Raw genomic sequence first — 171952 nt, forward strand, 5'->3', positions numbered from 1 at the left:
CCGGACCAGCCGCTGCCGTGGCCGAGAGCGGTGAGCTCCACGAGCGGGAGCGCGGAGTGCGGGGTGGCGGGGCGATCGTCGTCGGGATGGGCCAGCCGGACCAGCCGCAGGGTCCCGTCGGCGGCGACCGCGAACCCGGCCCGGAGGCCTTGATGCCCCCAAGTGAACTCGTCCTGTCGCTGGTTGGAGTCCATGTGCGCCGCATCCGCCGTGCCGGTCAAGGTGCTCCCCCTCCTGACCCCGTCCCGTCCTCGGGGAGCGGAGGTCCGCGTGAATCCCTCGTTACGGTCTCTTGACGACCCAAGTGTGACCGGTCACAATCCTCGCATGAATGTGACCGGTCACACAAGGCGCCCGGCGAGCATCAGGGACGTCGCGACCGCCGCGGGGGTCTCGTACCAGACGGTCTCGCGGGTGATCAACGGCCATCCCAGCGTCCGGCCGTCCACCCGGGAGCGAGTGCTCGCCGCCATCGACGAGCTGGGCTTCCGCCGCAACGCGACCGCCCTCGCCCTGGCCAGCGGACGCAGCCGGGCCGTGACCGTGCTCACCGCGAACACCACCCACTACGGCTACGCCTCGATCCTCCAGGGCATCGAGGAGGCCGCCCGCGCGGCGTCGTACGCGGTCGGGATCGGGGTGCTGGAGTCGGCCGAGGACGCGGCCGTCGCCGCCGAGGTGCAGCGCGCGGCGGACGCGGGTGGCGGGATCGTCGTGATCGCATACGATCCGGCCGGTGTCCGGGCGCTGGAAGCCGTGCCCGCCGGGCTGCCGGTGGTGGGCGTGGTCGAGACCCCGGCGACCCCGCCCGGCGGCGACCGCCCGTGGGTGTGGGCCGACGACCGCGAGGCCGCCTACCAGGCGACCCGCCATCTGCTCTCCCTCGGCCACGAGACCGTGCACTACGTGGCCATCCCGTCCAGCACCCGCCGCACCAGCGCCCGCACCAGCGGCTGGCGGCAGGCGCTGAAGGAGGCCGGCGCCCCGGAGCCCCGCCCCGTGCAGAGCAGTTGGGGGCCCGCGGGCGGTCACGCTGCCGGACTGAAGCTGGCGAAGGACCAGTCCGTCACCGCGATCCTGTGCGGCAACGACGACCTCGCGCTCGGCGTGCTGCGCGCCCTGCACGAGACCGGCCGCTCGGTGCCGGGCGAGGTCAGCGTGGCCGGTTTCGACGACGCCCCGCACTCCGCCTTCCTCACCCCGTCCCTGACGACCGTACGCCTGGACTTCACCGGCCTCGGGCGGTCCGCGTTCGCCCTGCTGCACGGCGTGCTGGAGGAGTCCGCGCCGGTCGCGCCGCATCCCGTGTCCGTACCGGCACTGGTGGTGCGGGAGAGCTCGGGGCCGCCGCCCGCCGACGTCTGAACCACCGATGCCTGAACAACCCGAACGAGCCAAGCAGTTGTGAGTCCCGCTCCCTGAACCGAACCGCCTGCTCCGAAAGGCACGAGATGAAGACAAGAGCTCTCCCCGCCCTGGCGCTGATATGCGCCGCCGGCCTGGCCGCCACCGCGTGCAGCGACCCGACCGCCGGGGACTCCGGTTCGGACGGTTCGGACGCGAAGCGGACGGCGGTGAATCCGACCGCCCGGCTGGACGGCGTGAAGCTGACCATGTGGACCGCGCAGAACACGGTGAACGCGCCCAAGCAGGTCATCGACGCCTTCGAGAAAGCCACCGGCGCCAAGGTCGACACCCAGGCGATCCCGGACCTCTACGAGCAGAACGTGCCGACGAAGCTGGCCTCGGGCGACCGCCCCGACCTGATGTTCTGGCAGCCGTCCATCTCCACGCTGCCGTTCATCCAGCCGAAGCAGAACCTGCTGACCCTCGACGGGGAGCCGTGGGAGGCCAAGCTCGGCGACACCGAGAGGTCCCTCGGCGTCATCGACGGCAAGCGGTACGCGGCGATCGTCACCAGCCCCGCCATGCTCGGCGTCTACTACAACAAGGACGTCTTCAAACAGGCCGGGCTGAGCGAGAAGGACTTCCCCAAGTCCTACGACGACCTGCTCGCCCTCGGCCGCAAGGTCGTCGACAAGACCGACGCGGCCGCCTTCTACGAGGCCGGCGGCGACAAGTGGCCGCTCCAGTGGCAGATGCAGGTCCAGCTCACCGACCTCGACCGGCAGTGGTGGGCCGATCTGAACGCCGGCAAGAAGAAGTGGACCGACCCGGTCGTCGTCGGCGCGATCAAGAAGTACAAGGAGAAACTGCTCGACGCGGGGCTCGCCCAGAAGAACTACCGGACGGGCACCTTCACCGGGCAGGCCGACGCGCTGTGGAAGGGCGACGCCGGCATGGTCCTCAACGTCACGTCCTTCCAGAGCCAGTTGCAGGCCAAGTACTCCACCGCCGAACTCGACAAGAAGATCGGCTGGTTCCCGGTCGCCAACTCCTCGGCCACCGGCCTGTACTCCCCCGACCAGACCAACGGTGTCGTCGCCTTCAAGACCGGTGACGAGAAGCGGCAGAACGCGGCCCGGCAGTTCCTCGCCTTCTGGCTCGGCCCGGACTACCCGGACTACATCAAGACGATGAAGATCCCGTCCGTGCAGCCGTCAGTGCCCACCCCCGACGGCCTGCCCGAGGCTTCCAAGGAACAGGTGGCGGCCCTGCCGAAGGCCATCGGCGTCTTCCAGGCCAAGGCGATCGTCGCCCCCGACACGCACCTCTACCTGGCCGACATGATCTTCGGCAAGAAGAGCCCGCAGCAGGTCGCGCAGGCGATCCAGGACCAGTTCGCGCAGGTGGCCAAGGCCCAGGGCGCCCCCGGGTTCTGACCATGGCGGACACGGTCGTACGTACGCGCAAGCAGCCGGCTGCACAAGGCGCACCGAAGGGCGTGGGTCGGCTGCCGCGCGCCGCCGTGCACCACCCCTGGTGGTTCGCGCTCCCCGCCATCGTCGTCTTCGCGGGCTTCTTCCTGGTGCCCAACCTGCTGAACTTCTACTACCCGTTCACCAACTGGTCCTCGTACCACGCGGACATCGCCTTCACGGGCCTGGACAACTTCCGGACCATCGCCGAGGACGGCTCGCTGCTGCGGGCGATCCGCACGACCCTGGTGTACGCGCTGCTGGCGGCGCTGTTCCAGAACGGCTTCGGGCTCGTGCTGGCGCTGCTGCTGGAGGACGACAGCCGCTTCAACCGGTTCTTCCGTGCCGTCTTCTTCCTGCCGGTGCTGATCTCGGCGCTGGCGACGGGTTACGTCTTCCAGGCGCTGCTCGACCAGGACGGGGCCTTCAACTCCGTTCTGGGCACGGACATCCCGTGGCTGGGCTCGACCACCTGGACGCTGGTGATCGTCACGCTCATCCACGGGTGGAAGTGGATGGGCCTGTCGATGCTGATCTATCTGGCCGGGCTCAAGGGCATCCCCGGCGAGATGCTGGAGGCCGCGAAGTGCGACGGCGCGGGGCCCTGGCGGACCTTCTGGTCGGTGCGCTGGCCGATGCTGGCGCCGGCCGTCACCTTCAACGTCACCACCGCGCTGATCGGTTCGATGAACACCTTCGACATCGTGCAGGCCACGACGGGCGGCGGACCCGCGGCCTCCACCGAGGTCTTCAACATCTACATGTTCCGGATCTTCGGGCAGGGCCTGTACGCGCAGGCGTCCGCGATGAGTCTCGTCCTGTTCCTGGTGGTGGTCGCCGTGGCGATCCCGCTGGTCGTGGGGCTCCGGCGAAGGGAGCAGTTGCTGTGACCGCGGTGTGGCGGTACGGCCGCCCCTCCCTCGTCGTCCTGCTCGCCGCGCTGGCCGTGGGCGTGCCGCTGTGGCTGGTCGCCGTCACCTCGGCCAAGCCGCAGGCGGAGGCGATCAAACCGAACCTGGATCTGCCGCGGCACTGGCAGCCCGCGAGCAACTACGCGGACGCCGTCAGCCAGGGCGAGATGCTGCGCGGCTTCCTCAACTCGCTGGTGGTCGTGGTGCCTTCGGTGGTCCTGGTGCTGATCCTGGGCGCGGGCGCCGCCTGGGTCTTCGCCCGCCGGAAGTCGAAGCTGGTCTCGGCGGCGTACGCGCTGTGCATCAGCGGACTGCTGCTGCCGCCCGCCGTCATCACCATCGTGATGGAACTGCGGCAACTGGGGCTGTCCAACACCCGCCCCGGCATGATCGCCGTCTACACCGGGATGTACCTGTCGACGTCGATCTTCTTCATGACCGGCTTCATCCGCGCCATCCCCATGGAGCTGGAGGAGGCGGCCCGGATGGACGGGGCGAGCCCGTCACGCATCTTCTGGCGGATCGTCCTGCCGCTGCTCCGGCCGGTGATCGCCACCGCGACGATCATGGTGATGCTCTACGCCTGGAGCGACATCTTCTACGCGTTCTTCGTCCTCGGCGGCGGAGACCGGGCGACCCTGCCGCTCAACCTCTACCAGGTCGCCAGCGCCCAGCTCTACCTCAACAACTGGCATCTCGTCTTCGCGTACGTCGTGGTGATGAGTCTGCCCATGGTCGCCGTGTTCCTCGTCGGCCAGCGAAAGATCGTGTCCGGAATCACCAGTGGAGCCGTGAAGTGACTGGAGGTCCAGCAGCGTGATCACCCCCACCCGCATGAGAGCCCGTACGAGATCTCGTACGAGAACCGCCTTGATAGCCGCCGTACTTGGAGCAACCGCCATGGCAGCCACCCTTCCCGCGGCCGGTCCCGCCGCCGCGGCCGATCCACAGCGCCTCACCGTCGACCTCAAAGCCTCCGAGGGCCCGGTGATGCTCGGCGCCAACGGCTCGTTGTACGGGCTCAGCGACGACGGGGTGCCCAGCGACGCCGTGATGGAGCCGCTGAAGATCACCAGCATCTCGCAGAAGCCGGAGGGCGGCGCCCAGCACCCCAACGGCGACGCGCTCACCGTCTCCAAGTCGTTCTTCCGCAACGGCGGCGGCGAGATCAACGTGATGATGCAGGACGTCTACGCCAAGTGGCCGTACGAGGACCTCGGCATCGACGACTACCTCCCCAAGGTCGACAAGATCGCCAAGGAGGTGTCGGCCGACCCGAACAGCGACCGCTTCGTCTACATCCCGTTCAACGAGCCCGACCAGATCTGGTACAAGCTCGACGTCGCCGACCAGGCCCAGTACGAGAAGAACCGCGACCGGTTCTTCAAGGACTGGAAGACGGTGTACCAGCGGATCCGCGCGATCGACCCGGACGCGAGGATCGCCGGCCCCAACGAAGCCGCGTACCACACCCGCCTGTTGAAGGACTTCCTCGCCTTCGCCAAGCGCGAGAACGTGCTCCCTCAGATAATGACCTGGCACGAGCTCGGCTCCGGCTCGCTGCGCGACTTCCAGGCGCACTACGACGACTACCGCAAGCTGGAACGCGAGGCGGGCATCGCCCCGCTGAAGATCAACATCGACGAGTACGCCAACCGCCGCGACCTGTCCGTGCCCGGGCAGCTCGTGCAGTGGGTCTCGATGTTCGAGCGCAACAAGGTGTACGCCAACATGGCGTACTGGGACGCGGCCGGCAACCTCAGCGGCCACGTGGTGCGGTCCAATATCCCCAACGGCGGCTGGTGGCTCTTCCGCTGGTACGCGGGCATGACCGGGAACACCGTGAAGGTGACGCCGCCGCAGCCCAACACCATCGACACCCTCCAGGGGCTCGCCTCCCTCGACGCCTCCCGCCGCCAGGCGCAGGTCCTGCTCGGCGGCTCCGCGGCCGACTCGGACGTGGTCGTCCGCAACGTCCCCCGGTCGGTGTTCGGCCGTACGGTCACCGCGACCGTCGCCGAGGCCGCCTGGTCCGGTTACGAGGGGCAGCACGCGGCGCCGCGGGTCCTCGCGCGCACCAAGGTGAAGGTCGCGGACGACGGTTCGGTGACCGTCCCGCTGCGCGGCCTGCACAAGATGTCGGCGTACCGGGTCGTCCTCACCCCCGGCGGCTCCGGCAGCCCGGCCGCCGCCTCCGTCCCGTGGTCGGCGTCGTACGAGGCCGAGGACGCGGCCATCACCGACGGCAAGGTCTACACACAGGGCACGGTCCAGAACGCCAACGGCTACGCGGCCTCCGGCACCAAGGACGTCGGCTCGCTCAACCAGCCCGGCAGCAAGGTCGCCTTCTCGGTGACGGTCCCGAAGGACGGCACGTACGACCTGGCGATCCTCTACGGCAACCAGTCCGGCGGCCCCGCCACGCAGAAGCTGTCGGTCGACGGCGGCGACCCGGCGACGGTCACCTACCCCTCCACGGAGAACTGGACCTACCGCGCCAAGAAGGACGTAGGTGTCCAACTCAAGGCGGGCACACACCAGCTGACCCTGTCCAAGGGCGACGCCGAGGTCACGCTGGACCGGATCGACCTGACCACGCGGACGGGCGCGCCCACCACGTCCTACGAGGCCACGCTGGCGGACATCAGCGGCAAGCCGTCGTACGACTACACCTCGTCGGCCGGTGTGGGCACGGGCTCTCTGGTGCTGCGCTCCGGTGACAAGGCGGTGTTCGACGTCTACGCCCCGCGCGACGGCTACTACACGGTGGTGCCGCGGACCTCGGCGGCCGTGAAGCTCTCGCTGCACGGGGAGACGGTCACGGCCGCGCCCGGCCGCCCGCTGCGGCTCTACCTCGTCGCGGGCAACAACCGGATCGCGATGACGTCGGTCCACTCCGCCGTCCGTTCCCTCGATGTCTCCGGCGACGGCTCGGCCGCCGGCACCCTCTCCTACGAGGGCGCCTCGGCCACGCTCGCCGGCGGGGCCAAGCTCGTCGACTCCCCGCACGCGTCCGCCGGCTCGTACATCGGCTGGCTCGGCAACAGCGCCTCCAGCACCGCCGAGTTCGCGGTGGACGCGCCCCGGTCCGGCCGCTATCTGCTGGTCGTCCACTACGCGCACAACGACCGCCGGGACAACGGCCACGCCTACAACACGGACATCATGTCCCGTACGGCGGACATCAGGGTCGGGGCCGCGGACCCGGTGAAGGTCACCTTCAAGAACACCTGGAGCTGGGACGACTACTGGACCGTGGGTGTCCCGGTCGATCTGGCGAAGGGCGCGAACAAGGTGACGTTCGGCAACGCGAGCGCCTGGGCGCCGAACATCGACCGGATCGAGCTGGGCCGGGTCGTGGGCTGAATCGCGCGCTGACGGGGGCGGTTGCGGAGGAGTGAGCTGTTCTCCTCCGCAACCGACGTGCAAGATCACTTCTCACGCACCCCTATACTTCTACATGCTTGTAGAACGTACGTACACGCATGTGAGGAGTGGACGCCACCATGGTGTTCAAACGACTGCTCGGCGCGCTCGGCGTGGGCGGCCCCACGGTCGACACGGTCCTCGACCCGGCTCCCGTCCGGCCCGGCGGCACGCTCACCGGTGAGGTCCGACTGGTGGGTGGCAAAACCGACTTCGAGATCGAGCACATCACCCTGGAGCTGGTGGCCCGGGTCGAGGCCGAGCACGAGGGCGGCGAGAGCGAGGGCGTCGTCCCCTTCGGCCGCTTCACCGTCGGCGGCGGCTTCCGGCTCGCCGAGGGCGAGCAGCGCGATGTGCCGTTCAGCGTGCCCCTGCCCTGGGAGACGCCGGTCACCGAGCTGCACGGCCGGCACCTGGGCGTCGTCCTGGGCGTGCGCACCGAGTTGTCGGTGGCCGGCGCGAAGGACAAGGGTGACCTGGACCAGCTGAACGTCACGCCGCTGCCCGCGCAGGAGGCCGTGCTCGAAGCCCTCGGCGGACTCGGGTTCGGATTCAAGACGGCCGACCTCGAGTACGGGCGCATCGGCGGCACCGGCCAGCAACTGCCCTTCTACCAGGAGATCGAGCTCCTCCCGTCACCCCGGTACGCTCACCAGGTCAACGAGATCGAGCTGACGTTCCTGGCGGGCCCGGGCGGTACGGAGGTCGTGCTCGAGGCGGACAAGCGCGGCGGCTTCCTGTCGCCCGGCCACGACGCGCTGACCCGTTTCACCGTCTCCCACGAAGGGGTGGAGAACCAGGACTGGCCGACGATCGTCGACGGCTGGATCCGGCAACTGGTCGAGCACCGGGCGTCGTACGGCACCCCCGCGGGCTACGGCTCCCCCATGGACCACGGCTCCCCCGTCGCGTTCGGCCCGGCCGGCCACGGGCACGGCGGGCACCACCATGACGGCCACCGCTCGGGCCCCGGCATGGGGACCGCCGTCGCGGCGGGCGCGGCCGGGCTCGCGGCCGGGGTCGTCGGCGGCATGTTCGCGGACGAAGTGGTCGACGAGGTCGGGGACTTCTTCGAGGGCGAGGAGGAAGAGGAGGGCTGAGGCCCCGCCCCCCTCAAAGAGGTGTCGCGGCATGCAGGATGAGCACCATCGTGACGGCGGAGTTCGCGGAGGACATCGCCGACACGGCCGTTCCGGCAGCCGCGCCCCACGCCGCCAGTCCGACCGAGGTGAACACCGGGGGCCAGGTGCGTACAGCGGGTGGCGGACCGAGCAGGGCCGCCACCCGGCGCGGCACCGGGCCCGGAGCGGCCAGTCCCGCGAGCGTGGACGCCGGGGTGCCCCGGGAGACGAGGGCGGCCGTGCCGATGGCACGCGCCACCGTACGGCGACTGCCGACCGCCCGGGCCGCCGCCTCGTCCGCCCACCGCTCGGCCGTGTAGGCAACGGCCGTGCGCAGCGGCCGCAGGAACGGGTTGGCCCGGGCCGCGAGCTGCACGGCGAGCAGGAAACGGTCGTGCCGGGCGGCGAGGTGCGCCCGCTCATGGGCGAACAGGGCCCGGCGCTCGGCCGGCCGGAGCCGGTCCAGCAGGGCCGTGGTCACCACGACGCGCCCTCCGCGCCGACCACGGGCACGGCGCCCGGCTCCGCCACGCGGCTCACCATCCCCCGGGCCACCGCCCGGCAGAACCCGACCGCGCAGAGCACCACCACCCTGGTGATCGCCCCGCAGAACACGACCACCCCGGCGACCACCGGGCAGCGCATACGCGTAGGGAACGCCGTCCGGCAGTACGGCCACCTCCGTGTCCGGCAGCCCGGACAGCGCGCGGTGGGCCTGGCGGCGCACCCGGGCGTGCCGCCACAGCGTGCGGGCACAGGCGACGACCACCGCGCACAGCGCGGGAATCGCGGCCTTGCCGACGACCTCGTCGAGCGGCACCGCCGCCCGCACCTCGGGGTCCGACCAGCCGTCGGGCAGCGGGTTGCCGGGCAGTTGGGCGGTGCCGACCACCATGACCAGTCCCAGGCACACCGTGCTGCACAGCGCCAGCACCGCGGCCATCGCGGTCAGCAACCAGGTCGCGGTGCGCGGGTGCAGATGCTGTTCGGCCAGACGCGCGACCGGCCACGCCGTGAGCGGGAGAACCAGTGGCAGAAAGACGAAGACCCCCATGAGGCTTCAGCCTTCCCCCTCGCCGTCGGCCTGATCCAGCAGGTCACGCAGCAGCCGTTCGTCGTCCGGGCCGAGGCCGGTGAGGAAGCTGGCCAGCACGGCACCGCGGTCGCTCTCGGCGTCCAGCACCTTGCGCATCTTCCGGGCGGCCAGACCCGCCTGGTCCGAGGCGGGCGTCCAGGCGAAGGACCGGCCGACCCGCTCCCGGGTGACCGCGCCCTTGCCCAGCAGACGGGTCAGGATCGTGATCACCGTCGTGTACGCGAGGTCACCGCCGAGGCGTTCCTGCACCCAGCCGGCCGTCGCCGGGCCGTCCGCCTCCCGCAGTGCCGACAGCACCAGCGCCTCCAGCTCGCCCTGCCCCCGCCGAGGACGCTGCCGGGGATCCGTCACCGCCCTGCCTCCCTTCGCCGCCCTGCCTTGCCCGTGCGGACATCGTATAGATCCGGGGGACCGACCCCCTCTACTTCTACAGTGCTGTAGATTTAAATGTGTTCGGTACCGACGTCCGACACAGCAACCGACAAGGAGACCATGTGACCGATCCGCCCCGCCTCCATCCCGAGGACCGCGCGGACTTCGAAGCGGTACTGGATCTGGCGCTGAGCACCGCGGACATCCATGGCGCCGTGCGCGCCGACCCGACCGGCCGGACGGCCGCCCACCTGCGCGCTCACGCGCTCGCCCACGCCGACGACATCGCGGCGGCGGCCGGTGAGCCGTACCGCGCCTACCTCGCCGTACGGACCGCCGCCCGGCAGGACGAGCGGCGCCCGCTCGCGTCCGGCAGCCTGCTGCCCGCCCTCGCGGTGCTCACGCCGCTCGTGGCGGCGACGTCCGCCGGGGCTCTGCTCCTGCTCGGCGGCCTGCTCCAAGCCACTGGCGCACCGGGCCCGTTGCCCGGGTCGCTCGTCGCTGCCGGGTGGACGATGGCACTGATGGCGGCCGTGACCGGTCTCATCGCCCTGGCCGCGCTGCTGCGCTCGGCCCTGGGCGGGAGGGCCGACGGCGTGGAGCATGCCCGGCTCGCCTGGCGGCAGGCCCTGCTCGACCGCGGCATGCTGCCCCATCTGCTCCGGCATCCGGCGGTCGCACATTCCGAGGAGGGGATCACACCGGGCTCCCCGCCCGATACGCTCGCGCCATGCCCGGCCCGGGCGAGAAAGGACAGGACACCATGTTCGGACTGAGCGAGCTCGCGATCATCCTCATCGTCGTCATAGCCGTGATCGGGGCCAGGAAGCTGCCCGAACTGGCCCGGTCGGCCGGCAAGTCGGCCCGCATCCTCAAGGCAGAGGCACGCGCCGCGAAAGACGAGGAGGCCGGGGCGGGCGCCGCGCCGCGGGTGATCCAGGGCGAGATCGTCCCGCCGGGCACCGGTACGACCCCGCCCGGTGCGCGGGCGGCGGGCGCCCCGGCCCCCCGCTGATCCGTCCTCTGCCTACAGCGTGCGCTCCAGGCGGTCGGCCACGAGCTTGACGAAGCGTGCGGGGTCCTTGGGCTGGCCGCCCTCGGCGAGCACCGCCAGCGTGTGGAGCAGCTCGGCGGACTCGACGAGGCCGGTGCGGTCCTCGCGCTCCTTGTACGCCTGGTTCAGGTTCTTCACCAGCAGGTGGTCGGGGTTGAGTTCGAGGATCCGCTTGGTGCGCGGCACCTCCTGGCCCATCGCCCGGTACATGTTCTCCAGGGCCGGGGTCAGGTCGTGCGCGTCCGAGACGACGCAGGCCGGGGAGACGGTGAGCCGGGCCGACAGGCGCACCTCCTTGATGTCCTCGTCCAGCTGCTCCCGCATCCAGCCGAGCAGTCCGGCGTACTCCTCGGCCTGCTTCTCCCGCTCCCCGTCGGCCTTCTCGTCCTTCTCGCCGTCGAGGTCGATCTCGCCCTTGGCGACGGAACGCAGCTTCTTGCCCTCGTACTCGCCGACGGCGTCGACCCACACCTCGTCGACCGCGTCGGTGAGCAGCAGGACCTCGATGCCCTTGTCCCGGAACGCCTCCATGTGCGGGGAGTTCTCGATGCTCTGCCGGGACTCGCCGGTGATGTAGTAGATGTCCTCCTGGCCGTCCTTCATCCGCTCCACGTACTGCGCGAGGGTGGTCGGCTCGTCCTCGGCGTGCGTGGTCGCGAACGACGCGACGGCGAGGATGGCGTCCCGGTTCTCGGAGTCGGTGACCAGGCCCTCCTTCAGGACGGTGCCGAACTCGCGCCAGAACGTCGCGTAGCGGTCGGCGTCCTTGGTCTTGATCCCCTTGACCGTGGAGAGGACCTTCTTCGTCAGTCGGCGCTGCATCATCCGGATGTGCCGGTCCTGCTGGAGGATCTCGCGGGAGACGTTGAGCGAGAGGTCCTGCGCGTCGACGACGCCCTTGACGAAGCGGAGGTAGGGCGGAAGCAGCGCCTCGCAGTCGTCCATGATGAAGACGCGCTTCACATACAGCTGGACGCCGCGCTTGAAGTCCCGCGTGAACAGGTCGTGCGGGGCGTGCGAGGGGACGAAGAGCAGGGCCTGGTACTCGAAGGTGCCCTCGGCCTGGAGCCGGATCGTCTCCAGCGGCTCGCGCCAGTCGTGGCTGATGTGCTTGTACAGCTCGTGGTACTCGTCGTCGGACACCTCGTCGCGCGACCGCGCCCACAGGGCCTTCATCGAGTTCAGCGTCTCGGGCTCGGGCGCGTCCTCGCCGTCGCCCGCCTCCGGGACCATCCGGATCGGCCAGGTGATGAAGTCCGAGTACCGCTTGACGATCTCTCTGATCGTCCACGGCGAGGTGTAGTCGTGGAGCTGGTTCTCCGGGTCGGCGGGCTTGAGGTGGAGCGTGACGGAGGTGCCCTGCGGCGCGTCGTCGACCTTCTCCAGCGAGTACGTGGACTCGCCGCGGGACGTCCAGCGGGTCCCCTGGCTCTCGCCGGCGCGCCGGGTCACCAGCGTCACCTCGTCCGCCACCATGAAGCCGGAGTAGAAGCCGACGCCGAACTGGCCGATGAGCCCCTCGGCATTGGCCGCGTCCTGGGCCTCCCGCAGCTCCTTCAGGAAGGTGGCCGTACCCGAGTTGGCGATGGTGCCGATGAGCTGTCCGACCTCGTCGTAAGACATCCCGATGCCGTTGTCCCGCACCGTGAGGGTTCGGGCGTCCTTGTCGACGTCGATCTCGATGTGCAGGTCGGACACGTCGGCGTCCAGCGAGTCGTCCCGCAGCTTCTCCAGACGCAGCTTGTCCAGCGCGTCGGAGGCGTTGGAGACGAGCTCCCGCAGGAAGACATCCTTGTTCGAGTAGACCGAGTGGATCATCAGCTGGAGCAGCTGACGTGCCTCTACCTGGAACTCAAACGTTTCGGTCGTCATGGTTCGCGAATACCTCACAGGTCCCACTGTCGCCTGAACTGGTGGCAGTCACTTTAAAACACCAAGTCAGGCCGGGGGACCCGGAAGTCAGACGAGGTGGGCGAACACCACCAGATTCTCGGTGTAGTCCCGGGCCTGACGGTCGTAGGCACCGGAGCACGTGATGAGCCGGACCTGGGCGTCGGCGGTGTCGCCGTACACGCGCTCGCTGGGGAAGTCGTCCTTGTCGAAGGACTCCGCGTCGTCGACCACGAAGGTCGCCCTGCTGCCGTCGGCGCGCGCCACGTGGAACCGGTCGCCCTTCTTCAGCTCGCTGAGCCCCGCGAACACGGCCGGGGACGTCACGGTGTCCACGTGTCCGGCGATGATCGCCGTTCCGGCCTCACCGGGCGAGACGCCTTTGGCGTACCAGCCGACGAGGTTGGTCTTGTCGGCCGGAGGCGGTTCGAGCTGACCCGAACGGCCGATGGCGAGGTCGGTGAAGGGCGCGTTCACCGAGATCTTGGGGATGTACAGGCGGACCGGCCGGGACCGCGGCAAGTGCGAGCCGGTCCCGGACGCGGCGGTGCGGTGGGGCGCCGCGGGCGCGGCTGAGGTGGCGGGCGCGGCCGTCGGGACGGCCGGCGGGGCGTGCGGCGGGCCGTCGACGTCGGACGACGACCCACCACGGCCGGCGACCAGGCTCACGGTCAGTACCAGGGCGGCGAGACCCCAGAAGACCGACACGACTGTGCGGAATCGCCGCCTCGACGGCGCGGGACCGGGCTCGGCGGGAGACGGGGGGCTTTGGCTGGCTGCCATCGGAGACCACCTCATTCGGCACGGCAGCGGAACGGACACGACACGCGAGGGGGACGAGCCAGGCCGCCGCGACGCGAGGAGCACGTGCGGCGGCCACGGCGGCTACGAGGTCAGGCCTCGGTCATGCCGCGCCTTGCGAGGCCTTCTGGCGCCGCAGGGCGTACAGGCCGGTGCCTGCTACCGCCAGCACCGCGAGACCGCCGGCCGTGACGCCCGGCGCGGCGGCGAGTCCGCCGCCACCGGTGTGCATCCCGCCGCGCGGCTTGTGGTGCTTGTCGCCGCCCCAGGAGTCCTTCTCGTGCTCGTCGTGCTTGCCATGCTCGTCGTGCTTCCCGTGCTCTTCGTGCTTGTCGTGCTTGTCGTGCTTGTCGCCGTAGGAGTCCTCGTCCTGCTTGCCGCCCCAGGAGTCGTCGCCCTCGCCGTCAGGGCCGTGCCCGGCGTTGCCCCAGTCGTCGTCCGCGGTCACCGCGGACAGCGCTCCGCCACCGGTGTGCACGCCGCCGTGCGGCTTGTGGTGCTTGTCGCCGCCCCAGGAGTCCTTCTCGTGCTTGCCGTGCTCCTCGTGCTTGCCGTGCTCCTCGTGCTTGCCGTGCTCGCCGTCCTTGCCGGCGCCCTCGTCGTGCTTGGCGGTGTCCCAGTCGTCGTCCGCGGTCACCGCGGCCCGCGCTCCGCCACCCGTGTGCATACCGCCGCGCGGCTTGTGGTGATTGCCGTCCTTGTCGTGCTCCTTGCTGTAGGAAGTGTTGTCGTGGTCCCAGTCACCCATCGCCTCGGCGTAGGCAGCGGGTGCGGCGATCGCGAGGGCGGCCGTGGCCGTGGCCGTCGCGAGCAGCATGCGGGCAGAGCGCATCGGTGAGTCCTTTCGTCGCGGACCGGGCGCTGGCACCTCGCCAGCTCACGAGACCCGGCCTCGACGTGAACCACCGTCAGTCACGCCGGGCCGTCCCACCATCCAGGGCGTTCACACGGGTTACAACCACACCCTGACGGCGGCACCGGCTCCGGCCGGTCCGGCCGGAAAGATCGCAACCTCTCGCCCGTCACACCCGTCTCCTACGACGACACGGGGGCGAGGTCCGCTCTCCCCCGGACCAGCTGCGGGAGGCGTTCATGGCCATGGTCGGCCTGTTCTGGATCGGCGAGGACTCGGTCTACATGGGGGCCGAGCCCGAGGGGGCGGCCTCCGGAGTCCGGCTGTCCGAGGACGGCGTCGAGGTGCTGGGGGCCGGCCGGGGCAGGTTGTGGGCCTGGGACGAGGTGGTCCGGATCGAGACGCGCGATGTGCCCGTGCGGTCCGGGGTGCGGAGGCTGACCTCCATGGCCTTCGACGCCGCGCTCGTGGCGGTCACGGGTTACGGCGATCTGCCGCCCGCCTTCTCCGTGGAGGTGGCGACGGCCGAGGAGACCGTCCAGGTCGATGTGCACGCGGCCGTCGCCGGAGGGATCTACCTGCCCTGCGAGTACGAGCTCTCCGTCACCCTCCTCCAGCGGCTCGCCGACGGCGGCACCGAGATCGGCGACCTCCTCGCCTGGGGCCGTGACCACGCGGCCGAGGGCACTCCGCCGCGCGAGGAACGGGAGGCGCTGCTGCGGAAGTGGGCGGGGGCCTGAGGTCCGGCTGCCGCGCGCGTCACCACCGCCTCTGCCGCTGACGCCCCAGGCGGCTCGGGTCCGGGTCGACCAGTTGGGCCGCCATACCGACGAGGACCAGCCCGGCCGCGATGAGCAGCCCTTGTGCCAGGGCGATGCCGGAACCCAGGACGGCCACGCCGAGGGCCAGTGCCCACCAGGCTCCGGTACGCCGGTACTCCCGGGGCCGGGCCGGGCGGCCCGATCTCATGGCCCGGGTGAACCTGGGATCCTCCCGCTCGAGTCGTGCTTCGAGGTCGACGAGAGGTTCGTCCTGGGACTGGGGCACGGCTTCTCCTTCCCGGAACCCGACAACGTTTCGAGGCAGGGCACGGCCGAGGCCATGGCAAGTCCTGGGGTGTCGGGCCGCGTGGCGGTACGGAGGGAGACAGCCCGCCGACGCGCGGCACGGCCGGTCTCACCAGGGCTTCAGCTTCTCCCTCCTCCAGCGGCTTCCGCCATCAGGCCCTACCCTCATCCTTCCCGGTGGCCGCCCCGCACGAACGCCCTGCCGTAAGGCGGATGTTCGATCCGAGGATGGGTGGTGGCACGGATGGCGGCGCGGCCGGACAGCGCTCGCGCTGGATCACGACGGTGTCGAGGAGGCGGTATCCGCGTCGGGCTGATCGAGCCCTGAGCCGGGAGTGCCCTGACGCTCGGCCTCGGCGGGCAGCGCGGCGGAGGCGGGTGGCGGTGTGCTGTCGTCCTGGGGGCGGGGCTCGGTGTCGTACGACGGAGCCGTGCGGCCGGGCAGGAGGTCCCGGGCCGCCCGGAGCGCGCGGGCGAGCAGGTGGGCCCGGCCGGCGGCGATGGGGCCGAGGATCGCGAGGACGAGGACGTACCCGGCGATGAACGGGGCGAGGCGGGCGTCGAGCCCGGCGCTGGCGGCCATGGCGGCCAGGATCAGCGCGAACTCCCCGCGGGCCACGAGGGTGGTGGCGATCTCGGCGGCGGGCTCGGTGCCGTAGCGGTACACGCGGGCGACGAGGAGTCCCGCGGCGACGTTCATGACGACGGTCAGTACGGCCGCCACTGTGACCGGGCCGACGACGGAGACGATGTCGCCGGGGTCGATGGAGAGCCCGAAGGCGAAGAAGAAGATCGCCGCGAAGGCGTCGCGCAGCGGATGCACGAGTTCCCGGATGCGCGGGCCGGAGGGCGTGCCGGCCAGGATCAGGCCGACCATGAACGCGCCGATGGCGTCGGCGACTCCGAGGACCTCGGCGACTCCCGCCACGAGGACGGCCGCGCCGAGGAAGCTGATGACGAGCAGTTCGTTGTCGCGGGTCGTGATGAGACGCCCGACCAGCCGGGTGCCGTAGCGGGCCGCGGCAGCGAGCAACAGCAGGAAGCCGAAGGCCTTGGCACCCTGGAGGACCGTGTCGCCGACGCCCTGGGCGCCGCTGATGACCGGCTGGAGCGCGGCGAGGTAGAGGGCCAGGAAGATGTCCTCGACCACGATGACGCCCAGGATGAGACGTGTCTCCGGGCGGCCGATGCGGCCCTGGTCGATGAGGATCTTGGTGACGATGGCGGACGAGGAGATCCCCAGGACACCGGCGAGCACCAGCGCCTCCCGGACGCCCCAGCCCAGGGCGAACCCGAAGACCAGTCCCGCGCCGACGTTGAGCAGCAGGTAGATGCCGCCCGCGGTCAGCAGGCGCCGACCGCCGCTCTTGAGGTCGTCGAGGTGGAACTCCAGTCCCAAGTAGAAGAGCAGCAGCACCAGTCCGAGCGCGGAGAGCATCTCGAAGTCGTGTGCGTCCTCGACTATGACCAGGCCCGGGGTGTGCGGGCCGAGCAGGATGCCCGCGAGCATGAAGAGCGGGATCGTCGGGAGTCCGATCCTGCCGCCGAGGCGGGCGAGGAAGGCGGCGGCCAGGAAGGCACCGCCCATGGCGAGAAGGCTGTCAGCGTGTCCCACGGGTCACCGCCTCCGCGGGCGCGCAGGGGGCGGATCGTTTCACCGTGCGGGGATGGATAGGGGCTCCTCCTTCGTGGCGCTGGGCAGGACGGCGTCGTGCGCGTCCCGGCGCCGGTCGAGGCCGTGCGGTCATGACGACCGACGCGAGCCCCGGCGGCGCTGCCAGCCTCACACGGGCCCCGGGCCCGTCACCATCGGTGCCCGCACCCATCTCCGGGTGGGAGCGACACCCATCTCCCCGTCACACGTTCCGGTGATCGATGCCCAGCAGGCTCGCCGCCGCGTGGAAGTCGGCCGCGTGGTGGCCGACCGCCAGGGACCAGTGGTGGCCGACACCCGTGGCGCTCCACGCGTCCACCCATTCGCCGGGATCACGGCCGAAGTCGACGCGGCTGGTGGTGTTGCCGATCTTCAGCAGGGGTCCCGGTACAACGGCGCCCTCGGAGGTGACGAAGGACAGGCTGCCATCGGCGTCCTGGCCGAGGCCGAGCAGGGTGACGGGCCCGTGCTGGACGTCGAACTCGACGCTCACGCCCCAGCCGCGCTTGCCGTGGTAGACGCCGAGCCCGCGCAGCAGCGGGTCACGGGCGCTGACCGCGAGGTGGGCGGGTCCGTCGTGGCCCATCTCCACGACGCCGTCCTCGAAGTCGAGGGCCTGGATCTCGGTGAAGGAGCCTCCGGCGCCGACGCTCTGGGAGGCGAGCTGGGCGACGCTGGTGCGCAGTTCGTACTCCCCGGCCGCCGGCACGCCCCGGGCCGTGAGCAGGGAGGCGCCCAGGATCATGCCGGCGCCGAGCCGCTCGTGCAGCTCCCCGTCGAGGCCCCGGTGGTAGTACGCGAGGCTGTCGAGCTGGAAGTCCGCCACGAGCCGGTCAAGGGCGACCGACACGGTCGCGCCCCAGGCGAAGTCCTCCTCCACCACGCTGTCGTCGAGGGTGAAGACCTGCCGGGCGAGCGCCATCCGCTCCCTGGTCTCCTGCTCGGTCACGCGCTCCACCCGGTGCCGCAGGTCGTCGAACTCCAGCACCTCCACGTGTGACCCGAACGTCGTGGACAGCAGTGTCGGATCGGTCTGCACGTCGAGCATGCCCGGGTACACGTGCCCCATGAGGCCGTGCCGGGCGTGCCGGAGCGCGGCGCGGACGTGCGCGGCCCGGATCCACTGTTCGATGCGCCGCCAGGCGGACTCCTGCCGCAGCCAGCCGGAGACCGACCGGAAGGGGATGCCGGCGCGCCGGAAGACGTTGCCGACCTCGGGGACGGGGCACTGCCCGCAGTAGGCCAGCCAGGCGCCGGTGTCGAAGGAGGCGTGGTCCATCCTCGCGGTCGGCTGGAGGTCGATGACCAGGACCGGCGTGTGCGAGCGCTGCGCGATCGGCAGCACCATCGACGAGGTGAGGTACGTCGTCAGGAAGAGCACGATCAGGTCGCAGTCGGCCTTGCGCAACTGCTCGGCGGCGCGTGCTCCTTCCTGCGCGTCGGAGACGAAGCCGGCGTCGGTCACCTCCGCGTCCATCCCCCGGAAGCGCTCGGCGACGTAGGCGGCCGACTCCTTCAGCTGCGGGAGGAGCCCGGGGAACTGCGGCCAGTACGTGCCGAGTCCGCCGGCGACCAGTCCGATCCGGGTGCGACGCCGGGTGACCGGCGGGAGCAGGTCGTGCAGGGCGGCGGCCCGTCCGGCGGTGCGGTCCGCGGTCGTTGCCATGGTCGGTGCTCCTTGTCGGTCTGCTGCGGCTCAGGTGCTGGGGACTGGCAGGTCCGCTCTGTCGTGCGCCGCGCCGGTGGCACGGGGGACCAGGACGCGGATGATGAACACGCCCGCGAACGCGGCCGCCGTCATGCAGGCGGTGATCGTCCAGAGCAGGACGGCCGGGCTGTAGTCGGCCAGGGCGGGAGTGAAGAACGCGGCGACCGCGAAGACCCCCCGTGACAGGGCGTAGGTGAAGCCCTGGGTGGTGCCGCGGGTGTCCGCGGGCAGCGTGAGCTGCGACCACACCTTGTAGTTCGCCTCTCCGGCGAAGGGGTTGGACAGCTGATAGAGCACGAAGAAGACGAGCATGCCGACGAGGGCGCCCGCGGTCAGGGACGCGATGACGAAGGCGAGGATCTGCACCACCGCCGCCACGTGGAACAGCCGGTCGCGCCGAGGGCTGTCGGCGACGCGGACGAAGGCGAAGGTCAGCAGCACCCCGATCGGGATGAAGGCCAGGTTGATCCCGGTGGCGAGGCTCTGGGAGGCGTCGCTGACGGTGACGAGCAGATAGGTGCCGAACTGCCCGAAGGTGTTGGCCCCGAGGCCCCAGGTGACGTAGAAGACGAACGTCGCGGTCATCGGCAGGAGGGCGGCGCGCGTCCAGATGTTCTTCAGGGAGCTGCCGCGCGGGGCGGCAGCCGTCTGCTCCTGCGTGTCCTGTTCGGCGGACAGCTTCAGGCGGGAGCGGAGGGCCCAGGTGACGAGCGCGGCGACGGCCAGTTGTCCCGTGATGAGCCGGGCGCCGGTCATGCCCGTGGTGGACAGGACGAAGCCGAGGAAGATGGCGACGGCGATGCCCAGCATCCACATGACCTGCGTGAAGGCCACCAGCCGCCCCCGGGCCCAGGAGGGGGCGGCGTCCGAGACCACGGCCAGGGACGTCGGCAGGTCGGCGCCGGCCGCGAGTCCCGCGACGAGGACGCCGATCAGCAGCGTGATGTCGTCGGGTGCCAGCGTGATGACGATCGCCCCGAGCGCGAAGCAGAAGATGTCCCAGTTGTAGACGCGGCGGCGGCCGAAGAGGTCGGCGAGCCGGCCGCCGACGAGGGATCCGACGGCGATGCAGCCGGTGACGATCGCGCTGATGGCACCGGCCATCCACACGCCCATGTCGTAACTGTCGCGGTAGATGGCCAGGTTGACGGAGATGCTGACGATCAGCCCGGCGTCGAGATAGGAGGCCATGCCCGACAGCGCGGCGGCCTTCCAGAGGTTTTTGGGGATGGGGCGGGTACCGGCCATGATGCGACTCCGTCGTCTGGTGACATCGCGGTTCCGGGGGCCTGGTCGCAGCGAATATAGGGCGAGAAAAACGTTGCAACAAGATGTCGCGCAGACATCGTCCGCCGCGCGCCGGCTTCCGCCGTGCCGTCCTCGGATATGGCGTGACCGTCCCAGGTCCCCTACCGTGAAGGTGGCCTAAAAACGTTTTAGGGGAAGGACCGCGTCCGTGATCTCCCCCGCGCTTCAGCAGCTCTTCGAGGACCCGCCCCGCGATTTCGGCCCCGCTCCCCTGTGGTGGTGGTCGGGTGCGAAGATCACCCGCGAGCGACTCGCCTGGCAGATGCGGGCGTTCGCCGAGGGCGGTGTCCACAACCTCGTCGTGATCAATCTGGCCCCGGCCGGCCCGACGTTCGGTGCCCGGGCCGACGATCCGGCGTGGTTCGGCGAGGAGTGGTGGGCACGCTTCACCGACGCCTGTGAGATCGCGGCGGAGTTGGGCACACGCCTGTGGTTCTACGACCAGATCGGGTTCTCAGGCGCCAATGTGCAGGGCAGTGTGACACGGCGTCATCCCGAGGCCAGGGGATGTGCGCTGCGCTGTCGCGACGTCACCGTCTCCCGGGGCACGGTCGCCCTGCGAGATGCCGAGACCCCGCTGGCCGCCTACTCCCCGCAGGGCCGGCGCCTCGACCTCGCCACGGAAGGCCCGGACACCCTGGCCGTCGCCGCCGCCGACGGAACCGGCGTACGGCTCGTCACCACCGTGCCCACGGCGTTCGACTACCTGGACCCGCACGCCGTCGGCCTGTTGATGGACGCCGTGCACCACGAGTACGACCGCCGCGTGCCCGACCACCTGGGCACCGTGATCGCGGGCAGCTTCCAGGACGAACTGCCGGGCACGAACGCCTGGAGTCACCGCTTAGCCGACGAGTTCCGCACCCGGCGCGGCTACGACCTGCTCGACCACCTCCCGGCCCTGTTCGGCACGAACGCCACCGTTCCGGAGACGAAGATCCGCGCCGACTACTACGCGGTCCGCGCGGAACTCACCGAAGAGGCCCTCTTCCGGCCGCTTGCCGCATGGCACCGCGAGCGCGGGATGCTGCTGGGCAGCGACCAGAGCCACCCCGCCCGCGCCGGATACCCGGCCCAGTCGACGCAGATCTACACCGACTACTTCCGCACCCACCGCTGGTACGGCGCCGCCGGCAGCGACCACCACGGCGACGCCAAGGTGCACTCCTCCATGGCCCACCTCTACGGCCACGAGCGGGTGTGGATCGAGGCGTTCCACTCCTCCGGCTGGGGCGGCACTCTGGAGGACACCTACCACTGGCTGCTGCCGTTCCTGCGCAGCGGCGCCAACCTGTACAACCCGCACGCCAGTTACTTCGGCACAGCGGGCGGCTGGTTCGAGTGGGCGCCGCCGTCCACCGACTGGCGCCAGCCGTACTGGAAGCAGTACCCGGCGTTCTCCCGGGCCGTGGCCCGGATCTGCTCGATCATGTCCTGGGGCAGCTACGTGGCCGACGTGGCGGTCCTGCACCCGACCTCCACCATGCAGGCCCTCGTCCCGCTGGACGCACCCGTCCGGCACTTCGGCGACGGCCGGCTGGGCGACGGCCACGCCGACGCCGACGAGACACAGCGCCACTACCTCGACCTGTGCGGCACGAACAACTGGCTCGCCCCGCACCCCGGCGCCCTGGACCGGCGCGGCATCTCCTTCGACGTCGTCGACGACGACTCGGTGCGGCGCGCCAAGGCCGCCGACGGCGCCCTGCGGATCAGGGACCTGGCGTACCGCGCGGTGCTGCTGCCCTCGGCGAGCGTGCTGGAAGAGGAGACGGCGCGCCGGCTGAGGGAACTGCTCGACGCGGGCGGACGCGTCGTCGTCGTAGGCCGGCCGCCGGCCACGGCCGCCGGCCGGTCCGGCGACGACTCGGTGGTGGCGGCCCTGCTGGCGCATACCCGGCTGGAGCGGGTGCGCGACCCGGAGGCCGGCGCGGCGGCCGTGGCCGACGCGGCCGGTCACGCCACGGGCGAGGTGCCACTGCTCGTCAGGCGGACGGGGAACGAGGCGGTGGCGCTGGTCACGGCGGCCTTCCCCGAGATCGGCGCGCATCCGCTGCGGGCCGGGCCCTCCCCGGCGGGTGACGCCGTCGGCACCTCGTCCGTCACCGTCCGGGCCGCGGTCGCCGAGGCCGAGGTCTGGAACCCGGCGACAGGCTCCCGCACCCCCGCGCACGTCACCGTCTCCGGCGACGGCGCCGTCTCGACCATCGACGTGCCGCTGGACGGCGCCCCCGCGGCCCTGGTCGTGTGGCGCGAGGGCCGGCCCACGCCCACGCGTCCTCGACGGGGGACGCCCGCCCAGGTGATCGACGTCTCGACCGGCTGGCACGGCCGCCTGGTCCCCACCATGGACAACACCTGGGGAGATCTGGCACTGCCCCCGGGTTCGTCGGTGGACGAGCCGCAGATCTGGACCATGGAGTGGACCGAGGGCGGGGCTTGGGAGCGGGCCCGGGTCACGTACGGCGAGAGGGTCCGCGCCCTGCCGCCGGTGCCGCTCGGTCAGGTGCCCGAGCCGCTGGACGCCGGGTCCGTGGAGCGGATCCTGGCCGGTGAACGGCCCCTGGTGCCGCCGGACGCGGGCTGGGACGTCGCCGTGTACTCGTCGAGCCGTGGCATCCCGGACCCGGGCGGGCTGCTGGGCCTCAAGGGGCTGGTGAACGAGGAGTTCGTACGCGTCCCGGTGCCGGGCGGCGGAACGGCCGCCCGGGTGCGGGCGATCGTGGAGACCGGCCACCGGGGGCCTGCCGAACTGCACGTCGGCGCGGAGTGCGTCAAGCGGGTGTGGTGGAACGGCGAGCCGCTGGAGCCGGACGGCGGCGGTTACCTGGCCTCCGCCCGGGTCACGGTAACCCGGGACCGCAACGTGCTCGAGTACGAACTGTCCGACGCCCAGAGCCGCCCCTCGACGATCTCGGCCGCCGACGGCACCCCGCTGGGCAGCTTCTTCTGTCTGTCGGAGCCGGGCGGGCTCGGGCCGCGTCCGCGGTTCATGCGTCCACCGGCCGGAGTACGGCCGGACGGCCGCGTCACCTACCGCGCGCGGCTCCGGGTCCCGGGCGACGACGCACGGTCGGTGCTCGTCGTCGGTGCCGCCTCGGCTGTCACCGTGCTGCTCGACGGGGAGGTCGTGGCGCGGCAGGAGAAGGTGGAGTACTACGAGGCGGACTGGGGCGCCGTGCCGATGTTCTTCCGCCACGAACCGGTGCTCGGGGCGGGCGAGCACACCCTGGAGGTCGTGGCCGACAGTGCCGACGCCCGGGACGCGGTGTTCGTCGACCTGGTGGTGCGTTCCGGGGGGAGGGTGACGGCCCTGGTCAGCGGCGCCGGCTGGGAGGCCGAGTCGGGCGGCCGGCGGGGGCGGACCGTCGAGGACGACCGCAGGCGGGGCGAGGTGCAGCACTGCCACGCCGCGGTACGGCCGCACCCGCTGCCGGACACCGGGTGGCTCACCGGCCGGCCGGTGCTCGGCGGCACCGTATGGTCGTCGCGGTCCACCGACGAGGTCCACGCGACGGCGCAGCGCTTCCGGTTCACCGTGCCGGCGGGAACGGTGTCGCTGGACCTGCCGTTGGTGCTTCGCGCGAGCGTGAGCATCGGGGTCGGTCCGGAACTGCCCCTGGACGGCGACCGGCTGACACTCCGCCAACCACTTCCGGAGCCCACACCGGTCGAGGTGGTCACGGAACCCACGGCGGTCCTGCGGGGCGGCTCCGCCTGGCGGGGGCCGGTACGCGTGCGTGCCGTACCGGCACCGCTGCCCCTGGGGGACTGGCGGGATCTGGGGCTGGGCAGTTGGAGCGGAGGCGTGACGTACGCGCGGGCGCTGGAGGTGCCGTCGGGGCCCGATCCCGTGCTGGATCTCGGGCGGGTGCGGGGCAGCGTGGAGGTGTCGGTCGACGGGGAGCCGGCCGGTGAGGCGTTCTGCGCGCCGTACCGTTTCCCGTTGCGCGGTGCGGCCGGGCGTACCGTCCGGCTGGAGGTGATCGTCCGGGGCACGCTGGCGCCGTATCTCGCGGAAGCCACGCCGACGGCCTGGGCGTTCGACTCCCAGCTGTCGTCGGGGCTGCTGGGGCCGGTGACGCTGCGGATCCCGTCCGCCTCAGGCGGCGGGGTCTAGTCGCCGACGGGCGGTCGGGTGGAGTCGCGCAGGACGAGGCCGGGGGCGAAGACGCGGGTCTCGTGGACGTGGTCCGCGCGGGCCTCGATCTCGTCGAGGAGCATCTCCACGGCCGCCCGGCCGAGGTCCTCGACCGGCTGCCGCACCGTCGTGAGGGTGGTGGCGCCGAAGCTCGCGATGTCGAGGTCGCCGTAGCCGACGACCTGTACGTCCTCGGGGATGCGGACGCCCCGGTCGGTCAGCCCGCGGCACAGGCCCGCGGCGAGGAAGTCGTTGGTGCAGAAGACCCCGTCGGGCAGTTCCCCGAGGTCGTGCGCGATCTGCGTGCCGTACGCGACGGTCATCCGCTCGGCGACGACCTGGTCCAGCCGTGCCTCGCGCCGGCTGCGCACGGCCTGCCGGGCGCCCTGGTAGCGGTCGGCGCACTGGCGTATGCCGCGCTCGCCGTTGACGACGAGGATGTCGCGCGACCCGCGGTCGAGGAGGTGCTGTACGGCGATCCGGCCGCCGGCGATGTCGTCGACGGAGGCCGAGCAGCCCTCGCGGTCCGGCATCGCGCGGTCGGCCAGGACGAGCGGGATGCCCCGCTCGCGCAGCCGGGCGAGCCGGCCCGGGTCGGCGCCGAGCGGCACGACGACGACGCCGACGGCCCGCTGCTCGACGAGCATGCTGAAGTAGCCCTGCTCCCGTTCCGGGGCGTCCCCGCTGTGGCAGAGGACGAGGGAGTAGCCGTGGTCGTAGGCCGCGTCCGCGGCGCCCCGTGCGATGCGCGCGTAGAAGGAGTTGGTCACGTCGGGCAGCACCAGTCCGATGGCGGAGGCCCGCCCGGTGCGCAGGCCGGCGGCTCCCGGGTGGGGGACGTAGTCGAGCGCGGCGACCGCGATGCGGACGCGCTCGGCGGTCTGTGCGGTGACGCGCTCGGGCCGGTTGAGCACGTTCGACACGGTGGACACCGAGACGCCGGCGGCGGCCGCGACGTCCTGGATGCGGGCGGGGCGTGCCGGAACGGCGTCCACCCCCTCGCTGTTGCAGCCGTGCGACCAGGCACGACCGTGGTCTTCTTGGGCGCCGCAAGTATAACGTGACCGGGCGTGGAACGTTTTTCCCGCCCGGTCGTCGTTGTCTCCGGGTCAGGCGGAGGGCGCGCCGCTGAGGACTTCCACCCGGCCGGTGTCGAGCGAGTAGTAGGCGCTGACGACGGCCAGGTCGCCCTTCTTCACGAGCGGGGCGAGGTCCCGGTTGGTCCGCAGCTCGGCGGCGGTCTGGTTGATGTGGATCCGCACCATGGCGTCGACCGGGTCGGCGTGCTTCCCCCTGGTGGTCTCCCGGTAGGCCGGCCGCAGGGCGTCGGAGATCGCCTGGAGGTTGCCTGGCAGCTTCTTGCCGTCGCGCATCGCCTCGTAGGCCGCCTTGATCGCACCGCAGCGCTGGTGTCCGAGGACCACGATCAGCGGGGTGCCGGATGTCATCGGCCCGTACTCCACGGAGCCGACGACCACCGGTCCCACGACCTGCCCGCCGGTGCGCATCACGAACAGGTCGCCGAGGCCCGTGTCGAAGACGAGCTCCGGCGGGACGCGGGAGTCGATGCAGGAGAGGATGACGCCGTAGGGGTCCTGTGCCTCGGCGACGAACTCGCGCCGCTGCGGGTCGCGGTCGGGGTGCTGGAGCTTTCCGTCCACCCAGCGCTTGTTGCCGTCCATCAGCCGCGCGAACGCCGCCGAGGGCGAGTCAGGTCGCGGGCCCGCCGCGGGCGAGGGTGAGGGGGTCTTCGCCGCGCCCACGGCCGACGTCTTCCCCGCGTTCGTGCTGTCCGAGTTCGACGAACAGGCGGTGAGCATGGCTGCGGTGGCAGCCAGCCCACCGGTGAGTATGGCCCTGCGCTGCGGTGTCCTGGCGGTACCCATGTGGCCGTCCCTTTCGGTCTCCGTCTCCCTGCCGGGAGCGGTGATCCAACTGTCGTGGGAGGCCGGTTAACGCCCGTACAGCGCTGATGCAGCGCAGGAGAAGTGCTGTTCCAAAACGCGAGGAGTGAGGGGTTCGGACGCTGTGTGACGCTCGGTCAGAGGCGGACTGTGGTGCGGTGTTCGTAGTCCAGTCCGTGTTCGGCGCAGCGTCCCTCGCCGCGGAGGCAGATCATCGAGTACTCGCTGACCCGGGCCCGGTACACCCGCCACGGCGCGGGCGGGCGCACCTCATCCGGGCCGAGGGAGCGGCCGCCGCGTCCGGCGGGGCCGGGAATCACCCGCAGGCCCTCCAACGCCTCCTCTCCCTGGAGTTCCTCCGCCGTGGCCTTCAGGTACAGGGCGAGGGGGCTCGCGGTGCCCACCGGGGCCCGGGAGTCGTGGAGGACGATGCCGATCCGGGGCTCGTGGGCGATGTTGCGGGAGTGCGTGACCTCGGGGGACGAGACCCAGTACAAGTCCCGTCCGTCCTCGGTGGAGTAGAAGACCGGTGAGGCCCAAGGGGCGCCGTCCGCGCCGACGGTGGCCAGCACCATGTACAGGTTCCGGTCGATGATCGCGCGTGCCGCGTCGCGGGTGTCCTCGCTCATGTGTTGCCCCCTGTTTCCGGTGTTTCCGGTGCTTCCGGTCGGATGGGGATCACTCTAGGAGCGCGGGCCGGGTCAGGCCGGGAATTCCCTCTTCAGCCAGTCGCCGTCCAGACGGATGTGCTTGATGGTGCGGCGGTGGTGGGTGCAGGCGACGTGGAGCGTGCCGTCCGGTGTCCGGGCGAGGGAGGGATAGGACAGCTCGCGGTTGAGGCCGTCGCGGGAGTTGTTGGTCAGGCAGTGGCCGTCGCCGGTTTCGAGGTCGTGGCGGAGCGGCCGACCCGAGCGTGCTCGGGGAGCTGCGGGCGCGGGGGGTGACGACGGTGACGACGACGCCGGAGGCGGCGGCAGTGGGGCCGGGTGGCGGCGACGGGTAGGGCTTGCGCGGCAGCGGGGGCTATGCGCCGCTGAGGCCTCGCCCGACACCGGGGCTTACGCGGCGCCAGAGCCCCGCGCCGCGCTGAAGGCTCGCCCGGCGCTCGGGACGTACGCGACGCCAGAGCCCCGCACGGCGTCGGCGGCCGGCACGGCGCCGGGAGCTTGCACGGCGCCGGCGCCTCGCCGGCGTGAGCCGCGCACTGTCGGTCAGGGCTGGGCCGTGCCCGTCGCCGCCGTGCTCGGCGCCTGTGGCCCGCTGCTTCCGAAGCGGATCCCCTTGGCCTCCTTGCCGATCGCGCTCAGCAGGATCACCACGGCCAGGGTGGGCACGACGGTCCACGCCATCGCCGACGGATACCCGTGGCGTTCGGCGAGGGCCTCCTGGATCGGCAGGTTCAGCGCTGCGATCAGGTTGCCGAGCTGGTAGGTGACGCCCGGGTAGAAGCCCCGGACGGCATCCGGGCTCATCTCGGTCAGATGGGCCGGGATCACGCCCCAGGCCCCCTGCACGCACACCTGCATCAGGAAGGACGACAGCATCAGCCATCCGACGGTCGTGGACAGCACGAAGAACGGCACCACGACCAGACCCCCGGCCGCCGCGATCATGATCGTCCGGCGGCGGCCCAGCCGCTCGGAGTACGCACCGAGCAGCACACCGCCGATCATGGCGCCGATGTTGTAGACGACGGCGATCGCGATCGAGGTGTTCGCGGACAGGTCCAGGCCCTTCTTCACGAAGGTCGGGTAGATGTCCTGCGTGCCGTGCGACATCCAGTTGAAGGCGGTCATCAGCGCGACCAGGTAGACGAAGCGCCGCAGCACCGCCGGGTTCTTGAACACCTGGTACGCGGGGGTGCGGTTGAGCCGGACGCTCTTCTCCCACACCTCGCTCTCCTCCACCCGGCTGCGCACCCACAGCGCGACCAGTGCGGGCAGCAGGCTGAAGGCGAACAGTCCCCGCCAGCCGAAGAACGGCTCGATGACGAAGAACGCCACGGCGGCCAGCAGGTACCCCAGCGAATAGCCGCTCTGCAACAGGCCCGACCAGAAGCCACGCCTGGAGGCCGGGATCTTCTCCATGGCCAGGGCCGCTCCCAGGCCCCACTCGCCGCCCATGCCGATGCCGTAGAGCAGGCGCAGCACCAGCAGCACGGTGTAGTTGGGAGCGAAGGCGCACGCGAATCCGACGATCGAGTAGAAGACGACGTCCACCATGAGCGGGACGCGGCGGCCGCGGCGGTCCGCCCACATGCCGAACAGCAGCGCGCCGATGGGCCGCATCACCAGCGTGGCGGTGGTGAGGAAGGCCATGTCGGTCAGGGAGACATGGAAATCGTCGGCTATCTCGCTGTAGACGAGCACGACCAGGAAATAGTCGAACGCGTCCATCGCCCAGCCGAGATAAGCGGCTACGAAGGCGTTGCGCTGGTCTTTCGTCAGACCCGCTGCCTGCCCTTTCACGGTCTTCAGCACTGCGGCCTCCCGAAGTTCGCAGCCGAGGCTAGGCACGGGACACCGGGAATCGGGCAAAGCACGAACCACGATTGGACCAAGAGCGCCGACGGCCCCTTTACCTGCCGGGAACCCGCCTTCCCGGCGCCGCTACACCGCCGGACGCCGCGGCGTCGAGGAGGCGGCGGAAGGTGGGGCACTCCATGTGGCTCGGCGCGGGGCACGCGGCGGCATGCCGCAGGGAGTCGCGCAGTACGCCCAGTTCGCGGATCCTGTGGTCGAGTTCGTCCGCCTTGGCCGCCAGCATCTGCCGGTCGATCCGCGGCCGCCCGTCCGGCGCGAGCATGTGCGCGATCTCGTCGAGCGAGAACCCGGCTGTCCGCCCCAGCGCGATCAGCGCCAGCCGCTCCAGCACGCCGGAGTCGTACTGGCGGCGCAGGCCTCGCCGGCCCGTCGAGGAGATCAGCCCCTTCTCCTCGTAGAAGCGCAGTGTGGAGGCCGGAACCCCGGCGCGGTGCGCCACTTCGGCGATGTCCAGCTCTGTCATTGCCTTGACCTCAAGTCGACTTGAAGTACAACGCTGTCATCCCGGTACGACGAAGGCAACCAGAAGAAGGAGAGACAGCCATGGACGCTGCGCGCAGGGCCGACGACGAGCAGGCAGCCCGCTGGAAGGGGCGCGCCGGGCACGCCTGGGGCGATCTGAAGGGTGTGCTGGACGAGATGTTCAGGCCCTTCGAGGAGCTCCTCGTCGATGCCGTCGCCGCCGAGCGGGCGCGGCACGTGCTCGAGGTCGGCTGCGGTACGGGCGGTATCACACTGGCCGTCGCGCGACGGCTCGGCCCGGCCGGTCGCTGTGTCGGCGTCGACATCTCCGAGGCGATGATCACCACCGCCCGGGAGTACGCCGGACAGGAGGACGTACCGGCGTCCTTCCTCTGCGCCGACGCCCAGGACCACCCCTTCGACCCCGGCACCTTCGACGCCGTCATCTCGCGGTTCGGCGTCATGTTCTTCCGCGATTCCGTCCGGGCCTTCGCCAACCTCCGGCGCGCGGCCCGGGACGAGGCCGCGCTGCGGTTCGTCGTCTGGCGCGATCCGGCCGAGAACCCGTTCATGACGACGGCCCAGCGCGCCGCCGCACCGCTGCTCCCGGACCTGCCCGTCCGCAGGCCGGACGAACCGGGACAGTTCGCCTTCGCGGATCCGGACAAGGTCCGGCGCATCCTCACCGAGAGCGGCTGGGCCGGGATCGACATCCGGCCGGTCGACGTGGTCTGCACCCTGCCCGAGAAGGAACTGGTCCACTACTTCACCCGGCTCGGTCCGGTCGGCATGCACCTGCCCGAGGTGGACGAGCAGACCCGCGGGCGGGTCGTCGAGACGGTCCGTGCCGCCTTCGATCCCTTCGTGCACGGCTCGGAAGTCCGCTTCACCGCGGCCTGTTGGACGGTCGGCGCGCGAGCCTCGACAGCGAAATTTTCGTGAGGCCCGGCCCTCTTTCGTGAGCGCGGACGCCCGGCGCATAGTGAGATCACGATGACGTTGAAGAAAGCCCTGGTGGTCCGAGGCGGCTGGGAAGGGCACCAGCCGGTCGAGACGACGGAACTGTTCCTGCCCTTCCTGCGGAGCAACGGATACGCCGTCCGGGTCGAGGAGTCGACCGACGTCTACGCCGACGCCGCCGAGATGGCCGGCACCGACCTGATCGTGCAGTGCGTCACGATGTCGGAGATCACGCGCGAGCAGCTCGCGGGGCTCAGTTCGGCGGTCGTGGCCGGCACCGGGTTCACCGGCTGGCACGGCGGCATCGCCGACTCGTTCCGCGCCTCCTCCGACTATCTCCACCTGGTGGGAGGGCAGTTCGCCACGCACCCGGGCAAGGAACCGTGCGAGCGCCGGGGCGGGCCGGAGGACAACTTCCTCCCGCACACCATCACCCTCACCGAAGCCGGCCGCGAACACCCCGTCACCGCGGGCATCGAGGACTTCGAGCTGCACACCGAGCAGTACTGGGTGCTCCACGACGACCTCATCGACGTCCTGGCCACCACCACGCACCCCACCCGGCCGTGGGAGCCCTGGCACCGGCCGGTCACCTCGCCGGCGGTGTGGACCCGCCGGTGGGGTGCCGGGCGGATCGTGGTGACGACGCCGGGGCACAGCCTCGACGTGCTCGAGAAACCCGACGTCCGCACCATCATCGAGAGGGGCATGCTGTGGGCGACGCGCACCGCATCGGCGTCGTAGGGCTCGGCGTCATCTCCCGCGCGTACCTGGACACGCTCGCCGGCCGTTCCGCCGTGCGGGTGACCGCGGTCGCCGACCTCGACGCCTCGCGTTCGGCCGCGGTCGCCGCCGAACTGCCCGGCGTCCGGGCCCTGACCGTCGAGGAGCTGCTGAGCAGCCCGGACGTGGACACGGTGCTGAACCTCACCACCCCCGGCGCGCACGCCGGAATCGCCCTCGGCGCCATCGGCCACGACAAGAACGTCTACGGGGAGAAGCCGCTCGCCGCCACGCTCGCCGACGCCCACGCCGTCATGGCGGCGGCCGCGCAGGCGGGCGTCGGGGTGGGGTGCGCGCCGGACACCGTGCTGGGCACCGGGGTCCAGACGGCGCGGGCGGCTTTGGCGGCGGGGAGCATCGGACGCCCCCTGTTCGCCTCGGCCGTGATGATCACCCCGGGCCACGAACGCTGGCATCCGCACCCCGACTTCTACTACACCGAGGGCGGCGGTCCCCTGCTGGACATGGGGCCGTACTACCTCGCCTCCCTTGTTCACCTGCTGGGTCCGGTGCGGGCCGTGACGGGGGCGTCCAGCCGGATGCGCGCCGAGCGGGTCATCGGTTCCGGTCCGCGTACGGGAGAGCGGATACCGGTGGAGGTGGACAGCCATGTCTCCGGTGTGCTGGAGCATGTGGACGGGACGCTGACGACGATCACGACGAGCTTCGACGGGGTGGCCACCACGGCGTCCCCGATCGAGGTCCACGGCGAGCTGGGAACCCTCGCCGTCCCGGACCCGAACCGCTTCGACGGCGACGTACGGCTCTTCGAACTCGGCGACACACAGTGGCGCACGCTCCCGCCCTCCGCGGGCTACGTCGACGCCGCACGGGGGGTCGGGCTGCTCGACTTCATCGCCGCCGACGGGCAGCGGGCACCGCGCGCGAACGCCGAACTCGCCCTGCACGTACTGGAGACGATGACCGCGCTCCTGCGTTCGTCTGCCGAGGGACGGCGGGTCGAACTGACGACGTCGGCGGAGCCGCCCGCTCCCGTCCCGCTGACGGCCGCCGAGGAGTGGGGAGGCCAGGCCGCACCCCGCCCCGTCTGACCCGGCGATGTCGCGGCGGTCAGTCCACGGGCCACGTGTGCGCGGGTGCGTTCATGTGCATGTAGTCCATGTACGTCGTGGTCATCTGCCGAAGCGCCTCACGCCGGTCGGAGACGCCGGCCTTCTCCAGATGATGGACGGTCTCCGCCTGCCACAGGGCGCCGTTGCGGGCGGTGACACAGCGCTGCTCCACGATGCCCAGCAGGGGTTCGCGCCAGGCCGCGTCCATGCCGGCCAGCTCCAGTCCCCGGTGGGCCAGCGGCAGCAGACGCCGCAACACCAGTTCCGTGACCGGTACTTCACCCGTGCCGGGCCAGTACAGGCGGGCGTCGATGCCGTCGCGAGCCGCGGTGTGCAGGTTCTCCTCGGCGACCGAGAAGGACATCCGCGTCCACACCGGCCGGTCCTCGTCGACCAGGGCGCGGGTGAGGCCGTAGTAGAAGGCGCCGTTGGCGATGATGTCGGCCACGGTGGGGCCCGCGGGCAGCACCCGGTTCTCGATGCGCAGATGCGGGCCGCTCTCGGTGACGGCGTAGACGGGGCGGTTCCAGCGGTAGATCGTGCCGTTGTGCAGGGTCAGTTCGCCCAGTTGCGGGACGCCGCCGCGGTCGAGCGCCTGCTGCGGGTCCTCGTCGTCGCACAGCGGCAGCAGGGCCGGGAAGTAGCGCACGTTCTCCTCGAAAAGATCGAAGACGCTGGTGATCCACCGCTCCCCGAACCACACCCGGGGCCGTACGCCCTGCGCCTTGATCTCCTCGGGGCGGGTGTCGGTGGCCTGCTCGAACAGGGGGATGCGGGTCTCGCGCCACAGCTCCTTGCCGAACAGAAAGGGCGAGTTCGCCGCGAGGGCGATCTGCACGCCCGCGATGGCCTGGGCCGCGTTCCAGTAGTCCGCGAACTGCTTGGGGGCGACCTGGAGATGGAACTGGGTGCTGGTGCAGGCAGCCTCGGGAGTGATGGTGTCGGCGTACGTCGACAGGCGCTCCACGCCGTCGATCCCGATCCGCAGGTCCTCGCCGCGGGCCGCGAAGATCTGCTCGTTGAGCAGCCGGTACCGCGGGTCGCCGGAGAGGGCGGACTCGCTGACGTCCGCCTCGTCCAGGGTGGGCAGGATGCCGACCATGATCAGGTGCGCGCCGACGGCCGAGGCGCGGTCCTCGGCGTGGTTCAGGGCGTCCCGGATCGTCTGCTCCCAGGCGCCGGGGCCCCCGGTCGTCAGCTCCCGCGGGGGGATGTCGATCTCCAGGTTGAAGCGGCCCAGCTCGCTCGACCAGGCGGGGTCGGCGATCGCCCGGAGCACGTCGGTGTTGCGCATCGCGGGCAGCCCGTGGTCGTCCACCAGATTGAGCTCGATCTCCAGCCCGACCCGGGGACGCTCGCTCTCGAAGCTGGACTCGCGCAGCATCCGGGCCAGCACTTCGAGGTCGGTCTGCATCTTGGCCCGGTACCGACGACGGTCCTCCCGTGTGAACACCAGGGCCGGCACATCACGTCCCATGTACGCTCCCGAGTTCCCTCGGCGGATGGCTCTCGTCCCAGCGTCGCACCTTCTCGTTCCGGCGTCGCACCTTGTCGTGGCACCCGCACCCACCTAGCCTGAGTTTGTGCCGCAAATAAACAAACCCCGTACGCACAGCGCCGTGCCGGGCAACGGCAACTCCCTCACCCGACTCCGCACAGCGATCACCGTCTTCTTCGCCCTCGACGGCTTCGTCTTCGCCGGCTGGGTCGTGCGCATCCCCGCCATCAAGGACCAGACCGACGCCTCCGCCAGCGCCCTCGGTCTCGCCCTCCTGGGCGTCTCCGCCGGAGCCGTCGTCACCATGATCCTCACGGGCCGCCTGTGCCGCCGCTACGGCAACCACCGGGTCACCGTCGCCTGCGCCGTCCTCCTCTCCCTCAGCGTCGCCCTGCCCCCGCTGACCCACTCGGCCCTCGCACTCGGCCTCGTCCTGCTGGTCTTCGGCGCCGCGTACGGCGGGATCAACGTGGCCTTCAACAGCGCCGCCGTGGACCTCGTGGCCGCGATGCGGCGGCCGATCATGCCGAGCTTCCACGCCGCGTTCAGCCTGGGCGGCATGATCGGCGCAGGGCTGGGCGCCCTGGTCGCGGGGGCCCTCTCCCCCACCCGGCACCTGCTGCTGCTCACCGTCATCGGACTGCTCGTGACGGTCGCGGCGGGCCCCACGCTCCTGCGGCACGAGCCGCCGGTGCCGCCGGATCGGAAACAGCCCGCGAAGGACGCCCCGCGCCGGCTGGACGGCCGCACCCGGGGGCTCGTGCTCGTCTTCGGCCTGATCGCGGGATGCACCGCGTACGGCGAGGGGGCGCTGGCCGACTGGGGCGCCCTGCACCTCGAAGAGGACCTGGACGCCTCGCCGGGTGCCGCGGCCATCGGCTACTCCTGCTTCGCGCTCGCCATGACGGTGGGCCGCCTGACCGGCACGACGCTCCTGGAACGTCTGGGGCGGACCCGGACCGTCGTGGCGGGCGGCGCCACGGCTGCGGCCGGGATGCTGCTCGGCTCGCTCACCCCCGCCCTGTGGGCGGCCCTGCTCGGGTACGCGGTCACGGGAATCGGCCTCGCGAACCTCTTCCCCGTGGCCGTCGAACGCGCGGGCGCACTCGCCGGCCCCAGCGGAGTCGCCACGGCCTCCACGCTGGGCTACGGCGGCATGCTGCTGGGGCCGCCCGCCATCGGGTTCATGGCGGACTGGTTCTCCCTCCCGGCCGCGCTCACCAGCGTGGCGATCCTTGCCGCCGTGGCCGCGATCATCGGCTTCGCGACGCGCCGCGCCACAGCGCGCTGATCCTTCCACGGGCAAGCCGAGCGCTGCGCCCTCGACCACCAGCATCGAAGGAGCGAGGGCGCTGGGGTCGCCCGACGGCCCGCGATCCTCACGTGAGGGCCAGAACAGGCATGAATGGTCACGGCTGCTGTGGAGCCGAAACGTGCCCTTTCTCGACGCACGATGCGGAGACCGGCCGCTGAGAGGATGATGGACGTCGGCCGGATCATCGACACGGCCCTGAAACTCATCGACGAAGTCGGGATCCAGGCACCGACCCTGAGCATGCTCACCGACACCCTGGACTCCGGCACGGCTACGCTCTACCGCCACTTCAACGGCAAGGACGAACTCCTCGCCCTCGTCGCCGACAGAATCCTGGGCGAGGTCGGCATCCGGCCCGGGGAGCTGGAAGGTCTGACCTGGCGGGAAGCCGTGACCGCCGCCGCGGAGACGTTCCACGACACCCCGCGCCGACACCCCCATGCGCTGCCCCTGGCTGGCGGCCGCCCAGGTACAGAACTCGCCGCCCGGATGAACACCGGTCGCATGTTCGGGGTACCCGGGGCCTCGCCCGTTGTGATCACCGGGCCGTACGCCATGAACAAGGAGGCAGACCCGTGACTGATCAGCAGCACCCCGGCACCCAGCACCCCACCCCGGAGTTTCCCTCCCAGGACCAGCCGCACCCGGGCTGGACCGGCCCCATGGACCCGCCCCCGGACCACGGTGAGGAGTCCTACCGGGGCAGCGGCCGGCTGACCGACCGCAAGGCCGTGATCACCGGCGGGGACTCCGGGATCGGCCGCGCGGTCGCCCTGGCGTTCGCCCGGGAGGGAGCCGACGTGATCTTCACCCACCTGGACGACGAGAAGGACGACGCCGCCGAGACCGCCCGGCTGGTCGAGGAAGCCGGGCGGCGTGCCGTACCCGTCTCGTGCGACGTACGGGAGGAGGAGAACTGCCGAGCGCTGATCGACCGTGCCGTCGCGGAGTTCGGCCGGATCGACGTCCTGGTGAACAACGCGGCGTACCAGATGTCGCAGCCCGACGGTATCGAGGCGATCTCCACCGAGCAGTTCGACCGGGTGCTGCGCACCAACCTGTACGGCATGTTCTGGCTGTGCAAGCTGGCCCTGCCGCACATCCCGGAGGGCGGCAGCATCATCAACTCCACGTCGGTACAGGCCTACAAGCCCAGTCCGCATCTACTGGACTACGCGACGACCAAGGGCGCGATCGTCACCTTCACGCAGGGACTGGCGCAGATGGTGATCGACAAGGGCGTCCGCGTCAACGCCGTGGCGCCCGGCCCGGTGTGGACGCCGCTCATCCCGGCGACGATGCCGGACACCCGGAAGTTCGGCAAGCAGGCGCCCATCGGGCGGCCCGCGCAGCCGGCCGAGATGGCTCCGGCGTACGTCTTCCTCGCCTCGCAGGACGCGTCGTACATCACCGCCGAGATCGTCAACGCAACGGGCGGTACACCGCTGCCGTAGCTTCCCGCGGGAAATTCCGGCGCTTGGAGCGCGCTCCATACGGCAGACTCGCGCAAATGGAGACCGCTGAGTTCCTTCAAACGCTGGACACACAGGGCCGGCTGCTGGCCGCGGCAGCCGAGGAGGCCGGGACGGACGCCAAGGTACCGACGTGCCCGGAGTGGCACGTGCGCGATCTGCTGCGGCACACGGGCGCGGTGCACCGCTGGGCCGCGTCGTACGTCGCCGAGCGGTACACCGAGCGCCGCCCGCTGGATGACGCCCCGGACCTCGACGGCGCGGAGCTCGTGGCCTGGTACCGCGACAGCCACCGCCGCCTCGTCGACACGCTGGCCGGTGCCGCGCCCGACGTGGAGTGCTTCGCCTTCCTGCCCGCGCCGTCCCCGCTGGCCTTCTGGACCCGGCGGCAGGCACACGAGACGGCGGTGCACCGGGTCGACGCGGAGTCCGCACGAGGAGCCGGCATCACGGCCGTCACCCCGGACTTCGCGACCGACGGCATCGACGAACTGCTGCGCGGCTTCCACGCCCGCTCCAGGAGCCGGGTGCGCACGGACGAGCCGCGCGTCCTGCGGGTGCGCACGGACGACACCGGCGCGGTGTGGACCGTACATCTGTCATCCGAGCCGCCCGTGACCACGCGGGGCGCCACCGGCGACGCCGAGTGCGAACTGTCCGGCCCGGCCGAGCGGTTGTACCTGGCGCTGTGGAACCGGGCTCCCCTGCCGTCGGTCACGGGCGACCAGGCGCTCGCCGAGCTGTGGCGGGAGACATCAGGGATCTGACCGGGCCAGAGCCTTGTCGTTCGGATCAGATCGCGGACGCGGGGCTGAAGAGGTGCCGTCGATTCCCTGCGACCTCACCCGGTCGACAGGCCCTAGCCGTCCGCCAGCACCCGCGCCAGCACCGCACGCTGCACGGGCAGCACCTCACCGTGCAGCGTGCGCCCCTTCGCCGTGAGAGCCACGCGAACACCCCGCCGGTCCTCCGGACACATGCAGCGCTCGACGAGCCCTTCCTTCTCCAGCCGGGCGATCAGCCGCGACAGCGCGCTCTGGCTCAGATGGACCCGCTCGGAGATCTCCTGGACGCGATAGGAGGGAGTGCCCTTCCCCGCCCGGCACCCGGCGAGGACGTCGAGCACCTCGAAGTCGCTGGCGCACAGGCCGTGTTCGTGCAGAGCCCGGTCGAGTTCACACTGTGTTCGCGCGTGCAGCGCCAGAATGTCTCGCCACTGTTCCACGAGCGCCTGCTCGGCCTGCTTCGCCGCCATGCGCCGCACCGTAACAGAGAACCGGGATCGTTGCACCTGAATTAAATGCACTTGCATCCCATGCATGCGCATGTAATCTCTCCGGCATGACCTCTCCGCTCTCCTCCCCCACGTCCGACGGGCGTTGGACTCCCCGGCTCTGGGGCACCCTGCTGGTGCTCTGCGCCGCGATGTTCCTGGACGCCCTGGACGTGTCCATGGTCGGCGTCGCGCTGCCCTCCATCGGTGCCGACCTCGGCCTGTCGACGTCGGCGCTGCAATGGATCGTCAGCGGCTACATCCTCGGCTACGGCGGTCTGCTGCTCCTCGGCGGACGCGCCGCCGACCTGCTGGGCCGGCGCCAGGTCTTCCTGGTGGCGCTGGGAGTCTTCGCGCTGGCCTCACTGCTCGGCGGTCTCGTCGACTCGGGGCCCTTGCTCATCGCCAGCCGCTTCATCAAGGGCCTGAGCGCGGCCTTCACGGCCCCCGCCGGCCTGTCGATCATCACCACGACGTTCCCCGAAGGCCCGTTGCGCAACCGCGCCCTGGCCATCTACACCACCTGCGGCGCCACCGGCTACTCGATGGGCCTGGTCTTCTCCGGCCTGCTCACGGAGGCCAGTTGGCGGCTCACGATGCTCCTGCCCGCCCCCATCGCGCTGATCGCCCTGCTCGTGGGCCTGAAGCTGCTTCCGCGCACCGAGCGCGAGCGCGGCCAGGGCGGCTACGACATCCCGGGCGCCGTCCTCGGCACCGCCTCGATGCTGTTGCTCGTCTTCACCGTCGTCGAGGCGCCCGAGGTGGGCTGGGGGTCGGCCCGGACCGTCCTGTCCTTCGCCGCCGTCGCCGTCCTGCTGGCGGCCTTCGTCGCCGTCGAGCGGCGCAGCCCCAGCCCGCTCATCCGGCTCGGCGTGCTGCGCTCGGGGCCGCAAGTGCGCGCTCAGCTCGGCGCGTTGACGTTCGTCGGCAGCTACATCGGCTTCCAGTTCCTGGTGACCCTCTATATGCAGCAGTTGCTCGGCTGGTCGGCGCTGCACACGGCCCTGGCCTTCCTGCCGGCGGGCGCGCTGGTGGCGCTGTCCGCGACGAAGGTGGGGGCCGTCATCGACCGGTTCGGCACGGCCCGGCTGATGGTGCTGGGCTTCGTCCTGATGGTGACCGGCTACGTGCTGTTCCTGCGCATCGACCTCGACCCGGTCTACGCGGCGGTGATCCTGCCGACGATGCTGCTGGTCGGCTCGGGCTTCGCGCTGACCTTCCCGTCCCTCAACGTGCAGGCCACCAACGGCGTCGACGAGCACGAGCAGGGCATGGTCTCCGGGCTGCTCAACACCTCCGTCCAGGTGGGCGGCGCGATCTTCCTCGCCGTGGTGACGGCGGTGGTGACCGCGAACGCACCCGAGCAGGGCAACGCCTCCCCGCAGGCCGTCCTCGACAGCTACCGGCCCGGGCTGGTGGTCGTGACGCTCATCGCCCTCGCCGGCCTGCTGATCACCCTCACGGGCCTGCGGACCCGGCGGGAGCAGCCGTCCGTCGTGGTCGCCAAGTCCACCCCGAAGGAGGCGGAGCGCGTCGCCGTACGCGACTAGGGAGCGTCTCCAGTCGCGATCAAGACGCCCTGCGTGACCTGCGGAGGGAACGCAGGGCCGAGGCGAGAAGCGCAGCCAATCGAAAAAGCGTACGTTTTATGGTTTTCCGGACTTCGAATGAGTTCTACCCTCATGTGCAGATGGCGGGCGCAATACCGCCGATCAGCGCCCTGCAGAGCGCGCGCGGCGAACCTGGGGCCGGCACGAGCATCCGCTGATGGCGCACCGTGATTCCGGTACGTCACGAACATCCCTTACGGGCCCAGTGTAAGCGCAGGCCGGGGCGGTGACCCGGGCAGCGGGCCCAGCGTGGGTGCCCACCGAACGGAGGATGCGGGATGGGTGACAGCGGGGACCTCGCGAGTGCGTACAACGACGACAGTGTGCTCTTCCGGGTGCTGCGGCACCTCGGCTGGGACAGCCTGGTCGACATCGGCTACTTCACGCTGCCCACCCTGCCGCTCGTGGTCCTGGCCGGGCCGGTGCCCTTTCAGCGCCGACTGGCTCGCCGGTCGCTGGCGTTGCTGGACGCCCGGCCCGGACAGCTCGTCCTGGATGCCGGATGCGGTCGCGGTGACACCACTGCGCGGTTGGGCGCCGCGGGATGCCGGGCGCTGGGCGTGGACGTCCAGCCCGCGCAGATCGATCAGGCACGTCGCCGCTTCGGCGGCTGTTCCGGCGCGCACTTCGCCGTCGCCGACGCCACGGCTCTGCCGCAGCAGGCAGCGGAGATCCCGCTGACGGATGGTTCCTTCGACCGAGTGCACTGCCTGGAGGCCGCCTTCCACTTCGGCCATGAGGGCCGTAGGTCATTCCTGAGCGAAAGCTTCCGGCTGCTCCGCCCAGGAGGCCGGCTCGTCCTTGTGGATGTCACGTCCCGCACGGATCAGCCGATCGGGACACTCGACCCGAACGGCCTCGTACGCGGGACCTGGCGCTTCGACGACATCGAACCGTACGAGCGGTACCCGCTGATGGCTTCCGCCGTGGGCTTCACCACGCGCCGGATCCTCGACTGGACCACCCCCGTACTCCACAGGGCAGCCCAACTCTGTGCCCTGTTCGTCGGCACCGCGTCCACCCGGGCCGGCCGACAGGCCCTGTGCGTGCGGTGGCCCGGCCTCAGAACACTCGACGCACAGGACTGGGACGAGGTCATCACCGTCGTCCGAGCTCACCGGGCCATCGGGCGCGTCACTCGCTACACCGCGTACGTCCTCGACAAACCCGCAGACGGCGTCGCCGACGTTGCCCCCTAGACGATCTACGGACATTCGGTCGGCGGCAGCTGCCGCACGCTCCGGGCAGGGCGAACGCCCACCGAGGGCGCCCGGCGGGCCGCTTGCCCACCGGCGCCCTCCCTGTTTGACTCGCCGTATGACCAGTCACGGGGGACGGCGTACCCAGGCCGAACGCGACGCGATCACCGTCGAGATCGGATACGCGCTGTGCAGTGCGGCCTTCGCGGCGGCGGTCGTCTTCGGGGCCGTGGCCGGTCCCGCGCTGCTCTTCGACCTCCCGGACACGCCGGAGAGCCTGCTGCTGCGCGCCGGACTGGTGCTGGCGCCCGTCCTCTTCGTCGCACGGGTCGTCAGTGTGCTGGTCCGGTTCCGCTCGGCGGGTCAGCCCAGCCAGCCCGGCCGGACCAGCCCCGACTCGTAGGCGAGCACGACCAGTTGTGCCCGGTCGCGGGCGCCCAGCTTCACCATGGTGCGACTGACGTGGGTCTTCGCGGTGAGCGGGCTGACGACCAGGCGGCGGGCGATCTCCTCGTTGGACAGACCGATGCCGACCAGGGCCATCACCTCCCGCTCCCGCTCGGTGAGGCGGACCAGCGCGTCCGCCGCCGCGGGTTCCTTGGAGCGGGCCGCGAACTCGGCGATCAGGCGGCGCGTCACCCCCGGCGAGAGCAACGCGTCACCCGCGACCACCGCCCGTACGGCGCGCAGGAGTTCGTCCGGCTCGGTGTCCTTGACCAGGAAGCCCGAGGCGCCCGAGCGGACCGCCTCGAAGACGTACTCGTCGAGCTCGAAGGTGGTGAGCATGACCACCTTGACGTCCCCGAGGTGCGGGTCCTCGGTGACCCGGCGGGTCGCGGCCAGGCCGTCGAGCGCGGGCATGCGGATGTCCATCAGCACGACGTCGGGCCGCAGTTCGCGGATCCTGCGCACGGCCTCCTCCCCGTCGGCGGCCTCCGCGGCCACCTCGATGTCGGGCTGTGCGTCGAGCAGCGCCCGGAACCCGGCCCGGACCAGTGACTGGTCGTCGGCGAGCAGTACGCGGATCACCGGTCCTCCTCAGGTGGTTCGGTGTTTCGTCTCCGGCTCACTTGCCGGCGGAAGCCGTCAGGGGCAGTACGGCGAGCACCCGGAAACCGCCGTCCGGGCGGGGCCCGGCCTCGATGGTGCCACCCAGCGCGGCGGCCCGCTCCCGCATACCGGCCAGCCCGTTGCCGCTGCCGCCCGCCTCGGCGCCGGTCGCGGGCCCGTCGTCGTCGACACGCAGCCGCAGCACGTCCGAGTCGTGTGCGAGGTGCACGCGCGCGTGCCGCGAGCCCGAGTGCCGTACGACGTTGGTCAGGGCCTCCTGGACGATCCGGAAGGCGGCCAGGTCCGTGCCGGGCGCGAGGCGCGGCGGCTCGCCCTCGACGTCGACGGTCAGGCCCGCGCTCGCCGCCTGCTCGACCAGCTCGGACAGCCGGTCCAGTCCGGGCGCGGGGGCGCGCGGCGCGTCACCGGGCGCGCGCAGCGTGTCGAGCACTTGGCGCACCTCGCCGAGCGCCTCCTTGCTCTTGGCCTTGATCGTGGTGAGCGCCGTACGGGCCTGTTCGGGATCGGAGTCGAGGAGCGCGAGGCCGACCCCCGCCTGCACGTTGATCACGGAGATGCTGTGGGCGAGCACGTCGTGCAGCTCCTGCGCGATCCGCAGCCGCTCCTCGTCGGCCCGCCGCCGCGCCGCCTCGGCGCGTTCGGCCCGCTCGCGGACCCACTGCTCGCGCCGGATCCGGAACAGCTCCGACACCGCCGCGATCGCCACCACCCAGGTGGCGACGACCAGTTCCTCGCCCCAGGAGACGGCGGAGTCCCCCGACGGCGGCAGCCACTGGTAGAGCCAGTGCGCCACCACGACGTGCCCGGCCCAGAGCGTTCCCATCGCCGCCCACGCCGCCCAGCGATGCCCGGCGACGATCGCGCTGAAGCACGCCACGGCGACGGTGAGGAGCACCGGCCCGTACGGATACCCGGCCGCCAGGTAGAGCATGACGGCGCCCGCCGTGCCGAAGACCACGGTCACCGGATACCGCTTGCGCCACAGCAGCAGCGCCCCGGCCACCAGCAGCAGCACCCGCGCCGAGGGGTCCAGGGCCGCGCGCTCCGCCTCCTGGCCATGAGCGGCGAAGTTCGAGCCGACGAGGACGAAGACCGTGACGACGACGGCGGACCGCCAGGGCCACCGGGGCGCCCGCTTTCCCTCCCCCCACCGGTCCCCCCACGGAGGCCCGTGCCGCCACCACTGCGGCGGACCGCCCCGCACACGCTGCTCGTCCATACCGGCCACGCTAGACGCCGCCCGCCCGCGAGGGCGTCACCCAGGCGTGGTGATCACGCGTACTCTCCGCGGAGTACGTCGTCCGCCGGGGCGGCCTCGCCCTCCCTGATCCGCAGCCGGCGCAGCCGCCGCGGCGCCCACCAGTTCGCCCGCCCGGCCAGCCGCATGGTCACCGGCAGCAGCACGACCCGGATCAGGGTGGCGTCGACGAGGATCGTCAGGGCCGTGCCGATGCCGAGTTCCTTGAGGAAGACGACCCCTCCGGTGGCGTACGACAGGAAGGACAGCGCCAGGATCCCGGCCGCGGCCGTGATCAGCGGGGCGCTGCGCCGGATGCCCTCGCCGACCGCGCGCCGGGTGTCGCCGGTGCGGTCGTGCTCCTCCTTGATCCGGGCCAGCAGGAACACCTCGTAGTCCATCGACAGCCCGTAGGCCACGCAGAACATCAGCACCGGGATGCTCGGCTCGATCGACCCGGTGGGGGTGAAGCCGAGCGGTCCGGACAGGTGCCCGTCCTGGAAGACCCACACCAGGCAGCCGAACATCACCGACAGGCTGAGCAGGTTCAGCACGGTCGCCTTCACCGGCAGCAGCACGCTGTTCGTCATCAGGAAGAGGATCACGTACGTCGCCACCAGCACGATCCCCACGGCGAACGGGAGCCGGTCCAGGAGGGTGGAGCGGAAGTCGGTGGTCTCGCCGGGGTAGCCGCCGACCAGGACGGGCGCCGGACCCGGGGTCTGCCGGACGCGTTCGACGAACGCGGGCACATCGCCGTACAGGGCCTGCTGGGTGGGTACGACGGCCAGACGCACCCGTCCGTCGGACGCCGTCAGCCGGTCCTGGCCGGGCGGGCCGGTGCGCCGGCCGTCCTGGTAGGCGCCTTCGGGCGCGTCGACCTGGAACACGCCGGGCAGGCGGGAGAGTTCGGCGGCGTACGCGCGCGTGCCGGCCGGTTCGGCCGCGGGTGCGCCGAGGACGACCTGGACGGTGTCCGTGGGTTCGGCGGCGAACTCCCGGTGCACGATCTCCGAGGTGGTGCGCGAGGAGGTGCCCTCGGGCAGCGTGCGTTCGTCGGGCAGGCCGAAGCGCAGTCCGAGCAGGGGCGAGGCGGCGACGAGCAGGACGGTCAGCACTCCGGCGCCGGCGAGTAACGGGCGGCGCATGGCGGTGAGCGCGGCGCGGTGCCAGAAGCCGGAGGCGGGCGCGGAGGCACGCTCCACACGGTGCCCCCAGCGGGCGAGGGCGGCGGGCAGGAACAGCACCGCGCCGGCGACCGCCGTCACCACCACGAGCACACCCGCGTAGGCGAACGAACTCAGGAAGAAGAACGGGAACACCAACAGCGCGCACAGCGACACCGCGACGGTGACGCCGCTGAAGAGGACCGTGCGTCCCGCGGCGGCGGTGGCGCGGGGCACGGCTGCCCGCTGGTCGTGTCCGGCGGCCCGCTCCTCGCGGTACCGGTTGATCATGAACAGGCTGTAATCGACGCCCAGTCCCAGTCCGAGCACCAGCGCGAGGTTGGCGGCGAACGTCGACACCTGAGTGAACTGCGCGATCACCCGCAGCCCGGCGAGCGTGCCGACGACGGAGAACAGCCCGACCGCCACGGTCAGCAGGGCGGCGACCGTGCGCCGGTAGACGAGGATCAGCAGGAGCAGCACGACGGGCAGCGCGAACGCCTCCGCGCGCAGGAAGTCGGCGCGGGCCTGCCTGCCGACCTGCCGGGAGATCTCCTCCTGGCCACCCACGCGGACCTCGATGTCGGCGGTGGTGCGGGCCAGCCGGGGTGAGAGGGAGGCGAGTTCCTCACGGGTCTCGGTGGCGGTGCCCTGCAGGTGGACGAGGATCAGGGCCCGTCGGCCGTCCTTGCCGCGCAGGGCGGGACTGTCGGCGTCCCAGTAGGCGGTGACGTCCGTGACGCGGGGCAACCGCTCGACCTCGTCGGTGAGTTGCCTCGCAGCCCGCTCGGTGCGCGCGCTGTCCACGTCGCCGTCGCGTGCCGTGACCAGGAGGGCGAGGTTGGGATTGCCGGTGCGGAAGCCGTCGCGCAGTTCGTCGGCGGCACGCACCGACTCCGTGCCGGGGGAGCTCCAGCGGGAGAGGTCGAGGTCGTCCTGGGCGCCGGCGCCGTAGCCGCCGAGGCCGAGGAAGAGCAGGAGGAAGCCGAGCAGCACGGCGCGGCTGTACCGCGCGGACCGACGGCCGAGCCGGGTGAGCATGAGGTGGCCTTTCTCAGCGAGTTCAGCTGGTTCGGCGAAGTCGCGGCGGACTTCGGTGCGAACACCGTCGGTCCGGCCGCTGGAAGACCCACTGGAAGATCCACTGGAACGCGGGGCTCGGGATACGCTCGACGCATGGCTGAGCAGACGTCCGGGACATCGCACGCCGTGCGCGTGGAACTGCTCGGCGCGCTGCGCGCGTTGCGCGACGGCACCGAGATCCCGCTCGGCCCGCCCAAGCAGCGGGCGGTGTTCGCCGTCCTGCTGCTCCAGGAGGGCCGCCCCCTCTCGTACGACGGTCTGGTCGAGGCCGTGTGGGGCGGCGCGCCTCCGGTGCATGTGCGCAACCTCGTCCAGAAGTACGTCTCCGGGCTGCGCCGGGCCCTCGGGGACGGGCCTGAGCTGTCCTGGACCGGCTCCGGTTACCGGCTGACCGGCGTCCGCGCCGACGATCTGGCGGAGCGCCGGCTGCTGGTGGACGAGGCGCTCGCGGCACGGCAGGCCGGCGAGGTGCGGCGTGCGGTCGAACTGGCCCGCCGCGCCGAGGAGCTGTGGCGCGGAGACTTCGCCGAGGGCCTGCACGCGCCGTACCTCACCGCGGAACGGCTCCGCTGGGCCGAGAAGCGGCTCACGGTCCTCGAAGCGCGGCTGGAGGGAGAGATCGCACTCGGCCGCTCCTTCGAGTACGTCCACGAACTCGTCCGGCTCGTCGCGGCCCATCCGCTGCGCGAACGCCTGGCCGAACTGCTGATGCTCGCTCTGTACCGCACCGGCCGCCCGTCGGACGCGCTCACCGTGTACGAGGCGGCACGGCGGCGGCTCGCCGACGCGATGGGCACGGACCCGGGGCCCGGACTGCGGTCCCTGCACACCCGGGTCCTCCGCCAGGATCCGGAGCTCCTGCCCGGCCCGCCGGTTCCGGCGGCCTGAGAGCCCTGGTCACAGACCAGGAATCACACCGAACACAACACGCCTAGGCCTGCCGAGCGGGTTGCTGGGGGCCGGCAGAGGCTGCGTGACAGGCACCCAGAGAGTCACCGGCCCCGGAGTAGTCGTTCCCCCGGGCGGGTTTGCCGGCGCCTCCGCAGGCTGCCCTGAGGGACAGGTAGTCACGGGTGGAGGCTTCGATACCTTCCCCACAGGCACCCCCTTGATGTCTCGGGCTTGTTGCCCGTCCCGCCGTCAGCCGCGCACCTTGGCTCGGCCTCCCATTTCTGCGCGCCCCTGCCGTCCTCCTTTTTCTGCCCGCCCCTGCCGTCCTCCTTCGGTCGCACCGTTCAATCCGCCTTGCGGCGGAGCGAGTTCAATCCGCGGAGCGATCCGCGGCGGACCCTTTGACTGCGATCTTCATAAGCGAACGGGGCAGCCGAGCCCCGCCGAGCCGAGGACCGCACATGCAGCCGCAGCTCCAGTACGCCGAAGACCCCGCCGCCACCCGTCCCGGACGACTTCGTGCGGCATGGCGGGAGGCCCACGAGCCTGTTGCCGGGGTGTCCCGGCGGATGCGGCTCGTCCCCTACGCCGTGCTGCTGGCCGTCCTGCCCTCCAGCCTCTGGAGGCTCCCGGCCGCGCTCGACAACGGAATCACGGTCGGCGAGCGGATCTACATCGTCGCCCTCTCGGCCCTGTCCGAGGTACTCGCCTTCACCGCGTTCGGTCTGATCGCCCGCTGGGGCGAGGTGTTTCCACGCTGGATCCCGTTCCTGCGTGGCCGCCGGATCCCGACCATGGCAGCGGTCATCCCCGCCGCGACCGGAGCCACTCTCCTCACGTTCATCTGCTGCCTAACCCTCGTCACCCAGATCATGGGCAAGACGATCCGAGGCGACGCGGCTCCCGACGATTCTCCCAACGACCCCTTGTTCCACATCTGCTACACGCCGCTGCTCCTGTGGGGGCCGCTCCTGGCCGTACTGACCGTCGCGTACTGGAAGCGCCGTCGAGCGGTCGAGCACCCGCCCGTGAAGGCCTGACGTCCAGCCCCTCGCTCCGCAGTGGTCCGAGTCCGGAGCCACACCGCCACAGGCTGAAGCGGTACCGCGTGACGCAGAGTGTCCGCCGACGGCCCACTGAGGACCGCCGTCACTCTGTGCGCCGAGGCTTGGTGCCGACCTTGTGGTGAGTGGGGCGTGTGTAGGCATCACCGGTGGCGAGGACCCGGCCCACGTCGTGTCGGGCAGCCGGTTGGCGGTTCTTCGAGCCCGGTGGTCTGCCAGGCCCGGGACGCGAGGGTTTCGGCGCACCAGCCGGAGAGCCGGTCTTTGTGTGCAGGTTTCTGAACCCACTACGAAAACGCCGGTTGAGTTCGAGATGCCGTTCGACGCCGAACCTAAACGACAAGCTAAGACGTGGGGCTCTCGGAAGCAGACCCCTGCTGCGGGTACACCAGCCCCACCCCGTGGGCGAGTTGCCCCGCCGCGTGCCGGAAGAACGTCTCCCGGTCCGTCACCACTCGGTTGAACTGCCCGAACAGCTCGAAGCCGACCAGCCCGAACAACTGGGCCCAGGCCGCGACGAGGGCCGTCACCGTCTCGGGCGGCAGGTCCGGCGCGAGGTCGGTGGCCATCCGTTCGGCCTCCGGGCGCAGCTCGGCCGGCAGCGAGGGCCTGGCCAGGCCGAGGCCGCGGTAGGCGTCGCGCACGATGCCGAAGAACAGCAGACCGACGCGGGCGGCGGCCGGGACGGTGGTGTCGGGGGCGGTGTAGCCCGGCACGGGCGATCCGTAGATGAGGGCGTACTCGTGCGGATGGTCGAGCGCCCAGCGCCGCACCGCCTCGCACACCGCGATCCAGCGTTGCGGGGGGCCGGAGCCGGCGGCTGTTTCGTGGGCGGCCTCGGCGGCCTCGCCGAGGGAGTCGTAGGCGTCGATGATGAGAGCGGTCAGCAGGTCGTCACGGCTGGGGAAGTAGCGGTACAGCGCGGAGGAGACCATGCCGAGCTCGCGGGCGACGGCGCGCAGCGAGAGCCTGTCGGCGCCCTCGGCCGCGAGCTGTCTGCGGGCCTCGTCCTTGATGGCCGCGGTGACTTCGATCCTGGCCCGGGCACGGGCGCCGTGTGTGGTGCTCATGCGGGGCAGTGTGCCATGGAAGCGGAGCAGTGCACACAAACGAGATCGGCGCACACAAGCGAGAGCAGCATCCAAGAAAGAGAGCAGTGCTCTTGCTTTGGAGCGCCGACCTCGGGCAGACTGGCAGCACCGAGCGAGAGCAGTGCTCACAAATAAGAGCACTGCTCCACACCCACCAGGGGGGCCCATGTCCACGCACGTCCGCAAGCCCGGCTGGTTCACCGTCAACGTCTTCAACCGGCTCGTGAGCTGGCTGACCCGCCGCGGCGTCAGTGTCTGGGGCTCCCGCGTCCTCGCGGTCCGCGGCCGCAAGAGCGGCCAGTGGCGCACCACCCCGGTCAACCTGCTGACCCTGGACGGCAGGCAGTACCTGGTCGCACCCCGCGGCCACGTCCAGTGGACGCACAACATGCGCGCGGCGGGCGGCGGGGAACTGCACCTCGGCAAGCGCGTGGACACCTTCACCGCGACCGAGGTAGGCGACGACGACAAGAGCCCGATCCTGCGCGCCTACCTCGAGCGATGGAAGGCGGAGGTCGGGGTCTTCTTCAACGGAGTCGGCCCCGACTCCCCGGACGACCAGCTGCGCCGCATCGCCCCCGACCACCCGGTCTTCGAGATCACTGTGACGGGCTGACCTCGTCGCCCGTCGCGGCGGGACGGCGGTCCAGCGCGGTCAGAGCCCGCTGGGCCACCGGGTACGTGCGGACGATCTCGCCCAGCGACGTCGAACCCTGCGTGATCTCCTTGAACGCCCTCCAGGCCGGGCGGAAGCTCGTCAGCGCCGCGTGGAACAGGCCGGGGCGGCGCTCGAACACGGTCAGCAGCCGTTTGCCGACGCTCATCTCCACACCGAGCCCGGCCTTGACCGCGAACGCGTAGTTGAGGGCCTGCCGGCGCGTGTCCACGGCGTCGTGCGCCTCGGCGATCCGCACCGCCCACTCCCCCGCGAGCCGCCCGGACCGCAGCGCGAAGGAGATGCCCTCGCGGGTCCACGGCTCCAGCAGCCCCGCCGCGTCACCGCACACCAGCACCCGCCCGCGCGAGAGCGGCGAGTCGTCGGCCCGGCAGCGGGTCAAGTGCCCGGAGGAGATGCTCGGTTCGAAGCCGGCGAGGCCCAGCCGCCCGACGAACTCCTCCAAGTACCGCTTCGTCGCGGCGCCTTCGCCCCGCGCCGATATCACCCCGACCGTCAGGGTGTCGCCCTTGGGGAAGACCCAGCCGTAACTGCCGGGCATGGGGCCCCAGTCGATGAGCACCCGCCCCTTCCAGTCCTCGGCTACGGTCTCCGGAACCGGGATCTCCACCTCCAGGCCGAGGTCCACCTGGTCGACCTTGACCCCGACGTGCGCCCCTATGCGGCTGGCGCTGCCGTCCGCGCCGACCACGGCCCGCGCGAGCAGGACCTCGCCGCCCTGGAGGAGCACGGCGACCGTGCGCCGGTCGGGCACCGCCGAACCGTGCTGCTCGACCCGCTGGACCGTCACACCCGTACGCAGCTCGGCGCCCGCCTTCTGCGCGTGCTCGACGAGCTGCTGGTCGAACTCGGGCCGGTTGATCAGCCCGAAGAGCATCTGCTTGGACCGGCGGGTGCGCGTGAAACGACCGTTGTTCGAGAAGGTCACCGCGTGCACGCGGTCCCTGAGCGGCAGCTCGAAGCCGGGCGGGAGGGCGTCGCGCGAGGGGCCGATGATGCCGCCGCCGCACGTCTTGTACCGCGGCAGCTCCGCCTTCTCCAGCAACAGCACGCGTCTCCCGGCGACCGCCGCCGCATACGCGGCCGAAGCGCCCGCGGGTCCCGCGCCCACCACGACGACGTCCCACACCTGCTGTACGTCGTCCGCCGAAGAGTTCTCGCTGCTCACGATGGTCTACTGCTCCCGATCAAGCCGCCTGCCCCTGCTGTCTCCCGCATCCTACGGCGGACCCGGCCGAAGGCCGCTGTGGGAGGATCTACGGCACTCACCGCTACAACGTCGCACCCACAAGGAGCGTGCCCATGTCGTCGAATCCGGTCGCCGAGACCGTCGCCTCGTTGATGCCCAGGGCGAAGGAAGAACTCACCGAACTGGTGGCCTTCCGGTCGGTGGCGGACTTCGACCAGTTCCCGAGGAGCGAGAGCGAGGGCGCCGCCCGCTGGGTCGCGGACGCGCTCGCCGCCGAGGGTTTCCAGGACGTGGCCCTGCTCGACACCCCCGACGGCACGCAGTCGGTCTACGGCTACCTGCCGGGCCCGGAGGGCGCGAAGACGGTCCTGCTGTACGCCCACTACGACGTACAGCCGCCGCTGGACGAGGCCGGCTGGACGACCCCGCCGTTCGAACTGACCGAGCGGGACGGGCGCTGGTACGGGCGCGGGACCGCCGACTGCAAGGGCGGTGTCATCATGCACCTGCTGGCGCTGCGCGCGCTGAAGGCGAACGGCGGCGTCCCGGTCCACGTGAAGGTGATCGCCGAGGGCTCGGAGGAGCAGGGCACGGGCGGACTGGAGCGGTACGCGGAGGAGCATCCGGGCCTGCTGGAGGCCGACACGATCGTCATCGGCGACGCGGGCAATTTCCGGGTCGGGCTGCCGACCGTCACTTCCACCCTGCGCGGCATGACCCTCGTCCGCGTCCGGATCGACACGCTCGCCGGCAACCTGCACTCGGGCCAGTTCGGCGGTGCCGCGCCCGACGCGCTGGCCGCCCTGATCCGGGCCCTGGACTCGCTGCGCGCCGAGGACGGTTCGACGACCGTCGACGGGCTCACCGGGGACGCGGCCTGGGACGGGCTCCAGTACGACGAGGAGCGGTTCCGGCAGGACGCCAAGGTGCTGGACGGCGTCGGGCTGATCGGTTCCGGGACGGTCGCCGACCGCATCTGGGCGCGCCCGGCCGTGACGGTCCTCGGCATCGACTGCCCGCCCGTCGTCGGCGCCACCCCGTCCGTGCAGGCGAGCGCCCGGGCGCTGATCAGCCTGCGGGTGCCGCCGGGCGTGGACGCGGCCGAGGCGACCAAGCTGCTCCAGGCGCACCTGGAGGCGCACACGCCGTGGGGTGCGCGGGTGAGCACCGAGCAGATCGGCCAGGGCCAGGCCTTCCGCGCCGACACGTCGAGCCCGGCGTACCAGGCCATGGCGGACGCGATGGCCGTGGCGTACCCGGGACAGGAGATGCAGTACGCCGGCCAGGGTGGCTCCATCCCGCTGTGCAACACCCTCGCCGCCCTCTACCCGCGTGCGGAGATCCTGCTCATCGGGCTGAGCGAGCCGGAGGCCCAGATCCACGCCGTGAACGAGAGCGTGTCCCCCGAGGAACTGGAGCGGCTGTCGGTGGCGGAGGCGCTGTTCCTGCGCAACTACGCGGCGAGCTGACCGCTCTGCCGACAGCCAAGGCCCTCGTCCGCGGACGGGGGCCTTGCCTACGGTCGTCCCATGGACGTCATCGAGCTCCTCCCCCGCCTCCACTTACTGCGCTTCCCCGTCGGCCAGGCCTATCTGTGGCGCGACGGCGACGACCGTGGCGAACTGACGCTGATCGACGCCGGCCCGGCGGGCTACGGCGCGCCCATCGCCGAGGCGGTGACCGCGCTCGGCCGGGATCCGCGGGACGTACGGCGGATCGTGCTCACCCACTTCCACGACGATCACGTGGGCGGGGCGGGCGAGTTCGCCGCGCTCGGTAGTGCCGAGGTACTGGTCCACCGGCTGGACGCGCCCGTCGTACGGGGCGAGGTCCCCGGCCCCCCGCCGGTGTTCGAGGACTGGGAGCGGCCGCTGTACGAGCAGGCGGCGAAGCTCCTGCCCGAGGGTGACTTCGTCCGGCCGGCGCAGGTCACGGAGCTGGCCGGGGGCGAGGTTCTGGACTGGGGCGGCGGGGCGCACGTCGTCCACGTGCCGGGGCACACGCACGGCAGCATCGCGCTCCATCTCCCGGAGTACGGGGTGCTGTTCACGGGTGACACGGTCGCCGCGTCGCCCGTGGACGGCACGGTGATGCCGGGCGTGCTCAACCTCGACCGCTCCCAGGTACCGGCCGCCTGCCGGCGGCTGGCGGAGCTGGACACGGACGTGGCCTGCTTCGGTCACGGGGATCCGGTGACGCGGGGGGCGGCCGGGGCGCTGCGGGCCATGGCGTACGCGTGACCGGCGGTGGTCAGAGGCTGCCCTTCAGCTCCGCGAGTGCCGGGTCGAGCACGATGTCCTCGGCGCGCGCGGCGACCGTCGGTTCCTCGGGGAAGTGGCAGGCGGTCAGGTGGCCCGCGGGGCTGCCCTCGACGCTGACGAGCCGCGGTTCCTCGGTGGCGCACTTGTCCTGGGCCTTCCAGCAGCGGGTGCGGAAGCGGCAGCCGGAGGGCGGGTCGATCGGCGAGGGCACGTCCCCGGCCAGCCGTATCCGCTCCCGCCGCTCGGTGGCGTCCGGGTCGGCCTCGGGGACGGCGGACAGCAGCGCGTGCGTGTAGGGGTGCCGTGGCCGGGTGTAGAGCGACTCCCGGTCGGCCACCTCGACGATCTTGCCGAGGTACATCACGGCGACCCGTTCGGAGAAGTGCCGTACGACGGCGAGGTCGTGGGCGATGAAGACGAAGGCGATGCCGAACTCCCGCTGGAGGTCCTGGAGCAGGTTGACGACCTGCGCCTGGATGGAGACGTCCAGCGCGGAGACGGGTTCGTCGGCCACGATCAGCTTGGGCTGCAGGGCGAGGGCGCGGGCGATGCCGATGCGCTGGCGCTGGCCGCCGGAGAACTCGTTCGGGTAGCGGTTGTAGTGCTCGGGGTTGAGGCCCACCGTCTCCAGGAGTTCCTGGGCGCGCCGCTTGTGGCCCTGGGGCGGATTGATGCCGTTGAGCCGCATCGGCGTCTCGATGATGGTGCCGACGGTGTGCCGGGGGTTCAAGGAGGAGTACGGGTCCTGGAAGATCATCTGGAGGTTGCGGCGGGCCTCCTGCATCCGCCCGGGAGGCCGGTGGGTGATGTCCTCGCCGTCGAAGACGACGGAACCGCCGGTGGGTTCGAGCAGCCGGGTGATCAGGCGGCCGGTGGTCGACTTGCCGCAGCCGGACTCGCCTACCAGGCCCAGCGACTCCGCGGGCCCGACCGAGAAGTCGATGCCGTCGACGGCTCGTACGGCTCCGATCTGGCGCTGGAAGATGATGCCCTGCCGGAGGGGGAAATGCTTCTGGAGTCCGCGTACTTCGAGGAGGTTCTCTCCGGTAGGGCGGTCGGTGGTCTGCCCGGTGAGGGACTGGGTGGTGCTCACGTCATGCTCCCTTTCGTCCGCCGCCGTCACTGTGCGGCCCGTGCGGTTCCGGCACCGCGGTCGTCCGGGCCGGTCCCGCCGCGGATCTCCTGCTTGGCCTCGTCCGTGAGATGGCACGCGGCGAGGTGCCCTCCGGTGCCGGAGACGAGGCGCAGCTCGGGCCGTTCCACGGTGCAACGCCCCTCCGGGGCCCAGCCCTTGTAGGCACAGCGCGGGTGGAAGGAGCAGCCGTCCGGCAGGTTGATCAGGCTCGGCGGGGTCCCGGGGATCGGGTTCAGCCGTTCGCCGACGTCGCCGGTGAGGTGCGGCATCGACTGCAACAGCCCCCATGTGTAGGGGTGCTGGGGCTGCTTGAGGACCTCGCGGGTGGTGCCGTACTCGATCCGGCGGCCGCCGTACATCACCAGGATGTCGTCGGCGACGTCGGAGACCACGCCGAGGTCGTGCGTGATGATGACGACGGCGGAGCCGAACTCCTCCTGGAGATCCCGGATCAGGTCCAGGATCTGCGCCTGGACGGTGACGTCCAGGGCGGTGGTGGGCTCGTCGGCGATGAGCAGGGCGGGGTCGCAGACCAGCGACATGGCGATCATGGCGCGCTGGCGCATGCCGCCGGAGAACTGGTGCGGATAGTCCCTGACCCGGCGCTCGGGCTGCGGGATGCCGACCCGCTTGAGCATCTCGACCGCGCGGTCCCTGGCCTCCTTCTTGGAGACCTTGTGGTGCACACGGTAGGCCTCGGCGATCTGGGCGCCGACGGTGAAGAAGGGGTGCAGCGCGGAGAGCGGGTCCTGGAAGATCATGGAGACCGTACGGCCGCGCAGTTCTCGCATCTCGGCCTCGGGCAGGGCGACGAGTTCCCTGCCCTCCAGCCAGATCTCGCCGGAGACCCGGGCGCGGGTGCCCTTGTGCAGTCCGAGCAGGGCCAGCGAGGTCACCGACTTGCCGGAGCCGGACTCTCCGACGATGCCGAGGGTCCTGCCCTTCTCCAGGGTGAAGGAGACGCCGTCGACGGACCTGACGAGGCCGTCCTCGGTCGGGAAGTGCACCCTCAGGTCGCGTACGTCGAGGAAGGGTGCGGGCGCGGGCGTGACGTCCGCGGGCTGCGGTGAGGTCTGAACGGACACGGGTGTTCCTAAGGACGAAGAAGGGCTCAGGCGAGGCGCACGCGCGGGTCGACGAGGCCGTACACCAGGTCGACGACCACGTTGGCGAGGACGACGAACGTCGCGGCGAAGAGCGTGGTGCCGAGGATGACGGGAAGGTCGGAGTTCTGGACGGAGTCGACAGCGAGCTTGCCGATGCCGTTGATGCCGAACACCGACTCGGTGATGACCGCGGAGCCGCCGATCAGTGAGCCGACGTCCATGCCGAAGATGGTGATGATCGGGGTGATGGCGGCCCGCAGCCCGTGCTTGAGGACGACGGTGGAGGCCGGCAGGCCCTTCGCCCGTGCGGTGCGCATGTAGTCCTCGGCGAAGACCTCCAGCATCGAGGAGCGGCTGAGCCGGGTGTACATCGCGAGGTAGACGATGACCAGGGTGGCCCACGGCAGGATCAGGCCCTTGAACCAGCCTGCGGGGTCCTCGGTGATCGAGGTGTAGCCGGAGGTCGGCAGGATCTGGAACTTGTCGACGAAGAGGTACAGCAGGAGCAGACCGATGAAGTAGATCTGCACCGACACACCGAACAGGGCCAGTCCGACCGCCGCCTTGTCGGCGGCCTTGCCCCTGCGGACCGCGGCGACGGTGCCGAGGCCCACGCCCAGGACGAGGAACGCCACCGCGGCGCCGAGACCGAGGGAGAGGTCCGCCGGGAAGTCCTGGAGGAGCGTCGTCAGTACGGGGGTGTCGGTCTGGAAGGAGATGCCGAGGCAGGGCGCCGCGCAGTGGATGCGGACGCTCTGGTCGCCGTAGTCGCGGCCCACGACCAGCCCCTTGACGAACTCCCAGTACTGCGTCAGGTAGCTCTGGTCCAGGCCCAGCGAGTGCTTGATCTCCGCGAGACGGGAGGGCGAGCAGGTTTTTCCGCAGGCCAGGAGCGCGGGGTTGGACGGCAGCGCGAAGAAGATGAAGAAGGTGATCGTGGTGATCACCAGCATGATCACGGCCGCTGCCAGCAGGCGTCTGATGAGGTAACGAAACATGGGTTGCCGGGACCTGACGTGAGTGGGGTGCCCGCCGGCGGCCTGGACCGCCGGCGGGGTTCAGAGGGAGTGCGTCACTGCTTGATGTAGGCGTGCACCAGGCTGGGTTCGGCCATGATCGGATCGTCGATGACACCGCCGACCTTCGAGCCGCTCACCTCGCTGAAGTTCATGTACATCAGCGGGACCACGGCGGCGTCCTTCAGGATCTGCTCGTCCAGGTTCCCGTAGGCGGTGTTGCGCTGCTTGATGTCGGTCATCTTGCCGATCTTGTCGATCTGCGCGTTGACCTTCGGGTCGTTCAGGTACGAGAGGTCGTTGTTGGACTGCGGGAGCTTCTTGATCTGCCGCCCGTCGAAGAGGGTGGGCAGCACGGTGGAGGCGTTCGGCCAGTCCGCGATCCAGTCGCCCCACGTCAGGTCGTACTGGTTCTTCACGTTGTCCACGGTGCTGAAGTAGTTGTTCTTGTCGATCGGGGTGATGTTCACCGTGATGCCGATCTTCGCGAGCGCGGTCTTCACGGCGTCGGCGAAGTGCTCGTGCGTGGGGATGTTCTCCACCGCGAGCGACATCGTCGGCTTGGGATTGCCGGCCTGCTTCATCAGGGCCTTGGCCTTGGTGAGGTCACCGGCGGGGTTGCTGCTGTAGAGGTTGAAGTCCTTGTGTCCGTCGATACCGGGGGCGAGCATCGTGGTGGCGTAGTTGCCGTAGGCCGAACCGCCGAAGGCGCCGCGCACGGTGGTCTTGTCGACGGCGTACTCGATCGCCTGGCGGACCTTGATGTCCTTGACCCGGTTCAGGTTGATCGCCATGTAGTTGATGCCCGGGGCCGGGATCTTGTAGTAGCGCGACTTGAGCGACGGGTCGCCCGCCATCGCCGTCAGGTCGGAGCCGGCGATAGGCGTCTGCGTGATCGCGGTCTGTGCGGATCCGCCGTCGGACTTGATCTGCTGGTCGATGGCGGCCTGGTCCTGCCCGAACTTCGCGTCGATCTCGTCGAGGTTCTGCTGGCGGATCGGGTCGGTCGACTGGCTCCAGTTCTTGTTCCGGACGAGGACCATTTCCTTGTTCTTGGCGTACGACTTGATCATGTAAGGCCCGTCGGACCAGACATGTGTGTCGTACGTGGCGCCGGTGTCGTGTGCCTTGGGCACCGCCGACCACCCGGTCATGGCCGTCGTCTCGTTGAAGTCGGCGACGGGCTGGTTGAGATGGAAGACGAGGGTGTACTTGTCCGGCGTCTGGATCGAGTCCAGCTGCTTGCCCTGGTACGGGCCCTTGTAGGAATCGCCGCCGACCAGCCACTGACTGGCGTACGGCGGGCCGCCGTTGATGTCCGGGGAGAACGCCCGCTCGACGCCGTACTTGACGTCCTGGGCGGTGACTTCGCTGCCGTCCTGCCACTTGACCCCGTGGCGCAGGTGGAACGTCCACACCGTGGCGCCCTTGCTGGGCGTTCCGGTGTCGGTGGCCAGGTCGCCGACCAGCTTGGGCGCGGATGCCGTCTCGTCCCATCCGGTGAGGGTGCGGACGAGTTCGTAGTCCATGCTCGAACCCTCGGTGGTGTACGTCCGCTGAGGGTCGATGTGGTTGAAGTCGGCGTCGTCGAGGATCGTCAGCGTGCCGCCCTTCGACGGGGAGCCGCTGGCGGTGTTGCCGGAGGACCCTCCGCATGCGGTGGCTCCGAGGGCGATCACGACGGCGGTTGCCGTGAGAGCGACCGTGCGCGATCTGCGCGTGCTGCGCGTGCTGCGCGTCATTGGGGAAACTCCGTTCTTGCTATGGGCTCGGCGGTCGTTCGTGGGACCGCCGGGCCGACACTCGGGGGGTGGCTGGTCAGCCGCGCCGGGCGCGGGGATCCAGGGCGTCCCGGACGCCGTCCCCGAGGAGGTTGAGCGCCAGGACCAGGAGGAAGAGCAGGACGCCGGGCACGAAGAGGTACATCGGGTCCTGAAGGAAGAACTGGGAGGCGTCCGACAACAGGGCTCCCCAGTCGGGGTTGGGTGGGACGACACCGACGCCCAGGTACGACAGCGCCGCCTCGGTGGTGATGTTCTGCGGGACGGCGAGCGCGAAGGAGATCAGGATCGGCGCCCACAGGTTGGGCAGCAGCTGCCGGAAGAGGATGTGCCGCCGGCCGGCGCTCATCAGCCGCGCGGCGTCGACGAACTCCCGCTCCCGCAGGGACAGCACCTGTCCGCGCACCAGGCGGGCGGTGTACGCCCAGGCGAAGACCGCGATGTTGAGAACCAGGACGAGGAGCCGGAGGTTCTCGTCGGTGCCGCCGTGGGTGTTGGTCTGCAACGCGTTCTGGATCACCGGGGTGAGCGCGATGATGAACAGCAGCTGCGGGAACGCCAGCATCACGTCCATGACCCGGGACAGCAGGGAGTCGACCCAGCCACCGAAGTAGCCGGCCGCGAGCCCTGCCACGACACCGACCACGGTGGACAGCACGGCCGAGGCGAAACCCACGTAGAGGGAGGTGCGCAGGCCGTAGACGATGCGGGCGAACAGGTCGTAGCCGGTGCCCGGTTCGACGCCGAGGAGGTGCTGGGCGCTGATGCCGCCCAGCGATCCGTAGGGGAAGTTGCCCGTGTCGGGGTTGATCGCCTTGTTGTCGGGGGTGATCGGTCCCCAGCTGGTCAGCGCGGTGAGGACCGGCGCGAGCAGTGCGATCGCGATGAACAGGAGAGTGGCCGCCAGGGCGGCCGTGGTGACCTTGTCCCGCCTGATCCGCTTCCAGGCCATGCGGGCCGGTGAGCGGCCGGCGACGACCGTGCCGCCGGTTCTGGGGTCCTGCGTCGACGGCTCGGTCAGCAGCGCGGTGCCGCCGCCGGCGTCGGCCGGCTGGTGTTGCGTGGTCATCGTACGGACATCCCGGATCTGCCCCTGAGGCAAGGAAATTGAGTGGCGGTCGTGAGCGCCGCCGTGAGACTCTGCGGACTTTCGCAATGCCGTGCGAGTCCGGTCAAGCCGAGCAGGGGCCAGAAAAGGGATTGTTTGCGGTCATGGAAAAGTGTTGACGAGTACGGGGAATGTGATTACCCGCCGCGTGGACGAGTGCGGGAGATTCCTTGGGAAGCGGTTGGCAATAGGCCCGTGGACGTTTCCTTTTGCTTTTCCCTCGGAATCCCCCGCGCCGGGTAAAGGGCACGAACAGGAAGCTCGTCCTCAGCCGACCGGCACCCCGGCTTCCAGATAGAACGCCGCTCCGCGTTCGCGTGCCCTCAGGGCCCAGCGCAGCCGCTCGTAGCGCACCGGTGGCAGCAGGTCGGCGGCCTCCTCCTCGGTGACGAACCGCCAGTCGCGCAGTTCCGGCCCGGGCAGCAGCAGCCGTCCGGCCTGTGCGGAGTCGAGGAGGCCGCCGTCGAAGAGGAGCCGCAGTCCGCCGAACCCGGGGGGCGCCGGTCGTTCCCAGTCGACGACGAGCAGGCTCGGTACCTCGTCGAGGTGGATGCCGGTCTCCTCGGCGACCTCGCGCACACCGGCTCGTGCGGGCGCCTCACCGGGTTCGACGACCCCGCCGGGGAACTCCCAGCCGGCCTTGTAGGTGGGGTCGACGAGGAGTACCCGGTCCTGTTCGTCGAAGAGGAGCACACCGGCGGCGAGTGTCTCGGCGGTGGGCTCGGGCGTCTGCACGATGTCGCAGACGGGCACGGAGCCGCTGTTGACGGCTTCGGCGATCCGGGCGGCGGTCTCGTGCGGTGTGAGGTCGCTGGTGTCGACCGGGTGGGCGTCGGCGGTGAGCCAGGAGGCGAGGGCGGCCCGGTACGGCTCGATGTGGTCGAAGGACCACTGGCGTATTCGCATCTCGCCGTCGGGCAGGTCCTGCGGAACCTCGCGGCCCGCTATCCGCTCCCGCAGTATCGTTTCGGCCGGAGCGAGCAGGATGTGACTGACCGGAATCCTGCGGGCGGCCAGGCCGCCGAAGATCTCGTCGCGGTACTCCTGGCGCAGCAGGGTCATGGGGACCACCAGGGTCCCCCCGAGCTCGGCGAGCATCGCGGCCGCCGTGTCGATCAGGAGCCGTCGCCAGATCGGCAGGTCCTGGAAGTCTCCGACCTCGGCGAGGCGTTTGGGCGGCAGCAGATACCGGAGCGCTCCGCCGATGACCTCGGGGTCGAAGAGCGTGCTGTTCGGGATCAGTTCGATCAGTTCCTGTGCGGTGGTGGTCTTCCCCGCACCGAACGCGCCGTTGATCCAGACGACGGTCACAGGTCCCCCTCTTCTGTTGGCCCCCTGAGGCTTGCCCGCTCCACCCTGCCATGGAAACCAGCCGCAGTTGAGGGCGCATGACGATGGCGCCGGCACTCCCTCGCTCGGGAGCGCCGGCGCCGTGGGCCGGGGACGGGCGGACCGTTAGCCCTTCTCCTTCTCCTGCGCGCCGTCCTCCCTGTCCAGGGACAGGCTGTCCTTGGCTACGGTCTCGGGGAGGGTACGGAGGGTCTCGTCCGCGTTGAGGGTGCCGAGGCTCTCCCCGAGGGCGTGCGACGGGGTGACCGCCGCGACGACGAATCCGGTGGCGAGGGAGGCGATGGCGAGCATGCTGCGCTTCTTCATGCCCGACTCAACTGCCGGAACCGCCGCGGGGTCACGCACCCGGACCCGAGCGGGCGAAGCAGGGCTTCACGGCAGGTCGTCGTCCGGCTCTGCGCCCCAGGCGCCGGGCCCGCCACCGCGCCACTCGATCAGCCCGGACGCCGCCACGTACGCCTCGTCCGCGTCCTCGATCCCCGCCCGCCTCAGGAACTCGGCGACGTCCAGCGGCCCGTACGCGATCCCGAGGAACTGGTCGTCCACGCGTACCCGCCGGCCACCGTCCGTGGCGGGCGGGTACACCACGACGGGCTTCACGGACGCCATGGCACCAGGGTGCGCGGGGACGGCGCCGGGCGCTCGCCGGAGTAGGCCGTTCAGCTCGCCTTCTGCGTCTGCCGGAATTCGTGGACGTCGGCGGTGAGGGTGCCGTCGTGCTGCTCGTAGTGGGACAGGGCCAGGCCCAGACCGAAGAAGGTGGGTGCCCATTCGCCGACGAAGATGCCCCAGCGGTCGGCACGGGCGAGGCCGGTGCCCGGTTCCATCTTCATGGAGCCCATCCAGGCGACGACACTGAGGCCGACGGACGCCATGGCGGCCATGTAGGCGTGCTCGCTGCGGACGCCCTTCTCGTGCAGCTTCTTGATGATCATCAGTGGCTCCGTTCTCTGGGGGTTCCGGAGACGGAGTGCCCTCGGAGCGTGCCGTTATTCGCCCGATTTGTGACTTATGTGCAGACTGGGCTGCTCGTGACGGCCGTGAGGCGAGTGGCCCATGGCGCACACTCGCCTCACAGCAGTTCCCGAGGACCCGCTTCAGGCGCCGACGTAGGCCGCGAGGTGCTCCCCGGTCAGGGTGGAGCGGGCCGCGACGAGGTCGGCCGGTGTGCCCTCGAAGACGATCCGGCCGCCGTCGTGGCCGGCGCCGGGGCCGAGGTCGATGATCCAGTCGGCGTGCGCCATGACCGCCTGGTGGTGCTCGATGACGACGACCGACTTACCGGAGTCCACGAGTCGGTCGAGCAGGCCGAGCAGCTGCTCCACGTCCGCGAGGTGGAGGCCGGTGGTCGGCTCGTCCAGGACGTAGACGCCGCCCTTGTCCGCCATGTGCGTGGCCAGCTTGAGCCGCTGCCGCTCGCCGCCGGAGAGCGTGGTGAGCGGCTGGCCGAGGGTGAGGTAGCCGAGCCCCACGTCGGCGAGCCGCTCCAGGACCTTGTGCGCGGCCGGGGTACGGGCCTCGCCGTCGCCGAAGAACTCCTCCGCCTCGGCCACGGACATCGCGAGCACCTCGCTGATGTCACGGCCGCCGAGGTGGTACTCCAGCACCGAGGCCTGGAACCGCTTACCCTCGCAGTCCTCGCAGGGGGTGTCGACGCCGGCCATCATGCCCAGGTCGAGGTAGATGACTCCGGCGCCGTTGCAGGTGGGGCAGGCGCCCTCGGAGTTGGCGCTGAACAGGGCCGGCTTCACGCCGTTGACCTTCGCGAAGGCCTTGCGGATCGGGTCGAGCAGCCCGGTGTAGGTCGCGGGGTTGCTGCGCCGGGAGCCCTTGATCGGGCTCTGGTCCACCGAGACGACGCCCGCGTCGGCGGGGATCGACCCGTGCAGCAGGGAGCTCTTGCCGGAGCCGGCGACACCGGTGACGACGGTGAGCACCCCGAGCGGGATGTCGACGTCGACGTCCCGGAGGTTGTTCGCCGACGCGCCCCGGATCTCCAGCGCGCCGGTGGCCTTGCGGACCGTCTCTTTGAGAGTGGCCCGGTCGTCGAGATGACGGCCGGTGACGGTGTCCGCGGCCCGCAGCCCCTCGACCGTGCCCTCGAAGCAGACGGTGCCACCCGCCGTGCCGGCGCCGGGACCGAGGTCGACGACGTGGTCGGCGATCGCGATCGCCTCCGGCTTGTGCTCCACGACGAGCACCGTGTTGCCCTTGTCCCGCAGCCGCAGCAGCAGGTCGTTCATCCGCTGGATGTCATGCGGGTGCAGGCCGATGGTCGGCTCGTCGAAGACGTAGGTGACGTCCGTGAGCGAGGAGCCGAGGTGGCGGATCATCTTCACGCGCTGCGCCTCGCCGCCCGACAGCGTGCCCGCCGGCCGGTCGAGCGAAAGATAGCCCAGGCCGATCTCCACGAACGAGTCGAGCGTCCCCTGCAACGCGGTGAGCAACGGCGCCACGGACGGCTCCGAGAGCTTCCGGACCCACTCCGCCAGGTCCCTGATCTCCATCGCGCAGGCATCGGCGATGCTGATGTCGTCGATCTTCGAGGATCTGGCGCCCTCGCTCAGCCGGGTGCCGTCGCACTCGGGACAGACGGTGAAGGTGACCGCCCGCTCCACGAACGCCCGGATGTGCGGCTGCATCGCCTCCTTGTCCTTGGACAGGAACGACTTCTGGATCTTCGGGATCAGGCCCTCGTAGGTGAGGTTGATGCCGTTGACCTTGATCTTGACCGGTTCCCCGTAGAGGAACGCGTGCATCTCCTTCTTGGTGTACTCGCGGATCGGCTTGTCCGGGTCGACGAACCCCGACTGGGCGTAGAGCTGCACGGTCCACTGGCTGTCCGACTTCCAGCCGGGGATGGTGAACGCGCCCTCCGACAGCGACTTGGAGTCGTCGTAGAGCTGGGTGAGGTCGATGTCGGAGACCTTGCCGCGGCCCTCGCAGCGGTTGCACATGCCGCCGGTGCGCTCGAAGGTCGCCTTCTGGGCCTTGGTCTTGGCGCCGCGCTCGACGGTGATCGCGCCGCTCGCCCGGACGGAGGCGGTGTTGAAGGAGTACGCGCTGGGCGGGCCGATGTGCGGCTTGCCGAGCCTGCTGAAGAGGATGCGCAGCATCGCGTTGGCGTCGGTGGCGGTACCGACCGTGGAGCGGGGGTCGCCGCCCATCCGCTGCTGGTCCACGGCGATCGCGGTCGTCAGCCCGTCGAGCACGTCGACCTCGGGCCGGGCCCGGTTCGGCATGAAGCCCTGCAGGAAGGCGCTGTAGGTCTCGTTGATCAGGCGCTGCGACTCCGCGGCGATCGTGTCGAACACCAGCGAGCTCTTGCCCGAGCCGGAAACGCCGGTGAACACCGTCAGCCGGCGCTTGGGGATCTCGATGCTGACATCCTTGAGGTTGTTCTCGCGCGCGCCGTGCACGCGGATCACATCGTGGCTGTCGGCAACGTGCGGCCCGGACGACTGTCTGTCCGTCCTCGTGGCCATGCTCATCGGTCTCCATCTGTCGGGCGGGGCTGCCGCGGTCGGACGATCTGGTGCCCCGCGCCGACCCGGAGGTGCGGCGCGGGGGTGTTGCGTGTGGGTCTGCCGGCCGGCTGCCAGCGCGCCGTCACTTCTTCAGCTGCTGGATGCGGACCATGTTGCCCGCGGGGTCGCGGAAGGCGCAGTCGCGCACGCCGTACGGCTGGTCCACGGGCTCCTGGACCACCTCGGCGTCGCCCGCCTGCACCCGCTCGAAGACGGCGTCGACGTCGGGGGTGGCCAGGACGATGCTGGCGTAGGTGCCCTTGGCCATCATCTCGGCGATGGTCCTGCGCTCGTCCTCGGTGATGCCGGGGTCCGCGGCCGGCGGATGCAGCACGATGTTCGTGCCGGGCTGGCCGACGGGGCCGACTGTGATCCAGCGCATGCCCTCGTAGCCGACGTCGTTGCGGACTTCGAAGCCGAGGGTGTCGCGGTAGAACGCCAGGGCGGCGTCCGGGTCGTCGTGCGGAAGGAAACTGGCGTGAATGGTGAGGTCCATGGGCGTCACGCTAGTTTCGGCCCGCGGTCGGCGCTTCTCGATTCCTGATCGGTCTGGTCACCTGTTTCGCCACGCACGAGGGAATTCCCGCGGTGGCGAGGGCCGCCTGGCGCCGGAACGCGCTGGGCGGCATGCCGACCAGTTCCGTGAAGCGGGTGCTGAAGGTGCCCAGCGACGAGCAGCCGACCTCGAAACACACCTCGGTGACACTGAGGTCCCCACGGCGCAGCAGCGCCATGGCGCGCTCGATGCGGCGCGTCATGAGGTAGCTGTACGGCGACTCGCCATAGGCGAGCTTGAACTCGCGGCTGAGGTGCCCGGCCGACATGTGCACGCCCCGGGCCAGCGCCTCGACGTCCAGAGGCCGTGCGTACTCCCGGTCGATCCGGTCCTTGACCCGGCGCAGGAGGGCGAGGTCGCGCAGGCGCTGCGCCGGGGCGGGTCTGCTGCTCACATGCGCGATCGTGTCACATCGCACGGACATTCGGGCGCTTTCCGAGGGAGTGCCCGGCATCCCGGACCAGTGTCCGTCAGGTGTGCCGGTGTCCGTCAGGTGTAGTACGTGTCGAACGTTCCGATCCACCACGCGGCGGGCGGCAGGAGGCACACCTGCACGCCGGCCGTGATCCAGCACCGGCCGAGGACCGCGATCCCGCAGGTCCACCACGCCGTGGTGTGCAGCGCGCTCACCACTGCGGCCTGGTAGCCCCGCCCGGTGAGGTCCATCATGCCGGGGTAGCCCATCCAGTCCTCGGTGAAGACGCCGTCCGCCCCGAACACGATGGCCGTCGACACGAGCCACAGGTCGGCCAGCAGGGCCGTCACCGCGAGGGTCACATCGAAGCGCAGGAACGCGGGCGTCGGCACCAGCAGCCGCGCCAGGAGGTGTCCGTGGCGCCGCACCCAGTCCTCCGACCTGATGCGGACGAGCGTGACGACGGCGTACACCAGCGCGCCGGCCGCCGCCGCCCATCCGCCCATGAAGGCGAGCCCGAAGAACAACATCCCGACACCCACGCCGGACCAGATGGCGCCGACGTCGGAGTGGTTCCTTCCGCATCAGGTGAGCGCCGGGCTCAGGAACGCGCAGGCCGGGAACGCGCCGCGCTCAGGAACGGGCCGCGCGCCGGAGATGTCCCGCCTGAACGTTCCTGCTCCGTCTCACACTCCCACCGCGGCCGTGTCCGTCCGCCTCTCCAGTGCTGCCGCCGCCGCGCCCACCAGCCCGGCGTCGGTGCCCATCTGGGCCGGGGCCACGGTCAGGTGCCGGACGAAGGACAGCGTCGCGTAGGTGCTCAGGGCCTTGCGCAGGGGGGCGAACAGGACGTCGCCCGCCTTGCCCACTCCCCCGCCGATCACGGCGATGTCGATCTCCACGAGGGTCGCGGTCGCCGCGATCCCGGCGGCCAGGGCCTGGGCGGCCCGCTCGAAGGAGGCGACGGCGACCGGGTCGCCGGCCCGGGCCGCGGCGGCCACCGCGGCGGCGGACAGGTCGCCGTCGGGGCCGGGCAGCCAGCCGTTCTCCAGGGCGCGCCGGGCGATGTTGGGGCCGCTCGCGATGCGCTCCACGCAGCCGTGCGAGCCGCACGGGCACAGATCGCCGTCGAGGTCCACACTGATGTGGCCGATGTGGCCGGCGTTGCCCGTGGGCCCGGCGTGCAGCCGGCCGCCGAGCACCAGGCCGCCGCCGACGCCCGTGGAGACGACCATGCACAGCGCGTTGTCGTGGCCGCGGGCGGCACCCTGCCAGTGTTCGGCCGCCGTGATCGCCACACCGTCGCCGATCAGCTCGACGGGCAGGTCCCCGGCCGCGGCCCGGACGCGCCCGACGAGCGGGTAGTCGCGCCAGCCGGGCACGTTCACCGGGCTCACCGTGCCCGCCGATCTGTCCACCGGACCGGCGCTGCCGATCCCCACGGCCGTGGCCCGCTCCCAGAGCGGCGACCCGGTGAGCTCGTCGAGCACCTCTTCCACGGCCCGCATCACGGTGTCGCCGTCCTCCCGGGCGGGCGTCGGCCGCTGGGCGCGGACCAGGATCCGTCCCTGGCCGTCCACCAGAGCGCCGGCGATCTTGGTGCCGCCGATGTCGAGCGCGGCCACGAGGTCGGTGTGCATGAGTGTCGGAACTCCCCGTCAACGGTGAAAGGAACTGGCCGGCCAGCAGCGGAGCACGGTCCGGAGATTGCGGTGCACAGTCTCCCCCGAGCCTGACAACGTTGTCCAGGCCCTATGCTCGACGCCATATCCTCATACAGACCCAGGACCTACGCACCCCGTGGACCACAGGACAGGACACCGCACCGTGCCCCAGACCAACCTCCGATCCGCCACGCGCTACGGCACCCGGCCGACCATGAAGGACGTCGCGGCACGTGCCGGGGTCGGACTCAAGACGGTCTCCCGCGTCGTGAACGGCGAGCCGGGCGTGACGCCGGAGACGGAGCGGCGTGTCCAGGAGGCGATCGACGCGCTCGGTTTCCGCCGCAACGACAGCGCGCGGGTGCTGCGCAAGGGCCGTACGGCGAGCATCGGTCTGGTCCTGGAGGACCTCGCGGACCCCTTCTACGGTCCGCTGAGCCGGTCGGTCGAGGAGGTGGCCCGCGCGCACGGCGCGCTGCTGATCAACGGCTCCAGCGCGGAGGACCCGGACCGCGAGCAGGAGCTGGTGCTGGCCCTGTGCGCACGGCGGGTGGACGGGCTGGTGGTGATCCCGGCCGGTGACGACCACCGGTATCTGGAGCCGGAGCTCAGGGCGGGTGTCGCCACGGTGTTCGTGGACCGGCCGGCCGGGCACATCGACGCCGACGTGGTCCTGTCGGACAACTTCGGCGGAGCCCGGGACGGCGTCGCCCACCTCATCGCGCACGGGCACCGCCGGATCGGCTTCATCGGCGACATGCCCCGCATCCACACCGCCGCCGAGCGGCTGCGCGGTTACCGGGCCGCGATGGAGGACGCCGGCATACCGGTGGCGGACTCCTGGATGTCCCTCGGTGTCACCGACCCCGAGCGGGTGCGCAGGGCCGCCGAGGAGATGCTGTCCGGCCGGGCCCCGGTCACCGCGATCTTCGCGGCCAACAACCGGGTGACGGTCACCGTGATCCGCGTCCTCGCCGAGCAGTCCCGCCGTGTCGCCCTGGTCGGCTTCGACGACATCGAGCTCGCCGACCTGCTCCAGCCGGGAGTCACGGTCGTCGCCCAGGACGCGGCGGCCATCGGCCGTACCGCCGCTGAACGCCTCTTCCGGCAGCTGGACGGCACCCTCGTCACCCCCGAACGCATCGAGCTGCCGACCCGGCTGATCACCCGCGGCTCGGGCGAACTTCCCCCGGCGGACTGAGCGGCCCATGGAACATACGGAGCATATGGAGCACCTCACCGATCGCACCCTGCGAGCACTCGGCCTGGCCGAGGCCCCGCGCGAGCACCCCCTGCTCTACCCGGGCGCGTGGCCCGCCGACTCCGGGCTCCTCGACGGGGACCGCTTCCTGCCGCTGGACCGGCTCGCACACGAGGACCGCACACCGGTTCTCGCCATCGGCTCGAACGCCTGCCCAGGGCAACTGCGGCACAAGATGGAGGAGTTCGGGATCATGTCGCCGATCCCGATGGTGAAGGCCCGAGTGACGGGCGTCGACGCCGGTGTGTCGGCGCATGTGAGCCGTATGGGGTATGTGTCGGCCTCGCCGGTCAGCGCGCCCGACACCGTACGGGAGTTGTTCGTCATCTGGCTCGACGCCGAGCAGCTCGCCGTGATCGACGCGAGCGAGGGCGTGCCGGTGCCGGCCGGCAACTACGACCGTGCCTGGCTGCCCTCGCCCGACGTGCGTATCGATCTCGCGGACGGCACCCGCCTGCCCGGCGCGTACGCGTACGTCAACCGGCACGGCGTCCTGCACGACGGCACCGGCGTGCCGCGTACCCACCCGGGCCAGCGGGTGCTGCTCACCGAGCTGCTCGTCGGCCTGCCGCGCTTCCGGGAGCTGTTCGGCGTCGTGCCCGAGGAGTTCTGCGCACGGGCCCGCTCCGACCGGCGGCTGTGCGAGCGGGGCACACGGCTGTTCGTCGAGGAGAAGCTGGTGACGGCCTCCGGGCTGGAGCGGTACGCGGCGGCGTCGCTGCGCGCTCAGCAGACCGGGAGCCCGGGGACGGGCGCGTCGTTGTCGCCGCCCTTGACGTAGACGTCGCTGACCCAGACATCCGCGTTGCCGCTGTCGTCGTCGGTCTTGGCCCACCAGACGTTGGTCCACTCGCCGTACGTCTCGCGGCGGCCCAGATTCTGCTGGCAGTAGAAGTAGTTGGTGCCCGACTTGAGGATGCCGACCTTGGTGCCGGAGGCGGTGTAGGAGTCGGCGGTCTTCCAGACCTGGCAGTTGTACTTGCCGCCGCCGATGGCGTGGCAGACCGGTGCCGGAGCGGTGGTTCCGCCGCCTGTCGTACCGCCGTCGCCGGAACCGCCAGTGGTGGTGCCGCCGCCGGAGGTGCCGCCGCCCGACGTCCCGCCGCTCGTGTCGCCGGTGGTGCCACCGGAGGACTTCGCCGGGGCCGAGGCGGATGGCCGGCCGGAGGACTCGGGCTCCTTCTTGTCCTCGGCTTTCTCGGAAGGGGACTTGCCCTCCTCGTCGCCCTGTGGGGTCGGCCTCTGCTCGTTCGAGCCGTCGTCGGTGCGGCCGGGCTCGGAGGAGGCCGCCGCGTCCACGCCGGCGGCGTCGGTCCGGTTGCCCGGGTCCGTGCCGTCCGAGCCTCTGAGCAGGGCGACCGTGGTGCCGGCCGCTGCGAGGACGACCGTGACGGCCGCGGCGGCGAGCAGGGCGCGGGTCTTCTTGCGGCGGGAGGCGGGGCTGGAGTTCATCGGACCGGTCGGGGAGGTGCTGCCCGGGTCGGCCGGGCCGAAGCCCTGGGTGCCGGGGCCCGAGGCCTGTGCGGCGGGACCCGGGCCTTGCGGTTCTGACACCTGCGGGCCGGGGCCCGAGGCCTGAAGGCCGGCGTTCGGGCTTTGCGGGCCGGGGACTGGCTGTGCCGGTCGGCCGGCGCCCGGCCCGTCATGGTCGCCCGCTCCCGGTGCCCCAGCGACCCCGAAGGCCGCTGCCGGGCCGAATCCGGGCGTGCCCTGGCTCTCGTGCGGCCCGGCAGCGTCCGGCCGTACCTGCTGCGGTGGCCCGAATCCCGGCGGTACCGACGGGACACTGCGCTCCGTCTCAGGGCGCGGGGTCGGGGTCGGGGCCGCAGGGCCTCGGAGCAGGGACGTCGGCGTGTCCGTGCCGCCCGTGTCCGCCACCGTCCGGAGCATCTCGCGGGCCTGTTCCGCCTCCGGGCGGCCCTCGGGGCGCTTGTCCATCAGCTGCTGGAGGACGGGGGCGAGAGGGCCGGCGCGACGGGGCTCGGGCAGCGGCTCGGTGACGATCGCGGTGAGCGTCGAGAACGTGGACGTACGGCGGAAGGGCGAGGAACCCTCGACGGCCGCGTACAACGTGGCACCGAGGGCCCAGATGTCGGAGGCGGGGCCCGGGACGGCGCCCTGGGCCCGCTCGGGGGCCAGGTAGTCGAGGGAGCCGATGAGTTCGCCGCTGCGGGTGAGGTGCGTGGCCGAACCGTCGCCCGGGTCGTCCATGGTGGCGATGCCGAAGTCGGTGAGGACGACCCGGCCCGAGCGGTCGAGCAGGATGTTGCCGGGCTTCACGTCACGGTGCAGGACGCCGACACGGTGGGCGGCGGCCAGCGCGTCCATGACCTCGGCGCCGATCCCGGCCGCCTCGCGCGCGTCCAGCGGGCCGCGGTCGCGCAGTACGTCGTCCAGGGACGGCCCGTCGACCAGCTCCATGACGATGAGCGGGCGACCGTCGACCTCGGCGATGTCGTGCACGGCGATGACGCCGGTGTGGCGCACCCGGGCCGCCGCACGCGCCTCGCGCTGCATCCGCACTCGCAGATCGGCCAGTTCGGGCCCGGCCGCGTCGGTGAAGGTGCGGAGCTCCTTGACGGCCACCTCACGGCCGAGGACCTCGTCGACGGCCTTCCAGACGACGCCCATGCCGCCGCGCCCCAGCTGGGCCGTGACGCGATAACGGCCTGCCAGCAGCCGACCGGCCCCGTCCGCCTGCCCGTACTCCCCCGTTGACACCGCTGCCCCGTTCCTCTGACCCCACCGGATTCACTGACACGTCCGCACGTGGCGCACAGACTACGGGGCGGCGGTGACGACGACAGCCGGTGGTGACGGCTGTGACAGTGCCGGTACGTGGGGCAGAACCGGGAACGGTCTTGGGCGCACTGGTCCCCGGCGCGCTCAACCCCAGGGCGGCGACACGCATCCTGTGCGTGGTCCGACCCACCTGGCCAGTTCCCTGCGCGACCTCCAGGTGGGCCCCGCAAGCCGAGCATCACACGATCGAGCCAATTCGACCTTGTGCACGCCCTCCCGGCAGCAACTGCCGGCCCTCGGCGAGCCGTCAGGCGGACGCCGTCAGGTCCCCCCGCCGGGGCACCGCGAAGCTCTCCAGGTCGGCGCGGGTCAGGCCGGTCAGCCGGGCGACCTCCCCGATGTCGAGGGCGCCGCAGTCCAGGCCGCGCAGCAGATAGCCGCTGAGGGCCTTGGCGGTGGCGGGTTCGTCCATGACGTCGCCGCCGGTGCGGTTGGCGTAGCGGGCGAGACGGGCGGCGGCCTGCTCGAAGCCCTCGCGGTAGAAGGCGAAGACGGCCGCGTAGCGGGTGGGGATGTGGCCGGGGTGCATGTCCCAGCCCTGGTAGTAGGCGCGGGCCAGGGCGCGGCGGGTGAGACCGTAGTGCAGGCGCCAAGCGGCGTGCACCTTCTCGGTGGGGCCGATGGGCAGGACGTTGGTGGAGCCGTCCGAGACGCGGACGCCGGTGCCGGCCGCGGCGACCTGCATGACGGCCTTGGCGTGGTCGGCGGCCGGGTGGTCGCTGGCCTGGTGGGCGGCGGAGACGCCGAGACAGGCGCTGTAGTCGAAGGTGCCGTAGTGCAGTCCGGTGGCACGGCCCTCGGCGGCCTGGATCATGCGGGCGACGGTGGCGGTGCCGTCGGCGGCGAGGATGGACTGGCTGGTCTCGATCTGGATCTCGAAGCCGATCCGGCCGGGCTCCAGCCCGTGCGTCTTCTCGAAGGCGTCCAACAGCCGCGCCATGGCGGTGACCTGCTCGGCGTAGGTCACCTTCGGCAGGGTGAGGACCAGCCCGCCGGGCAGGCCGCCGGCCTCCATCAGGCCGGTGAGGAAGATGTCGAGGGTGCGGATGCCCCGGTCGCGTACGGGCGCCTCCATGCATTTCATTCGGATGCCCATGTACGGGGCCGCGGTGCCGTCCGCGTACGCCTCGGCGATCAGCCGGGCGGCGCGGGCGGCGGCCTCGTCCTCCTCGGCGTCGGGGCGGTTGCCGTAGCCGTCCTCGAAGTCGACGCGCAGGTCCTCGATCGGCTCGCGCTCCAGTTTGGCGCGCACGCGCGCGTGGACGGGCTCGGCGAGTTCGTCGGAGAGACCGAGGACGGCGGCGAAGGACGCGGCGTCCGGGGCGTGTTCGTCGAGGGCGGCCAGGGCACGGTCGCCCCAGGAGCGGAGGGTGTCGGCGGCGAAGACGTCGCCGGGGACGTAGACGGTGTGGACGGGCTGGCGGGTGCCGGGGTCTCCGGGGTAGCGGCGCTCCAGTTCGGCGTCGACCGGCGCGAGGGAGGCGCTGATCTCCTCGCTGACGGCGCCCGCGAGGCTCGTCGCCACCTTCTCCTGCTGGCCGTGACCCATTCCGAGACCCTCCTGTTTTCCGCTTTACGGAATCAACAATCCGTATAGCGAAGTTATCGGCCGACCTTCGGCCTGGTCAACACCGTCTTGAAGTGGGATTCCCCATCCTCCACCCTTGGTCACTGCCGACCCGCCGTCTTCTTCCGTATTCAGAAGGCAAGCTTCATCCTGACGTGCAAGGGGAGGGAGACCACGTGCCGAACGAGGTCGGAGTGACGCGCCGCCACGGGCTCAAGGCGGCGGCCGCCGCCGCCATCGCAGGACCGCTGCTCACCACGGCGGGCCCCACACAGCCCGCTTCCGCCGGCGAGCACCCGGGTGCCCTGAACGTCATGACGTTCAACGTGCGCTTCGCGACCGTCGTCGACGAGACACCGCGCTGGGCCGTGCGCCGACCGGTGATGCGAGAACTGCTGCGCCGCGAGCGACCGCATGTCATCGGCACCCAGGAAGGGCTCTACCAGCAGCTGCGCATGATCGAGACAGATCTCGGCGGGCACTACGACTGGATCGGCACCGGACGTGGGGGCGGCAGCAAGGACGAGTTCATGGCGATCTTCTACGACACGCGCAGACTCGACCCGATCGAGTTCGATCACTTCTGGCTGTCCGACACCCCGAACACGATCGCCTCGAACACCTGGGGCGCGGACTGGCTGCGCATGGTGACCTGGGTCCGTTTCGCCGATCTCACCGACGGGGGACGGGAGTTCTACGTCCTCAACACCCACCTTGACAGCGTCAGCCAGTACGCCCGGGAACGCTCGGCGGGGCTCATCGGCGAGACGATCGCCGGGTGGGACCGGTCATTACCGGTCATCGTCACCGGCGACTTCAACGCGGACGCCCACGACAACCGGGTGCACGACCTGATGCTGGACATCGGACTGGTGGACGCCTGGGACGCGGCGGCCTCGCGGGGTCCGGCGTACGGGACACACCACGGCTACCGGGGGCTCAGGCCCGGCGGGCGGCGCATCGACTGGATCCTCACCACGCCCGGGGTGACCACGCACTGGGCCGGGATGAACACCTTCAGCGCGGACGGCACCTATCCGAGCGACCATCTGCCGGTGCAGGCCTCGATGACCCTGGGATGAGAAGAGGCCCCCCTGACCGGCGTGGGTCACGGGGGGCCTGCTGCGGCCGGGAGGCGATCAGCCCTTGCGGGTCTTGATCTCCTCGGTCAGGGCCGGGACGACGTCGAACAGGTCGCCGACCACGCCGTAGTCGACCAGGTCGAAGATCGGGGCCTCGGCGTCCTTGTTGATCGCCACGATCGTCTTCGAGGTCTGCATACCGGCGCGGTGCTGGATCGCGCCCGAGATACCCGAGGCGATGTACAGCTGCGGGGAAACGGACTTGCCGGTCTGGCCGACCTGGTTGGTGTGCGGGTACCAGCCGGCGTCCACCGCGGCACGCGAGGCACCCACGGCCGCGCCGAGCGAGTCGGCGAGCGCCTCGATGATCGCGAAGTTCTCCGCGCCGTTGACGCCACGGCCACCGGAGACCACGATCGCGGCCTCGGTCAGCTCCGGACGCCCGGTCGACTCACGCGGCGTACGGCCGGTGACCTTGGTGCCGGTGGCCTTGTCGGAGAAGGTCACGGACAGCGCCTCGACCGCACCCGCGGCCGGAGCGGCCTCCACGGCTGCCGAGTTCGGCTTGACCGTGATGACCGGGGTGCCCTTGGAGATGCGGGACTTGGTGGTGAAGGACGCGGCGAACACCGACTGGGTGGCCACCGGGCCCTCGTCGCCGGCCTCCAGGTCGACGGCGTCGGTGATGATGCCCGAGCCCAGACGCAGCGCCAGACGGGCGGCGATCTCCTTGCCCTCGGCGGAGGACGGCACCAGCACGGCGGCCGGGGACACCTCGGCAACCGCGGCCTGGAGGGCGTCCACCTTCGGTACGACCAGGTAATCGGCGTACTCGGCGGCCTCGTGCGTGAGCACCTTGACCGCGCCGTGCTCGGCGAGCGTGGCGGCGGTGTCGGCGGCGCCGTTGCCCAACGCGACGGCGACCGGCTCGCCGATGCGGCGGGCCAGGGTCAGCAGCTCCAGGGTGGGCTTGCGGACGGCGCCGTCCACGTGGTCGACGTAGACGAGAACTTCAGCCATGGGACTTCTTCTCTCCTGCTTGCGAAAGATGAGGGGCGGTCAGCGAATACCGGGCTCAGATGAACTTCTGGCCCGCGAGGAACTCAGCGAGCTGCTTGCCGCCCTCGCCCTCGTCCTTGACGATCGTGCCCGCGGTACGGGCCGGGCGCTCGGCCGCACTGTCGACCGTGGTGTAGGCGCCCTCCAGACCGACCTCCTCGGCCTCGATGTCGAGGTCGGACAGGTCCCAGGACTGAACCGGCTTCTTCTTGGCCGCCATGATGCCCTTGAAGGACGGGTAACGCGCCTCGCCCGACTGGTCGGTGACCGACACGACCGCCGGCAGGGACGCCTCCAGGTTCTCGGAGGCGGCGTCGCCGTCGCGGCGGCCCTTGACCGTGCCGTCCTCGACCGAGACCTCGGAGAGCAGGGTCACCTGCGGCACGCCCAGACGCTCGGCGAGCAGCGCGGGCACGACGCCCATGGTGCCGTCGGTGGAGGCCATGCCGGAGATCACCAGGTCGTAGCCGGCCTTCTCGATGGCCTTGGCCAGGACCAGGGAGGTGCCGATGGCGTCGGTGCCGTGGATGTCGTCGTCCTCGACGTGGATCGCCTTGTCGGCGCCCATGGACAGCGCCTTGCGCAGGGCGTCCTTGGCGTCCTCGGGGCCCACCGTCAGAACGGTGATCTCCACGTCGTCGTCGGAGTTCTCGGAGATCTGCAGCGCCTGCTCGACCGCGTACTCGTCGAGCTCGGAGAGCAGACCGTCCACGTCGTCCCGGTCGACGGTCAGGTCATCGGCGAAGTGCCGGTCGCCAGTGGCGTCGGGCACGTACTTCACAGTGACAACGATCCTCAAGCTCACGCCGGCTCTCCTACTGCATCGTCATTTCCATGCTGCCTACTTGCAGGCAGCATAGGCGCCTCAAGCGGCCGATCCCGGTCGGGGCGACCCACGCTCCGAGCGAAATATTACTCGTCAGTACACCTAGTTCGTTCCCGCTAAGCAAGCGCTTTGAACTGTGACCTTCGCAACGCAGCGTAACCGGAACTCGACGGTCCCGCAGCCCGGGGGCACGCGGATCAGTCGCGCAGGCGATTGAAACGTCCCTGGTGGTAGAGGAGCGGTCGGCCGGTGCCCGTGGGGTCGCCGTGCACGACCTCCGCGATCACGATCCGGTGGTCTCCGGCGGGCACGCGTGCGACGACCCGGCCCACCAGCCAGGCCAGCACGCCGTCGAGCACGGGGACTCCCTCGGGCCCCTCCCGCCAGGCGGTGGGCGGCGCGAAACGGTCGGCTCCGCTGCGGGCGAAGGTGGCGGCCAGCTCCTGCTGGTGCTCGCCGAGGATGTGGACGCCGACATGGTCGGCCGCCGCGATCGCGGGCCAGCTCGAGGAGCCGGTGCCGACGCCGAAGGACAGCATGGGCGGCTCGGCGGAGACGGAGGCGAGGGAGGTGGCGGTGAAGCCCACCGGACCGGCGTCGCCACGAGCGGTGACCACGGCGACCCCCGCCGCATGCCGCCGGAAGACCGAGCGCAGGAGGTCGGTCGTGGCGAGAAGGTCCGCAGGCATGGGGTCAGGCTGACGATAAGCGGTACGCGCAGTCAAGTTCGTTCCGTGAGGTGCGAGATGACTCACTGACGGGGTCGCCTCCCTCACACCGCCTCCCCCAGCGCGGCGATCACATCGGCCTTGCGCGGCTGGCCGGTGGCCCGCCGCACCACCCGGCCGTCGGCGTCGAGGACCAGCACGGTCGGGGTCTTGAGGATGTCCAGCCGTCGTACGAGGTCCAGGTGGGCCTCGGCGTCGATCTCGACGTGGGTCACGCCCGGGACCATGCCGGCGACCTCGCCGAGAACCCGCCGGGTCGCCCGGCAGGGTGCGCAGAACGCGCTGGAGAACTGCACGAGCGTGGCCCGTTCGCCCAGTTCCGTGCCCAGCTCGGCCGCGTCCAGCCGCTTGCCGTCGTCCCGCCCGCGCACCCGCACTCTCCCGCTCCGCCGCCGTAGCAGCACTCCGTAGGCGCTCGCCGCCGCGAGCGCCAGCACGCACACCACCAGTCCGGTCATCACCTGCTGCAAGCGTTCACGAGACCGCAAAGATTCCCGCCCTCCCCACGGGTCCGTACTACGGAATGCTTGGTTCCCATGGACATCGATGCAAGAGGGCCGCGTTTCGGCGCGGCCGTGACGACCGTCGTACTGGCGGTCGTTCTGGTCACCGGGAGCGCGTGGCTGCTGGCCTGGCAGACGCTGGCGTTCCTGCTGGGCGCGGCGGGCGGGGCGACCCGGTCGCCGTACGGCCTGCTGTTCCGGAAGGCCGTACGGCCGCGGCTCGGGCCGCCGACCGCGTTCGAGGCGCCCGAACCGCCGCGTTTCGCCCAGGCGGTGGGGCTGGTTTTCGCCGGACTCGGGCTCGTCGGCTTCACCCTGGGACCCGGCTGGCTGGGGCTCGCGGCAACCGGCGCCGCACTCGCGGCCGCCTTCCTGAACGCCGTGTTCGGGTACTGCCTGGGGTGCGAGATGTACCTGCTCGTACGGCGGGTGACGGCACGCACGAAGTAATACGGACGTAAAAGCACGAGGTGGGGTCAGGGTGGTGACGTGACGAGAATCTCGTCGACTGCGGGCACGAGGACTGGCTACCCGGCCGTTCTTCGGGCACGATCTGCGACAAGCCGTAAACCTACGGCTGCGTAACTTGTCCGCTGGGAATCCCTTCCCAGGCAGAGCAGGAAGGGTCCGAACCGCCCATGGCAGAGCTCGTCTACCGTCCCGTCGTCGGTTTCGCCCGCACGCTGTTCAAGGCGTGGGACCTCAAGATCGACTGTCAGGGTTCGGAGAACATCCCGCGCTCGGGCGGCGCCGTGCTGGTGAGCAACCACATCAGCTACCTGGACTTCGTCTTCAACGGCCTGGCGGCGCTGCCGCAGAAACGCCTCGTGCGCTTCATGGCGAAGGAGTCCGTCTTCCGCCACAAGATCTCGGGCCCGCTGATGCGCGGGATGAAGCACATCCCCGTGGACCGCAAGCAGGGCGAGGCGGCCTACGCGCACGCCCTGGACTCACTGCGGTCGGGCGAGATCGTCGGGGTCTTCCCGGAGGCGACCATCTCGCAGTCGTTCACGCTGAAGAGCTTCAAGTCGGGCGCCGCGCGCCTGGCTCAGGAGGCCGGCGTCCCGCTGATCCCGATGGCGGTGTGGGGCACGCAGCGGCTGTGGACCAAGGGCCACCCGCGCAACTTCAAGCGCAGCCACATCCCCATCACGATCCGCGTCGGCGAGGCGATCGAGGCCTCCCGCGACAAGTACGCGGGCGCGATCACGCGTCAGGTGCGCGAGCGCGTCCAGGAACTCCTCGAGGCCGCCCAGCGCGCCTACCCCGTACGCCCGAAGGGCCCGGAGGACACCTGGTGGATGCCGGCCCACCTCGGCGGCACGGCCCCGACGCCGGAGCAGGTGCGGGAGGCCGAGGCGCGCTGACACCCGGGGCGGCCGGCCCGGGTTCAGGTCCTGCTTCAGAGTGTGCTGGGGAGTGTCCTCCACAAGTGGGGCCGGTCGTCGGCCGATGTGAGGGTGTCGAGTACGACCGGGTGAGGCGCGGCATACAGGACCGGACAGTCCGTCTCACCGGATGCCGGATCGGGCGTGAAGGCGAGCCGCTCGCCGTCGAGGGAGAACTGCGCGTCCACGCCCGGCTTGTTGCCCCGGGGGTCCTGCCGGTGCCATGCGCCGTTGAACCGCACGGCGACCAAACCGTGCACCACGTCCAGCTTCTGGTAGCACAACGCGGTCGGGATGTCCTCGGCCCGTAGCAGCGCCGCGAGCGCGTGGGCTTTGGCGTAGCAGATGCCGGTGCGCTGTTCCAGGACATCGGAGGCACGCCAGGTGACGCGGAGATCGCCGGAATCCTGGGAGTGCGGGATGGTGTCGCGCACGAATTCAAACGCCGCCCGCGCATACCCATACGAGTTCGCCACACCCCTGGCCAGCTCGGCCGCAGTCTCGCGAACGAGTGGATGGTGATGGTCTATCGCCTCGCCAGCGGCCAAGTAGGCGGAAAGGTCGGGGGTTTCCTGGATCAGCTGCATGCAGGCAGAGCATAGGGACGAGATCACTCCTGGGTCAATTCATTTCCGCCTCAACGCATACTTATGCACTCGATGGGGAGAACGGCTGAACACCGCCGCAACCACCCGCCCCGCCACAACCCTTCCCCCGCGCCACCGGTCTCGGCCCCCGCAGATCCGTGACAAGGGGGAAGACATGAAGGACCCACACCGCCTGCTCGGCGCCGCGCTCGTGAGTTGCGCCCTGGCGGCGGCCGGAGTCGGGGCCGCGCCCGCGTACGCCCAGGAGAACCAGCTGTGGATCAGCGCGCCCTACGAGACGGTGCTGCCGGGCGCGGACGCGGACGGCGGCGCGCGCGAGCGCAGCCTGGTCGTGCAGGTCAGTCGTGACGTCGCCGACGACAGGGTGCCGGCCGGGCGACTGACCGTCGACATCAGCGAGATCGCCTCTTTCGCGCGGGTGTCGTGGCCCGCGAACTGCGAGCCCGAGTCGGAGGCCAGGGCGGTCTGCGACTTCCCCGGGATGCCCGCCGGGACGGAGAGCGTGCCGGCCGCCACGTTCGGGCTGCGCGCGCTGCCCGGAGCGGACGTCAGCGCCTCGGGGCACGTGCGCTACGCGGCCGTCGCCGGAGAGGCGACGTCCCACCCGGCCGAGACCCGGGTCGGCGTGGGTAACGGGCCGGACCTCGGGCTCAGTCAGGCCGACGACCAGCGCGACCTCAGGCCGGGCTCCAAGACGAGCGTACGGGCGACGCTGTCCAACAGCGGCAACCGCACCGCGGAGCGCACACTGCTGTGGCTCAACGCCTCGTACGGGTTGCGCTTCGAGGAGCGGCACGCCAACTGCGAGTACCGGGAGCACCACACCGGTACGTCCGCCCTGTGCGTGCTGGACGAGGCGGTGGCGCCCGGGCAGGAGTACGCGCTGAACACCGGTCTCGGCGTGGGCCGGAAGGCGCTGTACGAGCGGTTCGACCACTCCGTCCATCCGTACTCCGACGACGCGCTGGAGGAGATGCGCGGCGACTGGACGTGGACCCGGGGCACGGGCGCCGAGCTGGACCCGCGTCCCGTGGCCCCCGCCAGGGCCGCGGCAGCGGACCCCGACATCGACCCGCAGGACAACTACCGGACCGTCATCCTCGACGCCCGGAACACCGCTGACCTGAGGCTCACCGGCAGCAGGGTGAGCGGGGCGGCCAGTGACACCGTGACCGCCCGGGTCACCGTGCACAACCGCGGTCCGGCCTGGGTGGCGTCGCTGGGTGCGGGCGCCGCCGTGGCGACGGTGCGGTTCCAGGCGCCGGAGGGCACCACGGTGATCGGGCTGCCGGAGGAGGACTGCTGGACCTCGCAGGACGGCGCGTCCCCCACGACCCACTACTGCAAGACGCCGATCTACCTGCACGAAAAGGCGTCGTACACCTTCGAGATCCCCTTGCGGATCGACCGTGTGGTGCGCGGCGCACGCACCACCGTCGCCACCGTCAACGACGATCCCGAGCTGAGCATCAGGAAGTTCGACCCGAACCTGCGCAACAACAGCGCGCGGATCGTCGTCGACTGACGGCGCCCACCAGGAGATGGCCTCAGCGGGCCATCTCCTCCTTCAGTGCCGCCACGAACGCGTCCACGTCCTCCTCGGTCGTGTCGAAGGCACACATCCAGCGGACGACGCCCGCGGCCTCGTCCCAGAAGTAGAAGCGGAACCGCTTCTGGAGGCGCTCGCTCACGTCGTGCGGCAGGCGGGCGAACACCGCGTTGGCCTGCACCGCGTAGAGGATCTCCACGCCGTGCACGGCGCGTACGCCTTCGGCGAGGCGCTGGGCCATCTCGTTGGAGTGGCGGGCGTTGCGCAGCCACAGGTCCCGGGCGAGCAGGGCCTCCAGCTGCACCGACACGAAGCGCATCTTGGAGGGGAGCTGCATGGACAGCTTGCGCAGGTGCTTCATGTGGCTGACGGCGTCCTGGTTGATCACCACGACCGCCTCGCCGAACAGGGCACCGTTCTTCGTGCCGCCCAGGGAGAGGATGTCCACGCCGGCCGCGTTCGCGAGCGTCCGCATCGGGACGTTCAGCGTGGCGGCGGCGTTGGCCAGCCGGGAGCCGTCCAGGTGCACCTTCATGCCGTGCGCGTGGGCGTGCTCGCACAGGGCGCGTATCTCGTCCGGCGTGTAGACCGTGCCCAGCTCGGTGGCCTGGGCGATGGAGACGACCTGCGGCATCGCGCGGTGCTCGTCGTCCCAGCCGTACGCCTGCCGGTCGATCAGCTCGGGCGTGAGCTTGCCGTCGGGCGTGGGCACGGTGAGCAGCTTCAGGCCGCCGACCCGCTCGGGCGCCCCGCACTCGTCGACGTTGATGTGCGCGCTCTCCGCGCAGATCACCGCACCCCAGCGGTCGGTGACCGCCTGGAGGGCGACGACGTTGGCGCCGGTGCCGTTGAAGACCGGGAAGGCCTCGGCCGTGGCCCCGAAGTGGCTGCGGACGACGCTCTGGAGGTTCTCGGTGTACGCGTCCTCGCCGTACGCGACCTGGTGTCCGCCGTTGGCCAGGGCCAGGGCGGCGAGGACCTCCGGGTGGACGCCGGCGTAGTTGTCGCTGGCGAAACCGCGGACCTCGGGGTCGTGATGGCGACGGGCGTCGGTCTTCGGCGGGTTCACGGCTTCTCGGTGAGCCACAGACGGTTTCCGTTCACTTCGGCGGCGGGCTTCTCCCAGACCCCGGTGATGGCCTCGGCCAGGTCCTTGACGTCGGTGAAGCCCGCGAACTTCGCGTTGGGTCGCTCGGCGCGCATCGCGTCGTGCACCAGTGCCTTCACCACCAGGATGGCAGCCGCCGAGGTCGGGCCCTCGGGGCCCCCGGCCTTGCGGAAGTAGTCGGCCATGGCCAGCGTCCACGCCTCGGCCGCCGCCTTGCCGGCGGCGTACGCCGCGTTGCCCGCGGTGGGCTTGCTGGCGCCCGCGGCGCTGATCAGCACGTACCGGCCGCGGTCGCTGCGCTGGAGCGCCTCGTGGAAGGCGAGGGACGTGTGCTGCACGGTGCGGACGAGCAGCATCTCCAGGAAGTCCCAGTCGTCGAGGCTGGTCCTGGTGAAGGTCTCGCTGCCGCGCCAGCCGCCGACGAGATGGACCAGGCCGTCGACGCGGCCGAAGTCCTTCTCGATGCGGGTGGCCCAGTCGTGGGTGGCCCGCAGGTCGAGCAGGTCGACCGTGTCACCGGTGACGGTGGCGCCGCCGGTCGCGTAGCTCGCCGCGTCCACGGCTTCCGCCAGCCGTTCCGGATCGTTGTCGGAGCCGATGACGGTCGCTCCCGCCTCGGCCAGCCTGAGCAGTGCGGCCCGGCCGGCGGGTCCTCCCGCTCCGGCCACCGCGATCACCGCGCCGCTGAGCGCCCCGTTCCCCGCCATGTTCTTCGCCTCCTGAGCAGTGTTCTCGCCTCGCCGATCGCTCACGCGGCGATCCGCTCGGCGCCGTCCGCCGTGATGCCCTTGGTGGAGGCGATCACGTTCTTCAGCTTCTTGGACAGTGCCTCATAGAACATGCTCAGCGGAAACTCGTCCGGAAGCACGTCATCGACGAGTTTCCGCGGCGGCTGCGTCACGTCCAGCGCGTCGGGGCCCTTGGCCCACTTCGAGCCCGGGTGCGGGGCGAGGTAGCTGGAGACGAGCTCGTACCCGGCGAACCAGTGGACGAGCTTGGGGCGGTCGATGCCGTCGCGGTACAGCTGCTCGATCTCGGCGCACAGCTGGTTGGTGACCTGCGGGGCGCGCTCCCAGTCGATGGAGAGCTTGTTGTCGGTCCAGCGGACGACATCGTGCTTGTGCAGGTAGGCGAAGAGGAGCTGGCCGCCGAGACCGTCGTAGTTGCGCACGCGCTCGCCGGTGACCGGGAAGCGGAACATGCGGTCGAAGAGGACCGCGACCTGCACGTCACGCGCCTGCGGCACGCCGTCCTGCGCGAGCTTCACGGCCTCCTTGAAGGCGGTGAGATCGCAGCGCAGCTCCTCCAGGCCGTACATCCAGAACGGCTGGCGCTGCTTGATCATGAACGGATCGAACGGCAGGTCGCCGTGGCTGTGGGTGCGGTCGTGGACCATGTCCCACAGGACGAACGCCTCCTCGCAGCGCTTCTGGTCGTGGACCATCGCGGCGACGTCCTCGGGCAGCTCCAGGCCGAGGATGTCGACGGCGGCGTCGGAGACGCGGCGGAAGCGGGCGGCCTCTCGGTCGCAGAAGATGCCGCCCCAGCTGAACCGCTCGGGGGCCTCGCGCACGGCGATGGTCTCGGGGAAGAGCACCGCGGAGTTGGTGTCGTAGCCCGCCGTGAAGTCCTCGAACTTGATGCCGCAGAACAGCGGGTTGTCGTAGCGGGTGCGCTCCAGTTCGGCCAGCCAGTCCGGCCAGACCATGCGCAATACGACCGCTTCGAGGTTGCGGTCCGGGTTGCCGTTCTGCGTGTACATCGGGAAGACGACCAGGTGCTGGAGGCCGTCCGCGCGGTTCGCGGCGGGCTGGAAGGCCAGCAGCGAGTCGAGGAAGTCGGGCACCTGGAAGCCGCCGTCGGCCCACCGGGTCAGGTCCTTGGCCAGCGCCTCGTGGTAGGCGCGGTCGTGCGGGAGCAGCGGGGAGAGCTCCAGGACCGCGTCCGTGACCTGGCGGACGGCGAGCTCGGCATCGGCCGGGTCGGGCGCGCCCTCGGCGTCGAAGTCGATCGACCCGTCCTTGGACTGCCATGGCCGGATCCGCTCCACGGCATCCTTGAGCACGGGCCATGCAGGGTGCTCCACCACCCTGACCACCGGAGGAACCCGCTCCTCCGAACCCACCTGCACAAGAATTTCCGTCATGTCACACCTTTCACGGGAGAATCTCGCGTACACCGACCGTATACACACGAGGTTCCTCCCAGCAAGGGCCACCTCGGGAAAATATCCTGCCTCGCCCTGCCCTTCACCGCACTTTTTCCTGTCGACCATGCTTCTGCCCGCACGCACGCCGACCATGCCCTCACCCTCTGCACAGGGTGGGTGCAGGCGATACGGTCAAGTGGGCCGCCAGGCCCCCACTGCCGCCTGTCGACGGAAGAGAGTCGCGTCTTGAACTTCCTCACCATCGGTCACCGCGGAGTCATGGGTGTGGAACCCGAGAACACCCTCCGGTCCTTCGTCGCCGCGCAGGAGGCCGGGCTCGACGCCATCGAACTCGATCTGCATCTGAGCAAGGACGGCGCGCTCGTCGTCATGCACGACACGGACGTGGACCGCACGACCGACGGCACCGGGCCGATCGCCGAGAAGACCCTCGCCGAGCTGCGGGCCCTGGACGCGGGCAGGGGCGAACGGGTGCCGGCCTTCGAGGAGGTGCTGGAGGCCGTTCAGGCGCCGCTCCAGGCGGAGATCAAGGACGTCCAGGCGGCACGCGCCCTGGCCGAGGTGATGAACCAGCGCGGGCTGGCCGGCCGGGTGGAGGTGTCCTCGTTCCACGACGAGGCGATCGCCGAGATCAAGCCACTGGTGCCGGGTGTGCGCACCGCGCTGATCGCCAGCCGCTACGGCACCGACATCGTGGACCGCGCCGTCGAGGCGGGTGCCGCGACCGTCTGCCTGAACATCCGCCGGCTCACCCTGGAGATCGTCGAGCGCGCCCGCAAGGCCGACCTGAGGATCATCGGATGGGTGGTGAACACGCAGGACCATCTGCGTCTCGTCCGCGCCTTCGGTCTGGACGGCGCGACCACCGACCACCCGGACATCAAGCGCACGGGCCGTTTCACGGCGTAGTGGCTAGGCGAGCTCCTTGATCAGCAGCTCGAACTTCAGGTCGTCGCGCTGGGGGACGCCGAAGCGCTCGTCGCCGTACGGGAACGGGGTCGTCCGTCCCGTACGGCGGTAGCCGCGCCGCTCGTACCAGGCGATGAGGTCGTCGCGTACGGAGATCACGGTCATGTGCATCTCCGTCACGCCCCACGTCTCACGCGCCTGCCGCTCCGCCTCCGTGATGATCACCTTGCCCAGGCCCGCGCCCTGGAGCCGGGGGCTGACCGCGAACATCCCGAAGTAGGCGTGCTCCCCCCGGTGCTCGAGCTGGCAGCACGCGACGATCCGGCCTTCCCGCTCCACCGTCAGCAGCCGGCCGTCGGGCGACTTGATGACTGCCCGCACGCCCTCCGGATCGGTCCGCTGCCCCTGGAGAATGTCCGCCTCAGTGGTCCACCCGGCCCGGCTCGCGTCACCCCGGTACGCCGACTCGATCAGCGCGACCAGCTCCTCCACGTCGGCGTCCGTGGCATCGCGGAAGGTCAGTCCGGTGGCGGCGGTGTCCATGGGCGTATGTCTCCGTTTCGTGGCGCGCTCGGGCAGGGACGAGAGTAACTCCACCCCCTAGTCTCCGGTGCATGGTGCATGTACTCAGCAGCCGGATCCTGCTCCGCCCCACCGACCCCGAGCGCTCCCGAGCCTTCTACGGCGAACAACTCGGGCTCGCCGTGTACCGGGAGTTCGGCACGGGGCCGGAACGGGGGACGGTCTACTTCCTCGGCGGTGGCTTCCTGGAGGTCTCTGGCCGGTCCGAGACCCCGTCGGCGCCGGCCACGCGGCTGTGGCTTCAGGTCGGCGACGCGGCGGCGGCGCAGGACGAGCTGCGGGCCAAAGGCGTGGAGATCGTACGGCCGCCGGTGAAGGAGCCCTGGGGGCTGGTCGAGATGTGGATCGCGGATCCGGACGGGACGCCGATCGTGCTGGTGGAGGTCCCGGCGGACCATCCGATGCGCTACCGGCCGGGCATCTGAGGTCACCCGGGGCGGTGCTCCCAGCCCCGGTCGGTACGGGTCAGCTCGCGGAAGCCCGCGCCCGTCAGGTGGCCGAGCATGGTGCTGTCGGCGGCGGACTCATAGGCGACGAGCCGGTCGACGCCGCACAGACGGAGCCAGTCGGCGGCCTGGGCGAGCAGCCAGTGCTCCAGGCCGGTGCCGTACCGCTCGGGGCCGATGTGCAGGTTGCCGATGTCGGCCAGGCCGGCGGCGCGGGCGTGGCGTTCCGGGCGGGCCAGAGCCGTGCCGATCTCGACGAAGCCGAGGGCGCGGCCGTCGGCGCGGGCCGTGAAGCGGGTGCCGCACTCCCCCAGCGTGCGGTCGATCGTGACGCCCGGCCGGGGCTCGGGCTCCGGCAGGTCGGCCACCCGGGCGATCAGGATGACCTCGGTGTCCCCGACGTGCTGGAAGCCCGCGCGTTCGTAGACGGCCCGGATGTGCGGCCAGTTGAGGGGCAGGCCGTAGACGAGGGGGGCGGGCAGCGCGCCGTCGGCGTACCGGACGCGGACGTTCCAGCGGGCGAACCGTGCCAGGCACGCCCGCATCAGCAGGTCCGCGGCCTGGTCGGCGTCCGGCCAGAAGGACGCCGCCGGGCGGCACACGAACCAGTCGATCTCGGCGGCGTACCGGTAGGCCTCGCCGACCTCGGCGTCGGCGCGGTAGCGCAGCAGATGGGCAGCGGCGACGACGTACTCGCGCTGCTCGGCGACCAGCGTCGTGCGCTCGGCCACCCACGGGTCGGTGATGAACTCGCCGGGCTGCCGCTCCAGGTCACTGAGGACGGTGTTGACCGAGACGGAGACGCCGGGGACGACGGCTGCCACGTGCATGTTGACCAGGTCGGTGAGCTGGTCACGGTCGGCTCGGCGGAAGGGGCGCACCTGGAGCGCGGGCATGGGAAACCTCCGGGCGGGGTGAAGGAGCTGGAGGCCGCCACGCGGTGCGGTACGGGACCGAGGGTATGCCGGGGCGGGCGCGGCACACCAGTGGATTTCCCCGGATGGCAGGGAGAACGGACCGCGGCTTAGCGTGCTGGAGAGGTCATGCCCGGGGACTCCCTGCGGAAGGAACGCGATGAAGCTCGACGCACCGGTGACCGGCGGGCCCTGCTGGACCGAGCTGGGGACCACCGATCTGGAGGCGGCCCAGCGGTTCTACACGAGGCTGTTCGGCTGGCGGCCCGAGACGGACCCGCGTCAGGAGGCGGGCGGCTACACCATCGCGCACCTCGGGGACGCGGCCGTCGCCGCACTCGCTCCGCTGTACCAGCCGTCGCAGCCGGTCGCGTGGAACGTGTCGTTCGCGGTGACCGACGCGGACGCCACCGCCCGTGAGGTGACCGAGGCGGGCGGGACGGTGCTGTTCGGCCCGATGGACGTGTTCGACGCGGGCCGGTTCGCGGTGGCCGCCGACCCGGCCGGTGCGGTGTTCCAGCTGTGGCAGGCGGGGACCTTCCCGGGCGCCGGGCTGTTCAACGCGCCCGGTTCGCTGGGCTGGGCCGAGTTGTACACCCGGGATCCCGAACAGGCCGTGGCCTTCTACTCGCGGGTGTTCGCCTGGACCGTCAACGCCTCGGAGCGGTACACCCAGTGGGGCGTCGGCGGGGCGGACTTCGGCGGCATGGTGACGATGGACGACAAGTTCCCGCCCGAGGTTCCGGCGCACTGGCTGCCGTACTTCGCCGTGGCGGACGTGGACGCAACGACCGCCGTCGTCCAGGAGCTCGGCGACGTCCTGATGGTCCCCACCTCCCTGCCCGGCGGCCGACGCATCGCGGTGCTGCGGGACCCGCAGGGGGCGATGTTCGGTGTGTACCGGGCGGGCGACCAGGGGCTCCAGGGCTGAGGCGAGGGTGTGTGAGGCCGGGGCCGTCGTTTGCGTTGAAGTGCGCTCCAGCTCATAGCGTCGTGCGGACGGCCTGCCCGGAGGGATGACCATGCGTTACACACTGTTCGGCAAGACCGGTCTGCGCGTGAGCGAGCTGAGCCTCGGCGCGATGACCATCGGTGACGACTGGGGCTGGGGCGTCGGCAAGGAGGCCAGCGCCCGGATCGTCGACGCCTACGCGGAGGCGGGCGGCAACTTCATCGACACCGCCAACAACTACACCGACGGCAGCTCGGAACGGATCCTCGGTGAGCTGCTCCAGGGACGGCGCGACACGTTCGTGCTGGCCAGCAAGTACACCTGCGGGATCCGCGAGGGCGACGTCAACGCCGCGGGCAACCATCGCAAGAACCTGGTCCAGTCGGTGGAGGCGAGCCTGGAGCGGCTGCGCACCGACCGGCTGGATGTGCTGTGGGTGCACGCCCGGGACAACTTCACACCGGTCGAGGAGGTCATGCGGGCCCTGGACGACCTCGTCCGCACGGGCAAGGTGCTGTACGTCGGTGTCTCGGACTGGCCGGCCTGGGAGATCGCGCAGGCCAACACCCTGGCGGAGCTGCGGGGCTGGACCGCGTTCGCCGGTTCACAACTGCGCTACAGCCTGCTGGAGCGGACCCCCGAGCGCGAACTGCTGCCCCAGGCCCGGGCGTTCGACCTGGCGGTGCTGGCCTGGGCGCCGCTCGCGGCCGGGAAGCTCACCGGCAAGTACCGCAGGGGCGAGACGGGGCGGCTGGACACCACGGGCGGTGACGTCGACCCGCGCGAGGAGGCGGTGATCAGTGCCGTCCTGGAGATCGCCGAGCAGGGCGGCTGGAGTCCGGCCCAGGTGGCGCTGGCCTGGCTGCTGGCCCGGCCGGGCAACGTGGTCCCGATCATCGCGGCGACCAAGGAGAGCCAGCTCGCCGACAACCTGGGCAGCGTCGACGTCCGCCTCGACGCGGACGCCCTCGCCCGCCTCGACGAGGTGAGCGCGGTGCCGCTCGGCTTCCCGCACGACTTCGTCCGCGAACCGGCCGTCACCCGGAACATCTACGGCGACCGCTGGCCGGCCATCCAGGACCGCCGCTCCACACACCGCCGCACGGCACACGAGGTGCTCTGACCGGGGGCCCGGACGGCCATGCCCCGGGCCGGTGCCGCCGGTGGGCGGTTCAGCTCCCCAGCGCGCCCAGGCGACCCTCCAGCCGGCCGAGCAACTCGCCGAGCAAGGCGGCCAGTTCGCCCTGCTCCGGGCCGTCCAGGCCGGACAGGACGGCAGTCTCGTAGGCGAGCTGGGCGGGCAGGATGCCGTCGACGAGCCCGCGTCCGGCGTCGGTGAGGCGGAGATGGGCGACACGGCGGTCGCGGGTGTCGCCGCGGCGTTCGACCAGGCCGCGTTCCGTCAGCTGCTTGAGGCGCTTGGTGACGGCGGCGCCCGAGGAGAAGGTCTCCCGGGCCAGCTCCCCGGGCGTCAGCTCGTGCCCGGTGCGGCGCAGCGCGCCGAGCAGATCGAACTCGGGACGGCTGAGCCCCGCCCTTCGCAGGGGTGCGTCCTCGGCCTGCTGGAGGAGGGCGGCGCAACGGTTGATCCGCCCGATGATCTCCATCGGCCCGGTGTCGAGCCCTGGGTGCACGGCCTGCCACTGCCGGACGACGGCGGCCACGGTATCGCCCTGCCGGTGGCCGACGGCACCCCCACCGACCGCAGCGACATCACCGACCGGGCCCTGTCCAGCGGCAGTGGTCTCACCGCCAGGTCCCCCTCCGGCCGCGGAGGCCCCGTCGGCCCCGGTCCCCGGCTCCGAGCCGCCCCCCGGCCCGCCCCCGTTGGGCGATGGTCCATCCGTCGCCGTCATGCCCGTGCGTCCTCCGTCTGTGTGTCCGTGCCCCGGTCCGGGAGCAGCCCCTGATGTCGCGCCGTCGCGGCGAGCGTACGGTGTCCGGACTGTTCGGCGAGTACGACCCGCTCCTGGGGCAGGGCGCGCTGCCACCATTCGCCGGCCGCGGCCTCGGCGGTGGCGCGCAGTTCGACGAGGGCGGCGGCGAGTCCGCGGCGGGCGGCCTCCAGGGCTGCGGCGTCACGGCACGGCTCGGCCAGGAGACGGGCGGCGCGCTCGCGGGCCTGGTCGGCGACGGTCAGGGCGCGTTCGACGCGGTCGCCGGCACGCCGGTTGGTGACGGCCACGGCGGTGACGAGGCCGACCAGGGCGCCGACGACCGTGTCCACGACCCGCTCCGCCATCAGCTCGCCCGGCTTCTGGTACCCGGCGAACTCGGTGACGAGCAGCGCCATGGGGGTCACGCAGACACTGCCGAGCCAGTAGTTGCGGCTGATCAGCAGTTCGGCGCAGAAGCTGAACGCGAGACAGCACAGCACGAGGGCTGCCTGGCCCACGTGCGCGAGCGGTACGACGGCCGCGAAGACGAGCACTCCGACGACGTTCCCCACGACGCGCTGGACGGCCCGGCTCCAGGTCAGGGCGACGTTCGCCTGGTAGAGCGAGGCGGCGGTGACCAGGGCCCAGTAGGGGCGGCCGATGCCGAGGGCCAGTGAGGCGTAGCCGGCGAGCGCGCAGCCGAGCGCGGTGCGTACCGCGAGCGGGGTCAGCGGGCCCAGCCGCGCCCAGAGACCGTGGGCCGCGTCGACACCGAGCAGTTCGTCGGCGGCCGCCCGCGGCAGCCCGGCCTGCGGGACGGGTTCGGTGCCGCGCAGCGCGCCCGCCCACGCCCGCAGACGGTCGGCGTCCGCCTCCGTCGGCGCGGCGAGGGCCACCTCGGCACGGACGACGAGCCGTTCGAGCCCGCGCCGGGTGCGGGAGCGGGCGCCCGTGGACAGCAGCGACTGCCAGGCGGCCTGCACGGCGGCGTAGGCCGCGGCGCGGGCCCGGGCATGGCCTTCACCGCTGCCGCCCGTCTCGGCGTACGCGGCGGCGGCCTTCAGCGCGGCGGCGGTGGCGCGGCGCTCCGGGCCGTGCGGGCGGACCAGCGCGGGCGCCATGCAGACCAGCCAGGCCCAGACACCCGTCGCGGTGGCCAGTGCCAGATGGCCGGGGACCTGGGCGAGGGTCTGCGGCACGAACAGGGAGGCGGAACTGACGAACGTGAGGACGACGTTGCCGGGTGGCCCGACACGGGTGGCGTCGCACAGCGCCTTCTGCGCGGCGGCCAGCAGGGCGCCGATGGTGACCAGCACGACGGCACTTCCGGTGAGCGAGGCCGCGACCAGGGCCACGGCGAGCCCGCCGAGCATGCCGAGCACCACCCGCACCAGCGCCCCGGCCCGGGCGGCGTACGGCCGGTTGTGGGCGTACAGCGCGCACAGGGATCCGGCCATCGTGTACATCGCCAGGTCGAGCCGGCCGAGTGCCAGCAGGGTGAGGTTGGGCGGTGCGATCGCCGCGACCACGCTCAGCGCGGGCTTGAACCAGATGTCCGAGGGACGGCCGACGCGCAGCACGCCCGCCAGCGGGAGACGCCGGGCGGGCGGGGAGACGGGGGCGGGGGTCGCGCTGCTCACAGGAGACAAGGTTAGCAGGTATTTTACTGGTAAAACACATATCCTCGCCTGGTGTGCTCCGTCGAATGCTCCCCGTGTACATCCTTGCGCTCGCGTGCGCACCGCATGGCCCGGGCATCGAACCACCGACTGCCGAGCTGACCGACCGTCGAGCGGGGAGGTGCGCGTGCACGGACCGGCTTCGTCCGGCTGGCTGCTGGTGGCGCTCTGTGCGATGACCGGCGCCTATTGCCTGGTGCGGATGCGCAGCGGGGCCGGGGAACAGCGCAGCACAGCGGGCGGCGAGGCGTTGATGGGCTTCGGCATGGCAGCGATGGCCGTGCCCGCGACGGCGTTCACTCCGCCCTCGTGGGCCTGGCCCGTATACGCGGTGGTGTTCGGGGCGGCCGCGTTCCCCGCGCTGTGGGCGGCGCGGGCCGGCGCGCACCACCTCCACCACCTGGTGGGGGCCGGGGCCATGGTCTACATGTCCGTCGTCATGGCCGGCGCTCCCGTACACGCGCACGGACAGGAGGGATCAGGGGTCCCGCTCCTGACAGGCGCGCTGCTGCTCTACTTCGCCGGATACGTGCTGCTGACCGGCGTCCGGCTGGTGCCGGTGGCCGCCATGGCGGGAAGCGGGGCCGGGGGCGGCGGGTCCGCCGCGTGGGGCGACCGGCCGGAGCTGGCGCGGGCCTGCCGGCTGTCCATGGGGATCGCGACGGTGGCGATGCTGCTGACGCTCTGAGCAGGACCGTCCCGGTACGCCGTACGGATCCGTTGCCTGCGTCACTTTGGCGTCACAAGTCGTACCCCTGAGCGGCGCGTCCCACATAGGCTGCGCCTCATGATGCTCCCCGCGGCACTGTTGCTGCTCGGCGCCCTGATCTCGGTGGTCGCTCCCCGGCTGCTCGCCCGGGCGGACTGGCCGGATCGTGAGCCGGTGGTGGCGCTGTGGGTGTGGCAGTGCGCGGTGGCGGCCGTGCTCATGTGCTGTGCGCTGTCGATGACGCTCAGCGCGGCGGCTGCCTGGCACGCGGTCGGCGGGCACGTCTTCGCGACGGCACCGAGCCCGGTCGTCGAGGCCTACTCCCTCGGTACGGCGGGCCCCTGGGCGGCGATCACCGCCGTGGCGCTGGCCGGCGGCGGGCTGTGGAGTGCGGCGATGCTGGTCCGCGAGATCGGCGGGGCACGCGCCAGGCGCCGCCGCCGGCGCGCCGATCTGCTGGTCAGGGCGCCGCTGCTGCCGGGCGAGGTGGCCGTGTCCGGTCGACTCGTCGTCCTGGAGAGCGAGCGGCCCGACGCCTGGTGGCAGCCCGGCACTCCGCCGCAACTGGTCGTCACCACGGCCGCGTTGCGCCGACTGAAGGGCCGGCAGCTGGAGGCCGTGCTCGCCCACGAGCAGGGGCACGCGCGGGCCCGGCACGACTGGCTGATGAACTGTTCCTCCGCACTGGCGGGCGGCTTCCCGCAGGTGCCGGTGTTCGCCGCGTTCCGCGAGGAGATGCACCGCCTGGTCGAACTCGCCGCCGACGACACGGCGTCCCGCCGCTTCGGCCGCCTGACCACGGCCCTGGCCCTGGTCGAACTCAACGAGCACCGCGGTGTGTTCGGCCCCTGCCCGACGCCACAGGCTCATGTCCCGGCGCGGGTGCACCGGTTGCTCGCTCCCCCGGGCCGTCTGCCCGCGGCACGCCGGCTGCGGCTGACGGCGGCGGCCGCACTGGTGCCCGTGGTGCCGGTGCTGGTGGCGTTCGTACCGGGGCTGCGGGCCCTGGGATAGCCGGGACACATGCTCCGGGGCGCCGGTGGCGTCCGTGCCGATTTCCCAGGCCTCGGAGGGGCGTCAGGCTGGCCGAAGCGTGCGCTCCAGGGCCCGAAGATCGTCACCGTACTGGATCCGGAGCCCCCGGTTCGGCGAGGATCGCATCATGCGCACCTCGTCCATCGACTCCCCGCCCCGCCCGCAGCACCACACCGCCGCCCGGTCCGCCGGCGTCCTGGCCCTGTGCTCCGCCCTGCTGCTGTCCCTGGTCGCGGCCAGATGGAGCCCGTTGATCAGTGCGGACGGAGACGCCTCCGCCACCACCCACCGCTGGGCGGTCGAGGAATCCGGCATCACGCAGGCGTGCCGCATCCTCACGGACTGGGTGTGGGATCCGTGGGCCATGCGACTGCTGTGCGCGATCGTCGTGGTGTGGCTGGTGGTGCGGTCGGCGGCGCGCTGGACGGCGGTGTGGCTGGCGCTGGCCGTCACGCTCGGCACGCTGTTCCAGCAGGCCCTCAAGGCGGTGGTGGACCGCCCCCGCCCGGTCTGGCCCGACCCCGTCGACTCGGCACACTACTCGGCCTTCCCGTCGGGCCACGCCATGACCGCCACGGTCGTGTGCGGCCTCCTCCTGTGGCTCCTGCACCGTCAGGGTGTCGGCCGTGCCGTGTGGCGTACGGCCGTGACCGTGGCCGTCGTGTCCGTGGTCGGCGTGGGGCTGACCCGTGTCTGGCTGGGCGTCCACTGGCCGTCGGACGTGGTGGGCGGCTGGCTGCTGGGCGCGACGGTGGTGGCCCTGGCGGTGTGGACGCACCAGCGCCGGCAGCCGCCGACCCACCCGGACAGCGCCGCCTCGTAGGATCGCCCCATGACGGCTGTGCTGTTCGACTTCTCCGGAACGCTCTTCCGTGTCGAGTCCACCGACTCCTGGCTGCGCGGCGTCGTGGCCGACGCGGGAGTCCCCTTCACCGAGGCTGAGTTGACCGCCGCCACGCGTGCGCTGGAGGCAGTGGGGGCGCTGCCCGGCGGTGGTGATCCCGCGCGGGTGCCGGCCGAACTCGCCGACTCCTGGTTGGTCCGGGACCAGAGCGCCGCACTGCACCGGGCCGCCTACACCGGCCTCTCCCGCCAGGTCACGCTGCCCGACCCGGCGTTGCACGACGCGCTGTACGACCGCCATATGACACCGGCGGCATGGACCCCGTACCCGGACGCCGTCGAGGTGCTCCGCACACTGCGGGAACGGGGCATCCCCGTAGGGGTGGTCAGCAACATCGGCTGGGACCTGCGCCCGGTGTTCCGCGAGCACGGCCTGGACCGCTACGTCGACGTGTACGTCCTGTCGTACGAGCACGGCATCCAGAAGCCCGACCCTCGGCTGTTCGCCACCGCCTGCGAGGCGCTCGGCGCCGACCCGCGCCGGACGCTCATGGTCGGCGACGACCGCAGGGCGGACGGCGGGGCCACCGCCCTCGGATGCGGGGTGCACTTCGTGGACCACCTGCCGGTGACCGACCGGCCGGACGGACTGCGGCCGGTCCTGGACCTGGTGAGCTGAGGCCACGACCAGGTCACCTGGTCATCTGCTCGCCCGCCTCGGACGATCCCCCGTGTCGCCCGAGGCAGACGGCATCCCCGGCCGGGACCGCACGGTCCTGGCCGGACGGCTCTGAGTATAGTTGGCTGACAGCCAGTCAACACAGGAGTTACAGCATGTCCCCGCGCAGCGCCTCGGTCAATGAAGAGTTGCGGAGGCGTTCGAAGGAGCGGCTTCTCCAAGCGGCGGTCGAACTGGTCGGCGAGCGCGGCTTCGAGGCCACGACGCTCGGCGACATCGCCGACCGGGCGGGCTCGGCCCGCGGTCTGGTCTCGTACTACTTCCCGGGCAAGCGCCAGCTCGTGCAGTCCGCCGTGCACCGGCTGATGCACCGCACACTGGAGGAGGCGCTGGAGCGCGAGCCGCGCACCGAGGACGGCCGGGAGCGGATGGCGCGGGCCATCGACGCGATTCTGGGCCTGGCCAGTGACCGGCCCGTGCTGATGCGCCAGCACATGGCCGGGCTGTTGCAGGCCGAGGGCTTCCTACCCTGCCCGGAACAGCGGCGCCTGGCCGAACTGCTGCGGGACACCGTCGTCCGGCACGGATCGCGGGACGTCGACAGCGACTACCCGATGCTGCGCGCCCTGCTGATGGGTGCCGTGTACGCCGCGCTCGTGCCGGGGGTGCCGATGCCGGTCCCGGTACTGCGGGCCGAGTTGTTCAAGCGCTACCAGCTCGACTGGGAGCTGGGTGTCCCGCCGGAGACCGGAGTCTCCGGCGGGAGGAGTGACAGGGATCTGTCGCGGTTCTTCGCGACCGGGGCCGCACCGGAGTGCGGTTTGACGGGTCAGCCGAAGTAGTCCGGCTGCGTCCGCACGCTGAGCTCACGCGAGTGGACCCACTGCGCCGGGTCCGTGGGCCGGGGACCCGCTCAGCGCCGGGCGCGACGCGGCGTCAGGAGCCCGGCGTCCCGGGCCTGGCCGATCAGCCTGAGGGACTTGCGGCGACTGTGTCCGGTCGCGCACATCACGGCGAGGACCGGATCGGCACCGCCCTGCTGGGCCGCGCGGTACTCCTGCGCCACCAGCCACCGCCCCTCCGCGCCGCGCGGCCAGGCCTGCCGGGCGCGCCGCCCCTGGCCTCCACGGCCTTCGGGAGCCGTCCCGGCACCGGAACAGCACGCCTCGGCCAGCGAGTCCTCGATCCAGTCGGCGAGCACCGCCAGGTCGTCGAGGGACAGCGCGGGCTGCGCGCGTACGTCCTCGACGCCGACGCATCCCCCGGCCACGACGGCCAGTGCGTCGACGTGGGCGCCGTCCGCGAAGGCCAGCCGGACGTCGAACCACCGCGTGACGTCCTCGTCCTCCCGCACCTCCCACGCGGGCCGCACGGACACCGCGCTGCCCGCCGGCGAGCGATCAGAAAGATTAAGAAAGGATGCTTCCAGCACACACAGAACGTAACCGAATGATCACATTCCCTATAGATCGGACACGCACCCCGACCGGAGCACAGCACCCTGTCAGCGGAGCCCGGCCGGTGCGATGCTGGAGGCGTCAGCACTCTCCTGAGATCCATCGGGATCCCCGGGTAAGGAGTTCCGCCGTGCTGCGAGTCGCCGTCGTAGGCTCCGGGCCGAGCGGGTGCTACACCGCCCAGAGCCTCGTCCAGCAGGACCCCGAGGTGCGCGTCGACGTCCTGGACCGGCTGCCGTGCCCGTACGGCCTGGTCCGCTACGGCGTGGCTCCGGACCACGAGAAGATCAAGTCGCTCCAGAACAACCTGCGCACCATCCTGGAACACGACCGGGTCCGATTTCTCGGAGGCGTCCAGGCGGGTCCCGGCGGCGTGCCGGTCACCCGGCTGCGGGAGCTCTACCACGCGGTGGTGTACTGCGTGGGCGCCGCCACCGACAGACATCTGGGCATCCCCGGGGAGGACCTGCCGGGCAGTTGGTCGGCGACACAGTTCGTGTCCTGGTACAGCGCCCACCCGGACGCCGTGGACGCCGGATTCCTGCGGGACGCCCGGTCGGCCGTGGTGATCGGCGTGGGGAACGTCGCCGTGGACGTCACCCGGATGCTGGCGCGCGGCCTGGCCGAGCTGAGCCCGACCGACATGCCACAGGCGGCCCTGACCACACTGGCGGCGAGCCGGGTGACCGAGATCCACATGGTGGGCCGGCGCGGCCCGTCCCAGGCCCGCTTCACCACCAAGGAACTGCGCGAACTGGGCACCCTGCCGGAGACCGACGTCATCGTGGACCCGGCGGAGCTGGCCCTGGACCCCGGGTACACCGACCCGTCCGCACTGCCCGCCCCGCAGCGCCGCAACGTGGAGGTACTGCGCGGCTGGTCCGAGGCACCGCCGAGCGGCGCTCCACGCCGGATCCGGCTGCGCTTCTTCCTCCGCCCGGCCGAACTGCTCGCCGAGCAGGGCCACGTGGGTGCGGTGCGCTTCGAGCGGACGGCACCGGACGAGCACGGCGGCGTGAGGGGCACGGGCCGGTTCGAGGACGTCGAGGCACAGCTGGTGCTGCGCTCCGTGGGCTATCGCGGAGTGCCGCTGGAGGGGCTGCCGTTCGACCCGGACAGCGGCACGGTGCCGAACCTGGCCGGACGCGTCCTGCGCGAGGGTGTCGTCACGCCGGGCGACTACGTGGCCGGCTGGATCAAGCGGGGCCCGACAGGCGTCATCGGCACGAACCGCCCCTGCGCGAAGGAGACGGCGACGTCCCTGCTGGAGGACGCCCCCGCGCTCGCCATGAAGGCCGTCCCCGACGACCCCCTCCCGGCCTTGCGCGCCGAAGGCACCGACGCCGTCGAATGGACGGGCTGGCAGTCGATCGAGCGAGCGGAGGCGGAACTGGGCGCAGCGCTGGGCCGCGGAGTGGTCAAGCTCCCGGACTGGCAGTCCCTGATGAACGCCGCACAGGGCAACAGGCTTTAAGGGCGCGGGGCTCTGTCGATGTGCGGCTCCGCCGCATGGGCGCGACAAGCCACGGACGCCCCTCAGCGATCACGAAGACTCAGTCACCACGGACAGCCTGCCGAGCCGCGGCAACGAGCAGGGCATCCAAAAGCCCCGGGAACAGCTCATCCAGATCATCCCGCCGCAGCCCGTTCATCTTGGCCGTCCCCCGATACACCTGCCGAATCACCCCGCTCTCCCGCAGCACCCGAAAGTGATGCGTGGTCGTGGACTTCGTGACCGGCAGGTCGAAGTGCGAACAGGACAACTCCCCGCTGGCCGCGGCGAGCTCCCGCACGATCCGCAGCCGCATCGGGTCGGAGAGCGCATGCAGCACACCCTCCAGCCGGATCTCGTCACGCACGGGATGCGGCAGGTCGCGGCTGCTGACGGCGGGAGAGGTCACGGCGGCTCCACTTCCTTCGGGGATCCCATAGTACGAGAACCCTCGTAGTTTGACATCCGCCGTACTACGATGCCTATCGTACGAGTCGACATCGGCCCCGTGACGAATGGAGTCCGCCGTGACCGCGCTCTTCGAGCCCTACACCCTGCGCGATGTGACGATCCCGAACCGCGTGTGGATGCCCCCGATGTGCCAGTACTCGGCCGCACCGGAGGGCCCGGAGACCGGCGCCCCCACCGACTGGCACTTCGCGCACTACGCCGCCCGCGCCACCGGCGGCACGGGCCTGATCATCGTCGAGGCCACGGCGGTGTCCCCGGAAGGCCGCATCTCGCCGTACGACCTCGGCATCTGGAACGACACGCAGGTCGAGGCGTTCCGCCGCGTCACCCGCTTCCTCACCTCACAGGGCACGGTGCCGGCGATCCAGCTGGCCCACGCCGGCCGCAAGGGATCGACGGACCGCCCCTGGAAGGGTGGCGCCCCGGTCGGCCCGGACGCGTACGGCTGGGATTCCGTGGCTCCGAGCCCGATCGCCTTCGACGACCGGCACCCGGTCCCGGCCGAGCTGACGGTGGACCAGATCAAGGACATCGTCGGTCAGTTCGCGGCCGCGGCCCGCCGCGCGCTCGCCGCCGGCTTCGAGATCGCGGAGATCCACGGCGCCCACGGCTACCTGATCAACGAGTTCCTCTCCCCGCACTCCAACCACCGCACCGACGCCTACGGCGGCTCGTACGAGAACCGCACCCGCTTCGCGCTCGAAGTGGTCGACGCCGTACGGGAGGTGTGGCCGCAGGACAAGCCGCTGTTCTTCCGTGTCTCGGCGACCGAATGGCTCGACGAGGGCGGCTGGACCGCGGACGACACCGTCCGCTTCGCCGCCGACCTGCGGACCCACGGCGTCGACCTGCTGGACGTCTCCACCGGTGGCAACGCCTCCGGCGTCCGCATCCCCACCGGCCCCGGCTACCAGGTGCCCTTCGCCGCCCGGGTGAAGCAGGAGGCGACGCTGCCGGTCGCCGCGGTGGGGCTGATCACCGATGTCGAGCAGGCCGAGAAGATCCTCGCCAACGGCGAGGCCGACGCGGTCCTGCTGGGCCGCGAGCTGCTGCGCAACCCTTCGTGGGCCCGGCAGGCGGCGCGCGAACTCGGCGGTGCGGTGCGGGTGCCGGACCAGTACCACCGGTCGGTCTGAGCCGGCACCCGCACCTCTGGGCACACCGTCCCCGTCAACCGGTCGCGCACGCCGTCCCGTTGAGCGTGAACGCGGCCGGAGCGGCGCTGTTGCCGCCGTGACCGGCCTGATAGCCGATGCTCACGCTCGCGCCCGGCGCGATGGTGCCGTTGTAGGACACGTTGGCCGCGGTCACCGACCCGGACGAGGGCGTGTACGTGGCCCCCCAGCCGCCCGTGACCGTCTGCCCGGCGGGGAGCGTGAAGCCGAGTTTCCAGCCGTTGACCGTCGTCGTACCGGTGTTGGTGATGGTCACGGAGGCGGTCAGACCGGTGTTCCAGGCGTTCACCGCGGCCGTCACCTTGCAGGCGCCGGGCTGGGGCTGGGGAGCCGGGCCCGACTTGTCGAGGCCGAAGAAGGTGAGCACTCGGGATGCCATGCCGTGGGAGTACAGGTTGTGGCCGATGCCCTGGAGGCTTACGGCCTCCACGGGAGCCTGGTCACCCGTGCCGCCGTAGCGGGTGCGGGTCCAGCCGGACTGGGGCGTGTCGGTGGCGGCCGGTGTCTGGCTCACGCCCTGCACGTTCGTCCACTGTTTGATCTGCTCCCCGAAGTTGGGATAGCGCAGGACGTCGTCCTCGGTGCCGTGCCAGATCTGCATCCGCGGGCGGGGTCCGCTGTAGCCCGGGTACGCGTTCCGGACGAGGTCGCCCCACTCCTTCGGGGTGTGGGTGACCGTGCCGCCCGAGCAGTTGCTGTTCCACTCGGAACCGTCGGTGGTGGCGAAGCAGGCGAACGGCACGCCGGAGAAGGCGGCGCCCGCCGCGAACACGTCGGGGTAGTCACCGAGCAGGACGTTCGTCATCATCGCGCCGGAGGAGATGCCGGTGGCGAAAACCCGGCCGGTGTCGGCGTCGTAGGTGCGGGTCACCCAGTCGATCATCGACTTGACGCCGACCGGGTCGCTGCCGCCGCCGCGGCGCAGCGCCTGGGGCGAGGAGACGTCGAAGCACTTGCTGCTGCGCGTGACGGACGGGTAGAGCACGATGAACCCGTACTGGTCGGCCAGGGTGTCGTACTCGGTCCCGTTGTACATGTCCGGGCCCGAGCCGGTGCACCAGTGCACGGCGACCACCACCGCCGGGTTCGGGGTGACGCTCTCCGGCACGTACAGGTACATCCGCAGGTTGCTGGGGTTCGTACCGAAGTTCGTGACCTCGGTGAGGGTCGCGGTGGGTACGGCCTTCTCACGGGCGGAATCACGGGCGGAATCACGGGCGGCGGCCGCGGGTGCGGTGAGCACGCCGGCCGCGAGCAGCGGCAGCAGCACGGCGAGGAGCACGGCGAGCATCGACCGCAGCGGTCTCCTCGTCGTGGGGTGGAGGGTGGCAGGCACGTCCGGGTCCCTTCGGTTGTGAGGCTCGGCTCGCAGGACGTCGTACGGCGGTTCAGCAGGTGGAGTTCGTCTGGGTCAGCAGCGCCGGCCGCCAGGGCAGCCGGTAGTACTCGCCGCTCGCGGCGGGGTCCATCCCCTGGTAGAGGAACCGGAGGCGGCACGGGTCGATCGTGAGGGTCTGGTCGGCGCCGGCGCGGATCATCTCGCCGTGGCTGAAGTCCCTGGTCCAGGCGGGTTGTCCGGCCTCGAAGGTGACGTTGGACGAGCGGGCGAAGGGGTTGGCCTCGGTGTCGGCCAGCGGTTTCCACGTGCCGCCCAGGCTGTCGGCGGTCCAGGCCCGGAAGTAGCGCCGCCAGTCGGATCCGGTCGCGAGCGCCTCGACGAGCATGAGGTAGCCGTCGCCGTCGCCGAGCCGGTAGACGTTGCCCGCCTCGAAGAGGTCGAAGCGGTTGGGTTCGGACAGCACGACGGCGGTGTCACGGAAGCCGTTCGGGAACTCGGCGAGGGTGGTGCGCGAGCGGTACTGGTGACCGTTGCCGTCCGAGAAGAACAGGTAGCAGTCCGTCCGGTCGCAGATCGTCCAGAAGTCCAGCCAGCCGCCGTCGCCCTTGTTCTCGGTCACGATGGGCGGCTCACTGCCGAAGAAGTTCCGCGGCGCGCTCCAACTGAGCGGCTCCGAGGGGTCCTTGCTCGTGGAGTAGGACGGCGGTCCGGTCTGGTAGACCATGTACCAGGTCTGCTGGGGCGCGAAGTAGAAGACCTGGGGCGCAGCGGCGTACCGGTTGCCGATGTTCGGATTGGCGTCGAGGAACGTCTGGGGAGCCGAGGCGGCCTCGGACCAACGGGCGAAGCTCGTGTACCCGAGGCTCCAGCGCCCGGCGGTGTCGGCGGTCGTGAAGTAGACGTGCCAGCGGTCCTGGTACCGGAACACCGTCGGGTCCTTGACCGAGAGGATCGGGTGGCCGGCGTCCGGTTTCGGGCTGATGAGCGGGCCGCTCGAGGACCACGAAAACGATCCCGTCAGGGAGCCCTCGCGGCCGGGCCGCGGCGTGCCCGCGAGCGCCGGTCCCGGCGCCAGGGTCAGGACACCCACAGCCAGCAGCATGAACACGAGCCCGTTGACGAACGTACGCATGCGCGGAGTCCTCATCGACCCGCCCTCTCCTGAAGGGAAGCGTCCGATCGGCATGGTGACATGGACATGGCTTTCATGGAAGCGCTCCCACACCGCTCCCCGAGGCGTCGGCGCTCCGACCAGGTACGGCTGAATGTGTTCTGCGCGAGGCGTTGACTAGAAAGCGCTTGCCGCCTACGTTCCGTTCAGCAGTGTGACCCGGAAGCGCCTCCGCCAGGGCACTCGCCGGCGCCTGCCAGACACGGGAAGTGCACCCCCTGAGGCATGGCAGGGCCTCCGGCCCGGTCACACGCAGCGCGCACGGTGAACAACATGGCGAACGTCATTCATGTACATGACCGACCCGCACCATGAAGGCACCACGAAGGGACGCACCCCACATGCGTACTCACCCCCCACGTCCACGTGTCCGCAGATCCACCCTGGCGCTCGCCGCCGCATCCGCACTGGCGACCGTGGCGGTCCTGGCCGTTCCCCAGCCGGCCGGGGCCGCCGAGAACTCACCGGTCGGGTTCGGCGCGGGGACGACCGGCGGCGGCAGCTCCTCGGCGGTCACCGTCTCCACACTGAGTGCCTTCAAGTCGGCCGTGACCGGCAACTCGGCCAAGGTCGTCCGGGTCAACGGCCTGATCTCGCTGAGCGGTCAGGTCGACATCGGGTCCAACACGACCGTCCTGGGCGTGGGTTCCGCGTCCGGGTTCACCGGCGGCGGACTGCGGCTGAAGAAGGTCTCCAACGTCGTCATCCGCAACCTCAACATCAGCAAGCCGGTGGCGCCCGCCGACGGCATCACCGTCGAGGCGTCGAGCAAGGTCTGGATCGACCACAACTCCTTCTCGGCCGACCGCGATCACGACAAGGACCACTACGACGGCCTGCTGGACGTCAACCACGGCGCGGACAACGTCACGGTGTCCTGGAACACCTTCAAGAACCACTTCAAGGGCTCGCTCGTCGGCCACAGCGACAACAACGCGAGCGAGGACACCGGCCGGCTGAAGGTGACGTACCACCACAACCACTTCGCCAACGTGTACTCACGCATCCCCAGCCTGCGCTTCGGCACCGGGCACTTCTACAACAACTACGTCGAGGGCGCCGACACCGCCTGCCACTCGCGCATGGGCGCCCAGATGCTGGTCGAGAACAACGTCTTCCGCTCGACGAAGGTCGCGGTCACCACGAACCGCAGCAGCGACGTCGACGGATACGCCAACCTGCGCGGCAATGATCTCGGTGGAGCCGCCACCGAGGTCTCGCGGGTCGGCACCTTCACCAGCCCGCCGTACGGCTACACGGCGGAGCCGGCCTCGTCCGTCGTCGCCTCGGTGACGTCGGGTGCGGGCGCCGGAAAGCCCTGACACCCCGTCCGCTCGGACACCCCTCACACGCTCAGACGACAGAAGGAATCGGGACATGACTTCTGCGACACGCCCGCGCGCCCGCAGGCGCGCGCTGACCGGCGCGCTGGCCACCCTCGGCCTGTCGGTTGGCATGATCATGACGACCAATGCGCCGACGGCGAGTGCCGCCACCTGGCCGACCCCCAACGGCAGTCAGGGGACGTCCTCGACCATCTCCGTGTCCGGCACCAAGGACTACGGGATGAAGCGGTTCTACGGCACCGGAAGCCTGGCCGGTGACGGCCAGGAGGAGGGCCAGGACCCGATCTTCAAGCTCGCGAACGGCGCGGTGCTGAAGAACGTCATCCTCGGCGCCCCCGCGGCCGACGGCATCCACTGCGAGGGCAGCTGCACGCTGCAGAACGTCTGGTGGGAGGACGTCGGCGAGGACGCCGCCACCTTCCGCGGCGGCACCGGCGCCACGTACCACGTGATCGGCGGCGGCGCGAAGAAGGCGGCGGACAAGGTCTTCCAGCACAACGGCGGCGGCACCCTGAACATCTCCAACTTCGCGGTGCAGGAGTTCAAGACGCTCTACCGCTCCTGCGGCGACTGCTCCACGCAGTACACCCGCAAGGTCAACCTCAACACCATCGACGTGACCGGCACGGGCTCCACCGCCCGGCTCGTCGGCATCAACGTCAACCGCAACGACGTGGCGACGCTGCGGGGCATCACGATCCGCAACGACTCCGGCCGCAAGGTCGTCCCCTGCCAGAAGTACAACAACAACACCGCCGTCGGGTCCGGACCCGACAGCAAGAACTGCCTCTACTCCACCTCGGACATCACCTACAGGTAGCCCCTCAGTCAACCGCAACCCCCCACGGTGAAGGCGGCCGTGCGAAGCGTCCCGGCGGGCGCTTCGCACGGCCGTCCGCGTCATGCGCCCCGCACCCGCGCGCGCACCTCGCCGGTCAGCTCCCGCTGGTAGTCGGTGTAGGCGGCGCGCAGCTCGGCTCCCGGCCAGCCGGCCGGCAGGAGTCCGGGCGGAAGGACGGGGTCGGCCAGCAGGTGCCGGACGACGGCGGCGAAGGCGGTCAGGCGGTCGGCCGGGCGGGGCTCCCCGGCGATGTGGGCGAGCAGCGCACGGGCCGTGGCGGACCAGGCGTCCAGCGGCCACAGGTTCCGGGCCAGGTCGCGGGCGGGCCGGTCGGGGCGGGCCGTGTAGTGCTGGGCCACCCGGTCCAGGTCGCCGGGGAGGGCGCGTGCCAGGTTGGCGGGGCGGATCCAGACGCCCTCGCGGAGTTCGGCGAGCCGGAGGGCGGTCAGCCGAGCGCGCAGGTCGGCGCGTTCGGCGGGGCCGCGGCCCGTCGCGGTGATCACGACCATCTCCCAGTCGCCGTCCCACGCGCGCGTGCGCGGGTGCACGGCGTCGTCCTGGCGGCGCTGGCGTTCCAGCAGCCGGTCGCTGAGGCGGTAGCCGGTGTCCGTGCGCCGCAGGTCACCGGCGGTCACCATCCGGCTGAGGGCCGCCCGCAGCGTGGAGCCGCCGACGTCGAAGCCCTCCACGAGCCGCACGAGTTCCCTGGCCGGCAGTTCGGCGGGATGCGTGCCGAGCAGCAGGCTCAGCACGACCGACCGCGCGGACAGCGGCCGCAGATCGAGCGCGCCGGGCCGCGCCGGGACGTTCATCGGCATGGTCACGTACTGTACGCGGCGGAATTCCGTGTTGCAGGATTGCTGCGGTCGTAGGCAGAGTGCAACACTCGACGTATGGTCTCGACACTCGACGAACAGCAGGCGTACGGCGGACCCGCCACGCATGACGTCACGAACCAGGCCCCGCCGCTCGCCCCGTACGACGCCTCCGAGGACACGGCCCTGCTGGAGGGGCTGCGGCGGGAGGGCGCCGGGTGGGCCGAGGAGGACCTGCGGCGGCTCGGCAGGCAGGCCGGCAGCGTCCAGGCGCAGGAGTGGGCCGACCTGGCCAACCGCCACGAGCCGGAGCTGCGGACGCACGACCGGTACGGCAACCGGGTCGACGAGGTCGAGTTCCACCCGAGCTGGCACCACCTGATGCGCACCGCGATCGCCGAGGGACTGGCCGCGTCGCCCTGGGCGGACGGGAGGCCCGGCGCCCATGTCGCCCGGACCGCGGGCGGACTGGCGTGGGGGCACACGGAGGCCGGGCACGGCTGTCCGACGTCGATGACGTACGCGGCCGTCCCCGCGCTGCGCGGGCAGCCGGAGCTGGCGAAGGTCTACGAGCCGCTGCTGACGAGCCGGGAGTACGAGCCCGGACTCCGGGTGCCCACGGAGAAGCGCGGGCTGCTGGCGGGCATGGGGATGACCGAGAAGCAGGGCGGCTCCGACGTCCGGACGAACACCACGACGGCCACGCCCACGTCCGAGCCCGGGGTCTACACCCTGCGCGGGCACAAGTGGTTCACCTCGGCGCCGATGTGCGACGTCTTCCTCGTGCTGGCGCAGGCCACGGGCGGGCTCTCGTGCTTCCTGGTGCCGCGCGTGCTGCCCGACGGCACCCGCAACACCTTCCGCATCCAGCGGCTGAAGGACAAGCTGGGCAACCGGTCCAACGCCTCCTCCGAGCCCGAGTTCGACGGGACCGTCGCCTGGCTGGTCGGGCCCGAGGGGCAGGGCGTCAAGACCATCATCGAGATGGTGAACTGCACGCGGCTGGACTGCGTGATGATGTCGGCCGCGCTGATGCGCAAGTCCCTCGTCGAGGCCGGGCACCACGCGCGGCACCGCAGCGCGTTCGGCGCACGGCTGGTGGACCAGCCGCTGATGCGCAACGTTCTGGCCGATCTCGCGCTGGAGTCCGAGGCGGCCACGACACTCACCCTGCGGCTGGCCGGGGCGGCCGACCGGGCGATCCGCGGGGACGCCCGGGAGGCCGCGTTCCGCCGCATCGCCACGGCCGTCGGCAAGTACTGGGTGACCAAGCGAGGTCCGGCCTTCACCGCGGAGGCCCTGGAGTGCCTCGGCGGCAACGGCTACGTCGAGGACTCGGGCATGCCCCGGCACTATCGCGAGGCTCCCCTGCTGTCGATCTGGGAGGGCTCGGGGAACGTCAACGCCCTCGACGTGCTCCGGGCGCTGAGCCGTGAACCGGGCACCGTCGAGGCCCTGTTCGGCGAGCTCGCCCTCGCGCAGGGGGCGGACGCCCGGCTGGACACTGCCGTGACCCGGCTCAGGAACCGGCTGTCCGGCGCGTCGCAGACGACAGCCCGCCGCCTCGTGGAGGAGATGGCTCTGACGCTCCAGGCCTCCCTCCTCGTCCGGTACGCCCCGCCGGCGGTCGCCGACGCGTTCTGCGCGACCCGGCTCGGGGGCGACTGGGGGTGCGCGTTCGGGACGCTGCCGGAGGGTGCCGACCTCGACGCGGTCGTGGAGCGCGCGCTGCCCGGCGGGAACTGAGCCGTCCTCGCGCGGCGGCGACCGAGCCCCGTCGGCCAACGGGCGCACAGTTCGCGCACAGTCATCTCCCGATTCCGCTTCGTTGTCAGTGCCGTGGTGCAGACTCCGCGTCAGTTGGTACTTCGCCTGGGGAGGACAACGTGTTCAGGGGGATCGACGAGGTCGACTGGGCCTCGCTGCGGCATGCCCACGGCAGTGCGGAGGACGTGCCGGGACTGCTCCGGGGACTGGCCTCCGCCGACCCGGCCGAGCGGGAGACCGCGCTCGACCGGATGTACGGCGCCGTGCACCACCAGGGAGGCGTGTACGACTCGACGCTCGCCTGTGTTCCGTTTCTCCTCGCGCTCGCCGGCCGCGAGGAGGTGCGCGACCGGGCGGGGGTCGTGGAACTCCTCGTCAGCCTCGGCGGGTCCGACGGGGACGGGGGTGGGCCCGGCGATCTCGCCGCGAGGACCCGTGCCGCCCTGCGCGCGGGTGCCGATGTCTTCGTACGGCTGGCGGGGGACGCGGACGCCGGAGTGCGCCGGGCGGCTCCGACGGCCCTCGTGCGGTTCCTCGACCGGCCGGCGCGTGTGCTCGCCCTGTTACGGGAGCGGATCACCGTGGAGCGGGACGACCGGGTCCTGTTCGCCCTGGCCGAGGGCCTCGGCCTGTTCGCGCGGCGGTACCAGCCGGCCGGCGACTGCCACGCCGCCGAGGCGGTGGACCTGCTGGCGGCACTGAGCGGGCCGCCTTACGGACCCGGGCTGCGGCTGGCCGCGCTCGGCCAGCTGGCGCAGTGCGCCCCGGAGTTGCTTCCCGCGGATCTCGTACCGACCGTGGTCCGGCTGCTCCGGGACAGGTCCGGGCAGCGCGGCTGCGAGAGACACGCGCAGGACGGTCCCGCGGTGGACACGCTCGCCGGGCGGCTGCGGCGGCTGCGTCCCTCGGACGAGGAGGGCTCCCGGCTGCTGCGGACCCTGCACTTCGCGCTCGGCGACCGGGTGAGCGACCGGGTCGCCCTGCTGTGCGGGCAGTTGACCAGCCCTGATCCCCTCGACCGGTGCAACGCCGTGTGGATGTCGGCCGGACTGTTCCGCGAGTGGCGTACCGGCGTGGCGGAGCCGGTCGCCCTCATAGGTGCCCAACTGGGCGCTGAGGAGGGCCGGTTGCACGATGCGGCGGTCGCCGTTCTGGCGGAGCTCTTCGAACTGGCCCTGCCCGCCGCGGACCACCTCCACGCCCTGGTGACCTTCCGTCCCGAGCTTCGCGTACGTCACAGGGAGCGGGGAGCGCCGACACTGGGCGGCCCGCTCAGGGCGCTCGCCAGGGCCGGGGACGCGCGGGCCACGCCGGTGCTGGCCGAGGTGCTGGCAGGCCCGGTCGTGCCGCACGACCTGGGGCTGGTGATACCTCACCTGGGCCGCGCCGCCGCACCGCTCGCTCCCGCCCTGCGGCGACGCCTCGCCCGCGTTCCGCTCGACGGCCCCGACACGCCTGAGCGGGTCGTTCCCCTCCTGTCGGCGCTCACGGCACTGGGCGACGCCGAGTCCGTGCCGTCGGTGCTGCGCCTGCTGCGTGGCATGCCGGACGGGCTGCGGCTGCGCGACACCGTCACGGAAGCGGCGGTCCGTGCCCTCGGGGCGTTCGGCAGCGCCGCCCATGAGGCGATACCGGATCTGCGCGGCCTGCTGGAGACCGAATGCGCCGTCGCGGCCGCGGACGCGCTGTGGTCGGTCACGGGTGAGGCGGATGCCGTCGTGACCGTACTGCTCGGGAAGCTGACGGATCACGGGAGCGGCCGGTATCGCCCCGCGGCGGCCGCGGACGTGCTCGGACGACTGGGGCCGGCGGCCCGTGCGGCCCTGCCCGGGCTGCGCCGGATGACCGGTTCCGGCACAGCGTCGGAACGGGCCGCGGCGGCATGCGCGGTGTGGCGGATCACCGGAGAGCCGGAACAGGAGCAGGTCCTTCCCGTCCTCCGCTCCGCATGGGCGGAGCACCCGCGCACCCGCACGGCGATCGCCGGATGCGTGGCAGCGCTGGGTCCCACGGGAGCGCCCCTGCACGACCTGCTGCGAGCGGAGCTCGCGTCCCCACGACGGCATCGCGCCGACCCCGGTGGTTACGACAGCCACGACATCCATGAGGACGAAGGGTTGTTACGGGTCTGCCGGGAGGCGCTGGGCGGCCGGTAGGGCGGTCGGGCCGGTTCCATCCCGTCACCCCGTCGTGCGCCCCCACATCGGGCCGAAGCGGGCCCACTCCGCGTCCCACTGGTCCATGCGGCGGCGTTCCATGCGGCGGCGTACCGCGCGGCCGCCGACGAGTGGCGTGGCCGCCGCGCAGACGGCCGCCACGCCGCCGATCAGCACGGCGCGTACGCGGGCCTGGGACTCGGTGACGGGGCGGGTGACCTGGCGGCCCTCACGGTCCGTCCACACGGTGATCGGCGAACCGGCCCGGCTGCCCGCCAGGACCCGCACCTGACCGGAGTGCGAGGAACCGTCCGCGGCGGTCCACCGTGCCTCCGCCCACACGTGCTCGGCACGGGAGACGTCGCCGTTCTCGGAGGCCGTCCCGGGGGCCCGCTCGGCGAGCCGGGCCACGAGAGGGCGCCACTCGACGCGCTCGCGGGCCAGCCCGTCCTCGACGGACCGGCTCACCGTCATGCCGGCGAGCACCCCGACGAGCACGGTGAGCATCCACACGCCCAGGACGACCCAGGCCTCCACCCTGTCGGCGCGCCGCTTGAGCGGATTGCGCCGCCAGCGCCACAGCCACACCTTCGGACCACGTAACGCCATCGAAGGCACCTCCTCACGAGCGCATGACCATCCCGCCGCCCTCCCCATACGGAAGAGGGCCGCCGGATGCTCACTGCACGTACCCCCGAGAGGGCGCATCGGTCCGTGGCGGCGTTTTCCGGACGAGGGCGCCGGACGCCCGCACGCCGCACCGACACGGCCCTGACCTGCGCCGGAACCCGCTTCGGAGGTGACTGTCAGTGGTGGGGTGCAGACTGGCCCGTGTCTGAGACGAGGGCGTCGACGACGACGCCGCGGAGGTGATCGGCATGACCGAGGTACTGCTCGCCGTGGGCACGCGCAAAGGCCTGTTCATCGGGCGCCGGCGGGACGGTGGCGCCTGGGAGTTCGACGAGAGCCCCTACTTCAACGCGCAGGCCGTGTACTCGGTCGCCATCGACACCCGCACCGCGACCCCGCGGCTGCTGGCCGGCGGCGACAGCTCGCACTGGGGCCCGTCCGTGTTCCACTCCGACGACCTGAGCCGGACCTGGACGGAACCGGCCCGGCCGGCCGTCAAGTTCCCCCAGGACACGGGGGCGTCCCTGGAGCGGGTGTGGCAGCTGCACCCGGCCGCCGCCGAGCCGGACGTGGTGTACGCGGGCACGGAACCGGCCGCGCTGTACCGCTCGGAGGACCGCGGGGAGACGTTCGAGCTCGTCCGCCCCCTGTGGGAGCACCCCACGCGGTCGAAGTGGGTGCCGGGCGGTGGCGGTGAGGGACTGCACACCGTGCTCACCGACGCGCGCGACCCCAAGGCCGTGACGGTCGCCGTCTCGACCGCCGGTGTGTTCCGCACGCTGGACGGCGGCGCGACCTGGGCGCCCTCCAACTCGGGGGTGTCCGCGGTGTTCCTGCCCGACCCGAACCCGGAGTTCGGCCAGTGCGTGCACAAGATCGCCCGGGACTCGGCGACCCCGGACCGGCTCTACCTCCAGAACCACTGGGGTGTCTACCGCAGCGACGACGCGGGTGCGCACTGGACGGACATCGGCGAGGGCCTGCCGTCCACGTTCGGCTTCGCGGCGGCCGTGCATCCGCACAGAGGCGACACCGCGTACGTGTTCCCGATCAACGCCGACGCCGACCGGGTCCCGGCCGACCACCGGTGCCGGGTCTACCGGACGGCGGACGCGGGCAAGAGCTGGGAACCGCTCTCGGCGGGGCTGCCCCAGGAGGACCACTACGGCACGGTGCTGCGCGACGCGATGTGCACGGACGACGCGGATCCGGCGGGCGTCTACTTCGGCAACCGCAACGGCGAGGTGTTCGCCTCGGCGAACGACGGCGACAGCTGGCAGCAGCTCGCCTCGCATCTGCCGGACGTGCTGTGCGTGCGGGCCGCGGTCGTCGGCTGAGGCGGGACGAGGCGGGGAGGACGTTACGAGCGGCGTACGGGTTCTGATCGTCGGTCACGACCCGTACGCGCCACGCGAGCGCTGGCGGCGCTCGGCTACCTGCTGCCATGTGCCCGGTGGACTTCCGATTCGTCAGCGATTCGGCGGGTCGGTATCGAAGCCAAACCAGAACCTGTACCCCGGGGGCTGCGCGGGTGAATGTTCCTCCGACGGGTCCTACTGTAACGCTCTCGGCCAGGTGGATCGGCATACTGAGTGAATGCGGATGCGGCAGAAGATTCCCGCCCTGATTCACCAGACCTGGAAAGACGCCGATGTACCCGCCCAATGGAAGAAGTGGGCTGATTCATGGCGTCTGCATCACCCCGACTGGGGTTACCGTTTGTGGACCGACTCCGACAATCGCGCATTCCTCCAGGAGCACTATCCATGGTTCCTGCCGGTCTACGACGGCTACGCGGAACCAATCATGCGGGCCGACGCAATTCGCTATTTCCTGCTCGACCATTTCGGCGGGCTCTACGTGGACTTGGACTTCGAGTGCCTGCGCCCGGTCGACGGAATCCTTGACGGGCACGAACTCGTCCTCGGCTGCGAGCCCCAGGTGCACACACAGCTGCTACTGGCCCGCCAGCGCGGATTCAGCCGCATCGTCGGCAACGCGTTCATCGCGTCGCGTCCGGGCCATCCCTTCTGGGCTCATGTGCACCAACAGTTGGTCGGCGCCCACAGAACGTCCGGTGCTCTGGACGCCACGGGCCCCTTCTTCCTCAGCAGAGCGATCGACAGCGCCCCGGAGCCCGCCTCGATCACGATCCTCGGCCCGGAGGTCTTGTACCCCGAGGTGAGCCCGTACGCGGCAGAGCTGTTCGGTCCTCAGAAAGCCGACTTCGAGCGTGCGCGCGCCGTGCACCACTGGTCCGGCAGCTGGATGCGCGACGCCCCCGGGACTTCGCGGACGTCGGCCGGCAAACGGTTCCCGTTCTGGGCGAGCCAGGAGCTGCACCCCCTCGCCGACGGTTTCCTCAACCTGGACGCGCAACGCCGTCGCTGGACCTCGGGCGCGCCGGCGCCGACGGTGTCATGCCTGATGGTGACGAAGGACCGTTCGTCGACGGCCCGCCGCGCGATCACGTGCTTCCGTACGCAGACCTATCCCAGTCTGGAACTGGTCGTCGTGGAGGACGGCACGGACGACGCTCTTGAGCAGTACATTCGCGAGCTGGGCGACCCGCGGATCCGCCATCACCGGCTCCCCCCGGAAGCGCGGCCGTTGGGCGAGCTGCGCAACGAGGCGGTGGACCGGGCCACCGGACCCTACGTATGCCAGTGGGACGACGACGATCTGTACGACCCGGAGCGGGTCGAGACCCAGATGGCGGCCATTCTCTCGCTCGGCGCCGAGGCCTGTTTCCTCGCACGTGAACGGCTGTGGTGGCCCGCTCGCCACAAGCTCGCGATCTCCTGCGCGCGCGTATGGGAGGGGTCGATGGTGTGCGCCAAGGACCGCCTCCCGCGCTACCCCGCACTACGCCGGGGCGAGGACACCCCGGTGGCGGAAGAGGTGGTCCGCACCTGCCGGGTGGTGTCGGTCGACGCACCCGAGCTGTACACGTACGTGTGTCACGGCAGCAATACGTTCAACGAGGCCCATTTCGCGGAGCACTTCGACGTGGCGACCGAGGTCTGGTCCGAACCCGGCGCATACGCCGAGCGGTTGCTCGCGATGGCGACGCGGCTGCCGATCGGGCCGGAGGACATCGCCCACGCCGAGACCGGTCCCGCCACCCGGGCCTCCGAGCGAAGAGCGCAGACGGCCCCCGAGCCCGCCCCCGGCCCGGCGAGTGAGCGCCCCCCGGTCCTGGTGCTCACCCCCCTCAAGGACGCGGCGGCGTTCCTGCCGGGCTATCTGGAGAACCTTCGCGCCCTGGACTACCCGCGCGAGGCGATCTCACTGGGCCTGCTGGAGGGCGACAGCACGGACACGACGCCGGATCTGCTCCGAGAGGTCCTGCCCAGCCTTGAGGCGCAGTACCGGCGGGTCACCGTCGTACACCGTGACTTCGGCCTCCAGTTGGCCGGCCCCCGTTGGGAGCCCGGCATCCAGCGCCGGCGCCGATCGGTGCTGGCCAAGGTACGCAACCATCTGCTCTCCAGAGCCCTCGACGACGAGGAGTGGGTGCTGTGGCTCGACGTGGATGTCACGGGCTACCCGGCCGACCTCGTCCAGCGCCTGCTCGGAGCGCGCAAGGACATCGTCGTCCCGCACTGCGCGACGACGACCGGTGGACCCACATACGACCTCAACACCTTCGTCCTGCACCCCAGGGCCGGCACGCTCAACTGGTCCCAGTGGCTACGCGACGGCATTCTGCAGCCACCCAGGGGATTCGGCCGCACGTACCTCGACGAATTGCGCGGGCAAGGGCTCGTCCGCGTCGACTCGGTCGGCGGCACCGCACTGCTGGTTCGCGCCGATCTCCACCGGGACGGCCTGATCTATCCCTCCTTCCCGTACCAGCACCTCATCGAGACCGAGGGGCTGGCCGCGATGGCCCGGGACATGGGCACTTCCTGCTGGGCGCTGCCCGACCTGGAAGTGCTGCACCCGCACCACGCCACGGACGTGGCGGACATCGGGGCCATGGCGCCGTCCTGACCGAGTACACCACATGGAGTAATTGATTTAGCACGCTAAGTAACAACATCCTACGGTGATGCTGCTGCCCCTGCCGGAGTTCACCAGCGGTAGAGGGCAACTCCCAGTCCCCGAAGGAAAGGCTCCACCGTGAAAGCCCGTGTCATGTCCTCCCTGGCCCTGCCTGCCGCACTGGCAACCGCCGGACTGCTCAATACCGCGGAGGCGGCCTACGCGGCCGCCCTCGGTTCGAACACCCTGACAGCGTCGGCACCGTACACGCTCCAAGGGCAGCAGGTGGGCGGCGACGTCACCCTCACCTCCGGGGACGGGCACCCCTGCACGCCCATCGGAAACGTCACCGTCACCGACTACGGCCACTGCTGCACACCCGTCGGCAACATCACCGTCACCGACTACGGCCACTGCTGCACACCCGTCGGCAACATCACCGTCACCGACTACGGCCACTGCTGCACGCCGGTGGGCAACATGACCATCTGTGACTACGGGCACCATCAGGAGCACGGCCACGACCACCACGGCCACCACGACCACGCACCTGGGCGTCAACCGCTCTCCAGCTAGCACGCGATCCGGCTGTTCCGCTGCGACGTGGCCCTGGAACAGGGCCCGGGGGGGGCGTCGGCGCCCGACGTCGCGGAAGCCTGCAGCCTGCACACCCGTACCCCCGGATCCCCTCCATCCCGTTCCGTTCCGAAGCGAAAGACGGCGCATGCCCCACAGATCCGACCCTGTGGTCTCGGTGGTCATCCCCTGCCACGACTACGCCCGTTATCTGCCCGAGGCGGTGTCCAGCGTGCTCGCCCAGACGTTCCGCGCCTGGGAACTCGTCATCGTCGACGACGGCAGCACCGACAACACTGTCGAGGTGGCCCAGGACCTGGTCGCCCGCCACCCCGACCGGTGCATCAGGCTGCTCCAACAGGCCAATGCCGGGGTCTCCGCCGCGCGCAACAGTGGAATCGAGGCCAGTGCCGGCCGTTACATCCTTCCGCTGGACGCCGACGACGTGATCGCGCCCACGATGCTGGAGAAGACCGTCGAGGTACTGGACAGTGACCCCGACATCGGCATCGCCTCAACCGATGTGTTCACGTTCACCGACGACGATCTGCCCCCGCAGGCGATGCCCCTCCCCGCCTACAGCAGAGAGCTGCTGCTCCAGCGACTGATCATGTTCTACTGCTCGCTGTACCGCCGTGAAGCGTGGCAGACCGTGGGCGGGTACGACGAGACCATGCGGGCGGGAGAGGACTGGGACTTCTGGATCGGCTGCGTCGAGCACGGCTTCGACGCCCACCACATCCATGAGCCTCTGTTCGGGGCTCGCAACAAGGACACCGGGCTCCACCTGGAAGCTGCCGAGAACGACCTGGCCATCCGGGCCCGGATCGTGGCCAACCACCCGGACTTGTTCAAGCCGATCACCCGTGGCTGGGCACACGCCGTGCTCACCCAGGACGCAGAAGCCTGCCTGTCGGACGAGCACGTGCCCGACGACATCCTCACCCGGGCCGCCGAGATGGACCAGTTCCTCGCCGCGGTCATGGCCCTCCAGCGCACCACGCGGGTGCAGTACTACCACATCCGGCGACTGGAGAAGGCGCTGGCCGCTCAGAGCGGCATCGTCGGCCCGCCCGTCCCGGAGAGAGAACCCACACCGACGGTCGCATCTGTTCCCGATCGCCAAGCGGCCGGGGCCCTGCGGCAGACGTGAGGTTTACGGCAGTCGCCAGTCCACCGGCTGCGCGCCCTGGCGGATCAGCAGGTCGTTGGCCCGGCTGAACGGACGGGAGCCGAAGAAGCCCCGGTCCGCCGACATCGGCGAGGGATGGGCAGACTCGATCGCGGGGAGATCCCCCAGAAGCGGCCGCAGATTGCGCGCGTCGCGCCCCCACAGAATCGACACCAGCGGCTTGCCCCTTGCCGCCAGTGCCCGGATCGCCTGCTCAGTGACCTCCTCCCAGCCCTTGCCGCGGTGCGCGCCAGGACTGCGCGGGGCCGTGGTGAGCGCCCTGTTGAGCAGCAGCACGCCCTGCCGGGTCCACGGCGTCAGGTCCCCGTTGGACGGCCTGGGCAGCCCCAGGTCGGAGTGCAGCTCCCTGAAGATGTTCTCCAAGCTGCCGGGCAAAGAGCGCACCTCGGGCGCCACCGCGAAGCTCAACCCGATCGCCATCCCCGGCGTGGGATAGGGATCCTGACCGACGATCAGGACACGGACGTCATCGAACGGCTGCTGGAAGGCCCGCAGGACGTTCGCCCCAGCCGGAAGGTACGTCCGGCCGGCCGCTATCTCGGCCCGGAGGAAGTCCCCCATCGCCGCAATGCGTTCGGCCGCAGGTTCAAGAGCCTTCGCCCAGCCTGCTTCAACAAGTTCATGCAAGGGTCGTGGTGCCACAGCGCGTCACTCTACTGGCGCACAGCGAAGCCCCGCACAGATCAACAGGCCCCCCCACACCAGGGCTCCTTTCGGCGCTACTCTTCCTCCTCGTCGAGGTCCTCAAGTCGGTCGAGCACATCGCGCAACCGGGGCCACCAGGAAGGAGGGGAGCTTGTTGCGTCCAGTGCTCAAGCCATTCCGCCGGGGTCACCATGCTCGGCCGGCCCACCTGCGCCCGCTGCTCGGCGACCCGCCCTCGGTCGAATCCGCCCACCCCTCCCCCATGTCCACGGACCGCGGCTTCTTCGACTCCCGCCCGTTCAGCCGGGCCAACGACCTGCTGATCCGCCAGGGCGGCCAACCGGTGGACTGGCGTCTGCCGTGACCGGGGCGTGGGAAGGCTCCGGCTTTCTCGCCGTGGACTCCGGCGGCTCCGGACTCCGGGCGGTCGTGGGAACCGCCGAGCACGGACCGCTCGCCCGGCGGGCTTCCGATGAGCCGGTGCGCACGGGTGACCGGGGCATCGACCCCGAGCACTTCATGGCGCGACTCGTGCCCCTGGTGCGTGCCCTGACCGCCGAGGCCGGTCCTGTGCGACTGACCGCCGCCGTCGTCGGCGCGACCGGGCTCGCCTCCCTCGGTGCCGGGCTGCGCGCCGAACTGCCGGGTGCCCTGGCCCGGGAGTTCGGTGTACGGAAGGTCGCGCTGGCCGCCGACGCGGTGACCGCGTACGTGGGCGCCCTCGGGCCCCGGCCGGGTGCCGTGATCGCCGGCGGTACGGGGCTGATCGCGATCGGCACCGACCTGGCGGGCTGGCGACGGGCGGACGGCTGGGGGCATCTGCTCGGCGACTGCGGGGGCGGTGCCTGGATCGGCCGGGCCGGGCTGGAGGCCGCGCTGCGGGCCCACGACGGGCGGGAGGGCGGCTCGGCCCGGCTGCTGGCGTGCGCCGAGGAGGTGTTCGGACCCGTGGCGGGGCTGCCCGGCGCGCTGTATCCGCGGCCGGACCGGCCCGCCGTCCTCGCCGCGTTCGCGCCACGGGTGGCCGCCTGCGCGGACGAGGACCCCGCGGCGGCGGGCATCCTGCGCGCGGCCGCCCGGCACATGGCCGACTCCGCGGTGGCCGTGTGCCCCTCCGGCGGCGAGTCGCGGGTCGCCGTCACCGGCGGTCTGTTCAAGATCGGCGACCCGCTCCTCGTACCCCTCGACGCGGAACTGGCGAAGCGGCTCCCGCACGCGCGGCGGGTGCCGGCCGAGGGCGATCCGCTGCACGGCTCGGTGCGCATGGCGGCCGAGCTGAGCGCCGGTCCGCTCACTCTGCCGGGTGACGAGACCATGCTGAGCGTGACAACCCGGTCGGGTGATTGATCCGATCACGCACCATCCGCACGTCATTTCATCCGTACGTTACTCATCAGACAAAACCGGACGGATACCGCTCACCTGCCCCCTCCCCGAACAGGGGAGCCCAAGAAGCCAGTAACATGCGGCGCCATGAGTTCCCCCACTGGACCCGAGTCCGGCCTCCCAGTACGAATGCCGCGACCCCGCCAGCCCGGACGGCACCGCCGTCCGGAGCCGCTGGCGGCTCCCGAGGGCGCGCCCGCGCTCGTCCTCGCCGTGCCGGGCACGCCCAGTAGCGCCACCCGCAGCCTCGCCGAAGAGGTCGTGAGCATCGCCCGCTCCGAGCTGCCCGGCCTCGACGCCCGGATCGGGTACCTCGACGGGGACAACGCGGAGTTCCCCTCGCTTCAGGCCGTGCTGACGTACGCCGCCGAGGAGCGCACCGCCCGCTTCGAACAGGCGCGTGCCGCCGGCATGGACGTCAGGGAGCCCGACGGGCCCGTCGCCGTCGTCGTGCCGCTGCTCGCCGGCCCGGACAGCGCGCTGCTGCGCCGGGTCCGCCAGGCCGTCATGGAGAGCCGGATCGCCGCCGAGCTGACCGATGTCCTCGGTCCGCACCCGCTGCTCGCCGAGGCGCTGCACGTGCGGCTCTCCGAGGCCGGTCTGGCCCGAGCGGACCGCGCCCGGCTGTTCACCGTGGCGACCGCCGCGGACGGCATCATCCTGGCCTCCGTGGGCGGTGACGAGGCCGTGCAGGCGGCCGGGATCACCGGCATGCTGCTCGCCGCGCGCCTCGCGGTGCCGGTGATGGCGGCGGCCCTGGACCAGGAGGGCTCCATCGCGTCCGTCGCCGAGCAGTTGCGCTCCTCGGGTTCGCAGCAACTGGCCCTCGCGCCGTATCTGATCGGCCCGGAGATCGAGCCGGGGCTGGTCGAGGAGGCCGCGAAGGAGGCGGAGTGCTCCGCCGCGGAGTCGCTCGGGCCGTACCCGACGATCGGGAAGCTGGCGCTGGCCAAGTACACGACGGCGTTGGGGATCACGCCGCAGCAGGCTCAGGGCACGCCGGTTCGCTGACGTTCCCTGATACGCCTGAGAAGGCCCGCTCCGGTTCGGGGCGGGCCTTCGTCGTCGGGGCGGCGAGCCCACCGCACGGCCGCGTCCCAGCGGCAGACGGTGACGGAGGGGGTTGGCGGCTGCCGCCAGGAGAGTGTGCACGAGGTCGAGTCAGCTCGATCGTGTGACGGTCGGCTCGCGAGCTTGCGGCGCTCCGGGCCGACCGGATTGACGTGATCGTGCGATCTGGGACGCCGGGTACGGCGCAGGGAACTGGCCTCCCGGGCTCGGACCACGCACAGGATGCGTGTCGCCGCCCACCGGGGGCTGAGTAGACACCGTTGGCGAATCCTGGGGCTGAACGTGACGTCGGCCTTCACGACCCGTTGTGGTCGTGAAGGCCGACGTTGTGTTGGGGGAGGGTGTCGGTGTCGTTGCACGCCAGGAAGATCGACGGGGTCCCCGAGGAGACGGCCCGGGTGGTGCGGGCTGCGTTTCCGAAGGGCAGCCTGGCCATGCGGATCCGTGACGAGTTGGGCGAGCTGTTCTCGGACGCGGACTTCACCGAGCTGTACCCAAACAGGGGGAAGCCGGCGTGGTCACCGGGCAGGCTGGCGCTCGTCTCAGTCATGCAGTTCGCCGATGGCCTGTCGGACCGGCAGGCCGCGGACGCGGTGCGCGGGCGGCTGGACTGGAAGTACTTGCTGGGGCTGGAGCTGGCCGACCCGGGCTTCGACCACTCAGTGCTCACCGAGTTCAGGGACCGGCTGATCGCGGGAGACGCCGGGGTCGAGCTCTTGGACCGTGTCCTTGAGGCCGCTGCGGGACAGCCGTGGTCCGGGCGCGCTTTCCGACGGCTGCCTGCCGTCCCTGCAAGTCCCGAGAGCAGTGCACCCGCTCCAACAGCAAGGGGGACATGGGCCGTCGGATCACCCTCCGCCCGCAAGCGGAGTATGAGGCGATCCAGCATGCACGAGCCCAGGAAGACACTCAGGAGTGGAAGGAGCAGTACGCCCACCGGGCTGGTGTCGAAGGCACCATCTCCCAAGGTGTTCGAGCCTTCGGTCTGCGGCGATGCCGGTATCACGGCCTGGCCAAGACGCGGCTACAGCATCAGCTCACCGCGGCCGCGATGAACTTCCACCGCCTCAATGCATGGTGGACCGACACCCCAAGAGCCCGCACTCGCACATCTCACCTGGCAACCCTCCGGCCCGCCCAGTAGAACGCGGCAGGCCTGCGTCCACCGCGGGCTGGCCATCAGTCCCATGAGTTGAGAGTGTTGCGCCAAGAGTCTCCGGCCGCCAGTGCTTGATCTGACGCCGCTCCGTCGCAGACAGAGCAGAGGTGTCCGACTCCGTCACCGGTGACAGGAGCTGTGCTGCGCTCAAGACGACAAAGCCGACCTCGCTGAGGACCGTGGTCCAAGCGGGAGGTTCCTGGAACTCGTCGGTGTACCAGTAGCGCCGGTCGCCGACGGAGGCAATCAGCGGGTAATGAGCGTGGAACAGCGCGATGTGCGTGCCGTCCCGATCGCTGATCGTGGCGCTGTGGAGGTTCTGCGGGTACTCCTGACACAGTGGCTGGCTCGTGCGCCGTCGGGCACCGCGAGCCATTTCAGGCAGCCGCCCATGGAACACGGCAGATGTGCGGCGCCATGCCCTCTGGGCACAGGGTCTTGATCACTGTCTTGCGGATCGCCCGCCACGTCCGCAGGGAGCACAGTAAGTGGACGCGCAGCTCTATGGGTTCCCGTGCGCCGCTGCTCTGGGCAGGATGTTCCACGGCCCACTGTTCCGCCAGGTGGTCGTACACGTCAGCGGTCGACAGCTCGCTGCCGGGAAAAGTGCGGACGATGGTCTCATCGACGATCCGGGCGCTCCGGGATCCCACAGCCTCCTCGACGAGTTTGCTGACCCATGCCAACCCCTGCTCGTCTGCGTACAAACCGAATTTCAAGACGCGCGTCCTCATTGCATCAGGCCTTTGTGATCCGTCGTCATCGCCCATGGCAGAAGGCGGTGGCGAACCAGGTGTAAACGGGAGCGAGTGTTGGTGATGCGGGCCATCCATTGATCGTCGCCACGAGTTGCCAGTAGCGCTCGGTGTGTGGGTCGGCGGTTGTCTGCAGGCGGGCGAGGAGCCAGCGGCGCAGATCGCCGTCGTCAGCACGCTCGAATGCGTAGCCGTAGAGGCCGCCCAGTGAGTCGGCACGGGGTGCTTCTTTGGCAAAGGCCGGGAGGATGCCGGCGGATACGGCTTCGTCGAATCGTTCACGCATCGCGTGGTTGAGAGCGTCGTGCAGGGCGCTGACGTCCTGCTGGGAAGGCTCTTGCGCTTGGTCCGCGGCTGTGCGGCGTAACGCGATACGGAAGTCCGCGTTCTGGCAGAGTTCGGCGAGTTCCACCCAGGCCTCGGCCTGTTCGGGCGCGGGATCATCGGGGAGCTCGGGAATGGCGGATCGCATCAGGGTCACGAACTCGGGGTTGTCGTCAAGGCCCCTGAACGCGTCGTCGATGAAGTCGGATACCAACTGGTGCCGTTCGGCCCGGCAGAGCGTGGCGAGTCGTTGCATGAGGTCCATCTCCATGGTGGTGGGGCCGCGCCTGGCGACTGCTCGCAGTATTGCCCGGCGCAGGCGGAGAGTCTGGATCTGTACGTCCAGAGCGTTGGCATGTACTTCCGCGACTTCCGATATGGATGCCTCCCGGTCCAGCACCTTGCGCACGGTCGCCAGGTCCAGCCCGAGATCGCGCAGGGTGCGGGCCAGGTCCAGGCGTGCGAGTGCGTCGAGGCCGTACATCCGGTAGCCCGCGGGACTCCGGTCGGTTGGCGGGACGATGCCCTTGTCGGAGTAGAACCGGATGGTCTTCACCGTCAGGCCGGTCCTGCGGGACAACTCTCCGATGGAATAGAGCGTGTCGCGGTCCATGCCCCCAGCTTGCTGTCTCCCCCCACAGGAGACTCAACCGGGGCCAGGACTTCCTGCGGGGGCAAGGGCTCTGTGCCCCTTGTTGACCATGTGCCGGGCGGTGTCGTCCGCGACCACGGCGTCTCGGGACGGTCCGGGCGCTGCCCGACCCGCTTTTCAGCCAGGTCCGTCGTCCAGCGCCGCACCCTGGCCCGCTCGTCCAGCGGAGGGCGTCGATCGCCTCGAAGCGTTCGGCGTCGTCCGGTATGGAGGCGAGGACGCAGTGGACCTTTGTGGGAGACGCCGTCACACCGCCGGCGGCGGGCCAGCGGTGGGCGGCGAACGGGCACCTGCGGACCCCGCTCAGCGACAGCCTCAGGTCATCGGCATGGATCTGTAACGAGACATCGACGCCGAACCGGTCCTCGCCGGAGCCGGATGGGCGCCGCCCATCTGCTGCACGGCTCGATCGAGCCGACACCGCCGGGCGACAACAGGGCAAACGTTGCTTGATACGGCACTAGTGATCACCAACCTCCGTTGGCCCAGGAAATTCGCCAACGGTGTCGCTGAGTACACCGGGGACCAGTGCGCCCAAGACCGTTCGGGGCGTGCGGCTGATCGGGCTCACTCCGGCTCTGCCGTCGGGGCGCACGGGGATCGCGGTGACGCTGCCGGAGCCGTAGTTGGTGGTCAGGACGTGTCCGGCGAACAGGCTGAGGTGGGTCGGGCCGTTCCCGCCGACCGGCACGGGCGGCCCGGCCGGCTCAGGGGTGTCCCCGTCCACGCGGTACGCGGCCACCGCGCCCCCGGCTGTCTCACTGACCGCATACGGGGTGCCGGCGTCGGGGGACAGCGCCAGGCAGGCCGGATCGGGGACGGCGTCGACGCTGCTCAGGGCGGCCAGCGCGCCGCTGTCGGCATCGACGGCCGCCCGTCACGATGCCGGGGCCGCCGGCCGCCGTGAACGACCCGCCGTACGCCCGCCGCCTGCCACCGTCCGCCGCCGCTGTCCCCTCTCGTTCCTCACTCGTCCTCAACCGTCCGCTGTGACCGCGCAGCCGATCACGTGCGGTCTAGACCAGGCGGTCGAGGGCTGAGCCGGGCCCGCTCACGCCCTGCCGAGCGGCGAACCGGACGGGATATCCAGCGGCCGAGCGAATCCGGCCAGGGCCCGTTCCAAGGGCGTGCAGCGCTCAGCCCCGATCAGCGGCGAACCCGGCCGTCGAGCAAGCCCGGTCAGGGCCGTGCGGCGCTCACGCGTCGACCAACGGCGAACCCGACGGTGTACGGAGGGGGCGGGCGAGTTCCGCCAGGGCGCGTTCCAGGCCGTGGAGGTGGGCCAGGGCGGGTTCCGTCGTGGCGGGGTCGTCGGCCAGGGCCGAGACGTCTCCGCCGTCGGTGAGTGCCTCGACCGCGGCCTGCACGCGATAGCAGGCGGCGGCCAGGCGGGCGTCGTGGGAGGCCTCGGGGTCGGCGGCGACGGCGACCAGGCCCCGGATCTCCCGGGCGCAGTCGTCGAGGAGGGCGAGCACGTGCCGGGCGCGTCGTTTGCGGCCGAGCATCGGGTTCAGCGGGTGCACCAGCGGGGCGACCGAGAGCCGAACCCGGGCGAGCAGCTGCTCCAGTTCCGCCACCCGCGGGGCAGGGTCGGCGTCGGCCGCGCCCGCCAGGCGCCGGGCGGTCTCGGCGGTGCAGGCGTGGACACAGCGCAGGGCCCGCTGGATCCAGGCGTCGGTGACGCTGTGCGTGGTGACGGGCAGGAGCAGGATCACGGCCAGTGCGGCGCCGAGCGCCCCGACGCCGGTCTCGGCGAGCCGCAGGGCGAGCAGGCCGGGGCCGAGCACGCCGAGGAGGCCGTAGAGCAGCCCTGCGAGGAGGGTCACCCAGAGCATCATCCAGGTGTAGGACACGGCTGCCGTGTAGAAGATGCCGAAGACGCAGACGGCGGCGAGGACGGCCGTGACGGTCGGGTCACCGTGCACCGGCATGGCGACGAGCAGGCCGAGGGCGATGCCGATGACCGTGCCGAGCAGCCGCCGGAAGCCGCGGACCAGGGTCTCGCCGCGCGAGGTGGTGTTGACGAAGATCCACCAGGTGGCACCGACGGCCCAGTACCAGCGCTGCCCGGAGACCAGCTGGCCCACGACGAGGGCGAAGCCCGCGCCGGCGGTGGCCTGGATCGCCTGACGGGTGGTCACCCGGGCCAGGCCGGCGCCGCCCGGCGGGGCGGGCACTGCGGCCGGGGGCAGGCGGCGCTCGTAGCACCACAGTCCGAAGCGCACCGCGGCGGCGGCGAGGACGGACAGCAGGACCGCGGCGTACAGCTCGGGCAGCTGGTCCGTGGTGGCGTGCAGGAACTGCGCCACGAAGAAGGTCATGAACGCGAACACACCGAGGCTGTGCCCGCGCGGACCCCAGCGGCGCGCGTACACGCCCGCGCCGACCACGGCGAGGAAGGTGAGGTCGCGGGCCACCGGCTGGTCGTGCAGTCCGGCCGCGGCGGTGAGCACGGGCAGCCCGACGGCGGGCAGCAGCGCGGTGGTGACCGCCTGCCCGCGGACCGTGGCGTCGGTGACGGTGAACAGGGCGAGCAGCGCGGCGAGACCGCCGGTGACGGCTCCCGTGAGGGAGTGTCCGGCCAGGCCGCACACGGCGACCGCGAGCGCGATGCCGAGCACGGCACGCGTGGCGAACCGCAACCGCGTCCGCCCCGGATCCGGAGCCACGAACACCCTCTTCAGCACCACTTACCGCCTCCTTCGGAACGCCGGACGAGAAAACATGAAAAAGGCGCCGCGGGGTCCGCAGCGCCATCGACGCACCCATATCAGCATCCCGGACGCCACTGGCTCAACAGGCTCCTTCTAGACTGAGCCATTGGTACAACGAGAGCGGCCGGAGAGCGGCTGCGGCAGGGCCAACGGACGAGGAGGGCGCGACATGGCCGTGGACGAGCTCGACACCCGCATCCTGCGGCTGCTGCTGGAGCAGCCGCGCACGAGCGTGCGCGAGTACGCCCGTATCCTCGGCGTCGCCCGGGGCACGTTGCAGGCCCGGCTCGACCGTATGGAGCGCGACGGCGTGATCACCGGCACGGCACCGGCCCTCTCCCCCGCCGCGCTCGGGCATCCGGTGCTCGCGTTCGTGCACGTCGAGGTCACCCAGGGCCATCTCGACGAGGTGGGTGACGCGCTGGCGGCGGTGCCCGAGATCGTCGAGGCGTTCTCCATCACGGGCGGCGGAGATCTGCTCACCCGGGTCGTGGCGCGGGACAACGCGCATCTGGAGGACGTCGTCCAGAAGCTGATCAGCCTGCCCGGGGTGGTCCGCACCCGCACCGAGATCGCCCTGCGCGAGCGCGTCCCCGCCCGGCTGCTGCCCCTCGTGGAGTCGATCGGCCGCACGGCCCGGACCTGACCCCCCGGCGGCCAATGGATCATGGTCTTTGACATGCTGGAGCCATGAGCAATCTCGGCGACATATCGGTCATCTTCGATCTCGACGGAACGCTCGTGGACAGCGAGCCGAACTACTACGAGGCGGGCCGGCAGACCCTCGCCGAGCACGGCGTCCCCGACTTCAGCTGGACGGACCACGAGCGGTACGTCGGCATCAGCACGCAGGAGACGGTCGCGGACTGGATCGAGCGGTACGGCCTGCGGGCCTCCGTGGAGGAACTGTTCACCGCCAAGAACCGCCGCTATCTGGAGCTGGCGCGCAGTTCCACCCGCGCGTACCCCGAAATGCGCACGTTCGTCGAGCTGTTGGCGGCCGAAGGCGTGCCCATGGCCGTGGCCTCGGGGTCCTCGCCCGAGGCCATCGAGGCGGTCCTGACGGGCACGGGCCTGGACGCCCACCTGCGGACCGTCGTCTCGGCGGACGAGGTCGCGCACGGCAAGCCGGCTCCCGACGTCTTCCTGGAGGCGGCCCACCGGCTCGGAGCGGACCCGGCCACCTGCGTGGTGCTGGAGGACGCCGCCCCGGGCGCCGCCGCCGCGCACGCGGCGGGGATGCGCTGCATCGCCCTCCCTTACGTCACCGCCCAGGCCGACGCGCCGGAGTTCGCCACCGCCGGTCTGCTTCTGCGAGGCGGCCAGGAGGAGTTCACCGCGCAGGCGGCGTTCGACTGGCTGGTGCGGTCGGCGACGCTTTCCTGAACCCACCTCTGAACCCACGTCCCAGAAGGGTGCTTTCTTCAACTCACCTCTCCCGACCCGTTGACGCTCACCCGTCCCCTCCCTATCGTCTGGTCGATCTCTCGTACAACGTTCGATATATCGAATAATTCGAGTCCGTGGACCCGTGGAGGAGCACACATGGCACGGCCCCTCTCAAGACGAACCCTTCTCCAGGCCGCGACCCTCGCCGCGGCCATACCCGCGATCTCCCATGCGGCGACAGGCCGGGCCGTCGCGGCCCCGGCGTCCGCCGCGACCGCCGCCGACGCCCCGTCCGCCTGGACCGTACGGCCGTTCGACCTGGAGGACGTCAGCCTCGGCCGGGGCGTCTTCGCCGACAAGCGGCAGCTGATGCTGGACCACGCCCGCGGCTACGACGTGAACCGGCTGCTCCAGGTGTTCCGCGCCAACGCCGGTCTCGCCACGGGCGGCGCGGTCGCCCCCGGTGGCTGGGAGGGGCTGGACGGCGAGGCCAACGGCAATCTGCGGGGCCACTACACCGGCCACTTCCTGACCATGCTGGCGCAGTCGTACCGCGGTACGAAGGAGCCGGCGTTCGCCGACCGGATCGGCACCATGGTCGGCGCGCTGACCGAGGTGCGCGCGGCGCTGCGGCGGGATCCGGCGGTGCTGAGCGTCCCCGGGAAGTTCGGGACCGCCGCGGATCAGGTGCGCGGCTCCTACCAGTACGTGGATCTGCCGGCGGCCGTGCTCGGCGGGGCCTCGGCGATCACCCTCTCCGTCTGGGTGCGGCCCACGCACGACGCGAACTGGACCCGCGTCTTCGACTTCGGCGACGACACCACCCGTTACCTGTATCTGGCCGCCCGCAACCAGGGCGGAGTGCCGCGCTTCGCCATCACCACGTCGGGCGCCGGTGGCGAGCAGGCCCTCAACGGCACGGCCGCGCTGCCGCTGAACCAGTGGAGCCACCTCGCGGTGACGATCGCGGGCGGCACCGGCACGCTCTACGTCAACGGCACCGCCGTGGCGCGGAACACCGCGATGAGCCTCACCCCGGCGGCCCTCGGCACGCTGAAGAACAACTGGCTCGGCCGCTCGAACTACTCCGCCGACCCGGTCTTCGCCGGCGCCTTCGAGGAGTTCAACGTCTTCTCGCGGGCGCTGACCGCCGCCGAGATCACCGAGTTGCAGAGCCGCCGGGCCGCCGACGCCTCGGCGGGCCGGGGCGATCTCGCGTCCTATGCCTTCGACGAGACGGCCGGCGGAACCTTCGCGGACGCCTCCGGCCGGGGCCTGTCCGCAACCCTGCGCCGCACCTGGGGCGGGCCCAGCCACCCCGGGTTCCTCGCGGCGTACCCGGAGACGCAGTTCATCGAACTGGAGTCGAGGACGACCCCCGACTACACCAAGGTGTGGGCGCCGTACTACACCGCGCACAAGATCCTCAGGGGGCTGCTCGACGCGTACACCGCCACGGACGACGACCGGGCCCTCGACCTCGCGTCCGGCATGTGCGACTGGATGTACTCCCGGCTGTCCAAGCTGCCGGAGTCCACGCTCCAGCGCATGTGGGGGATCTTCTCCAGCGGCGAGTTCGGCGGCATCGTCGAGGCGATCTGCGACCTGCACACGATCACCGGCAAGGCCGAACACCTCGCGCTGGCCAAGCTGTTCGACCTCGACCGGCTGATCGACGCGTGCGCGGCGAACACCGACATCCTCGACGGGCTGCACGCCAACCAGCACATCCCGATCTTCACCGGGTACGTGCGGCTCTACGACGAGACGGGCGAGGAGCGCTACCTCACGTCGGCGAAGAACTTCTGGGACATGGTCGTACCGCACCGCATGTACGGCATCGGCGGCACCAGTACCCAGGAGTTCTGGAAGGCCCGCGACGTGATCGCGGGCACGATCAGCGCGACCACCGCGGAGACCTGCTGTGCGTACAACATGCTCAAACTGAGCCGGACCCTGTTCTTCCACGAGCAGCACCCGAAGTACATGGACTACTACGAGCGGGCCCTGTACAACCAGGTGCTCGGCTCGAAGCAGGACAAGCCGGACGCGGAGAAGCCGCTCGTCACGTACTTCATCGGGCTGACGCCCGGTCATGTCCGGGACTACACGCCCAAGCAGGGTACGACCTGCTGCGAGGGCACCGGCATGGAGAGCGCCACGAAGTACCAGGACTCGGTGTACTTCGCGAAGTCCGACGGCAGCGCCCTGTACGTCAACCTGTACAGCCCGTCCAGGCTGACCTGGGCCGAGAAGGGCGTCACGGTCACGCAGACCACCGGCTTCCCCAGGGAGCAGGGCAGCACCCTCACCTTCGGCGGCGGCCGGGCCTCCTTCACGCTGCGGCTGCGGGTGCCGTCGTGGGCGACCGCCGGGTTCCGGGTGACCGTCAACGGGCGTGCGGTGTCCGGGACTCCGAAGCCCGGGAGCTACTTCGACGTGTCCCGGACCTGGCGGGCCGGTGACACCGTCCGCATCGACATGCCGTTCCGGACGCGGGTGGAGAAGGCCCTCGACGACCCGTCCCTGCAGACTCTCTTCCACGGCCCGGTCAACCTGGTCGCCCGCGACTCCGCCACGGAGTACCTGAAGGTCGGGTTGTACCGCGACGCCGGCCTGTCCGGCGACCTGTCGGCCTCTCTCGAGCCGGTGTCCGGCAAGCCGCTCCACTTCACTCTGGACGGGACCGAGTGGGCGCCGTTCTTCGAGGGGACCGAGGATCCGACGCACGCCTACTTCCGGCGCTCGGAGCCGAAGGTCGTCTTCGGCGGGCGGGATTCGGGCGTCGCCAACCCGGCGAAACCGGACGGCACCACGCTGCTGGACGAGGTCTGGGCCGGGGCGCCGTTCCGGAACAAGGGGGCGTTGGTGGCCCGGGTGCGGTCCACGGTGGACGCGTGGGTGACGGCCGGGCTGCTGAGCAGGGCGGACGGCGACAAGGTGGTGAGCACGGCGGGCGCGGCCTCGTACCAGCCCTGAGCCTCTCCGATCGGGCCCGGTGCCGTACGCCCTCGGCACCGGGCCCGATCGGCTCACGAAATTTTTTTGCGGCAGGGATGATTGTTTCGCCCCCGGCATCCGTACCTCCTGGCGTTGGGCCGTTCATATCCCAGGAGGCACGATGCGCATCTCGCGCAGCACGGCAGGAACCGCGTTCGTGGGCGGTGCGATGATCCTGACGCTCACCGCGCTCGCCTATCCGAGCATGCTGGGCGTGCAGAACACGGCTGCCGGCCAGGACCGCATCATCGCCAACACCCAGTACGGTCCGCTGACCGAGGCGGACCGCGACTTCGTGGTGAAGGTGCGCGCGGCCGGGCTGTGGGAGCATCCCCTGGGTCTGCTGGTGATGCAGCGCGGTGGGTCGGCCGCGATGAAGGAGGCCGGCGAGCACCTCGTCGTCGGACACGGGCGGCTGGACGCCGCCTGCCGCAAGGTCGCCCCCGAACTGGGCATCACCCTGCCCAACCAGGCGTCGCCCCAGCAGCAGCAGTTCGTGGCGACGGTGGAGGGCGCCCAGGGCCAGGAGTTCGACTCGACCGCGACGAGCATCATGCGCGTGACCCACGGCCAGATCTTCTCGACGATCGCCAAGATCCGCGCCAACACGCGGAACACGCTGGTGCGTCAGCTCGCCGACCAGGCCAACTCCACGGTGCTGGACCACATCACGATCCTGGAGAAGACCGGCCTGGTCAATCACGAGCAGGTCAACCTCCAGCAGACCAGCCCGCCCAAGATGCCTGAGGAGATGACCACGCCGCCGCCCCCGCAGCCAGGGGCGCCGGTGCTGACCCTGCAGATACCGAAGGGCATGGAGGACCTGCGCACGGAGGCACCGAACTCGATCCAGCCGTCTCCGTCGGCGGGTTGAGCGAGGCCCGCGGGCCGCGCGGCCAGGTTGGGATCAGGTCACAGGGAATCGACGGCATCTCGGCCCCGCGTCTGCGACGTGATCCAAACGACAGATCTCAGGAGCGGCGGCGGGGTTTGCCCCGCTTGCCGCCCTTACCGCCCTTGGGAGCGCCACCGGAGGACGCGCGCCGATGTGCGCCCGTCGACCTGGCCGACTGCTTGCGGCGGTCGTCACGCTTGGGCTTCTCCTGCGCCGCAGGCTGTTTGCGGCCCCGGGTGCTGTTGACCGAGCGGCCGCGGACGATGCCGATGAAGTCCTCCACCTGGTCCGTCGTCGCGTCCTCGGGCCAGGCCAGGGCCACGCTCGACTCAGGGGCGTCCTTGAGGGGACGGTGGGTGAGGTCCTTGCGGTGGTGGAGGCGGGCGAGCGACAGGGGGACGATGAGCACGCCGATCCCCGCCGCGACCAGTTCGACGGCGTCGGCCGTCGTGGCGGGGCGTTCGAAGGCGGGCCGCCCGGGGAGGTGCTCCCAGTCGAGGACGTCGTCGAGGGGGTGCAGCACGATGTCGTCGGACAGGTCCTCGGGGGACACCTCGTCGACCGCCGTGACCAGGTGGTCCTTGGGCACGACGACGACCGTCTGCTCGGTGTAGAGGGGGATCGCGCTGAGGACCGTCCGGTCGACGGGGAGGCGTACGAGGCCCGCGTCGGCGTCCCCGCCCAGCAGCCGCCCGGCCGCCGCTCCGGCGGGCACCTGCGTCAGGGCCAGCGGGACGTCGGGGTGCCGCTCGTTCCAGACGCGCACCCACTTGTCGGGCATCACCCCGGGGACGTACGCGAGCCGGAACGAGGAAGATTCTTCCGAGCCTGTCACCTGGCCAGGTTACCGGCCGTGGTCGGAGGTCGTGCACACGCTCGATACGCTGGACGGCATGACGTCGCACCAGAGCACCCAGACCATGAAGCCCGCGACCGCGGCGAAGAAGCTGGGTGTGTACCTCGAGGCCACACCCGCCGAGTTCCGGGAGGGTGTCGTCTCGCGCGCCGAGCTGAACGAGCTCCAGGCGAACCCGCCGCAGTGGCTTCAGGACCTGCGGAGCAACGGCCCGCACCCCCGCCCGGTGGTCGCGGCGAAGCTCGGCGTCTCCATCGCGGGCCTCGCCCGCGGCGGCGTCACCGAGCCCCTCACCACCGAGCAGATCGAGACGCTCAAGCAGGAGAATCCCGAGTGGCTCGAGCGGGAGCGCGCCACCCAGGCGGAGGTCCGCAAGGAGGCGGCCCGCATCAAGAAGAAGAACGCCGAGCGCACCGAGCGCCGCAGCTGACCTCGAACCTTCTCTCAGACGGCCCCAACCGGTCCATCCGGTTGGGGCCGCTGTCGTTCTCCGGGCCCTCTCACGGCCTCGTGTGACCTCGGTGAAATCTTTCAGCCATGTCTTGACATGGCGATGAAACGATCCGTAGCTTGGCCGATCATTTAGATTCGTGAAGTTGGTTCACGGATATGAACGGAGGCATCCATGCGGGATCGCCGACGCTGTATCGATATGCGGCTCCGCCGCGGGCGCCGCCTGGGCGCCGCGCTCGCCGCCTCGGGGCTCCTGTTCGGAACGGCCGCCTGCGGCTCCGGTTCCGGCAGCGCCCGGGCGGGCGATCCGAACACGCTGGAGGTGTGGACCCGGAGCGATCCGGAGTCCGCCCAGACCTACGAGCGGGTGTTCGCCGCCTTCACCAAGAAGACCGGCATCAAGATCGACTACCAGCCGGTCATGAACTTCGACCAGCAGTTGCAGAGCCGCGCGTCCACCAAGGACCTGCCGGACGTCATGATCAACGACACGGCCCTGATGGGCAGTTACCAGGCCCAGGGCCTGCTCAAGCCCATCGACCCTGCCTCGATCGCCGGACACGACGAGATCACCGCCAAGTCCTGGTCCTCCACCCTGGGCCGCGACGGCAGGCACTACGGCATCCCGTACTCCCGTCAGGCCATGACGCTGTTCGTCCGCAAGGACTGGCGCGAGAAGCTCGGCCTGCCGCAGCCGAAGACCTGGCAGGACACGCTCGCCCTCGCCAAGGCCTTCGCCACCCGCGACCCGGACGGGGACGGCAGGAAGAACACGTACGGCATGGTCGTGCCCGGCAGCGCACAGAACGGCTATGTCGCCTGGTGGGGCGCCAGCTGGCTGTGGCAGGGCGGCGTGCGGATCATCGAGAAGGACGGCACGGGCTACCGGCCCGCCATGGGCTCGGCGGCGGCCCTGCGCACCGTCACCTGGATGAAGGACAACCTCTTCTGCGGTGACAACGGTGTCATCCAGCCCAGCGCCCTCACCTCCGTCACCGCGAACACCACCAACTTCCAGGACGGCAACGCCGGGATGTACCTCACCGGCCCGTACAACATCTCCACCTTCGACAAGGCGCTCGGCAAGGACAAGTACGAGGTCCTGCCCGCCCCCGCGGGCCCGGCCGGGAACGACGTGCTGGCCGACGGGGAGAACGTCTACTTCGGCGCCAAGACCGGGAAGGCCAAGCAGGAGCAGACGCTCGCCGCGTTCCTGGTCTCCCCCGAGGGCCAGACGCTCGCCATGACCGGCGACCACCAGCCCGTCGTGCGGATCCCCGTCAACTCCACGCTGGACGCGGCGAAAGTGCGGGGCGACGCGCGCTGGAGCGTCGTGCAGAAAGCGTACGAGGACGACTCACTGCAGTTCCCCAACGCACCGGACTGGGCCCCGATCAAGCAGGACACGGCCGATTCCCTCAACGCGCTGTTCACGTACTGCGGCAGTGACGTCAGGGCCGGTCTCAAGGAACTCAACGACACCCTCGCCGGTGACCTCAAGGACCAGGACCTGTTGAAATGACCGCGACCGTGACGACACCCGGGCCGCGCAGAGCCCGGTTCCTCAGCAAGAAGGCCGTACTGCCCTGGCTGTTCCTCGCGCCGGGACTGCTGCTCGCCCTGGTCTTCAAGTTCCTCCCCATGGGCAAGGGCGTCTGGCTCAGCTTCTTCGACGTGCGGCCCTTCCTCGGTGACAAGTGGGTCGGCCTCGACAACTACACGCGGGTCCTGACCGACCACCGCTTCCAGGACGCCATCGGCCACACCCTGGTCCTGGGCATCGGCATGTCCCTCGGCGGCATCGTCGCCGGCTTCCTCCTGGCCCTGCTGCTCGAAGGCCAGGCCCGCTCACTGAAGTTCATCCGTACCGCCGTCTTCCTGCCCGTCGTCACCGCCACCGCGGTGGTCGGCGAGATGTGGCGGCTGATGTACTACCCGACCTCCGACGGCCTGATCAACAGCGGTCTCGGGCTCCTCGGTCTCGGGCCCGTGCCCTACCTCGACAACCCCGAGACGGCGCTGTGGGCGACGATGGCCATGGGCATCTGGATGCTCGCCCCCTACAACATGGTGATCATCCTCGCCGGACTGGCGGGCGTGGACCGCTCGCTGTACGAGGCCGCCGCGATGGACGGGGTGTCGCTGTGGCAGCGGCTGCGGCACATCACACTGCCGGCGATCCGCCCGGCCCTCGGCATCGTCCTCACCCTCGCCGCCATCCGCGGACTGCGGGTCTTCACCGAGGTGTACGTCCTCACCGGCGGCGGTCCGGCCGGGTCCACCGACGTCTGGATGACCCGCGCCTACACCCTCGGCTTCTCCCGCAACGACATCGGCGGCGCCTCGGCCGCCTCCGTGCTCCTGCTCTGCGTGACGCTGCTGCTCACCGTCACGGTCAACTACTTCCGCAAGAGGGGAGACGTGAGATGAGCGCGCCCGCCATCGACCCCGTCCGGACCCCGGTGACCGCCTCCCCCGCGCGGAAGTCCGCCGGGAAGCAGCGCACCACCCCCGCCCGTTTCGACACCGCCCTCGGCTGGAGCGACCGGCCGGGCCCCGCCTGGGCGCTGCGCGTCCTGCTCTGCGCACTCGCCCTGGGCGTCTTCGCGGCGCCGTTCCTGACGGTCTTCTCCGGTTCCTTCAGCGAGAAGGCCAGCGGTTCGACCCTGTCGTTCCTCCCCCACCACCCGACCCTGCTGAACTTCCAGGTGGCGGGCGAGCGCGGCATCTGGGACTACTTCGGCAACTCCCTGGTCATCGCGGGCGGCGGACTGCTGCTCCAGCTCGTCGTCTGCACGCTCGCGGCGTACGCGCTGGCCCGGCACAGGTTCCGCGGACAGGCGCTGATCCTGACCCTGTTCATGCTGACGATGATGCTTCCCGAGGAGGTCATCGCCATCCCGCTGTCCCTGGTCCTCGGCCATGTGCCCGTGATCGGCCTCGATCTGAAGGGCACCGTCTGGGGCGTGATCCTGCCGCTCGGCGCCTGGGGCTTCTCGGTGATGGTGCTCACCGAGTTCATGAAGGACATCCCCGCCGAGATCGAGGAGGCCGCCCGTATCGACGGCGTGGGCGAGCTGCGGATGCTGTGGCAGGTCATCCTGCCGCTGTGCAAGCCCGCGCTCGGCGTGGCCGGGGTGCTCGGCTTCATCATGATCTGGGACCAGTATCTGCTGCCCCTGATCGCCGCCAAGGACCCCACCGACTACACGGTCACCGTCGCCCTGTCCATCCTGCGCACCGACCCCGAGGTCGGCTCGGGGGTGGTGCTGGCCGGTGCGGTGATCGCCCTGGTGCCCAGCCTGATCGTCTATCTGCTCCTCCAGCGCTCGCTGGTCACCGGCATCGCCGCCGGTGCCACCAAGGGCTGACCACCCACCCCCCACGTATGAGGGAGACATGAAGTTCCACGGAGTGCTGTTCTTCCCGGTCACGCCGTTCGCGGCGGACGGTTCACTGGACGAGGAACGGCTTGCCCAGCACATCGAGTCGGGTGTCGCCGCGGGCGCGGGAGGTGTGTTCGTCGCCTGCGGCACCGGCGAGTTCCACGCCCTGTCGGCCGATGAGATCGAGCGGGCCACTCGGGTCGCGGTGCGGACAACCGCCGGACGGGTTCCGGTCCTCGCGGCCGCCGGCGGTCCCCCGCCGGTCGCCCGGGACCAGGTCGCCCGGGTCGAACGCGCCGGTGCCGACGGCATCCTGCTGCTGCCGCCCTACCTGGTCAGCGCCCCGCAGCAAGGCCTGGTGCGCTACGTCCGGGAGGTCACCGCGGCCACCCGGCTACCCGTCGTCTTCTACCAGCGCGGCACCGCCCGGCTCACCGAGGACACGGCCGCCGAGATCGCCGCACTGCCCGGGGTCGTCGGACTCAAGGACGGCATCGGGGACATCGAGCGGATGCACCGCATCGTCCGCGCGGTGCGTGCCGTGCCGGGCACGGAGGACTTCCAGTTCTTCAACGGCCTGCCCACCGCCGAGATGACCGCGCCCGCCTACCAGGGCATCGGCGTCGCGCTGTACTCCTCCGCGGTGTTCGCCTTCGCCCCGGAGATCGCCCTGGCCTTCCACCGGGCACTCGCCGAGGACGACGAGGCCCTGGTCTCCCGGCTCCTCGACGAGTTCTACGGCCCGCTGGTCGCCCTGCGCGACGAGGTCCCCGGGTACGCCGTGTCGCTCGTCAAGGCCGGGGTGACGCTGCGCGGCCTGGACGTCGGCGGCGTACGGGCGCCGCTGCTGGATCCGGCACCGGAGCACATCGCCCGGCTCTCCAAACTCGTCGACCGTGGCCTGGAGGTGGTCGGCGCATGAGCCCGACGCGTGTCCGGGAGCTGATCGTCACCCCGATCGCCTTCGGCGATCCGCCGCTGCTCAACTCCAACGGCGTGCACGAGCCGCTCGCGTTGCGGATCATCCTCCAACTCGTGCTGGAGGACGGCACGGTGGGGCTCGGCGAGTCCCCGGGCGGCACCGCCCGGCTGGAGCTACTTCAGGCCGCGGCGCAGGTGGTGGCCGGCATGGACGTCTTCGACACCACCGCCGTCGCCGCCGCGATCGACGGGGCCCTGCTGCCGACCGTGCCCAGCTCCCACGAGCGCGGCTGGACCACCTCGGCGGTCGAGGTGGCCTGTCTCGACGCGCAGGGCAAGCTGCTCGGCCGTCCTGTCAGCGATCTGCTGGGCGGCAGGGTCCGCGACGCGGTGCCGTTCGCGGCGTACCTCTTCTACAAGTGGGCCGAGCACCCCGCGCTCGACGGCCGCCCGGCCATCACCGACGACTGGGGCGAGGCCCTCGACCCGGCCGGGATCGTCGAGCAGGCCCGGCTGATGCAGGAGCGGTACGGCTTCCGGTCGTTCAAGCTCAAGGGCGGCGTGTTCCCGCCCGACGACGAGATCGCCGCGATCCGGGCGCTGGCGGAGGCCTTCCCCGGACAGCCCCTGCGTCTCGACCCCAACACGGCGTGGACGGTGGGGACGTCGAAGTATGTAGCCCGTGAACTCGACGGTGTGCTTGAGTATTTGGAGGACCCGGCCAAGGGCATCGACGGCATGGCGGAGGTGGCGAAGGAGTCGCCCATGCCGCTCGCGACCAACATGTGCGTGGTCGCCTGGGAGCATCTGAAGCCGGCCGTCGAACAGAACGCGGTCCAGGTCCTGCTCACCGACCACCACTACTGGGGCGGGCTGCGCCGCACCCGGGAACTGGCCGCCGTGTGCGAGGCGTTCGGGATCGCCCTGTCGATGCACTCCAACTCGCACCTGGGCATCAGCCTCGCCGCGATGACCCATGTCGCCGCGGCCATCCCCAACCTCGACCACTCCTGCGACACGCACTACCCGTGGAACTCGGCGGACGACGTGATCGTCTCCGGCGTGCTGGAGCTGCGCGACGGGGAGGTCCGGGTGCCGACCGGGCCGGGGCTGGGTGTCGAGCTCGATCACGACAAGCTCGACCGGCTGCACCGGCGGTACGTCGACTCCGGGATGCGCGGCCGCGACGACACCGGCTACATGCGGCGGATCCAGCCGGAGTACGAGCTGAGGCTCCCCCGCTGGTGACGAGCGTGCGCCCCTCCGTGCGGAGGGGCGCACGCGGTCGCTAGGGGGTGTCCGTAAAGTCCCGTCGTCCGCCCGCAGGGCAGGCGGGGCATTGCGGACACCCCCTAGGACTTCGGCACCTTCAGCCGGTCCCAGGTGAGCTTGCCGGGGATGCCGTCGGCGTCCTTGCCGGAGAAGCCCTGCTTCTGCTGCCAGAGCGCGTAGGACCGGCGGTCGGCCTCGGACCAGTCAGGGCTGGGCCCCTCCTCGTAGCGGCTGCACCCTTCGGCGACCAGGCGGCGGCCCATCGCCGTGATGATCGGGGAGCGCTGCCCGACGTGGAAGAACGCGGCGCCCGGGAACGGCTCGTAGGACGGCTTGGGCGCCGGCTTCGGGTCGGGGGCCGGCTTGCCGCCGCCCCCGCCGCCCTTGAGCCGCTGGGCTATGCGCTTGCGCATGCCGTCCATGGTGAAGCCGCGCGGGTCGACCTTGCCCGGCTGCCACTCCTTGTGGCCGATGACGGAGCGCTCGGACCAGCCGTGGTGGCGGCAGATCGCCGCGGCCACCTTCTCGATGGCCTCCTTCTGCGCCTCGGGCCAGGGGTCCTTGCCGTTGCCGAGGTTGATGCACTCGAAGCCGTAGAAGTGCCGGTTGCCGTCGGTGTCGGCCTCGTTGTCGGCCGGCAGCCTCGACTCGTTGATCACGGCGCGCAGGACGTCGCCGTCGCCGAGGCCGGCGTGGTTGGCGCGGCCGTTGCCGACCAGGTGGACGTGGCCCTTCTTGTCGATGACGCCGTGGCACAGAGGGCCGGGCAGGCTCGAGTAGCCGTCGTAGCAGATGTCGACGGAGGCGGCGGTGCCGGAGGTGACGGTGTGGTGGATCATCACACCGTTCACCGGGCCCCAGGGGCCCTTGCTGTTGCGGTTGTGGGTGCGCCAGCTGCGGACCTCGTGGACGGTCACGCCCTCGGCTCTCAGGATCTCCACCAGCTTGGACGCGCTCAGCGGCTTGGCCATCAGTTGTCTCCTTCCACGGCGGCTTCCGCCTCGGCTGTGGTCTGGGACCGCCCGTGGGAGGGGTCCTCGGCGGCCAGTTCCTCACGGTGGGCCTGCTCCTCGGCCGCGAGCGTGGCCTCGTCCGCGGGCGGCATGCTGCTCGCCAGCGGGCCGAACGCCAGACGCAGGTCTACGGCGCTGCCCTCGCCCTTGATCAGGGCCAGTGGGGCGAAGTGCCGGGCGATGCCGGCCGGTCCCCGGAGCAGGGGGCGGCGGGCCGGATCGACGGGCCACTCGACGCTGCCGGTGGCGGTGCGGGCGGGGACGATCCAGTGGTCGCCGGTGCGGTAGGTGCCGCCCTTGGCGAAGTAGACCTCGACGCCGTCCTCCAGGGGCAGCCACTCCCCCTCCGTGACGGGGACCGCACCGCCGCGCAGGGCCGTGGTGCGGCCCTTGCGCTTCGGGCCGCCGTGGTGGTCCCAGCGGCGCAGGTACGGGTTCAGGTGGGCGAGCCGTCCGACGCCCGGGGCGGGTTCGGCGGACAGGCGGACGCGGCGGCCCGGCAGGTCCAGTTCCTCGACCCGCAGCAGCGGCAGGGGCTCCAGGCGGGAGGCGTAGGCGGTGTCGACGAACTCCACGTGGTCACCGACGTCCAGGTCCAGCTTGCCGTCGTGGCCGAGGGACGCCAACTGCACCCAGGTGCCGTCGAGTTCGTCGACGGGGAAGACGACGGAGCCGTTCTCGCGGGACCACTTGAAGGTGGCGTCCTTCGCCTCGCCGCCCTCGTGGACCTCCACCCGGTACAGCTGGTTCTCCGGGCCGCGGTAGCGGGCGTCCGGCTTGACCAGGCACGGGTCCTCGTCGGCGTGGTCGGGCCGCTCGCTGCGGACGGCGAGCCGGGCCGAGGGGGCCGACTGGCGCTGCGCCCAGCGGGTGAACGCGGCGCGGACGACGTCCTTGGACGGTTCGGTCTCCTCGATATCCAGCGCGGCGAGAGACAGCGGCAGCACCTGCCAGACGACCTTCAGGCGGGCGGCGGTGTCGGGCATGGCCGCGCCGAGCGCGACCTCGCGCAGCGCGGGGTCCTCGGCCGCGGTGACCGATCGCTCCCACACGTTCAGATAGACGACGAACGGCGTCTGGGCGGGCGAGGGCAGCCGGTCGCCGGGCTTTTCCGGGTCCCGGAAGCCGTCGGGCTGGTCCCAGTAGGTCCAGTGCGCGGGCGGCTCGGGCACCGACTCCTCGCTGTCCTCGTCGGTGACGGGGACGCCGGCGGCCGGGCGGTCGGCGTCGCACAGGATGCCGTCGACGTAGTAGCGGCCGCCGTGGATGAGGAGGGTGTCGATCTCGTGCTTGCCGCCGACGTACTCGATGCGGAAGCCGGCGGCGTAGCGCGGCCCGCCGTGCGGTCCGATCAGGTCGGCGGCGAGAGTGCGGGCCTGGTGGAGCTGGATCGCGGTCTGTTCGTTGAGGTCGGCGTCGAGCTGGACGCGGCCCTGTTGGGCGACGACCGCGGAGTAGTGCCGCTCCGGGCGGAACGTGGAGCGGGAGAGGTCTGCGTGCATGAAGGGTGTCCCCCCTGGTTCAGAAGTGCGGGTTCACAAGGTCGGTGGCGGGTGCGCGCCTCACGTCACGAAGAAGACCCCGGCGTCGGTGCCCGCGGGTGTGTACTCGGCGAGCCGGGCCCTGAGCCCGTCCTCGCGCTGCGGCCGGTACAGGTCGTGGAAGGCACCCATCTCGGCGCCGTCGTCCGCGCCGCGCCGGATCGCCTCGGGGCTGGGGTCGGACAACAAGCCGTACCAGGGCGTCCCGTAGCGCTGGGAGGTGAACAACGGCCTGATGCCGGAGGCTTGTTCGGGTTGGCAGCGGTGGCGGCGCGGGGTGCGCGAGCCGGTGGGGACGTAGGAGTGGCGCAGGCAGCCGATGCCGCGCCGGGCCACGTGGAGCCGGCCCGTGAAGACGCTGTTCTCGGCGATCTTCACCGCGTGCGTGTGGATCTCGCCGATGACGGTGGTGCGGTGCAGGTGCATCACGGCGTGGGCGTGGCGGCAGTCCGGGGCGGACAGGGCCTCGCGGTCGTCGGCGGTGGCGTCGAGGATGCTGTCGCGGATGTGGATGTGGAGGGGGTCCTCGCTCACCTCGTCGCCGATGACCTCGATGGTGCCGAGGATGCTGTGCTCGATCTGGAGGCAGGCGGTGGTGCGGTCCAGGACGATGCTCGGCTCCTCGGGCGAGTGCGGCTCGCACTCGGGCTCCAGGGACCAGCCGGGCACGAGCGTGGTGTGCCGTACGACGACGGCGCCCATCGCTCCCGCCACGTTGATGCCGCGCCCGGCGACGAGCAGCCCGTCGAGCACGACCCGCGGCCGCTCGTGCGGGGCGCAGTCGTCGGACACCGCGCGGATGTTGAGGGCGTCGGGGCGGTTGCTGTACCAGTCGAGCAGGCGGACGACGGGGCGGGTGCCCTCGGCGGCGCGCAGTTCGAGCCGGTCGCCCGGGTCGAGGTCGAAGTCCAGCTGCTCCTGGTAGGCGCCGCTGTGCGTGATCTCGATGATGCCGGCGGGTCCTGTGCGGTCGGCCCGGCGATCGTGCTGCCAGGCCCGGTAGGCGTCCATGATCTGCCGGTACGGCTGTCCGGGACCGACCCGGTAGAACTCCGCGTCCGGCCGCGGTTCGCGGTCGCGCTCGTACTCGCCGCCGCCCATGTCGGCGGCGAACGCGTAGTGGTAGTCGACCCACACGCCCTGCCGGGGCGCGGAGCGCGACCCGAAGGCGATCCGCCCCAGCTCGGGGTCGACGGCCACCTGGCCGCGCTTCGGCCGGTAGCGCCAGTCCGACAGGTCGGCGACCACGATGTCCGAGGGCGGTACGGGGTTGTCCTCGCCGTCGAGGCGGATCACGAAGCTCTTGCCGGGGCCGTAGTAGTCGAGCAGCCGGTCGTGCAGGAGACGGCGGGTGACGAACGCCGGCACGTTGTCGACGGTGGCGATGTGCGCCGGCGAGGGCTCCGGGAACGGCTTGGTGACCAGCGGGGTGTCGTTGCCGAGGATCGAGAAGGTGTAGAGGTTGCGGGCCCGGTCGATGCAGTAGGCCGGCGTCCGGGTCAGCGGGTACGCCTTCAGCCGCCACACGAAGAGTGCGACGCCGGCCGGGCTCCAGCCGCCCTGCCGGTGCCGTGACTCGGCGCGGCGGACGTCGACCGTACGGGCCGAGTTCGTGAACGGACCGCCGCCCAGGGTGAGTTCGGCGCCGTCGCGCAGGTCGGCGAGGCGGCCGCGCTCGCCGCGGTGCGTGCCGGTGCCGGTGCCGGTGCCGGTGCCGGTGCCGGTGCCGTAGAGCTTCACCGGCTGGGTGTGGGCGACCTGCCGGGACAGTTCGACGGCCCGCGCGGGCCATCCCGCCACCCGCTCGGACAGATCCTCCAGGAGGTGGAGGGTGCCCTTGCGGCGGCGGTTGGCGACCGTGGCGGCGACATCCCCGCGCGGGGCGACCGCCTCGGCCAGGGCCGCCCGGCCGCCGTCGTGCAGGCCGGTGGTCAGGACGCGCTCGTAGCCGGGCAGGGTGCCGTAGCCGACGAGGTCGCCGAGGTACGGCAGCACCCAGGGGGCCGCCGTCTCCACGAACAGGTCCTCGTAGCCCTGCTGGACGCCGTCGCGGACGCGGTCGATCTGCTCGGCGATCACCGCGAGCAGCGCGCGCAGCGGCTCGCCCTCCTCGGCGTCGCGCAGCAGGTGCCAGCGCGGCAGCAGTTCGGCGAGCCCGTCGGGTTCCCTGGGCACCACCGGGGCCGGCGTCTCCAACTGGGTGTCCGGGGACATCACTTGACCTCCGTGAGAATCAGGGTGTCCGCGGCCCGGGGCGACAGCAGTGCGAGCTGGGCCGGGCGGATGCCGCGGAAGACGTACACCGACCGGCCCTCGGGCAGCCGCCGGGTGTCGGTGATGTCGGGGTTGAGGCGCAGCAGTTCGGCGAGCGGGACGCCGTAGCGGGCGCAGATCTCCGACAGCGTCTCGCCGTTCTCGGCGCGGACCGTGTGGGTCTTCTCGTCGTACGTCGCCGGGTGCGCCGGGACGGTCGCCCTGGGCGGGCCGGGCCGGGTGAGCAGCTCGGTGAGCTCCTCCGGGGTGGCGGAGGCGGGCACGCCGGTGAAGACGTCGACGTCCACGTAGTCGACGCCGGGCACGGTGTGGGCGGTGGCCAGGACCTCGGAGAGGCGGGCGGGGCGGCCCAGCTCCCGGCCCTCGAAGCCGAGCCGGTTCAGCAGGGCCTGCCGCAGTCGCGGCTCGACGATCTGCCAGGCGTGGTCGGGGGCCACCTTCACCTTGGCGGCGATCAGCAGCAGGACCAGTTCCCGGCCGTCCACGCGGACCGGGAGGTTCGCGTCGCCGTACTCGGTGAGGGCGCCGCGCAGGGCGCGCAGGGTGTTCGAGTCGGGCGCGATGGGGACATCGTCGGTGCCCGCGACGGTCACGTGCAGCACGCGCCGCCGCCCGTCGAAGAGTTCGCGCGCGGCGGCCCGGCCGATGCCGGCCCGGGAGCGGGCGAAGTCCTCGTAGTCGGACTCGGAGACCAGCCGGTCCAGGGCCGAGACGGCCAGCGGGACCGTACGGCGGGTCAGGCCCGGGCCGTCGGCGTCCGCGCCGCCGGTGGCGGGGCGCGGGTTGGTGACCGCGGTGACGCCGAGGGGCCGGGTGAGCGGCTGGGTGACGCGGTCGGCCGGGACGTTCGCGGCCTTGCCGGTGCCGAAGCGGTAGCGGGCGCGGACGTTCTCGTGGCCGGAGGGCAGCCGGGCGCCGTGCACACCGTCGCCGAAGGTCACCGTGGCCCGGCCGTCGGCCGTGGAGCCGGTGATGTAGACCCGCTCGGTCGGGCCGCGGCCGGCGAGGCTGTCGACCTCGTGCCACAGCACACCGTCGACCCGGATCTCCAGGACCGGGGTGGCGCCGAGGGGGTTGTCGTCGGCGAGCCAGGTCAGCGGAGACTGCCAGAGCGCGAAGGTCTGGTTGACGCGGTCCGAGTCGCCGCTGCCGATGGCCTCCTCGCGGCTCTCGCCGTGGGTGGCCTCGACGACGTTGCCGAGGATGCGGACCGTCTCGCGGCGGTAGCGGTGGGCGAGGTCGGCGGTGAGGGTGAGCCGGGTGTGGATGTGGTCGCCGGGGATCCGGCGGTCCGCGGCCGGGTCGGCGGCGTCGATCGTGACGACCTCGGTGGCCCGTACCCCGGCCGTGCCGGGGATGTCGCTGCGTTCGCCCTCGACGATGAGCGTGCGGCCCGGCCTGAGGCCCTCGTACAGCTCGGCGAGTTCGATCTCGTTGCCGTGCACGTCCTCGCCCAGCGGTTCGTCGGCGAGGCGCAGGGGCTCGCCCGCCGCGTGCACGGTGGTGTCGCGGATGTGCGACAGGAGCACGTCGAACTCGTCCAGCCAGGAGTCGGCGAGGGTGAGTTCGGTGCCGCGCCCGGTGATGCCGTAGTTGGTGTACGCGGCCGTGCGCACGGCCACCACCTGGGTGGTGACGAACGCCAGCTTCGGGTCGCCGGGGACGCCCTTGTCGGCGCCCTTGGCGGGCCGCTGGATCGCCACCCAGCTGCCGACGGTGATGCCGTCGTGCACGGTGTCCAGCTGGAGCGTGCGGCGGTTGACCGGCTCCGGCTTGGTGGCGATGACGATCTCGACGTTGGGTTCGGCGCTGCCCACCGTGTACTTGAGGCTGACCTCGTGCTCGCCGTGTGTGAACTGCTCACTGGTGCCCGGCCGGAGGGCGATCTGCTCGGACGTGCCGTTGTGGACACCGACGTGGATCAGGCCCTCGTCGTCGGGCCGTGACACGAACAGGGTGCGCTCGGGCAGGCCGGAGTGGAGGCGGGCCGTGACGCCGGGCTCCTGGGAGTCGGCGGGCCGGCGGTTGAGCCAGCTCAGGTCGCGGTCCTGGCCGGAGCGCACGGACAGCTCGACCTGGCCGGGGCCGAGCGTGAAGGTGACCGGCTGGGTGACGGGCAGGTTCTCCGCCCGCTGGTCGGAGCTGCTGCCCTCGACGTACTGGAACTCGGCCCGGACCGGGGCCTTGCCCGCCGTGTCGTACACGACGCGCATGGTCGCCAGCACGGCTCCCGTCAGCGGCCAGTCGGCGGTGCGGATGACCCGGCCGCGGTCGTCCTGGACCGGCTTGAGCGGGGCTGTGGCGCCGAAGGGGGCCGCGGTGACGCGCAGGGCGAGCAGTTCGCGCAGGAGGCGCCGGGCGCCGGGGGCGGCGGCCGTGCGCCAGGCCGGGTAGAGGCTGCCGAGGCCGGGGTTGAGGGCGGACAGCAGGCGGGCGGTGTCGGTGCCGGGGAGCTGACGGCCGGTGGCGCCCCGGGGGGCGGGGGCCGTGGCGCGCAAGGCGGGGAGGACGGAGCCGAGGGCTTGGAGGGCGGTCTGCCGGGGGTCGAGCTCCGTGCTCGTCTTGGTCTCCGGAGGCTCCTCCGTCTGCGCGGGCGCCAACTCAAGTGCCCGCTCGGCGAGTTCCGCCAACACCGCTTCCAACTGCTCGAACCACTCCGCCACGTCCCCGTACGGCTCGGCGAGCACCTGTGCCTCACCGAGACGGGCGAGGGGTTCCGCGAGGCGGGCCGCGAGCCGCTCGGGCGTCTTCACGCCGTCGAGGTCGTCGCGCAAGGGCTCCAGGACCTGGTCCTCGAAGTCCTCGATCAGCCGGCTGACCGGGCGCGGGTTGGGCACCTCCGGGGTCGGCGGCTCCTCCCCCGGCTCTCCCGGCTGCGCCGGCGGCGCGGTCCAGCGCCGTACCTCGTCGACGAGTTCCCTCAGGGTCGCCGGCGCCGACTTCGGCAGGGAGATCGCCGTGACGTCGTCGTCCCGGTCGACGCGCGTGTTCGCCACCGGCACCAGCTTGCGCTCGCCGCCGGCGCCTTCCCCGAAGACGAACAGCAACTGGTCGCCGGTCCTGAGGGAGTGCGCGGTGCCCTCGACGAAGAGCTCGGAGCGCTTCTCGAGGTCCTGCGGGGTGAGGAGCGAGGGACGGCGGCGGCGGACCTTCAGTTCGTTGAAGTCCCAGCGGGCCGTCAGGTCCCGGCTGGTCTCGAAGGTCAGCGACTCCTCGTCGGCGGACGCGGGCACGCTGTGGCTGCGCGCACCGCGCGGGATCAGCACGTTCTGGGCCTCGGCGCGCGGGTCGCGTTCGAGGGTGTACGCCAGGTGGGTGGCGGCGGCGACGCCGGGGCGCGGGCGGTGCCCGACGAGCCGGCCGAGCAGCACCAGGGAGCGGTGCTCGTTGGCGGTGCGGACGTAGGCCTCGTCGGCTATCCGCTCGGAGTGGAACGTGAGCAGGTCGCCGAGGACGGCGGTGGCGTCGAGCAGGCCGATCGCCGGGTCGTCCGGGGTGCGGACGGTGAGCCGGTTGAGTGCCGGGTAGGCGGGTGAGGCGAGCCGGTCGAGCAGGGCGGCCAGGAAGGAGCCGTACTCGCCGACGCGGTAGTCCAGCGCGGTGCGGCCGGGCGGGTTGTGCAACGGGGCCGGCGCGAGGCGCTCGTCGTGGCCGCCGCGGCAGGCGCCGCCGCAGCCGCACTCGTCGGTCGCGGTGACCGGGTGCGTGTCCGTCATCGGGCACCTCCCAGGGATATCGCCAGCAGGCCGTTCTCCGGCCGGTCCGGGTCGTTGTCGCAGGTGGCGATCTCCAGCGGGCCGAGCCGCAGCACGCCGTCCTCCCTCTCTCCTCGGTCCTGTCCGTACAGCCGCCGCAGCCGGGTGACCTCGACGCTCTGCACTCCGGGCACGGCCGCGGCGACGGCGACCAGGCGGCTGAGCCGGACCGGTTCACCGAAGGTGAGCGCGTCGGGGTGGAAGAAGCCGAGCCGTCCGCCCGGCAACCGCCCGCTGCCGAGCACGCGGTACAGCTCGGCCAGGATCTGCCCGTGCTGGTGGCCCGGCTCGGCGCAGACGGTCAGCGCGATGTCGAGCGGCACCAGGCGGGCGGGCCCCACGACGAGATCGTGGCCGATGCGCCGGTACGTCTCCAGCGACTGGGCGACCGAGTCGAGCAGGTCCCGCGACGGGGCGGCGGTGCCGTACGCGTCGATCGCGATGTGCGCCTCCTGGACGCTGCCCGTCCAGCGGAGTTCGGCCGCCGCGCGCTGCACGCCCGGCAGTTCACCCGCGAGGGCCGCATAATCCTCGGCGGTCACGGCCCGCAGCCGGGTGCGGCGCAGGTCGAGCGGGGCGAGCTGGCGTACCTGCTCGACCGGTTCGGGCTGGGTGCCGCCGGCCGCGGGCAAGGGGTTGCGCACGGCGACGGCCGGCACTTCGCAACCGGCTTGCACGACAAGGTGGTTGATGGCCTCGGCGCCGACGTTGCCGGCGGTGCCGCCGCCGAGCCGGTAGCGCAGTGCCAGCCGGGAACCGGGCGTGGGCTTCGCGCCGTGCCGGCCGTCGCCGAAGCGCAGGGCCAGCCGGCCGTCGTCCTCCAGTTCGCCCACGAAGTGCCGCTCGCGCGGCCTGCTGTCGAGCAGGTCGCGGCGCGGCACCCAGGTCTCGTCGTCGCCGTGGACGCGTACGGCGGGCAGCGCCCGGCGCGGGTCCTGGGCGAGGGCGGCAGTCGCCGAGCCGCGCAGCACCGTCTCCTCGGGGTGGAGACCGGCCGCGTAGGCCGGGCCCCACGCACGCGCGATCTCCCAGGCGATGTGCCCGTCGAGGACCGTGCCCGCGCGGGCCCGGGCGGCGAGAACCTCGACGCGGCGCAGCTTGGTGTCGAGCAACTGGTCGCTGCGGTACAGCAGTTCGCGCAGGGCTCGGACCGGGTGGCGGCGCAGTTCGAAGCGTTCCAGCACGTTCAGGCCGTAGACCACCGCGAGTTCGGCGATCTCCTGCTCGCCGAGCCCGTCCCGGTCGCGGGCGCTGCGCCACAGATCGACCAGCCGCTGCCGGATCCGGCCCGGGATGGCCGCGATCCGCTCGGCCTGCCCGGCGGCGACGGTGCCCGGGTCGGGGAAGGGCACCGCCTGGGTGACGGGAGTACGGCCGAGGACCGGGCGGAAGCGGGGCGCGATGCCCGGGTAGACCGACTGGGCGAGCAGCGTGCGCAGCGCGGCGGTCTGGGCGTACGCCGTACCGGGCACGACCTGTTCGTGCCGCTGCCCGGCACTCTCCAGGCCGAGGCCGGCCCGTGCGGTGGCGCGCTCGCCGACGACCTCGAAGAGTTCGCGGACCTCGTCGGGGACGAGCGCCCGGCCCGACCGGGTCTTGTCCGTCAAGGCGTTGATGAGCCGCGCGGGCGCGTTGCCCTCCTCGGTGTCCCGGCAGCCGAAGGCGGGCGGGTCGCAGGGGGCGACCACGGCGGGCACGGGCGGCACGGTGACCGTCTCGGGCAGCCCGGTCAGTGTCCGGCCGTGGTCGACGAGGACGACGTTGCCGCGGGCGAGCGTTACGTCCTCGACGGGCAGGCAGTCACGTCCGCCGCGGGTGGTGAGGCAGAGCGGGAAGCGCAGGGCGTCCTCGGCGGCCCAGGTGACCTCCAGGACGGGCTGGTCCTCGATACGGTCGAGGCCGGGAGTGACGGAGGTGAGGCGGACGGCCTGGCGGTGACCGGGGTCGGCGTCGCCGGGGGTGCCGGTGCGCGGGCCCTTGACCTCCTCCAGCACGATGACGTCGCCGGGCTTGAGGTCCAGACGGCGCTCGCGGCAGGTCTCCGGGTCCACCCAGGCGTCCCGCAGGGTGGCGGCCGTGGCGCCCTTCGGCAGGGTGCACACCTCGCCGCCCCACGTCCACAGCCGGATCGCGTTGTGCGCGACCCTCAGCTCCAGCGGGTCGGTGGCGACGACCGGCTCGAAGACCTCCACCGAGCCGCGCTCGTCGAGGTCGCCGAGCTCGCTCTCGTCGATGACGGTGCCCGGCTCGGGGCGGTCGTGCGGATCGAGGCTGCGCACGTCGACGGAGGCGAAGCGGAAGGTGCCCGGGGCGAGCGTCCGGTCGTCCGCGGTGCGGACGGTGACGTAGGCGCGCGCGTTGCAGCCGTCGTGCATCGCGTAGTCGATGAGCCGGACGTGGCGGCGTACGGAGACGCGGCGGCGGGCGGTGTCGAGGTAGGCCTCGGTGGCCACCGCGTCCTGCTGGTAACTGATCTGGTCGCCGGTGTACGCGAGGAGTTCGACGAGGGTCATGCCCAGGTCGGCGGGGTTGCGCTCGACCCAGTCGGGAGTGGTGAGCGCGAGCCGGTCCAGGAGCAGCTTGCGGATGGTGTCGTAGTCGCGGGCCGTGTAGTCGATGACGGGCGCGTCGGGGAAGTCCGGCTCCGGCTGGTCCTGGTCCTTGCAGTCGAAGGGGGTCGGGCAGTCGGGCCGGAAGGAGAACGTGGCGCTGTGGTAGCGCTGGTCGAAGCCGCGGTAGGGCTCCGTCCCGGGCCGTCCGTACGGGTCGGTCTCGACGAGGGACAGCCGGTAGCGGGAGGTGTCGCCGGCCTTGTCGAGGGTGACGTAGAGCCGGTCGTCGAGGTCGGGGTCCTCCTCGCGTTCGACGCTGACGTCGACGGCGGTGATGCCGGTGATGCGGCGGCCGCCGTCGATGCGGACGTTCTCGGGGCCGAGGCCGTGCGGGGCCTTGCCGAGGAAGGTGACGGTGAGCAGCAGGCCGTCGTCGCCCGCCTCGACGGTGTCGACGCCATTGAGCTGTGCGGCCCGCACGCGGGCCCGGCGGGACGCGGTGGTGCCGGTGGTCATGCGGCCCTCCCTTCGAAGACGTCCTCGTGCCGGGTGCCGGTGGCGCGGAGGGCGTACGACAGGTACACGCGCACGACGTGGTCCTCGCTGACGACGTCGAGGGTCTCCACGTCGATGAGGTCGCCGAGCCAGCTCTGGAGCGAGGCCTGCACGGAGAGTTCGAGCGTGCTGATCAGTTCGGGGCTGTTGGGTGTGAACACCAGGTCGAGGAGCCCGCAGCCGAAGTCGGGGCGCATGACGCGTTCGCCGGGGCTGGTGAACAGCAACTGCTCGATCAGGTCGTGGACGTGCTCGCCGTGGGTGGCGTGAGCGGTGCGTCCGCGCCGGTCCGCGCGGAACGGGAAGGCGACGTCGCTGCGGGGACGTGAGCCGCGGCTCGTGGGACTCATCGGACGGTGACCTTTCGCTGCATGCCCTGGACGACGGGCGGTCCCTGCGGGACGAAGGCCGCGGTGAAGCACTGGGCGGCGGAGATGTCGAGCAGCACGGGCGCGCCGTCGACGGTGATGCCGCTGCTGCCCGCGGTCCAGCGGACCGTGACGCACGGCATGGGCACCCGGTCGACGGTGTGCGGGCAACCGGTGACCACGTAGCTGTGCGCGGTGGTGGCGACGGCGGCGCCCGCGACGCGTACGCCGCCGGCCGGTGGAGTGGCCGCCGTGACGCGCCCGCCGTGCGGGCAGCCGATCACGGCGGCGGTGTCCAGCAGACTCCCGGATGTTCCGGACACGTTCTTCGTTCCCCCGTTCCTATCGCTTGGACGCGACGGTCAACTGGCCCTCGTTCACGTCCACCTGGTCACCGCGCAGGGTGATTTCCGCGCCCAGGCCGTTGGAGATCACGATGGCTTCCTTGGTGATGCGGATGTACGCCCCGCCCTGGGCCTGGAGCAGGATCCCCTGGTCGGTGCCGGGCGGATCGCTCATCACGATCTTGTGTGCCTCTGGTGTCTGGACCACGACGGGCTTGGCCTGGGACGCCGGCTGGACGAGCCGGCGGGCGTCGGGCGGCAGCTCGGCCTGTTCCCCGTACCAACACCCCGTCCACACCGGGAAGCTGGGGTCGCCCTGCTCGAACTCGACCCACACACCGGCGCCGGGCGACGGCACCACGAACTGCCCGGCCTGCGGCCCCGTGAACGGCAGACAGGGCAGCGCCCAGGTCGACGGCTCGTCGCCCAGGACGTCCGGGACCTCGACGGTGATGCGGCCGATGTGCAGCGGATCGTTGTTGTCCACGACTCGGCCGCGGAACTTGCCGAGGTAGCGATTGCCGGGTGCCGCCATGTGTACTGCTCCTGGTCGTGATGTTCGGTTCGGGTGGGTCAGGGCCTGACGTAGGCGCTGCGTGCTTCGAGTCCCTCTCGGGAGAGCGTGAAGTTCTGCCGGAAGGAGCCCGGACGCAGGTTGTGCGTGACGGACTTGACGTAGTAGTCGCCGTCGTACGTACGGCCCGAGCCGCGCACGCCGACCAGCTGGCGCGGCTGGAGGATGTAGCCGTGCCGGTTCACGTCGAGCGAACCGGAACCGGAGATGACGTCGGCGGACACGGCGGCCCGGGCGAACAGTTCGGCCTCGGCCTGTTCACGCTGGTGCTTGGCGGTGCCGGAGAGGGTCTTGCGCTTGAGAGCCGGGGTGGGTCGCTTGCCGAGCGGCGGGCGCAACGGACTGATCGGCGGTTGGGGCAGGAGGGTGGACTGCCGGGTGCCGGGGTCCTGCCAGCGGGCCTGCGGCTCCTCGCGGGCCGTCCCGTCGTAGGCGAACGTGAGCTGGTCGACGGTGGAGTTGGCGTCCATGTTGACGTTGAGGGCGTGCTGGCGGATGCCGAGGCGCACTTCGGGCCCCCAACGGGCGAAGGACTGACCGGGGTTGGGGCCGGGCTCCAGGTAGAAGGTGTAGCCGTTGGCCCGGGCGAGCTCGTTGATGTACTGGAGGTCGGTGCCCGTCTGGTAGTGGACGCGGAGGTCCTGGTGCGGGGGCTGGGCGATCTTCTCGGTGTACACGTCGGGCCGGATGCCGTAGTCGGAGTAGCGGCGCAGGATGGCCAGGACGCGCTGGGAGGGAGGGAGGTTGGGGTAGCGGTCGGTGCGCTCCTCGAGGTCCATGAGGAGGCTCAGATCCTCGCCGGTGACGGTGAGTGTGGAGTGCCCCGGCTGGTTGCTGGCCCCGACTTCCTGGCGCACGACGAGCCCGTCGAAGAGCACCTCGGGGGTGCCGCGGACGGTGACGGTCACGATGAGCCGCGTCTTCGGGTCGAAGAAGCCCTCGGGCAGGAGGGTGCGGCTGATGAGCCCGTTCTTGGTGAGGTCGAAGGCGAGCTGGAAGCCGGAGCGCTCGCCCGCGGTGGCGGTGATCTGGGCTGAGAGGAGTGCCTCGGCGACCTCCGCGGGCACGGGCTTGGCCAGCTTCGGCCCCATGTGCAGGGTGATGTGAACGGGGCCGCGCCCCACGGGCAGTTCAGCCACGCCGGACTCCCTGCGGCGCCTGCGGGAAGTGCCCGGCGAGCGGCACGTCGACCTCGCGACCGGGTTCGTCGGTGAGCTCCCGCGGATCCAGTACCGGGTTGGCGTCGGCGATCTGCCACCACTGCGCCGGGTCGCCGAAGTAGCGCTGCCCGAGCAGATCGGGGCGCTCACCGGTGCGGACGGTGTGGGTCTGCGTGTCGTCGCCTGTTTCCTCCAGCGGAGGAAGCAACCGCCGCTTGGTGTACCGGACTTCGGTCCCGTCCGGCAGCCGGTGAACGCCGATCTCGGCGTCGTGGTACCGGCTTGTCCGGGGGTACGGGTGGGCTCCCGGTATCGCGTCAAGCGCGTTCTCGTACGGCTCGATCTCAGCCATGGCGTTCGCTCCTCAGCCCCTTCCCACGCCGATGCCACCGGAGCCGAGCCCCAGCGACCCGATCCCCGCGGTGCGCGCGGCGGCGGCGAGGCGCTCCTTCTGCGCGAGATGCGCGTAGTACAACTCGGCGCCCGGGTGCCCCATCGGCAGATCGCTGACGGTGAGCACCTTGAGTCCGATGCTGAGCGAGGCCCGGATCGGGTTCAGATTCACATCGAACGCGGACTCGTTGATGGACAGTTCGGTGAGCCGGACGGGCATGACGCGCTTGCTGCCCCAGGTGAAGAGGGTGAGCGGCATCTCGATCGGGCTGATCTCGATGGTCCCCTTCTTCGATTGCCTGCTGGCTTCCCGGAGTTGGGCGGAGGTCGGCTGCACGAGCATTTCGAGCACGGCCAGTTGGGGGTGGATGCCGTCGGGTGCGGCGATCTCGAACTGGTCGGTTGCGTCGATCTCGGCGGTGAACTTCCAGGTCTCCTGGGCGGGGCCCTTGAGGCGGAGCGCTTCGTTTCTGTCCCCGTTGCCGCTGCCTCCTCCACCGGAATCGCCGCTGCCTCCTGCGGACTGGGGCGAGAGGCTGCGTTCCAGGGTGTCGGGGTTGAACTGGAGGACGATGATGCGTTGGGGGACGCCCAGTTCGGGGTCGACCAGGACTATTCCGGAACGGATGGGTTTGGGGATGTTGGCGTAGCGGGTCACAGGCGGGCCTCCAGGCGTGCACGGAGCGGCTCGTAGTCATATTCGGGGAAGAGCGTGGGAAACGTCTCCAGCATCGTTTGGAGGTTGCTGCCGACTTCCTCCAGCCAGGAATCCTTGAAGTCGACGTCAGCGAACAGGTACTGCCAACCTGTAGTGCCTTTGGTTGCCAACACGGTTTCCAGATAGCCGCTGGGGCTCAGATTCAGTTTCTGAAACATGCGCTCAGTCTTGCTGTAGTACCACATCTCGAAGGGTGGTTCAGCAGCCAGCCGCACGCCTGCCACCGCACCCATTCCGCTTTGCGACAAAGAATCGATGGCGCGAAGTTCGGAGAGGATCTTTTGACGGCGAGGCTTCAGGTTGACATCCCTCGGCACGTACTCCGGATGGCTTGCTGAATCCACTGTGCTGTGAAGCTGAAACTCCCCGCTAAGTGTCGGATGGCCTTCGCTCTCCCACAGGACGTGAACTTCCCGAGGAACGAAGAATTGGTGGTGAAGTGCGGATTCCAAGTGCAGCCGCCCGTTTGCGTCGAGTTCGCGAAGGGCAAGGTCCACCTCTTCAGACGTTGCGGCCGAAGGGGAGACGTACTCGTACTCGATCCGGACGTTCGCCTCCTCCCCCAGTTCCCGCACCGCTCGAAGGCATCGCCTTTCCAGGTCGTCGGCGTCTTGCATGGCAGCCCTTTCGCGATCCTTCATGTCATACTCGCCAGTCGATTTCTTGCTTCTTTTTCGCCAGTTGCCGCATTATTTCGTCGATTATTTTGTCCGAGGGCTTCTTGTTCGCCCGCTGCTGCTCCCGAAGGTATTTTCTGACCGAGCCGAGGTTCGTGTAGGTAGGCTTTTTGACCTTCGTCTCCGACTTCTCGAACGTCCCGGCTATGTGTCGCGCACTCCGATTCGATATTTTGAGCCGATCTCCGAGAATCTTCTCTCCCGCAGAGTTGATGTGAATGCTGTGTCTCTCGTCCGGGTCCGGCTGAGGAATTCCAGTGGCCTCGTAGGTGTGGGATGTTTTGGGTTCCCAGTGCTCGGGCAATTTTCCCGTGAGCTCTGGCCGTTTCTTTATGTATCCGCCGTAAGAAGCGCTGATTCGATCGGGGAATCCGGGGAAGTCGGAGTGGTTGAAGTCCGCCTCGGCTTTGTACCAGATCATCCTGTGCTTGGCGTTCTTCCCACTTCCTCTCTCCTGCTCCGACTTACCGATGATGGAGTCGTGCGCCCACTTCTCGATTTCTCGGTGGAACAAGTCGTTCGTGCGGTGCCCTCGCGCCGGCACAAGGTTATTCGCCCCGTTGTGCCCGCCAAGACCCTTCGAACTCCCACCCGGCAGGAGGTGCATCTTGACCCACTCCGCACCCTTCCCGAGGCCATTGTTGGCAATGTACTCCCACCCCAGCGGCTGCTTTCTGCTTTTGTCCGGAACCTGGCCCTTCTTCTTCATCGTACTGTCGAGGAATTTCCCTTCCATGGACTTACTGGAAATATTCGACCCGGTGTTCTGCACCTTGTCGTAGTCCACGCGGGTGAGCTTGTCGTCGACTGTACCGGGGGATATATCCGGCGAGGGAAATTGTTCGGGGCGAGTGCGGTCCTGATTCGCTGGCGTGTTCACCCCGTGAATGCCGCTCATCGCCGCAGGGTTGAGCGTCCCTCGCACTCCGAAACTTTCGTCCCCCGTCTTGTAAAGCCCGGTCAAGCGGTAATAGTCCTTGAACTCCGCGAGGACCGATATGTGATTCGACTCCGCCAACCCCTTGTCCAGGAGTTTTTGATCGCGTGGCCGGATCTTCGCGAGAATCTTCCTCAAGCGATCTTCCTTGTCCTTATCCTCTTCTTCCTTCCGCTTGTCCCTCTTTTCTTGCTTCGGGTCAGTCTTCGACTTATTTTCGTCGTTTCTTTTTTGCTTGTCCTTTTCGTTCTTCGGCTTGCCGTCCTTGCCCTTGTCCGTGTCCTTCGGCTTGTTGGATTCCTGGTCCTTCGGTTTGCCCGGAGGGTCATTTTCCTTGGGCTTGTCCGAGTTGCCCTTGCCGTCCTTGGGCTTCGGGTCCTGCGTCGGCTTGGTGTCCTGCTTGTCCTTGTCCGGCTGCTGGTCCTTGTCCTTCGGATTGCCGTTCTTGTCCTTGGACGTCGGGGGCGTCGGCTTCGTGGACGTGTCGCTCGGGGTGTTGTTCTTCTTGTCGTCGGGCTTGCCGTTGTCCTTGCCGGGCTTGTTCGTGGGGGCCTTGGGGTTCGTCAGCTTGAGGGACGGGGCGTCGGTGTCCTTGTCCTTCGGCTTCCCGGGCTTCGTCGTCGCCGGCTTCTTGTCCTGGGGCTTGCCCGGTGCGTCCTTGTCCTTCGGCTTGGCAGGCGCGCCCTGGTCCTTGGGCTTGGCCGGAGCGCCCTGGTCCTTCGGCTTTCCGGGGCCGCCCGTGTCCTTGGGCTTCGTCGGGGGCGTGACCTTGGCCGGGGGCGTCTGCGTCTTTTCGGGAGTCGACGAGGGCTTGTCCTTGTTGGAAGCCGGCGGGTCGCCCCCGCCGTCCTTCCCCTTGTCCCCGCCCGTGTCCTTGCCGATCTTCGCGGCCACGCCCTTCAACCGCGTGCCCACCTTCGACACGTACTTGCCGATCCCGCTGAGGATCAACTCGTAGGCCATCTCCAGCAGAACCACGATGCCCGCCGCGATCGCCTTGGCGAACAGGACCCCCGCCCCGCCCTGGCGTACGGACTTCAGCCAGGTGATGACCGCGCCGATGGCCTTGAGGATCTCGCCCAGTGAGCCGATCGCGGCCTGGATCGCCTCCAGGATGGCCGCGCCCCAGCCGGCGCCGGGGATCAGCTTCGCCAGGACCTTGGTGATGACGATCTCGCCGATGATGAACGGGAGTTGGGGGACGATCGCGTCCCACACCTCCTTGGCGATCTTCTCTAGGGTCCAGCCGCCCTTCATCAGCTTGTTCCAGACGGCTTCGGTCAGGCCGGTGATCTCCTTGACCTTGTCGTTGAACCACTGCTTGACCGCGCTCTTGACCTCGTTGAAGAGGTGGTTCTTCGCGCCGTCGTACGCGGAGTTCTTCGCGCCGCTCAGCCAGCCGCCGGGGTCGGAGAGGATGTCGACGAGGATCATCATGAACTCGCCGAAAGCGGCGATGAACTTCGTCGCGAAGTCGAGGACCGCCTTCAACGCGTCCTTGCAGGCCTTCAGGACGTCGAGGAGCATCTTCTTCAGGACGTTCAGGATGTCACTGAGAAGTTTCGCGATGGACTCCAGCAGATCCTTCATGATCTGCTTCAGCGCGTTGGCGAGCTGGGTGACGAACGCGAGCGCCGCGTTGATCAGGTCCGTGATGAACTTGCGGATACGGCGGGCGATTTCGATGACCGCTTCCACCAAGGACGTGACGAACTCGATCAGGTCCTCGATGAACTGCTTGATCATCTCGACGATGCCCTCGCGGGCCGCGTTGATCCAGCCCTCGACCGTCTCCTTGAAGCTTTTCAGTTCCTCGATGATCGCGTTACGGGCGTCCTTGATGATCTGGACGACCTTGTCCCGCAGCTCGATGAACTTCTCTTTGATCCAGTCGAGCGTCTTCGACAGCCAGCCCTTGGAGTCGTCGACCTTCTCGTCCTTCTTCTTCTCCGCGTCCTCCTCGGCCTTGGTGCCCTTGTCCTTGATGTCCTTGTCGCTGGTCTCCTTCTCCTTGTCGACGTCCTTGTCGGTGTCCTCCTCTTCCTTCTTGACGTCGTCGCGGATCTTCTTCTCGCGGTCGGACTTCTTCGTGCCGAGCTTCTTCAGCTCTTCGTCCTGCTCCTTGGTCCAGTCGGAGCGCTGCTTGTCCACGTCCGTCAGGACGCCCTCGCGCTTGCCCGTCTGCTCCTTGGTGTTGGACTGGACTTCCTTGTCGACCTGCCGCTTGTGCTTCTCCTGGGACGTGCGGGTGTCCTGGTTCTTCTTCTCCCGGCCCTTGCCCATGTCCTGGCGGCCGTCGCTGAGAGCCTTCTTGAACTGCGGCTTGCGCTCGTGCTCGGCCACTTCCGAGGCCGCTTCCGGTGGTACGGCACCGGTGCCCGCACCCCCTCCGCCGACGCGAGACTTGCCGCCCTGCTCGGCCGGCACCTTCCCTTCGAGCCGTTCCTTCGGCGCGTCCGGGTAGACCTGGTCCTCGCCCATCTTGCGACCGGCGTCGTCGGCGCCGGTCTCGGCGGCCTCCTGGCTCTTGTCGTCGGTGTTGCCGCCCTGCTCCGTGGCCTTGTCGTCGGCCTGGCCCTGCATGTCGACGCCCGGCGCGGTGCCGTTCTGCGCCTCCTTCATGGCCTCGTCCTTGGTGGGCATGCCGGCGAACTGGGCGGCCAGGTCCTCCGCCGTCACATCGAAGCCGAGCCAGTCGCCGATCCCACCGATGGCGTAGCCGGCCATCATCCCGATCTGGTCGAAGAAGTCCGGCTCCTCCATCTCCTCGGCGTCGATCTTGCCTTCAGGCTTCTTCTCGCCCTTGACCTCGGCCTTCTCGTCCTTGGCGTCCTCTGCGCGCTCGGCCTTGTCCTCGTTGTACTGCGCCGCTTCCTCGGCGTCCGGCTTGCCGTGCAGGGTCTTCGGGGCGCCGGTGGGACGGTCCATGGCGGGCGGCTTGGACGCCAGCTGCTTGTGTTCCTTGCCGACGTCCTTGTCCACGGCGCCGCCGACGCTGTCCATCGCCTCGACGGCCTGGTGCGGCTTGAGGTTCGACGCGGCGGCAAGGCCCTCCTCAGGGGAGCCACCGGAGAGGTCCGGCGCCGCCTTGGGCGCCTTCTTCCCCTTGGCCGCGGAGGCCTTGCCCCCACCCGTGGAGCCGCCCTTCGAGGCGCCGCCACCGCCGCCCCCACCGCGCGCCGGCGCGGGAGCCGCCCGGGTGCCGGAGTCGTCCCCGCCCCCGGACTCGGCCTTGGTCTCCGCCCTGCTCTCCGGCTGCCGGGCCTGCTCCTTCGGCTTCTCCGTCCGCGGTTCCTGGGCCCTCGGGCTCGGCTTCTCCGTACGGGAGGAAGAGCGGGACTCCGTACGCTCGCCTGAACTCTCCGTGTTCGAGCCGGAGTTGTCGCTGCCCGGAGACTGGCTGGAGGTCGAGCCGGACGACGGTGTCGCGCCGGTATCGGCCGAGCTGCCGGAGTCGGTCGTCCCGCCACCGGACGTGGACCCCTCCGAAGTGCCGCTCGCGACCTGGTCCTTGGGCCCCTTCGACTCCTGCGGACCGGGGGACTCCTCGGCCTTCGCCGCGCCCGTGGCGCCCTCGTCGGAAGCCGCCTTCTCCCCCTCGGCTCCCTTCGTGGCCGTGTCCGACGGGGACGCGGCGGCCGAGGTGTCGGAGCGGGCCTGCGCGGAGCCCTTCTCGCCGCCGCCCGAGGACTTGTCGCCGGGCCCGCCCGCAGCGGGCGTGCCCTTCTCCTCCTTGGCAGCCTTCTCGGCCGTATCGCCGCCCGTCTCCTTCGAACGGTCCTTGGCCTCCTGAACGTTGGCCTCGGCCGCGGCCGGGCCGGCCTTGGGGTCGTCGCCCTGTTTGGGGTCCTTGGAGGCGACGCCCGGGGCGGGCTTCGGCTCGTTCTTCTCCTCGGGGTCGAGCTCGCTCTCCGTACGACGCGACTGCTCCGCCGCCTCCTCCTCGGCGCCCGGCACGGGCGGGGAGTCGTCGGTGCCCGGGTCGTCCTTCTCCGCCGCCGCCTCGCGCTCGGCGTCCTCCTCGTCCTCCTGCTCACGCTGTGCCTGCACCTTTTCGGCCCTGGTCGGCGGCGGGGCTGAGAAGGAGGGGGTGGGCGGGGCGGAGTTCCCGGCGGACTCGTCGATCTGGTCGGAGGTCGGCACGTTCGACACGTCGAGGTCCTGCTCGGGAAGGAAGTCCTCCGGCCTGAGCTTGATGTCCCAGGCGCTCTGCTCCCCGCCGCCGACCTCCACCTCGGAGTCGCCGCCCTGGACGGCGGGCTCCTCCCGCTCCTCCTCGCCCTCCTGGTCCTGGGCGCGGGCCTCGTCCAGCGTGCTGGCACGGCCGGGGAACCCCTCGTCCCTGCCCGCGACCTGGGGACTGCCCTCGTCGCGACCGGCCTCGTCCTTCTTGGCCGCCTCGGCCGCGGCGGCGCTCTCGCGAGCCTTGGCGGCGGCCTCGTCCTCGGCGTCGGTGCGCGGGCCCGCCGCCTCGTCCTGGCCGGCTTCCTTCTTGGCCTGCTCCTCGGCCTGCTTCGCCCCGGCCCGGTCGCCGTCCTTCCCGCCGCCCTGCTTTCCCTTGTCCCCCTTGTCCTGCTGCTGCCCCTGCTGTCCGCTCTTCTCCGCGCCGGACTTCGCGTCCTGCTTCCCGGGGGCCTGCGCACCGGCCTTCCCGCCGGCCCCGGCCACCTGCTGCGCCGGCTTCTGCTCCGACTGCGCGGCCGGCGAAGTGGGCTGCTCCCCGTCCCCCTTGGGGCTGGAGGCGTCCCCACCCGTCCGCGGGTCGGACTCCTTGTCGTCCTCCGCCTTCCCGGCGTCCGCGCCCGGAGTCCCACCCTGCGGGATCGTGCCGCCCGCGTTCTCCGGCGTACTGCCCGCGGCGGGAGCGGTGTCCCCTGCCCCGTCCACGGACTGCTTCTCCGGGCCGGGAGCGGGCCCCGGCCGCTCGGTGCGCTGCTGCTCCTCCTGGGCGGCCTCCTGCTCCTTCTCCCGCTCCGCCCGTACCTCCTCTGCGGTGTCCTCCTCGATCTCGGGAGCGAGGAGGCCGCGCTGCCGGGCGGTGGCCTCGCTCTCCGCCCGGCCGTCCTCGTCGATCTCCGTGACGAGGTCCACCACGAAGTCGTGCTCGGAGCTGAGCAGCCGGTGCTCCAGGCGATCCAGTACGCGCTCCTGAAGCTCCTCCGAGAGCGGGGCCAGGGAGGCGCGGACACGCTGCGCGCTGTCCGTCGGGTCGGTACGGAGCGACCGGATGACCGTGTTGGCGAGGCGGTCGACGAGCGTGGCGGGATCGAGGTGCTCGAGCCGATTGCGGTCGGCGTCGACGGTGGTGTAGCGCATCCACGCCGGAGTGCTGGCCTCCGGGGCGACCTCCGGTGTCTGCTCGCCGCGCGCCACGGCCTGGGCGGCATCCTCGGCGGCGCGCTCGGCCGCCTCGTGCGGCGCGCTGACCTGGCCCAGGTCGCGGCCCGCAGCCAACGTGCCGCTGGCGAAGGGGTGTTGGATCGTGTGCAGCAGCTCGTGCGCGAGCAGGGCGCGGCCCTGCTGCGTGCCCGGCTGGTACTGGCCCTCGCCGAAGAAGATGTCCCGGCCCACCGCCACCGCGTCCGCACCCAGCATGCCGGTGAGAGCGCTCGCGTCGCGGTCGGTGTGCAGGCGTACGGAGCCCAAATCGTGGCCGAGCTGCTCCTCCAGTTCCCGGCGCACACCGGCGTCCAGTGGCTGCCCGGCTCCGCTGACGATGTTCTTCGACTCGGGCGCGCGGTTCTTCGCCGCGCGCTCCTTGCGTTTGCGGCGGCGCTCGGCGGCGGCCTGCTCGGCCGCCTGGGAGTCCTGGGAGGCGGAGGTCGTCATCGCGTCACCTCCCCACGGCCCGAAAGTCCCGCGTGCACCGCGCGGGCCAGCTCCTGGCCGAGGCGGCGCGCGGACAACCCGGCGGGCATCGGGGGCAGGCCCGACACCCCGTCCACCGACACGGCGCCGTCCGCGGCCAGCGGCACCCCGTGTTCCCGCACGAGACGGGTCAACTCCCGCTCGAACGACGCCGATACGCGCCCTGGGTCCACGGACGAGCCGAAGCCGTCCAGGACCAGCTCGCCGATGTCGACGCGGATCTCGCGCGGCTCGGGACGACCGGCCGCGCTCTGCCGATGGGGCCTGTTCACACCCATCCGCGGACCTCCCCCGGTGTCAAGGAGCGTTCCAGCTTGAGGTATTCGGTGCGGGCCGCGGCGAGCATGTGCCGCATCTGCAGCCGGTCGCCCTCCTCGGCGGCGAGGAACGCGCCGGACAGGGCGATGTTGCGGATCGAGCCGCCCGCGACGGTGAGTTGGGCGAGGAGTTCCGGATCGATGCCCTTCGTCGGGGTCTGCGGCGGCAGTACCCGGCGCCAGATCTCCGCGCGCTCGTGCTCCGCCGGGAAGGGGAAGTCGACGACGAAGCGGATGCGACGCATGAAAGCCGTGTCCAGGGCCTTCTTCATGTTGGTGGTGAGGATGGCGAGACCCCGGTAGGCCTCCATCCGCATCAGCAGGTAGCTGACTTCGAGGTTGGCGTACCGGTCGTGGCTGTCCTTGACCTCGCTGCGCTTGCCGAAGAGCGCGTCGGCCTCGTCGAAGAGCAGGAGCGCGCCGCCTCGTTCGGCGGCGTCGAAGACCTTGCGGAGGTTCTTCTCCGTCTCGCCGATGTACTTGCTGACCACCTGCGACAAGTCGATGATGAAGAGATCCAGGCCCAGCTCCTTGGCCATGACCTCGGCGGCCAGGGTCTTGCCCGTGCCGGAGCCGCCCGCGAACAGGGCGGTGACGCCGAGGCCGCGCCGCAGCGTCGCCGCGAACCCCCACTCCTGGTGGACGGTGGCCCGCTGCCGCACATGCGCGACGATCTCCCGCAGCACGCTCGTCTGCCGGTCGTGCAGGACGAGATCGCCCCAGCCCGCCTCGGGCTCGATACGGCGGCCCAGTTCATCCATCCCGATCCGGGCCTCGTTCAGCCCGGCCCGCCAGGCGAGCCCAGCGGCGTCGAGTTCGTCCTCGCCGGGCAGATCACGGCGTACGGCGGCAGCGGCGGAACGTACGACGTGCGGCGGCAGCTCGAACTGGGCGACCAGCGATCGCAGTTCGCTCTCGCCGATGTCGACGACGTCCCGGAACGCGCCTACCCACAGACCGAGTTGCTCCTCGTCGTCCAGGCGCGGCACGGTCACCCGCTCGCCGTGCGGTCGGTCCGAGTGCCGGGGATCGCCGCTCGACACGACGACGGGAACAGCGGCCCCGGTCAGGAACGCGTCGGTGGCCGCGTGCTGGTCGCGGTCCAGCTCGCCGACCTCCACCAGCAGCACGGCGGGCAGCAGGATCGCCTCGCGCTGCCACAGACGGGCGAGCCGGTCGCGCTCCGCCGCGTCCGTGGGGATGTCCTCGGCGCTCATCGCGTACAGCCCGAGCCCGGACCGCGCGGCCGCCGCGGCGGCGATCTCGGCCCGGCTGCGCAGATCGCCGCCGACCACCTCGACGAGCAGCGGCGCATCCGGGCGCGCGGCGGTGGTCCAGCCGGCGGCGACCCGGCTCGCGGCCAGGTCGTACGACGGTGGCAGTTCGTCAGGCACCGGAGTGCGGCGCAGCTGGCCGTGCAGCCGGGCGTCCAGGTAGGGCGAGCCGAGCAGGAAGTGCAGGATGCGTTCGTCGAGCCGCAGCCGGGACAGCGTCAGGCGCGACGCGTCGTCCAGCTCGACGATGCGCCAGCGCCGCAGCGGTGCCACGGGGGTCAGGGCGCTCCAGTGCGGTTCGGCGAGGGCGGCCAGGGCGAGCGAGAAGGTGGGGTACGCCCGCTCCGGGTCACCGCTCGCGGCGGCGCAACGGGCGGCGGTCGTGGGGTCCAGCTCGAAGGCGGCGGTGAGGAGTACGAGGTCCCGTTCGAAGGCCGAGAGACCGAAGCAGGTGACGAGCGTGTCGAGGGGGGCGGTCGCGGGGGCCGCCGGGTCGTGTACGTGATCGACGGCTGTGTCACGACCGGGGGTGCCGTCGCCGGACTTCGATGCCGTGCCCGTTTCGGCCGTGCCAGGTCCGGCCGCGCGCGCCGCGTGGTTGTCGACACGGGCCAGGACGCGCCGGATCTCCGCGGTCAGCGTCGGGCTGCCGCCCGGTGCGCCCGCCATGCCCGTCCGGGGTGTCCCCATGTCCTCGCCTGCCCCCGTTGTCCCCATGCCGCCTCAGCTCTCCGCGCCCTCGGAGCCCCTCGTCGAAGAGGAGCCCGGCGACGATTCCGACGAGGAGTCCGAAGAAGGCGCGGCACCCGTGTTCTTGGCCGCGCCACGCGCGGGCCCGGCCGTCTGCGCCGCCTTGCTGGCCTGCACATCCTTTCGGGCGCGGGCAGGTGCCTTGGCCGAAGCCTTCGCGGGCGCCTTGGCCGCGGATTTCGCGGGCGCCTTGGCCGCAGCCTTCGCAGGCACCTTCGCAACCGACTTGGCGGGCGCCTTATCACGCGGCTCCCGGACGTGCGCTTCTCCCGAAGTCCCGCTCTCTGCGGGAACGGGCTCGGGAGCCGGCGCGCCGCTCTCACTGTCCCGCGGCGCCTCCGCCCGGCTGCCCGGCGGCACCGGTGCCCCGGGCGCCCCGAACGGCAGCACCCGCGCCGTGAGCCGCTCCACCGGTTTCGCCGGCACCGGCGTCTCGCGGCCCTCGATGAAGACGAGGGCCGCCTGGTAGACCACCGACAGGGCGTACGGCGTCTGGTGAAGCATCCCCCACAGCTTCGACGTCTCGTCGATGTCCATCACCGTGGGCGTGAACCGCACCCGCTGCGCCGCCTCCGCGAGATCGCTGCCCGCCAGGTGCGGGAGTTGACCGGTCTCTTCGATGACGTCCTTCGGCAGAATCGGTGTCTCGTGCAGGGTTCGCACCACGGAGCCGATGAGCCGCTGCCCGACCAGGGTCGTCTCGTCGCCGTACGCACTGATGAGGTAGTGCAGGTCCAGCGCGGCGGCCGGCCGCTTCACCAGCGTGCCGTCGGACGCCCGGGTCGGCAGGTCGTTGTTGCGCATCGACGTGTTGGGCGTGACCTGGTAGAGGAACACGTTGAGGGTGGGGTAGTCCGGCGGCTCCGTCGGCGGCTTGTGCGGCTCCACCTTCACGGCCTCGTCGAACTCCGGGCCCACGTTGGACGCGAGCAGCAGGGCGAGGGCCTGGGTGACATGGGCGATGGCGAGTGCGTTGCTCATGAAGTCGGTTCCTCGGTTCCTCGATCCGTCATGTCACTCCCGCCCCCGCGCCAGATAGTCGGCCAGGCTCAAGGTCACGCCCGGCCGCTCCCTCGACGACGTACGCTGCCGGGCGCCGCCGGACGGCGACGGTCCCGCCGTCACCTCCAGCCGCCCGATCTGCACCTGGACCACCTGCTCGGGCGCCCGAGAGGGCCGCCGCGCCGCTGCCTGCCGTACGGCGTCCCGTGCCGCCGCGGTGTCTGCGGCGCTGGGCCGCGCGGCCGAGGCGGCAGCGGGGGATACGGCGTCCGTGCCCGGGGGGATGGGCACGGACGCCGTGCTCTGGGGTGCGCCCCGCTCCGTGCGCCCACGGCCCGCCGCCCGGTGCGCGGCGTCGGGCGCCGGCCGCTGCTCCGCGGCGACGGGCGCGACGGGGCGCAGCAGCGGCGCCTCGGGCAGTGCCCTCGAGGCGGGCCGCGGTGCCGGATCCGCGGGCGCGCGTTCGGTGTGTACGACGGTCCGCTCCCGTTCCGTATGGGTCCGGGGCGCGGCAGCCGTCGGACGCGGCGCCTCCCCCGGGCGTACGGCGGACGGTGTGGCGGAGGGCCACAGCAGGTCGGAGCCGTCGTCCGGCTCCGGCGCGGTGCCGCGGACCGCGTCCACCCGCTCGAACGGGCCCGGCAGTCGGGGCCGTACCCGCACCACACCCGCACGCGGACCGGCGACAGCGGCCGGAGCGTGCCGGGCGATCAGCCGGTCGAGGAAGTCGGGAACCGGCGCCCCTTCGGCGTCAGACATCCGCACACAGCTCCAGGTAGTAACGGCGCCGCAGCGGGCTGAGCGCCAGGATCTCCGGCTCGCTCCAGCCGTAGGAGGTGGCGAGCAGATGGACGTCGAGCAGCAGGTCCCGGGCCCAGGCGTCCAGTTCGGTCCACAGATAGGAGGCGATGTCGAGTTCGGCCCGGGTGGCCTCGCCGCACCCAGGGCAGGCGACGTTGAGCGTCACGTCCGCCCCGGGGTCGGCGGCCTCGACGGCCTCGGCGATCCGGCGCTGGACCGGGACGGGCAGGTCACCGGCGGCCACGGCCGCCCCGTCGCGCAGCGCCGAGACCAGGCACCGGGCGAGCAGGGCCCTGCGCGGGTCGGCCGCCCGGGCCGCCGCCGTCAGGTCGGCGACCCCAGGCAGCCGGAACTCGACGTCCCAGCCGTCCTGCCGCACCCGCACGACGGACCCGGCGGACGAGTCGCCCTCGTCCACCGCACCTCCCTGCCGGTCGACCGGACCGCCCCGCCCGCCCAGCGACCGAGCGAACTCCCCGGCGTCCAGGTCGAACTCCATGTCCTCCCCGCACGCCGAGCACGCGAGCCGTACCTGCATCCGCTCCCCGAACAGGGCCCGGCGCAGCGCGAACAGGTCGGCCTCGCGCTCCCCCACCGGCAGTACCGGCAGGCTCGCTGCGTCGGCGTCCGGGCGGGCCGTGCGGTGCAGCAGCAGGGCGCGCCCGTTCGGTGCCTCGGCGAGGCCCGCCTCCCAGGTGGCCAGCAGCTCGGCCGCCCCGGTGATCGCCATGTTCTCCCCCCGCTTCCTCAACTCCCCCTATATCAGGCTGGGTTGATGAACGACGGCTCCTCCGGCTCGGGCACCTCGTAGTCCCGCTCCCAGCCCTCGCACTCGAGCTTCAGCGACTGGATGGCCACCGCGTTGGCGTTGGCGTCCAGTTCGCCGAGGACCTGGTACTCGCTGGGCCAGGTCCGGTACAGCTTGTGCGAGACGGCGACCTGGCCGGCCTCGTTGAGGACCTGGATCACGATGTCCTTACGGAAGTCGGCGAGGGACACCTCGGAGCCGAGGCCCGCGCCGACCTGCCAGACCTTGTTGGCCCAGCGGTCGAACTCGGGGTCGTGCGTGACGCCGCGCTCCAGGGTGATGCCCTCGAACTCGGAGCGGCCCGGCGACTTGCGCGGGGACGAGGGGTCGCCACCGTGCCGGTGCTTGACGACCTCGGTGGTCCGCTTCAGCGGACTGATCTTGCTGATGCCGGCGACCGTCCGACCGTCCCACAGGACCAGGAACTTGAAGTTCTTGTACGGGTCGAAACGATGGGCGTTGACCGTGAACTCTGCCATCGAAATGTCCTCAGGGATTCCTTAGAGCGCGAACTGCCCGGACGTCTGCTGAATCTTGACGATCACGAACTCGGCCGGGCGGACCGGCGCGATGCCGACCAGGACGTTGACGATGCCGTTCTCGATGTCCTCGGCGGTCGTGGTGTCGCTGTCGCACTTGACGAAGTAGGCGTCGCGGGGCGTACCGCCTTTGAAGGCGCCCTGGCGGAAGAGGGTGTGCAGGTACGAGGAGGCGGCGAGCCGGATCTGCTGCCACAGGTTCTCGTCGTTGGGCTCGAACACCACCCACTGGAGGCCTCGCTGAAGGCTCTCCTCGACGTGCAGGGCGAGTCGCCGCACCGGCACGTACTTCCACTCGCTGTCGAGGGCGTCGGAGCCCTCCAGCGTGCGCGCTCCCCAGACCACCGGGCCGGTGACCGGGAAGGTGCGCAGGCAGTTGACGCCGAGCGGGTTGAGCAGGCCGGTCTCGCGGTCGGTCAGGTTGACCGTGAGCGAGCGCACGCCGGCGAGCCGGGCCTCGGTGCCGGCCGGGGCCTTCCACACGCCGCGCTCGGAGTCCGTACGGGCGATGACGCCCGCGACCGCGCCGGACGGCGGGAAGGAGCGCAGCCGGCCCGTGAGGGGGTCGGTGAGCTGGAGGTGCGGGAAGTACAGGCCCGCGTGGTTGCCGCGCACGGCGTCGAAGGCGGCGAGCCCGGCCCGGGCGGTGTCGACGCTCACCCAGGTGCTCGGCGCGTCGACCAGCAGGAAGATCCGCCTCTCCTGGCACAGCCGCTGGGCGGCCGAGACGACGGTGACGGCGTCCTCCGTCTTCTCGTACGCCGCGAGTTCGGGCAGCACGAGGAGGTTGACGTCGGCGACGCCGCGCAGCGCCTGGATGCCGGACTTGTCGGCCTCGGAGCCGATGAGGTCGCGCGGTCCGGGCGCCTCGCCGTCCTCGCCGCCTTCCAGCGGGAAGACGGGCGGGTTGACCGAGGCCTCCAGGCCCAGGTCGTTGGCGCACTCGCCGAGGAAGCGGACGACGTCCTCGGGGTCGGTAGAGCCCGCGACGACCTGGATACGCCGGCCGAAGGCGGTGACCTCGGCGCCCGCGAAGGCGTGCTTGCCGGGCGCGTCGGGCAGGGCGCGCAGCTTGCGCTCCAGCAGCAGCGCCAGCTCGGCGACGGAGTGCGGGGCCTCGCCGTCGCAGTCGGGGTCGTAGAGCGTGAACTCCCGCTCGACGTCGCCGATCTTGACCGTGAGGTCCACGGCGAGGTCGGGCAGTTCGTGCCCGAACGGCTTGGAGACGGTGCCGGACGGGTCGGGGCGGCCCTCGCCGACGACCTCGACGCGGATCAGCCGGGAGCCGGCGTTGACGACGGTCTGCACGTACCGGCCGTGGGACGGGTCGGTGGACAGGCCGGTGAAGCTCTCGCGGGCCTCGCCCTTGGCGTCATGGACGCGCAGGTTGAAGGTCTCGTCGGGGCAGGTCGTGTCGTAGTCGACGGCGACGCGCAGGCCGTTGCCCCACACGCCGGGTTCCTTGGCGTGCACCTTGAGGACGTCGCACTCGCTGTGGCCCTCGGTGGACTCCAGGGTGACGCCGGCGGCCTTGCCGCTGCCGGCCTTGGCGACGCGGACGATCACGGCGACGGTGCCGCCGTTGCCGAAGAACTGGTGAACGGCGTAGCCGACGGCGCTCTGGGCGCTCAACCCCCCGAAGCGGCGCTCGAACTCGGTGAAGCTGGTGACGCGGACCGGCTCGTTCAGCGGACCGCGCCGGGTGTGGCCCACGAAGGCGGTCACCGAAGTGGTCAGGGTCGAGATGGTGCGGGTGCTGCTGGGAAGCTCTTCGACGTAGACGCCGGGATACGTCGGCTTGGCGGCGCTCACTGCACTCATCGGCATTCCCCCTCCTATCCCTGTCTCGGGCACCGGATGAAGGCACCAAGAGAGGAGGGAGAGACGTTGCGGCCGTGCGCGAGGACCTGGCCCCCGCCCGTCGACGGTGGCCACGCGCGCACCTCATCAGTTCCCCCGTCAGTACCCGCGCGGTTCGGTCGCACGGGTCAAGCAGCGCGCTTGTGACTCCTGATGCTCAAGTGCTCAACCCACCTTGCTCCGTTCATAGTTGACCGAACAAGGCAGGTTCTGGCCAGCACAGTAGAAGGTTTTGTGAAGGCAAAATTCCGCGATCCGCACATCCCGCCCGCGCGCCCTCGTGGACTGGTCCACACCTCCTGCACAGCGGCGGCGTCCGCGGGCGGAGGGCATGCCTGGGAGACCCCGCATTTCCGGCACCGGCGTCTCATCCGCCCGGCGCACCCCCCGGGTCCTCCCCCAGTCGTCCATCCGTCGATGGCCGGTTTCAACAGGGCGGCATGGACGCGCGCGAAGTTGATCGATGCCTTACGGGATCCACCTTCGAGTGCCCCCTTTCGACCGGGACATGCCCGACCGAAACGCCAGCCCGCGCCACCCCTTCCTGCGCGTAGAAACATCTACGAGCATGGCCACTGCCGGACCGGCACGCGGAGCCCTGGGCTCCGCGGGTCACCGGCCCGTGTCCAGCGTGCGCCCGTCAGGGCGCGGCCGACTGTGCCTGGGGTGGCCATGCAGAGCGTGATGTGGAAGCAAGCCGTCGAGTGGCTCGCCGCGGCCGCCCGGGACCCTCAGGAGTGCAAGCGGGAGTGGGACTACGGCACGGGGACGGCGCTCGTGGAGGCGGGGCGGTACTGGGACGTGCTCAGCGTCCCCGACCGGCTCGGCCTGCTCGCCCTGGACTATCTGTGGCACGACCCCTTGAAGGTGCCCGGTCCCACCCTGGTGGACTGCGCGGCACGCAGAGTGGGCTTCTTCCTGCCACCCGACCCCGTCAGCGAGTGGGTCGGTTCCGGTGTCCGGCACGTCGGCCGGGGCTCCTGGGTCGCCGTGCCGCCGCCGTACCGGTCCGCCGGGCGCCTGGAGTGGCTCGTCCCGCCGGACGGCACGGGCACGCTGCACGCCCCGGGCACGCTGGAGTCGGCCCTGCGGGAGGCCACCGAGGCCCTCGCCGTGCTGGCACCGGTCAGCGCGGAACACGCGGTGGCTGACTGCTGGTGAGGCGAGTGCCGTCGGGGGCGGCCGTCCCCGGGTGCCGGCCGGCGGTCCATGTGGTGAGGGCGGCCCAGGTCTCGCTCGCGGACGGGGCCGCGAAGGAGACCCACTGGCCGTCACGGTGCTCCGGGACCGCGTGCCCCCTGGCCTGCCATTCGGCGACGAGCGCCGCGTAGATGGGCGGGTGACCCCCGTATCCGCTGGTGAGTTCGGCATACGACCGGGGAGCGGCGTCGTTCCCGAGAAGGCGCCGCGCCGTCTCAGTGCTGTCCATGCCCGGGCAACGCGACACGGCGCGTCCGTGGTACGCGGGCCGGGCACCGTCCGTCGGGTCGAGTGAACCCGTCACCCGTACGGCGGCACGCGGGCACCGGACAAACATCCGCTCAGGCGGTCGCCCGTTCAGGCGGGGTCGTTCCCGGACCGGTCGTGCCGAACCACGGCCGCCCGGGTCATCGGCGACACGCTCACTCCAGCGGCGTCCGGCACGGCTCGCATTTCTGACGGTCGCCTCGACCCCGGCCGCACGCATCCGGTAACACTGACCTCAGACCGAGGACCGGGCCGGCACCGCGCCCGGAACCGGTCCTCCCGGTACGACGGCAGGGAGAGGCCATGTCACAGCGCCCTGACCTCCGGCAGCGCAGGGCCGTGCTGGAGCACGAGTGGTCCCGCTGGGTGCCGCGGCTGAGCGTCGCGGGCGCGCGGCCGGGCGGCAGCGCGGCGTTGCGCCACGAGGTGACCGAGTCCTGGGTGCGTTCGCTGAGCAGCGTGGACCCCGGGCGGGACAGCGCCCCGGCCACCGACGGCGGCCCCGTTCACCAGCGCTGGACGTCCTCACCGCTGTACCGGCCGGTCTCGGGACTCACCGGGGAACTGCGCAGCATCGCCGAGGACGCCGGGTTCGTCACGGCGGTCACCGACGAGTCCGGCACCATCCTGTGGACCTGTGGCGGCCCGACCATGCGCCGCCGGGCCGAGCGTGTCAACTTCGCGCCGGGCGGCCGGTGGGACGAGCAGGCCATGGGCACCAACGCCCTGTCCCTCGCCCTGCGCACCGGCCGTCCCAGCTCCGTCTTCTCGGCCGAGCACCTGGTGTCCGCCCTGCACGGCTGGGTCTGCTATTGCGCCCCGGTCCACGGCCCGGACGGGCGCGTCCTCGGCGTGCTGGACCTGTCGACCACCTGGGACCGTTCGCACCCCCTGGCCATGTCCACCGTACGCACGCTGGTGTCCACCATCGAGGCCCGCCTCACCACGGAACAGCCCCGCCCGGGGCAGGTGCGGCTCACCTGCCTCGGCGCGGAACAAGCCGTGCCTGCCGTACGGGAGGGACGCCCACTGCCTCTGCGCCCCCGCCAGTTGGAGATCCTCACCCTGCTCGCACTCGAACCCGACGGCTTCTCCCCGGGGCGGCTGCGCGCCGCCCTCTACGGCGACCGGCCGGTCACCGCGTCCACCTTCAAGGCGGAGATCTCCCACCTGCGCCGCGCCCTCGCCGGCGGCATCTCCCCCCGCCGCTACGCCCTGACGATCCCGGTCTCCTGCGACGCCGCCGACGTCCTGCGCGCGCTGGAGCTGGGCGACACCGACACCGCCCTGTGCCTCTACGGCGGCCCGCTGCTCCCCCGCTCCGAGGCACCCGGTATCGAGGAGTGGCGCACCCGCCTCGAAGTGGCCGTACGCGAGGCCGTACTGGCGAGCACCCGCCCGGAACACGCCCTGCGCTACGGCGAACGGGCCCCGTACGACGCGGAGATCCACGAACACGCGCTGCGCCTGCTCGGCAGGGACGACACCCGCCGCGCGATCGCGCGGGGCCGCCTGACCACGGCCCGGCGCGACTGACGGCACAATGCGGCGCCAACCTCGCGCCAACCTCCCGGGAGCACAGTGAGGTCGTCACGACGGCGTGAACCGTAACCCGCCCGTCATCTCACCGAGGAGAGCCGCCATGGTGTACGCGCAGCCCGGAACGGACGGCAGCATCGTCACCTTCGCCCGCCGCTACGACAACTTCATCGACGGCGACTGGGTCGCCCCCGTCGAGGGCCGCTACTTCCAGAACCCGACCCCCGTGACCGGCAAGGTCTTCTGCGAGGTCGCCCGCTCCTCCGCGGCCGACGTCGACCTGGCCCTGGACGCCGCGCACCGGGCGGCCGAACAGTGGGGCCGCACGTCCACCGCGGAACGCGCGCGTGTCCTCAACAGGATCGCCGACCGCATCGAGGAGCACCTGGAGCAGATCGCGGTCGCCGAGACCTGGGAGAACGGCAAGCCGGTCCGCGAGACGCTGGCCGCCGACATCCCGCTGGCCGTCGACCACTTCCGGTACTTCGCCGGTGTCGTCCGCGCGCAGGAGGGCAGCATCGCGGAGATCGACGCCGACACCGTCGCGTACCACTTCCACGAACCGCTGGGTGTGGTCGGCCAGATCATCCCGTGGAACTTCCCGATCCTCATGGCCACCTGGAAGCTGGCCCCCGCGCTGGCCGCCGGCAACTGCGTGGTCATCAAACCGGCCGAGCAGACCCCGGTCAGCCTCCTCTACGTCATCGACCTGATCGCCGACCTGCTCCCGCCGGGCGTGGTCAACGTGGTCAACGGCTTCGGCGTGGAGGCGGGCAAGCCCCTGGCCTCCAGCCCTCGCGTGGCGAAGGTGGCGTTCACCGGCGAGACGACGACCGGCCGCCTGATCATGCAGTACGCGAGCGAGAACATCATCCCCGTCACGCTCGAACTGGGCGGCAAGAGCCCGAACATCTTCCTGCCCGACGTGATGGCCGCCGACGACGACTTCCTGGACAAGGCGGTCGAGGGCTTCGTGATGTTCGCCCTGAACCAGGGCGAGGTGTGCACGTGCCCGTCCCGCGCCCTGATCCCGTCGTCGATCTACGACGACTTCATGGCCCGCTGCGTCGAGCGCACCCGGGCCATCGTCGGCGGCGACCCGCTGGACCCGGCCACCATGCTCGGCGCGCAGGCGAGCAACGACCAGTACGAGAAGATCCTCTCCTACCTCGACATCGGCAGGAAGGAAGGCGCCGAACTGGTCACGGGCGGCAACCCCCGTACGGTCCCCGGCCTGGAAGGCGGCTACTACATCGAGCCGACGATCTTCCGCGGCACCAACGACATGCGGATCTTCCAGGAGGAGATCTTCGGCCCGGTGGTCTCGGTGACGACGTACGACTCCGTCGACGAGGCCTTGAAGATCGCCAACGACACGCTGTACGGCCTCGGCGCGGGCGTGTGGACCCGCGACGGCAACACGGCCTACCGCCTGGGCCGCGAGATCAAGGCCGGCCGGGTGTGGACCAACTGCTACCACGCGTACCCGGCACACGCGGCGTTCGGCGGCTACAAGAAGTCCGGCATAGGCCGTGAGACCCACAAGATGATGCTCGACCACTACCAGCAGACGAAGAACATTCTTTGTTCTTATAGCCCTCAGAAACTTGGCTTCTTCTAGAGCCAGAAGTCGGGTTGCTTGAGGCGTCGTTGCGCTTCAGGCAACCCGTCATAAAAGATACCTACCGTAATCAATCGGGTTCTGAAAGCTACCGTCTGGCATCCAAGGGAGTTCCCGCCGGACCATTCGCGGACCAAAGAGCCCCGAAGGACACAACCCACGAGCCGCCCGCTCACGAGCGCAGCGATCCGTCGATACCCGTAAGCAGCGCCGAACCGTCGGCAGCACTGGGAGAGCTCTTCGACCTCATAGCCGCCCTGAACGAATCCGCATCGCGAGCGAAGTCTCCTCGCGGCGAGAACGGCCCTGCCGACGTACACGAGCTGCCGAAGACCACGAAGAGGACAGCCCGGAAAAGGCCGGGCAAAGAGGCCGCCGCGAGGAAGCCCGCCCCAAGCTCCTGACTTGAACGAGGCCGTTGTCAGTGCCTCGTGCGATCCTCACCCGGAAGCGGGCACTTCAGAAGGAGACCAGGTGGCGAGGGGACGTCCGCGGAAGGATCCACGCGATCCGGTGCTGATTCTGCGGGATGCCGGGCTCGAACCACTGGAGCCCTATCCAGGAAGTGATAAGCCCTGGCGCTGCCGCCATGAAGCGTGCGGGAGAGAAGTGTCACCGCGGCTGGGCAACATTGCTGCGGGCCGGCAGGGCGGCTGCCGGTACTGCTCGGGCACGGTTCCGATTCCTCCGGAGGAGGCGGTGGCGCTGATGCGCTCGGCCGGCCTGGAACCGCTGGAGCCGTATCCCGGGGCGACACCCCCTTGGCGCTGCCGGCACGTGTCGTGCGGTCGGGAGGTCAAGCCGCGCTACTCGTACATCAAACGCGGAGGGGGGCCGTGCCGATGGTGCGCGCCGAACGCGCCGGTTGATCCGGACCAGGCCGCTGCGCTCATGAGGTCGGCGGGTCTGGAACCGTTGGAGCCCTATTCCGGGACCGACACCCCCTGGCGGTGCCGCTGCACAACCTGCGGCACGATCGGGACACCCACTCATGGGTCGGTCAAGGGCGGACAAGGGGGCTGCGGTCCGTGCGGACGCAAGAACGCCGGGCAGGGCATCAGCCGGGCATGGTCGCGTCGCCGCGAACTGCCCCGCACGGACGGCGACCGGGCCGCAGTTGAGGCGAAGGACTTCGGCCTTGAGCCGCTGGTGTCCTACCCGGGACCGAGCAGGCTGTGGCACTGTCGCCACCTCGCGTGCGGCCGAGACGTCGAGATCAGGTTGAGTAACCTCAGGCGCGGCCTTCGGGCATGCCCGTACTGCCCTCCCTCCCCGGGTGGCCGACGCCGCTGGCCCGCGGACGAAGCCGAGGCCCTCATGCGTGTGGCCGACCTGGAACCGCTCGAACCGTACGCCGGGCGCCGAGACAAGGCATGGCGGTGTCGCTGCAACGGCTGTGGGCGTGAGACATCACCGAGTCTGGGCGGCATTCTGGCGGGCCAGGGCGGCTGTCGGCACTGCGCCGATGTGAGGGCGGCAGCGGGCAGAAAGACCGACCCGGGCACCGCGGTGGCTGCCATGCGCGCGGCTGGACTGGAGCCGCTGGAGCCCTATGCCACCTCGGTGACTGCGTGGCGGTGCCGTTGCACAACCTGCGGCAACGAGATCTCCCCGACACTCATGAAGATCCGTGCTGGTGTCGGATGCAAGTTCTGCGCCACCCACGGCATCGATCTGGCAGGACCGTCGAAGGTCTACGTGATCACCCACCAGGAGTGGAAAGCCGTCAAGATCGGGATCGGGGCCTGCACGGGCTACACCTCCCGCCTCATCCAACACGAACGCCAGGGTTGGCAACTGCATCAGGCCCGTGACTACACCACCGGCGCGGCCGCCTACGACGTCGAACAGGCCGTGCTGGGCCGCCTGCGTCAGGCTGGACTCACCCCCTTCCTCACGAGCGACGTCATGCCGAACGGCTGGACAGAGACCTGCTCCGCAACCCGCGTCACGGCGGCCGAGGTCTGGGCCATGGTCGACGAGGAAACCCGGAGCGCAGAGGAACCCTTCGCGCCCCGAGTCGGCGCCCGCCCCCGAGCCGCGGTCCTCATCAACGCGGAGGCCGCAGCCGCCGAAATGCGGGCCTGCGGATACGAGCCACTCGTGCCGTATCCCGGCCGCACCAACGCGACTTGGCCCTCACGCTGCATGACCTGCGGGCACGAGGGGCGTCCAACGTTCAACGCCGTCCGCAACGCGGGCCAGCGCTGTCGAATCTGCCGAGCGAAGGAGACCCAGGCGAAACGCGCCGCCACGAACGCGCCCAAGGCCGGAGAAACCATGCGCGCGGCCGGACTCGAACCGCTGGAACCCTACCCGGGCAGCCAAACGCCGTGGCGGTGCCGCTGCACCACATGCGGTCGCGAAACCAGCCCCACCTACTCCAACGTCAACAGCGGTTCGAAGGGCTGCCGGTTCTGTGCCCTCGATCTGGCAACCGACGAGCGTGCGTCCGCGGAAGTGCGAGCGGCCGGGTTCGAGCCGCTGGAGCCGTACCCCGGTCGTACCACGGACCGTTGGCGCTGCCGCTGTTCCTGTGGGAACGAGGTCCCGACACGCCTGTCCTCCATCCGGTCGGGAACGACCGGCTGCAAGAAGTGCCCCCGATCCGGTGGCCGAACCGATCCCGCGACAGCCGTCGCGGAGGCGCGGGCCGCCGGGTTCGAACCGTTGGAGCCCTATCCGGGGAGGACTACCGACCGGTGGCGCTGCCGCTGCAGGTGCAGCACGGACCTTACGCTCACCCTGGCCAGCATCAGAGGAGGCCGTACCGCGTGCGGAACGTGCTCCCGAGGCGCGACTCGGCAACCGTCGCTCACGACGAGCGCCGCCACTGACACCGAGTAGTCGAGCAAGCCCGGGTTCCGCCGTACTAACCGTTTTAGACACCATCTCATTTGGTGAGTCGGCGGTAGCAGATGAGGGTGCAGGCGATGCTGGTGAAGGCGAGGAAGTGCTCGGCTTTGCGTTCGTAGC

149 protein-coding genes and 3 pseudogenes (1 of these 152 only partly in view) are annotated in these 171952 nt (G+C 71.0%); 69 read left to right on the plus strand and 83 right to left on the minus strand.

Going from position 1 to position 171952, the window contains the following annotated elements; all coding sequences use genetic code 11:
• Window positions 1-194 carry the start of an alpha-galactosidase gene (locus ACZ6TU_RS32640; protein ID WP_467678672.1) on the minus strand. Its footprint begins 1912 nt before the window's first position, so only the first 194 of its 2106 coding nucleotides appear in the window; its start codon is at window positions 192-194; its stop codon lies off the left edge, out of view.
• A 133-nt stretch (window positions 195-327) separates the two neighbouring features.
• Here ACZ6TU_RS32640 and ACZ6TU_RS32645 point away from each other — a divergent pair, with 133 nt between their 5' ends.
• From ACZ6TU_RS32645 to ACZ6TU_RS32670, 6 genes are all read left to right on the plus strand, one after another.
• Window positions 328-1365 (plus strand): LacI family DNA-binding transcriptional regulator, encoded by a 1038-nt coding sequence (locus ACZ6TU_RS32645; protein ID WP_467678495.1) that lies wholly within the window; start codon window positions 328-330, stop codon window positions 1363-1365.
• An 86-nt stretch (window positions 1366-1451) separates the two neighbouring features.
• The gene (locus ACZ6TU_RS32650; RefSeq protein WP_467678493.1) at window positions 1452-2783 is read left to right on the plus strand and encodes an ABC transporter substrate-binding protein; all 1332 of its coding nucleotides are present in this window, start codon (window positions 1452-1454) and stop codon (window positions 2781-2783) included.
• 2 nt (window positions 2784-2785) lie between these two features.
• The gene (locus ACZ6TU_RS32655; protein ID WP_467678491.1) at window positions 2786-3709 is read left to right on the plus strand and encodes a carbohydrate ABC transporter permease; all 924 of its coding nucleotides are present in this window, start codon (window positions 2786-2788) and stop codon (window positions 3707-3709) included.
• The gene (locus ACZ6TU_RS32660) at window positions 3706-4530 is read left to right on the plus strand and encodes a carbohydrate ABC transporter permease (RefSeq protein ID WP_467678489.1); all 825 of its coding nucleotides are present in this window, start codon (window positions 3706-3708) and stop codon (window positions 4528-4530) included. The genes ACZ6TU_RS32655 and ACZ6TU_RS32660 overlap by 4 nt, the downstream gene beginning before the upstream one ends.
• Before the next feature lie 100 nt (window positions 4531-4630).
• Window positions 4631-7096: a CBM35 domain-containing protein gene (locus ACZ6TU_RS32665; protein ID WP_469552523.1), complete on the plus strand. Its 2466-nt coding sequence runs from the start codon at window positions 4631-4633 to the stop codon at window positions 7094-7096.
• A gap of 140 nt (window positions 7097-7236) precedes the next feature.
• Complete coding sequence (locus ACZ6TU_RS32670) at window positions 7237-8256, plus strand: sporulation protein (RefSeq protein WP_467678485.1); 1020 nt, start codon at window positions 7237-7239, stop codon at window positions 8254-8256.
• Between the two features lie 13 nt (window positions 8257-8269).
• On the opposite strand, the gene ACZ6TU_RS32675 is transcribed toward ACZ6TU_RS32670, so the two are convergent.
• Both ACZ6TU_RS32675 and ACZ6TU_RS32680 read right to left on the minus strand, forming a co-directional pair.
• Window positions 8270-9331 (minus strand): M56 family metallopeptidase, encoded by a 1062-nt coding sequence (locus tag ACZ6TU_RS32675; protein ID WP_467678483.1) that lies wholly within the window; start codon window positions 9329-9331, stop codon window positions 8270-8272.
• 6 nt (window positions 9332-9337) lie between these two features.
• Window positions 9338-9724, minus strand: a complete 387-nt coding sequence (locus ACZ6TU_RS32680; protein ID WP_467678481.1) for a BlaI/MecI/CopY family transcriptional regulator — start codon at window positions 9722-9724, stop codon at window positions 9338-9340.
• A gap of 143 nt (window positions 9725-9867) precedes the next feature.
• On the opposite strand from ACZ6TU_RS32680, the gene ACZ6TU_RS32685 reads away from it, so the two are divergent.
• Together ACZ6TU_RS32685 and ACZ6TU_RS32690 are read left to right on the plus strand one after the other, a co-directional pair.
• Window positions 9868-10521 carry a hypothetical protein gene (locus ACZ6TU_RS32685; protein ID WP_467678479.1) on the plus strand — a complete coding sequence of 218 codons (654 nt, stop codon included), beginning with the start codon at window positions 9868-9870 and terminating at the stop codon, window positions 10519-10521.
• Window positions 10509-10760 (plus strand): twin-arginine translocase TatA/TatE family subunit, encoded by a 252-nt coding sequence (locus ACZ6TU_RS32690; RefSeq protein WP_469552525.1) that lies wholly within the window; start codon window positions 10509-10511, stop codon window positions 10758-10760. Before ACZ6TU_RS32685 ends, ACZ6TU_RS32690 begins: the two co-directional genes overlap by 13 nt.
• 12 nt (window positions 10761-10772) lie before the next feature.
• On the opposite strand, the gene htpG is transcribed toward ACZ6TU_RS32690, so the two are convergent.
• The 3 genes from htpG to ACZ6TU_RS32705 all read right to left on the minus strand — a co-directional run bounded on the left by htpG (window position 10773) and on the right by ACZ6TU_RS32705 (window position 14322).
• The gene (htpG, locus tag ACZ6TU_RS32695) at window positions 10773-12671 is read right to left on the minus strand and encodes a molecular chaperone HtpG (RefSeq protein ID WP_467678475.1); all 1899 of its coding nucleotides are present in this window, start codon (window positions 12669-12671) and stop codon (window positions 10773-10775) included.
• An 87-nt stretch (window positions 12672-12758) separates the two neighbouring features.
• Window positions 12759-13472, minus strand: a complete 714-nt coding sequence (locus ACZ6TU_RS32700; RefSeq protein ID WP_467678473.1) for a class F sortase — start codon at window positions 13470-13472, stop codon at window positions 12759-12761.
• 121 nt (window positions 13473-13593) lie between these two features.
• Window positions 13594-14322, minus strand: a complete 729-nt coding sequence (locus tag ACZ6TU_RS32705; protein WP_469552526.1) for a hypothetical protein — start codon at window positions 14320-14322, stop codon at window positions 13594-13596.
• 260 nt (window positions 14323-14582) lie between these two features.
• On the opposite strand from ACZ6TU_RS32705, the gene ACZ6TU_RS32710 reads away from it, so the two are divergent.
• Entirely contained in the window at window positions 14583-15083 is a 501-nt protein-coding gene (locus tag ACZ6TU_RS32710; RefSeq protein ID WP_469552527.1) for a hypothetical protein, read from the plus strand.
• Between the two features lie 19 nt (window positions 15084-15102).
• Here ACZ6TU_RS32710 and ACZ6TU_RS32715 read toward each other — a convergent pair whose 3' ends face one another.
• The 4 genes from ACZ6TU_RS32715 to ACZ6TU_RS32730 all read right to left on the minus strand — a co-directional run bounded on the left by ACZ6TU_RS32715 (window position 15103) and on the right by ACZ6TU_RS32730 (window position 20020).
• Window positions 15103-15390, minus strand: a complete 288-nt coding sequence (locus ACZ6TU_RS32715) for a DUF3040 domain-containing protein (RefSeq protein ID WP_467678467.1) — start codon at window positions 15388-15390, stop codon at window positions 15103-15105.
• Between the two features lie 297 nt (window positions 15391-15687).
• Window positions 15688-17025, minus strand: a complete 1338-nt coding sequence (locus ACZ6TU_RS32720) for a cation:proton antiporter (RefSeq protein WP_467678465.1) — start codon at window positions 17023-17025, stop codon at window positions 15688-15690.
• A 241-nt stretch (window positions 17026-17266) separates the two neighbouring features.
• Complete coding sequence (locus ACZ6TU_RS32725) at window positions 17267-18730, minus strand: arabinose isomerase (protein WP_467678463.1); 1464 nt, start codon at window positions 18728-18730, stop codon at window positions 17267-17269.
• 30 nt (window positions 18731-18760) lie between these two features.
• Complete coding sequence (locus ACZ6TU_RS32730; RefSeq protein ID WP_469552529.1) at window positions 18761-20020, minus strand: MFS transporter; 1260 nt, start codon at window positions 20018-20020, stop codon at window positions 18761-18763.
• Between the two features lie 208 nt (window positions 20021-20228).
• On the opposite strand from ACZ6TU_RS32730, the gene ACZ6TU_RS32735 reads away from it, so the two are divergent.
• Entirely contained in the window at window positions 20229-24200 is a 3972-nt protein-coding gene (locus ACZ6TU_RS32735) for a glycosyl hydrolase (protein ID WP_469552531.1), read from the plus strand.
• Here the strand turns inward: ACZ6TU_RS32735 and ACZ6TU_RS32740 are convergent.
• The 5 genes from ACZ6TU_RS32740 to ACZ6TU_RS32760 all read right to left on the minus strand — a co-directional run bounded on the left by ACZ6TU_RS32740 (window position 24197) and on the right by ACZ6TU_RS32760 (window position 29131).
• The gene (locus tag ACZ6TU_RS32740; protein ID WP_469552532.1) at window positions 24197-25216 is read right to left on the minus strand and encodes a LacI family DNA-binding transcriptional regulator; all 1020 of its coding nucleotides are present in this window, start codon (window positions 25214-25216) and stop codon (window positions 24197-24199) included. The two genes, ACZ6TU_RS32735 and ACZ6TU_RS32740, sit on opposite strands and share 4 nt — an antisense overlap.
• A 114-nt stretch (window positions 25217-25330) precedes the next feature.
• Window positions 25331-26107, minus strand: coding sequence for a carbonic anhydrase (locus ACZ6TU_RS32745; protein ID WP_467678455.1), 777 nt, complete (start codon window positions 26105-26107; stop codon window positions 25331-25333).
• Between the two features lie 155 nt (window positions 26108-26262).
• The gene (locus ACZ6TU_RS32750; protein WP_467678453.1) at window positions 26263-26754 is read right to left on the minus strand and encodes a pyridoxamine 5'-phosphate oxidase family protein; all 492 of its coding nucleotides are present in this window, start codon (window positions 26752-26754) and stop codon (window positions 26263-26265) included.
• A gap of 582 nt (window positions 26755-27336) precedes the next feature.
• Window positions 27337-28605: an MFS transporter gene (locus ACZ6TU_RS32755; protein ID WP_467678451.1), complete on the minus strand. Its 1269-nt coding sequence runs from the start codon at window positions 28603-28605 to the stop codon at window positions 27337-27339.
• Window positions 28606-28702: 97 nt separating this feature from the next.
• Window positions 28703-29131, minus strand: a complete 429-nt coding sequence (locus tag ACZ6TU_RS32760) for a helix-turn-helix domain-containing protein (protein ID WP_467678449.1) — start codon at window positions 29129-29131, stop codon at window positions 28703-28705.
• Between the two features lie 80 nt (window positions 29132-29211).
• Between ACZ6TU_RS32760 and ACZ6TU_RS32765 the strand changes: the two genes are divergently transcribed.
• Genes ACZ6TU_RS32765 through ACZ6TU_RS32775 form a run of 3 tightly spaced genes read left to right on the plus strand, consistent with a single transcriptional unit; the run spans window position 29212 to window position 31925 of the window.
• A complete protein-coding gene (locus ACZ6TU_RS32765; RefSeq protein ID WP_467678447.1) occupies window positions 29212-30072 on the plus strand; it encodes a class I SAM-dependent methyltransferase in 861 nt (286 codons plus the stop codon).
• Between the two features lie 51 nt (window positions 30073-30123).
• A complete protein-coding gene (locus ACZ6TU_RS32770; protein ID WP_469552536.1) occupies window positions 30124-30834 on the plus strand; it encodes a ThuA domain-containing protein in 711 nt (236 codons plus the stop codon).
• A complete protein-coding gene (locus ACZ6TU_RS32775) occupies window positions 30804-31925 on the plus strand; it encodes a Gfo/Idh/MocA family protein (RefSeq protein WP_469552538.1) in 1122 nt (373 codons plus the stop codon). The genes ACZ6TU_RS32770 and ACZ6TU_RS32775 overlap by 31 nt, the downstream gene beginning before the upstream one ends.
• 19 nt (window positions 31926-31944) lie before the next feature.
• On the opposite strand, the gene ACZ6TU_RS32780 is transcribed toward ACZ6TU_RS32775, so the two are convergent.
• Entirely contained in the window at window positions 31945-33423 is a 1479-nt protein-coding gene (locus ACZ6TU_RS32780; RefSeq protein WP_467678441.1) for a glutamate-cysteine ligase family protein, read from the minus strand.
• A 142-nt stretch (window positions 33424-33565) separates the two neighbouring features.
• Here ACZ6TU_RS32780 and ACZ6TU_RS32785 point away from each other — a divergent pair, with 142 nt between their 5' ends.
• From ACZ6TU_RS32785 to ACZ6TU_RS32800, 4 genes are all read left to right on the plus strand, one after another.
• The gene (locus ACZ6TU_RS32785; RefSeq protein WP_469552632.1) at window positions 33566-34735 is read left to right on the plus strand and encodes an MFS transporter; all 1170 of its coding nucleotides are present in this window, start codon (window positions 33566-33568) and stop codon (window positions 34733-34735) included.
• Window positions 34736-34921: 186 nt separating this feature from the next.
• Complete coding sequence (locus ACZ6TU_RS32790; protein ID WP_469552539.1) at window positions 34922-35338, plus strand: TetR/AcrR family transcriptional regulator; 417 nt, start codon at window positions 34922-34924, stop codon at window positions 35336-35338.
• Complete coding sequence (locus ACZ6TU_RS32795; RefSeq protein WP_467678437.1) at window positions 35335-36213, plus strand: SDR family oxidoreductase; 879 nt, start codon at window positions 35335-35337, stop codon at window positions 36211-36213. Before ACZ6TU_RS32790 ends, ACZ6TU_RS32795 begins: the two co-directional genes overlap by 4 nt.
• Window positions 36214-36269: 56 nt before the next feature.
• Window positions 36270-36998, plus strand: coding sequence for a maleylpyruvate isomerase family mycothiol-dependent enzyme (locus ACZ6TU_RS32800; RefSeq protein ID WP_467678435.1), 729 nt, complete (start codon window positions 36270-36272; stop codon window positions 36996-36998).
• A gap of 92 nt (window positions 36999-37090) precedes the next feature.
• Here the strand turns inward: ACZ6TU_RS32800 and ACZ6TU_RS32805 are convergent, their stop codons facing one another.
• A complete protein-coding gene (locus ACZ6TU_RS32805) occupies window positions 37091-37486 on the minus strand; it encodes a MarR family winged helix-turn-helix transcriptional regulator (protein WP_469552540.1) in 396 nt (131 codons plus the stop codon).
• Window positions 37487-37572: 86 nt separating this feature from the next.
• On the opposite strand from ACZ6TU_RS32805, the gene ACZ6TU_RS32810 reads away from it, so the two are divergent.
• From ACZ6TU_RS32810 to ACZ6TU_RS32820, 3 genes are all read left to right on the plus strand, one after another.
• The gene (locus tag ACZ6TU_RS32810; protein WP_469552541.1) at window positions 37573-39054 is read left to right on the plus strand and encodes an MFS transporter; all 1482 of its coding nucleotides are present in this window, start codon (window positions 37573-37575) and stop codon (window positions 39052-39054) included.
• 338 nt (window positions 39055-39392) lie between these two features.
• The gene (locus tag ACZ6TU_RS32815) at window positions 39393-40313 is read left to right on the plus strand and encodes a class I SAM-dependent methyltransferase (protein WP_467678429.1); all 921 of its coding nucleotides are present in this window, start codon (window positions 39393-39395) and stop codon (window positions 40311-40313) included.
• A 118-nt stretch (window positions 40314-40431) separates the two neighbouring features.
• A complete protein-coding gene (locus tag ACZ6TU_RS32820; RefSeq protein WP_467678427.1) occupies window positions 40432-40716 on the plus strand; it encodes a DUF6332 family protein in 285 nt (94 codons plus the stop codon).
• On the opposite strand, the gene ACZ6TU_RS32825 is transcribed toward ACZ6TU_RS32820, so the two are convergent.
• From ACZ6TU_RS32825 to ACZ6TU_RS32835, 3 genes are read right to left on the minus strand one after another with little or no spacing between them, the layout of a single operon-like run.
• Entirely contained in the window at window positions 40677-41342 is a 666-nt protein-coding gene (locus ACZ6TU_RS32825; RefSeq protein WP_467678425.1) for a response regulator, read from the minus strand. The two genes, ACZ6TU_RS32820 and ACZ6TU_RS32825, sit on opposite strands and share 40 nt — an antisense overlap.
• A 37-nt stretch (window positions 41343-41379) precedes the next feature.
• Window positions 41380-42603, minus strand: coding sequence for a sensor histidine kinase (locus ACZ6TU_RS32830; RefSeq protein ID WP_467678424.1), 1224 nt, complete (start codon window positions 42601-42603; stop codon window positions 41380-41382).
• A 53-nt stretch (window positions 42604-42656) separates the two neighbouring features.
• Window positions 42657-44828 carry an MMPL family transporter gene (locus ACZ6TU_RS32835; RefSeq protein ID WP_469552544.1) on the minus strand — a complete coding sequence of 724 codons (2172 nt, stop codon included), beginning with the start codon at window positions 44826-44828 and terminating at the stop codon, window positions 42657-42659.
• Window positions 44829-44963: 135 nt separating this feature from the next.
• Here ACZ6TU_RS32835 and ACZ6TU_RS32840 point away from each other — a divergent pair, with 135 nt between their 5' ends.
• Together ACZ6TU_RS32840 and ACZ6TU_RS32845 are read left to right on the plus strand one after the other, a co-directional pair.
• Window positions 44964-45758 (plus strand): AfsR/SARP family transcriptional regulator, encoded by a 795-nt coding sequence (locus ACZ6TU_RS32840; RefSeq protein WP_469552546.1) that lies wholly within the window; start codon window positions 44964-44966, stop codon window positions 45756-45758.
• 464 nt (window positions 45759-46222) lie between these two features.
• Window positions 46223-46801 carry a hypothetical protein gene (locus ACZ6TU_RS32845; RefSeq protein ID WP_469552548.1) on the plus strand — a complete coding sequence of 193 codons (579 nt, stop codon included), beginning with the start codon at window positions 46223-46225 and terminating at the stop codon, window positions 46799-46801.
• A gap of 368 nt (window positions 46802-47169) precedes the next feature.
• Here ACZ6TU_RS32845 and ACZ6TU_RS32850 read toward each other — a convergent pair whose 3' ends face one another.
• Entirely contained in the window at window positions 47170-47895 is a 726-nt protein-coding gene (locus tag ACZ6TU_RS32850) for a TetR/AcrR family transcriptional regulator (protein ID WP_467678417.1), read from the minus strand.
• Between the two features lie 187 nt (window positions 47896-48082).
• Here ACZ6TU_RS32850 and ACZ6TU_RS32855 point away from each other — a divergent pair, with 187 nt between their 5' ends.
• The gene (locus ACZ6TU_RS32855) at window positions 48083-48532 is read left to right on the plus strand and encodes a nitroreductase family deazaflavin-dependent oxidoreductase (protein ID WP_467678415.1); all 450 of its coding nucleotides are present in this window, start codon (window positions 48083-48085) and stop codon (window positions 48530-48532) included.
• Here ACZ6TU_RS32855 and ACZ6TU_RS32860 read toward each other — a convergent pair.
• The gene (locus ACZ6TU_RS32860) at window positions 48516-49760 is read right to left on the minus strand and encodes a geranylgeranyl reductase family protein (RefSeq protein ID WP_467678414.1); all 1245 of its coding nucleotides are present in this window, start codon (window positions 49758-49760) and stop codon (window positions 48516-48518) included. The genes ACZ6TU_RS32855 and ACZ6TU_RS32860 overlap by 17 nt on opposite strands.
• Before the next feature lie 134 nt (window positions 49761-49894).
• Between ACZ6TU_RS32860 and ACZ6TU_RS32865 the strand changes: the two genes are divergently transcribed.
• Together ACZ6TU_RS32865 and ACZ6TU_RS32870 are read left to right on the plus strand one after the other, a co-directional pair.
• A complete protein-coding gene (locus tag ACZ6TU_RS32865) occupies window positions 49895-51250 on the plus strand; it encodes a M20/M25/M40 family metallo-hydrolase (RefSeq protein WP_467678412.1) in 1356 nt (451 codons plus the stop codon).
• A 60-nt stretch (window positions 51251-51310) separates the two neighbouring features.
• Complete coding sequence (locus tag ACZ6TU_RS32870) at window positions 51311-52021, plus strand: MBL fold metallo-hydrolase (protein ID WP_467678411.1); 711 nt, start codon at window positions 51311-51313, stop codon at window positions 52019-52021.
• A gap of 10 nt (window positions 52022-52031) precedes the next feature.
• Here ACZ6TU_RS32870 and ACZ6TU_RS32875 read toward each other — a convergent pair whose 3' ends face one another.
• The 14 genes from ACZ6TU_RS32875 to ACZ6TU_RS32940 form a co-directional block, all read right to left on the minus strand.
• Complete coding sequence (locus tag ACZ6TU_RS32875) at window positions 52032-53135, minus strand: ABC transporter ATP-binding protein (protein ID WP_467678409.1); 1104 nt, start codon at window positions 53133-53135, stop codon at window positions 52032-52034.
• 26 nt (window positions 53136-53161) lie between these two features.
• Entirely contained in the window at window positions 53162-54262 is a 1101-nt protein-coding gene (locus tag ACZ6TU_RS32880; protein ID WP_469552551.1) for an ABC transporter ATP-binding protein, read from the minus strand.
• A gap of 26 nt (window positions 54263-54288) precedes the next feature.
• Window positions 54289-55281, minus strand: coding sequence for an ABC transporter permease (locus ACZ6TU_RS32885; RefSeq protein WP_467678405.1), 993 nt, complete (start codon window positions 55279-55281; stop codon window positions 54289-54291).
• 74 nt (window positions 55282-55355) lie between these two features.
• A complete protein-coding gene (locus tag ACZ6TU_RS32890; RefSeq protein ID WP_467678403.1) occupies window positions 55356-57041 on the minus strand; it encodes an ABC transporter substrate-binding protein in 1686 nt (561 codons plus the stop codon).
• Between the two features lie 76 nt (window positions 57042-57117).
• Complete coding sequence (locus ACZ6TU_RS32895; RefSeq protein ID WP_467678401.1) at window positions 57118-58149, minus strand: ABC transporter permease; 1032 nt, start codon at window positions 58147-58149, stop codon at window positions 57118-57120.
• 306 nt (window positions 58150-58455) lie between these two features.
• Window positions 58456-59499, minus strand: a complete 1044-nt coding sequence (locus ACZ6TU_RS32900; protein ID WP_467678399.1) for an NUDIX hydrolase — start codon at window positions 59497-59499, stop codon at window positions 58456-58458.
• A gap of 144 nt (window positions 59500-59643) precedes the next feature.
• Window positions 59644-59844: a hypothetical protein gene (locus ACZ6TU_RS32905; protein ID WP_467678397.1), complete on the minus strand. Its 201-nt coding sequence runs from the start codon at window positions 59842-59844 to the stop codon at window positions 59644-59646.
• 66 nt (window positions 59845-59910) lie between these two features.
• Window positions 59911-60147: a hypothetical protein gene (locus ACZ6TU_RS32910; RefSeq protein WP_467678395.1), complete on the minus strand. Its 237-nt coding sequence runs from the start codon at window positions 60145-60147 to the stop codon at window positions 59911-59913.
• A 50-nt stretch (window positions 60148-60197) separates the two neighbouring features.
• The gene (locus tag ACZ6TU_RS32915) at window positions 60198-60473 is read right to left on the minus strand and encodes a hypothetical protein (RefSeq protein WP_467678393.1); all 276 of its coding nucleotides are present in this window, start codon (window positions 60471-60473) and stop codon (window positions 60198-60200) included.
• A 162-nt stretch (window positions 60474-60635) separates the two neighbouring features.
• Complete coding sequence (locus tag ACZ6TU_RS32920; RefSeq protein ID WP_467678391.1) at window positions 60636-63029, minus strand: ATP-binding cassette domain-containing protein; 2394 nt, start codon at window positions 63027-63029, stop codon at window positions 60636-60638.
• Window positions 63030-63147: 118 nt separating this feature from the next.
• Window positions 63148-63561: a VOC family protein gene (locus ACZ6TU_RS32925; RefSeq protein ID WP_467678389.1), complete on the minus strand. Its 414-nt coding sequence runs from the start codon at window positions 63559-63561 to the stop codon at window positions 63148-63150.
• A 10-nt stretch (window positions 63562-63571) separates the two neighbouring features.
• Window positions 63572-64045, minus strand: a complete 474-nt coding sequence (locus tag ACZ6TU_RS32930; protein ID WP_467678388.1) for a helix-turn-helix transcriptional regulator — start codon at window positions 64043-64045, stop codon at window positions 63572-63574.
• A gap of 65 nt (window positions 64046-64110) precedes the next feature.
• Window positions 64111-64566 (minus strand): hypothetical protein, encoded by a 456-nt coding sequence (locus ACZ6TU_RS32935; RefSeq protein ID WP_469552554.1) that lies wholly within the window; start codon window positions 64564-64566, stop codon window positions 64111-64113.
• A gap of 156 nt (window positions 64567-64722) precedes the next feature.
• A complete protein-coding gene (locus ACZ6TU_RS32940) occupies window positions 64723-65676 on the minus strand; it encodes an ROK family protein (protein WP_469552555.1) in 954 nt (317 codons plus the stop codon).
• Between the two features lie 160 nt (window positions 65677-65836).
• Between ACZ6TU_RS32940 and ACZ6TU_RS32945 the strand changes: the two genes are divergently transcribed.
• Both ACZ6TU_RS32945 and ACZ6TU_RS32950 read left to right on the plus strand, forming a co-directional pair.
• On the plus strand, window positions 65837-66901 hold the full coding sequence (locus tag ACZ6TU_RS32945; RefSeq protein ID WP_469552557.1) for a LacI family DNA-binding transcriptional regulator: 1065 nt from the start codon (window positions 65837-65839) through the stop codon (window positions 66899-66901).
• Between the two features lie 25 nt (window positions 66902-66926).
• Window positions 66927-67742 carry a hypothetical protein gene (locus ACZ6TU_RS32950; protein WP_467678668.1) on the plus strand — a complete coding sequence of 272 codons (816 nt, stop codon included), beginning with the start codon at window positions 66927-66929 and terminating at the stop codon, window positions 67740-67742.
• On the opposite strand, the gene ACZ6TU_RS32955 is transcribed toward ACZ6TU_RS32950, so the two are convergent.
• Both ACZ6TU_RS32955 and ACZ6TU_RS32960 read right to left on the minus strand, forming a co-directional pair.
• Window positions 67688-69682: a serine/threonine-protein kinase gene (locus ACZ6TU_RS32955; protein WP_469552559.1), complete on the minus strand. Its 1995-nt coding sequence runs from the start codon at window positions 69680-69682 to the stop codon at window positions 67688-67690. The genes ACZ6TU_RS32950 and ACZ6TU_RS32955 overlap by 55 nt on opposite strands.
• A 328-nt stretch (window positions 69683-70010) precedes the next feature.
• Window positions 70011-71312 (minus strand): DUF6986 family protein, encoded by a 1302-nt coding sequence (locus ACZ6TU_RS32960; RefSeq protein WP_467678380.1) that lies wholly within the window; start codon window positions 71310-71312, stop codon window positions 70011-70013.
• 194 nt (window positions 71313-71506) lie between these two features.
• Here ACZ6TU_RS32960 and ACZ6TU_RS32965 point away from each other — a divergent pair, with 194 nt between their 5' ends.
• Window positions 71507-72412, plus strand: a complete 906-nt coding sequence (locus tag ACZ6TU_RS32965; RefSeq protein ID WP_467678378.1) for an endonuclease/exonuclease/phosphatase family protein — start codon at window positions 71507-71509, stop codon at window positions 72410-72412.
• Window positions 72413-72469: 57 nt separating this feature from the next.
• Here the strand turns inward: ACZ6TU_RS32965 and ACZ6TU_RS32970 are convergent, their stop codons facing one another.
• The 4 genes from ACZ6TU_RS32970 to ACZ6TU_RS32985 all read right to left on the minus strand — a co-directional run bounded on the left by ACZ6TU_RS32970 (window position 72470) and on the right by ACZ6TU_RS32985 (window position 75483).
• Complete coding sequence (locus tag ACZ6TU_RS32970) at window positions 72470-73432, minus strand: electron transfer flavoprotein subunit alpha/FixB family protein (RefSeq protein WP_467678376.1); 963 nt, start codon at window positions 73430-73432, stop codon at window positions 72470-72472.
• A 55-nt stretch (window positions 73433-73487) separates the two neighbouring features.
• A complete protein-coding gene (locus ACZ6TU_RS32975; protein ID WP_467678374.1) occupies window positions 73488-74276 on the minus strand; it encodes an electron transfer flavoprotein subunit beta/FixA family protein in 789 nt (262 codons plus the stop codon).
• 218 nt (window positions 74277-74494) lie between these two features.
• Window positions 74495-74986: a flavin reductase family protein gene (locus ACZ6TU_RS32980; protein ID WP_469552561.1), complete on the minus strand. Its 492-nt coding sequence runs from the start codon at window positions 74984-74986 to the stop codon at window positions 74495-74497.
• An 83-nt stretch (window positions 74987-75069) separates the two neighbouring features.
• Window positions 75070-75483, minus strand: coding sequence for a thioredoxin family protein (locus ACZ6TU_RS32985; RefSeq protein ID WP_469552633.1), 414 nt, complete (start codon window positions 75481-75483; stop codon window positions 75070-75072).
• Window positions 75484-75561: 78 nt separating this feature from the next.
• Between ACZ6TU_RS32985 and ACZ6TU_RS32990 the strand changes: the two genes are divergently transcribed.
• Both ACZ6TU_RS32990 and ACZ6TU_RS32995 read left to right on the plus strand, forming a co-directional pair.
• Entirely contained in the window at window positions 75562-75978 is a 417-nt protein-coding gene (locus ACZ6TU_RS32990) for a DUF4395 domain-containing protein (RefSeq protein WP_467678370.1), read from the plus strand.
• Between the two features lie 188 nt (window positions 75979-76166).
• Entirely contained in the window at window positions 76167-76895 is a 729-nt protein-coding gene (locus tag ACZ6TU_RS32995; protein WP_467678368.1) for a lysophospholipid acyltransferase family protein, read from the plus strand.
• A gap of 35 nt (window positions 76896-76930) precedes the next feature.
• Here ACZ6TU_RS32995 and ACZ6TU_RS33000 read toward each other — a convergent pair whose 3' ends face one another.
• A complete protein-coding gene (locus ACZ6TU_RS33000) occupies window positions 76931-77503 on the minus strand; it encodes a transglutaminase domain-containing protein (RefSeq protein ID WP_469552564.1) in 573 nt (190 codons plus the stop codon).
• A gap of 175 nt (window positions 77504-77678) precedes the next feature.
• On the opposite strand from ACZ6TU_RS33000, the gene ACZ6TU_RS33005 reads away from it, so the two are divergent.
• Window positions 77679-79049: a hypothetical protein gene (locus tag ACZ6TU_RS33005; protein WP_469552566.1), complete on the plus strand. Its 1371-nt coding sequence runs from the start codon at window positions 77679-77681 to the stop codon at window positions 79047-79049.
• Between the two features lie 22 nt (window positions 79050-79071).
• Here the strand turns inward: ACZ6TU_RS33005 and ACZ6TU_RS33010 are convergent, their stop codons facing one another.
• Genes ACZ6TU_RS33010 through ACZ6TU_RS33020 form a run of 3 tightly spaced genes read right to left on the minus strand, consistent with a single transcriptional unit; the run spans window position 79072 to window position 82327 of the window.
• The gene (locus ACZ6TU_RS33010; RefSeq protein ID WP_059416995.1) at window positions 79072-80142 is read right to left on the minus strand and encodes a threonine aldolase family protein; all 1071 of its coding nucleotides are present in this window, start codon (window positions 80140-80142) and stop codon (window positions 79072-79074) included.
• Entirely contained in the window at window positions 80139-80888 is a 750-nt protein-coding gene (locus ACZ6TU_RS33015) for an SDR family NAD(P)-dependent oxidoreductase (protein WP_467678664.1), read from the minus strand. Before ACZ6TU_RS33015 ends, ACZ6TU_RS33010 begins: the two co-directional genes overlap by 4 nt.
• A 41-nt stretch (window positions 80889-80929) precedes the next feature.
• A complete protein-coding gene (locus ACZ6TU_RS33020; protein WP_467678362.1) occupies window positions 80930-82327 on the minus strand; it encodes a DUF6421 family protein in 1398 nt (465 codons plus the stop codon).
• A gap of 249 nt (window positions 82328-82576) precedes the next feature.
• On the opposite strand from ACZ6TU_RS33020, the gene ACZ6TU_RS33025 reads away from it, so the two are divergent.
• On the plus strand, window positions 82577-83260 hold the full coding sequence (locus ACZ6TU_RS33025) for a glycerophosphodiester phosphodiesterase (RefSeq protein WP_469552568.1): 684 nt from the start codon (window positions 82577-82579) through the stop codon (window positions 83258-83260).
• Between the two features lie 3 nt (window positions 83261-83263).
• Here ACZ6TU_RS33025 and ACZ6TU_RS33030 read toward each other — a convergent pair whose 3' ends face one another.
• Window positions 83264-83803 carry a GNAT family N-acetyltransferase gene (locus ACZ6TU_RS33030; protein ID WP_467678358.1) on the minus strand — a complete coding sequence of 180 codons (540 nt, stop codon included), beginning with the start codon at window positions 83801-83803 and terminating at the stop codon, window positions 83264-83266.
• Between the two features lie 71 nt (window positions 83804-83874).
• On the opposite strand from ACZ6TU_RS33030, the gene ACZ6TU_RS33035 reads away from it, so the two are divergent.
• A complete protein-coding gene (locus ACZ6TU_RS33035; RefSeq protein WP_467678356.1) occupies window positions 83875-84267 on the plus strand; it encodes a VOC family protein in 393 nt (130 codons plus the stop codon).
• A gap of 2 nt (window positions 84268-84269) precedes the next feature.
• On the opposite strand, the gene ACZ6TU_RS33040 is transcribed toward ACZ6TU_RS33035, so the two are convergent.
• Window positions 84270-85184 (minus strand): GNAT family N-acetyltransferase, encoded by a 915-nt coding sequence (locus tag ACZ6TU_RS33040; protein WP_469552570.1) that lies wholly within the window; start codon window positions 85182-85184, stop codon window positions 84270-84272.
• 178 nt (window positions 85185-85362) lie between these two features.
• Here ACZ6TU_RS33040 and ACZ6TU_RS33045 point away from each other — a divergent pair, with 178 nt between their 5' ends.
• Together ACZ6TU_RS33045 and ACZ6TU_RS33050 are read left to right on the plus strand one after the other, a co-directional pair.
• Window positions 85363-86133, plus strand: coding sequence for a VOC family protein (locus ACZ6TU_RS33045; protein ID WP_469552571.1), 771 nt, complete (start codon window positions 85363-85365; stop codon window positions 86131-86133).
• A gap of 91 nt (window positions 86134-86224) precedes the next feature.
• Entirely contained in the window at window positions 86225-87277 is a 1053-nt protein-coding gene (locus tag ACZ6TU_RS33050) for an aldo/keto reductase (RefSeq protein ID WP_467678350.1), read from the plus strand.
• Between the two features lie 49 nt (window positions 87278-87326).
• Here the strand turns inward: ACZ6TU_RS33050 and ACZ6TU_RS33055 are convergent, their stop codons facing one another.
• Both ACZ6TU_RS33055 and ACZ6TU_RS33060 read right to left on the minus strand, forming a co-directional pair.
• Window positions 87327-88010, minus strand: a complete 684-nt coding sequence (locus ACZ6TU_RS33055) for a MarR family winged helix-turn-helix transcriptional regulator (protein ID WP_467678348.1) — start codon at window positions 88008-88010, stop codon at window positions 87327-87329.
• Window positions 88007-89671, minus strand: a complete 1665-nt coding sequence (locus ACZ6TU_RS33060; RefSeq protein WP_469552573.1) for an FUSC family protein — start codon at window positions 89669-89671, stop codon at window positions 88007-88009. The genes ACZ6TU_RS33055 and ACZ6TU_RS33060 overlap by 4 nt, the downstream gene beginning before the upstream one ends.
• A gap of 166 nt (window positions 89672-89837) precedes the next feature.
• Between ACZ6TU_RS33060 and ACZ6TU_RS33065 the strand changes: the two genes are divergently transcribed.
• From ACZ6TU_RS33065 to ACZ6TU_RS33085, 5 genes are all read left to right on the plus strand, one after another.
• Window positions 89838-90398 (plus strand): DUF5134 domain-containing protein, encoded by a 561-nt coding sequence (locus ACZ6TU_RS33065; protein WP_469552575.1) that lies wholly within the window; start codon window positions 89838-89840, stop codon window positions 90396-90398.
• A gap of 99 nt (window positions 90399-90497) precedes the next feature.
• On the plus strand, window positions 90498-91433 hold the full coding sequence (locus tag ACZ6TU_RS33070; protein ID WP_467678343.1) for a M56 family metallopeptidase: 936 nt from the start codon (window positions 90498-90500) through the stop codon (window positions 91431-91433).
• Between the two features lie 148 nt (window positions 91434-91581).
• Entirely contained in the window at window positions 91582-92277 is a 696-nt protein-coding gene (locus tag ACZ6TU_RS33075; RefSeq protein ID WP_469552577.1) for a phosphatase PAP2 family protein, read from the plus strand.
• 9 nt (window positions 92278-92286) lie between these two features.
• Window positions 92287-92976 (plus strand): HAD family hydrolase, encoded by a 690-nt coding sequence (locus ACZ6TU_RS33080; RefSeq protein ID WP_467678339.1) that lies wholly within the window; start codon window positions 92287-92289, stop codon window positions 92974-92976.
• A 155-nt stretch (window positions 92977-93131) separates the two neighbouring features.
• Window positions 93132-93818, plus strand: coding sequence for a TetR/AcrR family transcriptional regulator (locus tag ACZ6TU_RS33085; RefSeq protein WP_467678337.1), 687 nt, complete (start codon window positions 93132-93134; stop codon window positions 93816-93818).
• Between the two features lie 71 nt (window positions 93819-93889).
• On the opposite strand, the gene ACZ6TU_RS33090 is transcribed toward ACZ6TU_RS33085, so the two are convergent.
• On the minus strand, window positions 93890-94354 hold the full coding sequence (locus ACZ6TU_RS33090) for a DUF6214 family protein (protein ID WP_467678662.1): 465 nt from the start codon (window positions 94352-94354) through the stop codon (window positions 93890-93892).
• 209 nt (window positions 94355-94563) lie between these two features.
• Here ACZ6TU_RS33090 and ACZ6TU_RS33095 point away from each other — a divergent pair, with 209 nt between their 5' ends.
• Window positions 94564-95907, plus strand: coding sequence for an FAD-dependent oxidoreductase (locus ACZ6TU_RS33095; protein WP_469552580.1), 1344 nt, complete (start codon window positions 94564-94566; stop codon window positions 95905-95907).
• 79 nt (window positions 95908-95986) lie between these two features.
• Here the strand turns inward: ACZ6TU_RS33095 and ACZ6TU_RS33100 are convergent, their stop codons facing one another.
• Window positions 95987-96334, minus strand: a complete 348-nt coding sequence (locus ACZ6TU_RS33100) for an ArsR/SmtB family transcription factor (RefSeq protein WP_467678333.1) — start codon at window positions 96332-96334, stop codon at window positions 95987-95989.
• A 118-nt stretch (window positions 96335-96452) separates the two neighbouring features.
• Here ACZ6TU_RS33100 and ACZ6TU_RS33105 point away from each other — a divergent pair, with 118 nt between their 5' ends.
• Window positions 96453-97532, plus strand: coding sequence for an NADH:flavin oxidoreductase/NADH oxidase (locus tag ACZ6TU_RS33105; protein ID WP_467678331.1), 1080 nt, complete (start codon window positions 96453-96455; stop codon window positions 97530-97532).
• A 34-nt stretch (window positions 97533-97566) separates the two neighbouring features.
• Here the strand turns inward: ACZ6TU_RS33105 and ACZ6TU_RS33110 are convergent, their stop codons facing one another.
• The gene (locus tag ACZ6TU_RS33110) at window positions 97567-98862 is read right to left on the minus strand and encodes an extracellular catalytic domain type 1 short-chain-length polyhydroxyalkanoate depolymerase (protein WP_467678660.1); all 1296 of its coding nucleotides are present in this window, start codon (window positions 98860-98862) and stop codon (window positions 97567-97569) included.
• 97 nt (window positions 98863-98959) lie between these two features.
• On the minus strand, window positions 98960-100042 hold the full coding sequence (locus tag ACZ6TU_RS33115; protein WP_469552583.1) for a glycoside hydrolase family 62 protein: 1083 nt from the start codon (window positions 100040-100042) through the stop codon (window positions 98960-98962).
• Window positions 100043-100422: 380 nt separating this feature from the next.
• Here ACZ6TU_RS33115 and ACZ6TU_RS33120 point away from each other — a divergent pair, with 380 nt between their 5' ends.
• Window positions 100423-101403, plus strand: coding sequence for a pectate lyase family protein (locus ACZ6TU_RS33120; protein WP_469552585.1), 981 nt, complete (start codon window positions 100423-100425; stop codon window positions 101401-101403).
• 55 nt (window positions 101404-101458) lie between these two features.
• Window positions 101459-102247 (plus strand): pectate lyase, encoded by a 789-nt coding sequence (locus ACZ6TU_RS33125; protein ID WP_467678325.1) that lies wholly within the window; start codon window positions 101459-101461, stop codon window positions 102245-102247.
• An 80-nt stretch (window positions 102248-102327) separates the two neighbouring features.
• Here ACZ6TU_RS33125 and ACZ6TU_RS33130 read toward each other — a convergent pair whose 3' ends face one another.
• Window positions 102328-103086, minus strand: a complete 759-nt coding sequence (locus ACZ6TU_RS33130; RefSeq protein ID WP_467678323.1) for a PaaX family transcriptional regulator C-terminal domain-containing protein — start codon at window positions 103084-103086, stop codon at window positions 102328-102330.
• Between the two features lie 75 nt (window positions 103087-103161).
• Between ACZ6TU_RS33130 and ACZ6TU_RS33135 the strand changes: the two genes are divergently transcribed.
• Window positions 103162-104829: a DNA alkylation response protein gene (locus ACZ6TU_RS33135; protein WP_467678321.1), complete on the plus strand. Its 1668-nt coding sequence runs from the start codon at window positions 103162-103164 to the stop codon at window positions 104827-104829.
• 140 nt (window positions 104830-104969) lie between these two features.
• On the plus strand, window positions 104970-107006 hold the full coding sequence (locus tag ACZ6TU_RS33140; RefSeq protein WP_469552586.1) for a HEAT repeat domain-containing protein: 2037 nt from the start codon (window positions 104970-104972) through the stop codon (window positions 107004-107006).
• Between the two features lie 24 nt (window positions 107007-107030).
• Here the strand turns inward: ACZ6TU_RS33140 and ACZ6TU_RS33145 are convergent, their stop codons facing one another.
• Window positions 107031-107615 (minus strand): Rv1733c family protein, encoded by a 585-nt coding sequence (locus tag ACZ6TU_RS33145; protein WP_467678317.1) that lies wholly within the window; start codon window positions 107613-107615, stop codon window positions 107031-107033.
• Window positions 107616-107884: 269 nt separating this feature from the next.
• Here ACZ6TU_RS33145 and ACZ6TU_RS33150 point away from each other — a divergent pair, with 269 nt between their 5' ends.
• The 4 genes from ACZ6TU_RS33150 to ACZ6TU_RS33165 all read left to right on the plus strand — a co-directional run bounded on the left by ACZ6TU_RS33150 (window position 107885) and on the right by ACZ6TU_RS33165 (window position 113352).
• Entirely contained in the window at window positions 107885-108973 is a 1089-nt protein-coding gene (locus tag ACZ6TU_RS33150) for a WD40/YVTN/BNR-like repeat-containing protein (protein WP_469552587.1), read from the plus strand.
• Between the two features lie 265 nt (window positions 108974-109238).
• Window positions 109239-111632: a glycosyltransferase gene (locus tag ACZ6TU_RS33155; protein ID WP_469552635.1), complete on the plus strand. Its 2394-nt coding sequence runs from the start codon at window positions 109239-109241 to the stop codon at window positions 111630-111632.
• Window positions 111633-111761: 129 nt separating this feature from the next.
• A complete protein-coding gene (locus ACZ6TU_RS33160; protein ID WP_467678312.1) occupies window positions 111762-112199 on the plus strand; it encodes a hypothetical protein in 438 nt (145 codons plus the stop codon).
• Between the two features lie 148 nt (window positions 112200-112347).
• Window positions 112348-113352 carry a glycosyltransferase family 2 protein gene (locus ACZ6TU_RS33165; RefSeq protein ID WP_467678311.1) on the plus strand — a complete coding sequence of 335 codons (1005 nt, stop codon included), beginning with the start codon at window positions 112348-112350 and terminating at the stop codon, window positions 113350-113352.
• A gap of 3 nt (window positions 113353-113355) precedes the next feature.
• Here the strand turns inward: ACZ6TU_RS33165 and ACZ6TU_RS33170 are convergent, their stop codons facing one another.
• Entirely contained in the window at window positions 113356-114033 is a 678-nt protein-coding gene (locus ACZ6TU_RS33170; RefSeq protein ID WP_467678309.1) for a uracil-DNA glycosylase, read from the minus strand.
• 205 nt (window positions 114034-114238) lie between these two features.
• Here ACZ6TU_RS33170 and ACZ6TU_RS33175 point away from each other — a divergent pair.
• The 5 genes and pseudogenes from ACZ6TU_RS33175 to ACZ6TU_RS33195 form a co-directional block, all read left to right on the plus strand.
• Window positions 114239-114400, plus strand: a pseudogene (locus ACZ6TU_RS33175) (uracil-DNA glycosylase); the annotation flags it as partial.
• The gene (locus ACZ6TU_RS33180; protein WP_469552590.1) at window positions 114397-115383 is read left to right on the plus strand and encodes an N-acetylglucosamine kinase; all 987 of its coding nucleotides are present in this window, start codon (window positions 114397-114399) and stop codon (window positions 115381-115383) included. The pseudogene ACZ6TU_RS33175 and the gene ACZ6TU_RS33180, both read left to right, overlap by 4 nt.
• A 126-nt stretch (window positions 115384-115509) precedes the next feature.
• Entirely contained in the window at window positions 115510-116433 is a 924-nt protein-coding gene (locus tag ACZ6TU_RS33185; protein ID WP_467678305.1) for a sirohydrochlorin chelatase, read from the plus strand.
• Window positions 116434-116840: 407 nt separating this feature from the next.
• Window positions 116841-117233, plus strand: a pseudogene (locus ACZ6TU_RS33190) (transposase); the annotation flags it as partial.
• A gap of 11 nt (window positions 117234-117244) precedes the next feature.
• Window positions 117245-117637, plus strand: a complete 393-nt coding sequence (locus tag ACZ6TU_RS33195; RefSeq protein ID WP_467678658.1) for a transposase — start codon at window positions 117245-117247, stop codon at window positions 117635-117637.
• Window positions 117638-118029: 392 nt separating this feature from the next.
• Here ACZ6TU_RS33195 and ACZ6TU_RS33200 read toward each other — a convergent pair whose 3' ends face one another.
• The 4 genes and pseudogenes from ACZ6TU_RS33200 to ACZ6TU_RS33215 all read right to left on the minus strand — a co-directional run bounded on the left by ACZ6TU_RS33200 (window position 118030) and on the right by ACZ6TU_RS33215 (window position 122070).
• Window positions 118030-118422: a hypothetical protein gene (locus ACZ6TU_RS33200; protein WP_467678303.1), complete on the minus strand. Its 393-nt coding sequence runs from the start codon at window positions 118420-118422 to the stop codon at window positions 118030-118032.
• Window positions 118412-119344: a MerR family transcriptional regulator gene (locus ACZ6TU_RS33205; protein ID WP_469552593.1), complete on the minus strand. Its 933-nt coding sequence runs from the start codon at window positions 119342-119344 to the stop codon at window positions 118412-118414. Before ACZ6TU_RS33205 ends, ACZ6TU_RS33200 begins: the two co-directional genes overlap by 11 nt.
• Window positions 119345-119963: 619 nt before the next feature.
• Window positions 119964-120363: pseudogene (locus ACZ6TU_RS33210) on the minus strand (lactonase family protein); the annotation flags it as partial.
• Between the two features lie 216 nt (window positions 120364-120579).
• Window positions 120580-122070 (minus strand): FUSC family protein, encoded by a 1491-nt coding sequence (locus tag ACZ6TU_RS33215; protein WP_467678656.1) that lies wholly within the window; start codon window positions 122068-122070, stop codon window positions 120580-120582.
• 196 nt (window positions 122071-122266) lie between these two features.
• Between ACZ6TU_RS33215 and ACZ6TU_RS33220 the strand changes: the two genes are divergently transcribed.
• The 4 genes from ACZ6TU_RS33220 (at window position 122267) to ACZ6TU_RS33235 (ending at window position 127360) form a co-directional block, all read left to right on the plus strand.
• Window positions 122267-122743, plus strand: a complete 477-nt coding sequence (locus tag ACZ6TU_RS33220) for an Lrp/AsnC family transcriptional regulator (RefSeq protein WP_467678300.1) — start codon at window positions 122267-122269, stop codon at window positions 122741-122743.
• A 44-nt stretch (window positions 122744-122787) separates the two neighbouring features.
• The gene (locus ACZ6TU_RS33225) at window positions 122788-123483 is read left to right on the plus strand and encodes an HAD family hydrolase (RefSeq protein WP_467678298.1); all 696 of its coding nucleotides are present in this window, start codon (window positions 122788-122790) and stop codon (window positions 123481-123483) included.
• Window positions 123484-123642: 159 nt separating this feature from the next.
• The gene (locus tag ACZ6TU_RS33230; RefSeq protein ID WP_469552594.1) at window positions 123643-126465 is read left to right on the plus strand and encodes a beta-L-arabinofuranosidase domain-containing protein; all 2823 of its coding nucleotides are present in this window, start codon (window positions 123643-123645) and stop codon (window positions 126463-126465) included.
• A 142-nt stretch (window positions 126466-126607) separates the two neighbouring features.
• On the plus strand, window positions 126608-127360 hold the full coding sequence (locus ACZ6TU_RS33235; RefSeq protein WP_467678294.1) for a DUF4142 domain-containing protein: 753 nt from the start codon (window positions 126608-126610) through the stop codon (window positions 127358-127360).
• 97 nt (window positions 127361-127457) lie between these two features.
• Here ACZ6TU_RS33235 and ACZ6TU_RS33240 read toward each other — a convergent pair whose 3' ends face one another.
• Window positions 127458-128216 (minus strand): LysR family substrate-binding domain-containing protein, encoded by a 759-nt coding sequence (locus ACZ6TU_RS33240; protein ID WP_467678292.1) that lies wholly within the window; start codon window positions 128214-128216, stop codon window positions 127458-127460.
• Between the two features lie 58 nt (window positions 128217-128274).
• Between ACZ6TU_RS33240 and ACZ6TU_RS33245 the strand changes: the two genes are divergently transcribed.
• The 6 genes from ACZ6TU_RS33245 (at window position 128275) to ACZ6TU_RS33270 (ending at window position 134245) form a co-directional block, all read left to right on the plus strand.
• Window positions 128275-128667 carry a DUF5997 family protein gene (locus tag ACZ6TU_RS33245; protein WP_467678291.1) on the plus strand — a complete coding sequence of 131 codons (393 nt, stop codon included), beginning with the start codon at window positions 128275-128277 and terminating at the stop codon, window positions 128665-128667.
• A gap of 222 nt (window positions 128668-128889) precedes the next feature.
• Window positions 128890-130212 carry an ABC transporter substrate-binding protein gene (locus tag ACZ6TU_RS33250; RefSeq protein ID WP_469552595.1) on the plus strand — a complete coding sequence of 441 codons (1323 nt, stop codon included), beginning with the start codon at window positions 128890-128892 and terminating at the stop codon, window positions 130210-130212.
• Window positions 130209-131120 (plus strand): carbohydrate ABC transporter permease, encoded by a 912-nt coding sequence (locus tag ACZ6TU_RS33255; RefSeq protein WP_467678287.1) that lies wholly within the window; start codon window positions 130209-130211, stop codon window positions 131118-131120. Before ACZ6TU_RS33250 ends, ACZ6TU_RS33255 begins: the two co-directional genes overlap by 4 nt.
• Window positions 131117-132061: a carbohydrate ABC transporter permease gene (locus tag ACZ6TU_RS33260; RefSeq protein WP_469552597.1), complete on the plus strand. Its 945-nt coding sequence runs from the start codon at window positions 131117-131119 to the stop codon at window positions 132059-132061. The genes ACZ6TU_RS33255 and ACZ6TU_RS33260 overlap by 4 nt, the downstream gene beginning before the upstream one ends.
• Window positions 132062-132089: 28 nt before the next feature.
• On the plus strand, window positions 132090-132998 hold the full coding sequence (locus ACZ6TU_RS33265) for a 5-dehydro-4-deoxyglucarate dehydratase (protein ID WP_467678283.1): 909 nt from the start codon (window positions 132090-132092) through the stop codon (window positions 132996-132998).
• A complete protein-coding gene (locus tag ACZ6TU_RS33270) occupies window positions 132995-134245 on the plus strand; it encodes a glucarate dehydratase family protein (RefSeq protein WP_469552599.1) in 1251 nt (416 codons plus the stop codon). Before ACZ6TU_RS33265 ends, ACZ6TU_RS33270 begins: the two co-directional genes overlap by 4 nt.
• A gap of 104 nt (window positions 134246-134349) precedes the next feature.
• On the opposite strand, the gene ACZ6TU_RS33275 is transcribed toward ACZ6TU_RS33270, so the two are convergent.
• From ACZ6TU_RS33275 to ACZ6TU_RS33370, 20 genes are read right to left on the minus strand one after another with little or no spacing between them, the layout of a single operon-like run.
• Complete coding sequence (locus ACZ6TU_RS33275) at window positions 134350-135240, minus strand: peptidoglycan-binding protein (protein ID WP_469552601.1); 891 nt, start codon at window positions 135238-135240, stop codon at window positions 134350-134352.
• Entirely contained in the window at window positions 135240-136784 is a 1545-nt protein-coding gene (locus tag ACZ6TU_RS33280) for a DUF6519 domain-containing protein (RefSeq protein WP_469552602.1), read from the minus strand. The genes ACZ6TU_RS33275 and ACZ6TU_RS33280 overlap by 1 nt, the downstream gene beginning before the upstream one ends.
• 60 nt (window positions 136785-136844) lie before the next feature.
• On the minus strand, window positions 136845-139037 hold the full coding sequence (locus ACZ6TU_RS33285; protein WP_469552604.1) for a hypothetical protein: 2193 nt from the start codon (window positions 139035-139037) through the stop codon (window positions 136845-136847).
• Window positions 139037-142813, minus strand: a complete 3777-nt coding sequence (locus tag ACZ6TU_RS33290; protein ID WP_469552605.1) for a putative baseplate assembly protein — start codon at window positions 142811-142813, stop codon at window positions 139037-139039. The genes ACZ6TU_RS33285 and ACZ6TU_RS33290 overlap by 1 nt, the downstream gene beginning before the upstream one ends.
• The gene (locus ACZ6TU_RS33295) at window positions 142810-145920 is read right to left on the minus strand and encodes a putative baseplate assembly protein (RefSeq protein WP_469552606.1); all 3111 of its coding nucleotides are present in this window, start codon (window positions 145918-145920) and stop codon (window positions 142810-142812) included. Before ACZ6TU_RS33295 ends, ACZ6TU_RS33290 begins: the two co-directional genes overlap by 4 nt.
• Window positions 145917-146309: a GPW/gp25 family protein gene (locus ACZ6TU_RS33300; RefSeq protein WP_467678270.1), complete on the minus strand. Its 393-nt coding sequence runs from the start codon at window positions 146307-146309 to the stop codon at window positions 145917-145919. The genes ACZ6TU_RS33295 and ACZ6TU_RS33300 overlap by 4 nt, the downstream gene beginning before the upstream one ends.
• Entirely contained in the window at window positions 146306-146650 is a 345-nt protein-coding gene (locus ACZ6TU_RS33305; protein ID WP_467678268.1) for a hypothetical protein, read from the minus strand. The genes ACZ6TU_RS33300 and ACZ6TU_RS33305 overlap by 4 nt, the downstream gene beginning before the upstream one ends.
• A gap of 19 nt (window positions 146651-146669) precedes the next feature.
• Complete coding sequence (locus ACZ6TU_RS33310) at window positions 146670-147206, minus strand: phage baseplate assembly protein V (RefSeq protein ID WP_020276139.1); 537 nt, start codon at window positions 147204-147206, stop codon at window positions 146670-146672.
• 38 nt (window positions 147207-147244) lie between these two features.
• Complete coding sequence (locus tag ACZ6TU_RS33315; protein WP_469552609.1) at window positions 147245-148384, minus strand: phage late control D family protein; 1140 nt, start codon at window positions 148382-148384, stop codon at window positions 147245-147247.
• A complete protein-coding gene (locus tag ACZ6TU_RS33320) occupies window positions 148377-148757 on the minus strand; it encodes a LysM peptidoglycan-binding domain-containing protein (protein ID WP_469552611.1) in 381 nt (126 codons plus the stop codon). Before ACZ6TU_RS33320 ends, ACZ6TU_RS33315 begins: the two co-directional genes overlap by 8 nt.
• 12 nt (window positions 148758-148769) lie before the next feature.
• Entirely contained in the window at window positions 148770-149456 is a 687-nt protein-coding gene (locus ACZ6TU_RS33325) for a hypothetical protein (protein WP_469552613.1), read from the minus strand.
• Window positions 149453-150157 carry a hypothetical protein gene (locus ACZ6TU_RS33330; RefSeq protein WP_467678260.1) on the minus strand — a complete coding sequence of 235 codons (705 nt, stop codon included), beginning with the start codon at window positions 150155-150157 and terminating at the stop codon, window positions 149453-149455. Before ACZ6TU_RS33330 ends, ACZ6TU_RS33325 begins: the two co-directional genes overlap by 4 nt.
• Before the next feature lies 1 nt (window position 150158).
• On the minus strand, window positions 150159-156959 hold the full coding sequence (locus tag ACZ6TU_RS33335) for an eCIS core domain-containing protein (protein WP_469552615.1): 6801 nt from the start codon (window positions 156957-156959) through the stop codon (window positions 150159-150161).
• Window positions 156956-157276 carry a hypothetical protein gene (locus ACZ6TU_RS33340; protein ID WP_467678256.1) on the minus strand — a complete coding sequence of 107 codons (321 nt, stop codon included), beginning with the start codon at window positions 157274-157276 and terminating at the stop codon, window positions 156956-156958. Before ACZ6TU_RS33340 ends, ACZ6TU_RS33335 begins: the two co-directional genes overlap by 4 nt.
• Window positions 157267-159279, minus strand: coding sequence for an ATP-binding protein (locus tag ACZ6TU_RS33345; protein ID WP_467678254.1), 2013 nt, complete (start codon window positions 159277-159279; stop codon window positions 157267-157269). The genes ACZ6TU_RS33340 and ACZ6TU_RS33345 overlap by 10 nt, the downstream gene beginning before the upstream one ends.
• A 33-nt stretch (window positions 159280-159312) precedes the next feature.
• On the minus strand, window positions 159313-160320 hold the full coding sequence (locus ACZ6TU_RS33350) for a Pvc16 family protein (RefSeq protein ID WP_467678252.1): 1008 nt from the start codon (window positions 160318-160320) through the stop codon (window positions 159313-159315).
• 33 nt (window positions 160321-160353) lie between these two features.
• Window positions 160354-161100, minus strand: a complete 747-nt coding sequence (locus ACZ6TU_RS33355; RefSeq protein ID WP_469552616.1) for a hypothetical protein — start codon at window positions 161098-161100, stop codon at window positions 160354-160356.
• A complete protein-coding gene (locus ACZ6TU_RS33360) occupies window positions 161093-161872 on the minus strand; it encodes a T4 family baseplate hub assembly chaperone (protein WP_467678248.1) in 780 nt (259 codons plus the stop codon). Before ACZ6TU_RS33360 ends, ACZ6TU_RS33355 begins: the two co-directional genes overlap by 8 nt.
• A 32-nt stretch (window positions 161873-161904) precedes the next feature.
• Window positions 161905-162429, minus strand: a complete 525-nt coding sequence (locus ACZ6TU_RS33365; RefSeq protein ID WP_467678246.1) for a phage tail protein — start codon at window positions 162427-162429, stop codon at window positions 161905-161907.
• A gap of 21 nt (window positions 162430-162450) precedes the next feature.
• Complete coding sequence (locus ACZ6TU_RS33370) at window positions 162451-164316, minus strand: phage tail sheath subtilisin-like domain-containing protein (RefSeq protein WP_467678244.1); 1866 nt, start codon at window positions 164314-164316, stop codon at window positions 162451-162453.
• A 705-nt stretch (window positions 164317-165021) separates the two neighbouring features.
• Between ACZ6TU_RS33370 and ACZ6TU_RS33375 the strand changes: the two genes are divergently transcribed.
• On the plus strand, window positions 165022-165510 hold the full coding sequence (locus tag ACZ6TU_RS33375; RefSeq protein WP_467678654.1) for a hypothetical protein: 489 nt from the start codon (window positions 165022-165024) through the stop codon (window positions 165508-165510).
• On the opposite strand, the gene ACZ6TU_RS33380 is transcribed toward ACZ6TU_RS33375, so the two are convergent.
• Window positions 165476-165778 carry a hypothetical protein gene (locus tag ACZ6TU_RS33380; protein ID WP_467678242.1) on the minus strand — a complete coding sequence of 101 codons (303 nt, stop codon included), beginning with the start codon at window positions 165776-165778 and terminating at the stop codon, window positions 165476-165478. The two genes, ACZ6TU_RS33375 and ACZ6TU_RS33380, sit on opposite strands and share 35 nt — an antisense overlap.
• 341 nt (window positions 165779-166119) lie before the next feature.
• Here ACZ6TU_RS33380 and ACZ6TU_RS33385 point away from each other — a divergent pair, with 341 nt between their 5' ends.
• From ACZ6TU_RS33385 to ACZ6TU_RS33395, 3 genes are all read left to right on the plus strand, one after another.
• Window positions 166120-167352, plus strand: coding sequence for an AfsR/SARP family transcriptional regulator (locus ACZ6TU_RS33385; RefSeq protein ID WP_469552618.1), 1233 nt, complete (start codon window positions 166120-166122; stop codon window positions 167350-167352).
• A gap of 106 nt (window positions 167353-167458) precedes the next feature.
• Window positions 167459-168976: an aldehyde dehydrogenase gene (adh, locus tag ACZ6TU_RS33390; protein WP_467678238.1), complete on the plus strand. Its 1518-nt coding sequence runs from the start codon at window positions 167459-167461 to the stop codon at window positions 168974-168976.
• A 1620-nt stretch (window positions 168977-170596) separates the two neighbouring features.
• Window positions 170597-171823 (plus strand): hypothetical protein, encoded by a 1227-nt coding sequence (locus ACZ6TU_RS33395; protein WP_469552621.1) that lies wholly within the window; start codon window positions 170597-170599, stop codon window positions 171821-171823.
• Window positions 171824-171952: the final 129 nt, after the last annotated feature.

Source organism: Streptomyces sp. NPDC052064, assembly GCF_055585925.1.

Bases quoted from the DNA above. Each gene is read 5' to 3' on its own strand.
- htpG (WP_467678475.1), bottom strand. From the start codon at position 12,671: ATGACGACCGAAACGTTTGAGTTCCAGGTAGAGGCACGTCAGCTGCTC.
- ACZ6TU_RS32970 (WP_467678376.1), bottom strand. From the start codon at position 73,432: ATGGCTGAAGTTCTCGTCTACGTCGACCACGTGGACGGCGCCGTCCGC.
- ACZ6TU_RS33295 (WP_469552606.1), bottom strand. From the start codon at position 145,920: ATGACCACCGGCACCACCGCGTCCCGCCGGGCCCGCGTGCGGGCCGCA.
- ACZ6TU_RS32895 (WP_467678401.1), bottom strand. From the start codon at position 58,149: ATGACCACGCAACACCAGCCGGCCGACGCCGGCGGCGGCACCGCGCTG.
- ACZ6TU_RS33120 (WP_469552585.1), top strand. From the start codon at position 100,423: ATGCGTACTCACCCCCCACGTCCACGTGTCCGCAGATCCACCCTGGCG.
- ACZ6TU_RS32820 (WP_467678427.1), top strand. From the start codon at position 40,432: ATGACCAGTCACGGGGGACGGCGTACCCAGGCCGAACGCGACGCGATC.
- ACZ6TU_RS32805 (WP_469552540.1), bottom strand. From the start codon at position 37,486: ATGGCGGCGAAGCAGGCCGAGCAGGCGCTCGTGGAACAGTGGCGAGAC.
- ACZ6TU_RS33185 (WP_467678305.1), top strand. From the start codon at position 115,510: ATGAGTTCCCCCACTGGACCCGAGTCCGGCCTCCCAGTACGAATGCCG.
- ACZ6TU_RS33015 (WP_467678664.1), bottom strand. From the start codon at position 80,888: ATGGCGGGGAACGGGGCGCTCAGCGGCGCGGTGATCGCGGTGGCCGGA.
- ACZ6TU_RS32700 (WP_467678473.1), bottom strand. From the start codon at position 13,472: ATGGCAGCCAGCCAAAGCCCCCCGTCTCCCGCCGAGCCCGGTCCCGCG.
- ACZ6TU_RS32930 (WP_467678388.1), bottom strand. From the start codon at position 64,045: ATGTCCGTGCGATGTGACACGATCGCGCATGTGAGCAGCAGACCCGCC.
- ACZ6TU_RS33055 (WP_467678348.1), bottom strand. From the start codon at position 88,010: ATGACGGCGACGGATGGACCATCGCCCAACGGGGGCGGGCCGGGGGGC.
- ACZ6TU_RS33040 (WP_469552570.1), bottom strand. From the start codon at position 85,184: ATGCCCGCGCTCCAGGTGCGCCCCTTCCGCCGAGCCGACCGTGACCAG.
- ACZ6TU_RS33360 (WP_467678248.1), bottom strand. From the start codon at position 161,872: ATGGCGATCACCGGGGCGGCCGAGCTGCTGGCCACCTGGGAGGCGGGC.
- ACZ6TU_RS33220 (WP_467678300.1), top strand. From the start codon at position 122,267: ATGGCCGTGGACGAGCTCGACACCCGCATCCTGCGGCTGCTGCTGGAG.
- ACZ6TU_RS32920 (WP_467678391.1), bottom strand. From the start codon at position 63,029: ATGAGCATGGCCACGAGGACGGACAGACAGTCGTCCGGGCCGCACGTT.
- ACZ6TU_RS32985 (WP_469552633.1), bottom strand. From the start codon at position 75,483: ATGACCGGACTGGTGGTGTGCGTGCTGGCGCTCGCGGCGGCGAGCGCC.
- ACZ6TU_RS32915 (WP_467678393.1), bottom strand. From the start codon at position 60,473: ATGATCATCAAGAAGCTGCACGAGAAGGGCGTCCGCAGCGAGCACGCC.
- ACZ6TU_RS32645 (WP_467678495.1), top strand. From the start codon at position 328: ATGAATGTGACCGGTCACACAAGGCGCCCGGCGAGCATCAGGGACGTC.
- ACZ6TU_RS32750 (WP_467678453.1), bottom strand. From the start codon at position 26,754: ATGAGCGAGGACACCCGCGACGCGGCACGCGCGATCATCGACCGGAAC.
- ACZ6TU_RS33395 (WP_469552621.1), top strand. From the start codon at position 170,597: ATGAAGATCCGTGCTGGTGTCGGATGCAAGTTCTGCGCCACCCACGGC.
- ACZ6TU_RS32980 (WP_469552561.1), bottom strand. From the start codon at position 74,986: ATGCCTGCGGACCTTCTCGCCACGACCGACCTCCTGCGCTCGGTCTTC.
- ACZ6TU_RS32925 (WP_467678389.1), bottom strand. From the start codon at position 63,561: ATGGACCTCACCATTCACGCCAGTTTCCTTCCGCACGACGACCCGGAC.
- ACZ6TU_RS33375 (WP_467678654.1), top strand. From the start codon at position 165,022: ATGCAGAGCGTGATGTGGAAGCAAGCCGTCGAGTGGCTCGCCGCGGCC.
- ACZ6TU_RS33020 (WP_467678362.1), bottom strand. From the start codon at position 82,327: ATGACGGAAATTCTTGTGCAGGTGGGTTCGGAGGAGCGGGTTCCTCCG.
- ACZ6TU_RS32835 (WP_469552544.1), bottom strand. From the start codon at position 44,828: ATGCTCACCCGGCTCGGCCGTCGGTCCGCGCGGTACAGCCGCGCCGTG.
- ACZ6TU_RS33125 (WP_467678325.1), top strand. From the start codon at position 101,459: ATGACTTCTGCGACACGCCCGCGCGCCCGCAGGCGCGCGCTGACCGGC.
- ACZ6TU_RS32870 (WP_467678411.1), top strand. From the start codon at position 51,311: ATGGACGTCATCGAGCTCCTCCCCCGCCTCCACTTACTGCGCTTCCCC.
- ACZ6TU_RS33150 (WP_469552587.1), top strand. From the start codon at position 107,885: ATGACCGAGGTACTGCTCGCCGTGGGCACGCGCAAAGGCCTGTTCATC.
- ACZ6TU_RS32910 (WP_467678395.1), bottom strand. From the start codon at position 60,147: ATGGCGTCCGTGAAGCCCGTCGTGGTGTACCCGCCCGCCACGGACGGT.
- ACZ6TU_RS33355 (WP_469552616.1), bottom strand. From the start codon at position 161,100: ATGTCTGACGCCGAAGGGGCGCCGGTTCCCGACTTCCTCGACCGGCTG.
- ACZ6TU_RS33330 (WP_467678260.1), bottom strand. From the start codon at position 150,157: ATGAAGGATCGCGAAAGGGCTGCCATGCAAGACGCCGACGACCTGGAA.
- ACZ6TU_RS33245 (WP_467678291.1), top strand. From the start codon at position 128,275: ATGACGTCGCACCAGAGCACCCAGACCATGAAGCCCGCGACCGCGGCG.
- ACZ6TU_RS32885 (WP_467678405.1), bottom strand. From the start codon at position 55,281: ATGTTTCGTTACCTCATCAGACGCCTGCTGGCAGCGGCCGTGATCATG.
- ACZ6TU_RS32690 (WP_469552525.1), top strand. From the start codon at position 10,509: ATGTTCGGACTGAGCGAGCTCGCGATCATCCTCATCGTCGTCATAGCC.
- ACZ6TU_RS33365 (WP_467678246.1), bottom strand. From the start codon at position 162,429: ATGGCAGAGTTCACGGTCAACGCCCATCGTTTCGACCCGTACAAGAAC.
- ACZ6TU_RS33370 (WP_467678244.1), bottom strand. From the start codon at position 164,316: ATGCCGATGAGTGCAGTGAGCGCCGCCAAGCCGACGTATCCCGGCGTC.
- ACZ6TU_RS32850 (WP_467678417.1), bottom strand. From the start codon at position 47,895: ATGAGCACCACACACGGCGCCCGTGCCCGGGCCAGGATCGAAGTCACC.
- ACZ6TU_RS32815 (WP_467678429.1), top strand. From the start codon at position 39,393: ATGGGTGACAGCGGGGACCTCGCGAGTGCGTACAACGACGACAGTGTG.
- ACZ6TU_RS33255 (WP_467678287.1), top strand. From the start codon at position 130,209: ATGACCGCGACCGTGACGACACCCGGGCCGCGCAGAGCCCGGTTCCTC.
- ACZ6TU_RS33115 (WP_469552583.1), bottom strand. From the start codon at position 100,042: ATGCGTACGTTCGTCAACGGGCTCGTGTTCATGCTGCTGGCTGTGGGT.
- ACZ6TU_RS32855 (WP_467678415.1), top strand. From the start codon at position 48,083: ATGTCCACGCACGTCCGCAAGCCCGGCTGGTTCACCGTCAACGTCTTC.
- ACZ6TU_RS33030 (WP_467678358.1), bottom strand. From the start codon at position 83,803: ATGGACACCGCCGCCACCGGACTGACCTTCCGCGATGCCACGGACGCC.
- ACZ6TU_RS33275 (WP_469552601.1), bottom strand. From the start codon at position 135,240: ATGGCCAAGCCGCTGAGCGCGTCCAAGCTGGTGGAGATCCTGAGAGCC.
- ACZ6TU_RS33070 (WP_467678343.1), top strand. From the start codon at position 90,498: ATGATGCTCCCCGCGGCACTGTTGCTGCTCGGCGCCCTGATCTCGGTG.
- ACZ6TU_RS32760 (WP_467678449.1), bottom strand. From the start codon at position 29,131: ATGACAGAGCTGGACATCGCCGAAGTGGCGCACCGCGCCGGGGTTCCG.
- ACZ6TU_RS33080 (WP_467678339.1), top strand. From the start codon at position 92,287: ATGACGGCTGTGCTGTTCGACTTCTCCGGAACGCTCTTCCGTGTCGAG.
- ACZ6TU_RS32730 (WP_469552529.1), bottom strand. From the start codon at position 20,020: ATGGCCGGTACCCGCCCCATCCCCAAAAACCTCTGGAAGGCCGCCGCG.
- ACZ6TU_RS32995 (WP_467678368.1), top strand. From the start codon at position 76,167: ATGGCAGAGCTCGTCTACCGTCCCGTCGTCGGTTTCGCCCGCACGCTG.
- ACZ6TU_RS33155 (WP_469552635.1), top strand. From the start codon at position 109,239: ATGCGGCAGAAGATTCCCGCCCTGATTCACCAGACCTGGAAAGACGCC.
- ACZ6TU_RS33085 (WP_467678337.1), top strand. From the start codon at position 93,132: ATGTCCCCGCGCAGCGCCTCGGTCAATGAAGAGTTGCGGAGGCGTTCG.
- ACZ6TU_RS32745 (WP_467678455.1), bottom strand. From the start codon at position 26,107: ATGGGTACCGCCAGGACACCGCAGCGCAGGGCCATACTCACCGGTGGG.
- ACZ6TU_RS33235 (WP_467678294.1), top strand. From the start codon at position 126,608: ATGCGCATCTCGCGCAGCACGGCAGGAACCGCGTTCGTGGGCGGTGCG.
- ACZ6TU_RS32705 (WP_469552526.1), bottom strand. From the start codon at position 14,322: ATGCGCTCTGCCCGCATGCTGCTCGCGACGGCCACGGCCACGGCCGCC.
- ACZ6TU_RS33200 (WP_467678303.1), bottom strand. From the start codon at position 118,422: ATGGGCGATGACGACGGATCACAAAGGCCTGATGCAATGAGGACGCGC.
- ACZ6TU_RS32800 (WP_467678435.1), top strand. From the start codon at position 36,270: ATGGAGACCGCTGAGTTCCTTCAAACGCTGGACACACAGGGCCGGCTG.
- ACZ6TU_RS33110 (WP_467678660.1), bottom strand. From the start codon at position 98,862: ATGCTCGCCGTGCTCCTCGCCGTGCTGCTGCCGCTGCTCGCGGCCGGC.
- ACZ6TU_RS32990 (WP_467678370.1), top strand. From the start codon at position 75,562: ATGGACATCGATGCAAGAGGGCCGCGTTTCGGCGCGGCCGTGACGACC.
- ACZ6TU_RS33205 (WP_469552593.1), bottom strand. From the start codon at position 119,344: ATGGACCGCGACACGCTCTATTCCATCGGAGAGTTGTCCCGCAGGACC.
- ACZ6TU_RS33005 (WP_469552566.1), top strand. From the start codon at position 77,679: ATGAAGGACCCACACCGCCTGCTCGGCGCCGCGCTCGTGAGTTGCGCC.
- ACZ6TU_RS33165 (WP_467678311.1), top strand. From the start codon at position 112,348: ATGCCCCACAGATCCGACCCTGTGGTCTCGGTGGTCATCCCCTGCCAC.
- ACZ6TU_RS32840 (WP_469552546.1), top strand. From the start codon at position 44,964: ATGGCTGAGCAGACGTCCGGGACATCGCACGCCGTGCGCGTGGAACTG.
- ACZ6TU_RS33290 (WP_469552605.1), bottom strand. From the start codon at position 142,813: ATGACGGACACGCACCCGGTCACCGCGACCGACGAGTGCGGCTGCGGC.
- ACZ6TU_RS33035 (WP_467678356.1), top strand. From the start codon at position 83,875: ATGGTGCATGTACTCAGCAGCCGGATCCTGCTCCGCCCCACCGACCCC.
- ACZ6TU_RS33130 (WP_467678323.1), bottom strand. From the start codon at position 103,086: ATGCCGATGAACGTCCCGGCGCGGCCCGGCGCGCTCGATCTGCGGCCG.
- ACZ6TU_RS33320 (WP_469552611.1), bottom strand. From the start codon at position 148,757: ATGGCTGAGATCGAGCCGTACGAGAACGCGCTTGACGCGATACCGGGA.
- ACZ6TU_RS32670 (WP_467678485.1), top strand. From the start codon at position 7,237: ATGGTGTTCAAACGACTGCTCGGCGCGCTCGGCGTGGGCGGCCCCACG.
- ACZ6TU_RS32935 (WP_469552554.1), bottom strand. From the start codon at position 64,566: ATGTTGTTCTTCGGGCTCGCCTTCATGGGCGGATGGGCGGCGGCGGCC.
- ACZ6TU_RS32710 (WP_469552527.1), top strand. From the start codon at position 14,583: ATGGCCATGGTCGGCCTGTTCTGGATCGGCGAGGACTCGGTCTACATG.
- ACZ6TU_RS32725 (WP_467678463.1), bottom strand. From the start codon at position 18,730: ATGGCAACGACCGCGGACCGCACCGCCGGACGGGCCGCCGCCCTGCAC.
- ACZ6TU_RS33050 (WP_467678350.1), top strand. From the start codon at position 86,225: ATGCGTTACACACTGTTCGGCAAGACCGGTCTGCGCGTGAGCGAGCTG.
- ACZ6TU_RS32905 (WP_467678397.1), bottom strand. From the start codon at position 59,844: ATGAAGAAGCGCAGCATGCTCGCCATCGCCTCCCTCGCCACCGGATTC.
- ACZ6TU_RS33260 (WP_469552597.1), top strand. From the start codon at position 131,117: ATGAGCGCGCCCGCCATCGACCCCGTCCGGACCCCGGTGACCGCCTCC.
- ACZ6TU_RS32790 (WP_469552539.1), top strand. From the start codon at position 34,922: ATGATGGACGTCGGCCGGATCATCGACACGGCCCTGAAACTCATCGAC.
- ACZ6TU_RS32655 (WP_467678491.1), top strand. From the start codon at position 2,786: ATGGCGGACACGGTCGTACGTACGCGCAAGCAGCCGGCTGCACAAGGC.
- ACZ6TU_RS33310 (WP_020276139.1), bottom strand. From the start codon at position 147,206: ATGGCGGCACCCGGCAATCGCTACCTCGGCAAGTTCCGCGGCCGAGTC.
- ACZ6TU_RS33345 (WP_467678254.1), bottom strand. From the start codon at position 159,279: ATGGGGACACCCCGGACGGGCATGGCGGGCGCACCGGGCGGCAGCCCG.
- ACZ6TU_RS33145 (WP_467678317.1), bottom strand. From the start codon at position 107,615: ATGGCGTTACGTGGTCCGAAGGTGTGGCTGTGGCGCTGGCGGCGCAAT.
- ACZ6TU_RS33225 (WP_467678298.1), top strand. From the start codon at position 122,788: ATGAGCAATCTCGGCGACATATCGGTCATCTTCGATCTCGACGGAACG.
- ACZ6TU_RS33270 (WP_469552599.1), top strand. From the start codon at position 132,995: ATGAGCCCGACGCGTGTCCGGGAGCTGATCGTCACCCCGATCGCCTTC.
- ACZ6TU_RS33285 (WP_469552604.1), bottom strand. From the start codon at position 139,037: ATGTCCCCGGACACCCAGTTGGAGACGCCGGCCCCGGTGGTGCCCAGG.
- ACZ6TU_RS33045 (WP_469552571.1), top strand. From the start codon at position 85,363: ATGAAGCTCGACGCACCGGTGACCGGCGGGCCCTGCTGGACCGAGCTG.
- ACZ6TU_RS32810 (WP_469552541.1), top strand. From the start codon at position 37,573: ATGACCTCTCCGCTCTCCTCCCCCACGTCCGACGGGCGTTGGACTCCC.
- ACZ6TU_RS32960 (WP_467678380.1), bottom strand. From the start codon at position 71,312: ATGGGTCACGGCCAGCAGGAGAAGGTGGCGACGAGCCTCGCGGGCGCC.
- ACZ6TU_RS32865 (WP_467678412.1), top strand. From the start codon at position 49,895: ATGTCGTCGAATCCGGTCGCCGAGACCGTCGCCTCGTTGATGCCCAGG.
- ACZ6TU_RS32950 (WP_467678668.1), top strand. From the start codon at position 66,927: ATGGAGCACCTCACCGATCGCACCCTGCGAGCACTCGGCCTGGCCGAG.
- ACZ6TU_RS32890 (WP_467678403.1), bottom strand. From the start codon at position 57,041: ATGACGCGCAGCACGCGCAGCACGCGCAGATCGCGCACGGTCGCTCTC.
- ACZ6TU_RS32675 (WP_467678483.1), bottom strand. From the start codon at position 9,331: ATGGGGGTCTTCGTCTTTCTGCCACTGGTTCTCCCGCTCACGGCGTGG.
- ACZ6TU_RS33380 (WP_467678242.1), bottom strand. From the start codon at position 165,778: ATGGACAGCACTGAGACGGCGCGGCGCCTTCTCGGGAACGACGCCGCT.
- ACZ6TU_RS33250 (WP_469552595.1), top strand. From the start codon at position 128,890: ATGCGGCTCCGCCGCGGGCGCCGCCTGGGCGCCGCGCTCGCCGCCTCG.
- ACZ6TU_RS32665 (WP_469552523.1), top strand. From the start codon at position 4,631: ATGGCAGCCACCCTTCCCGCGGCCGGTCCCGCCGCCGCGGCCGATCCA.
- ACZ6TU_RS32830 (WP_467678424.1), bottom strand. From the start codon at position 42,603: ATGGACGAGCAGCGTGTGCGGGGCGGTCCGCCGCAGTGGTGGCGGCAC.
- ACZ6TU_RS32765 (WP_467678447.1), top strand. From the start codon at position 29,212: ATGGACGCTGCGCGCAGGGCCGACGACGAGCAGGCAGCCCGCTGGAAG.
- ACZ6TU_RS33340 (WP_467678256.1), bottom strand. From the start codon at position 157,276: ATGGGTGTGAACAGGCCCCATCGGCAGAGCGCGGCCGGTCGTCCCGAG.
- adh (WP_467678238.1), top strand. From the start codon at position 167,459: ATGGTGTACGCGCAGCCCGGAACGGACGGCAGCATCGTCACCTTCGCC.
- ACZ6TU_RS32770 (WP_469552536.1), top strand. From the start codon at position 30,124: ATGACGTTGAAGAAAGCCCTGGTGGTCCGAGGCGGCTGGGAAGGGCAC.
- ACZ6TU_RS33335 (WP_469552615.1), bottom strand. From the start codon at position 156,959: ATGACGACCTCCGCCTCCCAGGACTCCCAGGCGGCCGAGCAGGCCGCC.
- ACZ6TU_RS33135 (WP_467678321.1), top strand. From the start codon at position 103,162: ATGGTCTCGACACTCGACGAACAGCAGGCGTACGGCGGACCCGCCACG.
- ACZ6TU_RS33300 (WP_467678270.1), bottom strand. From the start codon at position 146,309: ATGAGTCCCACGAGCCGCGGCTCACGTCCCCGCAGCGACGTCGCCTTC.
- ACZ6TU_RS33280 (WP_469552602.1), bottom strand. From the start codon at position 136,784: ATGCACGCAGACCTCTCCCGCTCCACGTTCCGCCCGGAGCGGCACTAC.
- ACZ6TU_RS32940 (WP_469552555.1), bottom strand. From the start codon at position 65,676: ATGCACACCGACCTCGTGGCCGCGCTCGACATCGGCGGCACCAAGATC.
- ACZ6TU_RS33385 (WP_469552618.1), top strand. From the start codon at position 166,120: ATGTCACAGCGCCCTGACCTCCGGCAGCGCAGGGCCGTGCTGGAGCAC.
- ACZ6TU_RS32650 (WP_467678493.1), top strand. From the start codon at position 1,452: ATGAAGACAAGAGCTCTCCCCGCCCTGGCGCTGATATGCGCCGCCGGC.
- ACZ6TU_RS33230 (WP_469552594.1), top strand. From the start codon at position 123,643: ATGGCACGGCCCCTCTCAAGACGAACCCTTCTCCAGGCCGCGACCCTC.
- ACZ6TU_RS33000 (WP_469552564.1), bottom strand. From the start codon at position 77,503: ATGCAGCTGATCCAGGAAACCCCCGACCTTTCCGCCTACTTGGCCGCT.
- ACZ6TU_RS33265 (WP_467678283.1), top strand. From the start codon at position 132,090: ATGAAGTTCCACGGAGTGCTGTTCTTCCCGGTCACGCCGTTCGCGGCG.
- ACZ6TU_RS33350 (WP_467678252.1), bottom strand. From the start codon at position 160,320: ATGAGCAACGCACTCGCCATCGCCCATGTCACCCAGGCCCTCGCCCTG.
- ACZ6TU_RS32780 (WP_467678441.1), bottom strand. From the start codon at position 33,423: ATGGGACGTGATGTGCCGGCCCTGGTGTTCACACGGGAGGACCGTCGT.
- ACZ6TU_RS32845 (WP_469552548.1), top strand. From the start codon at position 46,223: ATGCAGCCGCAGCTCCAGTACGCCGAAGACCCCGCCGCCACCCGTCCC.
- ACZ6TU_RS33075 (WP_469552577.1), top strand. From the start codon at position 91,582: ATGCGCACCTCGTCCATCGACTCCCCGCCCCGCCCGCAGCACCACACC.